The 230,686-nt window shown below is 40.5% G+C and carries 204 protein-coding genes, 8 tRNA genes, 3 pseudogenes, 1 riboswitch and 1 other annotated feature (2 of these 217 running past the window's edge); of the genes and pseudogenes, 113 read left to right on the top strand and 102 right to left on the bottom strand.

Going from position 1 to position 230,686, the window contains the following annotated elements; genetic code table 11:
* From pssA to M1F26_RS14270, 3 genes are all read right to left on the bottom strand, one after another.
* Positions 1-326 carry the start of a CDP-diacylglycerol--serine O-phosphatidyltransferase gene (gene pssA, locus M1F26_RS14280; RefSeq protein WP_140172827.1) on the bottom strand. 1,030 nt of this gene lie to the left of the window's left edge, so only the first 326 of its 1,356 coding nucleotides appear in the window; its start codon is at positions 324-326; its stop codon lies off the left edge, out of view.
* A 159-nt stretch (positions 327-485) separates the two neighbouring features.
* On the bottom strand, positions 486-3,131 hold the full coding sequence (locus tag M1F26_RS14275) for a bifunctional acetate--CoA ligase family protein/GNAT family N-acetyltransferase (RefSeq protein ID WP_140172826.1): 2,646 nt from the start codon (positions 3,129-3,131) through the stop codon (positions 486-488).
* Between the two features lie 228 nt (positions 3,132-3,359).
* Positions 3,360-4,061, bottom strand: coding sequence for a tRNA-uridine aminocarboxypropyltransferase (locus M1F26_RS14270; RefSeq protein WP_140172825.1), 702 nt, complete (start codon positions 4,059-4,061; stop codon positions 3,360-3,362).
* A gap of 169 nt (positions 4,062-4,230) precedes the next feature.
* Between M1F26_RS14270 and M1F26_RS14265 the strand changes: the two genes are divergently transcribed.
* Positions 4,231-5,325, top strand: a complete 1,095-nt coding sequence (locus M1F26_RS14265) for a tRNA/rRNA methyltransferase (protein ID WP_004257138.1) — start codon at positions 4,231-4,233, stop codon at positions 5,323-5,325.
* 106 nt (positions 5,326-5,431) lie between these two features.
* Here M1F26_RS14265 and emrB read toward each other — a convergent pair whose 3' ends face one another.
* From emrB to nrdH, 11 genes are all read right to left on the bottom strand, one after another.
* Positions 5,432-6,967, bottom strand: a complete 1,536-nt coding sequence (emrB, locus tag M1F26_RS14260) for a multidrug efflux MFS transporter permease subunit EmrB (RefSeq protein WP_110591302.1) — start codon at positions 6,965-6,967, stop codon at positions 5,432-5,434.
* 13 nt (positions 6,968-6,980) lie between these two features.
* Entirely contained in the window at positions 6,981-8,162 is a 1,182-nt protein-coding gene (emrA, locus tag M1F26_RS14255; protein WP_140172824.1) for a multidrug efflux MFS transporter periplasmic adaptor subunit EmrA, read from the bottom strand.
* Positions 8,163-8,378: 216 nt separating this feature from the next.
* The gene (gene mprA, locus M1F26_RS14250) at positions 8,379-8,894 is read right to left on the bottom strand and encodes a transcriptional repressor MprA (RefSeq protein ID WP_004257124.1); all 516 of its coding nucleotides are present in this window, start codon (positions 8,892-8,894) and stop codon (positions 8,379-8,381) included.
* Between the two features lie 661 nt (positions 8,895-9,555).
* Positions 9,556-10,755: an MFS transporter gene (locus M1F26_RS14245; protein WP_140172823.1), complete on the bottom strand. Its 1,200-nt coding sequence runs from the start codon at positions 10,753-10,755 to the stop codon at positions 9,556-9,558.
* Between the two features lie 131 nt (positions 10,756-10,886).
* The gene (gene proX, locus M1F26_RS14240) at positions 10,887-11,882 is read right to left on the bottom strand and encodes a glycine betaine/L-proline ABC transporter substrate-binding protein ProX (RefSeq protein ID WP_004257119.1); all 996 of its coding nucleotides are present in this window, start codon (positions 11,880-11,882) and stop codon (positions 10,887-10,889) included.
* A 102-nt stretch (positions 11,883-11,984) separates the two neighbouring features.
* Positions 11,985-13,160, bottom strand: coding sequence for a glycine betaine/L-proline ABC transporter permease ProW (gene proW, locus M1F26_RS14235; protein ID WP_140172822.1), 1,176 nt, complete (start codon positions 13,158-13,160; stop codon positions 11,985-11,987).
* Positions 13,153-14,352 (bottom strand): glycine betaine/L-proline ABC transporter ATP-binding protein ProV, encoded by a 1,200-nt coding sequence (gene proV / locus M1F26_RS14230; protein WP_004257111.1) that lies wholly within the window; start codon positions 14,350-14,352, stop codon positions 13,153-13,155. The genes proW and proV overlap by 8 nt, the downstream gene beginning before the upstream one ends.
* A gap of 727 nt (positions 14,353-15,079) precedes the next feature.
* Positions 15,080-16,051: a class 1b ribonucleoside-diphosphate reductase subunit beta gene (gene nrdF / locus M1F26_RS14225; protein WP_140172821.1), complete on the bottom strand. Its 972-nt coding sequence runs from the start codon at positions 16,049-16,051 to the stop codon at positions 15,080-15,082.
* Positions 16,052-16,063: 12 nt separating this feature from the next.
* A complete protein-coding gene (nrdE, locus tag M1F26_RS14220; RefSeq protein ID WP_004257107.1) occupies positions 16,064-18,196 on the bottom strand; it encodes a class 1b ribonucleoside-diphosphate reductase subunit alpha in 2,133 nt (710 codons plus the stop codon).
* Positions 18,197-18,207: 11 nt separating this feature from the next.
* Positions 18,208-18,621 (bottom strand): class Ib ribonucleoside-diphosphate reductase assembly flavoprotein NrdI, encoded by a 414-nt coding sequence (gene nrdI, locus M1F26_RS14215; protein WP_140172819.1) that lies wholly within the window; start codon positions 18,619-18,621, stop codon positions 18,208-18,210.
* A gap of 8 nt (positions 18,622-18,629) precedes the next feature.
* Complete coding sequence (gene nrdH, locus M1F26_RS14210; protein WP_140172817.1) at positions 18,630-18,857, bottom strand: glutaredoxin-like protein NrdH; 228 nt, start codon at positions 18,855-18,857, stop codon at positions 18,630-18,632.
* A 288-nt stretch (positions 18,858-19,145) separates the two neighbouring features.
* Here nrdH and M1F26_RS14205 point away from each other — a divergent pair, with 288 nt between their 5' ends.
* Positions 19,146-19,604, top strand: coding sequence for a methylated-DNA--[protein]-cysteine S-methyltransferase (locus M1F26_RS14205; RefSeq protein ID WP_004257101.1), 459 nt, complete (start codon positions 19,146-19,148; stop codon positions 19,602-19,604).
* Between the two features lie 216 nt (positions 19,605-19,820).
* Positions 19,821-20,030: a transcription antiterminator/RNA stability regulator CspE gene (gene cspE, locus M1F26_RS14200; RefSeq protein ID WP_004257099.1), complete on the top strand. Its 210-nt coding sequence runs from the start codon at positions 19,821-19,823 to the stop codon at positions 20,028-20,030.
* Positions 20,031-20,173: 143 nt separating this feature from the next.
* On the opposite strand, the gene lipA is transcribed toward cspE, so the two are convergent.
* The 9 genes from lipA to rsfS form a co-directional block, all read right to left on the bottom strand.
* Entirely contained in the window at positions 20,174-21,139 is a 966-nt protein-coding gene (gene lipA, locus M1F26_RS14195; RefSeq protein ID WP_004257088.1) for a lipoyl synthase, read from the bottom strand.
* Between the two features lie 123 nt (positions 21,140-21,262).
* On the bottom strand, positions 21,263-21,826 hold the full coding sequence (lipB, locus tag M1F26_RS14190; protein ID WP_233618449.1) for a lipoyl(octanoyl) transferase LipB: 564 nt from the start codon (positions 21,824-21,826) through the stop codon (positions 21,263-21,265).
* A gap of 281 nt (positions 21,827-22,107) precedes the next feature.
* Positions 22,108-22,371: a DUF493 family protein YbeD gene (gene ybeD / locus M1F26_RS14185; RefSeq protein ID WP_004257083.1), complete on the bottom strand. Its 264-nt coding sequence runs from the start codon at positions 22,369-22,371 to the stop codon at positions 22,108-22,110.
* Between the two features lie 150 nt (positions 22,372-22,521).
* Positions 22,522-23,733: a D-alanyl-D-alanine carboxypeptidase DacA gene (gene dacA / locus M1F26_RS14180; protein ID WP_140172814.1), complete on the bottom strand. Its 1,212-nt coding sequence runs from the start codon at positions 23,731-23,733 to the stop codon at positions 22,522-22,524.
* A gap of 172 nt (positions 23,734-23,905) precedes the next feature.
* Positions 23,906-24,880: an endolytic peptidoglycan transglycosylase RlpA gene (rlpA, locus tag M1F26_RS14175; protein WP_036957957.1), complete on the bottom strand. Its 975-nt coding sequence runs from the start codon at positions 24,878-24,880 to the stop codon at positions 23,906-23,908.
* Positions 24,881-24,893: 13 nt separating this feature from the next.
* On the bottom strand, positions 24,894-26,006 hold the full coding sequence (gene mrdB / locus M1F26_RS14170) for a peptidoglycan glycosyltransferase MrdB (protein ID WP_004257071.1): 1,113 nt from the start codon (positions 26,004-26,006) through the stop codon (positions 24,894-24,896).
* Between the two features lie 37 nt (positions 26,007-26,043).
* Positions 26,044-27,933 carry a peptidoglycan DD-transpeptidase MrdA gene (gene mrdA, locus M1F26_RS14165; RefSeq protein ID WP_004257068.1) on the bottom strand — a complete coding sequence of 630 codons (1,890 nt, stop codon included), beginning with the start codon at positions 27,931-27,933 and terminating at the stop codon, positions 26,044-26,046.
* Positions 27,934-27,965: 32 nt separating this feature from the next.
* Positions 27,966-28,436: a 23S rRNA (pseudouridine(1915)-N(3))-methyltransferase RlmH gene (gene rlmH / locus M1F26_RS14160; RefSeq protein ID WP_036957956.1), complete on the bottom strand. Its 471-nt coding sequence runs from the start codon at positions 28,434-28,436 to the stop codon at positions 27,966-27,968.
* A gap of 2 nt (positions 28,437-28,438) precedes the next feature.
* Positions 28,439-28,765 (bottom strand): ribosome silencing factor, encoded by a 327-nt coding sequence (gene rsfS / locus M1F26_RS14155; RefSeq protein WP_004257063.1) that lies wholly within the window; start codon positions 28,763-28,765, stop codon positions 28,439-28,441.
* 263 nt (positions 28,766-29,028) lie between these two features.
* Between rsfS and M1F26_RS14150 the strand changes: the two genes are divergently transcribed.
* Entirely contained in the window at positions 29,029-29,751 is a 723-nt protein-coding gene (locus M1F26_RS14150) for a YbgA family protein (protein WP_094961797.1), read from the top strand.
* Here M1F26_RS14150 and nadD read toward each other — a convergent pair.
* The 8 genes from nadD to M1F26_RS14110 all read right to left on the bottom strand — a co-directional run bounded on the left by nadD (position 29,742) and on the right by M1F26_RS14110 (position 38,023).
* Entirely contained in the window at positions 29,742-30,407 is a 666-nt protein-coding gene (gene nadD, locus M1F26_RS14145) for a nicotinate-nucleotide adenylyltransferase (protein WP_004257056.1), read from the bottom strand. The two genes, M1F26_RS14150 and nadD, sit on opposite strands and share 10 nt — an antisense overlap.
* Positions 30,400-31,431: a DNA polymerase III subunit delta gene (gene holA / locus M1F26_RS14140; protein WP_140172813.1), complete on the bottom strand. Its 1,032-nt coding sequence runs from the start codon at positions 31,429-31,431 to the stop codon at positions 30,400-30,402. Before holA ends, nadD begins: the two co-directional genes overlap by 8 nt.
* Positions 31,431-31,970, bottom strand: coding sequence for an LPS assembly lipoprotein LptE (gene lptE, locus M1F26_RS14135; RefSeq protein ID WP_140172812.1), 540 nt, complete (start codon positions 31,968-31,970; stop codon positions 31,431-31,433). The genes holA and lptE overlap by 1 nt, the downstream gene beginning before the upstream one ends.
* 30 nt (positions 31,971-32,000) lie before the next feature.
* Positions 32,001-34,583, bottom strand: coding sequence for a leucine--tRNA ligase (gene leuS, locus M1F26_RS14130; RefSeq protein WP_140172811.1), 2,583 nt, complete (start codon positions 34,581-34,583; stop codon positions 32,001-32,003).
* Positions 34,584-34,896: 313 nt separating this feature from the next.
* Positions 34,897-35,622 (bottom strand): amino acid ABC transporter ATP-binding protein, encoded by a 726-nt coding sequence (locus M1F26_RS14125; RefSeq protein WP_004257041.1) that lies wholly within the window; start codon positions 35,620-35,622, stop codon positions 34,897-34,899.
* Positions 35,619-36,296, bottom strand: coding sequence for a glutamate/aspartate ABC transporter permease GltK (gltK, locus tag M1F26_RS14120; protein ID WP_036958176.1), 678 nt, complete (start codon positions 36,294-36,296; stop codon positions 35,619-35,621). Before gltK ends, M1F26_RS14125 begins: the two co-directional genes overlap by 4 nt.
* Positions 36,297-36,300: 4 nt before the next feature.
* A complete protein-coding gene (locus M1F26_RS14115; RefSeq protein WP_004257036.1) occupies positions 36,301-37,041 on the bottom strand; it encodes an amino acid ABC transporter permease in 741 nt (246 codons plus the stop codon).
* A gap of 115 nt (positions 37,042-37,156) precedes the next feature.
* Complete coding sequence (locus M1F26_RS14110; protein ID WP_004257033.1) at positions 37,157-38,023, bottom strand: glutamate/aspartate ABC transporter substrate-binding protein; 867 nt, start codon at positions 38,021-38,023, stop codon at positions 37,157-37,159.
* A 607-nt stretch (positions 38,024-38,630) separates the two neighbouring features.
* Between M1F26_RS14110 and M1F26_RS14105 the strand changes: the two genes are divergently transcribed.
* From M1F26_RS14105 to M1F26_RS14085, 5 genes are all read left to right on the top strand, one after another.
* Positions 38,631-39,041, top strand: coding sequence for a metal resistance protein (locus M1F26_RS14105; RefSeq protein ID WP_096864958.1), 411 nt, complete (start codon positions 38,631-38,633; stop codon positions 39,039-39,041).
* A 48-nt stretch (positions 39,042-39,089) separates the two neighbouring features.
* Positions 39,090-41,162 (top strand): protein-disulfide reductase DsbD family protein, encoded by a 2,073-nt coding sequence (locus M1F26_RS14100; protein ID WP_140172809.1) that lies wholly within the window; start codon positions 39,090-39,092, stop codon positions 41,160-41,162.
* A complete protein-coding gene (locus M1F26_RS14095; RefSeq protein WP_140172808.1) occupies positions 41,159-41,890 on the top strand; it encodes a DsbA family protein in 732 nt (243 codons plus the stop codon). The genes M1F26_RS14100 and M1F26_RS14095 overlap by 4 nt, the downstream gene beginning before the upstream one ends.
* A 386-nt stretch (positions 41,891-42,276) precedes the next feature.
* Positions 42,277-42,777 (top strand): protein disulfide oxidoreductase, encoded by a 501-nt coding sequence (locus M1F26_RS14090; RefSeq protein ID WP_004908960.1) that lies wholly within the window; start codon positions 42,277-42,279, stop codon positions 42,775-42,777.
* 178 nt (positions 42,778-42,955) lie between these two features.
* Positions 42,956-43,414, top strand: a complete 459-nt coding sequence (locus M1F26_RS14085) for a protein K (RefSeq protein WP_140172807.1) — start codon at positions 42,956-42,958, stop codon at positions 43,412-43,414.
* 48 nt (positions 43,415-43,462) lie between these two features.
* On the opposite strand, the gene M1F26_RS14080 is transcribed toward M1F26_RS14085, so the two are convergent.
* Entirely contained in the window at positions 43,463-44,176 is a 714-nt protein-coding gene (locus tag M1F26_RS14080) for an NUDIX hydrolase (protein ID WP_004257005.1), read from the bottom strand.
* A gap of 151 nt (positions 44,177-44,327) precedes the next feature.
* On the opposite strand from M1F26_RS14080, the gene M1F26_RS14075 reads away from it, so the two are divergent.
* On the top strand, positions 44,328-45,347 hold the full coding sequence (locus tag M1F26_RS14075) for an SPFH domain-containing protein (protein WP_004257001.1): 1,020 nt from the start codon (positions 44,328-44,330) through the stop codon (positions 45,345-45,347).
* Positions 45,347-46,270 (top strand): sugar kinase, encoded by a 924-nt coding sequence (locus tag M1F26_RS14070; protein WP_200129370.1) that lies wholly within the window; start codon positions 45,347-45,349, stop codon positions 46,268-46,270. Before M1F26_RS14075 ends, M1F26_RS14070 begins: the two co-directional genes overlap by 1 nt.
* 46 nt (positions 46,271-46,316) lie before the next feature.
* Here the strand turns inward: M1F26_RS14070 and lnt are convergent, their stop codons facing one another.
* From lnt to miaB, 5 genes are all read right to left on the bottom strand, one after another.
* Positions 46,317-47,846, bottom strand: coding sequence for an apolipoprotein N-acyltransferase (lnt, locus tag M1F26_RS14065; protein ID WP_140172805.1), 1,530 nt, complete (start codon positions 47,844-47,846; stop codon positions 46,317-46,319).
* Entirely contained in the window at positions 47,846-48,730 is an 885-nt protein-coding gene (gene corC, locus M1F26_RS14060; RefSeq protein WP_036958175.1) for a CNNM family magnesium/cobalt transport protein CorC, read from the bottom strand. The genes lnt and corC overlap by 1 nt, the downstream gene beginning before the upstream one ends.
* Positions 48,731-49,653: 923 nt before the next feature.
* Positions 49,654-50,121 carry an rRNA maturation RNase YbeY gene (ybeY, locus tag M1F26_RS14055; protein WP_140172804.1) on the bottom strand — a complete coding sequence of 156 codons (468 nt, stop codon included), beginning with the start codon at positions 50,119-50,121 and terminating at the stop codon, positions 49,654-49,656.
* Entirely contained in the window at positions 50,122-51,174 is a 1,053-nt protein-coding gene (locus M1F26_RS14050; protein WP_004908988.1) for a PhoH family protein, read from the bottom strand.
* 39 nt (positions 51,175-51,213) lie between these two features.
* Positions 51,214-52,644 (bottom strand): tRNA (N6-isopentenyl adenosine(37)-C2)-methylthiotransferase MiaB, encoded by a 1,431-nt coding sequence (gene miaB / locus M1F26_RS14045; protein ID WP_096864953.1) that lies wholly within the window; start codon positions 52,642-52,644, stop codon positions 51,214-51,216.
* A 462-nt stretch (positions 52,645-53,106) separates the two neighbouring features.
* Between miaB and ubiF the strand changes: the two genes are divergently transcribed.
* Positions 53,107-54,294 carry a 3-demethoxyubiquinol 3-hydroxylase gene (gene ubiF / locus M1F26_RS14040; protein ID WP_140172803.1) on the top strand — a complete coding sequence of 396 codons (1,188 nt, stop codon included), beginning with the start codon at positions 53,107-53,109 and terminating at the stop codon, positions 54,292-54,294.
* Between the two features lie 70 nt (positions 54,295-54,364).
* Here the strand turns inward: ubiF and M1F26_RS14035 are convergent, their stop codons facing one another.
* The 10 genes from M1F26_RS14035 to nagB form a co-directional block, all read right to left on the bottom strand.
* The gene (locus M1F26_RS14035; RefSeq protein ID WP_227528990.1) at positions 54,365-55,708 is read right to left on the bottom strand and encodes a dicarboxylate/amino acid:cation symporter; all 1,344 of its coding nucleotides are present in this window, start codon (positions 55,706-55,708) and stop codon (positions 54,365-54,367) included.
* Positions 55,709-56,266: 558 nt separating this feature from the next.
* Positions 56,267-56,341, bottom strand: a tRNA-Gln gene (locus tag M1F26_RS14030).
* 10 nt (positions 56,342-56,351) lie between these two features.
* Positions 56,352-56,428, bottom strand: a tRNA-Met gene (locus tag M1F26_RS14025).
* A gap of 50 nt (positions 56,429-56,478) precedes the next feature.
* A tRNA-Gln gene (locus M1F26_RS14020) sits at positions 56,479-56,553 on the bottom strand.
* A gap of 31 nt (positions 56,554-56,584) precedes the next feature.
* Positions 56,585-56,659, bottom strand: a tRNA-Gln gene (locus M1F26_RS14015).
* Between the two features lie 31 nt (positions 56,660-56,690).
* Positions 56,691-56,775: transfer RNA gene (locus M1F26_RS14010), tRNA-Leu, on the bottom strand.
* A 7-nt stretch (positions 56,776-56,782) separates the two neighbouring features.
* Positions 56,783-56,859, bottom strand: a tRNA-Met gene (locus M1F26_RS14005).
* Between the two features lie 369 nt (positions 56,860-57,228).
* Positions 57,229-58,452 carry a DNA-binding transcriptional regulator NagC gene (nagC, locus tag M1F26_RS14000; RefSeq protein ID WP_140172802.1) on the bottom strand — a complete coding sequence of 408 codons (1,224 nt, stop codon included), beginning with the start codon at positions 58,450-58,452 and terminating at the stop codon, positions 57,229-57,231.
* Between the two features lie 11 nt (positions 58,453-58,463).
* A complete protein-coding gene (gene nagA, locus M1F26_RS13995; protein WP_140172801.1) occupies positions 58,464-59,627 on the bottom strand; it encodes an N-acetylglucosamine-6-phosphate deacetylase in 1,164 nt (387 codons plus the stop codon).
* A 75-nt stretch (positions 59,628-59,702) separates the two neighbouring features.
* Positions 59,703-60,506, bottom strand: coding sequence for a glucosamine-6-phosphate deaminase (nagB, locus tag M1F26_RS13990; RefSeq protein WP_004256954.1), 804 nt, complete (start codon positions 60,504-60,506; stop codon positions 59,703-59,705).
* 459 nt (positions 60,507-60,965) lie between these two features.
* Between nagB and nagE the strand changes: the two genes are divergently transcribed.
* From nagE to glnS, 5 genes are all read left to right on the top strand, one after another.
* Positions 60,966-62,951: an N-acetylglucosamine-specific PTS transporter subunit IIBC gene (gene nagE / locus M1F26_RS13985; protein WP_318839323.1), complete on the top strand. Its 1,986-nt coding sequence runs from the start codon at positions 60,966-60,968 to the stop codon at positions 62,949-62,951.
* Between the two features lie 248 nt (positions 62,952-63,199).
* Positions 63,200-63,454: a colicin E3-like toxin immunity protein gene (locus M1F26_RS13980; RefSeq protein ID WP_094961815.1), complete on the top strand. Its 255-nt coding sequence runs from the start codon at positions 63,200-63,202 to the stop codon at positions 63,452-63,454.
* A gap of 156 nt (positions 63,455-63,610) precedes the next feature.
* Complete coding sequence (locus tag M1F26_RS13975; RefSeq protein WP_237451598.1) at positions 63,611-64,420, top strand: sel1 repeat family protein; 810 nt, start codon at positions 63,611-63,613, stop codon at positions 64,418-64,420.
* 211 nt (positions 64,421-64,631) lie between these two features.
* Positions 64,632-65,447: a sulfite exporter TauE/SafE family protein gene (locus M1F26_RS13970; RefSeq protein ID WP_110732271.1), complete on the top strand. Its 816-nt coding sequence runs from the start codon at positions 64,632-64,634 to the stop codon at positions 65,445-65,447.
* Between the two features lie 168 nt (positions 65,448-65,615).
* Positions 65,616-67,283: a glutamine--tRNA ligase gene (gene glnS / locus M1F26_RS13965; protein ID WP_180359552.1), complete on the top strand. Its 1,668-nt coding sequence runs from the start codon at positions 65,616-65,618 to the stop codon at positions 67,281-67,283.
* Positions 67,284-67,499: 216 nt separating this feature from the next.
* On the opposite strand, the gene M1F26_RS13960 is transcribed toward glnS, so the two are convergent.
* The 7 genes from M1F26_RS13960 to kdpF form a co-directional block, all read right to left on the bottom strand.
* On the bottom strand, positions 67,500-67,895 hold the full coding sequence (locus M1F26_RS13960; RefSeq protein ID WP_140172799.1) for a DUF5329 family protein: 396 nt from the start codon (positions 67,893-67,895) through the stop codon (positions 67,500-67,502).
* 96 nt (positions 67,896-67,991) lie between these two features.
* On the bottom strand, positions 67,992-68,678 hold the full coding sequence (gene kdpE, locus M1F26_RS13955; protein ID WP_140172798.1) for a two-component system response regulator KdpE: 687 nt from the start codon (positions 68,676-68,678) through the stop codon (positions 67,992-67,994).
* Between the two features lie 16 nt (positions 68,679-68,694).
* Positions 68,695-71,382 (bottom strand): two-component system sensor histidine kinase KdpD, encoded by a 2,688-nt coding sequence (kdpD, locus tag M1F26_RS13950; protein ID WP_140172797.1) that lies wholly within the window; start codon positions 71,380-71,382, stop codon positions 68,695-68,697.
* Between the two features lie 8 nt (positions 71,383-71,390).
* Positions 71,391-71,984 (bottom strand): potassium-transporting ATPase subunit KdpC, encoded by a 594-nt coding sequence (gene kdpC / locus M1F26_RS13945; protein ID WP_140172796.1) that lies wholly within the window; start codon positions 71,982-71,984, stop codon positions 71,391-71,393.
* Positions 71,985-71,994: 10 nt separating this feature from the next.
* Positions 71,995-74,058 (bottom strand): potassium-transporting ATPase subunit KdpB, encoded by a 2,064-nt coding sequence (gene kdpB, locus M1F26_RS13940; RefSeq protein WP_140172795.1) that lies wholly within the window; start codon positions 74,056-74,058, stop codon positions 71,995-71,997.
* A 13-nt stretch (positions 74,059-74,071) separates the two neighbouring features.
* Positions 74,072-75,775, bottom strand: coding sequence for a potassium-transporting ATPase subunit KdpA (kdpA, locus tag M1F26_RS13935; protein WP_140172794.1), 1,704 nt, complete (start codon positions 75,773-75,775; stop codon positions 74,072-74,074).
* A gap of 1 nt (position 75,776) precedes the next feature.
* Entirely contained in the window at positions 75,777-75,866 is a 90-nt protein-coding gene (kdpF, locus tag M1F26_RS20015) for a K(+)-transporting ATPase subunit F (protein ID WP_071585860.1), read from the bottom strand.
* A 452-nt stretch (positions 75,867-76,318) separates the two neighbouring features.
* On the opposite strand from kdpF, the gene M1F26_RS13930 reads away from it, so the two are divergent.
* From M1F26_RS13930 to M1F26_RS13880, 11 genes and pseudogenes are all read left to right on the top strand, one after another.
* Positions 76,319-76,525, top strand: a complete 207-nt coding sequence (locus tag M1F26_RS13930) for a YbfA family protein (RefSeq protein ID WP_036957942.1) — start codon at positions 76,319-76,321, stop codon at positions 76,523-76,525.
* Positions 76,526-76,759: 234 nt separating this feature from the next.
* On the top strand, positions 76,760-77,503 hold the full coding sequence (locus tag M1F26_RS13925) for a type 2 GTP cyclohydrolase I (protein WP_110591334.1): 744 nt from the start codon (positions 76,760-76,762) through the stop codon (positions 77,501-77,503).
* 857 nt (positions 77,504-78,360) lie between these two features.
* The gene (locus M1F26_RS13920) at positions 78,361-78,879 is read left to right on the top strand and encodes an Hcp family type VI secretion system effector (RefSeq protein WP_004246976.1); all 519 of its coding nucleotides are present in this window, start codon (positions 78,361-78,363) and stop codon (positions 78,877-78,879) included.
* A gap of 69 nt (positions 78,880-78,948) precedes the next feature.
* Complete coding sequence (locus M1F26_RS13915; protein WP_215981701.1) at positions 78,949-81,057, top strand: type VI secretion system Vgr family protein; 2,109 nt, start codon at positions 78,949-78,951, stop codon at positions 81,055-81,057.
* Positions 81,050-81,997: a DUF4123 domain-containing protein gene (locus M1F26_RS13910; protein ID WP_140170888.1), complete on the top strand. Its 948-nt coding sequence runs from the start codon at positions 81,050-81,052 to the stop codon at positions 81,995-81,997. Before M1F26_RS13915 ends, M1F26_RS13910 begins: the two co-directional genes overlap by 8 nt.
* Positions 81,998-82,008: 11 nt before the next feature.
* Positions 82,009-83,850: a hypothetical protein gene (locus M1F26_RS13905; protein ID WP_140170887.1), complete on the top strand. Its 1,842-nt coding sequence runs from the start codon at positions 82,009-82,011 to the stop codon at positions 83,848-83,850.
* 109 nt (positions 83,851-83,959) lie between these two features.
* Positions 83,960-84,805 carry a hypothetical protein gene (locus M1F26_RS13900; RefSeq protein ID WP_227528829.1) on the top strand — a complete coding sequence of 282 codons (846 nt, stop codon included), beginning with the start codon at positions 83,960-83,962 and terminating at the stop codon, positions 84,803-84,805.
* Between the two features lie 11 nt (positions 84,806-84,816).
* Entirely contained in the window at positions 84,817-85,086 is a 270-nt protein-coding gene (locus tag M1F26_RS13895) for a type VI secretion system PAAR protein (protein ID WP_136135428.1), read from the top strand.
* Between the two features lie 117 nt (positions 85,087-85,203).
* Entirely contained in the window at positions 85,204-85,800 is a 597-nt protein-coding gene (locus tag M1F26_RS13890) for a LemA family protein (RefSeq protein ID WP_136135427.1), read from the top strand.
* A 143-nt stretch (positions 85,801-85,943) separates the two neighbouring features.
* Complete coding sequence (locus M1F26_RS13885; protein WP_233618457.1) at positions 85,944-86,939, top strand: TPM domain-containing protein; 996 nt, start codon at positions 85,944-85,946, stop codon at positions 86,937-86,939.
* Between the two features lie 200 nt (positions 86,940-87,139).
* Positions 87,140-87,354 (top strand): annotated as a pseudogene (locus M1F26_RS13880) (hypothetical protein); the annotation flags it as partial.
* A 258-nt stretch (positions 87,355-87,612) separates the two neighbouring features.
* Here the strand turns inward: M1F26_RS13880 and M1F26_RS13875 are convergent.
* Positions 87,613-88,746, bottom strand: coding sequence for a multidrug effflux MFS transporter (locus M1F26_RS13875; RefSeq protein WP_140170885.1), 1,134 nt, complete (start codon positions 88,744-88,746; stop codon positions 87,613-87,615).
* A gap of 130 nt (positions 88,747-88,876) precedes the next feature.
* Here M1F26_RS13875 and M1F26_RS13870 point away from each other — a divergent pair, with 130 nt between their 5' ends.
* Positions 88,877-89,638, top strand: coding sequence for an AraC family transcriptional regulator (locus tag M1F26_RS13870; RefSeq protein WP_004256845.1), 762 nt, complete (start codon positions 88,877-88,879; stop codon positions 89,636-89,638).
* Positions 89,639-89,723: 85 nt separating this feature from the next.
* On the opposite strand, the gene M1F26_RS13865 is transcribed toward M1F26_RS13870, so the two are convergent.
* Complete coding sequence (locus M1F26_RS13865; RefSeq protein WP_004256842.1) at positions 89,724-91,010, bottom strand: citrate synthase; 1,287 nt, start codon at positions 91,008-91,010, stop codon at positions 89,724-89,726.
* Positions 91,011-91,688: 678 nt separating this feature from the next.
* On the opposite strand from M1F26_RS13865, the gene sdhC reads away from it, so the two are divergent.
* From sdhC to M1F26_RS13760, 21 genes are all read left to right on the top strand, one after another.
* On the top strand, positions 91,689-92,078 hold the full coding sequence (sdhC, locus tag M1F26_RS13860) for a succinate dehydrogenase cytochrome b556 subunit (RefSeq protein ID WP_004256840.1): 390 nt from the start codon (positions 91,689-91,691) through the stop codon (positions 92,076-92,078).
* Positions 92,072-92,416 carry a succinate dehydrogenase membrane anchor subunit gene (sdhD, locus tag M1F26_RS13855; RefSeq protein WP_140170884.1) on the top strand — a complete coding sequence of 115 codons (345 nt, stop codon included), beginning with the start codon at positions 92,072-92,074 and terminating at the stop codon, positions 92,414-92,416. Before sdhC ends, sdhD begins: the two co-directional genes overlap by 7 nt.
* Complete coding sequence (sdhA, locus tag M1F26_RS13850) at positions 92,417-94,183, top strand: succinate dehydrogenase flavoprotein subunit (protein ID WP_140170883.1); 1,767 nt, start codon at positions 92,417-92,419, stop codon at positions 94,181-94,183.
* Positions 94,184-94,218: 35 nt separating this feature from the next.
* Positions 94,219-94,935, top strand: a complete 717-nt coding sequence (locus M1F26_RS13845) for a succinate dehydrogenase iron-sulfur subunit (protein WP_094961832.1) — start codon at positions 94,219-94,221, stop codon at positions 94,933-94,935.
* A gap of 498 nt (positions 94,936-95,433) precedes the next feature.
* Positions 95,434-98,247, top strand: a complete 2,814-nt coding sequence (gene sucA, locus M1F26_RS13840; RefSeq protein ID WP_140170882.1) for a 2-oxoglutarate dehydrogenase E1 component — start codon at positions 95,434-95,436, stop codon at positions 98,245-98,247.
* Positions 98,248-98,261: 14 nt separating this feature from the next.
* Positions 98,262-99,473 (top strand): 2-oxoglutarate dehydrogenase complex dihydrolipoyllysine-residue succinyltransferase, encoded by a 1,212-nt coding sequence (odhB, locus tag M1F26_RS13835; protein ID WP_004256815.1) that lies wholly within the window; start codon positions 98,262-98,264, stop codon positions 99,471-99,473.
* Between the two features lie 132 nt (positions 99,474-99,605).
* Positions 99,606-100,772 (top strand): ADP-forming succinate--CoA ligase subunit beta, encoded by a 1,167-nt coding sequence (gene sucC, locus M1F26_RS13830; protein WP_004256812.1) that lies wholly within the window; start codon positions 99,606-99,608, stop codon positions 100,770-100,772.
* The gene (gene sucD, locus M1F26_RS13825) at positions 100,772-101,644 is read left to right on the top strand and encodes a succinate--CoA ligase subunit alpha (protein WP_004256808.1); all 873 of its coding nucleotides are present in this window, start codon (positions 100,772-100,774) and stop codon (positions 101,642-101,644) included. The genes sucC and sucD overlap by 1 nt, the downstream gene beginning before the upstream one ends.
* 841 nt (positions 101,645-102,485) lie before the next feature.
* Entirely contained in the window at positions 102,486-104,054 is a 1,569-nt protein-coding gene (cydA, locus tag M1F26_RS13820) for a cytochrome ubiquinol oxidase subunit I (protein WP_004256799.1), read from the top strand.
* A 14-nt stretch (positions 104,055-104,068) separates the two neighbouring features.
* Positions 104,069-105,208, top strand: a complete 1,140-nt coding sequence (gene cydB, locus M1F26_RS13815; RefSeq protein WP_140170881.1) for a cytochrome d ubiquinol oxidase subunit II — start codon at positions 104,069-104,071, stop codon at positions 105,206-105,208.
* 11 nt (positions 105,209-105,219) lie between these two features.
* A complete protein-coding gene (gene cydX, locus M1F26_RS13810; protein ID WP_004256792.1) occupies positions 105,220-105,333 on the top strand; it encodes a cytochrome bd-I oxidase subunit CydX in 114 nt (37 codons plus the stop codon).
* A 5-nt stretch (positions 105,334-105,338) separates the two neighbouring features.
* A complete protein-coding gene (ybgE, locus tag M1F26_RS13805; RefSeq protein WP_004256791.1) occupies positions 105,339-105,626 on the top strand; it encodes a cyd operon protein YbgE in 288 nt (95 codons plus the stop codon).
* A 134-nt stretch (positions 105,627-105,760) separates the two neighbouring features.
* Complete coding sequence (ybgC, locus tag M1F26_RS13800) at positions 105,761-106,156, top strand: tol-pal system-associated acyl-CoA thioesterase (protein WP_004256789.1); 396 nt, start codon at positions 105,761-105,763, stop codon at positions 106,154-106,156.
* On the top strand, positions 106,153-106,836 hold the full coding sequence (tolQ, locus tag M1F26_RS13795; RefSeq protein WP_004256787.1) for a Tol-Pal system protein TolQ: 684 nt from the start codon (positions 106,153-106,155) through the stop codon (positions 106,834-106,836). The genes ybgC and tolQ overlap by 4 nt, the downstream gene beginning before the upstream one ends.
* An 18-nt stretch (positions 106,837-106,854) precedes the next feature.
* Positions 106,855-107,277 carry a colicin uptake protein TolR gene (gene tolR / locus M1F26_RS13790; RefSeq protein WP_004256786.1) on the top strand — a complete coding sequence of 141 codons (423 nt, stop codon included), beginning with the start codon at positions 106,855-106,857 and terminating at the stop codon, positions 107,275-107,277.
* Between the two features lie 51 nt (positions 107,278-107,328).
* The gene (tolA, locus tag M1F26_RS13785) at positions 107,329-108,447 is read left to right on the top strand and encodes a cell envelope integrity protein TolA (protein ID WP_004256784.1); all 1,119 of its coding nucleotides are present in this window, start codon (positions 107,329-107,331) and stop codon (positions 108,445-108,447) included.
* A 146-nt stretch (positions 108,448-108,593) separates the two neighbouring features.
* Positions 108,594-109,886 (top strand): Tol-Pal system beta propeller repeat protein TolB, encoded by a 1,293-nt coding sequence (gene tolB / locus M1F26_RS13780; protein ID WP_140170880.1) that lies wholly within the window; start codon positions 108,594-108,596, stop codon positions 109,884-109,886.
* Positions 109,887-109,930: 44 nt separating this feature from the next.
* Positions 109,931-110,428, top strand: coding sequence for a peptidoglycan-associated lipoprotein Pal (pal, locus tag M1F26_RS13775; protein ID WP_004909091.1), 498 nt, complete (start codon positions 109,931-109,933; stop codon positions 110,426-110,428).
* A 22-nt stretch (positions 110,429-110,450) separates the two neighbouring features.
* Positions 110,451-111,242 (top strand): cell division protein CpoB, encoded by a 792-nt coding sequence (cpoB, locus tag M1F26_RS13770; RefSeq protein WP_140170879.1) that lies wholly within the window; start codon positions 110,451-110,453, stop codon positions 111,240-111,242.
* Positions 111,243-111,438: 196 nt separating this feature from the next.
* Positions 111,439-111,514 (top strand) — tRNA-Lys (locus tag M1F26_RS13765).
* A 33-nt stretch (positions 111,515-111,547) separates the two neighbouring features.
* Positions 111,548-111,623: transfer RNA gene (locus M1F26_RS13760), tRNA-Lys, on the top strand.
* A 552-nt stretch (positions 111,624-112,175) separates the two neighbouring features.
* On the opposite strand, the gene M1F26_RS13755 is transcribed toward M1F26_RS13760, so the two are convergent.
* Positions 112,176-113,045: an aminoglycoside 6-adenylyltransferase gene (locus M1F26_RS13755; RefSeq protein ID WP_140170878.1), complete on the bottom strand. Its 870-nt coding sequence runs from the start codon at positions 113,043-113,045 to the stop codon at positions 112,176-112,178.
* A 418-nt stretch (positions 113,046-113,463) separates the two neighbouring features.
* Between M1F26_RS13755 and M1F26_RS13750 the strand changes: the two genes are divergently transcribed.
* The 5 genes from M1F26_RS13750 to M1F26_RS13730 all read left to right on the top strand — a co-directional run bounded on the left by M1F26_RS13750 (position 113,464) and on the right by M1F26_RS13730 (position 119,208).
* On the top strand, positions 113,464-114,315 hold the full coding sequence (locus M1F26_RS13750) for a hypothetical protein (RefSeq protein WP_140170877.1): 852 nt from the start codon (positions 113,464-113,466) through the stop codon (positions 114,313-114,315).
* Between the two features lie 503 nt (positions 114,316-114,818).
* On the top strand, positions 114,819-115,859 hold the full coding sequence (gene nadA, locus M1F26_RS13745) for a quinolinate synthase NadA (RefSeq protein WP_140170876.1): 1,041 nt from the start codon (positions 114,819-114,821) through the stop codon (positions 115,857-115,859).
* Between the two features lie 70 nt (positions 115,860-115,929).
* Positions 115,930-116,652 carry a nicotinamide riboside transporter PnuC gene (pnuC, locus tag M1F26_RS13740; RefSeq protein WP_140170875.1) on the top strand — a complete coding sequence of 241 codons (723 nt, stop codon included), beginning with the start codon at positions 115,930-115,932 and terminating at the stop codon, positions 116,650-116,652.
* Positions 116,653-117,005: 353 nt separating this feature from the next.
* Positions 117,006-118,061 carry a 3-deoxy-7-phosphoheptulonate synthase AroG gene (gene aroG, locus M1F26_RS13735; protein ID WP_036957937.1) on the top strand — a complete coding sequence of 352 codons (1,056 nt, stop codon included), beginning with the start codon at positions 117,006-117,008 and terminating at the stop codon, positions 118,059-118,061.
* A gap of 202 nt (positions 118,062-118,263) precedes the next feature.
* Entirely contained in the window at positions 118,264-119,208 is a 945-nt protein-coding gene (locus M1F26_RS13730; RefSeq protein ID WP_140170874.1) for a hypothetical protein, read from the top strand.
* A gap of 47 nt (positions 119,209-119,255) precedes the next feature.
* Here the strand turns inward: M1F26_RS13730 and M1F26_RS13725 are convergent, their stop codons facing one another.
* Complete coding sequence (locus M1F26_RS13725) at positions 119,256-120,002, bottom strand: hypothetical protein (protein ID WP_004256754.1); 747 nt, start codon at positions 120,000-120,002, stop codon at positions 119,256-119,258.
* 164 nt (positions 120,003-120,166) lie between these two features.
* Entirely contained in the window at positions 120,167-120,919 is a 753-nt protein-coding gene (gene gpmA, locus M1F26_RS13720) for a 2,3-diphosphoglycerate-dependent phosphoglycerate mutase (RefSeq protein ID WP_140170873.1), read from the bottom strand.
* 931 nt (positions 120,920-121,850) lie between these two features.
* Here gpmA and M1F26_RS13715 point away from each other — a divergent pair.
* The 7 genes from M1F26_RS13715 (at position 121,851) to M1F26_RS13685 (ending at position 131,023) form a co-directional block, all read left to right on the top strand.
* Positions 121,851-122,297: a hypothetical protein gene (locus M1F26_RS13715; RefSeq protein ID WP_004256749.1), complete on the top strand. Its 447-nt coding sequence runs from the start codon at positions 121,851-121,853 to the stop codon at positions 122,295-122,297.
* Positions 122,298-122,318: 21 nt separating this feature from the next.
* Positions 122,319-122,453: a hypothetical protein gene (locus tag M1F26_RS13710; protein ID WP_318837581.1), complete on the top strand. Its 135-nt coding sequence runs from the start codon at positions 122,319-122,321 to the stop codon at positions 122,451-122,453.
* Positions 122,454-122,625: 172 nt separating this feature from the next.
* On the top strand, positions 122,626-123,744 hold the full coding sequence (locus M1F26_RS13705; RefSeq protein ID WP_004256743.1) for a PTS fructose transporter subunit IIC: 1,119 nt from the start codon (positions 122,626-122,628) through the stop codon (positions 123,742-123,744).
* A 91-nt stretch (positions 123,745-123,835) separates the two neighbouring features.
* A complete protein-coding gene (locus M1F26_RS13700; RefSeq protein WP_110591347.1) occupies positions 123,836-126,421 on the top strand; it encodes a glycoside hydrolase family 38 C-terminal domain-containing protein in 2,586 nt (861 codons plus the stop codon).
* 17 nt (positions 126,422-126,438) lie between these two features.
* The gene (locus tag M1F26_RS13695; protein ID WP_140170872.1) at positions 126,439-127,989 is read left to right on the top strand and encodes a fructose PTS transporter subunit IIA; all 1,551 of its coding nucleotides are present in this window, start codon (positions 126,439-126,441) and stop codon (positions 127,987-127,989) included.
* Positions 127,990-128,165: 176 nt separating this feature from the next.
* Complete coding sequence (locus M1F26_RS13690; RefSeq protein ID WP_094962407.1) at positions 128,166-128,873, top strand: oligogalacturonate-specific porin KdgM family protein; 708 nt, start codon at positions 128,166-128,168, stop codon at positions 128,871-128,873.
* A gap of 32 nt (positions 128,874-128,905) precedes the next feature.
* On the top strand, positions 128,906-131,023 hold the full coding sequence (locus tag M1F26_RS13685) for a metallophosphoesterase family protein (protein WP_140170871.1): 2,118 nt from the start codon (positions 128,906-128,908) through the stop codon (positions 131,021-131,023).
* A 120-nt stretch (positions 131,024-131,143) separates the two neighbouring features.
* On the opposite strand, the gene M1F26_RS13680 is transcribed toward M1F26_RS13685, so the two are convergent.
* Positions 131,144-131,971, bottom strand: a complete 828-nt coding sequence (locus M1F26_RS13680; RefSeq protein ID WP_140170870.1) for a CPBP family intramembrane glutamic endopeptidase — start codon at positions 131,969-131,971, stop codon at positions 131,144-131,146.
* Between the two features lie 263 nt (positions 131,972-132,234).
* Between M1F26_RS13680 and M1F26_RS13675 the strand changes: the two genes are divergently transcribed.
* Positions 132,235-133,497 (top strand): IS1380-like element ISEcp1 family transposase, encoded by a 1,263-nt coding sequence (locus tag M1F26_RS13675; RefSeq protein ID WP_000608644.1) that lies wholly within the window; start codon positions 132,235-132,237, stop codon positions 133,495-133,497.
* Positions 133,498-133,831: 334 nt separating this feature from the next.
* A complete protein-coding gene (locus M1F26_RS13670; RefSeq protein ID WP_011091028.1) occupies positions 133,832-134,707 on the top strand; it encodes an extended-spectrum class A beta-lactamase CTX-M-3 in 876 nt (291 codons plus the stop codon).
* 46 nt (positions 134,708-134,753) lie between these two features.
* Here M1F26_RS13670 and M1F26_RS13665 read toward each other — a convergent pair whose 3' ends face one another.
* The 4 genes from M1F26_RS13665 to modE all read right to left on the bottom strand — a co-directional run bounded on the left by M1F26_RS13665 (position 134,754) and on the right by modE (position 139,001).
* The gene (locus M1F26_RS13665) at positions 134,754-135,230 is read right to left on the bottom strand and encodes a WbuC family cupin fold metalloprotein (protein WP_013023839.1); all 477 of its coding nucleotides are present in this window, start codon (positions 135,228-135,230) and stop codon (positions 134,754-134,756) included.
* A 258-nt stretch (positions 135,231-135,488) separates the two neighbouring features.
* Positions 135,489-136,349: a broad-spectrum class A beta-lactamase TEM-1 gene (locus tag M1F26_RS13660; RefSeq protein WP_000027057.1), complete on the bottom strand. Its 861-nt coding sequence runs from the start codon at positions 136,347-136,349 to the stop codon at positions 135,489-135,491.
* A 247-nt stretch (positions 136,350-136,596) separates the two neighbouring features.
* Positions 136,597-138,066 (bottom strand): molybdate ABC transporter ATP-binding protein ModF, encoded by a 1,470-nt coding sequence (modF, locus tag M1F26_RS13655; RefSeq protein ID WP_004256733.1) that lies wholly within the window; start codon positions 138,064-138,066, stop codon positions 136,597-136,599.
* Between the two features lie 146 nt (positions 138,067-138,212).
* On the bottom strand, positions 138,213-139,001 hold the full coding sequence (gene modE, locus M1F26_RS13650) for a molybdenum-dependent transcriptional regulator (RefSeq protein WP_094962410.1): 789 nt from the start codon (positions 138,999-139,001) through the stop codon (positions 138,213-138,215).
* Between the two features lie 218 nt (positions 139,002-139,219).
* On the opposite strand from modE, the gene M1F26_RS13645 reads away from it, so the two are divergent.
* Entirely contained in the window at positions 139,220-139,372 is a 153-nt protein-coding gene (locus tag M1F26_RS13645; RefSeq protein WP_004256731.1) for an AcrZ family multidrug efflux pump-associated protein, read from the top strand.
* An 84-nt stretch (positions 139,373-139,456) separates the two neighbouring features.
* On the opposite strand, the gene M1F26_RS13640 is transcribed toward M1F26_RS13645, so the two are convergent.
* The gene (locus M1F26_RS13640; RefSeq protein ID WP_140170869.1) at positions 139,457-140,521 is read right to left on the bottom strand and encodes an ElaD/SseL family deubiquitinase; all 1,065 of its coding nucleotides are present in this window, start codon (positions 140,519-140,521) and stop codon (positions 139,457-139,459) included.
* A 276-nt stretch (positions 140,522-140,797) separates the two neighbouring features.
* Between M1F26_RS13640 and modA the strand changes: the two genes are divergently transcribed.
* Genes modA through modC form a run of 3 tightly spaced genes read left to right on the top strand, consistent with a single transcriptional unit; the run spans position 140,798 to position 143,358 of the window.
* A complete protein-coding gene (modA, locus tag M1F26_RS13635) occupies positions 140,798-141,574 on the top strand; it encodes a molybdate ABC transporter substrate-binding protein (protein ID WP_096864111.1) in 777 nt (258 codons plus the stop codon).
* A 25-nt stretch (positions 141,575-141,599) separates the two neighbouring features.
* Positions 141,600-142,289 (top strand): molybdate ABC transporter permease subunit, encoded by a 690-nt coding sequence (gene modB / locus M1F26_RS13630; RefSeq protein WP_094962413.1) that lies wholly within the window; start codon positions 141,600-141,602, stop codon positions 142,287-142,289.
* A gap of 1 nt (position 142,290) precedes the next feature.
* The gene (gene modC, locus M1F26_RS13625) at positions 142,291-143,358 is read left to right on the top strand and encodes a molybdenum ABC transporter ATP-binding protein ModC (RefSeq protein WP_140170868.1); all 1,068 of its coding nucleotides are present in this window, start codon (positions 142,291-142,293) and stop codon (positions 143,356-143,358) included.
* Between the two features lie 84 nt (positions 143,359-143,442).
* Here modC and M1F26_RS13620 read toward each other — a convergent pair whose 3' ends face one another.
* A complete protein-coding gene (locus M1F26_RS13620) occupies positions 143,443-144,261 on the bottom strand; it encodes a pyridoxal phosphatase (RefSeq protein WP_140170867.1) in 819 nt (272 codons plus the stop codon).
* 299 nt (positions 144,262-144,560) lie between these two features.
* On the opposite strand from M1F26_RS13620, the gene pgl reads away from it, so the two are divergent.
* Positions 144,561-145,547 carry a 6-phosphogluconolactonase gene (gene pgl / locus M1F26_RS13615; protein ID WP_140170866.1) on the top strand — a complete coding sequence of 329 codons (987 nt, stop codon included), beginning with the start codon at positions 144,561-144,563 and terminating at the stop codon, positions 145,545-145,547.
* A 178-nt stretch (positions 145,548-145,725) separates the two neighbouring features.
* On the opposite strand, the gene bioA is transcribed toward pgl, so the two are convergent.
* Positions 145,726-146,994, bottom strand: coding sequence for an adenosylmethionine--8-amino-7-oxononanoate transaminase (bioA, locus tag M1F26_RS13610; RefSeq protein WP_140170865.1), 1,269 nt, complete (start codon positions 146,992-146,994; stop codon positions 145,726-145,728).
* A 93-nt stretch (positions 146,995-147,087) separates the two neighbouring features.
* Here bioA and bioB point away from each other — a divergent pair, with 93 nt between their 5' ends.
* The 5 genes from bioB (at position 147,088) to uvrB (ending at position 153,361) form a co-directional block, all read left to right on the top strand.
* On the top strand, positions 147,088-148,125 hold the full coding sequence (bioB, locus tag M1F26_RS13605; RefSeq protein WP_140170864.1) for a biotin synthase BioB: 1,038 nt from the start codon (positions 147,088-147,090) through the stop codon (positions 148,123-148,125).
* The gene (gene bioF, locus M1F26_RS13600; RefSeq protein ID WP_140170863.1) at positions 148,125-149,282 is read left to right on the top strand and encodes an 8-amino-7-oxononanoate synthase; all 1,158 of its coding nucleotides are present in this window, start codon (positions 148,125-148,127) and stop codon (positions 149,280-149,282) included. The genes bioB and bioF overlap by 1 nt, the downstream gene beginning before the upstream one ends.
* Positions 149,260-150,045, top strand: a complete 786-nt coding sequence (gene bioC, locus M1F26_RS13595; RefSeq protein ID WP_140170862.1) for a malonyl-ACP O-methyltransferase BioC — start codon at positions 149,260-149,262, stop codon at positions 150,043-150,045. The genes bioF and bioC overlap by 23 nt, the downstream gene beginning before the upstream one ends.
* Positions 150,038-150,715, top strand: coding sequence for a dethiobiotin synthase (gene bioD / locus M1F26_RS13590; protein ID WP_004256682.1), 678 nt, complete (start codon positions 150,038-150,040; stop codon positions 150,713-150,715). The genes bioC and bioD overlap by 8 nt, the downstream gene beginning before the upstream one ends.
* 627 nt (positions 150,716-151,342) lie before the next feature.
* Positions 151,343-153,361 (top strand): excinuclease ABC subunit UvrB, encoded by a 2,019-nt coding sequence (uvrB, locus tag M1F26_RS13585; protein WP_140170861.1) that lies wholly within the window; start codon positions 151,343-151,345, stop codon positions 153,359-153,361.
* Positions 153,362-153,569: 208 nt separating this feature from the next.
* Here the strand turns inward: uvrB and M1F26_RS13580 are convergent, their stop codons facing one another.
* A complete protein-coding gene (locus M1F26_RS13580; RefSeq protein ID WP_140170860.1) occupies positions 153,570-154,478 on the bottom strand; it encodes a gluconeogenesis factor YvcK family protein in 909 nt (302 codons plus the stop codon).
* 656 nt (positions 154,479-155,134) lie between these two features.
* Positions 155,135-155,274, top strand: a riboswitch (molybdenum cofactor riboswitch).
* On the opposite strand from M1F26_RS13580, the gene moaA reads away from it, so the two are divergent.
* From moaA to M1F26_RS13555, 5 genes are all read left to right on the top strand, one after another.
* Positions 155,264-156,244: a GTP 3',8-cyclase MoaA gene (gene moaA / locus M1F26_RS13575; protein ID WP_094962423.1), complete on the top strand. Its 981-nt coding sequence runs from the start codon at positions 155,264-155,266 to the stop codon at positions 156,242-156,244. It overlaps the preceding riboswitch by 11 nt.
* A gap of 24 nt (positions 156,245-156,268) precedes the next feature.
* Positions 156,269-156,745: a cyclic pyranopterin monophosphate synthase MoaC gene (gene moaC, locus M1F26_RS13570; protein ID WP_140170859.1), complete on the top strand. Its 477-nt coding sequence runs from the start codon at positions 156,269-156,271 to the stop codon at positions 156,743-156,745.
* Positions 156,745-156,990, top strand: coding sequence for a molybdopterin synthase sulfur carrier subunit (gene moaD, locus M1F26_RS13565; RefSeq protein WP_004256672.1), 246 nt, complete (start codon positions 156,745-156,747; stop codon positions 156,988-156,990). The genes moaC and moaD overlap by 1 nt, the downstream gene beginning before the upstream one ends.
* A gap of 1 nt (position 156,991) precedes the next feature.
* Entirely contained in the window at positions 156,992-157,444 is a 453-nt protein-coding gene (gene moaE, locus M1F26_RS13560) for a molybdopterin synthase catalytic subunit MoaE (protein ID WP_004256668.1), read from the top strand.
* Between the two features lie 133 nt (positions 157,445-157,577).
* Positions 157,578-158,285, top strand: coding sequence for a Bax inhibitor-1/YccA family protein (locus M1F26_RS13555; protein WP_004256664.1), 708 nt, complete (start codon positions 157,578-157,580; stop codon positions 158,283-158,285).
* Between the two features lie 211 nt (positions 158,286-158,496).
* Here the strand turns inward: M1F26_RS13555 and M1F26_RS13550 are convergent, their stop codons facing one another.
* The 5 genes from M1F26_RS13550 to cecR form a co-directional block, all read right to left on the bottom strand.
* Positions 158,497-159,603 (bottom strand): ABC transporter permease, encoded by a 1,107-nt coding sequence (locus M1F26_RS13550; protein WP_094962425.1) that lies wholly within the window; start codon positions 159,601-159,603, stop codon positions 158,497-158,499.
* A gap of 9 nt (positions 159,604-159,612) precedes the next feature.
* Positions 159,613-160,752 carry an ABC transporter permease gene (locus M1F26_RS13545; RefSeq protein WP_004256657.1) on the bottom strand — a complete coding sequence of 380 codons (1,140 nt, stop codon included), beginning with the start codon at positions 160,750-160,752 and terminating at the stop codon, positions 159,613-159,615.
* A complete protein-coding gene (locus tag M1F26_RS13540; RefSeq protein WP_004256654.1) occupies positions 160,749-162,488 on the bottom strand; it encodes an ATP-binding cassette domain-containing protein in 1,740 nt (579 codons plus the stop codon). The genes M1F26_RS13545 and M1F26_RS13540 overlap by 4 nt, the downstream gene beginning before the upstream one ends.
* Positions 162,489-162,497: 9 nt before the next feature.
* Entirely contained in the window at positions 162,498-163,493 is a 996-nt protein-coding gene (gene hlyD / locus M1F26_RS13535; protein WP_136135082.1) for a secretion protein HlyD, read from the bottom strand.
* Between the two features lie 153 nt (positions 163,494-163,646).
* Positions 163,647-164,345 carry a transcriptional regulator CecR gene (gene cecR, locus M1F26_RS13530; RefSeq protein WP_004256610.1) on the bottom strand — a complete coding sequence of 233 codons (699 nt, stop codon included), beginning with the start codon at positions 164,343-164,345 and terminating at the stop codon, positions 163,647-163,649.
* A gap of 285 nt (positions 164,346-164,630) precedes the next feature.
* Here cecR and rhlE point away from each other — a divergent pair, with 285 nt between their 5' ends.
* The 3 genes from rhlE to M1F26_RS13515 all read left to right on the top strand — a co-directional run bounded on the left by rhlE (position 164,631) and on the right by M1F26_RS13515 (position 167,477).
* Positions 164,631-165,959 (top strand): ATP-dependent RNA helicase RhlE, encoded by a 1,329-nt coding sequence (gene rhlE, locus M1F26_RS13525; RefSeq protein WP_140170858.1) that lies wholly within the window; start codon positions 164,631-164,633, stop codon positions 165,957-165,959.
* A 168-nt stretch (positions 165,960-166,127) separates the two neighbouring features.
* Entirely contained in the window at positions 166,128-167,069 is a 942-nt protein-coding gene (gene dusC, locus M1F26_RS13520; protein ID WP_096864122.1) for a tRNA dihydrouridine(16) synthase DusC, read from the top strand.
* Positions 167,070-167,228: 159 nt separating this feature from the next.
* Positions 167,229-167,477, top strand: a complete 249-nt coding sequence (locus tag M1F26_RS13515) for a GlsB/YeaQ/YmgE family stress response membrane protein (protein WP_004256598.1) — start codon at positions 167,229-167,231, stop codon at positions 167,475-167,477.
* A gap of 80 nt (positions 167,478-167,557) precedes the next feature.
* On the opposite strand, the gene sseA is transcribed toward M1F26_RS13515, so the two are convergent.
* Entirely contained in the window at positions 167,558-168,397 is an 840-nt protein-coding gene (gene sseA / locus M1F26_RS13510) for a 3-mercaptopyruvate sulfurtransferase (protein ID WP_140170857.1), read from the bottom strand.
* Between the two features lie 38 nt (positions 168,398-168,435).
* Positions 168,436-168,597: a hypothetical protein gene (locus tag M1F26_RS13505; protein WP_004256593.1), complete on the bottom strand. Its 162-nt coding sequence runs from the start codon at positions 168,595-168,597 to the stop codon at positions 168,436-168,438.
* 257 nt (positions 168,598-168,854) lie between these two features.
* Here M1F26_RS13505 and dinG point away from each other — a divergent pair, with 257 nt between their 5' ends.
* Complete coding sequence (gene dinG / locus M1F26_RS13500) at positions 168,855-170,966, top strand: ATP-dependent DNA helicase DinG (protein WP_140170856.1); 2,112 nt, start codon at positions 168,855-168,857, stop codon at positions 170,964-170,966.
* A gap of 123 nt (positions 170,967-171,089) precedes the next feature.
* Here dinG and dps read toward each other — a convergent pair whose 3' ends face one another.
* Positions 171,090-171,593 (bottom strand): DNA starvation/stationary phase protection protein Dps, encoded by a 504-nt coding sequence (gene dps / locus M1F26_RS13495; protein WP_004256573.1) that lies wholly within the window; start codon positions 171,591-171,593, stop codon positions 171,090-171,092.
* Positions 171,594-171,931: 338 nt separating this feature from the next.
* Positions 171,932-172,819, bottom strand: a complete 888-nt coding sequence (rhtA, locus tag M1F26_RS13490) for a threonine/homoserine exporter RhtA (RefSeq protein ID WP_004256572.1) — start codon at positions 172,817-172,819, stop codon at positions 171,932-171,934.
* Positions 172,820-173,142: 323 nt separating this feature from the next.
* Between rhtA and M1F26_RS13485 the strand changes: the two genes are divergently transcribed.
* The 3 genes from M1F26_RS13485 (at position 173,143) to M1F26_RS13475 (ending at position 176,041) form a co-directional block, all read left to right on the top strand.
* Positions 173,143-173,718, top strand: a complete 576-nt coding sequence (locus M1F26_RS13485; RefSeq protein WP_140170855.1) for a TIGR00730 family Rossman fold protein — start codon at positions 173,143-173,145, stop codon at positions 173,716-173,718.
* A 30-nt stretch (positions 173,719-173,748) separates the two neighbouring features.
* Positions 173,749-174,207, top strand: coding sequence for a GNAT family N-acetyltransferase (locus M1F26_RS13480; RefSeq protein ID WP_140170854.1), 459 nt, complete (start codon positions 173,749-173,751; stop codon positions 174,205-174,207).
* Positions 174,208-174,466: 259 nt separating this feature from the next.
* On the top strand, positions 174,467-176,041 hold the full coding sequence (locus tag M1F26_RS13475) for an ABC-F family ATPase (protein WP_207951428.1): 1,575 nt from the start codon (positions 174,467-174,469) through the stop codon (positions 176,039-176,041).
* Between the two features lie 69 nt (positions 176,042-176,110).
* On the opposite strand, the gene M1F26_RS13470 is transcribed toward M1F26_RS13475, so the two are convergent.
* The 3 genes from M1F26_RS13470 to moeA form a co-directional block, all read right to left on the bottom strand.
* A complete protein-coding gene (locus tag M1F26_RS13470; RefSeq protein ID WP_004909208.1) occupies positions 176,111-176,446 on the bottom strand; it encodes a zinc ribbon domain-containing protein YjdM in 336 nt (111 codons plus the stop codon).
* A 209-nt stretch (positions 176,447-176,655) separates the two neighbouring features.
* Positions 176,656-177,384, bottom strand: coding sequence for a molybdopterin-synthase adenylyltransferase MoeB (gene moeB / locus M1F26_RS13465; RefSeq protein ID WP_207951426.1), 729 nt, complete (start codon positions 177,382-177,384; stop codon positions 176,656-176,658).
* A gap of 29 nt (positions 177,385-177,413) precedes the next feature.
* Positions 177,414-178,655 (bottom strand): molybdopterin molybdotransferase MoeA, encoded by a 1,242-nt coding sequence (moeA, locus tag M1F26_RS13460; RefSeq protein ID WP_140170852.1) that lies wholly within the window; start codon positions 178,653-178,655, stop codon positions 177,414-177,416.
* Positions 178,656-179,104: 449 nt separating this feature from the next.
* On the opposite strand from moeA, the gene folE reads away from it, so the two are divergent.
* On the top strand, positions 179,105-179,764 hold the full coding sequence (gene folE, locus M1F26_RS13455; RefSeq protein ID WP_004256561.1) for a GTP cyclohydrolase I FolE: 660 nt from the start codon (positions 179,105-179,107) through the stop codon (positions 179,762-179,764).
* A gap of 3 nt (positions 179,765-179,767) precedes the next feature.
* Complete coding sequence (gene yeiB, locus M1F26_RS13450) at positions 179,768-180,913, top strand: DUF418 domain-containing protein YeiB (protein ID WP_140170851.1); 1,146 nt, start codon at positions 179,768-179,770, stop codon at positions 180,911-180,913.
* A 20-nt stretch (positions 180,914-180,933) separates the two neighbouring features.
* On the opposite strand, the gene sanA is transcribed toward yeiB, so the two are convergent.
* On the bottom strand, positions 180,934-181,638 hold the full coding sequence (sanA, locus tag M1F26_RS13445; RefSeq protein WP_140170850.1) for an outer membrane permeability protein SanA: 705 nt from the start codon (positions 181,636-181,638) through the stop codon (positions 180,934-180,936).
* A gap of 367 nt (positions 181,639-182,005) precedes the next feature.
* On the opposite strand from sanA, the gene M1F26_RS13440 reads away from it, so the two are divergent.
* The 5 genes from M1F26_RS13440 to M1F26_RS13420 all read left to right on the top strand — a co-directional run bounded on the left by M1F26_RS13440 (position 182,006) and on the right by M1F26_RS13420 (position 186,850).
* Positions 182,006-182,701 (top strand): sugar-binding protein, encoded by a 696-nt coding sequence (locus M1F26_RS13440; RefSeq protein WP_140170849.1) that lies wholly within the window; start codon positions 182,006-182,008, stop codon positions 182,699-182,701.
* Between the two features lie 167 nt (positions 182,702-182,868).
* On the top strand, positions 182,869-183,789 hold the full coding sequence (gene murQ, locus M1F26_RS13435; protein ID WP_004256554.1) for an N-acetylmuramic acid 6-phosphate etherase: 921 nt from the start codon (positions 182,869-182,871) through the stop codon (positions 183,787-183,789).
* A 56-nt stretch (positions 183,790-183,845) separates the two neighbouring features.
* Positions 183,846-185,207, top strand: coding sequence for a PTS transporter subunit EIIC (locus M1F26_RS13430; protein ID WP_004256550.1), 1,362 nt, complete (start codon positions 183,846-183,848; stop codon positions 185,205-185,207).
* 15 nt (positions 185,208-185,222) lie between these two features.
* Positions 185,223-186,068, top strand: coding sequence for a MurR/RpiR family transcriptional regulator (locus M1F26_RS13425; protein ID WP_004256548.1), 846 nt, complete (start codon positions 185,223-185,225; stop codon positions 186,066-186,068).
* A complete protein-coding gene (locus tag M1F26_RS13420) occupies positions 186,068-186,850 on the top strand; it encodes a sulfite exporter TauE/SafE family protein (RefSeq protein WP_140170848.1) in 783 nt (260 codons plus the stop codon). The genes M1F26_RS13425 and M1F26_RS13420 overlap by 1 nt, the downstream gene beginning before the upstream one ends.
* 65 nt (positions 186,851-186,915) lie before the next feature.
* Here the strand turns inward: M1F26_RS13420 and M1F26_RS13415 are convergent, their stop codons facing one another.
* Positions 186,916-187,797, bottom strand: a complete 882-nt coding sequence (locus tag M1F26_RS13415) for a rhomboid family intramembrane serine protease (RefSeq protein WP_140170847.1) — start codon at positions 187,795-187,797, stop codon at positions 186,916-186,918.
* Between the two features lie 161 nt (positions 187,798-187,958).
* Positions 187,959-189,656: an NAD-dependent malic enzyme gene (locus M1F26_RS13410; RefSeq protein ID WP_140170846.1), complete on the bottom strand. Its 1,698-nt coding sequence runs from the start codon at positions 189,654-189,656 to the stop codon at positions 187,959-187,961.
* Between the two features lie 425 nt (positions 189,657-190,081).
* On the opposite strand from M1F26_RS13410, the gene M1F26_RS13405 reads away from it, so the two are divergent.
* The 7 genes from M1F26_RS13405 (at position 190,082) to M1F26_RS13375 (ending at position 195,852) form a co-directional block, all read left to right on the top strand.
* Positions 190,082-190,705 (top strand): hypothetical protein, encoded by a 624-nt coding sequence (locus M1F26_RS13405; RefSeq protein ID WP_140170845.1) that lies wholly within the window; start codon positions 190,082-190,084, stop codon positions 190,703-190,705.
* A 59-nt stretch (positions 190,706-190,764) separates the two neighbouring features.
* The gene (locus M1F26_RS13400) at positions 190,765-191,463 is read left to right on the top strand and encodes a hypothetical protein (RefSeq protein WP_096864131.1); all 699 of its coding nucleotides are present in this window, start codon (positions 190,765-190,767) and stop codon (positions 191,461-191,463) included.
* 143 nt (positions 191,464-191,606) lie between these two features.
* A complete protein-coding gene (locus M1F26_RS13395; protein WP_180359466.1) occupies positions 191,607-192,356 on the top strand; it encodes a hypothetical protein in 750 nt (249 codons plus the stop codon).
* The gene (locus M1F26_RS13390) at positions 192,349-194,400 is read left to right on the top strand and encodes a hypothetical protein (protein ID WP_140170844.1); all 2,052 of its coding nucleotides are present in this window, start codon (positions 192,349-192,351) and stop codon (positions 194,398-194,400) included. Before M1F26_RS13395 ends, M1F26_RS13390 begins: the two co-directional genes overlap by 8 nt.
* 150 nt (positions 194,401-194,550) lie before the next feature.
* Complete coding sequence (locus M1F26_RS13385) at positions 194,551-194,754, top strand: hypothetical protein (protein ID WP_140170843.1); 204 nt, start codon at positions 194,551-194,553, stop codon at positions 194,752-194,754.
* Between the two features lie 32 nt (positions 194,755-194,786).
* Positions 194,787-195,218 carry a hypothetical protein gene (locus tag M1F26_RS13380; RefSeq protein ID WP_140170842.1) on the top strand — a complete coding sequence of 144 codons (432 nt, stop codon included), beginning with the start codon at positions 194,787-194,789 and terminating at the stop codon, positions 195,216-195,218.
* Positions 195,205-195,852, top strand: a complete 648-nt coding sequence (locus M1F26_RS13375) for a hypothetical protein (protein ID WP_140170841.1) — start codon at positions 195,205-195,207, stop codon at positions 195,850-195,852. The genes M1F26_RS13380 and M1F26_RS13375 overlap by 14 nt, the downstream gene beginning before the upstream one ends.
* A gap of 157 nt (positions 195,853-196,009) precedes the next feature.
* Here M1F26_RS13375 and cdd read toward each other — a convergent pair whose 3' ends face one another.
* From cdd to metG, 4 genes are all read right to left on the bottom strand, one after another.
* Entirely contained in the window at positions 196,010-196,897 is an 888-nt protein-coding gene (gene cdd / locus M1F26_RS13370) for a cytidine deaminase (protein ID WP_140170840.1), read from the bottom strand.
* A 205-nt stretch (positions 196,898-197,102) separates the two neighbouring features.
* Entirely contained in the window at positions 197,103-197,798 is a 696-nt protein-coding gene (locus tag M1F26_RS13365; protein WP_004256514.1) for a CidB/LrgB family autolysis modulator, read from the bottom strand.
* Positions 197,798-198,265 (bottom strand): CidA/LrgA family protein, encoded by a 468-nt coding sequence (locus M1F26_RS13360; RefSeq protein WP_004256512.1) that lies wholly within the window; start codon positions 198,263-198,265, stop codon positions 197,798-197,800. The genes M1F26_RS13365 and M1F26_RS13360 overlap by 1 nt, the downstream gene beginning before the upstream one ends.
* Before the next feature lie 143 nt (positions 198,266-198,408).
* Complete coding sequence (gene metG / locus M1F26_RS13355; RefSeq protein ID WP_318837580.1) at positions 198,409-200,436, bottom strand: methionine--tRNA ligase; 2,028 nt, start codon at positions 200,434-200,436, stop codon at positions 198,409-198,411.
* Positions 200,437-200,695: 259 nt separating this feature from the next.
* On the opposite strand from metG, the gene apbC reads away from it, so the two are divergent.
* From apbC to asmA, 6 genes are all read left to right on the top strand, one after another.
* Positions 200,696-201,808 (top strand): iron-sulfur cluster carrier protein ApbC, encoded by a 1,113-nt coding sequence (gene apbC / locus M1F26_RS13350; protein ID WP_004256506.1) that lies wholly within the window; start codon positions 200,696-200,698, stop codon positions 201,806-201,808.
* A gap of 206 nt (positions 201,809-202,014) precedes the next feature.
* Positions 202,015-202,575 carry a LemA family protein gene (locus tag M1F26_RS13345; protein ID WP_004256501.1) on the top strand — a complete coding sequence of 187 codons (561 nt, stop codon included), beginning with the start codon at positions 202,015-202,017 and terminating at the stop codon, positions 202,573-202,575.
* Positions 202,576-202,661: 86 nt separating this feature from the next.
* A complete protein-coding gene (gene htpX, locus M1F26_RS13340; RefSeq protein WP_140170838.1) occupies positions 202,662-203,618 on the top strand; it encodes a zinc metalloprotease HtpX in 957 nt (318 codons plus the stop codon).
* Between the two features lie 179 nt (positions 203,619-203,797).
* Complete coding sequence (gene udk / locus M1F26_RS13335; RefSeq protein ID WP_140170837.1) at positions 203,798-204,442, top strand: uridine kinase; 645 nt, start codon at positions 203,798-203,800, stop codon at positions 204,440-204,442.
* Between the two features lie 38 nt (positions 204,443-204,480).
* Positions 204,481-205,062 (top strand): dCTP deaminase, encoded by a 582-nt coding sequence (gene dcd, locus M1F26_RS13330; RefSeq protein WP_004909269.1) that lies wholly within the window; start codon positions 204,481-204,483, stop codon positions 205,060-205,062.
* Between the two features lie 127 nt (positions 205,063-205,189).
* Positions 205,190-207,028 carry an outer membrane assembly protein AsmA gene (gene asmA, locus M1F26_RS13325; protein WP_140170836.1) on the top strand — a complete coding sequence of 613 codons (1,839 nt, stop codon included), beginning with the start codon at positions 205,190-205,192 and terminating at the stop codon, positions 207,026-207,028.
* A gap of 50 nt (positions 207,029-207,078) precedes the next feature.
* On the opposite strand, the gene M1F26_RS13320 is transcribed toward asmA, so the two are convergent.
* The gene (locus tag M1F26_RS13320; RefSeq protein WP_140170835.1) at positions 207,079-207,612 is read right to left on the bottom strand and encodes a hypothetical protein; all 534 of its coding nucleotides are present in this window, start codon (positions 207,610-207,612) and stop codon (positions 207,079-207,081) included.
* Positions 207,613-207,794: 182 nt separating this feature from the next.
* Positions 207,795-209,378, bottom strand: a complete 1,584-nt coding sequence (locus M1F26_RS13315; protein ID WP_140170834.1) for a TerC family protein — start codon at positions 209,376-209,378, stop codon at positions 207,795-207,797.
* Between the two features lie 242 nt (positions 209,379-209,620).
* Between M1F26_RS13315 and gndA the strand changes: the two genes are divergently transcribed.
* Positions 209,621-211,027 carry an NADP-dependent phosphogluconate dehydrogenase gene (gene gndA, locus M1F26_RS13310; protein WP_004256481.1) on the top strand — a complete coding sequence of 469 codons (1,407 nt, stop codon included), beginning with the start codon at positions 209,621-209,623 and terminating at the stop codon, positions 211,025-211,027.
* A 190-nt stretch (positions 211,028-211,217) separates the two neighbouring features.
* Positions 211,218-212,399: a multidrug effflux MFS transporter gene (locus tag M1F26_RS13305; RefSeq protein WP_140170833.1), complete on the top strand. Its 1,182-nt coding sequence runs from the start codon at positions 211,218-211,220 to the stop codon at positions 212,397-212,399.
* An 87-nt stretch (positions 212,400-212,486) separates the two neighbouring features.
* Here the strand turns inward: M1F26_RS13305 and M1F26_RS13300 are convergent, their stop codons facing one another.
* From M1F26_RS13300 to M1F26_RS13290, 3 genes are all read right to left on the bottom strand, one after another.
* Complete coding sequence (locus tag M1F26_RS13300) at positions 212,487-214,313, bottom strand: M66 family metalloprotease (RefSeq protein WP_180359465.1); 1,827 nt, start codon at positions 214,311-214,313, stop codon at positions 212,487-212,489.
* A gap of 89 nt (positions 214,314-214,402) precedes the next feature.
* Positions 214,403-215,095, bottom strand: coding sequence for a hypothetical protein (locus M1F26_RS13295; RefSeq protein WP_140170831.1), 693 nt, complete (start codon positions 215,093-215,095; stop codon positions 214,403-214,405).
* 14 nt (positions 215,096-215,109) lie between these two features.
* Positions 215,110-215,637, bottom strand: coding sequence for a hypothetical protein (locus M1F26_RS13290; protein ID WP_140170830.1), 528 nt, complete (start codon positions 215,635-215,637; stop codon positions 215,110-215,112).
* Positions 215,638-215,938: 301 nt separating this feature from the next.
* Between M1F26_RS13290 and M1F26_RS13285 the strand changes: the two are divergent.
* Positions 215,939-216,528: pseudogene (locus tag M1F26_RS13285) on the top strand (CatB-related O-acetyltransferase).
* A 49-nt stretch (positions 216,529-216,577) separates the two neighbouring features.
* Here M1F26_RS13285 and M1F26_RS13280 read toward each other — a convergent pair.
* A complete protein-coding gene (locus M1F26_RS13280) occupies positions 216,578-217,054 on the bottom strand; it encodes a YbaK/prolyl-tRNA synthetase associated domain-containing protein (RefSeq protein WP_140170916.1) in 477 nt (158 codons plus the stop codon).
* Between the two features lie 348 nt (positions 217,055-217,402).
* On the opposite strand from M1F26_RS13280, the gene M1F26_RS13275 reads away from it, so the two are divergent.
* Together M1F26_RS13275 and M1F26_RS13270 are read left to right on the top strand one after the other, a co-directional pair.
* Entirely contained in the window at positions 217,403-219,580 is a 2,178-nt protein-coding gene (locus tag M1F26_RS13275) for a TonB-dependent receptor (RefSeq protein WP_140170829.1), read from the top strand.
* Between the two features lie 66 nt (positions 219,581-219,646).
* Positions 219,647-220,621 (top strand): annotated as a pseudogene (locus M1F26_RS13270) (ABC transporter substrate-binding protein).
* A gap of 34 nt (positions 220,622-220,655) precedes the next feature.
* Here M1F26_RS13270 and hisIE read toward each other — a convergent pair.
* Genes hisIE through hisG form a run of 8 tightly spaced genes read right to left on the bottom strand, consistent with a single transcriptional unit; the run spans position 220,656 to position 227,732 of the window.
* On the bottom strand, positions 220,656-221,267 hold the full coding sequence (hisIE, locus tag M1F26_RS13265; RefSeq protein WP_140170827.1) for a bifunctional phosphoribosyl-AMP cyclohydrolase/phosphoribosyl-ATP diphosphatase HisIE: 612 nt from the start codon (positions 221,265-221,267) through the stop codon (positions 220,656-220,658).
* Positions 221,261-222,037: an imidazole glycerol phosphate synthase subunit HisF gene (hisF, locus tag M1F26_RS13260; protein WP_140170826.1), complete on the bottom strand. Its 777-nt coding sequence runs from the start codon at positions 222,035-222,037 to the stop codon at positions 221,261-221,263. Before hisF ends, hisIE begins: the two co-directional genes overlap by 7 nt.
* On the bottom strand, positions 222,019-222,756 hold the full coding sequence (gene hisA, locus M1F26_RS13255; RefSeq protein ID WP_140170825.1) for a 1-(5-phosphoribosyl)-5-[(5-phosphoribosylamino)methylideneamino]imidazole-4-carboxamide isomerase: 738 nt from the start codon (positions 222,754-222,756) through the stop codon (positions 222,019-222,021). Before hisA ends, hisF begins: the two co-directional genes overlap by 19 nt.
* A 5-nt stretch (positions 222,757-222,761) precedes the next feature.
* Positions 222,762-223,355 carry an imidazole glycerol phosphate synthase subunit HisH gene (gene hisH, locus M1F26_RS13250; protein WP_140170824.1) on the bottom strand — a complete coding sequence of 198 codons (594 nt, stop codon included), beginning with the start codon at positions 223,353-223,355 and terminating at the stop codon, positions 222,762-222,764.
* Positions 223,355-224,422: a bifunctional histidinol-phosphatase/imidazoleglycerol-phosphate dehydratase HisB gene (hisB, locus tag M1F26_RS13245; protein WP_140170823.1), complete on the bottom strand. Its 1,068-nt coding sequence runs from the start codon at positions 224,420-224,422 to the stop codon at positions 223,355-223,357. The genes hisH and hisB overlap by 1 nt, the downstream gene beginning before the upstream one ends.
* A gap of 13 nt (positions 224,423-224,435) precedes the next feature.
* Positions 224,436-225,506, bottom strand: a complete 1,071-nt coding sequence (gene hisC, locus M1F26_RS13240) for a histidinol-phosphate transaminase (RefSeq protein WP_094960650.1) — start codon at positions 225,504-225,506, stop codon at positions 224,436-224,438.
* A gap of 3 nt (positions 225,507-225,509) precedes the next feature.
* Positions 225,510-226,826 (bottom strand): histidinol dehydrogenase, encoded by a 1,317-nt coding sequence (hisD, locus tag M1F26_RS13235; protein ID WP_140170822.1) that lies wholly within the window; start codon positions 226,824-226,826, stop codon positions 225,510-225,512.
* 6 nt (positions 226,827-226,832) lie between these two features.
* Positions 226,833-227,732 carry an ATP phosphoribosyltransferase gene (gene hisG / locus M1F26_RS13230; RefSeq protein WP_004256451.1) on the bottom strand — a complete coding sequence of 300 codons (900 nt, stop codon included), beginning with the start codon at positions 227,730-227,732 and terminating at the stop codon, positions 226,833-226,835.
* A gap of 54 nt (positions 227,733-227,786) precedes the next feature.
* Positions 227,787-227,914, bottom strand: a sequence feature (His leader region).
* A 268-nt stretch (positions 227,915-228,182) separates the two neighbouring features.
* Between hisG and M1F26_RS13225 the strand changes: the two genes are divergently transcribed.
* Positions 228,183-229,010, top strand: a complete 828-nt coding sequence (locus tag M1F26_RS13225) for an SDR family oxidoreductase (protein WP_112307694.1) — start codon at positions 228,183-228,185, stop codon at positions 229,008-229,010.
* Here the strand turns inward: M1F26_RS13225 and M1F26_RS13220 are convergent, their stop codons facing one another.
* A complete protein-coding gene (locus M1F26_RS13220) occupies positions 229,011-229,634 on the bottom strand; it encodes a glutathione S-transferase family protein (protein ID WP_140170821.1) in 624 nt (207 codons plus the stop codon).
* 219 nt (positions 229,635-229,853) lie between these two features.
* On the opposite strand from M1F26_RS13220, the gene M1F26_RS13215 reads away from it, so the two are divergent.
* Positions 229,854-230,686 carry the 5' portion of a serine hydrolase gene (locus M1F26_RS13215; protein WP_004256445.1) on the top strand. It continues 373 nt past the right edge of the window, so the window shows 833 of its 1,206 coding nt (coding positions 1-833); its start codon is at positions 229,854-229,856; its stop codon lies off the right edge, out of view.

Here is a 230,686-nt window from a genome sequence, read left to right as displayed (position 1 = left end):
TACCAATCGGCATTAGTGGCGTTTGCTGCAACCCCGATGCGACCTCGCTGAGCACGGTGCCAGTCTACGAGAATTTTGATATCCAATGATGTATTAGCTTGTTTTGCAGCGTATAAAGCATGAAGTACGTCTTTACCTGCATCGTCTTTCTCTAAATACAAAGCCGTTATGTAGATAGTATTTTGAGCCTGAGAAATTTGTTTAAGCAGTTCATCACGAAAATCTTCTGTCTTATATAGCGTTTTTACATCAGCAATTTCTTGAGAGAGTTTTGGTAAACTTAACAAATATTGTTGATGTTTTGCTTGTTTTAATTTTGACAACATCACAGTGTAAATTTTCTCTTATTAGTCTAATAGCAACTCGCTTTGCGCACATTTTTAAGCGAATGATCTATGGATGATAGCATATTTAGCTAAACCATTTAGTATAAATTGACGACTTGTTTAATTACTATACAAGTTAAGCCGTGTTCTTAGATATTTCTATAAGTGAAGTGTCAGATTAACGACTCCATCTTCAAATTGAACGTCAATCTCAAAACCAAGTTTTTTAGCTAGGCTTATCATATTGCGGTTTTCAGGCATAGTTATGGCTGTTAGCTTTTTAATGCCGTGGCTTCGCGTATAGTTAAGTAACTTTTGCATAAGTTGATAACCGAGCGTTTGCCCTTTCATATCAGAGCGAACCAGTACTGCAAATTCAGCCTCTTGGTTATCAGGATCAGCCATTGCTCGCGTGACGCCAATAATTTCAGGCGTAGTATTGGGGTTTTTTACCGCAACGAAAGCCATTTCACGGTCATAATCAATCTGTGTCATATTGGCGAGGTCGTCATGGGTAAATTCGCTGATTTCGCTAAAGTAGCGATAATAAAGATCCTCTTTAGTCACTTGCTCTATAAAGGATTTTAGCAAAGGTTCATCTTCAGGGAGGATCGGTCGTAGTAAGCAGGTAAGATCTTCTTTTAAATGAATTGTTTCTTCTAGCTCACTAGGATAAGGGCGAATTGCCAGCCTTGATGTTGTCGCATCATCTGTTGGGCTTAATGCCATGGAGACATCAAGTAAAGTAAATTCATCCCCTGAGGCGAGCAATGGATGAATATCTAACCTTGTAATATTTGGGCAATCAATAATTAAATTTGAAACTCGTACTAATAAAGCAGATAACCCTATGATGTTTAATGGTTCTAAAGCACTTCGGGATTTTATTTTATAACCTTTAATAGCATTAATAACTAGGTAGCGAGCTAAAGCCATATTTAGCGGAGGAAGAGCTACAGCAGCTTGGCTCTCTTGTTGCCACTCAATACCACCTTCTCCTAACATGATAAGAGGGCCAAAGACAGGGTCTAGTTCAACAGCGATCCTGAGCTCTTGAGCACCTGCTCGATTAGCCATACTTTGTACTAGTAGCCCTTCAATTCGTGCATTAGGGAAATTTGTTGAAACACGTTCCATAATCGCTTTAGCTGCATCTTCTACCTCTTTAGCATTGCGTAAATAGAGCATGACCCCTTGTACTTCTGACTTGTGTACAATATCGGGAGAACGTAGTTTTAAAGCAACGGGGTAACCAATTTTCTCTGCGATTTCAATGGCTTCATTGCTCGAATGTGCAATCCAGGTGGGTAAGCTATTTAACCCGTAGGCTTTTAAAATTGGCTGAACTTCATGAGTATCCAAGTGGAGCTTATTATTTTCCAATGCTTGCTGAATATATTCATGAGCCTGTTGCGTATTAGCGGTGATACCTACTGGAAGGGCTGGCGTTTCTTTTAATTGTTTTTGGTTACGGCGATATTCCACCATATGCATATACGCTGTGATTGCCCCTTCTGGAGTGCGGTAGGTAGGGATCCCTGCTTCACTAAATAGGCGACGAGATTCTTGAGAGGAATATTCTCCACACCAGTTGGTTAAAATGGTTAGCCATTTTCCGCGTGGGTGTTGCTTAATAGTTTTAATAATTTTTTCTGCCATGGTTTTACTTTCAGTTATCGCACTGGGAGTGTGGATAAGTAACAAAGCGTCATGGTCATGGCTATCGAGCATTTTGTTCAGTACATTGATATAGCGCTCAACGGTGGAATCATCTCCTAAGTCAATCGGATTTTGTGTCGATAAATCAAGAGGTAATAGTGAGCTTAATTCATTTTCTGTTTCAACACTTAGCGTTGCAAGTTTACCATTACGTAAGAGAAGTTCGTCTAATGCCATCGCGGCTGGGGCAGAGCCATTACTCATGATTGAAAGGCGCTCACCGCGTAATGGAGTCATATAGCTTAATGTCTCAACCGCAGAAAACATTTCGTGAGTATCTTGCACGCGAAGAAGACCTGCACGCTGGATAGCGGCATCGTAAGCGGCATCTAGGCTAGGTTTATCGCCCAGTAGTTTTTGTGCTTTGCGAGTTCGACCACTTTTTATCACTAATATAGGTTTATTGCGTGAGGCACTGCGAGATGATGATAAGAAACGTCGTGCATCACTAATGCTCTCAAGGTACAACAAAATAGCGCTGGTTTTGCTGTCACGCGCTAAGTAATCGAGTAAATCGTCAATATCTATATCGATGCTATCACCAAGGGCAATAAAATAAGAAAAACCGATGTCTCGGTGCCTTGCCCAATCCAGAACGGTATTCGATACAGCAGCAGATTGAGAGATAAAAGCGAGTTTTCCTTTTAAGATTGGTATTGGAGAAAAACTTGCATTCAAACCTTGCCATGGGGCGAGAAAACCTAGGCTATTCGGGCCTAATAGGCGAATTTGATATTGCTGGGCGACTTTTTTTAATTCATTATACTGAATTGAAGGGGATGACAAAATAATAACCACTTTACAGCCAGATTCCCCTAATTGCTGTAAACAGGAGATATTACGTGAGTAATGGGTGCAGATAACGGCAAGGTCAGGTTTGAGCGGCAATTTATCTATAGAAGGATAAGCAAGTACGCCGAGGACAGAGTTTCGGTTTGGATTAACAGGTAAAATAGGACCTTTAAAACCGCTGGTAAGTAGGTTTTTCATCATCACCGAACCTGCACGGCTCGGGTTTTCAGATGCTCCCACGACAACGATAGACTTTGGCCGGAATAAAGATTCTAACTGACTGACTAAACCCATGGTTGATAACCCTTTGCTTTGTTGAACGAGATAAGCGTTCAATAGATAAAAAGTGGCAGAGTGATACTTATGAATACTATGCCTTATCTTTGAGATTGCGCTAGTTTATCTGATGAGTTTAATTAATTTATACAAGCACGTTCACGTTTTATCAGCACGACGATCTAAAAGTTGTCATTTAATGGTACTGGGCTCGAAAAGAAAGAGAAAAACAGTACCAATAAATAGTTAGAGGTGGGATTCGGTAAGTAGCTTTTGTGCAATAGGGTGATGCGGTTTCCCTTCAAGGTATTTTTGACGGAAAAGATTGAAGTGGCTAAAGAGTTGTTGTGAAGCGTCTAAATCTCCCGCTAATTCTAAAACGGTAGCTGCAACTTCGGCGGTACAATGCTGCTCTTCCCTTGATGGTGTACGGAGTAAGTAGTCAGTTTTTGCTTTGGTATTAATTGATAGCATTGGAATATCATTAAGATAAGGGCTCTTTCGAAACATTTTGCGTGCTTCAGGCCAGGTCCCATCGAGTAAAATAAATAAAGCGGGTTTATCCGACAAAGTCGGTTCATTGACCACGATGCGTTCATTTTGAGCGTAGCTTTCTGGAAAAATAAGGTAAGGCTGCCTTGTGGTGTCTTGCAGTGCCGCCAATAGCTGCGTATCAGGCTCTGTTCTTGACCATTGAAAGGCCAAAGTGTCGGGCAAAACATCCGCAATCAACTTTCCTGTATTACTTGGCTTAAATACCTCACCATCAAACATAATCAAGCAAAATTGGCTTTTTGCTTGAGATGATATGGTGTCTTGGCATAGGCATTGTGGGCTAGGTAACAAACAATATTGGCAACGTTTTACTCGGCAGCCTCGTGCCCTAAACGGTTTAGTCGATAATGCGAGGCGCTGTTGACGCAGGTGATAAACGGCATTCGAAGTCATGTTGAATTATATTTTATAGGCCTAAAATTAAGGCGCATATTGTACGCAAAACGATTTCTATACGATAGAAGTATATTCAATAACTTTTAGATGAGATAATAGTGCGAATCGGTAGCGTAGTCATGCAACATCATGTAATCTTCGCGCCATAGCTTAGTAGGGGATAGTGATGAACGACTCGAATGATTTTAGTGGTAAAAACGGCAAAGTAAAAGTGATGTATGTCCGCAGTGAAGAGCAGGACAACAATAAAGGTAATGATAAACGCCGAGGCGGTGGGCGTGATGATAGGCGCGGTAATGACAAGCGTGGTGGTGATAGACGAGATGGTGCCCGTCAAGATCGTGGTGGTCGCTCAAGCCGCCCTGAAGGTGGGCGTGAAGGTCGTCGCTCTGATAACCGTAATGAAGCACCTCGCGAGCGTTCACCATGGCGCACTGTTTCTAAGCCAGATAGCGAAGAATTAACGAATGACCATGGCGGAATTGTTGGTAAGAGCCAGATTGACCCTGAACAATTGCGTAAGCAGCGCCAAGAAGAAACCCGTATCTATGGTGAGAATGCTTGCCAAGCCATGTTTAAAAACCGCCCTGATGCGATTGTTCGCGCATGGTTCTTGCAATCTGTCACACCGCGTTTTCGTGATGCGTTAAAATGGATGGCGGCAAATCGCAAAGCTTACCACGTTGTTGATGACGAAGAGTTATCGAAAGCATCCGGAACTGAACATCATGGTGGTGTCTGTTTTATCATTAAAAAACGCGGTGGAATGAGTGCTGATGCTTACTTGCAGCAAGCGGCAGGTAATGACTGCGTATTAGCACTGGAAGATGTGGGAAATCCACATAATCTGGGCGGAATTATGCGTAGCTGTGCGCATTTCGGTATCAAAGGTGTGATTTTGCAGGATGCAGGCATGCTGGAGTCTGGGGCGGCAATTCGTACTGCAGAAGGTGGTGCTGAACACATTAAAGCGATTGATGCAGATGGATTAACAGATACTTTGGATAAATTCCGCAAAGCGGGTTATACCATTGTGACGACTTCTAGCCATAAAGGCAGTCAAGATCTCGCAAAAGCGAAGTTACCGGCCAAAATGGTCTTAGTTTTAGGCCAAGAGAGTGATGGTTTAAGTGATAGTACGTGGGATCAAGGCGATATGAGTCTCTATATCGGTGGAACAGGTAAAGTGGAAAGCTTGAATGTCTCTGTTGCAACAGGAATTATGTTAGCCCAGTGGTGGCAACAAAACCAAGTTAAATAACCACCTACGTTTTATCAGAAAAATAAGACCATACATAAAAGGATGTATTCCCGCTATGTATGGCTTTTTTATATCTATCACCAAGTTATTCACTGGGTTGGGCTAATTAATGAGCACCACCGTCTTTTGAACCTGCCCCAAATGGTGGCTTAGCGAACCAGACAATGACCATCAGTAGGATAAAAATCCCAGCTGAGAGCCAGAATATCTCATTTGCTGACATAATCAGTCCTTGGTCAGTAATCGTTTTAGCAAGATAGGCCGCACTTTGCTGCTCATTCATGCCTATTTTTGCCAGTTCACTGTACATCTGTTGGGCATTTGGGTTGTATGGGTTAACAAATTCAGCGAGGTTTTCATGATGCATTGACTCTCTTTGGGTCCACATTGTTGTGGTGATGGATGTCCCAATGGCTCCAGCTAGGGTACGAGTAAAGTTAGATAAACTGGATGCAGAGGCCATTTTTTCTGGCGGCAGGCCAGATAATGTAATGGTTGTCAAAGGCATAAAGAAACAAGCGATGGCTAAACCTTGCACAAATTGCGGCCAAGCAGCTTCGGCAAAACTCATCCCAGGTTCGAAAGTATAAGCACGCCAATAGTAGCAAACAGCATAGATAATAAAGCTGAATGTAACTAAATAACGCATATCAATTCGGTTACCAAAACGCCCTATAATTGGCGTAATCAATAGCGGTAATAATCCTACAGGTGCAGAGGCTAACCCAGCCCATGTTGCGGTATAGCCATAAACTTCTTGTAGCAATTGCGGCAGTAGTACAATCGTTCCAAAATAGAGCATGTAAGCAAGGCTTAAGGACAAACAGCCAATCGTAAAATTGCGTTCTTTAAATAGGGATAAGTCGATGACGGGATGGTCATCGGTGAGTTCCCATACAATTAAAAAGGCAATAGCGACAACAGCAATAACGGTCAGGACGATAATTTCAGTCGAGTTAAACCAATCCAGCTCTTTGCCTTGGTCAAGCATAATCTGTAAAGCACCAATACCAACAACCAATAGCACTAAACCAATAGTATCAATGCGCTGAATAGATATTTTAGTTTCACGGCCTTTTAAGGTGCGCATGATGGCAAAAATGATCGCAATACTAAATGGTACATTGATAAAAAATATCCAGCCCCAATGGTAGTTATCACTAATATAACCACCAAGAATCGGTCCGCAAATCGGAGCAATAACGATAGTCATTGACCAAAGGGCGAGGGCCATATTGCGTTTGGCTGGAGGATAATTGTTAAGCAGTAGGCTTTGAGATAAAGGAATGAGTGGTCCTGCGACTAAACCTTGTAAAACTCGGAATAAGATCAGCATCTCTAAGCTGCCAGAAATACCGCACAGCCATGAAGTTAAAGCGAATAAGCCTGTAGACCATAAAAATAGCCTGACTTCACCTATCCTACGGGCTAGCCAACCAGTGATGGGGATGGAGATCGCATTGGCAACGCCGAAAGAGGTTATTACCCAAGTTCCTTGCGAGTTGGATGCCCCCAAGTTTCCCGCAATGGTTGGAATAGCTACGTTAGCAATGGTGGAATCAAGAACTTGCATAAATGTTGCCAATGAAAGAGCAATTGTCATCCATGCGAGTTTTGATCCCGTTAAAGGTGCTGTCGTCACGATTGCACCCCCACTATTTATTTCCTAGGTTATTATTAATTATCTCAGTAACTATTTTGTCCGCAGGAGACATATCTACAGCTAATGCAGCAGTATGGTAAGCAGGGGTATCACGCATCCCTTTAGAAAGCACTTTGCCATTTTTATCTAATGTATCAACCGTAACTTCGGTGGATAAACCGATACGTAATGGGTGTTCTTCAAGTTGGTTTTCATTTAAGGCAATACGTACGGGTAGGCGTTGGACCACTTTGATCCAGTTACCACTGGCATTTTGTGCGGGTAATAAAGAGAATGCGCTACCTGTTCCCATATCAAGTCCCACAACAGTACCGTTAAATACGATATCTTTACCGTAAAAATCAGTAATGACTTTCGCAGGTTGGCCGATACGCATATCCGCAAGTTGTGTTTCTTTAAAGTTCGCATCAATCCACATACCATTGGAAGGAACGATGGCCATTAATGGGGTTGAAGGGGTGATTTGTGAACCCACTTGTACACTGCGGCGTGAAACATAGCCATCAACAGGGCTGACGATTTTCGTCCGTTGCAAGGTGAGCCAAGCGTTTCGAACTTGTGTTGCTGCTTGCTCTACTGCGGGTTGTTTTTCAATTGAGCTATTTAAAACTATGGCTTGATTAGCATTATATTGTTCTATTGCCATGTCTAATGCCGCTTTAGCACTGACGACAGCTTCTCTTGCGTGTTGTAGTTCTTCTTTACCAATGACATGGCTACTACCTAAAACTTCTCGACGTTTTAAATCATTTTGCAACCGGTTTAATTCAGAACGTTTGACCTCAATATTGGCTTGTAGCTGGCGGCTGTTAACCATGTGCTGGCGGGTTTGACGCACACTATTTGCTAATTCTGTTTTTGCTTTATCGAGAGCTAATTCAGCATCACGTGGGTCCAGTTCAACCAAAACAGTTCCACTTGTCACGAAATCTGTGTTGTCCACATTGACAGTCATCACGCCGCCGGAAACTTGGGATTGTATTTGTACTTGGTTTCCCGCGACATAAGCATTATCCGTTGATTCATAGTGACGAAGAACGAGATACCAGTAAACTCCCCAGCCAACACCTATAATAATAAATATTAGAGTCAATAAGATAAGCGCACTTTTACGTTGCCTTTTTTTATTTCGTTGGGGAGTTTGCGTTTGTTGCATTTCCTCAGGGGAACTCATACTCGTATTTCTCCACTTCTCTGGATAAGGATCACGGTTGTTTCCAGTAGTTAGGTAATAACCACTGGAAACTGAGACTACAAATGATTTTGCTGTTTGATGGGATATCGTAAAGCATAAGGGTGAAAGGATAATGAAATATTATGGGCTGAAAAGTTTTTTTTCACCTTTGAGCTTAAGAATGGCTCAAATACATTAACCTTACAAATGTTATGGTCAATCTTTTATAGTATCCAGTTTTGTCAGTAATTTACGCATCAGCGTGTTAAGCTGTTGTTTCTCATCAGCATCTAAAACAGACCAAATATCAATTAATGCGCTGTGTTGAGGTGGTAATAGGCCATTTAAAAATTCCGTCCCTTTTTCTGTGAGGTGTAGATGAAGGCAACGTCTATCGTTGTGACTTTCTTTGCGCTCAATCCAACCATTTTTTTCCAGTTCATCTGCAATTCGTGTTGCATTGGTTCGTGAGGAACCAAGAGCCGCACTGAGTTCAGATGGCTGAATACTGCGGGAGTCTTTTGTATCAAGGATCATAAGTGCCATAAACAGGGTTTCATTAATACCTTGAGACCTTAACATATTATTTCGTGTTTCAAGTAACTTCCCATGAACATGCATGCATAGGCGTGTCAGTAGGATTTCTTGATACGGAATAGGACTTTCATGTGAATCTTGTTGTTCTACACGAGCATTGAGTAGCTCTTCAGTTGGTGTAAATGAACTTTCCATTATTGGGATACCTTATTAGTTTCAGTTGGTAAGATTACAACTGTCATCAACCATCTAAATGGTATATTAAAAGATAGAATTAGCAATTATACTTAATTAATATCGCCGATTTTATTTTGATAATGATACATGATTCATAAATTTTATGAATGTAATTTACCTATTTTTGTATAGCAGGCTGACCTTTTTACACTGATAGTGTCATTTTGGGTTATAAAATAACCAAGCCAATGCTTAATTAAAGGTTAATTTCAATCATACAAAACAATATATAATCACACGACATTAACTCAATACCATTTTTTTTGTTACCCAATAATTACAACTTAGATAGATATTTTTAATGGATAGGTGTAATTACTTATTTTTGTATAATTTAAACATTATCTGATATAGCAATAATTTGATTTATTAACAGTTATACTACCTTTTCATAGAGTCATTGTATTTGTTTAACTGTGTCATTCCCTAATATTTACTTTGTTTACTATTACAGTTGATAATTATTGGCCTTATGATGAACTGTTTATTTATTTAATATTCAACAGATTTGATGGGTAAAATTGAGTCACATAAGTTTAATGTATTATGAGATTTTATATGTTTATGTGATCTCGAAAATTTTCATCATAAAATGTATTGATACAGATATCAGTTATGTTTAGTCATCAGTTGTGGTGATGATGGGATCATAGCGAATACCGATAGCCCAAATAATTAAACTTAGAGTAGTTAAGATTGCACCTGCAATCGCAACTCCCTCCCAACCCGCGTGTTCATAGGCATAGCCTGAAAGTAGAGAACCTAGTGCGCCCCCAATGAAATAGCTGGTCATATAGCCTGCCGTTAGGCGGTTACGAGCTTCAGGTAATATTCGATATAACGTACTCTGACTGGTGACATGGACGGCTTGTACTGCAAGGTCTAGCACCAAAATACCAATGATAAATGCGACCAGGGAATATTTCGCTAAACCGATGGGTATCCAGGATAATAGTAATAACACCAACCCAATAGTTGTAATGAGCTTTCCTTTGCCTTTATCGACAAGATGCCCTGCTTGGGAGGCCATAATGGCACCTGCGGCACCGACTAAGCCAAATAAACCTATAGTCCCTTCGGAATAACTGAATGGCGGACTGGCTAATAAGAAAGCCATTGCGGTCCACAGTAAACCAAAATTGGCAAATGATAATGCACCGAGAGAAGCGCGTACCGCAAGCACTGGAGTGCCGAAAAATAACCGGCCAATAGAACCAATGAGCTGGAAGTAGTTTAAGTTAGTTTTTTGATGGTAACGGGGAAGTTTAATGGCTAGAACAATCATTAACAGCATCAATAATGCAAAGGCCACCCAATAGATCGCTCTCCAGCCACCGACCATAGCAACAGCACCTGAAACCGTTCTTGCAAGTAAAATGCCCAGCAATAACCCACTCATAATCATTCCTACCGCTTTACCGCGTTTATGAGGCTTAGCAATAGATGCTGCTAGTGGGATCAGGACTTGTGCAACAACTGAAAATAGTCCAGTAAGGGCGGTACCTAAAAGGATTTGCCAAATATTATTTGAAAGCGCTGTAATTAATAGCCCTAATGCCGAAAGAAAGGTCATCGTTAAAATTAAACGCTTGCGTTCAAACAAATCTCCCAACGGGACTAAAAAAAGTAAACCTGCCGCATAGCCCAGTTGGGCCGCGGTGACAATAAACCCAGCCATATTAGTGGTTAAATTAAACTGCCCCGCAATGGTGTCTAAAAGCGGTTGAGCATAGTAATTACTGGCAACGACAAGACCTGTGGCAATGGCCATTAAAATAGTGAGGCCCGTTGTTAGCTCTGCAGTTTGGGTCTGTTTCATGAGGATTACCTATTATTAGCTAGGCGACTACTATAAACAAAATTTATTACCTTGGTTTATTTCTTTTTGTCATTGATGTAAAAAAGCCACCGGCTAGGGTGGCTAAGGTGACTTAATCGAGCTGTTTATACTTACTTAGCGGCTTCTTGTGCTTCTTTTACCCAGCCATCAAAAGTGGATTGATGGGCTTTGATCCAAGCATTTGTGTGGCGCTGAATATCCGATTGAGATGCTTCACCATTATGCATTCTTAAGTTTTGCGCATTAATATCGGCAATAGGTAGTTTCATTACTTCAAATAATTTTGCTGCAGCAGGGTTATCTGCAGCCCATTTTTTATTGGCGACAATATGCATGGTATTTGGTGGGAAACCATAGTTTTTTCCGTTAGGTAATGTGGTGTCTGTTTTTTCACCGTTTGGCATTGATGAGAATGGCACTTCTAACCAAACTACATCACGGCCCGGCTTGAGGACATCACTTATCCAATAAGGCGTCCACGTATAATATAAAATAGGCTTACCTTCTTTATATCGGGTAATGGTATCTGCCATCATTGCCGCGTAGTTCCCTTGGTTATGGTCAACCGTTTTTTCTAAGTCATAGGCTTTTAAATGGTTATTGATGGCTGCTTCACAGCCCCAACCGGGGTTACATCCCGTTAAATCAGCTTTACCATTACCATTTGAATCAAAGAGTTTGGCAATTTTAGGGTCTTTGAGTTGTTCAACATTGGTAATCTTGTATTTTTCAGCGGTTTTTTTGTCGATGAGGTAGCCTTGAGCCGCATTGACAACATAATTACCTTGACGATAGAACACATTATCACCACCAGCGGCGTCATATTGCGCATTATGTAAAGGAACCCAGCTGGTGGCTAAGTAAGTCGCATCACCGTTCGCAATTGATGCGTAAGCGACATTATAGTCGACTTCTTTGATCGGTTGGACATCATAGCCGAGTTCTTCAAGGGCTTTCGCAACAATTAGTGTTTGGAATGTCTCCTCACTGATCGTACTTTGCACAGGGTTAATTTTTACCCCTTTACCTGGCAGGTCGTTAGCACCTGCAAATGGGACGGTAAACATGGCTGTTAGTGCAGATGCAAGAATGATTTTATGTTTCATTATATTGTTCCCTCTGTTTTTTCGCAGCGAGCTTGGCTTTAAAGTTAAGAGCCAAGTTAGGTGCCACGTGAGTGGCACTTAGGTGAATGTAGGATGTTCTGATTAATGGTTTTTTTTACAAAATGGGCGCATGACTAGCCCAATAGGGCCTTTTTGATACCAACGACATGATGTTTTGCCGCGAGTATCTTGCCCTAAAGATTGGGTAAAACGGTCTAAGATGATAGCCAGAATAACAATACCGACCCCTCCGACAGACGCGAGACCCATATCAAGGCGACCAATACCCCGTAAGACCATCTGGCCTAAGCCTCCGACGGCAATCATTGAGGCGATAACGACCATCGACAGCGCTAACATTAAGGTTTGGTTCACCCCGGCCATAATGGTTGGCATTGCTAATGGCAATTGCACTTTAAACAGCATTTGGCGAGGACTTGCACCGAATGATTCAGCGGCTTCAATTAAGTCAGCTGGGACTTGTTTGATCCCTAAAATGGTCAAACGAATGATTGGCGGTAAAGCAAATATAATGGTGACGACGACACCGGGTACATTACCGATACCAAATAACATAACAATCGGGACTAAATAGACGAATGCAGGTGTGGTTTGCATCGCATCAAGTAATGGGCGAATAATCTTAGCGGCTCTATCACTACGTGCCAACCAAATACCCAGTGGTAGTCCTATCACAATACAAAACAGTAAAGATGTGAGCACTAGAGATAGTGTCACCATCGCTTCTGACCAAGCACCAATCGCCCCGATGGCTATCATCGAAATAAATGTGGCCACCCCCATTGCGCGTCCGGCTAATTGCCAAGTGAGTAATGCGAAAATAATAATGGCAACAGGAGCTGGTAGTGATGTAAGAAATTGTTCAAACCCGCTCAGAATGAAATCAATGGGGGCGCGTATTCCTTGGAATACAGGACGAAAGTTGAGAACAACCCAATCGATAGCATGCGTAACCCATGAATCAAGGGGGATCAGTGTGTTTTGGAAGGGGTCCATAATATTAAACTGATCGGGCACGATGCTATCAGTCGGTGCGGCATCAAGCCAATCACTCGAACTGGTATCAGCAGGTGTTGTTGTGTCTGATGCATTGCCCCAAGGATCATCCGCAGAGGTATTTGTCTCGCTAGAGCTTGTCGCTGCCCATGGGTCATCAGCTGGTGTATTTTCAGTACCTTGTGTTGGTGTCTCAGTGACTTCAGTATCAGCCCATGGATCTTGCTGGTTCGTCGTTGTTTCTTGATTTTGCTTACTCATTTGGTGTCTCCTTATCCAGCGCTTGTAACAGCATTCCTTTTGAAATCACGCCTAAATACCGGTTTTTTTCGTTAATAACCGGAACGGCGCAAGGGGCTTGTGCTACTGTAGAAATAACTTCATTTAAGGATGTATCACCTTGAATTGGTTCGATATCAGTTAAAATTGCGGCTTCTATACCTGCTTTTTCGTGAAGCGCTTTTTCTAAGGATTCAACAGAAACTACTCCGGCAAAGGTATGTCCTCGGGAAATTAAATAACCGTGATAGCGATCTTCATCATTAAGGACTTTTAACGCGGAACGGGGACCAAAACCCGGTGCGATGTGTAATAGGGCATTTGGCCGCCTACGCGCGATGTCCTTAGCGCTGAATACTTGGCTGATATCCACACCGCGGAAAAAGGTCTTAACATAATCATTCGCTGGATTATTGAGAATTTCATCAGGCGTACCAACTTGAACGACAACGCCTCCTTGCATAATGGCAATGCGGTCACCAATTCTCATGGCTTCATCAAGATCATGAGAAATAAAGACAATAGTGCGTTGTTTATCTCCTTGTAAGGAGAGCAGTTCATCTTGCATTTCAGTACGAATTAATGGGTCAAGGGCTGAGAACGCTTCGTCCATTAACAGAATATCAGGGTCATTGGCTAGTGCTCTGGCTAACCCGATACGCTGACGCATCCCACCCGAGAGCTCATCTGGGTATGAATTCGCCCATTTTTCAAGATTAACTTGCTCAAGTGCATTCATGGCTTTCTTATGGCGCTCTTCTTTTGGAATACCAGAAAGTTCCATACCAAAAGCGGTGTTATCAATGACGTTCATATGTGGCATCAATGCAAAGGATTGAAACACCATACTAATTTTTGTTCGCCTAACTTCGCGCAGTGCTTTGTCAGAGATATTGGAAATATCCTCTCCATCTATCATGACTTGCCCGCTAGTAGGTTCTATCAGGCGATTGAGGAGGCGCACCAAGGTAGATTTTCCTGAGCCAGAAAGTCCCATGACAACAAAGATTTCGCCTTCTTCAATCGTCAGATTAACATCTTGAACACCTACGGTTAGGCCTGTTTTTTCAAAGATATCATCTTTATTCATACCTGATTCTAATAGCTTAAATGCTTGATCAGGATTGTCCCCAAATATTTTATATAAGTTTTTAACTTGTAATTTTATTGCCATATATTATTTACCCAATTTTCAATCAATAAGGAAAATGTATTACCTGTATTGAGAGTGATGAATTCTATAGTGATAGTTAACACTATGTTTCCTAACTATGATTATCCTTTGAAAATTATTAGGGCATAGATTCCTGTATTTAGTTTAATTGATTAGCTAATTATGGATTAAATTCAAATTCCTCCGTTTGAGTTATTAGTAAAATTTGCAAGCAATAAACCCTAGCATAATAAAATCAGCTGGCAACCCTAGGTTAAGTATAATTAATCAAAAAAGTTAGAGGTGAAAAATGATTTTATTAATATAAATAAAAGTGTCATTGAGCTATAGGATAATAATTTTTATGATTTCCATATTAAAGTTAACTTACTGGTGAGGTTGAATTTATTCAAAAATAATACACTTTGCTTTTATTAATATGGGGACTACTGATTTTATTTAATTTTTAGGTGGATAGATGTTGAACTGATGGATGAAAAAATTGAATTTAATAGCTTATTGATTAATAAAATTAATGAAAAATGAAGTGAAACTTGATTGAATTGAAATTAATGGCCAGATTAACTCATTAAAAATGAGTAATCAAACAGATATACATATAAAAAACGAATGAATCAGTCTATTTTTTGAACCAAAAAATACCATGATGAATAAAATCATTATAATTCATCATGATATGGTTTTTGTTGTGAATGATGTTTATCAATAAGCTAAATTAAAGCTTTGGTTAAAAGTCCCAGTCATCATCTTCGGTACTGACTGCTTTACCAATAATATAAGATGAACCAGAGCCCGAAAAGAAATCATGATTTTCATTTGCATCAGGAGATAAAGCAGATAATATCGCAGCACTGACATCGGTGACCGTATCAGGAAATAAGGCTTCATAACCTAAATTCATTAATGCTTTATTCGCATTATAATGAAGGAATTTTTTGACATCTTCTGACCAACCAACTGTGTCATAAAGCTCTTGTGTATATTTTACTTCATTTTCATATAAATCGAATAATAATGAAAAAGAAAAATCCTTAATTTCTTTCTGAGTATTCTCATCATATTGTGCTAATGATTTTTGAAATTTATAGCCAATATAATAGCCATGTATGGCTTCATCACGAATAATTAAGCGTATAAGATCTGCGGTATTGGTTAATTTGCCTCTACTTGACCAATACATTGGTAAATAAAAACCTGAATAAAATAGAAATGATTCTAAAAAGACACTTGCTATTTTTTTCTTTAAAGGATGTGAATCACAATAATAAGATAGGATGATCTTAGCTTTATTTTGTAATGCATTGTTTTCTTCACTCCAGCGGTATGCATCATCGACATCAACCGTTGAGCAGAGTGTTGAAAATATTGAACTATAAGAGCGGGCATGTACTGCTTCCATAAAGCTAATATTCGACAAAACCGCTTCTTCATGGGGGGTTTTAGCATCTGGCATTAAGCAAGGTGCACCGACCGTATTTTGAATCGTATCTAGCAGGGTAAGACCAGTAAATACACGTATCGTCAACTGTTTTTCTGCAGCAGTAAGGGTATTCCAAGACGGAATATCATTAGATAATGGCACTTTTTCTGGAAGCCAAAAATTGCTTGTTAATCGGTTCCATACTTCTAAGTCTTTATCATCCTGAATACGGTTCCAGTTAATGGCTTTTACTGGTGTGTTAGATGCGCTGGTGGTCATAATATTTTCCTATTACAAAGTGCAAGATACGCAGCCTTCGACTTCAGTTCCTTCGAGGGCAGTTTGGCGTAATCGGATGTAATACAATGTCTTGATTCCTTTTCGCCAGGCATATATTTGCGCTCGGTTAATATCTCGTGTGGTGGCATCATCTTTAAAAAATAGAGTCAAAGATAAACCTTGGTCAACGTGCTGAGTTGCCATGGCATAAGTATCAATAATTTTTTCAGGGCCGATTTGGTAAGCATCTTGGTAATATTCTAAGTTTTCATTCGTCATGAAAGGAGCAGGGTAGTAGACACGACCAATTTTACCTTCTTTACGAATTTCAATTCGTGAAACAATCGGGTGAATGCTTGATGTTGAATTATTGATATAAGAAATAGACCCAGTAGGAGGTATTGCTTGCAAGTTTTGGTTATAAATCCCATAGGTAATGACAGACTGCTTTAAAGCTTGCCAATCTTCACGAGTTGGAATTTCGATACCCGAACGTCGGAATAATTCCTGAACGGTTTGTGTTTTTGGTAGCCAAATATTGTTGATATATTTATCAAAATAATCACCAGAGGCATAGGTTGAATGTTCAAAACCAACAAATGCAGTTTTTCTTTCGATGGCTAATTGGTTTGAAGTTTTTAATGCGTAATAGGTGACCGCATAAAAATAGATATTGGTGAAATCGAGCGCTTCTTCTGAGCCGTAATAAATATGCTCCCTTGCCAAGTAGCCATGTAAATTCATTTGACCTAACCCAATCGCATGCGATTGTCGGTTACCTTCAGCAATGGAAGGGACAGAGCGAATATCGCTCATATCGGAAACTGCGCTCAATGCTCTGACTGCCGCAGCTATTGATTGGGCGAAATCCGGTGAATCCATTGTTTTAGCAATATTCATGGAGCCTAAATTACAGCTAATATCTTTACCAATTTGTTGATAGCTCAAATCGTCTTCATAAACGCTAGGGCGATTAACTTGCAGTATTTCTGAGCAAAGATTGCTCATATTTATGCGCCCTGCGATAGGGTTAGCTCGGTTGGCAGTATCTTCAAATAAAATATACGGATATCCAGATTCAAACTGAATCTCAGCTAAAGTTTGGAAAAATTCCCGAGCATTAATTTTGTATTTTTTTATCGCTTTGTTATTGACCATCTCATGGTATTTGTCTGTAACGCTAATTTCAGACATAGGAACCCCATAGATGCGCTCAATATCATAAGGAGAGAACAAATACATGTCCTGGTTATCTTTCGCTAGCTGGAAAGTAATATCGGGGATAACGACCCCTAAAGAAAGTGTTTTAATCCGTATTTTTTCATCTGCATTTTCACGCTTAGTATCAAGAAAACGCATAATATCAGGGTGATGAGCATGCAAATAGACGGCGCCGGCGCCTTGCCTTGCACCTAATTGGTTGGCATAAGAAAATGCATCTTCTAACATTTTCATGACAGGAACAACACCAGAAGACTGGTTTTCAATCAGTTTTATTGGGGCGCCTTGTTCCCGCAAATTGGTCATTAGAAAGGCGACTCCGCCACCTCGTTTGGATAGCTGCAAAGCCGAATTCACAGAGCGGCCAATAGATTCCATGTTGTCTTCGATTCTTAAAAGAAAACAAGAGATTAGCTCACCGCGTTGTTTTTTACCGCAGTTAAGGAAGGTGGGAGTTGCAGGTTGGAAACGACCTGTAATAATTTCATCGACATACAATTTAGCAAGAGATTCACTCCCTTGCGCAAGCGTTAAAGCAACCATACAAACGCGATCTTCATAGCGTTCGAGATAGCGTTTGCCATCAAAAGTTTTCAGCGTATAGCTCGTGTAATATTTAAAGGCACCGAGAAACGTTTGAAAACGGAATTTATGAGCGTATGCCTGTTTAAATAGTGCTTTGATAAATTCAAAGTCATATTGTTCTAATACACTGTTTTCGTAATAATTTTCTTGTACTAAAAAGTCTAATTTTTCTTTTAAATCATGGAAAAATACGGTGTTTTGGTTCACATGCTGTCGAAAATAGTGGTGAGCCGCTTCTTTGTCTTTATCAAATTGAATACGGCCTTCATTATCATATAAATTCAACATCGCATTGAGCGCATGATAATCCACATCTGATATATTTTGCATTTTATCCATTTGGAATAACTCTAGTTGTTTGTACGTTGCCAAAACGTTTTTAGGCCTTGTTGAACGGACTGAACATCTTTATCAGTACCAAGAAGTTCAAAACGATATAGGTAGGGGACATGGCATTTTTGCGCAATGATATTTCCAGCTATCGCATAGGCATCACCAAAATTGGTATTACCCGCAGCAATAACTCCGCGGATAAGTGTGCGGTTGACTTCAATATTAAGAAATTGGATCACCTCTTTTGGGACAGCACCTTTGCTACCACCACCACCGTAGGTCGGCAGTAATAAAACATAAGGTCTTGTCGCAATTAGGCTACTTTCGTGGTTGCCAATAGGCAACCGCGTTGCTGGGACACCTAGCTTTTTAATAAAGCGATGGCAATTTCCTGAGCGACTTGAAAAATAGATGAGTGATTCCGTTTTCATAACACCACCTAAGCGGCTAATAAGCTAATCATGTCTGGTCGAAAACCTGCCCAATGTTTGTCTCCCGCAATAACAACAGGAACTTGCTGGTAGCCTAATTTTCTGACTAATTCAAGAGCTTGGCTGTCTTCAGTAAGGTCAATGATTTGGTAGGAAATAGATTTGCGATCTAAGGCTTGATAAGTTGCATTACACTGAACGCAGTTAGGTTTACTATAAATGGTAATCTTAGCCATGTTATTTACCTTTTGAATGTTTAATAGCAGTAAAAATAAGGTGCGTGACATATAAATACTATATATAGATTTTTAACTTATCAACCACACAATATGTAGTGAATAGAAAATATTGAATGATAATTATTCTAATTATCAGCTAGGTGGTTATTAACATTGAAAATAAAAAAGTATGGTATTGGATGATTCAGATAGACACTCTAAGAAAAAAGATCATTGCAAAGTGGAAATAATTTACTCTATAACTGTATATACAATCAGGTAATTGAGTCCTTTTGAGGAGATACTATGTACCATCAATATTTAGCAACACCGGATAAATTTCCTAAACCGTGGATACATATTACGGCTGATGATGACGGAATAACGAGCCTCTATTTTGTGGATGAAAAAACAGAAAAAGAAACGAAGAATGAGCACTCCAAGCTTTGTGTGAAAGAATTAAAGGAATACTTTAATCATAAAAGAACCGTTTTTACGGTTGCATTAAATCCACAAGGAACAGAATTTCAGAAAAAAGTGTGGAAACATCTTTGTGGGATCCCTTACGGGGAGCGATGGAGCTATAAAGATTTGGCGTTAAAGTTAGGCTCCGTAAATTATTGTCGTGCGGTCGGTATGGCAAACTCACGTAATCCAATCTCATTAATTGTTCCTTGTCATCGCGTACTTGGGCATGATGGAAAATTAGTGGGGTATACAGGGGGATTAGATATTAAAGATTGGTTACTTTTGCATGAGAAGTAAACACTAAATAATTAGTTATAGGTAATACTATTGGTTGTAATAATTACTATTGGTAAGAATTATTGTCGAAATCAGAGCCTATTCTATCGATAAATAATATTTTTTTATCTTTTTAGTCCATTTTCGTGATCTAGGTTGTAGACAAGTAACTGAGAAATCTGATGTACTGAGCTTGATACAGATGGTGTGTCTATTTTATTTTAAAGGTAATATTTGATGTCTAAAGTTAAAGGTAACGTTAAGTGGTTCAACGAATCTAAAGGTTTTGGTTTTATCACTCCAGAAGATGGTAGCAAAGATGTATTTGTTCACTTTTCTGCGATTATGGGCGATGGTTTCAAAACCTTAGCTGAAGGCCAAAAAGTGGAATTTGAAATTACTGAAGGTGCTAAAGGTCCATCTGCTGCTAACGTTATTCCTCTGTAATTTTTATAATTAAGATTAAAACGAACAGCTGAAAACTCGCCCTAGCTATCTAGGGCGAGTTTTTTTATTTATAAAAATAAAAAAGGCCTGATATAAACCAGGCCTTTCCAGCAATAAATTGTCTATAAATTAAACAGTTGAGGTTATTTAACTTCTTCGCCTTTAGCTTGTAAATCGGCATGATAAGAAGAGCGAACGAATGGTCCACAGGCTGCGTGAGTGAAGCCCATTGCCATGGCTTCTTCTTTCATTTCATCGAACTCAGCAGGGCTGACATAGCGTTTGACGGGTAAGTGATGGCGACTTGGTTGTAAGTATTGGCCTAGTGTAAGCATCGTTACACCATGACGACGTAAGTCGCGCATAACCTCGATAATTTCTTCATTGGTTTCACCAAGACCGACCATTAACCCCGATTTAGTTGGGATATTTGGATGTGCTTCTTTAAATTTTTCGAGTAATTTTAAAGACCATTCATAGTTAGCGCCAGGGCGAACTTGGCGGTAAACACGTGGCACATTTTCAAGATTATGGTTAAACACATCAGGTGGTGTTGCGGTTAAAATCTCTAATGCGCGATCCATACGGCCGCGGAAGTCAGGAACCAGCGTTTCAATTTTAATTGATGGGCTTTTTTCACGAATAGCACTAATGCAATCAGCAAAATGCTGTGCTCCGCCATCACGTAGGTCATCACGGTCAACAGACGTAATGACGACATAGCGTAGCGCCATATCTTTAATAGTTTGCGCTAATTTTTCGGGTTCGTTGGCATCTGGTGCATTTGGGCGACCATGGGCAACATCACAGAATGGGCAGCGGCGGGTACAAATAGCCCCCAAAATCATAAAGGTCGCGGTACCATGGTTAAAACACTCAGAAAGGTTAGGGCATGATGCCTCTTCACATACAGAGTGTAAGCCATTTTTGCGCATGGCTGCTTTAATGCCTTGAATACGAGTGGAATCAGCAGGAAGCCTAATTTTCATCCAGTCAGGTTTACGTAGAATTTCTTCTCGTTCAGTCACAACGTTTTTGACAGGGATCAGCGCCATTTTGTCGGCGTCACGATATTTAATTCCGCGTTCTATCTGAATTGGTTTACTCATAATATGACGGTTCCAGTTATCTTTTATGCTGATGGATAAGTGATAATTCTAAATAAAACCGAATGGAGACTGTTATCCATTCATTAAAATATTTTTTAAAAATGTTAAAAAATTATAGCATTATTATTGAACAATATGAAATCCTAGTGTGTCACAGAATTGGCGAATTAGCACAGGCTGAACATCGGAAACTGATACTTTGGGAGCAAGATTACTCATTTGAGTCATCTTTAATTCACTGTAACCACAAGGATTAATACGATTAAAGGGTTCAAGATCCATATCAATATTCAATGCGAGCCCATGAAAAGAACAGCCTTTCCTGATGCGTAATCCGAGGGAGCAAATTTTGTCGCCATTAACATAGACACCGGGAGCATCAGGGCGAGGATACGCTGCAATATTAAAATGGGCAAGGGTATTTACGATGGTATTTTCTAATGCGGTAACTAGCTCACGAACACCAATTTTATTGCGTTTTAGATCGAGCATAACATACATCACTTGTTGCCCTGGCCCATGATAGGTAACTTGGCCGCCTCTATCACTTTGGATAACAGGGATATCACCAGGGGCAAGAACGTGCTCCGCTTTTCCGGCTTGGCCTTGGGTAAATACGCGAGGATGTTCAACTAGCCAAATTTCATCATGGGTTTCTGGCGTACGGTGTTCTGTGAATTGGTGCATCGCATCAGAAACAGTTTGATAAGGAGCAAGGCCAAGTTGGCGTATGGTTATACATCTATCTGACAAAATTTAGGTGTCCACGTTGTCTTTATCGTTGCGGGCAGTATAACGCCTATGTTTGCCATACTTCAAGTTAACATACGACTGGATGCTTGCATAAAATGTGATTTAGATTGGAAACAAATGTTATTTAGGAGTGAATATATTGCATTTTAACGTAGGGCATAAAAATGAAAAAGGCCGAATAACAGTAGACTATTCGGCCTTTGATAACTTTTTGTTTAAAGTACAACTTTCACTAACTCTAATGCACCTAACTCAGTATACAAGGTTTCAACTTGTTCAATATGAGTTGCATTGATAGTAATAGAAACTGAGTGATAATTGCCTTTGCTACTTGGTTTTACGTCTGGGCTATAGTCACCTGGCGCATGACGCTGTACCACTTCAATCACTTGATCAACCAGTTCAGGCTGTGCCAAGCCCATCACTTTGTAGGTTAATGGGCATGGGAACTCAAGCAGTTCACCTAATTTCGTTTTCATGGGCACTCCTAATTTTTAAATTGGGCTGCTGGCTGAAAAAGATTGGCTGGTATTAAACCAGCCAATGAGATGTATTCATCCAACAAACATTTCGGTACTTATCTATTTCGATATTTACTATATGGGGACGACTTATTTTAGTTTCAAGTCTTAACCAAACCAGCGATGAAAGAGTAATTTTATGTAGTCAATTAACCGACTGAAAAAACCACCTTCTTCAACATCTTTTAACACTGCTAAAGGATGCTGTTCGATGATTTTACCATCAAGTTGGAAGCTAATTGTCCCTACTTGTTGGCCTTTGGTTAATGGTGCTTCTAGTTCAGTTGTCGTTAATTCATAGCTGGCTTTTAAATCTTTTAAGCGGCCTCGTGGGATAGTGAGGTATAAATCTTCGGTCACACCTAATTTTACTTCATTTTCATCACCAAACCAGACTGGCACACTGGCAAAATCCACATTGGCTTGTAATGGTTTAACGGTTTCATAAAAGCGGAAACCGTAAGTGAGTAATTTTTTACTTTCGGCATCACGGCCTTTGCTACTTTTCCCCCCCATAACAACGGAGATCAGGCGCATGTCACCTTCAGTTGCTGATGCGACAAGGTTATAGCCCGCGGCATTAGTATGGCCTGTTTTGATGCCATCAACAACTAAGCTCTTATCCCACAACAGCCCATTGCGGTTTGTTTGACGGATGTTGTTAAAGGTAAACTCTTTCTCTTTATAAATTGCGTATTCTTCAGGCACATCACGTACTAGCGCTTGCCCAATAAGAGCCATATCACGTGCTGAACTATATTGGCCCTCAGCATCTAACCCATGAACAGTTTGAAAATGGGTATTTTTCAACCCTAATTTGTTCACGTAACCATTCATTAGCTGAACAAAGTTGGCTTGGTCACCCGCAATATAGTCGGCCATTGCAACACAGGCATCATTACCTGATTGCAAGTTAATGCCACGAGTTAACTGAGAAACGCTAACACGATCGCCTGGTTTTAAGAACATCAATGATGAGCCTTTAAATACTGGGTTACCAGTAGCCCACGCATCATTTCCAACCGTGACAATATCATTTTCACCAATTTTGCCTGACTTAATTGCCTGACCGATAACATAGCTGGTCATCATTTTTGTCAAACTTGCAGGATCACGACGTTGGTCAGCATTACTTTCGGCGAGAACTTTGCCTGAATTATAATCAATTAAGATATAAGCTTCAGCATCAATAGCGGGTGCTGCAGGAATTGATGTATTTGGGAAGGTTTCATTAGCGTTCGCAATGTTAGCAGTCATAAGAAGGAGTGCGGAACCCAGCACAGTATGACGCACGATGCGTGATGGAGCGACATTATTCATGGTTTTACCATTACATCCGAAATTCGGTTAACACAAGGAGGCGCAGTTTAGCAAAAGAACGGGATAAGGAAAAAGTGACTTTTGCGCTGTACCAATGATTTTTTTGTCAGTTGAATATTGCCTGTATTTAGGTTGCCCAAAATATGATTGAGCAACCTAAAGTTACATAGCTCTATGGTGCAACGACCATTGACGATTGGTTTTTTTCAGACTGTAAACGGCCTTGAACCTCAACAGCTTGTTGCCTTGTACTAAATGGCCCTAGCTGTACTCGGTAAATACCATTATAGGGTTGTAGACGGCCTGGAACATTAAATTGTGTTTTCAACTCATTCAGCATATTTTGCGCGTTGGCTTGGCTACTAATGGCACCAGCTTGAACAAGAAAACCACGCTCTGGAACCGGTTCTTCAGCTACAACGGCTGCAGGTGGCGGTGTTGGTGTTTGCAGGTTCATGTCTGGCATAGTAGGCTGCATCGGTTCTTTGGGCTGCTGAACTGGCAATGTATTTTCTGGAGTTGGCAAGTTTTCCATCACAGGGGTGCCCATTGGGCCAGAACCTAATTGTGGACGTCCCGGTAAAGCATAGCTCTGTTTCACAAAGTTAGAACCTACTGTTCCTGTCCCTGATAAGGAGCCATCTTGGGCAACTTGAATGGCATCAATTTTAATTTTTGTCGTAGGCATTAAATTCAGGCGGTCAGCGGTAGCTCTTGAAACAGCAATACTTTTACCTGGAACATAAGGCCCGCGGTCATTAACACGAACAACCATCATGCGGCCATTCATCATATTGGTGATACGTACATAACTTGGGATTGGCAAAGTCGGGTGAGCCGCTGTTAATTCCACTGGGTTAACGCGTTCCCCAATCGCAGTCATATTACCTGCAGACTCAGCACCATAAATGGATGCATAACCCACTTGGCTAAATTGTGATGGGTCACGTACGATTTGGTATTGTTGACCATTACGTGAGTAATCATTATTTGCGGTTGGATGGTACGGCTCATAATGAGGCTCTGCACCTAATACATCTTGAGTGGGTACATTGGTTGGCACTTGGGCTGGTTGTTTAACTTCATCTGTCACACAGCCACTGAGTAGCGCGGCTGTGACGCCAAGCATTATCCATTGTAAACGCATACTAAACCTCATTTTATAAACTTTTAGAAAGGAATTTTCGGTGTGTATGTATCGACATGATAATACCGAATCCAGCCATTAAAACAATCAATGCGGAGCCCCCATAACTCACTAAAGGGAGGGGGACACCAACCACAGGTAATATACCACTGACCATACCGATATTCACAAATACATAGACAAAAAGGATTAAGATCAAGCCGCCAACCATAACTCGACCAAAGGTGTTTTGTGCGCTAGCAGCAATATAAAGCCCGCGAATAATCAGTAAAAGGTATAGGCCAAGTAAAATGAGCACCCCAACTAAGCCAAGTTCCTCTGCTAACACAGCAAAAATAAAGTCGGTATGTCTTTCTGGCAAAAATTCAAGCTGTGATTGAGTGCCATGTAGCCAACCTTTCCCCATTAACCCACCAGAACCAATTGCAATTTTTGACTGGATAATATGGTAACCAGCCCCTAATGGGTCAGTTTCTGGGTCTAATAACATCATGACACGGGCTCTTTGGTAGCCATGCATTAAAAAGAACCACAGCAGGGGAATGAAGGCCGCGAGCGCAATCGCTGCAACAGTAATAAGCCGCCAACTCATCCCTGCAAGGAACAAAACGAACAAGCCTGAAGCTGCAACTAAAATTGAAGTACCAAGGTCTGGTTGCGCCGCCACCAATAATGTGGGTACAAAAATCAATACTAGTGCAATTACGGTATTTTTGAATGAAGGAGGGCATAGGTCTCGGTTCATAAAACGAGCGACCATTAAAGGGACGGCAATTTTTGCAATTTCAGAGGGTTGGAACCGAATGAACCCTAAGTCTAGCCAACGCTGAGCCCCTTTACTTATCTGCCCAAAGACATCAACAAAAACCAGTAAAATAACGCAGAAGATAAACAGGTGAGGTGCCCAATTTTCATACATTCTAGGGGGGATCTGCGCCATCACTATCATGACGACGAAGCCTGTCGCTATCTGCCCTAATTTACGCTCCATCATTTCAGGATCTTGGCCGCTGGCACTCCACATAATAAATGCGCTGTATGCAAGCAACGCGATAATAATTAGCAGCATAGGCACATCTATATGCAGACGTGTGGATAACGAAATTTTTTTCTTATCGTCTGTCATATTCTTTATAGCTCATTGTTATTCATAGAATTGCGCATCAGCGATCTTCTCCTGCATTGGTTGCTGACACTGCGACTTCGGTTCGGTTATCACCAAGAAGAACGTGGTCAAATATTTGCCGCACAATATCACCGACTGCTGGGCCTACGCCCCCATTTTCTAAAATAATCGCAACGGCAATAGTGGGTTTATCATACGGAGCATAAGCAATCATTAATTTGTGGTCGCGCAAGTGCTCTGCCAGCTTACTGGCGTTATAGGTTTCATAGCTGAAGACTTGTGCGGTACCGGATTTTGCTGCAGCTTTATATGGTGTGCCAATGAAACTGCGGCGGCCAGTACCATTTGGTGCATTGGCTACACCGTACATTCCATGCTTAGCTAGTTCCCAAAAACCTGAGTTAATATCGCCAATTTGTTTGGTTTCTTTGTCTTCATAAGGCACCATGGCATTACCCAACTTTGTGCCGTAGAGTAAATGAGGGGTCTTAACTTGACCATCATTTATTAATGTCATCAATGCTTTTGACATTTGAATTGGAGTTGCTGTCCAATAGCCTTGTCCTATCCCAACAGGGATCGTATCACCTTGATACCAAGGTTTTTTATAGCGTTTTTGTTTCCATTCACGGGTTGGCATTATGCCAGAACGCTCTTCAGCCAGGTCAATACCCGTATAATCGCCAAAACCAAAACGGCTCATCCATTCAGAAATACGATCAATTCCCATATCATAAGCGACTTGGTAGAAGAAGGTATCCGCAGATTCAATAATGGATTTCGATACGTTAAGTTTACCGTGTCCCCAACGCTTCCAGTCGCGGTAGCGTTTTTCTGAACCCGGTAATTGCCACCAACCAGGATCAAAAATAGTCGTATTTGGCGTGATTACTTTTTCACTCAATGCGGCGACAGAAATAAAGGGTTTTACTGTTGATGCAGGGGGGTAAAGCCCTTGAGTTGTCCGGTTAATCAACGGCCTATCAGGGTTATTTAATAACGCTTGATAATCTTTATTTGAGATACCGTTAACAAACAAGTTAGAGTCATAACTTGGATTAGACACCAGAGCCAAAATTTCGCCATTACGTGGGTCAGTGACCACAACGGCAGCACGGCTAGTGGTTAACAGTTTTTCGATATAAATCTGTAATTCGAGATCAATGGTAAGGTAGATATCCCGACCAGCTTGCGGTGGTTGTTCATGAAGTTGGCGAATAACACGACCACGGCTATTCACTTCAACTTCTTCATAACCTGTTTTGCCGTGTAAGATGTCTTCATAATAACGTTCAATACCTAATTTACCGATATCGTGGCTAGCGGCATAATTGGGTAATAAACCTTCTTTATCAAGACGTTCAACATCTTTGTCATTAATTTTTGCCACATAGCCAATCACATGGGTTAGTGCAGAACCGTATGGGTAAGAACGACGTTGGTAGCTTTTGACCTCTAAACCAGGAAAACGGTACTGGTTAACAGCAAAACGAGCGACTTGGACTTCGTTAAGCTGTGTTTTTAGTGCAATAGAAGTAAACCGACGTGAGCGCTTACGCTCTTTTTCAAAATTAGTGATGTCTTCGTCAGTTAAATCGACCACACTACGAAGATTATCTAAGGTTTCTTGTAGATTACTGACTTTTTCGGGCACGATTTCTAACTGGTAAAACGTGCTATTAAGTGCGAGTTGGGTTCCTCGGCGGTCATAAATAATCCCACGGCTTGGTGCAATAGGCACCAATTTGATTCTGTTATCGTTTGACCGCGTTTGGTAATCTTCATGACGGACAATTTGTAAGTGATACAAATTCGTCACAAGAATAGACGTTAAAATGACAATCACACCGAAGGCGATAAGCGCTCGGCGGATAAACAAAACTGATTCAGCGGTATGGTCGCGAAAAGGGGTGCGTTGTGTTTTCATCCCATTGCCATTTTGAACATATTTAAACCTGACTATTCCCTGTGATAAGGGTGGTTAGTCGTAATACTCCATGCGCGATAAAGACTTTCAGCAACAAGGACACGAACCAGTGGATGGGGCAGCGTAAGCGGTGAAAGCGACCAGCTTTGCTCCGCGGCTGCTTTGCAAGCGGGTGAAAGACCCTCGGGACCACCGATTAATAAACTAACATTACGGCCATCTTGTTTCCATTTATCGAGCTGTACGGCAAGTTTTGGGGTATCCCAACGATCCCCTGGAATATCCAAAGTGACGATGCGATTTCCTTTACCTACAGCTGCGAGCATTAATTCGCCTTCTTTTTCTAGAATGCGCTTTATATCTGCATTTTTCCCGCGTTTTCCTGCTGGAATTTCCGTTAATTCAAATGGCATATCTTTAGGAAAACGGTGGAGGTAATCCATAAAGCCGGTCTGGACCCAGTCCGGCATTTTTGTTCCAACGGCGATGAGCTGTAATTTCAAACTCAGCTCCAAAGCTTTTCTAATTCATACATACGACGACTTTCTTCTTGCATAATATGAACAATGGCATCGCCAAGGTCGACGACAATCCAATCAGAAATGCCTTGCCCTTCAACACCCAATGGCATTAAACCATTTTTGCGGCAAGCTTCGATTAATCTGTCAGCGACTGACATCAAATGGCGGCTTGATGTCCCTGTACAGATGATCATCTGATCGGTAATACTTGATTTCCCTTGAACATCGATAGTAATGATATCTTCTGCTTTAGCATCATCAAGCTGATCGATAATAAATTGTTGGAGTTCAGTTCCTTGCAAAAGGTTCACCTTTTATTCAAATAAACAGAATATCACGTTAAACACTGTTTGTAGTTTGTAGATAAAATAATGGCTGATAACGAATCAAACACATTAACAGCCTTGTTATTTTACCCTAGATTTTAAGAAAAATCGGCTAAATTATTTTTTATTCATTGTGGAGTGAAATTTATAGGGATATCCGTACATTTGAGCAAGAAGTTTGTGTTAACTTTACAAAATAACTCTAGAAACTGTACTCCTGAAAAACATTTTAGGATGAGATAGGTATTATGCAAATAATTAAGCCAAAAGTTTTTATATTTGAAGGGATTAATCATCTTCCTGTTAATATTCATCGACAAGTGAGTTCCATGGTTGAATTTATCACGGATTTTTCCCATGAGGACAGGCAAAACAAAGTTAATGGTATTATTTGCTTTGGGCAGCAACTCCCTGAATTACAGGGGCTATTCCCTGCTAACATTCCAATATTAACCAGTAATAAACTACAAGATACAACGTTCTGGGACTGCTTTTTGACGAAATTGTATACGTTACAAAGGTTAGATGGCTTATACAACGAGTTAACACATCACAACATTATTCAATTTCATAGCTGCCACAAATATCTCATCATGGCGTATTCCCCTGTTGGCTATCAGTATACAGGGCGTTTAGTGGCGAGTATTAAAAGCAGTACCGACCTCGTGTGTTTTTTTAATCAATATAAAGCTTGTTTAATGGAAATATTGGCGACAGTGCCTGCAAGAAATACGGAAGTTAATGCGCTGAGCCATATGCAAGGTTATTTCAAACACAAAGCCACGAAGGATGAGAAAAAACGCTTATTATGGCTGATTAACGACTATTTAGCGGGGAATTTACCGTTAAACAGGCCGTTAGAGATGATGAAACAATTGCTTATTCAATACCCAGACAACTATTTAATAGAGCAAGTCATTTTTGAGCCATATCCGAATAGTTGTTCAATAAGGGAGCTCCCTTATTGCTGATAAAGGTGATGTTGATGAATATATTGCAGAACTGCATCTGGAATTAAATCGTGACAAGAGTCGCCTGAATTTAATTTTTCGCGGATCTCTGTTGCTGAGATATTTACCAGTGGAGTATCTCCAATAAAAATATACCCATTCGCCACTTGGTTTAAGGCAATAGGGTCTGTTGTTTGATGTTCTAACAGCCAGTTTTGCATTTTAGGATCGGCAAACTGTGTGGCATATCCCGGTCGGGAACAAACCAATAAATGGCAGTTATCAAGTATCCGCTCCCAGCCGTGCCATTTATTAATCGACAATAAGGAATCTTGACCAATAATAAACGCCAGAGGTTTTTCTGGCCCAATTTCTTGGCGTAATTCAACCAGTGTTTCTATCGTGTAAGAAGGGCTATTTTTCTCTAATTCACGTGTATCGATAGCAAATAAAGGCGCATTTTTAATTGCGAGTTTCACCATTTCTAAACGTTGTGATGGCGTCGCTTCTGGTTGTGGGCGATGGGGGGGAACGTGGTTAGGTAACAAGATAACTTTTTCGAGCCCAACTTGTTGAGCAAGCGCTTGCACTGGACGTAAATGGCCAAAGTGAATGGGGTCGAACGTCCCACCGAATAATGCGAGCAAGTTATGTTGTTTTGAAAATGAATTACTCATGAATAAAATTCTCTGCAAATGCTTTACCACATAATAGCATAGACAGTGACTGCAGGTCAGGCCATGGAGAATGGCTAAAATCTTGTTTAATATTGATTTCTGCTTGCGTTAATAACATTAATGCAGATTGTAATTGATGCAATGTTAAACGTTGTAAGGCTTCCGTGAGCACACCTCGGCGGTTTTGCCACACTTTGTGTTGATCAAATAATGTCTTTAACGCGGTTGTTGCAGACTGGCGTTTTAATGTAATAAGCAACATTAGATCGCGTTGGATTGATCGCAATAAAATAACAGGCTCAATATCTTCTTGCTGCAATTGCTCTAAAATATGCCATGAACGGCGGGATTTACCCGCCAATAGGGCATCAACCCAATGATAGGGCGTAAAATGCGCAGAGTCATTAACGGCACTCTCAACCCGAGGATAGGTGAGTTTACCATCTGGATAAAGAAGAGACAGCCGCTCAAGTGCTTGCGCTAAACCAAGTAAATTCCCTTCATAACAATAGCAAAGTAGTCGGTTAGCTTCGGTTTCTAAAGAAAGCCGCATACTGTAGGCGCGTTTAGAAACCCATTGTGGTAACCGCTGATATTCAGGCGTTAGGCAGCTGATATAAATAGCATCTTGGCTAATTGCTTTAAACCAAGCACTGTTTTCTTGTGCTTTAGTGAGCTTATGACCACGTAACACAAGCAGGAGATCTGAATGCAGTAATTGCGCCAGTTGGTTCAGCTTTTCAGCCATGGCAGCGTTAGGGCCATTTTCAGGCAATAACAGCGTGAGAGTTTGACGGCTAGCAAATAGGCTGAGAGCTTGGCAAAGGCTAAAAATCTCATCCCAATCAGTATGTTGCTCTAGAGAAAACGAAAAATGCTCTTCAAAGCCTTGCTCTTGTGCCGCTTTGCGGATGGCATCTTGGCTTTCTTGAAGAAGAAGGGGCTCATTGCCCCAAATTAAATAGCGGCCTCTCAGAGACTCTTGTAACGAAGAGGCCAGCTGTTCAGGGTAGATACGCGTCATTATGGTTGAGTATTCGTATCAGCCGCTTGGTTTTTTGCTTTTTTAAGTTCTGCTGAATGAACAAGCAATAATTTACGCACGATATTGCGTGCAGCTTGTTCTTGCATTTCTTGCCTTACAATTTCTTTTTCAGCATCTTTCGCCAGTGCTTCTAAAGGGTTGTCGAAGAAAGTGCGTTCAACACGGCTTTGTAAAGGATAGATAGCACCATCAGGCATTAACACTTGCACATTCATTACCAGTGTTAATTGTTTCTCTGCCGCTTTACCATCTTGATAAACGGACACAGTTTCAGTGTTTTCATTAGAACTCAGAACTTTCAAAATGGGAACACCGGCTCTTCCAGTTTCGAGAATGGTCACATTATTGAGCCGCAGTTGTTCCCTAAGCGCCCTTGTAAGGTAGCTATATGGATCACTTGAACTTAGCTGCAAAGTTCTCAGTTCCTCAGGAATTTGAGTTGTTCCTTGAAGACGAAAACCGCAACCTGCGGTGACTAGCACCGCCAGGCTCAAAAATAAAGTTATCAGATAACGCACCTGGCCTCCTTATCAGCCAACAACCTAATATTAACCTACAACAAGGTTTAGCAATTTGCCTGGGACATAGATTACTTTGCGGATGCCAACACCTTCAAGGTATTTCGCTACGCTCGGTTCATTTTTTGCCATATCTAGGACAAATTCTTGGTTTGCATCAGCCGGAACGGTGATACGACCACGAACCTTACCATTAACTTGAACGACAACCAGTTTGGTATCGTCAATCATGGCTTTTTCATCAGCAACAGGCCATTGTGCGAAATCGATGTCTGTTTTGTGACCGAGCGCTTTCCACATTTCAAAGCAAGCATGTGGAATGATTGGTGATAACATCAGCGTGATAGCCTCAAGAGACTCTTGAACTAATGCACGGTCTTGTTCCGTTTCTTGTGGCGCACGAACCAATTTGTTCATGAATTCCATGATAGCAGCAATTGCAGTGTTGAATGCATAACGACGGCTGAAATCATCAGAGACTTTCGCGATTGTTTTGTGCAGATCACGACGTAAGTCTTTTTGTTCAGGTGTTAATGTGCTGATATCTAAAGGTGAAGTTGCACCTTTTTGTGAGTGCTCGTGTACTAAACGCCAAACGCGACGAACGAAGCGGTTAGCACCTTCAACGCTGGATTCTTGCCACTCAAGGGTTAACTCTGGTGGTGCAGCAAACATCATAAATAGGCGAACGGTATCCGCACCGTATTTTTCGACCATTAATTGTGGGTCAATACCGTTGTTTTTCGACTTAGACATTTTGCTCATACCGGTATACACCAGTTCATGGCCTTCATTATCTACGGCTTTAATAATACGGTTTTTGTCGTCACGTTCAACAATGGCGTCTGCTGGAGAAACCCAAACACGCTGACCATCGCTACCTGTGTAGTAGAATGCATCAGCCAGCACCATGCCTTGGCACAGTAAGCGTTTTGCTGGTTCATCGGAGTTGACTAACCCTGCATCACGCATCAACTTATGGAAGAAGCGGAAATACATTAAGTGCATGATGGCGTGTTCGATACCACCAATATATTGGTCAACCGGTAACCAGTAGTTTGCTGCCTCGGGGTCTAACATGCCGTCGTCATATTGCGGGCAGGTATAACGAGCATAGTACCAAGAAGATTCCATAAAGGTATCGAAGGTATCGGTTTCACGTAATGCAGGTTGACCGTTAATGGTCATTTTTGCCCACTCAGGGTCAGCTTTAATTGGGCTGGTAATGCCGTTCATCACGACATCTTCTGGCAAAATGACAGGTAACTGGTCTTCAGGAACAGGAACGACAGTACCATCTTCCAATGTTGCCATTGGGATTGGTGCCCCCCAGTAACGTTGACGTGAAACACCCCAGTCACGTAAGCGGTAGTTTACTTTACGTTGACCTGCACCTAGTGCGACAAGTTTATCTGAAATGGCATTGAAGCCAGCTTGGTGGTCTAATCCACTGAATTCACCTGAGTTAATCAGTGCATTTTTTTCGGTCATCGCTTCTTGGGATAAATCAGGCTCATTGCCATCAGCATCGGCAATAACTGCTTTGATGGGTAAGTTATATTTGTGAGCGAATTCCCAGTCACGTTGGTCATGGGCAGGAACGGCCATAACAGCACCAGTACCGTATTCCATTAAGACAAAGTTAGCGACCCAAATTGGCAGCTTTTCTTGGGTTAATGGATGAATAACGAATAAACCGGTTGCCATACCTTTTTTATCCATGGTTGCCATATCTGCTTCCGCAGTTTTGGTATTACGGCACTCATCAATAAATTGGGCTAATTCAGGGTTATTTGTCGCGGCTTCTTTAGCCAGAGGGTGACCTGCTGCAACAGCCACATAAGTTGCCCCCATAAAAGTATCAGGGCGAGTGGTATAGACTGTTAAGGTTTCATCACGGTCTGCAACATTGAACGTGATCTCAGTCCCTTCGGAACGGCCGATCCAGTTGCGCTGCATGGTTTTGACTTGCTCTGGCCAGTCATCTAATTTGTCAAGGTCGTTGAGCAGCTCTTCTGCGTAGTCGGTAATTTTAATAAACCACTGTGGGATTTCTTTGCGCTCAACAGGGGTGTCACAACGCCAGCAGCAGCCATCAACCACTTGTTCATTCGCCAAAACAGTTAAGTCATGTGGGCACCAGTTAACCGCAGAGGTTTTTTTGTACACTAAACCTTTTTCATACAATTTAGTGAAGAACCATTGTTCCCAACGGTAATATTCAGGGGTACAAGTCGTGACTTCGCGATCCCAATCGTAACCGAAACCGAGCATTTTCAGCTGGTTTTTCATGTAATCGATATTGGCATAAGTCCAAGGCGCAGGAGCAGTATTATTTTTAACCGCAGCACCTTCAGCAGGCAGACCAAACGCATCCCAACCAATTGGTTGGAGAACGTTTTTCCCCAACAAACGTTGGTAACGAGAGATAACGTCACCCATGGTGTAGTTACGTACGTGGCCCATGTGTAGTCGACCAGAAGGGTAAGGTAGCATGGACAGGCAGTAGTATTTTTCTTTGCTGTTGTCTTCAGTCACTTTGAAAGTTGCTTTTTCATCCCAGTGACGCTGTACTTTAGGCTCTATATCTTCTGGACGATATTGTTCTTGCATGGCACCGATAATCCTATGGTGAATAAATGCTACATCTGTAGCGTGAATGTCTTTCTTAATTGAGATCGCATAGCATAGCGGATCTACACCGAAAACAACAATAGTTGATTAGCTGAACCTACGAGGGAGGCTGGATATTGCTTTTCGGGGAACGGATCAGGATATTTTACGCTAATAACCAAACAACTTAACTAAAAAGTTTGTTAAATGGTAGTGGTTTATTGATCTATTTCGAATTCAGGTTGTTGCTGTTGATTTATTTGCTAATAGCACAGTGATAAGACGAGGGAGCTAATGAGCTCCCTCTCGAATATTAATGGAGGATTTTTGCGAGAAAATCTTTTGCACGGTCAGATTGTGGGTTAGCAAAAAAGTCTTCTTTTTTACTGTCTTCAACTATCTTGCCTTCATCCATAAAAATAACACGATTAGCCACTTTCTTGGCGAATCCCATTTCATGGGTAACCACCATCATGGTCATGCCTTCATTGGCTAACTCAACCATAACATCAAGCACTTCGTTGATCATTTCAGGGTCTAGCGCTGAAGTAGGTTCATCAAATAGCATAGCGATAGGGTCCATACACAGTGCTCGAGCGATAGCGACACGCTGTTGTTGCCCACCTGAAAGCTGAGCTGGAAATTTATTGGCATGGCTGGATAAACCTACGCGTTCCAATAATTTCAAACCTTTTGCTTCCGCTTCTTTTTTATCGCGGTTTAATACCTTAACTTGCGCTAATGTCAAATTTTCAATAATCGACAAATGAGGAAATAGCTCGAAGTGTTGGAATACCATCCCAACTTTAGAGCGAAGTTTTGCAAGGTCAGTTTTTTTGTTATTAACTTGAATATCATTCACAAAAATCTCACCCTGTTGAATCGGCTCTAAACCATTCACTGTTTTTATTAATGTGGATTTACCAGAACCAGATGGCCCGCACACAACCACAACCTCACCTTTTTTAACTTCAGTTGTGCAGTCTGTAAGCACCTGAAATTGGCCATACCATTTGGATACATTTTTCAGGGTTATCATGAAACAGTCCTTTTCTTAAGATAATTCACTAACATAGAAGCGCCAAAACTGACAATAAAGTACACCAGACCCGCAAACAGTACCATCTCTACTTGTGTCCCATCACGCTCACCAATATTGGTGGCGGTACGGAAAAAGTCTGTCAAACTGAGCACATACACGAGGGATGAGTCTTGGAACAGCACAATCCCTTGAGTTAACAACAACGGCACCATGGCTTTAAAGGCTTGCGGTAACACCACGAGCCGCATAGTTTGCATATTTGTCATTCCCAAAGCTAACGCCGCAGAAGCTTGTCCTCGTGAAATACTTTGAATACCCGCACGAATAATCTCAGAGTAATAGGCCGCTTCAAAAAGAGAGAAGGCTATCATTGCAGAAATTAAACGAATATCATTTTTTGGTGATAAGCCTAGAACATTTTGTAATAAGCTAGGTACGATTAAGTAAAACCACAGTAAAACCATAACCAACGGAATAGAACGGAATGTATTCACATACAAGGCCGCAAACCAGCTAATTGGTTTGAATGTGGATAACCGCATCACGGCAAGGACGGTACCCCACAAAATTCCGACCACTATCGCGGTTAGTGTGATTTTTGCTGTGACAATAAAGCCATCGATTAAAAAGGGCATACTCGGAGCAATTGAGCTCCAGTCAAATTCATACATCATTTTACCGCCCTCCAAGAGTGCCAGGTAAGCGAACTTTGCGCTCTAATAACGTCATCAGAATCATGATAATGACGTTAATACCGACATAAGCTAACGTAATGGCGGTAAATGATTCCCACGCGTGAGCAGAATAGTCCAATAGCTTTCCGGCTTGTGCTGCCATATCGACTAAGCCAATGGTTGACGCAATGGCTGAGTTTTTAACCAAGTTCAACATTTCTGACGTCATTGGTGGCAAAATAACCCGATAGGCATTGGGTAATAGAACGTAGCGATAGGTTTGTGGCAAAGTCAGCCCCATTGCGAGTGCGGCACTTTTTTGCCCTCTAGGTAGTGACTGAATGGCTGCGCGCACTTGCTCAGTCATCCGCGCTGCGGTGAATAACCCAAGGCAAAGCATTGAGGAAATAAAGAATTGATAGTTAGGATCTAAATCCATTTTAAACCAATCCCCGATTGAACGCGGGAGAAGTTCTGGAATAACTAAATACCAAGTAAAAAATTGTACAATAAGCGGCACGTTACGGAATAATTCTACGTATGCGGTACCTAAAAAAGCTAAAAAACGGTTAGGTACTGTACGTAAAATACCGAAGAATGAACCGACTAGAAATGCAATAATCCAAGCGCAAATAGAAAGTGTTACGGTGACTTCGAGGCCAGATATTAACCACCCTAAGTAGGTGGTATTCCCAAATGGGGCTTCCTGAAGGAAAATCCCCCAATTCCAGTTAATAGACATGATATTGACTTCCTGTGGGCAATGTAATTCCCGAATACTGTCGTAAGAGAGGATGCAAGGCGGGGAACGACCGCCTTGCAATTCTTACTTCAGTAATACCCTGTTTGTCTTTTTATTAGTTTAATGCTTTGTCATTTGGTTCTTTAAATAAGGCTTTCATTTCATCGGACAAAGTAAATTTCAGGTTCAGATTTTTTGGTGGAATAGGCTGATTGAACCAGCGGTCAAAGGATTTCTCTGCGACCCCCGAGGTCTGTGCATTCGCAATGGTTTCGTCGATAAGCGCTTTAAATTGAGGATCATCTTTACGCAACATACAGCCATAAGCTTCTTCAGTTTGCGGTTTGCCAACGATTTCCCAGATATCCGGTTTTTTCGCTTTTGCTCGCTCACCCGCTAACAATGCATCATCCATCATAAAGGCAACAGCACGGCCTGACTCCAAGGTACGGAATGAGTCACCATGGTCTTTCGCGCTGATAATGCGCATTTTCATATTTTTTTCATCATTCAACTGATTCAACAGAATTTCAGAAGTCGTACCTGAGGTCACGACAACATTTTTACCGGCTAAGTCAGCAAAGTCTTTTACACCGGAATCACCTTTGGTGAGTAAGCGTGTCCCGACCACAAAGATAGTGTTAGAGAAAGCCGCTTGTTTTTGTCTTTCTACGTTATTGGTTGTTGAACCACATTCAAAATCAAATGTGCCATTTTGCAGGAGTGGAATACGGTTTTGTGATGTAATGGGGATGAGTTTGACTTGCAGATCAGGCATGTTTAATTTTTTCTTCACTGCATCAACAATGGCATTTGAATAATCCTGTGAGTAACCCACCACTTTCTGGCTATTATCATAGTAAGAGAACGGTACGGATGATTCACGATGACCAACAACTATTACACCGTTGTCTTTGATTTTTTTCAGAGTGCCGTTTAACTCTTCTGCTTGGACTGCACAGGTTGCACCTAAAATCATCATCGATAATACAAGTTTACTTATACGCATAATTACAACTCCTTTAGAACATCGGTGTAAACCCGTTGTAATTTTAAGGGGTCATCACGAGATAACACCTGAATTACTGTGGTTTTGTAGTGTTGTGTTTGCAAATGTTTCGCAGATTTAGACAATACCGCGATTATCCGCTATATGTTTTATTGTTGTTAAAAAGTAATTAAATTTGTTAATTAATGAAAACAAATTGTTTCAATTTCGGGAGCTGTCTCGCATATTATTTGGGTAATTTTTGAATTACCGCACTAACATGGTGATTTGCCACTTAATATTGTCCTAAACTGATAGTCACGCACTGTTAAGGTGCAATTTATCTTCATTTCATGTCATATATTGGATAAAGCAATTTACGTGCCTAGTTTTGATGGAACTGCATTTTTGTTCATTGGGAAGAGAATAATATTTGTAAAGTTAGCTGATGACACTTGTACGGAATATTTTGCTGTGTAAGATGTAACCTCTATTTAACTTATAGACGGTGTAACGGTATTAATCAAAGACTGGTTTTTATCGTTATGGTTATCAAAGTCGCATAATTAGTATTATTTCAGGAAGTTATACCAAGGTGCGCATGAACAGGCATTTAAAATTAGGTAAAGGATTAGTGATATTCGCCTGTCTGATGGTATTGATTTGTATGAATCAACGCGCCGTCGGAGAGCGTCTGCTCGCCAATTTTTTTGTGCCAGATGTCTTAGCTCAAGTGCAAATTAATACTGGAGCTAACCTTTCCTATATCGAACAATCACAAGTAAAACAAGGTGATGGCAGTAGTACACATCTTTCTAGTTGTGAACTGAGCGCCAAGTCATTAATGACTTTGTTACCTGCTGTGCTTGAACCATTCTTCTTTATGTTCCTTACTTTGGCTGCGCTAACTTTATTTTGTACTAATCTATTTATATCTAGAGCAAATAATGAAGAGAAGCATGCCCCTCCAAGAGTCAGAAGACACTTACAATTTTGTAATCTTCGGAATTAACACACAACGAATAGGGATTCGGTTGTGTAATTTATTCTGGAGGAAACAATGCGTTTTTTAATTAATTCATTTTTTATATTTTTCGCACTATTTTCGAGCAGTTTATACGCTGCAGATACGGGGTGGTTGCAACCTGCGAATACGGGGTGGATGAATGACAACACTCCACGGCATGCGCAGGTCAGGTTATTAAGTTCAGCACAGGAAAATGGCAAAATTGAGGTTTTGCTTGATGTGAAACTTGATGGGGGGTGGAAAACCTATTGGCGCTCGCCAGGCGAAGGCGGAGTAGCGCCTGAAATTGTATGGTCGTCACCTGTTGAATCAACAGATTGGCAATGGCCAACACCAGGGCGCTTTGATGTCGCGGGTGTTTCAACTCAAGGTTATATGGGCGATGTGGTTTTCCCCATAACAGTAACAAGTAATGAGAAGTTGGACAAACTGGCAGGAACGTTAACATTATCAACATGTAGTAATGTTTGTATTTTAACCGATTACCCATTTGAGCTCGATTTAACAGAACCTGTTCCTGCTGACTTTACTTGGGCGTTTAACCAAGCCAAAGGTGCGGTTCCACCATCAAGTGGTTTAGTTGAGCAAACCAAAGTTGGTTTTGCTAATGATAAGCTAATCATTGAATTACAAAAAAATACAGGGAACTCGTGGGAACAACCGAACATTTTCACTGATGTGGTTGAAGGGGCGGCGTTAGGCGTACCTGTAATAGAAACATCAGGAGAACATTTAACAGCAACAATAGATGTTGGTGATGATTGGGGGGGCGAGTCTCCTGATTTAACCGGAAAAACCATTTCTTTTGTGGTTTCTGATGGTGACATTTCCCAGCAAATTAGCCATCAAGTTAGCACATTTACTGGCACAATAGTGTCAAAAGTGAGCGGTGCTTCTTTATGGCAAGTAGTGTTATTTGCACTTTTAGGTGGCTTGATCCTTAATCTAATGCCATGCGTTCTTCCTGTGCTCGCCATGAAACTGGGCTCAGTCTTAATGGTTCCGCAAGGTGAGCAGAAAACCATTCGTCGCCAATTTTTACTGTCTTCTTCAGGGATTTTGGTTTCCTTCTGGTTACTCGCCTTACTGATGACCTTACTGCGGGTCGGTCAGCAAGCCGTTGGCTGGGGCATTCAGTTCCAAAACCCGTGGTTTATCGGCTTTATGGTGGTGGTAACGGCGTTATTTACTGCAAATTTATTTGGTTTATTCGAAATCAACCTTGGCAGTAAGGCTAATACACGCTTGGCGACCGCAGGTGGTCATGGCAATAGTGGTCATTTCTGGCAAGGGGTATTCGCGACATTGTTGGCAACGCCTTGTTCTGCACCATTTTTGGGCACAGCCGTGGCCTTTGCACTGGCAGCGCCAATGGAAGAGTTGTGGTTGATCTTCACGGCATTAGGTGTCGGAATGAGTTTGCCTTGGCTATTAATTGCCGCTTTTCCTGCTATTGCGAGGTTGTTACCAAAACCGGGTATGTGGATGCTCAAATTGCGTGCAATACTTGGAGTCATGATGCTAGTTTCCAGCTTATGGCTAATTAGTTTATTAATTCCGCATTTTGGTGTCTCTACTTCGACCTCGATTGCTGTCATTTTCTTAGTGTTATTAGTGGTCTTTATCGCGATAAAACGTGGTGTAAGAGCAGCTATCTTGCCATTTATATTATTCGCTGTTTTTGCTGGTGGATTTGTTTGGATGACGCAAGAACAGCACTCAGGTAGCCGTTCTCTCGTTAAAGATACGGTGAATTGGCAACCGCTAACTGAACAGGCAATTGCTGATGCGCTAGCGGATAATAAACGCGTATTTATTGATGTTACCGCGGAATGGTGCGTAACCTGTAAGGCAAATAAATACAATGTATTGCTAAGAGATGATATTCAACAGCTGCTTAGTGAACCTGATGTTGTTGCTTTACGTGGTGATTGGACGAAGCCTTCACCTGAAATTACGGCATTTTTACAAAAACGTGGGCAGGTCGCTGTTCCATTTAATCAAATCTATGGCCCTAACTTGGCCGAAGGCGAAGTACTTTCAACGATACTTGATCGTGAATCGCTAATATCCGTTATGAATCAGGCCAAAGGAGCCACAAAATGAAAAAAACAATTTTAGCTGTTTTATTTTCGTCGTTAATGATGGGGTCAGTAGCACAGGCGGCACCTTTGAGTGCAGACCAAGAAGCACAAGTGCGTAAATTAGTGCGTGATACTTTGGTTGAAAACCCAGAAATTCTTGAAGAAGCTATCGTTGCCCTGCAAGCCAAACAAGGGGAAAAACAACAAGCCCAAATGAAAGAAACGTTAAAAGCGGAGCACGATGCTTTATTCAATGACCCAACCAGCCCGCGTATCGGTAAAAAAGATGCCAAGTTAGTTTTAGTTAACTTTACTGATTTTAACTGCCCATTCTGTAAGCGTTTCGACCCTCAACTGATGGATATTGTGAAAAAATATCCAAATGATGTGGCAGTGGTAATCAAATATTTACCATTTAAAGGCCAAACATCAATGGATTCAGCTCAGTTAACCATGACACTGTGGCAAGAAGACCCGAAAGCATTTGAAGCTTTACACCATAAATTTATGCAAAAACAGGGCATGCTATCAGATGCAAATATCAAAGATGCTCTCAAAGCCACTGGCAACGATAAGCTAAAAGCGAGTGATAAGAGCCGCGATGGTATTCGTACTAATATGATATTGGCAGAAAAATTGGGTGTGAATGGTACCCCAGCAACATTGGTGGGTGATGAAATGATCCCAGGTGCTATTGATGCACAGCAGTTTGAGGCGGTAGTGAAGGAGCAGTTGGCTAAGCTCAAATAATCCTCGTTATCCTCGTCATATTTCGCGCTGTGGCGTTGTTGGCTGCTCTCGACTACGTGAGTCACATACTTGTGTATGCTTGCCACGATAGTCTCGTTTGCCGCCTAGCCACAACGCGAATTATTTAGAGGATAAAGATTAAATAATCCAAACTCTAAAATTAGAGGATAAAGATTAAACAATCCAAACTCTAGAATTAGAGGATAAAGATTAAACAATCCAAACTCTAAAATTAGAGGATAAAGATTAAACAATCCAAAACTCTAGAATTAGAGGATAGGAAAACAAATATTTAATTAAATGCTAAAGCATTCATTTTAAGTGGATGTTTTGGTTTCTTACATCATTGATTTGTACTATTTGATACCAAATAGGTAAGCAACTATATGAATAAAATAAAAAAATGGTCTAAAGAAATTATTGTTTTGGCAATTATTTTATTTATTGCCTTTACAGTGATGGATTTATGGCGCAAGCCACAAACCCTTGCGCCTGTATTATTGGAACAACACACTCTGGCCAACGGTGAGACGGTTTCATTGGCAGAGTTAAGTAAAGAAAAACCGATATTGGTTTATTTCTGGGCGACGTGGTGTGGGGTCTGTAATTTGACTTCGCCAACGGTATCAGAATTAAGCCAATCAGGTATGCCAATTATTTCGGTAGCGATACGTTCAGGTGAAACATCTCGCTTAATCAAGGGGATGGAAAACAAGGAGCTAACCTTTCCTGTGATCAACGATATAAGCGGGCAACTTTCCAATGCGGTTGGGGTCAGTGCGACGCCCACTTTTATGGTGATTGATAACGGTGAGCTAGTCAGTTTTACATCGGGTTGGACGAGTTCTTATGGCTTAAAAATGCGTATGTGGTTGGCATCTTTTTAGTTTTCTATCATCCCCTTTGGGCTAAAAAAGGGGATTTTTCTGCCTATAAGTTTAATTTATCATTATGGTAAACTCATTCGGACATATAAATAATAAAATAGGTGAATGGGATGGCTATGTTTAAAAAAGTGGTTGGATTATTTTATGCGCGGTATTAATCACGGGATGCTCCCCTGATGTGGAAGAAAAAACGACAACGAAAGAACCATCAGGAACAATAGAAAATTCAAAAATAGAACAGCGTTATGATGAAATAAAAGCTAATTCAACAGAAGATAAAATCAATGCGTTTAATGCAAAAGGAGATGATGACCCAACGATGTTACGGGGCATTTTTCTATCTGACATGGCGGAATCATTGCCTATGCTGATTGATGACGTAACACTATTGACGGAAGTGACTGCTAAAAATGGCATGTTATTTTACCAATACACTATCAAAGGGATCCCTGACAATATATTGGAAGGTGATAGTTGGCAGCAAAATATGCGTGAGATTTTAAATCGCAACTATTGCGGTAAAAATGCAGGTATGGATATTTTGCATGAAATGTTTCCCGAAGGCATTACGCATAATTATCATAAGTCTAACAAACTCATTTTTACCTATATTGTTACCCCTGCAATTTGCCAATAGCATTCATTGGAATGCCTGATAATATTTGTTTATCAGGCATATCAATGATTAAAATTCTAAATTACGAATAAAACGGTAGTCCGCTGATTGTGGTTTTAAACGATACAAATTAGCGGGTCGGCCACGCTCGTGGCGTTTTTCTCCGGTATCAATTAACAAATCAGCTTGTTCGAGTCGGCGCCTAAACGATTTATTTTGTAAAGGCTTACCAATCAAAACTTCATGGACATGTTGTAGCTCTGCTAAGGTAAAAACGTCAGGTAATGCAAAACCTGGAACTATCGAATAGAGTGATTTTTGCTTTAGGCGTTCTCTCGCTTGTTGATAAAGTTTGAGGTGGTCGAATGCAAGAGTCAGTTGTTCAATTTCATCAATAGAAACCCATTTTACAGAATCCACGGTATCAATATGGGCTTCGCAGGCTTGGTAAGCAATTAGAGCTGTATAGCAAACAGTGACAGACCAGCCGCGAGGGTCTCGTTGGTGGTTTCCTTCCGTACAAAGTTGCTCAACATAAGGAGGAATAACTCCTGTTTTTTCTTTTAGTTTACGTAAAACAGTCTCTTCTAAGGTTTGATCATTTTGCTCATCAATAAATCCTCCCGGTAAGCCCCATTTCCCTTTTTCAGGGAAACTTGCTCGCTCAACCAGTAATACTTTCAACGTGTTTTCATGGTAAGTAAATAAAACGGCATCGACAGTGAGTAAAGGCGATAAATAATCTTTTCTGTCATAACTAGCAAGAAACTCTTTTTCATTCATATTGTTACCACTTATCGCTAAAGATGAAGTTTAGGGTTAAATCATACAGGTAAAAATAGTTATTGTCATTAAGACATTTAATGCTTGACTTGTTTGTGTCTATAGGACAATAATTAATTAAGGTCATAAAGACAATAATGAGGGATCCACTATGATTAACTTTAAATATTTCAAAGCAGACTCATCAACTTTTGTTATTCAATCGGTGAATGGGAAAGTGCGTAAGCAAGGTAAGGGGCTTAGTTTTTGGTATAACTCCGATAAAACATCCATTGCGGCACTTCCATTAAATGCCCAAGAAGCCCCATTTATTTTTAATTTACAAACGTCTGATTTCCAAAGTTTACGTATCCAGGGGCAAATTTCTTTTCAGGTAAAGCAGCCGGAAAAAACCGCGGACGTCTTAAATTTTAATTTATCTAAGGATGGGAAAAGCTACTCTTCTGAAGATCCCCTTAAATTAAGTGACCGAGTTGTGCGAGCAGCTCAAACAGTGATTCAAGCCAAAATACAAACTACTTCATTGCGAGATGCATTATTGATTAGCCAATCATTGGTGATTTTGGTGAACCAGCAATTAGCAGAGCAGGCGGTTATTGAGTCACTGGGAATTGAAATTTTGGATGTTTCTATTTCTGCCATCGCACCATTACCTGAAACGCTCAAAGCGTTAGAAGCACAAGCGAGAGAATCCATACTGAAAGAGGCTGATGATGCCATTTATGCAAGACGTAAGTTTTCTGTAGAACAAGAGCGAACAATTAAAGAAGCTGAATTAGAAACAGATTTATCTGTTCAGGCCAAAGAACAACAAATTGAAGAGGCTCGTCTTGATAATGAGCGAAAAATATTGCGAGAGCGAGCCGAAATAGAGCAAGAAGAGTTAATTGCACAAGTAAGTGCAGAGGCAAAACGCAATGAGCTGGTTGCGCTTAGTGTTGAAAACCAGCGTATACAGTCTGATGCAGATGCTTATTCCATTGAATCTAAAATGAAAGCTTACAGTCAATTACCCGTTGAAAACTTAAAAGCGTTAGCGTTGGCTAAAATGGGACCTGAGCAGTTGATGGCGATGGCATTCGAATCATTGGCACAAAATGCTGGAAAAATTGGTGAGCTCAATATATCGCCTGATTTATTTAGCCAGTTAATGAAAAAAGGAGGTAAATAATGCAAAGGAATAATGACGTGCGATTTGTATTAGTCATGCGTAAAACGCGTTTACAGGAATTGATTGAACGCTTTAACACCTGGCCTCAAGCCAAATTTTACTTGGAGCATAACCATGTTGAAGTCAGCGATTATTTAAATGAGCATGATTTATATCAGCGCCAATTAGTACAAGCCGAATCGGTATTGAAATCATTGGGTAGATTTCAATTATTGGAACGAAAATTATTGCCTAGTTACCAATTTTCTAAACAGGATATTGTTGTTGTCATTGGCCAAGATGGTTTAGTGGCGAATACCTTGAAATACTTAAATGGACAGCCAGTTATTGCTATTAACCCTGATCCTGAAAGGTGGGATGGCCAACTACTTCCTTTTGAAATAGGCCAATTGCAGGAAGTCGTGATAAATACCTTAAAAGGAAAAATAGAGCAAAAAATAGTGACTTTTGCACAAGCTACAACCAATGATGGGCAATCACTATTAGCGGTAAACGATTTATTCATTGGCCCGAAAAGCCACACTTCGGCACGCTATTTATTGAACTGGAATGGGGAACAAGAGTTTCAATCATCTTCTGGAATAATTATATCCACAGGACTTGGGTCAACGGGGTGGTTTCAATCTATTTTAGCGGGAGCACAGGCCATTATGGGAGTAAGTACTCACCCGTTGGCAAAAGGATTTGGTTGGGGGGAAAGTAAATTACAATTTAGTGTTAGGGAGCCGTTTTTAAGTAAAACGACAGGAACCAAATGGGTATTTGGCACGATTGAGCCGAGTAGCCCGTTAGCTGTTGAGTCATTAATGCCAGATAACGGCGTTATTTTTTCTGATGGCATTGAAGATGATTTCTTACAATTTAATTCAGGCTGTATTGTGACGGTGAAGATTGCGGACACACAGGGGTTATTGGTTGCTTAGCTAATTCCCCACCTCATTTACAGGTACCGAGGTGGGGTCAACATCGTTACTTTTGACGTCTATTCATAGCAAAACCAAGAATACCAAACATAATGGCGATTCCCCACATTGGATGATTACTCCAACGTGCGTAAGGGGTTAGCCCTGTTGTCGGTGTGACTTCAGTGGCTAGAGTCGCTGTTTTAAATTGTGGTAGCATATCTTGTATTGAACCATCCGCACGGATCACCGCAGTTATTCCGTTATTAGTGGAACGTAATAATGGGCGTCCCAATTCTAACGAACGCATACGTGCCATTTGGAAATGCTGCCATGGGCCGATAGATTGGCCAAACCACGCATCATTTGAAACAGTAAGTAAGTAGTCGCTATCAGGTTTAAAATTATCTCTGACCTGTGTACCTAAGATAATTTCATAACAAATAGCGGCAGTGAGGTGAATATTCCCTACAGCGAGTTGGGCTTGTTGGTAATCACCACGGCTGAATCCAGACATCGGTAAGTTAAAAAACGGTGCAATAGGGCGCAGGATATCTTCTAATGGAACAAACTCCCCAAATGGCACTAAATGATGTTTGTTATAACGGTTTTTTGATGGGTAGAGATACGGGTTTTTATCCCCTAATACAATAATCGTATTAAAGAACTCATATTCCCCATCCATTGGCCTTGCATCAACGATCCCTGTGATTAATTGAGTGTTCGAAGCCGCTAACAGCCGGTCGAGGGATTTTAGCCATGCTTGGTTATCCAGTTCAACAGAAGGTACGGCAGATTCAGGCCAGATAATTAGCGATGCTTTACCAATATAAGGACGAGATAACTCCATATAGGTATCTTTGGTTTTTTGTAAAAAACTGGCTTCCCATTTCATTGATTGGGGAATGTTGCCTTGAACCAGTGCTACTTCCATTTTCTGGCTTTCAAGTGGGGTAAACCACTGAATATTTTTGGCAACTAATGGAGCAAACAGTAAAACTACCGCTGTGGCTAATGCAATAAAGCTACGACGTAGGATAGCGAGCACTAACAAACCACTAATGCTAAATAATAGCAATGTGATCATTTCGACGCCGAATATTGGAGCGAGCGATTTCATGGGGCCATCAATTTGGCTGTAGCCAAATTGCAGCCATGGGAAACCAGTGAGAACCCAACCACGTAAAAATTCAGTGACTTGCCACAGGGCAGGAGCAAGAAATACTAAACGCCAAATATTGGCATGTGGGGCAAATTTAGCCATCAATGCCCCAAAAAGCCCTGTATAAAGGGAAAGGTATGCTGCCAAAAGAATGACAATAAAGACGTTAACAGGCCCTGGCATCCCCCCAAAATCCGCGATACTGACGTAAACCCAGTTAACGCCACTACCGAATAAGCCAAATCCCCAAGCGAAACCGATAGCAAAAGATTGCTTGGCGGTGCGCTGCAAGGTCAGTAATTGGAGAAAAAGGATAGAAAGTAGTGCGGCAGGCCAGATGTCAAAAGGCGAAAAAGCCAGCGTTCCACTGGCTCCGAAAATTAAAGCCAGCAGTAACCGCAACCGCTGACTTTGATAAATAGACGTTGAGTTCATTAAGTCTGTTCTTCTTCCAAAGTTGGAACTGGCGCGTCGTCTGGAATTTTCACGTGAAGCAGAAGGATCCGGCGACTATCTGCCATCGCAACTTTAAATTGGTAGTTGTCAATTGTGATGGTTTCACCACGAGAAGGTAGATGACCGAAGGCTTGCATAACGAGGCCACCGACCGTATCAACCTCTTCGTCACTAAAATGAGTCCCAAAGGCTTCATTGAAATCTTCAATCTGCGTAAGGGCGCGCACAGAATAAGAATGGCGGCTAAGTTGACGAATATCAACATCGTCTTGGTCGTCGTATTCGTCTTCAATTTCGCCCACGATGAGCTCTAAAATATCTTCAATGGTCACTAGACCAGAAACACCACCAAACTCATCGATAACGATAGCCATATGGTAGCGTTGAGAGCGGAATTCTTTGAGTAGTCTGTCTACTCGCTTACTTTCAGGGACAACAACCGCTTGGCGTAATACCTTATCGATACTAAAAGGCTCAGCGTCAGTACGCATAAATGGCAGTAAATCTTTTGCCATTAATAACCCTTCGATATGGTCTTTATCTTCACTAATAACAGGGAAGCGTGAGTGAGCAGAGTCAATAATGACATCAAGGCACTCATCAAGCGTTTGGTTACGTTTTAAGGTAACAATTTGGGAACGCGGGATCATAATGTCGCGCACACGCTGATCCGCAATATCCATTACCCCTTCAAGCATTTCGCGGGTGTCAGGATCGATCAAATCGTTCTGTTCAGAGTCGCGGATTAATTCGACCAAATCATCACGATTTTTAGGTTCACCATGGAATAGGTGATTTAACAGTGCAAAGAACCCTTTCTTAGGACCAGGGTTATCGCTACTCGAAGAGTTATCGTCGCTCATGGCGGTTAATTTTTTTTTCCTCAAAAAATACTCGTCATACTTCGAACCGCAGCGTTGTTGGCTGCACTCGGCTACTCGAATCACATACTTATGTATGCTCATCGAGATATCCTCGCTGGCCGCCTACCTGCAATTCGAATTATTTAGAGTATTCACTCGTCGTATCTCGAACCGCAGCGTTGTTGGCTGCATTCGGCTACTCGAATCACATACTTATGTATGCTCATCGAGATATCCTCGCTGGCCGCCTACCTGCAATTCGAATTATTTAGAGTATTCACTCGTCGTATCTCGAACCGCAGCGTTGTTGGCTGCATTCGGCTACTCGAATCACATACTTATGTATGCTCATCGAGATATCCTCGCTGGCCGCCTACCTGCAATTCGAATTATTTAGAGTATTCACTCGTCGTATCTCGAACCGCAGCGTTGTTGGCTGTACTCGGCTACTCGAATCACATACTTATGTATGCTCATCGAGATATCCTCGCTGGCCGCCTACCTGCAATTCGAATTATTTAGAGTATTCACTCGTCGTATCTCGAACCGCAGCGTTGTTGGCTGCATTCGGCTACTCGAATCACATACTTATGTATGCTCATCGAGATATCCTCGCTGGCCGCCTACCTGCAATTCGAATTATTTAGAGTATTCACTCGTCGTATCTCGAACCGCAGCGTTGTTGGCTGCATTCGGCTACTCGAATCACATACTTATGTATGCTCATCGAGATACCCTCGCTGGCCGCACTTGGTACCAAAAGTAGCCCAAGTCAAAGTATTTGGAGCTTAGGTTAGTTAATAAAAACAGTTTACTACATTCTTTTTTAGCACAAAATTGACGGTTTATCTGCAAAATAACCGTCAATTTTTTGTAAAGTAATGCTTTCTTTGAGAAAGATATCTCAAAAAATTATAGTTAAGTCACTCTTTTTCTGCAAGATATGGGTCTTCATAGCCCAACTCAGCCAGAATTTCAGTTTCTAAACCTTCCATTTCTTCCGCTTCATCATCTTCAATATGATCATAGCCTAAAAGATGAAGGCAACCATGAACGACCATATGAGCCCAGTGCTCTTCTGCTGTTTTTTGTTGGTCAATAGCTTCTTGCTCAACGACTTGGCGGCAAATAATTAAATCACCAAGCAAAGGCAGCTCAATTTCTGGCGGAGCCTCAAAGGGGAATGACAACACGTTAGTCGGTTTGTCTTTGCCGCGATAGGTTAAATTTAAGTGATGGCTTTCGGGTTCATCAACTACCCGAATAGTGACTTCACTTAGTGCTTGAAATTTAGGCAAAACAGCAGCTAACCAACGCTGAAACTCGGCTTCCGAAGGCAAGCCATCAGGGTTTTCACACGCAATTTGTAAATCGAGAATAATGTCACTCATTTATAGATTTTCCTGCTTTTCAAATTGCTTTTGTTGTTCTTTTTCTTCACGTAACTGCTGGCGACGTTTATTGTCTTGTTCTTCCCAAGCCTCATAAGCCATGACAACTTTTGCAACGACTGGATGGCGAACTACGTCTTCACTGTGGAAGAAATTGAAGCTTAAATCATCGACTTCGGAAAGCACTTCAATGGCATGACGTAACCCTGATTTACTCCCGCGAGGTAAGTCAACCTGAGTAATATCACCCGTCACAACCGCTTTAGAATTAAAGCCAATACGTGTTAAAAACATCTTCATCTGCTCGATGGTGGTGTTTTGGCTCTCATCTAAAATAATAAAAGCATCATTCAACGTACGGCCACGCATATAGGCCAGCGGCGCGACTTCGATAACATTACGCTCAATCAGTTTTTCAACTTTTTCAAAGCCTAACATTTCGAATAGCGCATCATAAAGTGGGCGCAGGTAAGGGTCGACTTTTTGGCTGAGGTCGCCCGGTAAAAAACCAAGTTTCTCACCTGCTTCAACCGCAGGACGGGTTAGCAAAATACGGCGGACCTCTTGGCGCTCTAACGCATCTACCGCCGCGGCTACCGCTAAATAGGTTTTCCCAGTTCCTGCAGGGCCAATGCCAAATGTAATATCATGGTCTAAAATATTGGCGATATATTGCGCTTGATTTGGAGTGCGTGGTTTGATCACACCACGTTTAGTCTTAATATTCACCGCTTTACCGTAGTCAGGAACGCTATCGGCAGATTGCTCTAAAACACGGCTATCCAGAATGGCTAAGTGAATATTTTCAGGGTCGATATCAGGGATAACACCGCGCACAGGCGCGGTATCGACATACAGTTGACGTAAAATTTTGCTCGCCGCTTGAACATTCAGCGGCTTACCCGATAACTTAAAACGGTTATCGCGGCGATTAATTTCGATAGCAAGGCGGCGTTCTAGCTGCTTGATATTATCGTCAAATGGCCCGCAGAGGCTCATTAAACGCTGGTTATCTGCGGGTTCTAGAAAGATTTCTTGTGTTGCGATTTGCAAATTTTTTGTCTCGGTCACTGAATATCCTATGGTTGTGGCTTAGGGTTGAAAGCTGCCAACACCTAGCTCATCTTCTTTACGAGTACGTGCAATAACAGACTCTGGTGATTCATGAACGCGAAGACCCATTTGATCTTCTGTACGAATGACTTTACCGCGCAATGAGTTGGTATAAACATCCACAATTTCGACATCCACAAATTTACCGATCATATCCGGTGTGCCTTCAAAGTTCACAACACGGTTATTTTCAGTACGTCCAGACAGCTCCATGACGTTTTTACGCGATGTTCCTTCAACTAAGATACGTTGAACGGTTCCCACCATTTGGCGGCTGAAGCTTAATGCTTGCTGATTAATACGCTGTTGCAGTAAGTATAGACGCTGTTTTTTCTCATCTTCGGTTACATCATCAGGTAAATCCGCAGCTGGGGTGCCTGGACGCGCGGAATAGACAAAGCTGTAGCTCATATCAAAGTTCACGTCTGCAATCAGTTTCATGGTTTTTTCGAAGTCTTCGGTTGTTTCACCGGGGAAGCCCACGATAAAGTCTGAACTGATTAGAATACCAGGGCGTGCTTCACGCAGTTTGCGAATAATGGCTTTATATTCAAGTGCGGTATGAGCGCGTTTCATCATTGTTAGAACGCGGTCTGAGCCACTTTGCACGGGTAGATGCAAGAAACTGACTAATTCAGGGGTATCGCGGTAAACTTCGATGATATCGTCAGTAAATTCAATTGGGTGGCTAGTGGTAAAGCGGACACGGTCGATGCCATCAATAGCCGCGACTAAACGCAGTAATTCTGCAAATGAGCAAATTTCACCATCAAAGGTTTCACCGCGGTAGGCATTCACGTTTTGGCCAAGCAAATTAACTTCACGTACACCTTGTGCCGCTAACTGCGCGATTTCAAACAAGATATCATCACAAGGGCGGCTAACCTCTTCACCACGGGTATAAGGCACTACGCAGAAAGTGCAATACTTGTTACAGCCTTCCATAATGGAAACGAATGCGGTCGGGCCTTCAGCGCGAGGTTCTGGTAAGCGGTCAAATTTTTCAATTTCAGGGAAACTGATATCGATAACAGGGCTACGCGTACCTTGAACTTGATTAATCATTTCAGGCAAACGGTGCAAAGTTTGCGGGCCGAAAACGATGTCAACACTTGGTGCACGTTGGCGAATAAAATCCCCTTCTTGTGAAGCGACACAGCCGCCTACACCAATAATAATGTCAGGGTTTTTGTCTTTAAAAAACTTCCAACGACCAAGTTGATGGAAGACTTTTTCTTGTGCTTTTTCACGAATGGAACAGGTATTAAGCAGTAATAAGTCTGCTTCTTCTGCAACTTCAGTGAGTTGATAACCATGGGTATTTTCTAATAAAGAAACCATTTTGGATGAGTCATACTCATTCATTTGGCAACCCCAAGTTTTAATATATAGCTTTTTATTCGTCGACATGTCGTATATCCGGTGTTTTCGAAGCGGCTAGTGTAATGGACTCCGAAACGCGTTGTAAATCCAAAGTCCTACCCTTTATATTTTTGGGAACTCGCATGCATTTTGATTAAGGACATCATTGTATGATGGGATAAATGCAAAGATATTTAAAATGATATCACTACACGAAATCTAAGGGCAGGCAATTTGCCTATTGTTTTAAAATTAGCACGTATTGTATTCATTTGCGGCATCAGTGACCAGAGGATGTTGCAAAATTGTGGTTGTTTTTTGTGCAAATCAAAGTGTTTTCAGCAAAATATACTATTTGTAAGGTTATTAAGGTGGAGGAATGAATGGCCTCTGAGACTTCAATGCCTATATTTCCTGTGAGAACTCTCATTTTTCGGTACAATACCTTTATCCACGTGGTCACTGTTATCAAACAATAACCTTTATTAAACAGTAAATAGTAGCGAACGTATGAATAAATTAATCGAATCTTATGATGTTGTCGTCGTTGGCGCGGGTATGACTGGCGCGGCAGCAGCATTGGGCTTTGCTCAAGAAGGCATGCGAGTTGCTTTGCTTGAAAAAGCACAACCTGTGGCCTTTGACCCACAAAGTGCCCCTGATGTTCGTATTTCTGCGATTAGCCGCGCTTCTGTTGAATTGTTGGAGCAATTAGGGGCTTGGCAACATGTTAAGGCAATGCGAAGTGCCCCATATCGCCAGTTAGAAACATGGGAAGAACCAGATAGCAATGTGATTTTTGATGCTAAAAGCCTTGGGCTACCTGAACTTGGGTTTATGGTAGAAAACAGAGTACTACAGCTTGCGTTATGGCAAGAATGTGAAAAATACAGCAATCTAGACCTTGTTTGCCCGGCGAAACTCATCAATTTATACCAACCTAAGCAGCAAAAAGAATGGATGTTAGCATTAGATGATGGCCATACTTTACAAGCTAAGCTTGTGGTCGGAGCCGATGGCGCTAATTCGCAAGTCCGTAAAATGGCAGGAATTGGTAGCCGCGGCTGGCAGTATCGCCAGTCATGTATGTTGATTAGCATTCAAACACAGCAACCTCAGCAAGATAAAACATGGCAGCAGTTTTTCCCATCAGGGCCAAGGGCATTTTTACCTCTGTATGATAATTGGGCCTCATTAGTCTGGTATGACAGTCCCGCAAAGATTAGACGTTTACAAGGTATGTCAATGGAACAATTGACGGGAGCAATATCCGAAGCCTTTCCTGAACGTTTAGGGCCTGTTACTGCAATTGCGTCAGGGGCATTTCCACTGACTCGTCATCATGCAAGCCGCTATGTGATGGATGGGTTAGCATTGATTGGCGATGCAGCCCATACTATCAACCCATTAGCGGGGCAGGGTGTGAATTTAGGCTACCGAGATGTTGATGCTCTTTTGAAAGAAGTAATTTACGCGCGTGAATATATACAACCTTGGAGTTCCCTTGATGTATTGAAACGTTACCAACGACGTCGTTTGCCTGATAATTTAATTATGCAAGCTGGGATGGATGTTTTTTACATGGCATTTAGTGAAAAGTTACCGGGATTGAAAATAGTTAGGAATCTTGGGTTGATGGCGGCACAGCGCGCCGGAGAAGCAAAAAAACTGGCTCTGAAGTATGCGTTAGGGTTATAGATCTTATCTTAGATATATAAATAGGCCGCAAAATTAGAGGCCTATTTATAATTAAATGAAGAAGTTAGCGCTATTTATTATTAGCTAAATCAATTGGCTGAATGTGACTTATATCTGTATTGATGCTGTCGTCTTCAGTAATCACTGAATCTAAAGTTTCATTTTTTGCTGAAAATGCATGAGCCAGTTTTTCTGTGTCGAGTTCTTTTTCCCAACGTGCAACAACGATACACGCACATGCGTTACCGACTAAGTTAGTTAAAGCACGGCACTCAGACATAAATCGGTCGATACCTAAAATAAGCGCCATGCCTGCAACAGGAACGCTTGGTACCACCATCAAAGTGGCTGCTAAGGTAATAAAACCTGCACCCGTTACACCAGCTGCCCCCTTCGAGCTTATCATGGCAACTAGCAGCAATGAAATTTGTTCCCAGATAGTCAGCTCAATATTGGTGGCTTGGGCAATAAATAATGCGGCCATCGTCATGTAGATGTTGGTACCATCAAGGTTGAATGAATAACCAGTAGGGATCACTAAGCCTACAACAGATTTTTCACACCCCGCATGCTCCATTTTTCGCATTAAACTTGGTAATGCGGCCTCAGAAGAAGAAGTCCCTAATACTAACCAGAGTTCATCTTTGATGTACTTAATCAGTTCAATGATTGAGAAACCGTTATATTTGGCTACCGCTCCCAACACCAGTAAGACAAATAGCAGTGATGTTATATAGAAAGTCATAATCAGCATCATTAAATTGCCGATAGAGGATATTCCATATTTACCAATGGTAAATGCCATTGCACCGAATGCCCCGATAGGGGCGAGTTTCATTAGCATCGCCACCATTTTGAACACAGGTTCAGAAAAGTTTTGCAGTAACTTAACGATAGGCTCGCCGTGTTTACCCGTTGCAGCTAGCGCTAACCCAAAAATAACTGCAATAAACAGAACTTGCAGAATATTTCCATTAACTAATGGGCTGATGACGGTATCAGGGATGATATTCATCAAAAAGCTGACAATCGAGGATTCGTGTGCTTTTTCAACGTAGGTGGCAACTTTGCTGCTATCCAAAGTCGCTGGATCAATATTAAGCCCCGAGCCTGGACGAATGATATTCGCGATGATAAGACCAATGATGAGAGCAATTGTCGAGAAAGTGATAAAGTAGAGCATTGCTTTACCTGCGACACTTCCCACGGCCTTCATGTTTGACATCCCTGATATACCGGTGACAACAGTTAAGAAGATAACTGGTGCGATAATCATTTTAACGATTTTGATGAATGCATCACCAAGCGGTTTTAGTGACTCACCAATGTCTGGAAAAAAGTGACCAAGTGCTATACCCAGAACGATGGCTACTATCACTTGAACATATAATATTTTATATATTGGTTGCTTTATCATGTTTCGCATAAATTTTCTCTGTAAAAATGTTGCGTTTGGCAATTTATAATTATTAGGTTTAAAACTTTTATTAGAGTTTCTGAGAACTAATTTAGTTGGAATGGAAGAAGGGACTGAGTTTATTAGTACCAGAGGTTGATAATAATTTAACTGGTAATAATCATACCTAACTACAATTCGAGCGCAGATTACCACTTTCGATGGTTATATAGAAATGATTGAAGTCACACATTTGATAGAAAAGTTATGCAAACGTAAATTTTATGAGGTAAATGTTGCTTTAACACCACTTTAAACGATTAAGCTGTTGGTTAATCGGTAATATTAGGATTAAATAAATAAGCAAATGACCAAAAAGTAATCATTTAAACTAAAAATAGGGATGTAAATATAGAAAACAGTAGAGAGGGATACTTTACTGCTTAAAAAATGGAGTTATCTGCTAATTTGTTACTTTTTATTTAATTTATCAATAAAATCGATAAGTAAAATTAAGACTGCCTAAGCATAGTAAGATAGAACAGGGAGTTAATTTAAGCGATGTTGAAAAGAGAATGGCTGGGGTACCAGGATTCGAACCTGGGAATGCCAGGATCAAAACCTGGTGCCTTACCGCTTGGCGATACCCCAACAAAAGAAATGGTAGCTACGACGGGATTCGAACCTGTGACCCCAACATTATGAGTGTTGTGCTCTAACCAACTGAGCTACATAGCCATATATGATTTCTTTAGAATGAATTGTGCAACTATAGGTAGGATAGTAGATGGCTGGGGTACCAGGATTCGAACCTGGGAATGCCAGGATCAAAACCTGGTGCCTTACCGCTTGGCGATACCCCATCCGGGAATTCTACTATTGATTGTTTTAAGATGGCTGGGGTACCAGGATTCGAACCTGGGAATGCCAGGATCAAAACCTGGTGCCTTACCGCTTGGCGATACCCCAATCTTAAATTCAATGCTACCGAGAAGGAAAATGGTGCGGGAGACAAGACTTGAACTTGCACACCTTGCGGCGCCAGAACCTAAATCTGGTGCGTCTACCAATTTCGCCACTCCCGCAAAATAATGGTGGCTATGACGGGATTCGAACCTGTGACCCCAACATTATGAGTGTTGTGCTCTAACCAGCTGAGCTACATAGCCATCTTTTTTGCATTACCTTCGTCGGCGTTGCGGGGCGCATTATGCTAATTACAGACACGACAGTCAACAGCTTTTTGCACTATTTTTCAGAAAATGTGTCTGTTTGTTTGATGAATAATCATTTTGTCGATAAAGCCAGCAAAAAACAAGCCCATATTTGAAAAAAATTACTTTTGTCTTACCTGCTAGATAAATGTAATTTGGTGATGACGCGAAATAAAACATCGAAAGAGTCTAAGAATTTGTAAGAGGAGGATAGCTGAAAGAGTGTGAAGTGTTTTAAAAATGACTCATGAAACGAAGCATTCAGTTTATAGCTAATAAAAAAGCAGGTATCTCAACCTGCTTTAAAGAAAATAACGCCAAAAATTAGCTTTCAAACAATTTTTGTAATAATTCACCATTAAGCATCGCACGTTTAGTGAGTGCGAAAGCGCCTATTGCCGAATTATGAACCAACTGCGATGTGACGATGGGAAGATTTTCCCTAAATCCTTTTAAGGCTTGTGTGTCAATACAGCTTTGAATCGCGGGTATCAGAATTTGTTCTGCTTCCGTGATATCCCCTGCAATAACGACTTTTTCAGGGTTAAATAAGTTTATAGAGATAGCAATCGCTTTACCGATTTGCCGACCAACGTGCTGGATAACTTCCGTAGCAAGTGGGTCTCCCTTATTAGCAGCTTGGCAAATATGGGAAATCGTACAAGTTTCCAATGTAAGGGAACTTGAATAGCCTTGTTCTAAACGCTGTTTTACGCGGGCTTCAATCGCTTGGTTTGAGGCAATGGTTTCTAAACAACCAAAATTACCACAGTGGCAAAGTTCGCCAAGGGGGTCAACTTGGATATGGCCGATTTCCCCTAGGTTACCTCGATGGTTGAGCAATATCTCTTTATTGATGACTAAGCCTGCCCCTGCGCCTCTGTGGATGCGAACGAGCAGTGAGTCTTCGCAATCACGAGTTGCACCAAAATAGCTCTCAGCGAGGGCTAGGCTGCGAATATCGTGCCCTGCATAACAGGTAATTTTAAAGTGTGCTTGCAAGTTGTCGATGAGATGCCAATTATCGACCTTGATATGCGGCATGTAGTAGACAATACCACTGTTTGGGTTAACTAACCCAGGGAGAATAATAGAAATCGCGATCAACTCTTTTAAGCGTTTCTGATTGTGTTCGATAAAGTCTTCAAGGGCGGCAATCAGTTTTTGTTCAACCGCTTGCTGAGAGGGCTCTGTGATAGGGTAATGAGCATCGACAATCATTTTGCCACCTAAGTCGTATAAGGCGATGGTGGCATCATAGCGGCCTAAGCGGACGCCAATCGTATGAAAATTTTTGTGCTCAGAAACAATAGATATAGCACGACGGCCCCCAGTGGAGGCCTGTTGGTCAACTTCTTTAATTAAACCACGTTCGAGTAACTGGCGAGTGATTTTAGTCACACTGGCTGGGGCAAGTTGGCTTTGCTCCGCGATTTGAATTCTTGATATCGGGCCATGTTGGTCAATTAAACTATAGACGACAGCGCTATTTAGTTGTTTGACGAGATCAATATTACCAATTTGCTTCAGCGAGTGGCTTTGATTCATTAGCTAGTTACTCATTTTTTGTAGACTTCTGCTCCGTTAACATAGGTTGCAAGGACGTCGAAGTCGTGGTTAAACGCGGTTAAATTCGCAATTTTACCCGGAGCAATAGACCCTATGGTCTCATCAACTCCGATGGCTCTTGCGGGGTAGAGCGTTGCCATTCTCAGTGTTTCATCTAATGGGATACCCACGTACTCTACACTGTTTCTCACTGCTTCTATCATTGTGAGTGATGAGCCGCTGAGTGTGCCATTTTCATCTACACATAATCCATCGCGGTAGTATATGGTTTTACCTGCGAAGATAAAATGATCCATTTCACCAGTTTGAGGATCTATTCCTGCGGGCGCTGTGGCATCAGTCACTAAAATTAATTTATCACCTTTTAAGTGTTTGCTATTACGAATGTTTGCCCACTGGACATGCAAGCCATCAGCGATAATTCCCGCATATACTTCAGGAGTGTCATAAATAGCGCCAACTAAACCTGGGCCACGGCCTGAAATATATGGCATGGCGTTAAAAAGGTGCGTTGAAAAGCGAATTCCGGCTTTAAAACCCAGTTTGGCTTCTTCATACGTCGCATTTGAATGTCCAGCAGAAATAACAATGCCGGAATCTTTCAATTGGTGAATGTAATCAAGTTCTACCATTTCAGGCGCTAAAGTAATTTTAGTGATAGCGTCTGCATGAGCGGCTAAATAATCAATCATCTGCGCGGATGGTTGGCGGATAAATTCAGGGTTATGCGTACCTTTTTTGATAACATTAATATATGGGCCTTCTAAATGAAGTCCTAGAGCTTGGTTCTTGTGGTCTTTTAAGTACTCTGTCATGACCTCAATACCATGTTTCATTAATTCGTCAGAGCAAGTAATCAGCGTTGGCAGGTAACTGGTGCACCCTGTACGCTCATTGGCTTTTTGCATGATATCCAAATTCTTCAATGTGACATTTTCTTTATTATCATTGAATTGGACACCACCACAGCCGTTGACTTGCAGGTCAATAAGCCCAGCGGATAAGATTGCACCTTGTAGGTCATGCAGTGGAATATGGGAAGGTAATTCAGAGACAGGACAAACATCTTTGATGATTTCACCATCAATGACGACCGCATGGTTATCCAGTCTTTCATGACCTGTATAAATAATGCAATTTGTTAATGCATACATGGCTTAAAACTCCTGACCTCTGGAAGGTGGGTCACCGATCAGCCTTCGCTGACCGGGTGATTGATAAACATAATCTTAGTTAAACTTTTCAATAATTTCAGATTCTAGCTGTTTGAAATATTTAAGTGTTTTAACTTTTAATTCGAGTGTTGCTGGTTCATCACAAACGACCAGTGCTTTTGGGTGCATTTGCACGCAACTCACTGTCCACATATGGTTAATTGAACCTTCAACTGCTGCATGAACTGCGTTCGCTTTATTCGCACCCGTAGCGAGTACCATTAACTCTTCAGCATCCATTAACGTGGCTACACCCACAGTTAAAGCGAATTTTGGTACTTGATTGATATCATTATCAAAGAAACGTGAGTTAGCTTGGCGCGTTTCTGGTGTTAATGTCTTAATGCGGGTACGAGAGTTCAATGAAGAACCGGGTTCATTAAAAGCAATGTGACCGTCGTTACCTACGCCGCCCATAAATAAATTAATTTTGCCGTAAGATTTAATTTTATCTTCATAACGTTGGCATTCCGCATCAACATCAGGGGCATTACCATTCAGTAAATTGATATTTTGCGCTTGAATGTCGATGTGGTTAAAGAAATTATCATGCATAAATGTGTGATAGCTTTGAGGATGATTAGCGGGAATACCAATATACTCATCCATATTAAATGTTACCACATGCTTAAAACTGACTTTTCCTGCGTTATATAAAGCAATCAATGCCTTATAAGTGGCAAGAGGAGTGCCGCCTGTTGGTAACCCAAGAACGAAAGGGCGATCAGCAGTTGGGTTGAATGCGTTAATTTTGTCAGCAATATACTGTGCGGACCAAATGCCGACATCATGCGCATTGTTAAGTGGAATTAGCCTCATGTCTCAATTACCTCTAATAAGTCTGTGAAATCTTTCATGTATATATGTATCCCTGATGTTATTCATTAGATATAGGAATACTCGTTATACTACAAATTTATTACGCGCTGGTGTTGGTACACAGTGCCGTTTTAACGGCTACACCTGCATTTTAAACGCGCTGAGAATATACAGGTTAATAACATAAATAAGTTATTTTTAATCATAAAATAAGTTTTCGATAATAGCTAGTAATTTAGTCATATCGGTAACTCTTTCGTTGACATTTATCACAAATCGAACCTATTTATTTTGCATCGCGAAACAATTAATTTAGACTATGAAATTGATACTCTCAATAACCTAAATTATGATTTAGGTGTGTGAACAATAAGATCCCGTAAATGGGGCAAAAATAGGGCGATAAAGGGGGAGTTTGTGAATATTCTTAGCTACTTACAGCGGATTGGTAGGGCACTTATGGTGCCAGTTGCTGTACTACCAGCCGCAGCAATCCTGATGGGGATTGGCTATTGGATTGACCCAGATGGTTGGGGAGCCAATAGTGCAATCGCGGCGTTACTGATTAAATCGGGTGCGGCTATTATTGATAATATGTCCGTGCTATTTGCTATTGGTGTTGCTTATGGGATGTCAAAAGATAAGGACGGTGCGGCTGCACTGACCGGTTTTGTCGGCTTTTTAGTGGTGACAACACTGTGTTCGCCTGCATCTTATTCCATGATCATGAATGTTCCGCTGGAAAGCGTTCCTGCGGCATTCGGTAAAATTAATAACCAGTTCGTGGGTATCTTAGTTGGGGTTCTATCAGCTGAATTGTACAACCGTTATAGTGGCGTAGAGCTACCCAAAGCGTTGTCTTTCTTTAGTGGCCGTCGTCTCGTACCGATTTTGACCTCGTTCTTAATGATCATCTTAGCCTTCATACTGATGTATGTCTGGCCGGTGGTTTACAACGGTTTAGTCTCTTTCGGTGAAAGCATTAAAGACTTAGGTTCTGTGGGTGCGGGTATTTACGCCTTCTTCAACCGTTTATTAATTCCTGTAGGTCTGCATCACGCACTCAATTCGGTGTTCTGGTTTGACGTTGCAGGAATCAATGATATTCCAAACTTCTTAGGCGGTGCTAAGTCTATTGAAGCAGGTCTGGCGACAGTGGGTATCACTGGTCGTTACCAAGCTGGTTTCTTCCCAATCATGATGTTTGGTTTGCCAGGTGCGGCATTAGCAATTTACCACTGCGCTCGCCCGGAAAATAAAGCCAAAGTGGCTGGTATTATGATTGCCGGTGCGTTTGCGGCATTCTTCACCGGTATCACTGAACCACTTGAATTCTCATTCATGTTCGTGGCTCCGATTCTGTATGTGATCCACGCATTGTTAACAGGTATTTCGGTTTATATCGCAGCAACAATGGAATGGATTTCAGGGTTCGGTTTCAGCGCAGGTTTAGTCGATATGTTATTGCAATCACGTAACCCATTAGCCGTTCAGTGGTATATGTTGATTGTTCAAGGCTTAGTCTTCTTCTGCATTTACTATGTCATTTTCCGTTTTATGATCCGTAAATTCAACCTGTTAACACCAGGCCGTGAAGAGAGCGCAGGTGATGAAACGATTGATGGTTATGACGAAAGCATTAGCCCTGCCGATAACAGTGACAGCGATATTCAAAAAGAAGCTCGCCAATATGTTGCAGCGGTTGGTGGTAGTGAAAATATCGTCAGTATTGATGCCTGTATTACACGTTTACGTTTAGGCGTTAAAGATTCCGCGGTTGTTAACGATGCGATGACTAAACGTTTAGGCGCTTCAGGTGTTATCCGCTTAAGCAAACAAAATGTGCAAGTGATTGTCGGTACACGTGCTGAATTGGTCGCAAAAGCAATGACTGAAGTAATTGCAAAAGGCCCTATTGCCGGTTCTGCACCAGTTGCAGTAGCAGAAGAGAAAAAAGCCGCAGAGCCTACAAAAGCAAAGGGCAATGTGATTTTATCTCTGGTTGCGCCAGTCAGCGGCCAAGTGTTCTCCCTTGACGATGTGCCAGATGAAGCGTTTTCTAGCCGCATTGTGGGCGATGGTATTGCCATCAAACCAACAAGCAGCGAAGTGTTAGCGCCGGCATCAGGTACGGTGGTGAAAATTTTTGAAACTAACCACGCATTCTGCCTTGAAACAGAAAACGGTGTCGAACTCATTGTTCATATGGGTATTGATACTGTTGCACTGAAAGGCGAAGGTTGTGCACGTTTAGTGGAAGAAGGAGCTGAAGTAACCGCTGGCACACCAATACTGAACCTAGACCTTGCGTTCTTTGAAGCCAATGCTAAATCAATGATTAGCCCAGTTATCATCAGTAATATCGATGACTTTGCTGGCGTCGAGATTTTAGTTGACGGTGAAGTAAAAGCAGGCGAAACGGTTATTTATAATGTTCTGAAATAGTTCAGTTTAATATTATAAGTTAGTAAGAGGGTGGCTTAGGCCACCCTTTTTTATGGTGGTTAAATAAGAAAAAGATAATCATTCAAGGTATAACAAATAATGATAATCAGTATCAATTGAGTCTAGTGTATAAAGAAAATATAATTAATTGTTAGCTTTGTGGGGAGGTGTTTTTTCTAAAATACGCGAATAATTAAAATTAAAGCGCCTAAAATAATTATAAAAAAAGTATCTATAAGGAGAAAGAAATGGGATTAAAAATTCATTTGGTTTGGTTTGATAAACAAACAGAGGAATATGTTGGGGAAGAGTATTCTCTAGATCTAGGCGATGATGATAGCATTATAGAGGAAACCATTAATCCCGAGGAAAATATTATTAATAATGGTTGTTTTGATATGGTTTCTGACTGGGTTTCTAATCTTCAAAATCATATAAAACATAACATTGAATTTAGTAAATATGATTATCAAGTTTCATTCGATTATCGAGATGAATGGTAATTATCTATATTTATAAATTATTAGTAAATAATTTAATTTACTTGTTTTATACAAATTAATATTTATCTAAAACAAAAACATAAGAAATATGTAATATTACTGAATTAGTGAAATACTTATAACTTCACTCTCGGCTTATGATTTAGGAGAAATTTCGTGAGGTTGATTTCATGGTTTATCGTTATAGGAGCGTTCATTATCGGGACTCCAACTTGGGGGGGAAATATAAATCCTCCTTTAATTCCAACTGTGAGGGATCGTCTATATACCATTGAATATAATGAAACAGAACTTCGTTATGATCCAGACCTACCTAAGCGAGTTCCTTATCCCAAAAACCAACAACAAGTGGTTGAGTTATATCATCGGGCATTAAAAAACAATAATGAAGATGATAATTATGCCTTATTTTCTTTTTTCAGAATTGGTTGCACCGATTTTAAGCATTTACATAATGTGAAAGCTGCAAAAGAAGAGTGTGCACTGGCAAATTTCTTTTTGAAGAGAGTATTAGAAATTAATTCTAATAATGGGTTAGCTCTGTTATTTACAGGGGTAAACCATCAGCATGGTAATGAAGGCTCGAAAAAAAATATGTTAGAAGCAATTTCATATTATGAACGAGCTTACCACCTTCATGGTAATAAGGTAATTGTAGCAGGAAAAAATCTTTCGACGATTTATTTACATGGACTCGGCGGGATCCCTCAGGACTTTAATAAAGCTAAATACTATTTAGAAATGGCCGCAAGAGATAACCCAAAGGGGCAAGATGCATATTACCTCAAGAATTTTGATACATATGTTGATTTACTCAAAATATCAAATGAAGGTGATAAATGTAAGCAACAAAACCCTAATAACCGTATCTGGGTAAAAGAATGTAATGATAAAGTAGAAAAGAAAATAGAAGCGTACTTAAAAAAACATAGAGGAAATCAGAAAGAGAAAGATGCGATTGGTTAATTTACCAAAATTTTATTTTATGACTAGTATGAAAGGTAGTTATGAATAATACGTTAAAAATAGAGTGTAAAAAACACTCTATTTTTCGTATTAAAAAATTGCATTTATTAATAACATTGGCGAAATCTCAAACAAGGTTGTCAAATCTGCATAAGCAAGGGGCTTTTTTCATCGATAAGATATTTTCTCAATGACTGATGAGGAATTTTCTGTGGAACTGCTTCTGTGCTTATTTGGCTTTATTTCGGGGATCACCACCGCACTATTTGGTTTTGGTGGCGGCTTTATCACCGTTCCACTGTTATATGCGCTAATTACCTTAGTATGGGGGCCACAAAGCGATGCAGGAACTGTGGCGATGCAAATCGCGGTGGCAACATCCACTTGCGTGATGATTTTTTCATCAACATTATCAAGTCGCGCTCATTATTTAAAAGGAAATCTCAGCTGGCCAATTATAAAGCCATTTATTATCCCTATTTCAGTGGGGGGGATATTTGGGGCGATTGTGGCGTTATCGGTAGATAATGCATTAATTCGTTGGATATTTATTGGCTATCTCATCATCACTATTTTAGATTGTTTTATTCGTCCCGGTTTTATGAAGACAGAATCTACGGGGATACAACTCTCTCGTGGTGGTATTTTTGCAGATACTCCGATTGGTGTGGTGATTGGCGCGGTAGCGGCATTTTTAGGTGTTGGTGGCAGTGTGATGACTGTTCCATTAATGCGGCGCCGTGGTGCCAGTATGATCCAAGCCGCTGCCTTTGCGAATCCATTGACATTACCAATGGCGATCACGGGTACATTAACCTATTTTTATTTCGCTATTGATAAACACATTGACCTCGGATCGGGCTTTCTGGGGATGATCTATATCAAAGGGGCATTAATTTTAATTGTGACATCGTGGCTAGGGATACGTTTTGCTTCTTTATTAATGCCTTACCTTAGCGATAAACGTCATGCCCAAAGTTATCCACTACTGTTACTCGTGGTTTTAGCTGTTATGTTACTGGTTTAAAATCGCGTATTTCGGTAGGCAAAAATGAGGTTTTTGTCCTAAATTCCTTCTGATCATCGCTTTTGCTGCACTTGGCGCAATCAAACGGTTGTTTCCTGATTGATTATGGTAGAATATATTTAATTACTATACGCTTTTGCGCGCTTTTGGCATTGAGGAATGATGACAATGAATGAGGCAGATGCTCGCCCAACAAATTTTATCCGTCAGATCATAGATGAAGATCTGGCGACTGGAAAACACACGTCAGTGCATACGCGTTTTCCACCTGAACCGAATGGCTATTTACATATTGGTCATGCGAAATCAATCTGCTTGAATTTTGGCATTGCCAAGGATTATCAGGGCCAATGTAACTTACGTTTTGATGATACAAATCCTGTAAAAGAAGATGTCGAATACGTTAACTCGATTCAAGAAGACGTTAAATGGCTTGGTTTTGAGTGGAGCGGCGATGTTCGTTATTCCTCTGACTACTTTGATACCTTGTATCAATACGCGATCGAGTTGATCAAAAAAGGCTTAGCTTACGTTGATGAGCTCAGCCCAGACGAAATTCGCGAATATCGTGGGACACTCAAAGAGCCCGGTAAAAATAGCCCATACCGTGAGCGCCTAATTGAAGACAACTTAGCATTATTCGAAAAAATGCGTGCGGGTGGCTTCGAAGAAGGAAAAGCGTGTTTACGTGCGAAAATCGATATGGCATCCCCATTTATGGTGATGCGCGACCCAGTTTTATATCGTATTAAATTTGCGGAACATCACCAATCTGGCAACAAATGGTGTATTTATCCAATGTATGACTTCACGCATTGTATTTCTGATGCATTAGAAGGCATTACTCACTCTTTATGTACCTTAGAATTCCAAGACAATCGCCGTTTATATGATTGGGTTTTAGATAATATCACGATTGACTGTCACCCTCGTCAGTATGAGTTTTCTCGTCTGAATCTGGAATATACGGTGATGTCTAAGCGTAAACTGAACCAATTAGTGACCGAAAAACACGTAAATGGTTGGGATGACCCACGGATGTTAACCATTTCAGGTTTGCGTCGTCGTGGTTATACTGCAGCCTCTATTCGTGAATTTTGCCAACGTATTGGTGTGACAAAACAAGACAACAACGTTGAAATGGCCTCTTTAGAGTCCTGTATTCGTGATGATCTGAATGAGTCAGCACCACGTGCTATGGCGGTTATCGACCCAGTTCGTGTTGTCATTGAAAACATGCCTGCTGGTGAAGAGATTTTAACAGCGCCAAACCATCCAAATAAACCGGAGATGGGAACGCGCCAAGTGCCATTTAGTAACGAAATTTATATTGACCGTGCGGACTTCCGTGAAGAAGCAAATCGCCAATATAAGCGTTTAGTATTAGGCAAAGAAGTTCGTTTGCGTAATGCATACATCATTAAAGCAGAGCGTGTTGAAAAAGATGCGGATGGTAATATTACAACCATTTACTGTACTTATGATGCAGGCACACTGAATAAAGACCCAGCAGATGGCCGTAAAGTGAAAGGCGTTATTCATTGGGTTAGCGTAGCGCATGCCTTGCCTGCAGAAATTCGTCTGTATGACCGTTTATTCACTGTGCCAAACCCAGGTGCAGAAGACGATTTCTTATCGGTTATCAATCCAGATTCACTGGTTATTCGTCAAGGTTTTGTTGAGCCGAGCCTGAAAAATGCCGTGGCAGAAAAAGCGTATCAGTTTGAGCGTGAAGGGTATTTCTGTGCTGACAGCCGTTTAAGCAGCGAAGATCATTTAGTGTTTAATCGTACTGTGGGGTTACGTGATACTTGGGCGAAACTCGAAAATTCTTAATTTGATGTCCCCGTCATACTTTGCACCACAGGGGTGTTGGCTTCATTAAGTTACTCGAGTCACATACTTATGTATGCTCACGGGATAACTTAATTTGCCGCCTACCTGTGGTACAAATTATTTAGGGGCCAGATCGAGTATTAGCACAAAAAACGCTGACAAATAAATGTCAGCGTTTTTTATAGTAATCTACAAAGCCTACAAAATCTGAAGAACCTATTTGGATTTGCTATCCACTTTTTCTTTTAATAATTCATGCAGATATTCATTCGCGGAAGTCACATTACCTTGAGCATCTTTGACTTGGTACTCTTCGCCAGTAATGGACGATTTTGAGGCAACATTATCAATAAATTGTTCTGTAGTTTTGAGACGTTTTTCTGTTTTACGTAGTTTTAAACGTAAGTGAGATTCTGCGTCGGCAGCAGAATGTTCAGTTCCGTTACGAGTAAAAGTAAGGTTCTGTTGCTTACCAAGCTCTGCTAGTAATGATTCAGTACGAACTTTTTCTTCAGGGCTTAGCGCAAGTGCTTGGGTGGTAACAAAAACGCTTAAAAAAAGTACTAAAGCAGATGAAAAACGGTTTGATAGTTGGGCTGTGAGTGACTGCACGAATTTCTCTCCATAGAAAAAAGGTGAGTAAATTATAGGCAGCCTTTTAATTTAAACTATCGGTAAGATTCCTAGAATTCAATGAATGGTAATCCATTAGGGCATAAACCGATAACCAATCCCTGTTTCGGTTAATAAGTGAATAGGGCGAGCAGGGTCATTTTCCAATTTTTGCCGTAGGTGGCCCATATAGATGCGTAAGTAATGATTATGTTCCACATAATTAGGCCCCCAAACTTGCAGTAATAAATGCCGTTGAGTTAATACTTTACCGCTATTAGCCACGAGTTCACTGAGTAAACGGAACTCAATCGGGGTAAGGTGGAGCTCTTCACCTTGCTTGGTAACAATTCGATTAATAAAATCGATAGTGATATCCCCAAACTGGCATTTTGAGTTTTCTTGGGTGGATTTGCCGAAACGCCGTAAAGCAACCCTAACACGAGCCAGTAATTCGCTAATCCCAAAGGGTTTTGTGAGGTAGTCATCAGCGCCTGCATCCAATGCAGCCACTTTCTGTGATTCTTCTTCGCGAGCGGATAAAACAATAATCGGAATACTGCTCCACTGGCGTAGGTCACGAATTAAATCAAGCCCATCACCATCGGGCAAGCCAAGGTCTAAAATCAATAAATCAGGTTGTCGCGTACCGGATTCAATGAGGCCGCGTTGGTAATTTTCCGCCTCAAATACCTTCCAGCCTTCACCTTCCAGCGCTAAACGAACAAAGCGGCGGATTTCTTTTTCATCTTCAACAACCAGAATTTGATGGCTAGTACTCACAATATTGTTAATCCTTTTATGTTTCTACTTCGATATCAGGTAGTTGCTTTAAAGGTAAGACAAAATGGAAACTCGCTCCACCTTTATTATTATTTTGCGCCCAAATTTCGCCTTCATGTAACTGAATAATAGCACGACAAATGGCGAGCCCTAAGCCAACTCCTGGAATTGCGGACTCTTTTTGCGCCCGAGAAAATTTATCAAAAATGGTTTTTTCTTGTCCGTTTGGAATCGCATTGCTGGCATCCCATATTTCAATATGAATTTTTTGCCCTTCAACTGTAGCTCGAATACCAATCGGGGTATCGTCATGACTGTATTTTACGGCATTTTCTAATAGGTTGATTAGCACCCGTTCAATCAAGTTAGCATCACAATAAAGTAGTAAGTCTGCTGGAATATCAATTTCTAAAGGATGGCTGTGTAAGGTGTAATCTAAGGTTCTAACAGCACTACTGGTAATTTCTTGCAGTGATTCCCACGCTAAATTGGGCTGAATACTGCCAGATTGTAAGCGAGCCATATCCAGTAAATTATTCACCAAGCGCGAAGTGCTAAGTACTTGCTGGCGCATTTGGTTCACTTGTTCTGTTAGTGGTGATTTTTCCGCAGACAAATTCAACATTAAGATTTCGGTTTGGCCGAATAAAACGGTGAGCGGTGTTTTTAGGTCATGAGACAGTGCGGCAAGTAAGGAGTTTCTTAGTTGTTCTCGTTCAATATCTAATTTGGCTGATTCAGCTTGTTTTGTCAGCTGCAGACGTGCAAGAGCACTCGCAATCAGTCCTGTAAAGGTTTGCAGCATGCGTTGCTGTTCTGGGATCAATAACTGGCGCATGTTTCTTGGTTCAATGGCAAGAACGGCAAGGGTTTGATCGGCAGTGATGATAGGTTGCAATTGATAGGGAACGCTTGGTAGTGTATCCGTACCAGCACCGGCGGGTTGCCGCTTATCAAAACACCATTTAGCAATGGCTTTATCAATCAGCATTTCACTGTGGCCTTCACATTTTAATGGTGATAACTGGTCGTTTTCATCGGGGAGCAGTAAGCAGCTTTTGGCTTGAAATGCATTATTAAGGAAATGGTACCCAGTTCTCCCAATATCATCAGTCGTGATAGCTTGTCCTAATTCTTTTGTCATTTCATATAGGTGACGTGTTCGCTGCTCTCGATACCGAGCGATACGAGCTTGGTAGCGCATACCTGCAGTTAAATTCCCCACAACAACCCCCACAATTAGCATCACTGTAAACGTGACTAAATATTGCATATCCATGATAGCAAGGGAGAAATGGGGTTGAACAAAGAACAGGTCAAAACTGATCACGTTAACCAAGGCGGCGAAGACAGAGGGGCGTCGGCCATAAAATAATGCGATTAACACGACACCTAATAGATAGAGTGTCACGAGGTTGGCTTTATCGAGAGCCAATAAAAAGGTGCGCGAAAATAAGGTGATAGCAGCACACATCACAATAGCCATTAAATAGCCATTCATATCCGATCGCCATTTTTCAGAGAACGGCTTTCTTTCTGGTTCTTTGTCCCACTCACTTTTCTCTTCAAGTGCGACGATCACTAAATCCAGATCAGGGCCGAGCTTACCAAGACGATCGGCAAAACCGGGACGTAAATTGAGCTTAAACCATTTGTTTACTTTATTACGCCGACCAATCAATATCTTCCCTAAATTATGTTCTCGGGCATAACGTAATATCGCTTTTTCTTCCGAAGGGTCGGATAAAGTTGCTGTTTCTGCACCTAAGTCTTGAGCAAGACGCAACGCTTTTAAGATAGCTCTACGCTGGGTTTCAGGTAGCTGATGAAGTGAGGGAGTTTCAACATAAACAGCATGCCAGACACTACCGAATTTTGCAGCAAGTCGTGCGGCAGTACGGACTAATTTTTCATTTCCGGTATTATGGCCAATGCATAGCAAGAGCCCATCGCGAGTGTGCCATACGGGGGCTTGGCCTTTACCATCACGAAATTCACGCATCTGGTCATCAACCCGGTCAGCAGTACGCCGAAGAGCCAGCTCACGCAGTGCAATTAAGTTTCCTTTGCGGAAAAAATGCTCAATAGCGCGTTCGGCTTGCCCCGGTATATACACTTTGCCTTCTTTAAGGCGTTGTCGTAGGTCGTCAGGAGGAAGATCAACTAATACCACCTCATCAGCTGCATCAAAAATATGATCTGGAACTGTTTCACGTACGCGAATACCTGTAATACTTCCCACGATGTCATTCAGGCTTTCAATGTGTTGAACGTTGATGGTTGTCAGTACGTCAATTCCGGCATCAAGGAGTTCTTCGACATCTTGCCAACGTTTAGGGTGGCGGCTGCCATGGGGGTTACTAAATGCCAATTCATCCATTAAAATTATGGCTGGATGCCTAGCAATTGCTGCGTCAATATCGAAACCATTTAGGCGGCGACCGTGATGAGTTATGCGCCTAGGTGGCAACAGAGAAAGGCCGTCAAGTAGCGCGGCCGTTTCTTCTCTTTCATGGGTTTCTACTACGCCAATCAGCACATCTAGCCCTTGGGCTCTAAGCCTTTGCGCTTCTTGCAGCATGGCATACGTTTTTCCAACACCAGCACAGGCACCGAAAAAAATCTTTAATTTGCCACGCCCAATGTCATTGGCTTTGACCAAGAGTTCATCAGGGTTAGGGCGAATAGGTTCTTGATTGTCCATCACAGCCCCTAGTGAGTTTGACTGTTTATTTGTTGTTGATATTCATCAAGTGCTAGGTTCAGTTTTAGCACATTAATGACCGGTTCGCCTAAAAAGGGTAACAGTGCTTGTTCAGTATGCGTTTCTATCAATGATTTTACCGCATCCAAAGGAATTTGCCTGCTTTTTGCAATGCGTGGCGTTTGGTACAACGCGGCATCAACGGAAATATTGGGGTCTAAGCCACTGGCAGACGCCGTGAGTAAATCCACTGGGGTGGCGTTATCTGCATCGGGGTTTGCTGCGCGCAGTTGTTCGTTACGCTCAATCATCGTTTGTTGTAATAACGGGTTGCTGACCGCTAAATTACTTCCACCAGAAGCTAATGTATTGTAGGGGCTATCAATAGTTGAGGAGGGGCGACCGTGAAAATAGCGGGCGTCATCCACATTTTGCCCGATCAAGGCTGAGCCAACAGTACGTTCATCTTGCATAAGTAGAGAGCCGTGAGCCTGCCATGGAAAAAAGATGTTAGCGAGACCAGTTACCATTAATGGGTAAGCAATACCTGTAAAAATGGTGAGTATAAATAACATAATCATCGACGAACGGATCATATTCATAATCAATTCCTTATATTCCAAAGAGACTAATAAGCAGATCAATCAGTTTGATCCCAACAAATGGCACAATTAACCCGCCTAAGCCATATATGCCTAAATTACGTTGCAATAATGATTGGGAACTCATTGGGCGATAATGGACACCTTTAATGGCTAAAGGGATCAAGAAGATAATAATCAATGCGTTGAAGATGACCGCAGAAAGGATAGCGGACGCAGGTGAATGTAATTGCATAATATTTAATGCATTTAATTGTGGCCACGTCACGGCAAAAGCCGCAGGGATAATGGCAAAATATTTAGCAATATCATTGGCAATACTGAAGGTAGTTAATGAGCCTCGGGTCATCAGCATCTGTTTACCAATGTGCACCACTTCAATCAGCTTGGTTGGGTTGGAGTCTAAATCCACCATGTTACCGGCTTCTTTTGCGGCTTGGGTACCTGAGTTCATTGCGACTGCGACATCCGCTTGCGCGAGTGCTGGCGCATCGTTGGTGCCGTCACCGGTCATAGCAACTAAGCGACCTTCAGATTGATATTGGCGGATCAACGCGAGTTTGGCTTCAGGAGTGGCCTCTGCAAGGAAATCATCGACACCTGCTTCGGCTGCAATTGCGGCGGCTGTTAAGTGGTTATCCCCCGTGATCATCACGGTTTTGATGCCCATACTACGCATTTGGGCGAAGCGTTCTTTCATACCCCCTTTGACGATATCTTTTAATGCAACGACACCTAAAACCGTTTTATTATCAACCACCACAAGTGGCGTTCCGCCTAAATGGGCCACTTTTTCGACCAGTTGATCCGCTTCGACAGGAAATTTACTGTGATTGGCTTCGATATAACGGCGGATGGCATCCGCAGAGCCCTTGCGGATCATTCGCTCGCCAATATTGACACCACTCATACGTGTCATTGCGGAGAAAGGAACAAAAGTTGCATTCAGGGCATGAATATCTCTTTCACGTAAATTAAATTTTTGTTTTGCCAAGACCACAATACTGCGTCCTTCTGGGGTTTCATCCGCTAAAGACGATAGTTGTGCGGCATCCGCCAGTTGCTGCTCTGTAATACCTGTTAGCGGTAAAAATTCAGAGGCTTGGCGGTTTCCCAGTGTAATGGTCCCCGTTTTATCAAGTAATAGAACGTCGACATCACCTGCTGCCTCTACAGCACGGCCGCTGGTGGCAATTACATTTGCTCCTAGCATGCGGCTCATCCCAGCCACACCAATAGATGAAAGTAAGCCACCGATGGTTGTTGGAATTAAGCACACTAATAACGCTATTAACACTAAAATAGAAACGGCACTGCCTGCGCCTGCATGCTCTGCGGCAAAAACGGTGAATGGGTACAAGGTGGCACAAACTAACACAAAGATAATAGTCAGTGCAGTTAATAAAATAGTGAGCGCGATTTCATTGGGGGTTTTACGGCGTTGTGCGCCTTCAACCATGGAAATCATTCTATCTAAGAAGGTTTCACCGGGATTGACGGTACACTCGACTATCAGCCAATCGGAAAGTACGCGAGTTCCGCCTGTCACTGAAGAGAAATCACCACCAGATTCGCGGATCACGGGGGCGGATTCCCCTGTGATTGCGCTTTCATCCACCGAAGCACCACCTTCGATGACTTCACCGTCACAAGGAATGGTTTCTCCAGCGCGGATCAACACAATATCACCTTTACGTAACTGGTCTGAACTCACTATTTCTTGACTTGCCTCCAGTGAGGGGGAAGCTAAACGTGTTGCACTGCTTTGTTGTTTAACACCTTTTAAGCTTTGGGCTTGTGCTTTGCTTCGTCCTTCAGCGAGCGCTTCCGCAAAGTTAGCGAAAATAACCGTAAACCATAGCCAAAGTGTGATCATTCCACTGAACCAAGCACTGCCTTGTGTGTAATCCATTACCATGGCTAACCAGAGAAACGTGGTGATAATACTGCCAATAAAAACTACAAACATCACAGGGTTACGCCATTGTGCTTGTGGTGTACATTTCTTGATAGATTCAAAAATAGATTGTTTGATTAGCTTATTATCGAATAATTTAATATTTTTATTGTTCATATTTTCCTCCTCATCATCCCGCAAAACCAATGTGTAATTGTTCAGCAATTGGACCTAAAGCAAGGGCTGGTACAAAGGTTAGGGCACCAATGAGAAGCACAGTGAAAATCAGTAACCCAATGAATAAAGGGCCTGTTGTGGGTAAAGTGGCGTGGCTTTGGGCTTGTGGTTTTTTATTGGCCATAGAACCCGCGATCGCTAAAACAGGAAGAATGACACCAAAGCGACCGATAAACATGGCTATTGCAAGTAGCACATTGTAGAACGGCGTATTCGTGCTGAGCCCTGCAAAAGCGCTACCATTATTATTGGCGGCAGAAGAAAAGGCATATAGCACTTCACTAAACCCATGCGCGCCTGGATTTAAAATCCCTGCACGCCCAGCTTCGGTCATTAATGAAATAGTTGTACCAAGTAGCACTAAGGTTGGGGTGACTAAAATCGCCAGTGCGACCATTTTCATTTCACGCACTTCAATTTTTTTACCCAGGTATTCAGGTGTACGGCCAATCATGAGACCAGCAAGGAAGACTGCGAGTAATACAAATAGCAACATGCCGTATAAACCGGAACCGACACCGCCAAATACCACTTCACCAATTTGCATTAACCACATCGGCACCATTCCACCCATTGCAGTAAAGGAGTCATGCATGGCGTTAACCGCTCCACAAGAGGCTGCGGTGGTGACGACGGCAAACAAAGCGGAGCCGACAATCCCAAAACGACTCTCTTTTCCTTCCATATTGGCAGAGCTAGTGGCATGCAGTTCGGCTAAAAATGGGTTTCCCACATATTCCGCTTTAACTACGACTATGGCAGCAACCACAAAAATGATCCCCATAACCCAGAGTAAGGTATGGCCTTGTTTGTTGTTACCAACTACACGACCAAAGGCAAAGCAAAGTGCAGTAGGGATTAGGAAAATCGCTAACATTTGCACAAAATTACTCAGTGCAGTTGGATTTTCAAAAGGGTGCGATGAATTAGAGCCGAAGAACCCGCCACCATTTGTGCCGAGCAATTTTATCGCTTCTTGGGACGCAACTGGCCCCATCGGTAATAGCTGTTCACTGCTATCTAAAGGATGAATAAGTAAATAATTGGAAAAATTTTGGATCACACCTTGGCTGACAAAAAATAGCGCAAAAATAATCGCTAAAGGGAAGAGCAAATACACAGTAATGCGGTAAATATCTAACCACGCATTACCGACAGTTTTACTGCCATGGTGTGAAAAAGCACGAATAATTGCGAAGGCCACAGCAAGTCCTGTCGCTGCGGAAAGAAAGTTTTGTACAGTCAGCCCTGCCATTTGGCTTAAATAGCTTAATGTATTTTCGCCGCTATAGGCTTGCCAGTTAGTATTAGTAACAAAACTAACCGCGGTATTAAAGGCTAAGTCCCAGCTCATCCCTTCAAAGTGTTGAGGGTTAAGGGGCAAACGGCCTTGGCAGATTAAAATAACGAATAATAAAACAAAGCCTAAAAGATTAAATAATACAATTGCTAAGGCATATTGTCGCCAATTCATCTCAGCCATTTCACGCCCTGGTTGTTTGACTCCAGCAAGGCGCCAAAGTAAGGACTCACTGCTTGCTAACCGACGAGGTATATCATTGTCGATTAGCCGAGCAATACCGTTACCTAAAGGTTTTGCTAAGATGAATAAGATCAGTAAAAAACTACCTAAAAATAGCAATGTAGTGGTAGTCATATCAGAAATCCTCCGCGTTAAGCAGGGCATAAATCAGATACGCCAGCAGTAAAACAACGAGAACTGCCCCAATAATGGAAAGTAATGACACAGTATTTTCTCCTTATTATTTCCATGAGATAAGGCTAAAGAGTTCGTTGTAAAGAAGCTGATAAAAATCACGGGTAGGATGTAAAAAAAGTATAAAAATGGTTATTTATCGAGCAAGAAGAGAGTGCTTAATAGAGAAAGTGGCGTGTGGTTTTATTAATTTATTTGTTAAATAATTGTAATTTAAATATACCAATAAAACATTTATTGGTTAAAAAATGTAATAAAAATACGGAATGAACAGATTTTTTAGAAAAATTTACACATTAAGTGGTCAGATGAGTAGTTTTATTACACAATTTGCGATATCCTATCTACAGTCAAGATATTTCATATTATCTGTTCGGTTTTAGTCGCTCTTTACTACTGTGTTAATGGGAAATGTGTGTTAATGGGGAATGGTAGAGCAAAGCTGGAATCGACAAATAAAGTGGCAACTGAAGGAGGATACCGATGTCCACATATCGCGAATATTCCCGTAATCAGGTACTTGCACGCCGCACTGCTGCTGTAACAGCTGGCATTATTGCGTTTCCGGTTATGGTTTTTTATCCAAAAAGAGCAAAGTTTTATAGCCATTTACATAAAGTTTGGGCAAAAACCAGTGATAAACCGGTTTGGCTAGAACGTTCAGAGACAACGCTGGAAAGTCACCGCTAATTTAGTACTTAATGGCGAGTAATAACCCCTACAATGTTGAATTGTGGGGGTTTTGTTTTTTTATTTTCTTACTTGCATTTACTATCCACTTGGGTTTTTCTCGATTAATGCCCTCGATTTGTTCTAAATAACACAGAAAAAAATTATGTTTCCGTTTATGCTTATTGATTATCAGTCAATTACGTTCAAACTGGTGGATAAACCGTTTAGCTGTGCAGTAAAAAGGACAACATAATGCATAATTTAAGATTAGAAGAAATCATTAATGAAGAATTGAAAGTTAGTGAGTTCCAAGATTTTGCACCGAATGGATTGCAAGTTGAAGGGCGGCCCCATGTACATAAAATCATCACAGGGGTGACAGCTTGCCAAGCATTGCTGGATGTTGCTGTTGAAAAGAAAGCTGATGCCGTCATTGTTCATCATGGCTATTTTTGGAAAAATGAGCCAGCCATTATCAAAGGCATGAAGAGAAATCGCTTAAAAACATTATTAGCGAATGATATAAACCTGTATGGTTATCACCTCCCATTAGATGCACATCACCAGTTAGGTAATAATACCCAGCTTGCTTATATTATGGGGGTGCAGGTGAACGGCCAAATCGACCCATTAATGCCATTTGGTTTTTTTGATCAACCTATTACACCTTCAGAATTAACGTCTCGCTTAGAAACTCGTCTTGGCCGTAAAGTTCTTCATTGTGGTGATAATGCAAAAGAAGAAATTCGCCAAATTGCATGGTGTACAGGAGGAGGGCAAGGTTTCATCCTACAAGCGGCAGAATTTGGCGTAGATGCCTTTGTAACAGGGGAGGTTTCCGAGCAAACCATTCATATAGCAAGAGAAATGGGTATCCATTTCTACAGTGCAGGGCATCACGCAACGGAGCGATATGGGATCAAAGCGTTAACTAAGTGGTTAGTTGATGAGCAGGGGTTAGATGCAGAGTTTATCGATATCGATAACCCGGCCTAATCTTCGTCGCCTTTCAAACCACAGCGTTGTTGGCTGCATTCACGAACCCTAGTCACATACTTATGTATACTCCTAGGGCTTCGCTCTCTTGCCGCCTAGCTGTGATTTGAAAAGCATAGAAGATGGATTAATAATATATTTATAGAATTAAATTTTCGTTTTATTCGAGCGGTGGCGGTGTTGTCTTCACTTAATATGTATGTACCTAAGATTTAGTTTGATATTTGAACGTATTATCAATATGAGGGATACTTATCATAAGCTTAGATAAGTATCCCACTGTTTTTCTTTTAATATTATTCTTTAATATAGTGCTTTCTTGCTAAATTATTGTACCGCTCATGTACCACACAGTAAAAATGTAAAACTTACAGTTAGTTAGCGAATTAATTGATATTAATCACTTGTAATTTCATAGTGGGTAGTTAAATACACTATGAAATTAGGCTGATAATTTCACGGCTAGTAGAGAGGAGCTTAAATTCTCTATTTTATTTATTTTAAATCATGTGGTTGCGATAACCTCTTAAGCTGAAATATTTGGTTACATAGTTTATTTCTATGTACATTAGAACTTACTGGGCTTATCGCAGTTTGGTCTATTTTTTGCTCGATGATTATTCGATAATGATTCATTTTTGGTGTTTTTCTGGAGTTATATAGCGATATTTCAACCCGTTTACGCTAAGTCACTTATCCTAGAGAGATACAAACTGGCCCTCCGGTTTACAGTCCATTCATAAGCTTTTATTATCCTTAACTCAAATCTTACCATGCGCACTGGCTGAGATGACGGAAATTAATCGATAATTATGTCGACCTAACCCAATTTGTCATTCTGGATAAAGGATATCGCTATGCCAACTCCATGTTATATTTCCATTGAAGGAAAAACCCAAGGCAACATCACTGCCGGTGCATTTACTGCCGATTCAGTGGGTAACATCTATGTGCAAGGTCATGAAGACCAAATGTTAGTGCAAGAGTTTTCTCACGTTGTGACTGTACCGACAGACCCACAATCCGGCCAGCCTTCAGGCCAACGTGCGCACAAGCCGTTCCGTTTCACCGTGGCGTTAAATAAAGCCGTTCCGCTGCTGTATAACGCCTTAGCGTCTGGCGAAATGCTGCCGAAAGTGGAACTGAAATGGTACCGCACCTCAGTCGAAGGTAAACAAGAGCATTTCTTCACTACCACGTTAACCGATGCGACTATCGTCAATATCGATTGCCAAATGCCGCACTGCCAAGACCCCGCAAAAGCGGATTTCACGCAGTTAATCGAAGTCTCTCTGTCTTACCGCAAAATCGATTGGGAACACACCGTTGCAGGCACATCCGGTGCCGATGACTGGCGTGCGCCGCTCGAAGCGTAAGTTCGAATTTAGCGAGCCTTTCGAGGCTCGTTTGCGTTTTTAGCTTTTTCTCCCGTAGAGGAAATTCCCATGTCTTGGACAGACCCCAATAAAAACAAACGACTCGGCAGCCCCGAAAATAACCCGCTTATTCACGGTGGCGGATACACCGGCGGCAGAACCTATGCACAGGACCAAGCCTTGCAAGAAGCCCATGGTCAACTGCTAGACCGTATTATGAATGGCGAAATGGGGACGGGATTAGTATTCACCTGTACCATTGGTGGGTTACCTGAAAATACCTTTCAAGTGACTCAGTTTGATTTACAAGAAGGGCTTTCCCAACTCTTTTCACTGTCGATTCAGGCGGTCAGCCCGTTACCCGAGATTGATTTTCAAACAGTATTGGGTGTGGCCTCCTCGCTGACCGTAAAACGAGATGGAAAAATTCTTCGCACGGTACAAGGGATTTTAGCGGGGGCTGAACAAGGGAATACCGATGGGGTTAAAACCTGGTATCACTTTGTGATACGCCCTGAAATGTGGGTGATGACGCTTAAGCAAGACAGCCGCATTTTCCAAAATATGACGGTGCCGAACATTCTTGAGACGCTATTGAGCGAGTCTCATATCAAATTTGATAAACAGCTTTATCACCCCGAAGAGCATCTGAAACGCGAGTACATCACTCAAAAGCGTGAAACCCTGTATGAATTCTGGTGTCGGCTTGCTGCCGAAGAGGGAATTAATTACTGGTTCGAAGAAGGCCCACAACTGTTTTACAGTGACCGTCATTTAGGCATGAAAGCGGGGATATCGCTCACCTATAATCCGCAATCTGAAACGGATATCACCGACAGCACCGCCACCACATGGCGCTATGCCGAGCAGTTGTGCAGCGATATTCGCGTGGATAAAGACTACAATCAACTCAGGCCCTCTTACCCGCTGAGTCATCAAGTCACTGGGGAAGTGCATCAACAACATGAAATCTTTGAAAGCTATAGTCGCTTTCAAGAAGATGCGCAGGGGCAACCTTTTAACCAAATTCGCTACGAACAATCACAAAACCAGCGGCAAGTAGGAACGGCTACGACGAACTGCATTGAGTTAGCACCGGGGCGTATTTTTACCTTGTCTAACCATCCTAGCCCTCGAATGAATACGACGTGGCAAGTGATTAGCGTATCCCATCACGGTGTGCAACCTCTTGCTGATAACAGTGGCGGTGAAGGGACTCAATTGAGTAACCAGCTGTCCTTTATTCCCAGCACTCAAGAGTGGCGACCGCCCTATCGGTATAAACCTACAGCGGATGGGGATGAGCTGGCTACCGTTGTCGGGCCACCGGGTGAAGAAATTTACACCAACTCACAAGGGGCGGTTACGGTCTATTTCCATTGGGACAGGCGCGGCAAACCTGACCATAGCGCGTCTTGTTGGGTGCGAGTCGCCCACGGTTGGAACGGCGATGGCTTTGGGTTTATGTCCATCCCCAGAATTGGGCAGGAAGTGATTATTTCCTATCTTAACAATGATATAGATAAACCGATTATTACAGGCTGTACCTATAATGGCCGTAATCGTCCCCCTATTGATTTACCGAAACACAAAACGCGCACGACGTTTCGCACCAAAACCCACAAAGGGGATGGCTTTAATGAGTTGCGTTTTGAAGATGAAGCAGGCCAAGAAGAAATCTATCTGCATGCGCAAAAGAATTTGGCCATCAATGTGCTGAACTCACGGGGTGAACGGATTAATTACGACCGGACAACCAGTATTGGTCATAACGATGAACTGGTTGTTGCCAGTAATCGGACCGTGACGGTTGAAGGTAATCAAGCGCACAAAACAACCGGTAACTACCAAGATAAAGTGGAAGGAGACCACCACCTTTCGGTTGAGGGGGATTTGGTTAAGGCAATACAAGGTGTGGTCAGCGTGAATGCACAAGGGGATATCACCTTACAAAGCAGCAGTAAAATCACGTTAAAAGTGGGCGGAAGCTTTGTCGTTGTTCACAGCGGTGGCGTGGATATTAAAGGACCGGCGATAAACTTAAATTCAGGGGGAAGCCCTGGGGATATCCTGCAAGCAACTAACCCTGCGGTACTTAAAGCCGCTGCGAGCAGTGGCGCGGCCTTTGTGGCGCATTGTCCTATGAAAGAAGGGCAAGAGGAGGCGGAAAATGGTTAAACCTGAAACGTGCTATGCCATTATCGATGCAGCTTCCGAGCCCGATGTCTTTAATTTGTTCGCCGAGCACGAACCGCCGGCGAGTTGCTTATACAGCGAACCGATTCAACCTGAAATTGTGTCATTAGCGCCCTATTTAGTGGAAGTGACCGAAGAGGTGCAACGCTGGTTAAGTACGCGAGAGACGCCTTGGGGAATTTATGTTTATACGCACGCAACCATGCGTGAGTTACGTCAGCATCTGCGCAAATACTTGATGGTGATGATACCGGGACAAGAAAAGCCGGTCTTTTGGCGTTTTTATGACCCTCGCAATGTGTGGGATGTGCTTGGAACCTTTGATAACTGGCGATTGCATGTATTTTTAGGTCCTATCACGCAGCTGAAGACGTTGTTATGGGGAGAGGAAACCGCTTCCCGCTTTGAGCGTGAGCGCCGCGGATTTCCGGATAATGCGAAGCTCGGGGGCAAGCTGATGCGTTTTACTGATGCAGAAATGAAATTATTATCTCAACAAAAAATAGCGTTATTAACAGCGAAAATGGCACTTTTTTTTGTTCGAGCAACTGAAAAATATCAGACTCAAAAAGAACATGAAACGATTGAAAGTTTAATCTTGCAAACTATCTGTAATCCCAAAATACGTTCATTAAAATATTTTACGTCAGATTTGTGTCATGAAAAAACATGGGCATTTTACTTTGAGTATGCAAAAAGGATCGTAGATATTTGTTATGACCACGATATCAATCACGAAAAATCAATAAGTCTATTTTGTTATCTTCTTGTCTATTACGAAATATATGATGTGGATTCTCTTCCTTCGGAATGGCGTGTGATTTTATCAATACCGGATGCAATGGACTTTTATAAAATTGAAAAGTTATCGATGATGTTAATAAATACCATTCCAGATTTTTATCGGCAGTACAGTGCGTAAGGAGATTGCCAGTGTCTAAAGAATATCCAGAGGTCGTTTGTGATTGTAAATTACCCGATGATTGCACACTTGAAGTCGAGATTGAATTTGGTCAACAAAAAGAAACTTATCGCCAAAATGGGATTAAAAAAGATTTTTTTCATATTATCGAATTTAAAGGTAAAAATAGTTTTCTAGCGGCAGAGCTTTCTGATTTTAATAATATTTTCAACATTGAAAAAAATCCTGAATCGTTTTTACCTGAAATCTCAGTGCCTTTTAAGGTAAAGACCTGTTCGAAGGTATGTGTCTCTAATAATCCTGAGTGCCCCATTGGAAATGTCTATGGTGATGTTGCCTATGACTTTGGGCAATCAACATCTTATAACAATAAAGTGGCACAAGTACCTCAAGGTGTAAAACCGATTGGGGAAGTCAAGAATACGTTTGTGGGTAAAGTCACGCCAGCTAAGGCATTAGATATTCCGTTAGTTTACACAAAACAATTTCGTCAATTTGGTGCAGAGGTGATGAATCCGTTTACGGTGTTGGCTGATTTATTCGTTGATTTATGGAATGATTTGGATGATGAATACGCCGTTAGTAGATTGAAGCATACCCAAGAATATCGATTATCGATTGCAGAATGTGGGCACAAACCGTTTGAGCCCAAAATGTATAATGCCTCAATCAACAATAATATTTTGTTAAATGCAGGGGCTTTCGTGTATCAAAAATTTGGTTCGAGGTCGGTTTTTGATACAAAGTTCTATTTAATTTTACAGCAAAAAACCAAAATTGATTTAACGATTGCGTTCAATGAAAAAACAACAGGTCAAAATGATGTTGCGAGAAAAAAATTAACTGCACAAAAGAACCAAGCGTTGGGCCATAACGGCTCAAAACCTCACAGTGGCTGGACAAAATCAGGTACAGAACTGACAACCTCAAGTATTAAATTTGAAGGCTCGATTTCAAAAATATTGGGGATGGACAGTAAAAAATGGAGTGCTGAACTGAAACATGAATACTCACAATTAAAAAAGAAAAAAGAGCTTTCTTTGCTTGAAAAAGTAAATAAAGGCGTCGATAGTTTTAATCGATTATTATCGACCGCTCCAGATAAAAGCCCAAGTAAGTACAAACAACAAGAATATGAATTGGCAAAATTTGAGCTTATTTATCCGACAATCAAAGTCAGTGGTAGCCGAGAAATTGCATTAACAAAAAATAATCAAGTCATGCCTAAATATGATGTGTATTTACGTGGCGACCCGTTTTTTGGTTTCAAATTCACATTTGACATGATACAGGCTTTTGCTGCTTATTTTGGTATCAACACTATTGTCACCGTTATTCGAGAAAGGGGGACACAGAGTGAAGGGAAGGTCAATAGAGGGGAAGATGGGGCATTTATTGGTGTCCAGCTTGATTTAACCTTTAATCTGTCTTTAAACTGCGGCGTAAAATATAAGACAGAGAGTGATGGCATTACAAAATTTGATGAGAAAAGTAGTGATGTCCACTTATCGTTCACAATGAGCTGTGTAACGAACATCCGCGGAGGCTTTCGTTATTATGGTATCTCAGGCTTTTTTAAAGCGGAAGCGAAAGTAACCGCAGTTGTAAAAGCGGCTTGGGTTCCAAATGGAAATGGTGAGATTGTTTTTTATCATGAGGGGATAAAGGCTTATGCGAGTGTTGAATATGGAATGGGGATTGGTGCTCAAGAAGAGGAAGAGAGTAATGGCGCAGTAGGAGCAAAAAAAACTAACATAAAAATAGAGGAAACAACCAAACCATTAGATAAGGAGTGGATTATTCATGAGCCGTTATCCAAAGAGAAGTCTCAATATCGTTGGTTACTTTTTTAACCATCAGGATACTTCCAAGTCAAGATATAGAATTAATAAACGTTTTTTATGGGCCAACACATTTTGTCTGTTGAGTACTATTATCGCCCTAAGTTTTAGTGGAGTCAGTATGGCAAAAAATACAATGAATGAAATTTATGTAATAAACTTATCCTCCAATGACGCAGTTTGCGGTGTAAAAATTAATGAAATGTTAGTGATGAAAAATAATAAGGCTGCCGAAGGTCATTATTCAGCAGGGCAAAATATTTCTAATATCCTGACCGATGGACAGAATACATTGGGTTTAATTATGTACAATGGTTCGATAATTGATGGAAGAGAGAAATTGACATCCGATATGTGGTGTGAAGTAGAGCTAAATAAGTTATCCGAAAAAGGTAATAGCACATTTGTTTCGGGCATTAAATTAACAGGCAACGAAGAGGGAAAACTCGTTGTTTCTGATAAATATAAAAAGAATAATGATCAAATATATTTTGGTGGACCAAATAGGGAAAGTGAATTCGATGTTTTAGAAGCAAAAAATCAATTTAATGTGCAAGGGCTCCCAAAATGGCAGTGGGAAAAAGCAACGCCTGTTACGGAATCTGATATTCCTAAGGTTCAAGCGTTTTATTTAGAGCTACAACAAGCATTTGCTGATAAAAATCTTAACAAATTAAAAACAATGGGTAAAATATCATGGGATGAATTGGCATATGCGGATAATAGTTCTCCTGATATATTTTGGAACTCTTTAGAATTTAAAGAAATGCTAGATGAAGGATATAAGCCAGCTAAAATAGATTGGAGTCGCTATATATTCAGTACTTATGAAGATAAACGAATATTCCGGTATGAAATTGGTTTTAGCCGACTGTCACCAATAAAGTTAGTTAGTCCTGAGGGGCGAACATTTCACTACAATCCCTATTTATCCATTATTGATGGAAAAGTCACGATTGTTCGATAAGGAATTAATTTATGCCAAACATTATTCTTATTGGTGATTCTGATACAGGCCATGGTAAGCATGGCCCTACCCATGTGATTACAGGTTCATCAACGGTAAAAGTCGATGGTAAAGCGGTTGCTCGGCAAGGAGATGCGTTAGCGCCTCACGGTGGGCATTCAAGAACTATCGTTGGTGGATCAAGTAGTGTATTTATTGATGGCAAGCCTGCGGCCAGAACAGGTGATACAGTAAGTTGCGGTGGCGTATTAATTGGTAATTCAACGGTAAAAATTGGTTAGAAAATACGATGTTCTGACAGATAATAATTGAGTTCGCTAGGATTGATGATAGTAAAGAAATTAGTGTTACACCAGATAGTCAATATTAACATTAAGTGGTTAATATAAGGATATTTAATGCGCAAGTTAGCGATAGGTTTGGTATTAGTGATGGTTGTAATTTTTACTCTGTTAGTTAATTCTTACAATACAATCCAAAAAAATGATGAGTTAGTCTCTGCGGCAGCGTCAGAATTATTAAACCAATATCAGCGTCGATTTGATTTGATCCCTAATCTGGTCAGTACAGTTAAGGGATATTCAAGTCATGAAAGCAATGTGTTACAAGAAATTGTAAAGGCGAGAGCGTCTGTCGGGAAAATTAATGTGGATGGTCGCGTATTTGATGATCCTGAAATTTCTGCGAGCTATCAAAAAGCTCAAGATAATTTAGGGCAATCTCTATCACGTCTGTTAGTCATTTCAGAAAATTACCCTGAATTGAAAGCAAACTCACTCTATCAAGACCTGATGGTACAGTTGGAGGGAGCTGAAAATCGTATTTCAGTTGCGAGAGGGCGGTATATAGAGGCGGTACGCCATTATAATACTCAAATTAGGCAATTCCCCTATAACTTAATTGCGGAATCTATGGGGTATGATAAAAAAATTAATTTTAACGTTGAGAATGGGCATGAAATCAAAAGAACACCAACGGTGGATTTTAACTCATGATACGTAATATTTTATTTTCCTTGCTTTTATTTAGTGCTATTGCGAGCGCATCAGTGAATAATACACCCCCATTAAAAATAGATAGGGTCATTGATCGTGCAAATTTATTAACGGCGCAGCAATTCAAAACGCTAAATAATTTATTGATTAATTTTGAAAATAATCGGAATGATGGTTCACAATTTGTTGTTTATATCGTTCCGACTACTGGGAGTGAAAATATAGAAACTTTCGCAAATCGTGTTTTTAATCAATGGGGGATAGGTAAAAAGGGGCTTGATAATGGATTACTGCTTGTTGTGGCAATAAATGACCGCAGTGTTCGCTTTGAAGTCGGGTACGGCTATGAGGGGACATTTACCGATGTTCTTGCTGGGAGAATTATTCGAAAAAATATGTTGCCGTATTTTAGAGCAGAAAACTATTATACGGGGATTGAGCAAGGGATTATAAATGCCATTCATGTAGCTAATGATAGGCCAATAAGCTCAACGAATTCTTTGACAGATCTTATTCCTCTTAAAATATTACAAACACATTTTATTTTAATTTATGTGATAATATTAGGGCTAATTTATTGTTTTCAGCTTGTATTTTCAACGAAAAAATTAAAAAGAAAAATTAATCAAGTGATAGCGCAGTCAGGTAAAAAAAAGAAAAATTCAGAAAAGCGAGGATATAAGATAGGTGCAAATCAGCTAAAACGGTTAAAAAATTATCTGAATTACTCATTCTATTTTCCAACATCATTTTCGCTGTATTTCCCTGTAGTGTTTTGTTCAGTCGTTGTCATTTTTTATACACAAATAATTCTTAGTGGTATTGTTAACCCTTTTATCTTATTACTGATGGTGGTGTTATCATTATTCTTTAACCTTATTTCATTAACCGTGTTGTTTATTGGCATCAATATCTTATTTCCGATTTATCGACAGCAGAGAAAAGAATGGAAAGCGATTTGTGAGTTCAGTCGATTTGGTTCACCTTTTTATCAACCTTCATATTCAGTAAACACATCCCATAAACACGCTTCTAATGTTACTTCCAGTCACGATTTCAGCTCATCAAGTTCATCAAGTTCATCAAGCGGTGGGGGAGGCGGTTCTAGCGGTGGTGGCGGTGCTTCGGGGCATTGGTAAAGTGTCTATTAAGGTCTTGATTTAGGTTTATAAGTAAGCGTCAGGTGAATCCCACCTAGCTGGTCGTGTATTAAATGTATTGATTTAGTTAAATTAATGTTCCGTTTTAGTAAAAGTACCAATAATTTTGTCATGCATTTCAGTAAATTTTGAATACCCCATTGATGAGGAAGGCACCGAATGACGAGTTTATACACCAAATGATGAGTTTATACACCGTAACAAAACACCTCGAACAATTAGAAACCACGCCATTAATTGCGGAAAGTCATCACTACGATGATCCATTGTAGCCTCAAAAACTGGTATTTTTAGATGCGGTCAATAAACAGCGTTGTGTGATAACTCATCACAGCGTAATAGCCAACTCACTAATACAATACCTTTATTTATCATATTACTAGTGTATGTGTGTTTGAAGTAATTAGTTGCATAGTTTGTTTCTATGTATATTAGAACTTACAGGGCTTATCGTAGTTTGGTTTGCTCATCTTGGGAATGTCGTTTATTTTTAAGAAAAAGCGCTTTCAAAGTATATGTATAGACACGGTAACGTTATCCCTCTAAAAACCGAAGAAAAGTTATCCGTGTCTCTGAATTATTGGTCGACCATAGGCTCAAGCAGGCATTATTTGAGCTGTACAGCTACCTAAAAGGGCTTCTCTAAATCTATTTAGTGTACTTGGCTACTCCACTTAAGTGACGCAAAAACCAACACCAAACCCGAAATAGTTAGTACTAAACCTAAGTGTTGGCTCCAACCAGCGACCATTAGACCGATGGCGAGTCCGATGTAGTAAAATAAACCTAAAATTGCTCCGGCGGTGCCTTTTTGCTCACCATAACGGTTTAATGCATGGGCAAGTATGTTCGGGATCGCAATTCCGTAACCAATAACGACACCAATAACCGGTAAAACAAACCAAATAGAATCCATTAGAGCAAAAACTAAGCAGCCACTAACTAAAGAAATGATACTTGATAGCTTAACAAGTTGTTCAGATGTGTGTTTTTTAGCCAATAAATAGCGATTTGATATCGAACCTAAACCGACCCCAAGTGCTAATAATATCCCAGTTAATCCAAACTGTTGTTGAGTGAGCGTTAATTGTTCAAAATTGAAAGGTGCCAGCTGATAATAGCTAAATAAATTAATGTTGAAAAATGCAATCAAGATCACATTTCTAATAATTTCTTTATCCGCAATCATGCGTAAAAATGTCTCAATAAATGAGACTTGTGTCACGTTTTCAGGCTTGGTCTCAGGTAAGCGACAGACGGACCAGAGAAAAAGCACCGCTGCTAAAATCGCTAAGCCGATAAAAACGGCACGATAGCCACCAAAATTGGCTAACCCAGCACCAGATAACATTCCCAACGCAGGGCTAATTGCTAAAGCAACTCCCATAATAGAAAAAACTTTCGCTAATTCATGGCCTTGGTAGCTATCACGCATGGTAGTTTGTGTGCCAATTGAACCTACGGCAGCGCCAAATGCTGACAACATTCTCATTAATAATAATAAATAAAAATGTGTCACAAATAACGCGCCAACAGAGGTAATACCATAAATCAATAAACCCGCCAAAATAGTCGGGCGACGCCCTAAGGTGTCACACATTCGGCCCCAAAACACCACGCCTAATGCAAAAGCAAAGAAATAAAGCGACAGTGTTTGTGAAGCTTGTTCCGCATTTACTGAGAAAGCACTGGCGATATCAGTGAGAGCGGGGCTGTATATGGTTTCCACAATTTGAGGAAACATCATTAAGGCAACAGCAAGCCATAATGAGAGAGGATGTTTCATACATTTTCCTGCCAATCTACTAAAAATAAAGGGTCTAATCGGATACAACGATTTAATAGCAGGCAGTTTAGTGTTATTTTTATTGTCTTATTACAATAATAAAGGCTATAAATATCAAAAAAGAGACATTATGGCTTGGTTAAATCAAACAGATGAATTTCAAACTCACTGGTACCATGCCCCAGTATTGGGAATTGCAGCAAAATTGGGGCAGCATGACTCAGGTTTTCATAAACATGAAATGGGACAGCTTTTGTTTACACAACAAGGGTGTATACGGATTTCACTGGAAAATCGCCTGTCTTTGCTTCCCCCTGGTAGAATGGCTTGGATCCCACCATTTGTTCTTCATCGGGCGCAAATGAGGGCATCAGTGGGGTATCGTTCGGTTTATTTATCAGAAGAATATGCCAAAGAAATCGGGAACGATGTGGTTATTTTAAATATTTCCCCATTGCTGAGGGAAGTGCTAGAACGTATTGCTATTGCTCCGTTTGATAGTGATTGGCAGCAGGGGCGTTTGGCCAACTTATTACCGGTATTTATTGATGAATTACAGAGTGCTGCTTTAGAACCAACACTGTTAGCACTACCGCAAGATAGGCGCTTTAAAGGGGTTGATATCGAACAATTACCACCGAATTTAAACCAATTAGCGCAAACTATCGGTGCGAGTGAGAAGACGATTACACGGATTTTTTTTAAAGAAACAGGAATGAGTTATCAAGCATGGCGTCAACAGTGGCGTTATATTAAAGCCATTGAATTACTCGCACAAGAAAAGCCATATCATTATATTACTCAAGAACTTGGCTTAACAAGTGATAGTGCGTTTATTAGTTTTTTCCGTAAAATGAGTGGGATGACCCCAAGGGAATATCAGCAGCAGTAAGCTAAATGACTTTGGTAAACAAACATGAAAAAGCCCCGAAAATTCGAGGCCTTAGCACATGTAGGAGTTCAGATTTAATTAAATATTATTTTTTTGATAATTCAGAGTTGAATTCACGTTTGTCATAGCCGGTATATAGCTGGCGAGGACGTGCAATTTTCAGGCCGTCATCGTGCATTTCATTCCAATGTGCAATCCAGCCAATGGTACGTGCAATGGCAAAAATAACAGTAAACATTGAAGATGGAATACCCATTGCTTTCAAGATGATACCTGAATAGAAGTCAACGTTCGGGTACAGTTTTTTCTCAATGAAATACGGGTCGTTTAATGCGATACGTTCCAGCTCCATAGCGACTTCCAGCAAGCTGTCATTCAAGCCAAGTTCATTTAGAACTTCATGGCAAGTTTCACGCATTACGGTTGCACGTGGGTCATGGTTTTTATAAACACGGTGACCGAAGCCCATTAAGCGGAAAGAGTCATTTTTGTCTTTAGCGCGCTCGATAAATGCAGGGATGTGCTCAACGGTTTGGATTTCTTCCAACATACGTAAGCAAGCTTCGTTAGCTCCACCGTGAGCAGGCCCCCACAGTGAAGCGATACCCGCTGCGATACAAGCAAATGGGTTTGCGCCAGATGAACCCGCAGTACGAACTGTCGATGTTGAGGCGTTTTGTTCATGGTCGGCGTGCAGAATCAAAATACGATCCATTGCGCGTTCTAAAACAGGATTAACTGTGTATTCTTCACATGGTGTAGAGAACATCATGTGCAAGAAATTACCCGCGTATGACAGGTCATTACGTGGATAAACAAAAGGTTGGCCAATTGAATATTTGTAACACATCGCTGCAACTGTTGGCATTTTTGATAGCAGACGATAAGCCGTAATTTCACGGTGGCGTGGGTTATTCACGTCTAATGCATCGTGATAGAAGGCAGCTAGTGCGCCTGTAACACCACATAATACAGCCATTGGGTGTGAGTCACGGCGGAAACCATTAAGCATGCGAGTAATTTGCTCATGGATCATGGTGTGGCGAGTCACCGTATTTTTAAATACGTCATATTGTTCTTGAGTCGGTGCTTCACCGTATAGCAGGATATAACAAACTTCGAGATAAGAGGCTTCAGTAGCGAGTTGATCGATAGGGAAACCACGGTGTAACAGAATGCCTTGCTCACCATCGATATAGGTGATTTTTGATTCACAGGATGCAGTAGAAGTAAAACCAGGGTCGTAGGTAAAGAACCCTTTAGAACCTAAAGTTCGGACATCGATAACGTCTTGACCAATCGTTGGGCTTAAAATATCTAGGTCAATATCACCCTTACTACCAGTCGTTAGCTTAGCTTTGTTATCAGCCATTACGGTCTCCTTAGCGCTTGATAATCGACACCCAACAACCCAGAAGCCCAGCGTTATACTGCGTCTTCGTGCATTGTTCTACCGGTATGCTTTGGAAATCAGCTAGATATCACATAAAACCTGAAATCTGAGACCGATGACAATGTAGTTAGGTTGTTTATGAGTGTGTAGATGTTATGTTCTTTTTGTTGTTTTCCCTACAATATCATTATTTGTGGTAAGAGGAACAACTTTCATAACTTTTGTTATTAATACCCATCATAGTTCAAATTGAAGAGTACTTAACATTGCAACATTCACGTTTTTTTCTTTTACGATGAAGTGTAAGTGTCAACAGCACCGTTAAGATAATTCTGCCAGACCTATATGTAAGATAAATGTTGAATCATTGTCAAATAAGATAAGCACATTTATACAAAATGTTTAAATCGTGATCCTTCTCACTGTTCGGGCTAAATGTCTCCAAACATTTTGTGTGGGAATTGTAATGGCATTGTGAAGACTTTATACTAGCGGCAGGTCTCCGGATTACCCTGTAGTAGGAGTTCCCAGCGTGATCAGTATGCAACTTTATTTAAACATGATGGATTAGAGTTTGTGTTAAGTTGCATTTTGTACCCCCTGTCGCTGTCTGATTTCCACCCCAGGTCCGGAGGATGGAAAATAATAAAGAGCTGTGTGGGCAAAATTGTGAAAAAACAAAGACCTGTCAACCTTGATTTGCAGACGATTCACTTCCCGATCACTGCAATATCTTCGATCTTGCACCGTGTCTCTGGCGTCATTACTCTCATCGCAGTTGGTATTCTGCTTTGGTTGTTAGGGACATCTCTCTCCTCTCCAGAAGGTTTTCAATACGCGTCTGAAATAATGACTGGCTTTTTTGCTAAGTTCATTCTTTGGGGCATCTTGACGGCTTTGGCTTACCACATCTGTGGTGGTATTCGTCATATGCTAATGGATTTCGGTTGTGTTGATGAAACGCTTGCTGCTGGTAACTCATCTGCAAAAATTACATTTGTCATTACCGTGATTTTAGCAATTCTGGCGGGGGTTTTAGTATGGTAAGTAATGCTTCAGCTTTAGGCCGTACTGGTATCCAGGACTGGCTATTAATCCGTGGTTCTGCGATTGTCATCGCGCTCTATGTACTCTACATTGTTGGTTTTGTTGCTATTAATGACATTACCTATGACGTCTGGCGTGGTTTTTTCGCCTCTTCTGTGACGAAAGTATTCACTATCCTCACGTTGTTCTCGATTCTTGTCCATGCGTGGATTGGCATGTGGCAAGTGCTGACTGACTATGTTAAGCCTTTAGCAGTCCGTTTAGTGTTGCAACTGGCTATCGTTGTAGGTCTGTTGGCTTATTTAATTTACGGAACAATTGTTGTGTGGGGTGCATAAATGAATCTGCCAATCAGAGAGTTTGACGCTATCGTTATCGGTGCGGGTGGCGCAGGTATGCGTGCTGCACTGCAAATTTCACAGTTGGGCCTATCATGTGCTCTGCTGTCAAAAGTCTTTCCAACCCGTTCTCATACTGTTTCAGCGCAAGGCGGTATTACTGTTGCGTTAGGTAATACTCACCCTGATAACTGGGAATGGCACATGTACGATACCGTGAAAGGTTCCGACTACATCGGTGACCAAGACGCTATTGAATACATGTGTAAAACAGGGCCAGAGGCTATCCTTGAATTAGAGCATATGGGGTTGCCATTCTCTCGCCTTGATGACGGAAGTATTTATCAACGTCCATTTGGTGGTCAATCTAAAAACTTCGGTGGTGAGCAAGCTGCACGTACTGCGGCTGCGGCTGACCGTACTGGCCACGCACTGTTACATACCTTGTATCAGCAGAACTTAAAAAACCACACGACCATTTTTTCTGAATGGTATGCCCTTGATTTAGTTAAAAACCAAGATGGCGATATTGTAGGTTGTACTGCAATTTGTATGGAAACAGGCGAATTAGTTTATTTCAAAGCGAAAGCAACTATTTTAGCAACCGGTGGTGCAGGGCGTATTTACCAATCAACCACTAACGCACACATCAATACAGGTGATGGTGTGGGGATGGCTGCTCGTGCAGGTGTTCCACTACAAGATATGGAAATGTGGCAGTTCCACCCAACGGGTATCGCAGGTGCGGGTGTTCTCGTTACTGAAGGCTGCCGTGGTGAAGGTGGTTACTTGCTGAACAAAGACGGTGAGCGTTTCATGGAACGTTATGCGCCGAATGCGAAAGACCTTGCGGGTCGTGACGTTGTTGCGCGTTCTATCATGATTGAAATTCGTGAAGGTCGTGGTTGCGATGGCCCATGGGGTCCACATGCTAAACTGAAATTGGATCACTTAGGAAAAGAAGTTCTGGAATCTCGTTTACCAGGTATTCTTGAGTTATCTCGTACCTTTGCTCACGTTGACCCAATCAAAGAGCCAATCCCAGTAATTCCTACTTGCCACTACATGATGGGTGGTATTCCGACTAAAGTTACAGGCCAAGCCATTCGTTATAACGAAAAAGGTGAAGATGAAGTCATTCCTGGCTTGTTTGCAGTCGGCGAAATTGCCTGTGTATCAGTACACGGCGCTAACCGATTAGGCGGTAACTCACTCCTCGACTTAGTGGTATTTGGTCGTTCAGCGGGTCTGCATTTGAAAGAGTCCATCATGGAACAAGGTTCAATGCGTGATGCGTCTGAATCTGATATCGATGCAGCGATGACTCGTTTTAACCGTTGGGAAGATGCACGTACTGGTGAAGACCCAACTGAAATCCGTAAAGCACTGCAAACCTGTATGCAGCATAACTTCTCGGTATTCCGTGAAGGTGATGCCATGGCGAAAGGTTTAGAAGAGCTGAAAGTGATTCGTGAGCGCCTGCAAAATGCACGTCTTGATGATACCTCGACTGAGTTTAATACTCAGCGTATCGAATGTTTAGAACTGGATAACCTGATGGAAACGGCTTATGCAACGGCACAAGCTGCAAACTTCCGTACAGAAAGCCGTGGTGCGCATAGCCGCTTTGACTACCCAGAGCGAGATGATGCGAATTGGTTATGTCACTCATTATATTTACCGCAATCTGAAACGATGACGCGTCGTGAAGTCAACATGCAGCCAAAACTGCGTGAAGCCTTCCCACCGAAAATTCGTACCTACTAATGCGTGGTGTTAATCCAGTTGCGGAGAAATAAACTATGAAATTACAATTTTCGATTTATCGCTACAATCCTGATATGGACAACGCACCACGTATGCAAGATTACACGCTAGAAGTTCCTGAAGGGCGTGACATGATGTTGCTGGATGCGTTAATCCAAATTAAAGAGCAAGACCCAACATTATCCTTCCGTCGTTCTTGTCGTGAAGGGGTATGTGGTTCTGATGGTCTGAACATGAACGGTAAAAACGGGTTGGCATGTATTACGCCATTATCCGCGTTAATCCGTGGTGGGAAGAAAATTGTCATTCGTCCATTACCAGGTCTGCCTGTTGTACGTGACCTGATCATCGATATGACACAATTCTATACCCAATATGAAAAAATTCGTCCATATCTTATTAATGATAATAAGAACCCACCGGCGCGTGAGAATTTACAAACTCCTGCACAACGTGAAAAACTCGATGGTTTATATGAGTGTATTTTGTGTGCTTGTTGTTCGACTTCTTGCCCATCTTTCTGGTGGAATCCGGACAAGTTTATCGGGCCTGCAGGCTTGTTGGCAGCGTATCGCTTCTTAATTGATAGCCGTGATACTGAAACCGATTCACGATTAGATGATCTGAACGACGCTTTTAGTGTCTTCCGCTGTCATAGCATCATGAATTGTGTCAATGTATGCCCTAAAGGACTAAATCCAACGAAAGCTATCGGTCATATTAAATCTATGTTACTAAAACATAGTGCTTAATGATGCATATTTAACCCGCAGTGCTCAGGTGCTGTGGGTTAAAATGAAATAGCACAAAATAAAAACATAAGTTAAAAGAAACGCGTAAAGTAAAAACAATGACATGATTTAAATGCGCGGGAGCTCACAAAAGCGCGAAAACGAAATACCAACAAAGAGCGTCAGAAAGTAACATTGTCACCCATAAAAAGTAGTACTTATTAAAACGTTGTCATTACAAAAGCGTAAAAAAGTGAAAGCAAAGAAAGTAACAGCAAAAAGTAGAAAAAATAGCCAACTGCAAAAAAAGATGAAGACGACAGCCCAAGCATAGGGGCCTTTAAAAACCGCAGCCAGTTTTTAAAGGTTCCTTAAAAGGGAAACCCTTACTGATAAAGGGCCTCCCAAAGAGAGAACATGCATAAAGCACGTCCAAGAGAACCTTTATCGAGGTCGCTTAAATGCGGCGATTAGTTAACCACGGCGAAAACTAAAGCTTTAAAAGCTTAAGGGATCACAATGCAGAACGGCGTAATGAAGGACTGGCTGGATTCAAGCTTTCTGGCAGGCGCGAACCAGACTTATATAGAACAGCTCTATGAAGATTATCTGACTGACCCTAACTCTGTCGATGCCGAGTGGAAAGCAATTTTTGATCAACTACCTGGTGCAGCATTAGGCACTAGCGGCGAACAATTCCACTCCCAAGCGCGCGATTACTTCCGTCGCTTAGCAAAAGACTCTACACGTTATCACACCTCTGTTAGCGATCCAGCTATCGACGCAAAACAAGTTAAAGTTTTGCAATTAATCAATGCGTTCCGCTTCCGCGGGCACCAAAATGCGAATCTTGACCCGTTAGGTCTTTGGAAACGTGAATCTGTTCCAGATTTAGACCCAGCATTCCACAACCTGACGAAAGAAGACTTCAACGAAACATTCAACGTGGGTTCATTTGCTATTGGCAAAGAAACCATGAAGCTGAGTGAGCTATATGAGCACCTGAAACGTATTTATTGCGGTTCTATCGGTGCTGAATATATGCATATCACAAATACAGAAGAAAAACGTTGGATTCAGCAGCGTCTTGAATCTGTAGACGTATCTAAAATTTTCTCAGTAGAAGAGAAAAAACGCTTCTTAGCAGAATTAACGGCAGCTGAAGGGCTTGAGCGTTACATTGGGGCTAAATTCCCAGGTGCCAAGCGTTTCTCATTGGAAGGTGGTGATTCACTAATCCCAATGCTGAAAGATTTAATCCACCACGCAGGCAAGCAAGATACCCGTGAAGTTGTTTTGGGTATGGCTCACCGTGGTCGTTTAAACGTTCTAGTTAATATCTTAGGTAAAAAACCTGGCGAATTATTTGATGAGTTCGCGGGGAAACATAAAGACCACTCTAGTGCGGGTGACGTTAAGTATCACCAAGGTTTCTCCTCTGATTTTGAAACCGCAGGTTCTCGTGTTCACTTAGCATTAGCATTTAACCCATCTCACCTTGAGATTGTTAGCCCTGTAGTTATTGGTTCAGTACGTGCTCGTCGTGACCGTCTGGATGAAGGCCGCAGCAATATGGTTCTGCCAATTACCATTCATGGTGACTCAGCAGTAACTGGCCAAGGCGTTGTGCAAGAAACATTAAATATGTCTCAAGCACGTGGTTATGAAGTTGGCGGTACTGTACGTATCGTAATTAATAACCAAATTGGTTTCACTACTTCAAATCCAAAAGATACACGTTCAACCGAATACTGTACTGACATCGTTAAAATGGTGCAGGCGCCAATTTTCCACGTGAATGCAGATGACCCTGAAGCAGTGGCATTTGTAACACGTTTGGCACTGGATTTCCGTAACACGTTCAAACGCGATGTTATGATTGATTTAGTATGCTATCGCCGTCATGGGCATAACGAAGCGGATGAGCCAAGTGCAACTCAGCCAGTGATGTATCAAAAAATCAAACAGCACCCAACACCACGTAAAATTTATGCAGACCGTTTAATTGCAGAAAATGTGTTAAGTGCTAATGATGTCACTGAAATGGTTAATCTGTATCGTGATGCGTTAGATGCGGGTAACTGTGTGGTTGAAGAATACCGTGAAATGGGTCTGAACTCATACACATGGGCTCCATATTTAAACCATGAATGGGATGCATCATACAAATCAACCGTTGATATTAAACGCCTAACTGAACTGGCAACTAAAGTCAGTACTATTCCAGAAGGCGTGGTTGCACAATCTCGTGTTGAGAAAATCTATGCAGACCGTGCCGAAATGGCGAAAGGTGAAAAACTTCTCGACTGGGGCGCCGCTGAAACTTTAGCGTACGCAACATTGGTTGATGAAGGTATTCCTGTTCGTTTATCGGGTGAAGATGCGGGCCGTGGTACATTCTTCCACCGTCATGCAGTGGTCCACAACCAAACGAATGGTTCAGTTTATGTTCCACTGCAAAATATTCATAATGGCCAAGGCGTGTTTAATGTTTGGGACTCTGTTCTGACTGAAAATGCCGTATTAGCATTCGAATATGGTTATGCAACCACAGAACCTCGTGCATTGACTATCTGGGAAGCACAATTTGGTGACTTCGCTAACTGTGCTCAAGTGGTTATCGACCAATTCATTAGCTCTGGTGAGCAAAAATGGGGTCGTATGTGTGGTCTGGTCATGTTACTGCCTCATGGTTATGAAGGTCAGGGGCCAGAGCACTCATCTGCACGTTTAGAACGTTACCTGCAACTGTGTGCTGACCAAAACATGCAAGTGTGTGTGCCATCAACACCAGCTCAGGTTTATCACATGTTACGTCGCCAAGCCTTACGTGGAATGCGCCGTCCTCTGATTGTGATGTCACCAAAATCTCTGCTGCGTCACCCGTTAGCGGTTTCTAGCATGGAAGAATTGGCTAATGGTACATTTGAGCCAGTTATCGGTGAAATCGATGAAATCAATCCGAAAAATGTGAAACGCGTCGTTCTGTGTTCAGGGAAAGTCTATTACGATCTGTTAGAACAGCGTCGTAAAAATGAACAAACTGACGTTGCTATCGTGCGTATCGAACAGCTATATCCGTTCCCACACGAAGATATCCAAAAAGCGTTGGCGCAATATACTGATGTAAAAGACTTTGTATGGTGTCAAGAAGAGCCATTAAACCAAGGTGCTTGGTATTGCAGTCAACATAACTTCCGTGAAGCTATCCCAGCAGGGGCAACTTTACGTTATGCAGGTCGAGCTGCTTCTTCATCTCCAGCAGTTGGCTATACGTCCGTACACCAGGAACAACAAAAAGCCCTGGTTAATGACGCTTTGAACATTGAATAATTAAAGGATAGAAAATGAGTAGCGTAGAAATTCTTGTTCCCGATCTTCCTGAGTCCGTTGCAGATGCTACGGTTGCCACATGGCATAAAAAACCAGGTGACAGTGTTCAGCGTGATGAAGTACTGGTTGAGATCGAAACAGATAAAGTCGTATTAGAAGTTCCTGCAAGCGAGGCGGGTGTATTAGAAGCTATCGTTGAAGATGAAGGTGCAACAGTATTGTCTAAGCAGTTACTGGGTCGCATTCGTTTAGGCGATAGCACTGGTATTCCAGCTGAAGTGAAAGAAGCACAAGAGTCAACACCTGCACAACGTCAAACTGCAAGTTTAGAAACAGAAAGCAACGATGCGCTGACACCAGCTATTCGTCGTTTAATTGCAGAGCACGATTTAAACCCTGCGGATATCAAAGGGACTGGCGTTGGTGGTCGTTTAACTCGTGAAGATGTTGAAAAACATTTAGCGGCAAATAAATCTGCGACACCTGCGGCGAAAGCACCAGAAGCGCCACAAGCGCCATTAGCGCACCGTAGTGAAAAACGTGTTCCAATGACTCGTTTACGTAAACGTATCGCAGAGCGCCTGTTAGAAGCGAAAAATACGACTGCAATGCTGACGACGTTTAACGAAGTCAATATGCAACCAATCAAAGACTTACGTAAACAATATGGCGAAGTATTCGAAAAACGTCATGGTGTTCGTTTAGGCTTTATGTCTTTCTATGTTAAAGCTGCGGTTGAAGCACTGAAACGCTACCCAGAAGTGAATGCTTCTATTGATGGCGATGATGTGGTTTACCATAACTATTTCGATATCAGTATTGCTGTATCAACACCACGTGGTCTGGTAACGCCAGTGCTGCGTGATGTCGATGCAATGAGCATGGCTGATATCGAGAAGAAAATTAAAGAACTGGCTGTCAAAGGTCGTGACGGTAAATTAACTGTCGAAGACTTAAGTGGTGGTAACTTCACTATCACTAACGGTGGCGTATTCGGTTCTCTGATGTCTACACCTATCATTAACCCACCACAGAGCGCGATTTTAGGCATGCATGCGATTAAAGACCGCCCTATGGCTGTAAATGGTAAGGTAGAAATTCTTCCTATGATGTATTTAGCACTGTCTTACGACCACCGTTTAATCGATGGTAGTGAGTCAGTTGGCTTCTTAGTCGCTATCAAAGATATGCTGGAAGACCCAACTCGTTTACTGCTGGACGTATAGCAACATAACAGGGCAGGGTACAACTTGCCCGGTCTGAAGTAACCGATGCAACCCGTTCGCGGGTTGCTAAATCAGTAACAATTGCAGGAGGCGAATAAACGCCTCTTCAGACTCAATTATGGATAGAACATCATGAATTTACACGAGTACCAGGCAAAACAGTTGTTTGCACGTTATGGGATGCCTGCACCGACAGGTTATGCCTGTTCATCAGTTGCTGAAACCGTCGATGCAGCTAAAAAAATTGGTAACGGCCCATGGGTAATTAAATGCCAAGTTCACGCTGGTGGACGTGGTAAAGCGGGTGGCGTGAAAGTCACTAGCGATATCAATGAAGTTAAAGCGTTTGCAGAACACTGGTTAGGTAAAAACTTAGTTACCTATCAAACAGATGCTAATGGCCAACCAGTAAACCAAATTTTAGTTGAAACTGCGACTGACATTGATAAAGAACTCTATTTAGGTGCTGTTGTTGACCGTAGCACTCGCCGCGTTGTGTTCATGGCTTCTACCGAAGGTGGCGTGGAAATTGAGAAAGTCGCAGAAGAGACCCCAGAGTTAATCCACAAAGCGATTATCGACCCATTGACTGGCCCAATGCCTTTCCAAGGTCGTGAGTTAGCATTCAAATTAGGTCTAACTGGCAAACAAGTTAGCCAATTTGCAAAAATTTTCATGGGTCTAGCAACATTATTCCTAGAACGTGATTTAGCATTAGCTGAAATCAACCCACTGGTTATCAGCACTGCGGGTGATTTAGTTTGCTTAGATGGTAAATTAGGTATCGATAGCAACGCGTTATATCGCCAACCTGAAATCCGTGAACTGCGTGATGAATCACAAGAAGATGCGCGTGAAGCACAAGCGGCTCAGTGGGAACTGAACTATGTTGCATTAGACGGCAACATCGGTTGTATGGTTAACGGTGCAGGCCTTGCAATGGGTACGATGGACATCGTTAAATTACACGGCGGCGCACCAGCTAACTTCTTAGATGTTGGCGGCGGCGCGACAAAAGAGCGTGTAACTGAAGCATTTAAAATCATTCTTTCTGATGAAAACGTGAAAGCGGTTTTTGTTAACATCTTTGGTGGTATCGTTCGTTGCGACCTGATTGCAGACGGCATCATTGGTGCAGTTGAAGAAGTTGGCGTAAATGTACCGGTAGTTGTGCGTTTAGAAGGTAACAATGCAGAGTTAGGTGCTAAAAAACTGGCAGATAGCGGCTTGAACATCATCGCTGCAAATAGCCTGACAGATGCAGCTAAGAAAGCAGTAGCAGCAGCGGAGGCTAAATAATGTCTATTTTAATCGATAAAAACACTAAAGTAATTTGCCAAGGTTTCACTGGTGGTCAAGGTACATTCCACTCAGAACAAGCGATTGCTTATGGCACGCAAATGGTCGGTGGTGTGACTCCAGGTAAAGGTGGCACTGTTCACTTAGGTCTACCTGTATTTAACACTGTTCGTGAAGCTGTAGAAGCAACGGGCGCAACAGCCTCTGTTATCTATGTTCCAGCACCATTTTGTAAAGATTCTATTTTAGAAGCTATCGATGCAGGCATTAAACTGATCATCACCATCACTGAAGGTATCCCAACGTTGGATATGTTGACAGTGAAAGTGAAATTAGACGAAGCAGGCGTTCGTATGATTGGGCCTAACTGCCCAGGTGTTATCACTCCGGGTGAATGTAAGATTGGTATCCAACCTGGTCATATCCATATGCCAGGTAAAGTCGGTATCGTTTCGCGTTCAGGTACGTTGACTTACGAAGCTGTTAAACAAACAACAGATGCAGGCTTAGGTCAATCGACTTGCGTAGGTATTGGTGGTGACCCAATCCCAGGTTCAAACTTCATTGATATCCTGAAATTATTCCAAGCGGATCCGCAAACTGAAGCTATCGTCATGATCGGTGAAATCGGTGGTAACGCAGAAGAAGAAGCGGCGGCTTATATTAAAGAGCACGTCACTAAACCTGTTGTCGGTTACATCGCAGGTGTAACTGCACCAAAAGGCAAACGTATGGGGCACGCAGGTGCAATCATCGCTGGCGGTAAAGGCACAGCTGATGAGAAATTTGCTGCATTAGAAGCGGCTGGTGTGAAAACCGTTCGTAGCCTTGCAGACATCGGTGATGCAGTAAAATCATTACTGAACAAATAAGTGATTCGCTAGGCAACTAGCAAGAGTAAGAGACGAAAGCCCGTGCTCATGTGAGCGCGGGTTTTTTTATGGTTTACAAAAATATTTCAAACAAATTTTATGTGGTTATGCGGTTTTCTGAAAAGAGTGTCTATACTTAAAAATGCGTATTACAGGCTTATATGAAGGAAAATTGATAATGAGGGGCAATTAGACGAGTAGGGGAGGCGCTAATCGCATTTTGTGCAAAAAATAGCAAAATTGCGGCATGTCAATTTTATAATATTGACGGCAATTCAATTAAACCAATATAACCGTTTAGTTGATAAAAACGGCTATATTAATAAAATTCATAATAAGTTTAAAATAAGATACTATTACAAATTAAATATTCTTTTTTCGAGGCTTTAATTCAATGATTATATTTTTTGTTAATCTTTGGAAAAATTAAGAACATTTGCATCATTATCAATAACAGCATTTTAACAAGTAAATAACCATTAATTGACTGACAGGTATATCAATTAACAACAGGAAAAAAATTGACGTAAATCAATTCATTGCCTCTGGCTTTATTTGTTCAAATTGCTTAAATTGGTGCTCGATCAAATACTCGGTTTTCTATTAAAGGGTATAATTATTGATGTAAATTCAGAATTCAAATCTGAGTCACGTAAAAGAAGTTTATTGTGTGTGAAGATAGGCGTACTATTATTATAGTAACGTTTGTTCTTTTAATTTTGTTAATTATTTGTTGTTTTGAGGCATTTTTTGCTGGTAGTTAAGAGGCTTTCTAAGTATTTAAAACTGGAAGCTGGGTTGCCGCAAGTCGGTGTCTTCCTGCTAGGAGCAAGGAGTCAAGATGTTTGATATTGTCGAACTGTCACGATTACAGTTTGCCTTAACTGCGATGTATCACTTCCTGTTCGTACCATTAACGCTAGGTATGGCGTTTTTGCTTGCGATCATGGAAACGGTATATGTACTGTCAGGCAAACAAATTTATAAAGATATGACTAAGTTCTGGGGTAAGTTATTCGGTATTAACTTTGCTCTGGGTGTTGCAACGGGTTTGACCATGGAGTTCCAATTCGGTACTAACTGGTCTTACTACGCTCACTACGTTGGAGATATCTTCGGTGCACCTCTTGCAATCGAAGGTTTGATGGCGTTCTTCTTAGAATCTACCTTTGTTGGTTTATTCTTCTTTGGTTGGGATCGTTTAAGCAAAAAACAACACCTTGCTGTAACATGGTTAGTTGCTTTAGGTTCTAACTTCTCTGCTCTGTGGATTTTGGTCGCGAACGGTTGGATGCAAAACCCAATCGCTGCTGATTTCAACTTTGAAACCATGCGTATGGAAATGGTTAGCTTCTCTGAGCTAGTCTTGAACCCAGTCGCACAAGTTAAATTCGTCCACACAGTTGCTGCAGGTTATTGTACCGGTGCAATGTTTATCTTAGGTATTAGCTCTTACTACCTGCTTAAAGGTCGTGATGTTGCTTTTGCTAAGCGTTCTTTTGCAATTGCGGCAAGTTTTGGTATTGCAGCGGTTCTATCTGTTATCGTTCTTGGTGATGAATCAGGTTACGAAATGGGTGACGTACAAAAAACGAAACTTGCAGCCGTTGAAGCTGAGTGGGAAACTCATGCTCCTCCAGCCGCGTTTAACTTAATCGCTTGGCCAGATACCGAGAAACAAGAAAATAAATTTGCTATCTCGATTCCTTGGGCGATGGGTATCATTGCAACCCGTTCTGTCGACACACCTGTTTTAGGCTTGAAAGACCTAATGAAACAACACGAAGTTCGCATTCGTAACGGTATGATTGCATACGGTCAGTTACAAGAACTTCTTGCAGGTAATAAAGATCCTGAACTGCGTGCGGCATTCGAAGCAAGCAAAAAAGATCTTGGATATGGTCTTCTGTTAAAACAATATGCACCAAATGTTGTTGATGCAACTGAAGCTCAAATCCAAAAAGCAGTGAAAGATAGTATTCCTAACGTTGGGCCTCTGTTCTGGGCATTCCGTATCATGGTTGGTGTTGGCTTCCTGTTACTGTTGATTATTGGCTGGGCATTCCTGTCAGTAGTTCGTAACCGTATTGGTCAAAATAAACTATTGCTGCGTATTGCACTACTCGGTATCCCATTACCATGGATTGCAATTGAATCGGGCTGGTTCGTTGCTGAATATGGTCGTCAGCCATGGGCAATTGGTGAAGTGTTACCGGTTTCGGTTGCACACTCCAACTTGACAACCCATGACCTGATCTTCTCTATGGTATTGATCTGTGGTCTGTACACACTGTTCTTAATTGCTGAAATGTTCTTAATGTTCAAATTCGCTCGTAAAGGGCCAAGTAGCCTGAAAACCGGTCGTTACCACTTTGAACAGAAAAACACTTCTGCACACGACGTTCAGTAAATAGGAGTCCACTTATGTTTGATTATGAAGTTCTTCGATTTGTGTGGTGGATCCTTATCGGTGTATTACTGATTGGGTTTGCTGTCACAGATGGCTTTGACATGGGCGTTGGCTTCTTATTACCTATCTTAGGTAAAACAGATACTGAACGCCGTATCATGATTAACGCAGTTGCACCTCACTGGGATGGTAACCAAGTTTGGTTAATCACCGCGGGTGGTGCTATGTTCGCTGCATGGCCACAAGTTTATGCTGCGGCATTCTCCGGCTTCTATGTCGCTATGATTTTGGTATTAGCAGCACTGTTCTTCCGTCCGGTTGGTTTCGACTACCGTTCAAAACTGGAGAACCCAAAATGGCGTAATATGTGGGACTGGGGTCTGTTTATTGGTGGTTTCGTTCCACCATTAGTTATCGGTGTTGCGTTTGGTAACCTGTTATTAGGTGTTCCACTACAAATCGATAACCAGCAGTACCTGACTTATACAGGTAACCTGTTTGGTCTGCTAAACCCATATGGTCTGTTAGCGGGTATTGTCGGCTTAATGATGATTGTGACGCAAGGTGCAACTTATTTGCAAATGCGTACCACGGGTGAACTGTACCTACGTGTTCGTAAAGCGACTTATATCTGTGCATTAGTTACTTTAGTTGCTTTCGCAGGCGCAGGTGTTTGGTTAGTAATGGGTATTGATGGTTATGTTGTTACTTCAACTATCGATACATTGAGTGTTTCTAACCCACTAAACAAGACAGTCGCAGTTGAATCAGGTGCTTGGTTGACTAATTTCAACACTTACCCAATTCTGTGGGCGTTGCCTGCTCTGGGTGTAGCACTACCGTTAGTCACAATGCTGTTTAGTAAAGCAGACAAAAATGGTTGGGCGTTTGTGAGTTCTTCATTAACTATCGCTTGTATCATTTTAACCTGTGGTGTAGCAATGTTCCCATTCATCATGCCTTCAAGCATCATGCCAAACGCAAGTTTGACCATGTGGGATGCAACATCTAGCTTGTTCACACTGCAAGTGATGACTGTTGTTGCTATTATCTTTGTTCCAATTGTACTGGCATACACCGCATGGTGTTACTACAAAATGTTCGGTCGTTTGGACAAAAACTTCATCGAAGGCAACAAGCACTCGCTGTATTAAGGAGCATAACTATGTGGTATTTCGCCTGGATCCTCGGCACGCTGTTAGCTTGTAGTTTTGCAGTGATTGCAGCATTAGCATTAGAGCACTCAGAAGACTCTAAAACAGCTAAAGATGGTGAGTAATAAAAATGCTGGTGGATAAAACCTATCAGCTATTGGATAAGGGGCCGATAAGGGCCCTTATCCTTATTTTAGCTTTAGTAACTGCAGGTGCAGTCATGTGGGATCCAACCCTATTTGCTGCGAAAACGAGTTCATTTCAGATATGGCAAGGGCTGTTGTTAATATGGGCAACATGTACCGCGATGATTTTTGGTGTGGGTTTTAAACCTAAAAAAGTTATCTTCCGTGCAATTTTCCATCCATTGCCTGCTGCCATCATTCTTATTTGGGGACTTTTTCAGGTCTTTAGATAATTCTAATTGCTAATTATGGGTCAATGGACCCATAATTATTTTTGATATCTTTACTTTCAAAGTGATTCCAAACTGGCACTGTCTTGCGTATAGTGGCACCGTTAATTAATTTAACCTAAGACGGAGTGATTGTTATGTTATTTCGCTGGCCTGTTCGCGTGTATTATGAAGATACAGATGCGGGCGGTGTTGTTTATCATGCACGCTATTTAGCCTTTTTTGAGCGAGCAAGAACCGAAATGCTGCGAAATAAAGGTATCAATCAACAAAGTATGCTTGCTGAAAACCTTGGCTTCGTTGTGCGAAGCATGACAATTGATTTTGTCAAAGGCGCTAAGCTAGATGACCTGCTGGAAGTTGAAACGCAAATTATTGAAATGAAACGTGCTTCATTAACTTTTCAGCAAAGGTTAGTTGATTCGCAAGGTAACCTGCTTTGTGGGGCAAATGCCCTTATTGCTTGTGTGGACACATCAAAAATGAAGCCGATTGCGCTTCCTAAGTCTATTGTCGCGGAGTTTAAACAGTGACTGACATGAATATCCTGGATTTATTCCTTAAAGCGAGCCTTTTGGTTCAGCTCATTATGTTCGTTTTGATCGGTTTTTCTATCGCATCATGGGCGATCATTATTCAAAGAACGAAAATTTTAAATGCGGCAACTCGTGAGGCTGAAGCATTTGAAGATAAGTTCTGGTCAGGTATCGAGTTATCGCGCTTATATAAAGAAAGCCAAGCTCGCCGTGATGAATTGAGTGGTGCCGAACAAATTTTCCATTCTGGTTTTAAAGAGTTCGTTCGTTTACACCAAGCGAATATTCATGCGCCAGATGCGGTTGTCACGGGGGCTTCTCGTGCAATGCGTATCTCAATGAATCGTGAACTTGAATCAGTTGAAGCGCATATCCCATTTTTAGGTACTGTTGGCTCAATTAGCCCTTATATTGGTTTATTTGGTACCGTTTGGGGGATTATGCATGCATTTATTGCATTGGGCGCAGTAAAACAAGCAACATTACAAATGGTTGCACCGGGTATTGCTGAAGCATTGATTGCAACCGCAATTGGTTTGTTTGCAGCGATCCCTGCAGTTATGGCATTTAACCGTTTGAACTTACGTGTCAGCAAATTAGAGCAAAACTACGATAACTTTATGGAAGAGTTTTTAGCCATCTTGCATCGTCAAGCTTTCTCTGCTGATAAGAAATAAGACGGGGGAGATAAGCGAATGGCGCGCACAAGTCGCAGACGTGAGCTGAAATCCGAAATCAACATTGTTCCATTACTGGACGTATTGTTGGTACTGTTGCTGATATTTATGGCAACAGCACCGATTATTTCTCAAAGTGTGGAAGTTGAATTGCCGGATGCAACAGATACACAAACCGTTTCATCAAGTGATAACCCACCGATTATTTTAGAAGTGTCGGGGGTTGGCCAATATAATATGCGTCTTGATGGTGAGGTTCTAGAATTGTTACCACCAGAGCAAATTGCGGCAGAAGCAAAATCTCAATTAGAGAAAAATCCAAAAGCGATTTTCTTGATTGGTGGAGCAAAAGAAGTCCCTTATGAAGAAGTGATTAAGGCGCTGAATATATTACACAGCGCAGGGATAAAATCGGTTGGCTTGATGACTCAGCCTATTTAGGCTGGGTTATTGTCGTTTGAATAAGTCACAATTCTTTTTTTGGATACCAGAGTGGGAAAAACAAAAGAGAAAAAAGATAACTTAAATCGATCATTAGTGATGTCAATTGTATTGCACGTCCTATTGATCGGCTTGATTGTTATAGGCTCTTTAGTTTCCGTCGTCAAACTTGGTGGTGGCGGAGAAGAGGGAACTGTCATCGATGCGGTGATGGTTGACCCTGGCGTGGTTGTTGAGCAGTATGAAGAAATGCAAAGGCAGCAAAATAACGTCAGACAAGCGGCGAAAGAGCGTAAAGAGCAAGAACAAAAGCAAGAGGCTGAGCTTAGAGAGCAGCAAGAAAAGGAACAAAAGCGTCTTCAGCAGCTTGAAGAAGAGCGTATTAAAACTGAGCGTGCAACGGCGGAGCAACAAAAGCAAGCCGAAGAACAACAGAAAAAAGCATTAGAAGCGGCTAAAAAAGCGAAGGAAGAGCAAAAAATAGCTGAAGAAGCTGCCGCGAAAGCGAAAGCAGAAAAAGAAAAATTAATTAAAGAGCAAGCCGCTGAAAAGGCGAAAGCTGAGGCACAAGCTCAGAAAGAAGCAGAAGCGGCGAAAGCCAAAGCTGAAAAAGAAGCTAAAGAGAAAGCCGAAAAAGAAGCCAAGGAAAAAGCAGAAAAGGACGCTAAAGTAAAAGCTGAGAAAGAAGCTAAAGCTAAAGCCGATAAGGAAGCCAAAGAAAAAGCAGATAAAGAAGCGAAAGCCAAAGCGGCAAAAGCTAAGGCTGAGGCTGCAAAAAACGCGGCTTCCGTTGACGATTTGCTTGGTGATTTAACGGCATCAGGCCCTAGCAAGCAAGGTGGCGAAGCTGCAGCTGGAAAAGGTGGTGGTAAAAAATCAGGGGCATCCAATGCTGATGTGGACAGCTATGCTGGTAAAGTCAAAGCGGCTATTCAAAGTAAGTTTTATGATTCAGATACTTTCCGTGGGCGTACTTGTGAACTTCAATTGAAGCTCGCGCCAGATGGGTTATTGGTGAGTATTACACCAAAAAATAGCCCGGCCAATGACGCGGCACTCTGTGATGCAGCAATCCGAGCAGCAAAACTTGCAACGATGCCTAAACCACCTAGCAGAGAAGTCTATGATACGTTTAATAAAGCAGGTAGCACGGTTGTGTTTAAACCTTAATATTCAATAACTCAGAGCAGTCTGTATTGATATTATTAAGGCAATAGCATAAATAGTTTGTGTGGTATCTAGTTTTGTTATTATACCTTTGTTAAAATTCAGCGAATTATTGCGGTAGTAAATAATCCGCAGTAAGGGAGATAAGAATGAAGCAGGCTTTTAAAGTAGTTTTAGGGTTCCTAATGCTATGGGCGACAGTGGCTCAGGCTGAAATACGTATTGAGATCACTGAAGGTGTTAACTCAGCTCAACCTATTGGTGTTGTTCCGTTCAGATGGTCAGGTGCCGGTGCACCACCACAAGAAGTCGGCCAAATAGTCGGTGCTGATTTACGCAATAGCGGGAAATTTAACCCTATCGAACCAAGCCGTATGCCTCAACAACCGGGTACCGCTTCTGAAGTGATTCCTGAAGCGTGGACAGCGTTAGGTATTAACGCAGTTGTTGTGGGGCAAGTACAGCCTGCAGCAGATGGTAGCTTTGTTGTTAGCTATCAGTTAGTCGATGTCGCGGCTAACCCAGGTGCTGTTTTATCTCAGAACCAATATAAAGTAACAAAAGAATGGTTACGTTATGCAGCGCATACTGCAAGTGATGAAGTCTTTGAAAAATTGACAGGTATTCGTGGTGCATTCCGTACACGTATTGCTTATATTGTTGTCAACAAAGGCGGTCAGTATCCATATGAATTACGTGTTTCTGATTACGACGGTTTTAACCAGTTTACGGTTCACCGTTCACCAGAACCTTTGATGTCGCCAGCATGGTCACCAGATGGTGAAAAACTGGCTTATGTTACATTTGAAAGCGGCAGTTCAGCACTTGTCATTCAAACCTTATCGACAGGAGCGGTTCGTCAGGTAGCATCATTCCCTCGTCACAATGGGGCACCTGCATTCTCTCCGGATGGGACTAAACTGGCATTTGCATTGTCTAAAACAGGCAGCTTGAATTTATATGTAATGGACTTAGCGAGTGGGCAAATTCGTCAGGTAACCGATGGTCGTAGTAACAATACCGAACCAAGCTGGATGCCAGATAGCCAAACTTTAGTCTATACTTCAGATCAGGCAGGACGTCCGCAGATTTATAAAATGAATATTAATGGTGGCAGCCCTGAGCGTGTGTCCTGGGAAGGAACACAAAATCAGGACGCTGATGTTAGCCCGGATGGTACTTTCTTAGTGATGGTCAGCTCCGGTGGCGGTCAGCAACATGTCGCCAAACAAGATCTGGCAACGAATAACGTTGAATTTTTAACGAAAACGTTCCTAGATGAAACGCCGAGTATCGCACCTAACGGCACTATGGTAATTTATAGCTCCTCTCAAGGCTTGGGGACTATATTGCAGCTAGTTTCGACCGACGGGCGTTTCAAAGCGCGTCTTCCGGCTACCGATGGACAGGTTAAATTTCCTGCCTGGTCGCCGTATCTGTGATGCATAATAATAATGTGTGGCAAAAAATATTAAGGATCAAAACGATGCAACTGAATAAAGTGCTTAAAGGGCTGATGATCGCGTTACCAATCATGGCAGTCGCAGCTTGTAGCTCTAACAAAAACAATGACCAAGATGGCGTAGATACTTCTACTAACCAAACTAATACTGGTCTGTCTGCGGAAGAGCTGGCACGTCAGCAAATGGAACAGCTGCAACAAAACAACACTGTTTACTTTGGCTTTGACAAATACAACGTATCTCCAGAATACGCTGAAATGTTAGATGCACACGCAGCATTCCTGCGTAGCAACCCATCTGTACGTGTTGTTGTTGAAGGTCATGCGGATGAGCGTGGTACTCCAGAATATAACATCGCGCTGGGCGAGCGTCGTGCTAATGCAGTTAAAATGTACCTGCAAAGCAAAGGTGTTTCTGGTGACCAAGTTTCACTGGTTTCTTACGGTAAAGAAAAACCAGCTGTGTTAGGTCACACTGAAGCAGACTACGCGAAAAACCGTCGTGCAGTCATTGCATACTAATAGATAAGCGAAATTATCTATTATGAACAGTAACTTCAGACACTTACTAGTCGGTCTGTCGTTATTGGTTGGCGTAGCGGCCCCTTGGGCCGCTATTGCCCAAGCGCCAATCAACAATGTCGGATCTGGTTCAACAGCAGACCGCCTTACCCAACTTGAGACAGCAGTTAGCTCTCAAGGTCAAATTCTGTATCAAATTCAGCAGCAACTCGCTGACAATCAACGCGACATCGACATGTTACGTGGTCAGATTCAAGAAAGTGAATACAAATTGAATCAAGTCATTGAGCGTCAGAAAGATTTATACATGCAATTAGATAATGCGGGCGGTGGTAATTCAGCAACCTCAGGCGATACAGCAACACCTGACACTAGCGCATCAAATGGATCATCTTCCTCAGGGACACCTACGGCAGCGGCCAATACAGGTGGAAATGAGAAAGATGATTACAATGCTGCAGTCAAATTAGCGATGGAAAGCAAATCCAAAGCTCAAATTGACCAAGCAATAGGTGCATTACAAGGTTTTATTAAAGCCTACCCTAAGTCTGGGTATCAATCTAACGCCAACTATTGGCTGGGGCAGTTAAACTACAATAAAGGTAGCAAAGACGATGCTGCTTTTTATTTCGCCACTGTAGTTAAGCAGTATCCTAAATCCCAAAAAAGCAGCGAAGCCTTATATAAAGTTGGGCTGATCATGCAAGATAAGGGACAAAAAGATAAAGCGAAAGCTGTTTACCAGCAGGTATTGAAACAATATCCAAACAGTGCTGGTTCAAAATTAGCCGAAAAAAAGCTGAGCACACTTTAATTTATAGCCCCGAAGCAATATTACCGAATATTTCGGGGTTATCAGTATGATAAGTGCGCATTTAAACTTTTTTTTAAAAAAAATCATTGCACCCTCGTCAGAAATCAGTAATATAGGCCGCCGTTGAGACGAGAATGTGGTTAGCCAAAAATCTCGAGATACAAAAAGAAATTTAGTTGGAAATATTGTTTTAGATGGGTCGTTAGCTCAGTCGGTAGAGCAGTTGACTTTTAATCAATTGGTCGCAGGTTCGAATCCTGCACGACCCACCATCTAAGCAGTAAAAAAATCAGAACTTCCAAGATGGGTCGTTAGCTCAGTCGGTAGAGCAGTTGACTTTTAATCAATTGGTCGCAGGTTCGAATCCTGCACGACCCACCATCTCAAGGCATTCCTAAGCAAATAATTCAATTAAACAATCACCTAAGTAAACATTCAGTCGTTAAGCCAGACCTCGACAAGCTGGTTGCAGGTTCAGCCCGTAGGGCAAATCCGAAGGATTTCAATCCTGCACGACCCACCATCTCAAGGCATTCCTAAGCAAATAATCCAATTAAACAATCACCTAAGTAAACATTCAGTCGTTAAGCCAGACCTCGACAAGCTGGTTGCAGGTTCAGCCCGTAGGGCAAATCCGAAGGATTTCAATCCTGCACGACCCACCATCTTAAGGCATTCCTAAGCAAATAATCCAATTAAACAATCACCTAAGTAAACATTCAGTCGTTAAGCCAGACCTCGACAAGCTGGTTGCAGGTTCAGCCCGTAGGGCAAATCCGAAGGATTTCAATCCTGCACGACCCACCATCTCAAGCCATTATCAAGCAAGCAATCCAAGTAATATTTACCTAAGTAAGTACTTAGTTGTCTAATCGCTCACAACAATAAAAGCACCGCATTCCTTTGCTGTGCTTCATTTATATTTATCTTATTTTACAGTGTTTCAGGGAGTAGGGCGTTATCCTGCAAAATGCCAATAAGCAGTTCTTGCATTTTTTCTGCCATAAGCTGCATATCATTGAAGCCTTGAAGGCTAGCGAGCTCGGTAGCTACTTCATTAAAGCAGCGCATCAAACACTGAAGAGACAATGAAGCGCTGTGAGCCGTTCCACAATTAAAAATGACCTCCAATGCCTCGATATAGGGTTTAGGCATCCATTCGTGATATTGACGGCCTTTATACCAAACATGCTTACATTGCAGAGAAACTAGGTTTTCAACTAGTGTGAGAAAATACTGCTTCATATCTGCACTTCGCGACCATGCCACCCATAACTCATTTCGTGTGAGTGCGATGGCGACTTGATGAGCCTCATGCCAAAAATCGGTGATTATCTCGGCAAATTCAGAGGCAGTAACAGGCTTTGGTTGTAAAGATGTTGAATTGGCAATTTCAGGCAGGCCATTAGCGATCCCTGTTTTATCCAATAAAACAGTAAAGCCCCGTGAAAATGTCGCATCTAAACCTTCACACTTCATTTTTTCGAGACGCTCAGGTTCTGCAAAAGTGAAATCAACTTTGCGGCCTTCTTCATAGATCACCAAGCAAGTAGGCCAGTCTGGCGCATCATTTTCTTCGTTAAGTAAATGAAGAGCAGCCAAGGGGGTACCAAAGTTATTAACCCAATGTGTTTGTTGGAATAGCTCTGTCACCCCGTGGCCAATCAATTCGATATCAATATCAGAATAACTATCGATATGTTGTTCTCGCCCTCGAGAGCCGGTTAATACCACGGCTTCAATTCTTGGATCGAGCAATGAAACTGAAATAATTTTATTTATTAATAATGCAGGTGATTCCATAACTGACCTAATGAATTAAGTAAGGATGGCTACGATACCGATAAAGAGGTAGAAAAGCGAAGGTTCAAACGTAAAAAGTATGAAAAGAGTACTTAAATGACTAAGTTTTTTCTAAAGTGAGGGAAAGTCGTTAACATTTATAGGAGAGGTATCAGAAATTCGGCTGTGTTAGTACCAAAATTGCCTTAATCGCTAAAAGTATATTACATTAAACATGGGGATGAAAAAGATTACAATGATGATATAGCTAATCTGAATTTACTTTAAGTTTTACTTTTTGAAAGCACTCTGAAATTACTCTGTATTTTATTATTTGTAACTATATTTATAAGGTATAATTTACTTTGTTATATATTAAAATGAAATTTGTATTTAATTGCTTAACAAATTATTATTTGTTTTTTAAGAGGGAATTAAAATGGGAATGAGAACAAAGGAACTAAACGGAGATGAATGTTTTTTGGAATTAAAAAAACATTATGAATATATGAATGGAATTATACAAGAACTTCATGTAGAACTAGGTGAGTTAGCTGAAAAAATATTAAAAACAGAAACTAAACGTAAGAGTATATTCGATGCCGAAAGTGACCTGTTTGAAAGTAAACTAACATACTCTGAATATGTTCAATCTAAAAAATATATTTATAGAATTAAAGATTATATCGATACCGTTAAGGATGCTCTAAATAGCTATCAGAAACTGCAAGATAACTTAAGTTTTTATATTAAAAACCCAGCAGAGAAAAAAAACATTACACCAAACATCGCTGAGGATTATGATAATGTGACAGAAAAAATTCGTAATTATCCATATATTGGCTCTAGATTACACCGACTGTTATCCAAGTCTGATGCCAGGGTTAGCCAGTTGGTCATTGATGCTAAAGGGGATACTTTAGCTTTTCACGGTTCCTTGGCTAAAGTAAGATACACTGCAAATGATATATCTTATATGGTAGGATATTTACATTATAATAACCAATTAGATGAGAGTTTAAATACTAGTAATTCTGAGAATGATGAACTTAAAATTGTTGATGAATGTAGACAAGAAATGGACATGTCGAGTGATAAATTAATACAAGATAATACTAAAGAAGGTGAGGTTATCAGTAATAAAAATAAAATAAAATCAGAATGGCATATTGATGGTAGTAATTTAACAGATAATATTGCAGGACTTTATAGCAGAGAGCAAATTCTATCTAATGTAGTAAGTCATGATAATATTATAGAATCCATTCTTCTACCTATACCAATATATTAGTTGCATATCTTCCTTTGATTCATCATACCTGCCTACAATGCAAGTAGGTAGGTTGTTACTTTTTCATTTCATGACATTTATAACCGTAATTCTTCAAGTTGCAGCGCTTTTAGTTGAGGTATAAGTGACTGGGCTACTCTCGCCGAGTCACAGAGTTTATCTATGCATCCCGTCTATTTCCCTTGTCGCATATCACAGTTCGAATTATTTGGGTTATGTAAAATTAACTTGTACGCTCCCTATTACATATACAAATTAACCTTCTAATTAAACACCATTTATTGATAAATCAAAGATCAATCAACTTTTACTTTGATGTCTGGTATATCCTTTGAGGTAAATCGGTAATAGGGAGGAAATGATGCTAGATAAGTAAAAATAGTGAAGACTTATTGAGCAAACTAGCGTATCGTGTTTAGTATATAAAACAAAATGTGTGTAAACTTGCGGTTTTAAACTTGCATAAGGTAATAAAATCGCTTTTTGCTAAACAGAGGCAACCAATGAGCGTGTTTATCGATTTTGACCAGTCAGTTTATCCGTTCCCAGCAAAACCAGCACGATTAAGCTCGGATGAAAAAGAATTTTATCAGCAGAAGATTAAGTCGCTATTGGTGGAGAAAAATGCGGTAATCGTTGCACACTACTATACTGATCCTGAAATTCAAGCACTTGCAGAAGAAACTGGGGGCTGTGTTGCAGATTCACTTGAAATGGCGCGTTTTGGGGCTAAACATTCGGCATCTACCTTAGTTGTTGCTGGAGTGAAATTTATGGGCGAAACCGCAAAAATTCTTAGCCCAGAAAAACAAGTCTTAATGCCAACATTAGAAGCCCAATGTTCCCTTGATATAGGTTGCCCTGAAGAAGAATTTATCCGTTTTTGTGATGAGCATCCAGATAGAACTGTGGTGGTGTATGCTAATACTTCAGCAGCAGTAAAGGCTCGGGCTGATTGGGTAGTCACATCCAGTATTGCTGTTGAATTAATAGAGCACCTTGATAGCTTAGGTGAAAAAATAATTTGGGCCCCAGACCGCCATCTTGGGCGTTATGTCCAACAACAAACTGGGGCTGATATTCTGTGTTGGCAAGGGGCTTGCATCGTTCATGATGAATTTAAAACACAATCATTAGAAAAAATGAAAGCTCTATACCCTGAAGCTGCGGTATTGGTTCACCCTGAGTCACCACAAGCGATAGTCGACCTTGCAGATGCGGTCGGTTCTACAAGTCAGTTAATTAAAGCAGCACAAAATTTGCCTAACCCATCGATGATAGTGGCGACGGATAAAGGTATTTTTTACAAAATGCAGCAAACTTGCCCGGAGAAGACGCTTTACATCGCTCCAACAGCAGGTGAGGGCGCAACATGTCGAACTTGCGCACATTGCCCTTGGATGGCAATGAATGGCTTAAAAGCGATTGCTGATGCTTTGGAAGGAAATTCGCAAGACCATCAAATTCATGTCAGTGAGATATTACGAGAAAAAGCATTACGACCATTAAATAAGATGCTAGATTTTGCAGAGAGTCTAAAATAATAAAATACAATTTGATTGAATGAAATACTGAGCAATACAACATTAACGATCACTTATAAAGGATTTTGGGATGGATTTCTTTAGTACAGCCAATACGTTAGTGCAGATCCCGCTTTGGGGATCAGTTTATGATTTATCTTACATTGAAGCCGTGGGGACCATTGCTGGTTTACTTTGTATTATACTTGCTAGTCTAGAAAAAACGATTAATTATCTATTTGGGTTAATTAACGTTTCTCTGTTTGCAGTTATTTTCTTTCAAATTCAGCTATATGCAAATCTATTGTTACAGATATTTTTCTTTGCCGCCAATATCTATGGCTGGTACGCATGGAGCAGAGTTACTAGTTCGCAGCAAGCGGAGTTAAAAATTCGTTGGTTGAGCTTACCAAAAGCAGCTATAGCACTGGTTATTTCAATTATCGCGATTATTTATCTGACATTTAATATTGATGCGGTATTTGGTGTGTTGGCGAAATGGGCCGTCGAGTTATTAAATCTATTTGGCGCTAACCTCGCAATGCCTGCAATAGAACCTGATGCCTTCCCATTCTGGGATTCGACGATGACCATTCTTTCCGTTGTCGCGATGATTTTAATGACACGTAAATATGTAGAAAACTGGTTGTTGTGGGTCATTATTAACGTCATCAGTATTGTGATTTTCTTTATTCAAGGTGTTTATGCCATGTCCTTAGAATACTTAATTTTATTAGGTATCGCCCTAAATGGCTCTAGGCTTTGGATAAAATCAGCAAAAGAAAACGGCTCCATGCCCATTTCTCGTACTTAGACAGAAAAAATCATCTAAAACAGCTAAAGTGGCATTATCGTCATTTAGCTGTTTTAGTTATTATTTGCTCTAAAAAATGCCAGTTTTGCCTACTTATCATGCTAAATTTCAACATTTCACCTCATTTTATAATTGGCTACTAATAAAGTCCTAGTTTTATCGTGCGCTTGCCTGTTTACAGATGTCTGTTGAACGGTTAGATTAAAATTTCGATGCTAATTATCTTTTATCCTTTCGAGTACAGTGAAGGAATTCAGCTGTCTACTCTGCGCTTTGTTCGGGCGAAACCAACTTGGATAAATTTGGCATGTAAATCAACTACAGTAAAAATAATAAACATTGGATATACAGGTATGAATTATCAGAACGATGACGTCAGAATAAAACAAATAAAAGAATTATTACCACCAATTGCTCTGCTTGAAAAATTTCCAGCAACCGACAAAGCTGCGTTTACCGTTCATGAAGCACGCCTAGCAATCCACAATATTTTAGCCGGTAAAGATGACCGTTTAGTGGTAGTTATTGGCCCTTGCTCGATTCATGATACTAAAGCGGCTTTAGAATACGCAGAGCGCTTGGGTAAATTACGTGAGGAATTAAAAGGTTCTCTGGAAATTGTGATGCGCGTGTATTTTGAAAAGCCACGCACAACGGTGGGTTGGAAAGGGCTAATTAATGACCCTAAAATGGATTGTAGCTTTGATATTAACGAAGGTTTACGTATTGCTCGTGAATTATTGCTGACAATCAATAACCAAGGCTTACCAACTGCGGGTGAGTTCTTAGATGTCATCAGTCCACAATACGTGGCAGATTTGATGAGTTGGGGAGCTATTGGTGCTCGAACCACTGAATCACAAATTCACCGTGAGCTAGCGTCTGGTTTATCTTGCCCTGTTGGTTTTAAAAATGGTACAGATGGCACAATTAAAATTGCCATTGATGCAATTAACTCAGCGCGTTCAGCCCACTGTTTCTTGTCAGTGACCAAGTGGGGCCACTCTGCGATAGTGAACACCAGCGGAAACCCAGATTGCCATATTATTTTACGTGGTGGTAAAGAACCAAATTACAGTGCTAAGCATGTGCAAGAAGTCCGTGAAGGGCTAGAGAAAGCGGGGCTTGTGCCTAGTATCATGATTGATTTTAGCCATGCAAATAGCTGCAAAAAATTCGAGAAACAAATGGAAGTGGCGACGGACGTTAGCGAGCAAATCCGCCAAGGTGACCGTTCGATTACAGGGATTATGATTGAAAGTAATCTTGTTGAAGGTAACCAGAATCTCGAATCTGATGAGCCATTAGTTTACGGTAAAAGTGTGACGGATGCGTGTATTGGTTGGAGTGATACTGAAAAAGTATTGCGTCAGTTATCAGATGCGGTGATCGCTCGTCGAAATAAATAATTTAAGAATAATAAGTACATAAAGCCAGATATTTTAATATCTGGCTTTTTTTATATATATACAGCACGATGGAATTTTATATTTTTTATCATACAAAAAATAAATTAGTTTTTTATTCTAAGCTGCATTATTATTTTTTTGTCATTTTTATTAATGGCATTCTTTAAAGTTAGTTAAGTTTTCATATAAAGGAGTATATAAAATGGCATTAACTGATAAATCAAGAATTAATTATGAAATCAATCTTAGAGTGCTTTCTAATAAATTGAAAGAGAATGCAGAAATAATGCAAGAAAGTATTATGAATGCTAGGAAAGAGTTAGAGGAAGATCGTGTAAGGCTGAATAATGATATTGATATTAGCATTAGAGGAGGCTGGGGGAATGATAAAGATAAAACCGATTCATTTAAATATATTGATTCGTTAAATGATTATCTTAACATAAGAGCAAGTGAATATAAGGATAATATTAAGGTATCTGAGTTAATGAATGAGTACATTGAAAACCCAGATAAAAGAACGGCTATCTTAGAACAAATCCGCCCTCTCGCTGAAAAGGTAAGTCAATTAGATGAAGTGCCTATTTTGTCTCGCAAAAATTATCCTTCAATGAATTCAGCAATTTGGTATGATTTGAAAGCGAATATTTCTGGACCTAAATTAAATAATGATTTCAAGTATGAAGTTGAATATATATTTAATTTAATGAATGCAGAAATAGATAACGATAATGGATATGTTTCCAATAATGTCTATAATTATATGGAGGATGTTAAATATATTCGGGAAGGAATCCCCCGCATTGAGAAATTAATTTTAGAATATGAGGCAGACTATGTATCGGACAAAGAATTATTTCCTAGCGCTGAATATTACAATGAGTTTATATTAAGTTTAAAAGATAAAGTTAAAGAAGATAAAAGAATAGTTTCTATTATTAATGAAACTATTAAAGAATATGCAATTAAAAATCCTAATAGTACAATTCATTTAAGTGGGAATAGTGGTTTTTCTCCAGTAGATATTTTGGGAGAATGGACTGTTTCGTTCATAGATAATCATTTTATTAGTATAGGTTCTCCTAATGAAGTGAATATTATTAACTTGACTCCACCTGTAATGCCTATGATACCTAACGCAAATTAATCGTAACGACTGCCGGCTTGTCAAGCGGCAGTCATTGTGTCGCCCACTTACTGTTTTTTTTGAATTTGGTTAATGAAGGTATTCAATTTTGACTGTTCTTCAGGTGTTGCATTCGCCGGAGTTGCCGTTAATTGCAATCGTTCAGTATCGGTCTGGACATCAAAATGTACTTTGCCTTTCTCGCCTTTTGTATATTCCACCTCTTTTAATGGAATACGATAACAGTAAGCGAAAATGTTTGGGCGAATATAGAAATATGAGTCTTTAATCGCTAAATAGACACCATCACCCGCTTTTTTGCCAAAGTAACCAAGGAAAATGGTGAAAACAAACAGGAACATCCCTAAGCTTTGGCTTAATATAATAAAGGTGATACTGATTAAGCCAAGTGCAACAACTAAAATACGGTTATTGCGTTTGTTGAACTCAACGCGTTGGTCAAATTGAACATTTAAAGAGGTATCAAATTGGGTTAACTGATGGTAACGCCAGCGGATCGCAGAGAAAATCATTCCCATGGTAAATACAATGGTGATTGGCATTAATGCTAGACTACTGAGTACGGCAAGGACAATGGATAACCGAGGTTTATAAGTCATCACCATCATACTAATAATTTGTACTGGGAAGCTGATACAAGCAATGATCATTAAGGTTTTCATCAGCTCGGCATTAGCAGCACCATTTGAACCATCAACGACTAATTCGCCACCTTGGATCATATACAGCAGGGAACCCAAGATACTGGCGCTAAGTACAAGGCCAACCCAAACATACATATTAAATTTGTTCATTTTATTGTTTTATCAACCTTTCAATGTGTTTTCCCTATAATAATCGGTTATTGGGATTTCTTACACTGTGAGTTAAGTTTTTTTGAGGAATAGAAGTAAATGGATAAGAAAAAAGGGCTAAGCATATGGCTTAGCCCTTCAATATTTAGAGATAAAGTTAATAATTACTTCGCTTTACCTTGGTTTGCTACTGCGGCTTGTTTTGCAGCAATTTCATCTTGGTTACCTAAATAGTAACGTTTGATTGGTTTCATGTTTTCATCGAACTCATAAACCATTGGTACCGCAGTTGGGATGTTTAATTCCAAAATTTCATCTTCACTTAAGTTGTCTAAGTGTTTCACTAAAGCACGCAGAGAGTTACCATGAGCGGCAATAATGACTTTCTCGCCACTAGTAACGCGAGGCTTGATGATTTCTTCCCAGTAAGGAACGACACGCTCAATAGTGGTTGCTAAGCTTTCAGTAACGGGTAATTCTTTATCTGACAGTTTCGCGTAGCGAGGATCGTGCCCTGGGTAACGCTCATCATCTTTTTCTAGGTCTGGAGGTGTGATAGCAAAACCACGGCGCCATAATTTAACTTGCTCGTCACCGTATTTTGCCGCGGTTTCTGATTTGTCTAAACCTTGCAGAGCACCGTAGTGGCGTTCATTTAATTTCCAGCTTTTTTCAACGGGTAGCCATGATTGTTCAACTTGATCAAGGATATTCCATAAAGTATGAATAGCGCGTTTCAGAACGGAAGTGTAAGCAAAATCAAACACAAAACCTTCGTCTTTTAGCAGTTGGCCTGCAATTTTTGCTTCTTCGCGGCCTTTATCGGACAGTTCTACATCAGTCCAACCTGTGAAGCGGTTTTCTTTGTTCCACTCACTTTCACCGTGTCTTACTAAAACCAGTTTAGTTACAGCCATAGCTAAAACTCCTATCAGTACACTCAAATTAAAAATGAATTATTGCTGACCTACATTATAGGGATAGTCAACTCGAACGCTAGTAGCAACTTGCATTTTCTCCCTATCAATGCGAAAAACAAATTTTACACGAGAGTGATGACTTGTTTTCTAGGTTCATAGATCCTGTGGATACTCTAAATTTAACTCGAATTGAATCGATACAGCAAGTGGTAAAATGATTGTTTGTGCATTCCCATGATAGATATCAATCTAAGCACTCAATTACCTCTAACAAGAAGAACCAGTAATGGTTGTTTTTTACGAGTTATTGGAGATTATTGCGTCTATCTATAATTTTACAGCATTAGATTCTCTTTTCGTATGATTTTTGTTCAAGGATGCATTCACTCTAAATTTTTTAATGATATAGCTAAGAAAAATGAGCATGAAAGTGACTAATGGATTGATAAGGTTGAATTTTTTAATGTTTATTTATGCGTTATTTTATAATCTTATATTGAGTAATATCATTTAGGTGCTTTAGGGGTATCAATCGAATTATTATATTACTCTATCCTAAATTAATTGTTTTTTGATTTTTTTGTTTCATTGTATCTCTTTAAATTTAGCCAATAAGAAAAATGACATTCTATATAAAAACATATAAAAATAGCTTCTATTGGATTAATATAAAAAGCTCAGATTAATAATTAATAGTATTGCGAAATTCTTAGATTATTATACTTTTAGGTTTTCAGTGAGGTTATTATTTATCTAAAAAATTTATTTTAGATAAATCTTTGATAATCAGGTTTTTATTGAAAAATGAAAATAGCCATTAATATTTTTAGCATTTTAATTTTTATTTAATTTAATAAATGAGGGTGGAATCACAGTAATTTTCTATTTTATACGTTTAGAATGGTACTAGTTTCTAAAGGGGGACACTATGTCTTTACATTTTGCTTTATTTTTTAAAGGCTGCATTTTATTTTTGCTATCACTTGATAGCAAAATGAAAGCTTTATTAAGCAAAATTTGCTGGTTTGTACCAATTGCTTCCCTTGAAAAAGATGAATCTGAGAATTCTAATCAATCTGAAAATGATTTCTCAGTTAATTGGTCACAGTTATGGCAGAGTGCACAGAAACTTTATATTTCTGTATTTGATAGCGATTTAACTAAATTAGAAAGAAATGCTTATGTTAACCCTTTAATATCATTAAATATTCGTAAACGTCACGAATTGATCTTTTTATTCCTTGTGTCCAGTTTGCGCCACATAATGATTTGTCGTCATTCTAGTGGTGCACCTGGAAATATTATTTCTTTACCTTTAGCTGCCTTTAAAAAGCACAATGCGCATTTATGCCATTGTGCTTTTTTTATTGTCTGAATTAAATTTTAAGGAGTTGTTATGTTTATTGTTTGTGTTGCGGCTTGTCCTACTGGTGTTGCTCATACATATATGGCTGCTGAATCGTTGGATATCATAGGAAAAAAAAGAGGCCATGAAATTAAAGTTGAAACTCAAGGGAGTATGGGAATTTAAAATGAGATTACCAGTGACGATTTAGCAAGAGCAGATGCGGTCATTTTGGCTGCTGATGTCGCTGTTATTAATAAGGAGCGATTTAATGGGATGATTAAGCTTGAATGCAGTGTTGCAGACCCAATCAAGTATGGCGATGCAATTATTGATGCAATTGAGGAGGAAATGAAAAATGGGGCAGTCTAATGGAACATCGAAACTAGGCATTGGTACGGAAATAAAAAATGCCATTATGACGGGTGTGTCATGGATGCTGCCATTTGTTATCGCAGGTGCAGTGATTATGGGGATATCTCGTATTGGTGCATCTTTATATGGTATTGATAATATTTGGGATTCTAGCCATCTGGAAGCTACAAATTTCGTCGTCCAAGTGCTTCATAAATTTGATGGTTTTGGAGGATTAGCACTCTCTCTTATGTTACCTATCGTCGCGGGGTATATCAGCTTTGCTATCGCGAATAAGCCTGGTTTAGCGCCTGGAATGGTCGGTGGTTTGTTGGCAAGTAATTTAGGCACCGGGTTTTTAGGGGCCTTAGCAGCAGGGTTTATTGCTGGTTATATTGTACGTTTGTTAGCTAAATATACGAAATTACCAAAATCACTTGCATCAGCAGGACCGATTTTTATTTTGCCAGTAGGTGGTACATTACTCACCTGTATTATTATGGCATTTGTGATTGGTGCACCTTTAGCGGCACTTAATCATGGTATGGAGCAATGGCTTTTATCAATGTCGGGATCTAATAAAGTAATTCTTGCTGCCGTTATTGGCGCAATGGTTGGATTTGACCTTGGTGGCCCGGTTAATAAAGCCGCAGTAACCACTGCAATGGCATTATTAGCATCGGAAATTTACGAGCCAAATACAGCAGCTCAAGTTGCTATTATTATTCCCCCAATTGGGATCGGTTTAGCAACGCTAATTTGGTCAAAACGTTTTCCTGAATCATTAAGAGAAGCAGGAAAAGCTTCTACGCTAATGGGGTTAATTGGCGTTTCTGAGGGCGCGATCCCATTTGCTCTTGCTAATCCAAAGATTATTATCATTAACATTATTGGTGCAGCAACAGGTGCAGCTATGGCGGTCGGTCTAGGTGCGATAAATCATGCTCCTATTTCGGGATTTTATGGGTGGTTAGCCGTAGATAAATGGCCGATATATATATTATCGGTTGCTGTGGGATCTGCAATTATTACTATTGGCTCTTTATTAATATTTCGTGGTAATGAAACGATAGAAACTAAAAAAACAGAAACAGCTATTCCTAAATTTAAAGTTGGTCGTTAATTAGAGAGTTATTTTAATAATGTCGTACAGTGTTAATTAGCGTGAATAACGTGACGGGGCTGTTCTGCTAAAAATATTTTAAGGTCATAAAATGAAAACGGTACATTTAATTCAACATACGCACTGGGATCGTGAATGGTATTTCACTGAGAATGATTCAAAAATTGTTCTTTATTATTTCATGAATGATTTAATTAAACATTTAGAAGAAGATCCTTCTCTTGGCCCCTTTGTTTTAGATGGGCAAACCGTGGTGCTGGAAGATTATTTACAGGTTGCACCAGAAAGGCGTGATTGCTTACAGAAATTAATTAAACAAGGCCGAATTCTTATTGGCCCTTGGTACACACAAACTGATTTTTTAGTCGTTGGAGCGGAATCTATCACGCGAAACTTACTGTTGGGAAAAGTAGATTGTGAGCAATGGGGCGGTTATATGCCAATAGGCTATGTGCCTGATTCATTTGGACAAAGTGCACAGCTACCTATGTTTTTGCAAGAGTTTGGTATCAAACATGCGGTCGTATGGCGTGGATGGTGTGAACATGATGTCGCAAGTAGTGAATTTATTTGGAAATCGCAGTCAGGTCATAGTGTGGCTACTGCTGTATTACCTTGGGGCTACGGCTGCGCGAAATGGTTACCTGATAATCCAGAAAAAGCCTCTGCCGTTTTACCTGCTATCTTGGAAAAACAAGCCCGTTTTGCTCACTCAGACCAAATATTACTACCTAATGGTAATGACCAATCCCCTTTTGAATATGCCGTACCTGCGATGCTTGAGCAATTAAATAAAGCTCAAAAGGAATATTATTTTGTCAAAAGTAGTTTCAGTGCATTTTTTGATGCTTTACAAGCAAATAGCACTGAACTACCTGAATTTAATGGTGAATTGCTGAGCCCGAAATATATGCGTGTACATCGTGGTATTTTTTCTACTCGAATGGACATTAAATTATTAAATGCAAAATTAGAACAATTTGTTAGTCAACAACTTGAGCCTCTTCTATCCATTAACTGGCGGCTTGGTTTACCTTATCCACAAACTGCGATTGACAATATTTGGCGTAAAGCTATGCAGTCACACGCTCATGATAGTATCGGCGGATGTAATTCTGATCGTGTTAATAGCATGGTGAAAGCACGCTTACAAGATGGTTTAGAAAGTGCAAATCAACTGTTTGACCTTAATATGAAGATGCTTGCTCGCGGGATTGAAGCAAAACAAGATGGTAAAAAAATTATCATTTTCAATTCGTTGCCACATAAAAGAGATGCTCAAGTTCGTATTACTCTTTATACACCTGAAAATGATTTTTGTATTAAAGACGATGCAGGAAAACCTTGCCGCTGGCAACTTATTCATGAAGAAAAACAAGATATGTCTTTGATTGTACAAGAATTGGCGAATAGTACGACAACGACATGGTACCGGAAATGCGAAGTCTTGCTTGAAGTGAAAGAGTTACCTTCATGCGGTTATCAGACTTTTTATTTGGTTGAAGGGGAAAATTCAGGTTTTGAAATTCAACAAAACATTCAAACTGAAAATACATTAGAGAATGAATGGCTGAAACTTGAACTGCACCAAGGGCGATTGTTATTAACTGATAAACGTAATCAACAACAATACCCAAATATTCTTAGATTAATTGATGGTGGGGACGAAGGAGATAATTATAACTATTCGCCACCTGAAGATGATTGGTTAATTAGTAGTGATGGACACTTACAGCAATTTAATTGTGTAAGAGCATCGTTAATGGATTCATTTATTCTAAATTGGCGAATTCCAGTACCACAGAATGCAATTGCCCGCCAAACCAAACAGGTTAATGCGCGTTTATCTGCCACAATGCAGGTTTCTTTACCTCATGATAAGGCATGGCTAGATGTTGAAATCACAATTGATAATACCATTGAAGACCATCGAATTCAGGTTGAAATTCCTACGGAAATTCAACAGACATTTCACTTTGCAGACCAACCTTTTGGTTTGATTCAGCGAGAAAATAATCCAGCCAATATGGATATTTGGCAAAGTGAAAATTGGGTAGAGGCACCAACAGCGCTTTATCCAATGCAAAGTCTGGTAATGCAACATGATGATAAAAAAGGTATTTGTATCGTTACTGAAGGACTAAGAGAGTATGAAATCCCAGCCAATCAACCTGACATGATAAGAATAACACTTTTGCGCAGTGTGGGTTGGCTAGGCCAAGCAGAACTAACTTGGCGGCCAGGGCGTGCATCAGGTATGGTTTTGCCGTCACCGGAATCACAAATTCAGGGGCTTCATCATTTCCATTTTGCTGTATTGCCGATAGAAAATGGCCAAAGTGCTCAACTATGGCGTGATATTGAGCATTGGCGTTTACCTGCATTTGGTTACCTAGATTCCGGTTGGTCTCAATTTAAAACGAATCCTCATTATATTGTTTTTCCTGATAATTATAGTCTATTGACGTGGGATAGTGAGCTGCACTTCAGCACGTTGAAAAAAGCACAGAATCAAGAGTCACTGATTTTACGTGGGTGGAACCCAAGTAGTGAAACCAAAACCTATACAGAACCTAAGTCGAATACGTTGATACATCAAGTTACTTTATCGGAGTCTATATGCATAAACACAGATAAAGCAGCTCCTTGTACACCTGTGTCTTGGTTAATTGACTAATTAATAAAGGAAAAATTATGCAAATACTTCCATTTCGTTGTGAGTTACCTAATGGTATTCATGCAAGACCAGCGAGTGCAATTGAGCAAAAAACAGCTTGTTTTCAATCAGATATTTTACTTTTTAATAAAAGCAAACTACGCCAAGCCAATACGAAAAGTGTTTTGGCTCTTGTTGGGGCAGATGTCGCTGTTGGTGATGAATGTTATTTTACAATCAGTGGAGATGATGAAAATCTGGCTTATGAAAAATTAAAGATATTTATTGAGCAAGAATTTATTCATTGTGATGGATTAATGCCAAAAAAAGATAAACCAGAGCAAGGAATGATCCCTATATATCTGAGTCGGACATCATCTCAAATTATTCAGGGTTATGGTGTTAGCCAAGGGATTGCAAAAGGTAGGGCTATCTATATGAAATCTTTTGATTTACAAAAGATTTCATTATTAGAGCCATCAAATTCACAATCAGAACAATGTGAAATACTAAAACGTGCGTTACAAAGTGCTCGTCAACAATTTAGTCTAGACATTCAGCAAACTGATAAAACAGCGGTTGATATTTTAGAGGCACAAAGCCAATTATTGGATGATGAGGATATTGAAGCGTGCTTACTTGAACCAAGAGAGGCAAATAATGCGATTGCTGCGTTATCAATGGCAATTGAAGAGCTCAGCTTACCATTTCGAAGCAGTAGTAATGAATATTTACGCCAACGTGAGTTAGATATTAAGGATCTGGGATTGCGTATAGCAAGGCATCTTGGTATCGAATCTAAAATACAACTTCCTAAATTAACAGAAGATTCGATTATTATTTGCCAAGGATTACTGACACCAAGCGAATTATTGGCATTGAGAGGGGAGTATTTGCAAGGTATTGTGATGGCTTCAGGGGCAGAAACATCACATACCGCTATTTTAGCACAATCTTTCTCTCTTCCTTTAATATGTCTTTCATCTTCCATAATTGAATCAATTCAATCTGCTCATATTTTATTATTAGATACGCAATACGATTTATTAATTATTGAGCCTGATACATATGCAGATAATTGGTTCAAGTTTGAAAAAGATAAACTATCTCGTTTGTCTATCTCTGCTAATACGCCAAAAAATGATTATTCAGTATTGGATCCGTCTTTAATTTTTCTTGATGAAAGAATGGAAAGTAAAGAGGAAGTTATTAAACGATTAACTGATAATTTAGAAGTTAATCACCGAACTGACTCTGGATCACAAGTTGAACAAGCAATATGGCAAAGAGAAGAGATTTTTAGTACGGCATTAGGTTTCTCAATTGCAATACCGCACTGTAAATCACCTTTTGTTAAACACAGTAGTATTTCTGTATTACGTTTACCGAATGAGTTAGCGTGGGGAGATAATGTTAATGTTAAATTAGTAATTATGCTAACAATTAATTATTCAGATGAAAACCAGCATATGCGAATCTTTTCTGTTCTCGCACGTAAATTAATGCATGAGTCTTTTAGAAATGAAATGTTAAATGCTAAAAAATCAGAGGATATTGTTGAATTATTGAAGTTGGAATTAGAGTTATGAGATAAGAATATAAAAAATTAAAATTTTAATAAATTAATTTTCTTTTAGGTTATTTAAAAGGATAGGATGGTTTTTTTCTAAAAATATAAGGGGTATATCTATAAATAAAAGATAGATAATGAATCATTGTTTTAACGATTAAATAAAAAATAAATATTAATTATAGGAATCAGTTTATGAAAAACTTAACTCTAGGTATCTCTACATTATTATTTTGCACAGCAGCGAATGCGACATATATTGACTATCGTCATGAATGGTTAGGGGATGAACATCGCCATGAAGACCGTGTCAAAATTGGCCATAGCATGCAAAATGGAACTTATTTTAGCCTTGAAGGAAAATGGAGAAGTCGAGATGGTGGTTTTGGTGAAAACCTATCATCAAAAGGAAATGAGGTTGAAGTTGGTTATAAATATAAAGCCACAAAAGATTTTGTTTTAACACCTTCTTTTGCTTTAGATTCAGGAGATAAAGATACGGCTTATAAATTCAGTGTCAAAGCTGCCTATAATTTAACGGATGATTTTAATATTGGAACTCGTTTACGTTATGGCGTAAGACATTATGATAACTCTAATAAGCCTAAAAAAGATAATCAGCATTATTGGCAGAGTAATTTTTATTTAGGTTATAAGCTGCAAGATTTTTCATTAAGTTATGACTTTGAATATAAATTTAATACTGATTATCCTGCATATAAAGGTAAAGAAAAGGATTATGCACATAATCTGAATGTGTCTTGGGTTGGTAATAAGACATGGGTTCCTTATGTTGAATTAGGGTATGTGTCCTATGATGATGGTTCATATGTCAAAAATGGACAAACTTACCGTGATGCATGGCAGTGGCGTTATCGCGTTGGCATTGCATATAACTTCTGATAGAAATAGTTAATTATCTAAAGGGAACAAATATGAACAATAAATTAAAATATAGTTTTGCCCTTGCATTAATGTCCATTGGAACTGTCGCAATGGCAAATGCCCCTACGGCTCAACCTTATAATTATCGCGTCGCGTTTATGCCTGATATCCATTTTCATGATGTATATGGGCAGTTTGCTGATAATGCATTTGAAGGATTAAAAAATAGTAAAAGTGGTCAAAATGCCGTTATTCGTTCTATGTATGCACAATTAACATCTACGCGTTTATTTAATGAAAACTATTTTGCTCTACGTGCTGCACTTGATGATGCAGGTAAGAAAGGTATTAAACTTATTGCATTACCTGGTGATTTTACTGATGACGGCCAACCTATTCACTTACGTGGGTTAGTAAAAGTATTGCAAGAGTACGAGCAAAAATATGGTATGCGTTTCTTTGCTACACCAGGGAATCATGATCCGAACCGTCCATTTGATATGCCAGCAGGAAAAGAAGATTTTCTTGGAACTGATGGTAAAACGCAGCGTATCTTTAGTTTAGGGGCAAGTGAGTGTACGGGATATAAAGGAAAGACTGCCGTTATAGAAACGGGAGCTGAGCTGCCAACAATTTGCTCTGAAGAGATGGTATATAGTGGTTATGGTCGAGTGATGGATGCAATGAAATCATTTGGTATTAATCCGTTACCAGAAGATATTTATTGGGAAACACCATACTCAAACTATGGTTCTCAAGGTTACAACTATGAAGCAGCCTTAAAAGCCAGTGATTTTAACCAAAGGCAGTATGAAATTTGTACTCAAGGAACAGGCGGTAAATATAAACAAGAGGGATATGGGCCTTGTTTTAATGTTGCAGACAGTAGTTACCTTGTCGAGCCTATTCCTGGTTTGTGGTTAATGGCCGTTGATGCCAATGTCTATGTTCCTTCTGAAAAAGCGGATATTAATCACCCTAAAGCAGCTAAAAACTTTGCAGGGTCGGGGAATGCGGGTTACAACAAAATGTTGACACACAAACAACAGACTGTTGAGTGGATGGCAGATGTTGCAAAGCGCGCGAAAGAGCAAAATAAAACATTAATCACGTTTAGCCATTTCCCGATGGTTGAATTTGATAATGGTGCAGCAGATGACCTTGAAACCATTTTTGGCAAAGGTAAATTTCAGTTAGAAAGGGCACCAAAAGAAGACACTAGCCATGCAATGGCAAAAACAGGTATCGGTGTTCATGTTGGCGGTCATATGCATTTTAATGATACAGGTGTACGTAAGTATTCGGATGGCAGCTTACTTTTTAATATTCAAGCTCCTTCAATGGCTGCATATGTTCCTGCTTATAAAATATTGAATTTTAGAAATGCGAATGAAATTGATGTACAAACCATTGTAATAGAAGATGTTCCTCGGTTTGATGAGTTATTTGAGCACTATCAGCAAGAGTGGGAACACCTCAAAAATACTAATTCGTCGCATCTTTGGAATAAAGATATCTTAAGCGCAAATAATTATTATGACTTCACTAACTGGCATATTACTGAACTGACACGTTTACGTTTTATTCCTGAGGAATGGCCATGTGAAATTCGTCAAATGTTATTTAGTTTGAATGGCGAAGAGATGCTTATTTTAAGCCAGTTAGATACTAAGAAAGCTTATAATGAAGTATTAACGTCACCATTGAGTCAAAATCATGAAATTTGCGCTAAAGACCCGGGAACTGTCAATGTCACCGAAATCTACTTGAATAAAGACACCGATGCATGGAAAAAAGCCAGTGATAAAGCTGCTACTCTTGCTAAAAATACAGGGTATCAGTTAAATGATTTTGCAAAATGGAATGGTTTTGACCTTGCTGTGGATTTTTATCGTTTACGTAATGCAGACGAGCTTGCGTTGCAAGATATACCTGTAGAAAGATTAAACCAATATCGATTTCTCACAGGAACCTTGTTATCGTCATTACCAAATGAGACTGATAAAATTAACGCGGATAGTTCATTTGAGAATATTTTTAAATTACGCTTTGGCAGTATTTTCACTGTAATTGATAAATATCTACAAGGAAATCCAAGTCGAGATTTTTATCTTAATATTGAGTCTGGGGAAATTAAGCCAATGAATGTTAATCAAACTAGTCATTAGATTAACGATAGATAACATGGCTATAATAATGAAAAATCACTAACATTATTCGTGTTAGTGATTTTTTACGGTGAAGATCATCCAATTTTTGAGTGATTATGAATTTTTAATTAGTTAACACTAATTAGAAACCAACTTAATTGGATAAGTAAAAAATAACAGATGTCCCAAATTTAACCCGAAGTGAATCGATACAGCCAGCCATAATTTACCACTCCAGATCCAAGCTAGGCCATAAATCAAACCCGCTAACGTAGCAAAGAGAATTAACAGTGGTCCACCTGCAAAATGCACAGCGCCAAATAACAGTGAGGTAATCACTAGTGCGAGGTAAGGAGACCTCAACCAAAGGGTTAGACGTTGCTGTAAATAACCACGAAATAGCGCTTCTTCAGCTAATGAAACAAAAAGTAAGTTACAGAGCACAAAAGCAGGTAACCAACTAGGAAAATGCCATTCAAAGGCTAATCCGCCAGCAGCAGTTGCGACCAGCAATAAAAGTGGCATAGAAATAACCAGCAGTGCCCATTGAATTTTAGTTGCATGCTTGGCTGGCCGACAGACAAATAACGTTGGTAAGCAGGCGAGTAAAATAAAAGGGACGAGTGCTTTATCAAAATTAAAATACATTGTGAAAGGGGCGCTATGTTCCCCTACGGTAACGTTATCAAGATATCTCAGGTTATTAAACCCAGGGAATAAGTGAATAAATAACCCAATCGTACAGATTAGTAAGATGATTTCACTAATAATTTTGGCGGATAGATAGTGTTGGAAACGCAAACGAATAATGGCAATTATTGTAATACAAACCAATAGTAGAACCGCTTGCCAATCAATAACGTGTGTAAGTGCTGCGGTAATAATTGTGCAAGCGAGTAAAAAAAGAGCAATTAAACGGTGTGTTGCAAGTACTGCAAGTGAAGAGGCTAACATTAACCAAGCCATAAAAAATATCCATTATGATGTCTAAATTATTAGAATAGGCGCAGTGTAATGATTTTATGTGAATTTTCTAATTTAAACCTAGATTCTACGTCAGTACTTCAAAAAGCATAATCAAAGCCTTGATAAATATGCATTCCTTCGAAATTCAGCTTTCACCCATTGGGTGAAAGAAAAGTGCTCAAAAATATGTTAAATTATCAGCTTTTATGACTCGATATATGGTAAAATAATAGTAAGAAAAGTAGTAAAAAGGGGTTCTAATTATGATTAATAAAATTGATTTCAAAGCTAAGAATCTAACATCAAATGCAGGTCTTTTTCTGCTCCTTGAGAATGCAAAAAGCAATGGGATTTTTGATTTTATTGAAAATGACCTCGTATTTGATAATGACTCAACAAATAAAATCAAGATGAATCATATAAAGACCATGCTCTGCGGTCACTTCATTGGCATTGATAAGTTAGAACGTCTAAAGCTACTTCAAAATGATCCCCTCGTCAACGAGTTTGATATTTCCGTAAAAGAACCTGAAACAGTGTCACGGTTTCTAGGAAACTTCAACTTCAAGACAACCCAAATGTTTAGAGACATTAATTTTAAAGTCTTTAAAAAACTGCTCACTAAAAGTAAATTGACATCCATTACGATTGATATTGATAGTAGTGTAATTAACGTAGAAGGTCATCAAGAAGGTGCGTCAAAAGGATATAATCCTAAGAAACTGGGAAACCGATGCTACAATATCCAATTTGCATTTTGCGACGAATTAAAAGCATATGTTACCGGATTTGTAAGAAGTGGCAATACTTACACTGCAAACGGTGCTGCGGAAATGATCAAAGAAATTGTTGCTAACATCAAATCAGACGATTTAGAAATTTTATTTCGAATGGATAGTGGCTACTTTGATGAAAAAATTATCGAAACGATAGAATCTCTTGGATGCAAATATTTAATTAAAGCCAAAAGTTATTCTACACTCACCTCACAAGCAACGAATTCATCAATTGTATTCGTTAAAGGAGAAGAAGGTAGAGAAACTACAGAACTGTATACAAAATTAGTTAAATGGGAAAAAGACAGAAGATTTGTCGTATCTCGCGTACTGAAACCAGAAAAAGAAAGAGCACAATTATCACTTTTAGAAGGTTCCGAATACGACTACTTTTTCTTTGTAACAAATACTACCTTGCTTTCTGAAAAAGTAGTTATATACTATGAAAAGCGTGGTAATGCTGAAAACTATATCAAAGAAGCCAAATACGACATGGCGGTGGGTCATCTCTTGCTAAAGTCATTTTGGGCGAATGAAGCCGTGTTTCAAATGATGATGCTTTCATATAACCTATTTTTGTTGTTCAAGTTTGATTCCTTGGACTCTTCAGAATACAGACAGCAAATAAAGACCTTTCGTTTGAAGTATGTATTTCTTGCAGCAAAAATAATCAAAACCGCAAGATATGTAATCATGAAGTTGTCGGAAAACTATCCGTACAAGGGAGTGTATGAAAAATGTCTGGTATAATAAGAATATCATCAATAAAATTGAGTGTTGCTCTGTGGATAACTTGCAGAGTTTATTAAGTATCATTGCAGCAAAGATGAAATCAATGATTTATCAAAAATGATTGAAAGGTGGTTGTAAATAATGTTACAATGTGTGAGAAGCAGTCTAAATTCTTCGTGAAATAGTGATTTTTGAAGCTAATAAAAAACACACGTGGAATTTAGGTTTCATTCTGGCGACGTCCGTATTTGCCTTTCGGAAGCATAAAATCGGACGCGTTGTGGCTCGCTTCAGGTAAAATATTGACTATTCATGTTGTTGTTATTTCGTCTCTTCCAGAATAAGGAATCCCATGGTTAAAAAATCACTGCGCCAGTTCACGCTGATGGCGACGGCAACCGTCACGCTGTTGTTAGGAAGTGTGCCGCTGTATGCGCAAACGGCGGACGTACAGCAAAAACTTGCCGAATTAGAGCGGCAGTCGGGAGGCAGACTGGGTGTGGCATTGATTAACACAGCAGATAATTCGCAAATACTTTATCGTGCTGATGAGCGCTTTGCGATGTGCAGCACCAGTAAAGTGATGGCCGCGGCCGCGGTGCTGAAGAAAAGTGAAAGCGAACCGAATCTGTTAAATCAGCGAGTTGAGATCAAAAAATCTGACCTTGTTAACTATAATCCGATTGCGGAAAAGCACGTCAATGGGACGATGTCACTGGCTGAGCTTAGCGCGGCCGCGCTACAGTACAGCGATAACGTGGCGATGAATAAGCTGATTGCTCACGTTGGCGGCCCGGCTAGCGTCACCGCGTTCGCCCGACAGCTGGGAGACGAAACGTTCCGTCTCGACCGTACCGAGCCGACGTTAAACACCGCCATTCCGGGCGATCCGCGTGATACCACTTCACCTCGGGCAATGGCGCAAACTCTGCGGAATCTGACGCTGGGTAAAGCATTGGGCGACAGCCAACGGGCGCAGCTGGTGACATGGATGAAAGGCAATACCACCGGTGCAGCGAGCATTCAGGCTGGACTGCCTGCTTCCTGGGTTGTGGGGGATAAAACCGGCAGCGGTGACTATGGCACCACCAACGATATCGCGGTGATCTGGCCAAAAGATCGTGCGCCGCTGATTCTGGTCACTTACTTCACCCAGCCTCAACCTAAGGCAGAAAGCCGTCGCGATGTATTAGCGTCGGCGGCTAAAATCGTCACCGACGGTTTGTAATAGCGGAAACGGAATGGGGAAACTCATTCCGTTTTTGTTTATCGCCTTAGACGGCAAAAGTGCTGTCGCCCACCTGCGCTTGCGCATACCAGGCCATAAGCTCCGTGGTTCCTGGTTCTCCTTCCGCTGGAGCCCAGTGCGCATAGTCATCGGCAGCCACGGGTTGATAGCCACCGTGTTTTACTTCAAAAATTATGCCACCGGTATCCAGCGACAGCACGGCATGCCAGGTTCCTGCGGCCATCTCCAGCACCGTACAGGTTTCCCCCAATATCGCCCGATGGGTGACGGTACCCCGATCGTCAAAATTCAGCACCACGAAACGACCCCTTAATGGCAACAGTAGCTCGAAGGTGTGAGGGTGTCGGTGCGGGCGCACGTAGGTCCCAGGTTCCATGGCAATAGCCAGACGTTGGACCGAATCGCTTAATTCTGGATGGAAATTACGGTGCGCGCGGAGCCGAGGCGATTGCACAGCCGCTGCGCTCTGTTGCTGCATATCGCTCATGGTAATTTGTTTCATCAGGATGACCTTGTCGATTAATGAATTGGGGGGGATTACCGTATGACGTCAGGGTGACAGAACCCGCAGAGCAAGTGAAGAACTGGGTTTGCCAATTTTTCCCTATCCTGATTTACTGAAATGGTATTGACGGTAGTGCTGATATTCAGGCCACTTTTTTAGTTGATAAAAGTCTGTAATTCTTTTTACCGTCTGGGAAAAATTTACGGTGGTAATCACCCCCCAATTATTTCAGTATGAGTAAACTTGGTCTGACAGTTACCAATGCTTAATCAGTGAGGCACCTATCTCAGCGATCTGTCTATTTCGTTCATCCATAGTTGCCTGACTCCCCGTCGTGTAGATAACTACGATACGGGAGGGCTTACCATCTGGCCCCAGTGCTGCAATGATACCGCGAGACCCACGCTCACCGGCTCCAGATTTATCAGCAATAAACCAGCCAGCCGGAAGGGCCGAGCGCAGAAGTGGTCCTGCAACTTTATCCGCCTCCATCCAGTCTATTAATTGTTGCCGGGAAGCTAGAGTAAGTAGTTCGCCAGTTAATAGTTTGCGCAACGTTGTTGCCATTGCTGCAGGCATCGTGGTGTCACGCTCGTCGTTTGGTATGGCTTCATTCAGCTCCGGTTCCCAACGATCAAGGCGAGTTACATGATCCCCCATGTTGTGCAAAAAAGCGGTTAGCTCCTTCGGTCCTCCGATCGTTGTCAGAAGTAAGTTGGCAGCAGTGTTATCACTCATGGTTATGGCAGCACTGCATAATTCTCTTACTGTCATGCCATCCGTAAGATGCTTTTCTGTGACTGGTGAGTACTCAACCAAGTCATTCTGAGAATAGTGTATGCGGCGACCGAGTTGCTCTTGCCCGGCGTCAACACGGGATAATACCGCACCACATAGCAGAACTTTAAAAGTGCTCATCATTGGAAAACGTTCTTCGGGGCGAAAACTCTCAAGGATCTTACCGCTGTTGAGATCCAGTTCGATGTAACCCACTCGTGCACCCAACTGATCTTCAGCATCTTTTACTTTCACCAGCGTTTCTGGGTGAGCAAAAACAGGAAGGCAAAATGCCGCAAAAAAGGGAATAAGGGCGACACGAAAATGTTGAATACTCATACTCTTCCTTTTTCAATATTATTGAAGCATTTACCAGGGTTATTGTCTCATGAGCGGATACATATTTGAATGTATTTAGAAAAATAAACAAATAGGGGTTCCGCGCACATTTCCCCTTAAAATAACCTAAAAAATATAAATAAAATAAAATCAAAGAGTTATTTGTGTATAACTTAGTTACCATCTATTAAACATTAGATTAATTTGCCAACAGTTTCATCGTGTCTATTGGCAAATAAGTCAAAAATTAAAGTTTTTCAATATCGTAACGGTATTTCCCATTATCAGGGACAAAAGTGAGCCGATGTGTAATACAAGCAGGAGCGTCTTCTTGATGATGGCTGACGAATAAGAGTTGTGTGTTACCTTGTCTTAGCATTACATCAATAAACCGCAGAACTAACAACCTGTTAAGGCCATCAAGCCCTTGCAATGGCTCATCTAGAATAAGCATAGCAGGGTGTTTAACTAGTGCTCGAGCTATCAAGACTAAGCGCTGCTGCCCCCACGAAAGACTGTGGAAAGGTTGTTGAGCTGTTTGCGTCGAAAAACCTAACAGAGCTAGCCATTCATACGCTAATTGTATTTGACGATCAGAGGGGGTTTGGTACAAGCCAATAGAATCATGAAAACCGGAAATAATGACATTGAGTACACTGGTTGCGACACGGTATTCTTGGTGAATGCTATTGCTGACGTAACCAATATGGCGCTTAATATCCCATATAGTTTCTCCTGACCCACGACGGTGACCAAATAAGGTTAAGTCATTACTATACCCTTGAGGGTGATCTCCTGTAATCAAGCTCAATAAGGTGGATTTTCCAGCGCCATTTTCACCGATAATTTGCCAGTGTTCGTTTGGGTTTACCTGCCAATTTAAACCGTGCAAGATCGGTTTGTCATTGTAGCTAACAGTTCCATTTTTCAAAATAATACGAGGTGTCGTGTCATCCAGTTTTTCATCTGCGGTTGGAGCCTCAGTTTCAGGGATAGAAAGCTGTTTAATTTTCTCACTATGCTGTAATTGCGTTATTAACGTGTTAGCAAGTACTGACTCCCTATTTCCCACCATTGCTAGTTTGCAATCAGCGACAACACCTATGTTTTCAATAAAATCAGGGAGTTCATCAAAGCGGTTCAACACTAACACTAAAGTTAAGCCTTTTTCAGACAAACTTGATAGTAGTTCGCTGAGCTGACTTCTTGAATAAACATCTAGGCCATCAAATGGCTCATCAAGGATCAGTAAGTCAGGGTTACCCATCAATGTTTGGCATAACAGTACTTTGCGAGTTTCACCCGTAGAAAGGTACTTAAACCGACGAGACAACAAGTCACTGATACCGAAGCGAGCGGCAAGCTCAAGGCAGTATTCATTGTCTTTATGGTTAAATTGAATGATTTCAGCTGCTGTATATCCCGTGTCATCTTCATCATCACTGAGCATATCTGTATTATTGCGCTGCCACTCTTCATTAATGATTTTTTGTAATTGTTCAAATGATAGACGAACAGGAGAGGTGAATGTATTTTTTACGACACCAGAAAGAGGAGGGAGCTCATTGGAAAGTACTCGAGCAAGTGATGATTTACCACTACCATTGGCACCAATAAAAGCCCAATTTTCCCCTTTTTCGATGTTAAGTTGCTGAATGTCTAAAGTCTGAATTTCGCTGAGCTTAAAGTTGCCATGTTGTATTGTTATTGTGCTCATCAAGCTTCCTTATCATGATTATTTACCTTGTCATCTATCACAAATAATCAGGATTGAAGCTAAAGTCAACAACAGAACGATATGATAAGGAAAAAAGGTGAATGCTTACTTACTTTTATTGTAAGTAAGCAGGGCAAACTAGCAAATTAGCAAAGTGTGGCAACAATCACTTGGTCCGCATTGAATAATGCCATAACGCTATTATTCACTTTCAAAGATTGGGCATCGATTTCGCTATTTGGCATAGTTGAACATAAAGTTTCACCGCCTGTGAGTGTCACAATCACTTCACTGTTCTCATCACCCCGCTCTAAAGTGGTAATTTTGCCTTCAAGGCGGTTATCAAAGCCTGTTGGGTTAGGTTGTTTAGTAATTTTGACCCAAGGTGCTTTAATCAATGCAAGCACTTCCTTCCCTTCCGTTAACCCTAAACGGTTAGCGCTTTGCTCTGTTAGTGCGGCATTAATCACAGTGCTGTTATCGGCTAAGCGAATTTGTACATGTTGTTGAACTTGCATATGGTCACGGGAAATTAAAGTACCAAAAAATTGGTTACGGGCACTGGTTTGCAATGAAAACCGTGAAATAGCCGCCAATAAGCTGTCTAAAGGGAGATTATCTTCTTTGAGTACATCGAAGGCTTTTTGTTGAATTTGCGCCAGTAAATCATAAAGTTGAAGTAATCTTTCACCATAGTGGGTGAGTGTTGTGCCGCCACCGCCTTTACCACCTGTTGCTCTATCAACAAGGATATCATCAGTGAGTTGATTCATTTCATTGATGGCATCCCAAGCACTTTTATAGCTGATCCCTGCGAGTTTAGCGCCTTGGCTGATTGACCCTGTCGCTTTAATTTGTTTTAGTAGCGCGATACGGCGAGGATCAGCAAATAAACTGCCCTGTAGTTTCAGTGTGAGTAAAATTTCGGCCTGCATAAATTTCTCCCTTCCGACGTGTCTGGTGATGACAGACGTAAAAAGCACGTTTAGTATGTCGTTAGTATAATATTTTGTCTAAAATAGTCTCCATTATAACGTAATTGTGCGTTATTATTTTGATTTGATTTATACTCAATATACTGAGAGTCAAGTTTTCCCTCGTCAGCGTATCTTGTAGGCTGGTGGGTACAGTATCACTGAAGAGGCTTTTTCCTATGTTAGAACTAATTAAAAGTTTGGGTTTTGCCCTGATGATGGTTCCAGTTGTTATGTTTTTGATCATGGGTTTGATCTACGGTTTGGGCGCGTTCTTTAACTTACTGTCTAAAGCACACGTACCTCATCATCATAATACTGAAAACAAGTAATTTTTAACAAAATTTCTTGTCTGACTGATTATAGACCCCCTGATTGTAAATGTAGTCAGGGGGTTTTTCATATAGCAGTGGGCATTATAATGATGGATATTTGCTATCATGGTAATTTGAATATAGTTGTCTGCGGTTTTGAATATTAAACTCTTTTTGTTCAGCCATCGTCTTTTTTATAAAACTTTCTTGAAATTCTTTTAATGTATCATAAGGATCTTGCTGAGTATTTTCAGTGAGTTGCTTGATAGCTTCAACAACGAATAATCCACATCCGTTAGGGACTTGTTGTTGGATGTTTCCTTCTATGTAAGTGATATCTTCTTCAGCGACATCGGCCTTTTTTGCTGCCACTGTTATTTCTTTTCGAATATCGGTACTCACGTTATCGTATGAATTAAATAGAATGCATTTTCTTTTATTATTCGCTGATTGATTATTATCCGCTGGTTGATGTATTGGATCTGCTTGATAGAGTACAAACAAGACCCAATGGTTATCATTGACATTGATAGGGAATAATTCGAATTGTTTTAATTTTACACTCTCAGGGGCTTTTTGTTCAATTATCTCTGCTAATAAATTGTCCCCGCTTTGGATGAGGCCTATTGGGCTATTGACCATCATATTTGATGGCAAAGTTGGGTTATTTTTATTACTTGAATCAATCTCATCACAAGTTATCATCCGATTATTACCCCAGAGATTTGATTCATTGCCTAACACTGGAGGTAGGTTTTGCACAAATAAATTGGTTAATTCGATTTTATCGTCGAGTTTTTCTAAGGTTGAACCAATGATATACAACAGTTTAGATGGGTGTTTAAAAACCTCTCGATGGTGTTGAGATTGATACAGAACCTGACTGGTTTTTTGTATTTCTTTATCGATCCCTTTTACTGCAGAACGTTTTCCACTAAATAAATCAAATAGGATATTTTCTGCGTTTTTTCCAGCTGAATCCTGTCTAAGAGCGATATTGTGTAGTAAATCAATACTATTTAGGTTTCCATCACCCGCAGATTCCGCCAAAGAAGCTAAAGCTTCAGGGGAAATATTTTTTTCAAATAACCCATTAAATTGCTCAATGGTTAATCCACTCATATAGTGAGCTTGGGTTGGAGAAAGCGCTGTCGGTTGAATAGCCATATTATCTCCTCTGTTTTTATCTACCTGCAAAAGTTGGATAAAATATTCAATTGTGTACGATTTGTGCCGATAAAGTTACAAAGGATATAAATTGTTCTCTATATAAAAACGATTTTACGGCTGAGGAATTTTTCATCGTTCGTGGGATTTTAGAGAAAACATGCAACAAAATTGCATCATTTCTTGCGCCAGCACACTTTTATTACGAGTTTGACTTTAAGTTATCGCTGTGTCCTGTTATATATAACGTGTCGATTAATACTAGGGTAGATAAAAATGAAAAAAGGTTTGGTATCACTTCTCGCTGGCGCAACATTGACGTTAACGATGGCTAGCAATAGCTTTGCAGCTGATAAAATTACGGTTTTTGCAGCGGCTTCTCTAACTAATGCACTGAATGAAATTTCTGAGCAATATAAGAAAGACACTAAAGTAGAGGTTGTTGCATCCTATGCGTCTTCTTCAACGCTGGCTCGTCAAATTGAGCAAGGTGCCCCCGCTAATTTATTCATTTCGGCTGACCAACAATGGATGGATTATGCTATCGATAAAAAATTGATGGTAGAAGATACACGCTATACATTATTAGGTAATGAATTGGTGTTAATTGCACCGAAAGATGCCAAAATTGATAAAGTTGAAATTAATAAACAAACTGATTGGAAAAAACTGTTAGATGGTGGTCGTTTAGCCGTTGGTGACCCTGACCATGTCCCTGTTGGTATTTATGCCAAAGAAGCATTAAGCAACTTAGGTGCATGGGAAACAGTTGACCCGCTGTTAGCACGTACGAATAACGTGCGTAGTGGTATGGCATTGGTTGAGCGCCAAGAAGCGCCTTTAGGTATTGTATATGGCTCTGATGCTGTCGCTAGCCAAAAAGTCAAAGTGGTAGGTGTCTTCCCTGCTGATACCCATAAACCTGTTGAATACCCAATGGCAATTGTTAAAGATCAAGATAACAAAGCAACCCGTGATTATTATGAATACTTGAAAACCCCAGCGGCTTCAGAAGTATTCAAACGTTATGGTTTTGAACCTCGTACTAAATAAATGTTAAGAGAGTATTTTTTTGCAGATGTTAAGTCCTTATGAATGGGAAGCGATTTATCTAAGTCTAAAAGTATCCAGTGTGGCTGTAATTTTCAGTTTGCCATTGGGTATTTTAATGGCATGGGTATTGGTTCGCTGTAATTTTCCTGGAAAAACACTGCTCGATAGTATTATTCATCTACCACTGGTATTGCCGCCAGTGGTAGTGGGGTATTTATTATTGATCAGTATGGGTAAACGCGGTTTTATCGGTGAATGGCTATATAACTGGTTTGGATTTAGTTTTACCTTTAGTTGGCGGGGGGCTGCGCTTGCGTCTGCCGTGGTTGCGTTTCCACTGATGGTACGTGCGATCCGTTTAGCGCTTGAAGCGGTTGACCAAAAATTGGAATTAGCCGCGAGGACATTAGGCGCAACACCGTTACGTGTCTTTTTCACGATCACCATTCCGCTTTCTCTTCCCGGTATTATTGTCGGAACAGTATTAGCATTTGCACGTTCACTTGGTGAATTTGGCGCCACAATTACTTTTGTTTCGAATATACCAGGTGAAACACAAACCATCCCATTAGCGATGTACACCTTAATCGAAACGCCAGGGGCTGAGGTAGACGCTGCACGTTTATGTGTGATTGCGATTATTTTAGCCTTGATTTCATTACTGATTTCAGAGTGGCTCACCCGTTGGGGTAAAAAGCGTTTGGGGGTGGCTTAGCATGTTAGAACTCGACTTTTCTCAAAAACTAGGGGACTTGCAGCTTGAAGTCACAACGCAATTGCCAACGGAAAGTATTACTGCCGTTTTTGGGCTTTCAGGCGCAGGTAAAACCTCGCTTATCAATGTGATAGGTGGGTTAACTAAACCTAATACAGGGCGCGTTGTATTAAATGGTCGCACATTGGTGGATATGGAAAAAGGTATTTGCTTACCACCTGAACAACGCCATATCGGTTATGTATTTCAAGATGCACGGCTATTTCCCCATTATCGGGTGAAAAGCAATTTGCGTTATGGCATGTCACCCGTAATGAAAGACCGCTTCGATGATATTGTTAAATTGTTAGGGATTGAAAAATTACTCAATCGCTATCCGATAACCCTTTCTGGTGGTGAAAAACAACGAGTCGCCATTGGCCGCGCATTACTTACAGCCCCTGAAATTCTCCTAATGGATGAGCCGTTAGCCTCTTTGGATTTACCTCGAAAGCGTGAATTGCTGCCGTATTTAGAAAAGCTTTCTCAAGACGTGAAAATTCCCATTTTATATGTCAGCCATAGTTTGGATGAAATATTGCGTCTGGCTGACAAAGTGATTGTCATGGCGCAGGGAAAAGTTAAAGCATTTGGCGCTTTGGAAGATGTTTGGGCAAGTAGTGCTTTGCGCCCTTGGTTACAGCAAGAAACATTAAGCAGTGTGGTAAGTGCAACGGTGCATAGCCAACACTCTGATTATGAAATGACAGCGGTGATTGTTGGTAGCCAAAAACTGTGGATCCCTCGAGTTGAAGCCCAACAAGGTGTTGATGTGCGTATACGTATTGACGCTGCAGATGTTTCTTTGGTACTCGAAAAACCACAAGTGAGCAGTATTCGTAATATTTTAGCCGCAGAAGTGGTTGAATGGATTGAAGATGGCGAGCAAGTAGATGTGAAGCTAGATTTAGGCGAAGAACATTATTTATGGGCGCGGATCACTCGCTGGGCAAGGGATGAGCTTTCTATTCGCAAAGGGCGTAAAGTTTATGCGCAAGTGAAGGCTGTATCGCTATCTCGTCATCTATAATCACTCGTCGTTCTTGGCGCTGTGACAATAGAAAATAAGAAAAGGAAAGCTGAGCTTTCCTTGAATTAATAAAATAATTGGACGTTACAGAACGTACTTACGGATAACTTCAGCAATACCCGGTTCAGTATTAACTCGAGTCACGAGCTTAGCTTGTTGCTTGATTTCATCAACGGCATTGCCCATTGCTACACCTAAACCTGCGGTTGTCAGCATACTTAAGTCATTAAAATTGTCACCGAAAGCCACAACATCATTCATCGTCATCCCTTGGGATTCGACCCACTCTTTTAAGCGTTGGCCTTTGCTATTGCCTTTGCGGCCGACATCAACCTGATCCATCCAAGACCATTCACAGTCCAAACCAAAATCATTTTCAATTTCGCTAACGACTTGATGAAGCTGCTCCGTATTTGGCGAGCTAACAGCAAATTTCCAAATAGAATCATAGTTATGCATCACATCAGCGTAATCTTCAACAAATTCAATGGTTGGGCGCTGTGCAACAGGTAAGGATTCGGCCCAATTCAATGTACGTTTAATGCCTTCTGTTTGTGCGTTATAGAGCATTGCATTATCAACATACATTAAATGCTGAATATCTGTTCCACGCAGTTTGTCTATCATTTGTGTGACAGAATCTAGGGTCATAGGATCTGATTTTAGAACTTTTTTGCCTAAATAGTCGTATAGGTAGGTTCCATTACAACAAATGGCTGGAGTATCGAGATCTAAAGTTTGATAAAACGGATGAATCGCAACATGATGGCGGCCTGTGACAATGATCACTTTGACGCCTTGGCGGCGTGCTTCTTGTAAGGCTGCTAAAGATTCAGGCAGAATTTTCTTTTGGTGATCAAGCAGTGTTCCATCAAGATCGAGCGCAATAACGCGGTATGACATAAACGGCTCCACGTGATTTAGTTGTTACCTATCTTACTAAAGGGGTAGAGATAGGGAGATGATGAATTTAACGAATAATGAGAAATTATTGCTATAAAAATAGTCAACTTGATATGTTTTATCATCATAACGTTAACTGAACCGTTTTAGTATCATTATTATTTGTTCTTGGTACGATATGTAACAGCCGCGTCAGTGCTATTTACCCAGTGTAATTTGCATAATATAAAGTATAGTGAAGCCAATATAGTGGATTATAGATGCGGTTTTGTATTTTTATCATGAATTAAGGAGTCAGGATGAATCAGGTTGTTTATATTGCGAGCCCCGAGAGTCAGCAAATTCACGTGTGGTCGATGAATGAGGTTGGGGAGCTTACTCTTCTGCAAACGGTAAAAACACCGGGTCAAGTGCAACCTATGGTATTAAGCCATGATAAAAAACACCTTTATATTGGTGTGCGCCCGAATTTCCGTGTCGTAACCTATGAAATTGAAGAGAAAGGGTTACTACGTTTAAAAGCAGAAACATCCGTTCCGGGAACGCCAGTTCACTTATCATTGGATAACACGGGCAAATATTTATTTGTTCCTTCATATCATCAACATAATCTATCAGTTCTGACTATCAATGATGAAGGTGTACCAAACCAAGTCGTTCAAGTGATTGAAGGATTGCAAAATCCACATTCGTCTCATGTTGATGTTGATAATCAACAGCTTTGGGTGCCTTGCTTAGGTGAAGACCATATCCGTTTATTCGATTTACATGAAAATGGTTATTTAACCGAAGCAACTGCAGACCAAATTACTACGGCTGAAAAATCTGGCCCTCGTCATCTGGCCTTCCATCCGACTGAAAAGGTCATTTATTGTGTGAATGAGTTAGATTCAACGGTAGGCGTATATCGTAAATTCACTCGCTATCGTAACATGCAAACTTTGGCAAATTACCCATTAGGTAATGAAAGCCAGCGCTGGGCTGCCGATATCCATATTACGCCAGATGGCCGCCATTTGTATGTTAGTGAACGTTCTGAAAGCTACCTCAGCCACTATCTGGTTTCTGATGACGGTTGCGAGCTAACATTAGAAGCACGTTACCCAACAGAGACGCACCCAAGGGGCTTTAATATTGATGCGACAGGGCGTTTTTTAATTTCGAGTGGGCAAAAATCAGACCATATTTCAGTTTCTGAAATTGACCCGATTACAGGGAAATTGACACAAATAGGAAGGTATATGGTCGGGAAAGGTCCAATGTGGGTCATTTCAGTCATCCTTTAATCTCCGTCATATTTCGAGCTATAGCGGTGTTGGCTTCACTCGGCTACTTGGGTCACATACTGATGTATGCTCCCCAAGATATCCTCGATTGCCGCCTTGCTATAACTCGAATTATTTAGAAGATTTTCTAATTAAAAATCCAGAAAAAATCACTTCGATTACCATTGAATTTATTGTGCTATCCCAACACTTTTGCCATTGCATTTGTTACTTTACTGAGTTGCTCGGGGGTGATGATATACGGTGGCATAACATAAATAAGTTTGCCGAATGGGCGAACCCAAACACCATTTTCCACGAATACTTTTTGTAAAGCGGCTGTATTGACTGGCTGCTTCATTTCAATCACGCCAATTGCACCAAGAACACGTACATCTGCAACACTAGGGTGGGATATTAAAGGCATCAGTTCAGCCTTAAGTTGTTGTTCGATAGTGGCAATTATTTTCTGCCAAGGACTATTGAGTAACAAACTCAGGCTGGCATCCGCCACCGCACAGGCAAGAGGGTTACCCATAAAGGTTGGTCCATGCATAAAGCAACCTGCTTCACCATTGCTAATGGTTTCTGCCACATGGCGAGTTGTGAGTGTGGCAGAAAGTGTCATATAGCCCCCAGTTAGTGCTTTACCCAAACACATAATATCGGGTGATATATCAGCATGATGGCAAGCAAACAATTTACCTGTACGACCAAAACCAGTCGCAATTTCATCAGCGATCAACAGTAGACCATATTGATCACACAAATGGCGGACTCCCTTTAAATATTCAGGGTGATAGATACGCATTCCACCAGCCCCTTGAACGATCGGTTCAAGGATGATCGCCGCAATTTTATCGCTATTTTCGGCAAGTTGAACTTCAAGAGGATGCAAATCGCCGCTGTCCCATTCGTCGTAAAAACCGCATTGAGGGGCTTCCACAAAAATATGTGGAGGTAAATACCCCTTATACAGGCCATGCATTGAATTATCTGGGTCACAAACGGCCATCGCACCGAAAGTATCACCATGATATCCATGGCGTAATGTCAGGATGCGCTGACGCTTTTCCCCTTTTGCTTGCCAATATTGCAATGCCATTTTCAGAGCAACTTCAACTGCCACGGAGCCTGAGTCAGCGAGAAACACACATTCCAGCGGCTCTGGTGTGATAGCAACCAACTGTTTACATAGATTCACTGCGGGTGGGTGCGTAATCCCGCCAAACATCACATGGGACATTTTCGCTAATTGCGTTGTTACCGCTTGGTTTAATACAGGATGATTGTAACCATGAATGGTTGCCCACCATGAAGACATGCCATCAATTAATTTTTTCCCATCGGCCATGATTAGCTCGGCGCCATGGGCTTCAACAATCGGATAAGCCGGAATTGGCTGGCTCATCGAGGTATAAGGGTGCCAAATATGTTTGGCATCAAACTGAATATCTACGTTATCCATTTGCTATTATCGTCAACTTTTTTAGATCATTTTAGTTGACATGATAATCGCAATATTTAAACTGGCAACAACTTTTTCAACTGGAGAGTCTCCGTGAGCCAATTAAAACAGTGGACAATAAAACGAGCTAATGAACTGTTTTCAATGCCTTTTTTTGAATTGTTATTTCAGGCACAGCAAATTCATCGCCAACATTTCGACCCCCAGCAAGTGCAAGTCAGTACTTTGCTATCGATTAAAACTGGGGCTTGCCCAGAAGATTGTAAGTATTGTGCGCAAAGCGCGCGCTATAAAACAGGACTAGAAACTGAAAAACTAATGGAAGTTCAGCAAGTTCTGGAGTCTGCGAAAAAAGCTAAGCAAGCAGGTTCAACTCGTTTTTGTATGGGCGCGGCATGGCGGAATCCGAAAGAACGCGATATGCCTTATCTTGAAATGATGGTAAAAGAAGTGAAGTCATTAGGGATGGAAACCTGTATGACTTTAGGGATGATTGATAATTCTCAAGCTCAACGCTTAGCAGAAGCCGGGTTAGATTATTATAATCATAACCTTGATACCTCTCCTGAATACTATGGCAATATTATTACGACTCGCAGTTATCAAGACCGCTTAAATACACTCGAAAATGTCCGAGACGCAGGGATCAAAGTCTGCTCTGGTGGGATTTTAGGCTTAGGCGAAAAAGTCAGTGACCGAGCGGCCTTATTGGTGCAACTGGCAAATTTACCTAAACCGCCAGAAAGTGTGCCGATCAACATGTTGATGAAGGTTGAAGGAACCCCGATGGCAGATAACGAAGATGTCGATGCGTTTGATTTTATTCGTACTATTGCCGTTGCACGTATCATGATGCCAATGTCATACGTTAGGCTGTCGGCAGGCCGTGAATACATGAATGAGCAAACTCAGGCATTATGTTTTATGGCCGGTGCGAACTCAGTATTCTATGGGTGTAAATTATTAACGACGCCAAATCCTGATGAAAACAAAGATTTAGCACTATTTAGAAAACTGGATATTAACCCTGAGCGAATTGAAACTGACGAAGGGGATAACCATCAAGCCGCTAAGTTAGCTGAAACGTTGTTAACCGCCGATAACCCTCAATTTTATAACGCAGCAGTATAATGACTTGGCAATCATTTATACAAAACCAGATAGAGCAGCGTAAGCAGGCGTCTATCTGGCGTCAACGTCAGTGCATTGATCATGCGAATGGTAGGTCTCTTTATTTTTCCGGAAAAGAATATCTCAACTTTTCATCCAATGACTATTTGGGGTTATCTCACCATCCCCAAGTGGTTGCCGCTTGGCAACGTGGTGCCGATGAATATGGCGTGGGGAGTGGGGGATCGGGACATATCACAGGGTTCACCAAAGCGCATGATAAATTAGAGCAAGCGCTCGCTGGTTGGCTAGGCTACCCAAAAGCCTTATTGTTTATTTCTGGATTTGCTGCGAACCATGCGGTGATCACCGCATTAATGACGGAAAAAGATCGTATCTTAGCGGATAAGCTCAGCCATGCATCGATCATGGAAGCCTCGATTCATTCGGGGGCTCAATTAAGGCGCTTTCAGCATAATAATCCATTATCATTCGAAAACTTAATCCACAAGCCTATTTCGGGAAAAACGCTTGTCGTCACAGAAGGCGTTTTTAGTATGGATGGTGATAGTGCTCCTCTTCAACAATTGCAGGAAATCGCTAGAAATCAGCATGCTTGGCTGATGGTTGATGATGCACACGGTATTGGTGTTATCGGAGAACAAGGCCGTGGTAGTTGCTTCGCGAATGGGGTTAAACCTGAAATTTTAGTCGTGACATTTGGTAAAGCGTTTGGTTTAAGTGGCGCAGCGGTATTGTGTGATGAGCCAACGGCTGAATTTTTTGTCCAATCCGCACGCCATTTAATTTATAGCACTTCAATGCCTCCGGCTCAGGCTGTCGCGCTTCTATCGGCAGTTGAGCAAATTCAGCTCGCAGATCAAGCACGAGAAGACCTTAACCAACATATTGCGTATTTTAGAAATAATGCTGATTTTAATGGCATGCAGCTGGCTAATTCAATGACGGCTATTCAACCATTAATTATCGGGGAAAACCAAGCTAGCCAACAGTTAGCCAATTTCTTACGCAAAAAAAATATTTGGGTGCAAGCGATCAGGCCGCCAACGGTTCCGCCTGGGAGTGCTAGGTTACGAGTCACATTAAGCGCTGCGCATCAACGTCAAGATATCGATCAATTATTGGAGGCTTTACATGACTTTATCGCTCAGTCGTGAAAAGCATAAAATTGCAGCGGCATTTGGCCGTGCGGCTAAAAGTTATGACTCAGTGGCAAGTTATCAACGATCAACAGGAACACAACTGCTTGGTCAACTGACTTCAGTCTTAAACAGTTCAGAACTCACAGCACCATTACATATTTTAGATGCAGGGTGCGGTACGGGGTATTTTAGCCATAAACTGAAAAATCAAGGACATCACATCACGGCTTTAGATCTTTCTGCTGGTATGCTCGAAATGGCGCAAACGAAAGCTGTGGCTGATCATTATTTATGTGCTGACATAGAATCCATTCCGTTAGATTCACAAACCTTTGATGTGGTTTTTTCCAATTTATCGGTCCAATGGTGCCAAGATCTCAGCAAAGCATTAAGTGAATTATATCGAGTGACAAAACCGGGGGGAGTTGTGGTGTTCACCACACTTGCAGAGCATTCTCTCGCAGAATTATCTTCAGCTTGGCATTCACTTGATGGCTATTCACATGTGAATTCCTTTCTCAGTGTTCAGCAGATACAAAATAGTTGTCAGTCATGGAGACATAAACTTATTTTTCAGAAGGATACCGTCTATTTTCCTGAATTAATAGCGTTGCTTCATTCATTGAAAGGCATTGGGGCGACACATTTGACTGCTGGGCGTAAAGCAGGGTTAATGACCCGCCAGCATTTGCAGCAACTTGCTTTGCTCTATCCAATGACAGAGCAAGGCTTACCTCTAACTTATCATACGGTGTTTGGAGTGATTTACCGTGACTAAAATGTATTTTGTAACAGGAACGGATACAGAAGTAGGGAAAACCGTTGTAAGTTGTGCTTTATTGCAAGCTGCAGGTTATCAAGGTTTGAATACGGTGGGCTATAAGCCTGTCGCATCTGGGAGTGAGCTCACGGCGGATGGCCTACGTAATAGCGATGCGTTGTTATTACAAGCCAATAGTCGAGTAAAATTACCCTATGAGGCGATTAATCCTATTGTATTTGAAGCGCCAACTTCACCGCACATTATCAGTGAGAAATTAAACCAACCAATTGAATTTTCAGTGATAAATAAAGGGTTGGCTTATTTGAAGTCCCAAGCGGATTGGTTATTAGTCGAGGGGGCTGGTGGATGGTATACTCCGTTATCTGTAGAAAAAACTTATGCAGATTGGGTGATTGAACAGCAACTCCCCGTTATTTTAGTCGTTGGTGTTAAGTTAGGCTGTATAAACCATGCATTGTTAACCATGGAATCTATCGAAGCTGCAGGTTTACCCGTAGCCGGCTGGGTTGCCAATGAAGTTGAACCCGCAGGTATTTTCCAAGAGCAATATTTGTCAACACTTAACCGAATGATCAAAGCACCTTGTTTAGGGGTGATCCCACACCAAAAAACACTCAACGGTAAATTAGGAAGCTATTTGGATCTTTCTTTATTAACTATTTGATTATATAAAAATATCAATACTTTTCCCCAAGCCACACTCAATGCTTGGGGCTGATCAATTGTTAAATAGGGAGCCGATCTTTTTTAACGTTCTCAACAAAAATACTGTCAAGTATTTCAGTAAAAATACCACTCAGATCTTAATAAAAAATATAAAATCTGTTTTTCATAGCAGTTACTACTTAAAAATTTTTTCATTAAACTGCCATCTTTTTGTCATTTTGCCTCCATTGAGCAAATCTTAGAGATCCTGTGAATCCATGAGCTCTAAGGGCTTCAAGAGTTATCCACCATTTCTGTGGATAACCTTGTGTATTAACGTTATAAAACAAGTTCTACGCTAGGTGACAAGCGGCTTTGGGTTTATTTGATGTGATTCTGGACTTTAAATTAATCTATAATAAATACAAATGGTTAAATAAAATCAAGCCTTCAATTTGTATTTGAGGTATGGCATAAAAATGCAATAGCATAAAATATAAAGTTTCAAAAAGGTCAAGTACTTTTTTGGGGATAACATTTTTATAAACATATCAGAGCGGAGATTAACAGAAAATTTAGCTTCAATACTTGAAGCTGGTTTTTTATCCAGTATCATATTGGAAGAAACTTGTTAAGGGGCGTTAATATGAGTAAGGATTTTAAGCTGTATTCTGATTTTCAGCCGGGAGGGGACCAACCCGAAGCCATCCATAGATTAAGGGAAGGGCTACAAGATGGACTTGCTCATCAAACTCTATTAGGCGTAACGGGGTCCGGTAAAACGTTCACTATTGCCAACGTCATTGCGCAAGAGAACCGGCCCACCATGCTAATGGCGCATAATAAAACCTTAGCGGCACAGCTTTATAGTGAAATGAAAGCCTTCTTCCCAGATAACGCTGTGGAATATTTCGTTTCTTACTATGACTATTATCAGCCTGAAGCTTACGTCCCAAGCTCAGATACTTTCATTGAAAAAGACGCCTCTGTAAACGAACATATTGAGCAAATGCGTCTATCTGCGACTAAGGCCTTACTCGAACGCCGCGATGTGATTGTGGTGGCTTCTGTGTCGGCTATTTACGGTTTGGGTGACCCTGACAGCTACTTAAAAATGATGTTGCACCTAACGGATGGCATGATCATCGACCAACGCTCAATTTTAAGGCGTTTAGCGGACTTGCAATATACGCGGAATGACCAAGCTTTTACGCGGGGAACTTTCCGTGTCCGTGGTGAGGTTATCGACATTTTTCCTGCGGAATCAGACGAGTATGCCTTACGGGTTGAGCTATTTGATGACGAAGTTGAACGGTTGTCATTATTTGACCCATTGACAGGTCAAATACAACATCGTGTTCCTCGCTTTACTGTTTATCCAAAAACGCACTATGTCACCCCGAGAGAACGTATCCTTGAAGCAATGGAACAAATTAAGGTTGAATTAGCGGATAGGCGAAAAGTATTACTGGAAAACAATAAACTACTTGAAGAACAGCGTATTACCCAACGAACACAATTCGACTTAGAAATGATGAATGAGCTCGGTTATTGTTCAGGTATTGAAAACTATTCGCGCTACTTATCGGGTCGTGCGCCCGGTGAACCACCTCCGACATTATTCGATTACTTGCCTGCAGATGGCTTGCTAGTGGTTGATGAGTCTCACGTTACCATCCCACAAATAGGCGCGATGTACAAAGGGGACCGCTCAAGAAAAGAGACCTTAGTTGAATATGGTTTTCGTCTTCCTTCTGCATTAGATAACCGGCCAATGCGTTTTGAAGAATTTGAAGCTTTAGCGCCGCAAACTATTTATGTTTCAGCAACACCGGGTAACTATGAGCTTGATAAATCAGGCAATGAGGTGATTGAGCAAGTTGTTAGGCCTACAGGCCTACTTGACCCGATAATTGAAGTTCGCCCAGTTTCTACCCAAGTAGATGATTTACTGTCTGAAATTCGTATACGTGTGCAGAAAAATGAACGTGTGTTAGTCACCACATTAACTAAACGTATGGCCGAGGATTTAACGGAATATCTCGAAGAACACGGGGAGCGAGTTCGTTATCTTCACTCAGATATCGATACAGTCGAGCGAGTGGAAATTATTCGCGACTTGCGGCTTGGTGAGTTTGATGTGCTGGTTGGGATCAACTTATTAAGAGAAGGCTTGGATATGCCAGAGGTATCTCTGGTGGCTATTTTAGACGCGGACAAAGAAGGTTTCTTGCGTTCGGAACGTTCGCTTATTCAAACCATAGGGCGTGCGGCTCGTAACTTAAATGGTAAGGCAATCCTCTATGGAGACAGGATCACCAACTCCATGCAAAAAGCGATTGCAGAAACAGAGCGTCGCCGTGCTAAACAAATGGCGTTCAACGAAGAACATGGCATCGTTCCACAAGGGTTGAATAAGAAAATCGGTGATATCCTGCAAATTGGCCACAAAGTGGGTGGCAAAGGAAAAAGCCGCACGAAAGACAATACCAAAAATAATAATTCGGTTGATATTCAATCAATGTCAACAAAAGAGTTGGAGCAACGGATTTCGCAACTTGAAGCGCAAATGTATAAGCATGCTCAAGATCTTGAATTTGAAGCGGCTGCGCGAGTCAGAGACGAATTGCAGGAGATACGCTCCCAGTTTATCGCTAATTCCTAATTTCCTTCATACTTCGCGTTGTGGGGGGGTTGGCTGCGTTTAGTCACTCGGGTCACATATTTATGTATGCTCCCCGAGCTGCCTTCACTTGCCGCCTACCCACAACGCAAAGTATTTTGAAAATAGATTTTGTGGAAATACGGGAAACAAAGGGCTAATTTTAGGGAAGGTTTTCCGCTGCGGGTATTCAGCAGCGGAATAGGAAAAATTATAGCAAGTTGATGGTTTCTTCGATGGCTTGTAGTAACAGCTTTCTATCATGGCGATATGGAATATCGTCAGCTTCGAGTACCCGTTGGATTATTTTGCGGTCAGGGCTGATATTATTGGTTTGTGTGCGTGGGCCAAGGATTAACGCATCAATTTTTTGGCAGCCAATATACTGTTCCATCATTTTTAGTTTGTCAGGTAAAGACAGGTTTGCAGCAGGGGAGCTAATTTCTTTCGCTAAATTGCCAATATAAATCATCGGGGCTTTACATTCGCGTAGTGCAGCCGCAATTTCATCCAAAAGTAATAATGGCATTAAACTAGTAAAAAAACTGCCAGGGCCGATAATAATTAAGTCTGCTTGGTGGATAGCCTGCAAGGCTTCTTTAGTTGCCTTGACTGTTGGATACAAACGTAACTCTTGTGGGATTTCATGTAAGGCATCAACATTCACCTCACCGTACACTTCATTACCCATTTCATCGATAGCCATTAAATCAACAGGGGATTCCGACATCGGGATCAACTGCGCATCAACTTTTAGCATATTACGGATAAGATTTATGGCTTCTAACGGACGAACACTTAGGTGGTCTAATGATTTTAACATTAAATTACCTAAATTATGGCCTGAAAGTTCACCATTACCGCTGAAACGGTATTCAAACATCGCAGAAGCAATGGATGGTTCAGTAATTAGCTGATTTAAACAGTTACGCATATCTCCCCAAGCGATCCCGCCTTCAGAGCGACGAATACGACCAGTCGAGCCCCCATTGTCGGTTGTGGTGACAATACCCGTTAAACGAGAACCTAAAGAAGAAAGTGAAGACATCACGCGACCAAGCCCATGGCCGCCACCTAGAGCGACAACATGTTTGAGATCCGCCAGACTACAATTCGGCATAGTGTTCCTATATCAGTTAATTTTCAGTACTTATAAAAGCAAGTAAACCAGCGAGTTACGAAATACGTTTTTTATGCTAAAGCCCGTTTTATGGCGACTAAAATAAATTGGGCGTTAATCTACCATAAAACATCATTCTTAGCTTAAGTACCGTGACAAAAAACAATAAAAGAGACGATTCTGTATTGGTGTGTACTTCCAAGGTATCCTCATCTGTCGCCTAATCACAACTTGCAACGCAAATTATTTAGAGTTTTGGTTAATGAATTCTGTGCTTCACTGTTTATTTTAATTGATATGCCAATTATTCAATTTGAAATATCGGTTTTGATAAGCGTTAAGTGCTGATATTTATAACGTAAACAATTAGATGGGGAGCTTGCTTCCCTTTTTAGATCTATATCAATAAATGTTTAATTAAATAGTTAGAGATGTTAATCAATTGGTATGAAATTATACGGTTTGAAACCACTCAAAATGGAAAATTGTCATTGATAATAATAGCTTCGGTGATTCAACTATGTCTTTTGTAAGTCGTTGTATATAATGATATATATCGAATTGCAATTCGCTTTTTCAATTTCTATCGGCTAGAATCCTTACATAAATTAAGTGAACAGAGTGACGCATTTTACAGTTTAAAATCAGTGACTCGGTTCCAAATAAAACTCCTAGCCTTTGCGTCTAAGTTTGAACGACTGAATATGATGCACTGGCCGTGGCCTAGAGCCACCAGGGTGCAAGATAGAAATGTCTGCATCTCCCGTACTTGGAAAGGTGTGATTATGCAGCAACTTGTCGATCAATTTGACCGGAAATTTTATTATCTTCGGCTTTCTATAACAGATGTTTGCAACTTTCGTTGCACATACTGCCTACCCGATGGCTACAAGCCAAGCGGTCGCCATGAATTCTTAACATTAGATGAAATTCGTCGTATCAGTACGGCATTTGCAGAATTAGGCACAGAAAAAGTGCGTATTACGGGCGGTGAGCCGACTATGCGCAAAGATTTCAGTGATATTATTGCTGCCATCAATGAAAATGAATCAATCAAAAAAATAGCCGTAACAACCAACGGCTACCGTATGGCGCGAGATGTGCATGAATGGAAAGCCGCAGGGTTGAACGCGATCAATGTGAGCGTTGACAGCTTAGATCCACGCCAATTTGCGGCCATCACAGGGCAAGATAAATTCTTTCAGGTGATGAAAGGCATTGATGCCGCCTTTGAAGCAGGCTTCGAAAAAGTAAAAGTCAATGCAGTGCTCATGAAAAATGTCAATGATATTGCGTTGAAGTCATTCCTAAATTGGATCAAGCACCGACCAATTCAATTACGTTTTATTGAACTCATGGAAACCGGTGATGGAAGTGATATCTTCCAACGCTTTCATATTTCAGGCGAAACTATTCGCGAACGTTTAATCGAAGAAGGCTGGTATATGCTTCCTCGTTCTCGTAGTGATGGGCCAGCTCAAGTCTTTAGTCATCCAGATTACCAAGGCGAAATTGGGCTTATCATGCCTTACGAAAAAGATTTTTGCCAAAGCTGTAACCGCTTACGTGTTTCCTCACTAGGAAATCTCCATTTATGTTTATTTGGTGAAAATGGTATTCCACTTCGTGATTTATTGGGCGCAGATGACCAAAACGAAGCGTTAAAAGCGCGTATTCAACGGGGCTTACACCATAAACGAGAAACCCATTTTCTGCATATGGGCGATAGCGGAATTACACCAAATTTATCCGTAATCGGCGGTTAACTCTTTTTTATTTCAGGAGAAAATATGTCCCAACTGACTCACCTCAATGCGTCGGGCGAGGCGCATATGGTTGATGTTTCAGCCAAAGCTGAAACTATCCGTGAAGCTCGCGCAGAAGCTTATGTCACCATGAACCCAGCAACCTTAACGATGATTGTCGATGGTAGCCATCATAAAGGGGATGTGTTCGCCACGGCACGTATTGCGGGTATTCAAGCGGCAAAAAACACTTGGCAGCTTATCCCATTATGCCACCCATTGTTGTTAACCAAAGTTGAAGTGACCTTGAAAGCGGAACCTGAACATAACCGCGTCCGTATTGAAACTTGTTGCCGGTTAACAGGGAAAACAGGGGTAGAAATGGAAGCGTTAACAGCCGCATCCGTTGCTGCGTTAACGATTTATGACATGTGTAAAGCCGTGCAAAAAGATATGGTGATTGGCCCTGTTCGTTTATTAGAGAAAACAGGCGGCAAATCTGGACATTTTAAGGTGGAATAATGATCACAGTATTATTTTTTGCTCAGGTACGTGAGCTAGTTGGAACGGAACGTTTAGAACTTACAGACTCGTACCAAAAAGTGGAAGACTTGCGCCAAGCACTTTCACAAAAAGGGGATCGTTGGGCGTTGGCACTTGAAGATGGCAAATTACTTGCCGCTGTTAATCAATCATTTGTTTCACTAGACCACCCTCTCTCAGAAGGGGACGAAGTGGCATTTTTCCCACCTGTCACTGGGGGGTAATATGGAAAACACCCATATTGCAGTACAAACTGAAAATTTTAGTGTTGGTGAGCAATATCAATGGCTTGCACAGTGTGATAGTGATGGCGCAGTGGTGACTTTTACGGGGAAAGTGCGTAACCATAATTTAGGTGACAGCGTTGCGGCATTAACACTCGAACACTACCCAGGAATGACTGAAAAAGCGTTAGCGAATATAGTCATAGAAGCAAAAGAGCGTTGGCCATTGCAGAGAGTTAGTGTGATCCACCGCATTGGCACCTTACAACCCGGCGAAGAAATTGTTTTTGTTGGGGTCACAAGTGCTCATCGTAATGCTGCATTTCAAGCGGCTGAATTTATTATGGATTACTTAAAGACCAAAGCCCCATTTTGGAAAAAAGAAACCTTACCTGAAAATGAACGTTGGGTGGAAGCGAAAGAAACCGACGAGGCGTCTGCAAACCGCTGGTAATCGCATTTTTTCCGCTAAAAAATACGAATTTGCTGAATGGTATTGTCAAAAGAATGTGTTAGACTTTGGTTAATTTCTCCGATTGCAGTATTTTTACTGGGTCGATTTTTCTTTTAGCGAAAGGGTAACCATCATGGGTCAGTTTGATCAACGTAATGATTCTCTTGTCCAGGGTGCCAATACTGGCGTTCAGGCATTTATGTCGCAAGTATACGGCTGGATGACAGTCGGTCTACTGCTGACAGCTTTTGTGGCATGGTATTCTGTAAGCAGTGGTTTGTACTACACCATTGCAACCAATAAGATTCTCTTTTTTGGAATGATTATTGCTGAACTTGGTTTAGTGATGGGCATTTCATTCCTGCTGCAAAAAATTAGTGGCATGGCAGCAACGGGCATGTTTATGCTCTATTCATTGCTCACCGGCTTAACGATTTCAGTTATTCTTGCCGCATATACTGGTGAGTCCGTTGCGGGCACATTTGTCATTACTGCGGTAATGTTTGGTGCATTAAGTTTCTACGGCTATACCACTAAACGTAGCTTAACAGGTATGGGTAACTTCCTGTTTATGGCGCTGATTGGTATTGTTGTCGCTTCTTTGGTTAACATCTGGCTGCAAAGCACCATGATGTATTGGGTGATCACTTACGGTGGTGTTTTACTGTTTGCTGCTTTAACTGCTTATGACACTCAAAAACTGAAAGAAATGGGTTCACAAATTGATGAAGACGACAGAGAAACAATGCGTAAATACTCTATTATGGGTGCATTATCTCTGTATTTAGACTTCATTAACCTGTTCTTAATGTTGCTGCGTATCTTTGGTGACCGTCGCTAATTTGAGTGGTTTTCCTCATTACTCAGTGAAATGAGGGGATAGAAGTCGTTAAAATTGAAAACCCTTGTTACTTTGGTAACAAGGGTTTTTTGATCTAAATACTATCGTAAAATATGATTTGAATATTATTAACTTGTTTGTGATTCAAGGCGTTAATGATAGTTCTAATGCTTTTAATTGTATTTTCAAAGTGTAATATTATTTTTTTTGATCACGCTATTTTCTTCCTAAATAAGTAATAGGCCACTGAACTGGTGATTATCGCAATGATGAATAATGGCCATAAACTATGGAAGATAACTGAAAAATCAGCATTTTTTAGGTATATCTGTTTGGTGATTTCAGTGAAATGACGAATTGGGTTAATCCAAGTGATTTGTTGTAGCCAAATTGGCATGTTTTCGACTGGGGAAATATAACCTGATAGCAGCACTGCTGGCATCATAAATACAAATACCCCAATGAACGCTTGTTGCTGAGTTGAACACAGTGCTGAAATAAGTAAACCAAACCCTACCAAGGACAACCCATAGAATAACATCGTGGCATAAAAGAGGAGTAGGGAGCCAGCAAAAGGAATTTGATAGCAAAAGATCCCAATAACTAGGACCAAACTTGCCTGTGCAGTCGCTACTATCAATGCAGGCACCGCCTTACCAATAAATATTTGCCAAGTGGTAAGGGGAGAAACGAGCAATTGGTCCAGGGTGCCTTGTTCTCTTTCCCTTGCGATAGAAAGAGATGTCACAATCAGTACCCCGATCGTAGTTATTAAAGCTACTAATGAAGGCACAATAAACCATTTATAATCTAAATTGGGGTTGTACCAATTACGAACGATTAATTCACTGTTGTTCGGCAGAGTCTGTGATTGCGTTAGCTCATGTTGGTATTGAGTGACAATTTGTGCAACATAATTTGCTGCAATTTGCGCACTATTTGAATTACGTCCATCAAGGAGTAACAGCATATTAGCGTTATGGTGGCTTGCAATATCAGCACTAAAGTTTTGCCCAAAACGGACAACCAGCAGAGCCTTACGGTTATCAAGCGTTTCACGAATTTCATGTTCATTCTTCAATAATAAAACTTGAGAAAACGCACTGGCTTTGGCGAGACGTTGAGTCAACTCGATAGAATGTTCACCACTGTCTTGGTCAAAAATTGCAATGGTGGTGTTAGTGACCTCAAGAGTGGCAGCCAGAGGAAATAAAATCATCTGAAATATCACGGGTAAAATCAAAATAGCCCGTGTTTGTGGTTCTTGAAGTAATGATTGAAGCTCTTTCATAATTAAGGTGTATAGGCGATAAAACATAACTTCACCTCAATCCAAACGACGGCGAGTTTTTAGCGCCGTCAGTCCAATAAATAGTATTGCAGAAGCGATGAGTAGCAGGAAATCTATCAATAAAACAATATAGATATCACCTGCAAGAAAGAGAGTTTGTAAACTGCTGACAAAGTACCGGGCAGGGATAAAATAAGTCACAGCTTGAATAATGGCTGGCATACTATCAATTTCAAAAATAAAGCCAGATAACATAATAGCAGGTAAGAAGGCGGCATTCAGAGCAACCATCGCTGCATTAAATTGGTTACGAGTAATTGTTGAAATCAATAACCCCATCCCTAATGCCGTTGCCAAATAAAGACTGGTAATGACAAATAATACTAATAGAGAGCCGCGATAAGGTACTCCTAAGACAAAAGTGGTGACAAACATGCATAATACCATCACAAAAGTACCAAGCACTTGGTAAGGCAATAATTTTGAAAGTAATAACTCAGTTTTAGTGATTTGGGTTGAAAGCAATGCTTCCATCGTGCCACGTTCCCATTCTCTTGCAATAACTAAAGAGGTCAAAATAGCACCAACTACGGTAATAATGATGCTAATTGCTCCTGGAATAATAAAATGCTGACTAATTGCCGCTTCATTAAACCAATAGCGCATATTAAGTTCAATTAGTGGGTCTGTTGGGTAGCCTTTATTTTCCCCTTGCTGCACCAGCCACGTTTGCCACACACCTTGAGTATAAGCTTGCACAAAGTTAGCCGTATTCGGTTCGCTGCCATCAGTAATGACTTGAATTGCGGCATGACCTTGTTTTTGCAGCAATTGGGCTGAAAAATTTACAGGAATGACGATAATGCCGCGAATTTCACCCGCTTGCATTTTATCGATTAATAAATGGCGGTTATTACTAATAGTCGCATCGATAAATGGCGAACCAGTGAAGGTATCAACCAATTCACGAGCTTGCGAACTTTGTTGCTCAAGTAAAATACCGACACGTAATTTACTTGAGTCTAAATTGATACCATAACCAAAAATAAATAGTAACATCAATGGAATAAGCACAGCTATAAGAGCGCTGCTAGGATCCCGCACAATTTGTTTACTTTCTTTCCAGCATAGTGCTTTAAGCCTACGCCATGAAAAATGAGAAGCGGTGTGAGTCATAGTGCCTCCTGTTGCTTATCATAATTCATGATTAGCTCGATGAATGCATCTTCCATGGATGGGTCAGGGTTTTCAGCACTTGCGACTTGCTGTTTCAGTTCATCAGGGGTTCCTGCCGCAATAATTTTTCCATGGTAAACCAGCCCGATACGGTCACAATACTCTGCCTCATCCATAAAGTGAGTCGTGACCATAACGGTAACACCTTTATCAACCATTCCATTGATATGTAACCAAAATTCTCTACGAGTTAGTGGGTCAACACCTGAGGTTGGCTCATCTAAAAATAAGATATCAGGCTCATGCATTAATGAGCAGGCGAGGGCTAAACGCTGCTTATACCCCAGAGGGAGGGATTCAGTCACCTGATTGATAATCGGTTTGAAATTAAAGGCCTCAACCATTTCTTGGATTTTTTTGGTTTGTTGTTGATGATGTAAACCATAAACACCCGAAAAGAATTTCAGGTTTTGCCCCACTTTTAGGTTACCGTACAGCGAGAACTTTTGTGCCATATAGCCAAGGTGCTGCCTGACTTTGTTTGAACTCGTTTTTAAATCCATTCCAAGAACGAGTGCTTGCCCATCTGTTGGCTTCATTAACGCACACATCATTTTAAAAGTTGTCGATTTTCCCGCACCATTTGGCCCCAATAAACCAAAAATTTCTCCTCGTTTAACTTGGAAATTTACGGTATCAGTTGCCGCAAATTGGCCAAATTTTTTGGTTAAATTACGCGCTTCTATGACGGTTTCTTCAGGATTAGGTGGAATTTGCGGTACGATAGCGGCTAATTCCGAACGATGAGATGGGCCCCCGCCTAATAAGTCAATAAACGCATCTTCAAAACGTGGCTGTGCTTCAATGAGTTTTCCATCTGCCATATTTAATGCAGTTAATAAATTTGTCTGTGATGCATTAGGCTTCAAAATTAAGCGAATATAGCGGCCTTGGATTACACCATCGGTAGTTTCTGGTAATACGAGTGCGTTTTGTAATACAGTACGTTTTTGTGTGGCTGGTACATCAAGTAAAAACGAGCGTCCCGCCATTTTTTCAGTTAATAACTCGGGCTTGCCTGCATAAAGCTGTTTGCCTTTATTTAATAGCAGCACATTTTTACATTGCTGAGCTTCATCTAAATAGGAAGTACTCCAAAGAATGAGCATTCCATCATCGGCAAGAGTATGAACCATTTGCCATAGTTCTCGTCGAGCGATGGGGTCAACACCAACACCGGGTTCGTCGAGTAAAAGGACCTTGGGTTTTCCTAATAATGTACAGGCTAACCCGAGTTTTTGCTTCATCCCCCCCGATAATTTACCGGCTAGCCTATTGGTAAAAGGGGCTAGGCTGGTGAAAGAAAGCAGTTGCTGATAGGTTTTTTGGCGTTCTTCGCCGAGTACGCCACGCAAATCTGCGTACAAATTTAAATTTTCTTGTACGGTCAGGTCTTCATATAAACCAAATTTTTGGGGCATATAACCAAGGCCAGCTCGCATAGCAATGCTGTCGTCGATAGGGTCGAGCCCCATCACGCTAATTTTCCCTGCATCTGGTTTTAATAGTCCTGCAATCATGCGCATTAAAGTTGTTTTTCCTGCACCATCAGGGCCGACAAGGCCTGTTACAGAGCCCCCATGAATATCGATTGTTAAGCTTTCAACGGCTGGAGTATCCAGGCCAACAAATGTTTTCTCGACATTGGATAGGCGGATACTGTAATCATCACTCATAGCAAACTCTTACTGTTTATTATCAGTAAATTGAATAGTTACAGGCATACCTTGGCGTAAAGCATCATCTGCATCATTGACGACGATACGTAGTCGATAGACTAAATCGGTTCGTAAATCCGGTGTTTGTACGCTTTTAGGGGTAAACTCGGCGGTAGGGGAAACAAACCCGATGGTACCATGGTAAGGCTGATTTGGGCGGCTATCCGTATACAGCAAGACTTCTCTACCGGGGATGGCATCACCGAGGTGTGGTTCGCTAACATAAGCTCTGACCCAAACAGGATTTGTTAAAGTGACGCTAAATACGGTATTACCTGCACCGATGATTGTGCCAGGTTCGATTGCTCGGGTTAAAATAGTCCCAGAGGAAGGTGCAGTTAAAACGGTGTCTTGTAAGTCGAGTTCAGCTTGAGCGACAGCCGCTTCGGCTTGTAACCATTCGCCTCGAGCGGCAGCTATCTCTTCTTGGCGAAAACCGCTTTGGTATTGATTTAATTTATCTTGTGCCGCTTGAAGGGCGGCAAATGCTTGGTTTCGATTGTTCTTCGCGTTATCTAAATCATTAGCTGAAATAACGCGGGAGGCAGCAAGCCCTTGCTGACGTTTATAGAAGTTATCTGCATATTGCCAAGCCGCTTGTTTTTGAGCCACTTCAGCTTCAACTTGTGCAACCTCTTGAGTACGGTAACCACTTTCTTTTAAAGCAAGTTGGGCTTTGGCGCTGTCACGCACCCCTTTGGCTTTATTTAACGCGTTAATGTAGGGGGCATCATCCAGTAGGCCAAGTTGCTCGCCTGCAATAATTTTTGCACCTTCATCAACGCTTAGGGATTTGAGCTTACCTGACACTCGAAAACCAAGATTTACCGTTCGGACATCAACATTGCCGTAGAGTGTTAATATTTTGTCTTGCTGTGATTGATAGTAGTAATAACCACCAATTGCAGCACCGATTAATATGAGAATAATGAAAACAACAACAGAACGGTTTTTATTGCTCATAGCTAACCTTACTTAAAGAATCAACGATATGAAAACAAACTTTGTTGTTAGAGGCCGCTGTTTTTAATGGAGAAATGTGGCACCAGCTGCAATAAAATCACCAGCCTCTAGTTATTATCAATGTGAATGAATCACTTTAATTATTTTATCATATCACTTTTCATATTGTTTGCGATGGCGTAAGCCTGCTAATAATATATTTGTATGTTCAATAAGAACTTGATTAATAATTTTAAATTCATTTTCATTGATATGTTTCCAACCCGTTTGGCGTAACAAAGTTTCTCGAGCAATTCGAAATGAAAGTGTTTCGCCAAGGATTGCGTGTGTGTGGATTAGCGTTGTTAAATGATTGGGGTCAGCACCAATGTAAATCGCAATCAAGCGGTTTAGGCGCGAATGTATTGGGCCTAAAGCCTGTTCATGGATTACCGTATAGGCTTCGGTCGGGTTGAGTTGTTCACGTGCTAATATCCGAGAAAAACTTAAATTTTTCTTTTCCAACTGAAAATGATTATAGGCAATGACTGTTTTTTGTAGTAAATCAAGTGCATCATCAGTTACTTGTACTGACAAAGGTTGATTTAGAAAGTTGTCAATTGCTTGAAAAACATCATGGAAATCGTCCCGAATAGTTTTTGCGATAAGCTGAGCTACCGCTAAGTAAAGACCTTCTTTTGAGCCAAAATAATAAGAAATTGCGGCAATATTTTGCCCTGATGCCTGTGCGATCTTGCGTGTAGTAGCGCCATCAAGCCCTTGTTCTCCATATACATCAGCAGCAGTGAGAAGCAATTGCATTTTCGCATTTTCTCCTCGCAACGTTGACGATGAACCTGTATTCATAACCATTCCTTTAAAAATTCAGAATTAAATAACACCTAATTAGCTCTTAATGGCTTTTCATTTTTATAAAAAGTAAAAAACGACATCTCATAGTACAATGTAAGTATATATACTATGTGGGTCGGATTTTATATTAATTTATTAACCAAACTAAATTAATATATTTATCATCTGTAAATAATGTTAGAATTTTACACAGTGTCGCACGGCAGTTTGCGCTTTATCTTCTGACTCACTTCCCCCATAACTGCCACATTCAATTTGAAGCGGTGAAGCCCGGAGTAATTTAATTTGACTACTTTTTCAGACCTCGCGTTAAACGAGGAAATTTTGCTTGCCATTAATGAATTAGGTTATGAAAGCCCTACGCCTATTCAACAACAAGCTATCCCAGCCGTGCTTGCAGGAAATGACCTTTTAGCTAGCGCCCAAACTGGTACAGGTAAAACAGCGGGTTTTACATTGCCAATTTTACAGAAGCTTATTACAACTCCTCGAGCAGGAAAGGATCGCAAGCCTATTCGTACGTTAATTTTGACGCCAACAAGGGAGCTTGCAGCGCAAGTTGCTGAAAATGTAAAAGAATATAGCCGTCACCTGCGTATTCGTTCTTTTGTCGTCTTTGGTGGGGTAAGTATTAACCCACAAATGATGAAGTTACGTGGCGGGGTTGATATCTTAATTGCAACTCCGGGGCGCTTATTAGATTTAGAACACCAAAATGCAGTAGATCTTTCCCAAGTCGAAGTTTTTGTTCTGGATGAAGCTGACCGTATGTTAGATATGGGGTTCATTCATGATATTCGTAGGGTGATTAATAAATTACCTAAAAAACGTCAAAACTTATTGTTCTCAGCGACGTTTTCTGACGAAATCAAACAATTGGCGAATAAATTACTCAATAACCCTGTAACTATTGAGGTTGCTCCGCGAAACTCAGCTTCTGAGCAAGTGACTCAATATGTTCATCTGGTTGATAAAAAACGAAAAGCGGAATTACTTTCGTTTATGATTGGCCGTGAAAACTGGCAACAAGTTCTTGTTTTTACACGTACAAAACATGGTGCAAACCGTCTCGCTGAGCATTTAAATAAAGATGGTGTCAAAGCTGCTGCTATCCATGGTAACAAGAGCCAAGGGGCTCGTACTCGTGCATTAGCTGATTTTAAATCTGGGGATATTCGTGTGTTAGTGGCAACGGATATTGCAGCTCGTGGCCTTGATATTGAACAGCTTCCTTATGTGGTGAATTTTGAGCTTCCTAATGTTGCAGAAGACTATGTTCACCGTATCGGTCGTACAGGTCGTGCAGAAGCAACTGGGATGGCAGTTTCCTTAGTATGCATCGATGAGGCTAAGTTACTCAAGGATATTGAAAAATTATTGAAAAAATCTATTCCATTGATGGCGATCGAAGGCTATGAGCCCGACCCCTCCATAAAGGCGGAGCCTATTCAAAAAACACCACAACGCAATGAACGTCGTTCAGGTGATAGAAACCAAGGTAAACCACCACGTCGCAGTAATTCGCCATCGTCAAAGCCTAGTTCAGGGAAGGGGGCAAGTTCCCCATGGAAAAACGCCCAGAAAAAAGTCAAACAAGGGCGAAGTGACAGCTAATCTTCCATAAAGCTTGTAGCTCTTTTTAATGTTAATGGCATTAACTGGAGCTACCTGTGAAACTATTTCAAGCCTGTCACTGGTCACCCCCATCTTAGAATTTTCCTGCTCATCTATTTAATAAACGGTATGATAAGCAGGTGTTATTACGTTTTTTGTGAGCCATTTATGCGCGTTTTATTAGCTCCTATGGAAGGAGTTTTAGACCCTTTAGTACGTTGTCTATTAAGCGAAGTTAATGACTATGACCTGTGCATAACAGAGTTTGTTCGCGTGGTTGATACCCTTTTACCGGCAAAAACTTTTTACCGTTTATGCCCTGAACTAAAACATGGCAGTCGTACCCCTTCAGGGACATTAGTTCGCGTGCAGTTATTAGGGCAACACCCTCAGTGGTTGGCAGAGAACGCAAACCGAGCGGTCGAGTTAGGATCTTGGGGGGTTGATTTAAATTGCGGGTGTCCATCAAAAACAGTTAATGGCCACGGTGGTGGTGCGACGTTATTGAAGCAACCTGATTTGATTTATCAAGCTGCGAAATCAATGCGTGAAGCAGTTCCAAAAGAATTACCTATTTCGGTTAAGGTTCGTTTGGGGTGGGACAGTTCTGAATTTGCTTATGAAATTGCAGATGCGGTTCAACAGGCGGGGGCAACAGAACTTACTGTCCATGGTAGAACCAAAGAAGACGGTTATAAAGCAGAGAGTATTAATTGGTCTGCCATTGGAGAGATCCGCCGTAAATTATCGATCCCAGTGATTGCTAATGGTGAAATTTGGGACTATGCAAGTGCACAGCGCTGCCTTGAAATCACAGGTTGTGATGCCGTGATGATTGGTCGTGGAGCACTAAACACCCCAAACTTAAGCCGTGTGGTCAAATTTAATGAATCTAAAATGCCTTGGGAGCAAGTTGGCAGGTTGTTATTAAAGTATACAGAACTTGAAAAACAAGGGGATACCGGCCATTACCATGCAGCTCGGATTAAGCAATGGCTAGGCTATTTACGTAAAGAATATCATCAAGCAGATGAACTTTTTTCTCAGGTTAGGTCGTTAAAAAATGCCCAACAGATTGCGCAAGTGATAACTGAAATTGTGAGCAATTAGTTATGAATAATGTTGATTGGCAAAATTTTATAGTTGCGAAATTAACTTATAGGGTCTTTACTTAATTGGTAGGAGAGCGATTTAATTTATTTAAAGCTCTACTATTATATGAGAACATTTTGACATTATAGTGAAATTACCTAGTCTGGGAGGCGTAAGATGGGTGTAATTGCTTGGATTATTTTTGGTCTAATTGCAGGTGTTTTAGCTAAGTGGCTGATGCCAGGTACTTATCACATGGGGTTCATTATGACCACCGTGCTGGGGATCGTTGGTGCCGTTGTGGGTGGTTACATCAGTACTTTCTTTGGTAAAGGAAAAGTTGATGGTTTCAACTTTGGGAGTTTTGTTGTCGCGGTTATCGGTGCGATTGTCGTACTGTTCTTAGCCGGGATATTTGCCAAATAACCATTTCCTCTACTTGGTAAATCTTCATTCTATAAGCCACTTAAATATCAAGTGGCTTATATTTTTATGGAAGAAGAGGATTACGACTCGATTGGCAGGCCGTTATCTTGCCCCCATTGGGCCCATGAACCATCATACAAACGCACGTTTTGGTTACCTAATAATGTTAATGCCATTAATACCACAGCTGCGGTCATTCCTGAACCACAGGTCATCACTGAAGGTGCATGGATATCGACACCTTGTTTAGTAAAAATAGCTTTAAGTTGCTCCGGTGATTTGAATTCACCCTTTTCAACGAGAAGATCCCATGGGACGTTTTTGCTCCCAGGAATATGCCCCATACGTAGACCCGGACGTGGTTCTGGCGCTTGAGCAAGAAAGCGTGGTTCTGCACGAGCATCAATAATTTGAATTTTTCCTTGACTTACAATATCAAGCATTTGCTCTTGATTCAGTGCGTTACTGTCTTTACGTGTGGCATGGAATTGCTTCGCAGCTGGCGGAGTAACTTCCCCGGACTGAACATCAAACCCTGCTGCTTTCCAAGCATCGATGCCACCGGCTAAAATTTTAACGTTTTTGCAGCCCATAGTCGTGAAAGTCCACCACGCTCTTGGGGATGAAAATAAGTTATTCTGCGAATAAATAATAACTTGGGTGTCATTACCTATGCCCATGGCACTAATTGCTTGGCTAAAAATATCGGCACTTGGCAGCATATGGGGTAAATCACAGCTTTTGTCTGCAATTTCATCTTGATGAAAGAACTGAGCGTTAGGAATATGTTCTTCTAAATATTGTTGGCGGCAATCATAAGGTGCGGTCGGTGGCGGAGAAGATGCATCGAGTACAATGATGTTATCATTAAATAGATGTAAATTTAACCATTGTGGGGTTACGAAATAATCGTTGTACATAAGCTATCTCCATCCTGGGCTGATAAATTATTTTAAAATTACTGAATTTGATTGGGGGCTGGCAGTGCTGAAGGGGATTGCGGTTGCCCTTGCTCAAGCGGTGTGGTTGAACGTGTATAAATGTTCATACCCGCTAAAACAATACCGCCTACAGAACCAAAAGCGCATAATGCGCAAAGTGCGATAACAACCTTTTTCATTTTCTATAGCCTGCCTAGTGATAAAAATCCAAATGATATAAGAACTCAAAGTATAACCGGATGAGTGTTGCAAACAAGTTAAAAGCTATTATTTCTGTTGCAGAATGGGCGTTTTGCAAAAAGCTTCCCAATTTTTATGTATAATGGGTATTAATACAGTAGTTTTGCGAAGCGGTTGGCAAAAGCGTTTTTTACATATTCCGTATTGTTGTCAGTTTCGTTATCTTTCATTTTAACTTTGGTCACCTGCATAATTTATGTCCCTGTCGAATAAAACTAAAGAACAAATAACTCAGTGGTATAAAGGGTTGTCCGTACAAATTGACGGGTTTGTTTCCCGATCACCGCAGCGGCAGATGATCGCGCAAGTCGCAAAAAATTTAGCAGATGATGACGGCCGCCATTTGGTTATAGAAGCGCCTACTGGGGTGGGTAAAACGCTATCTTATTTAATACCAGGGATAGCGGTTGGTAGGGAAGAAGGAAAAACCTTAGTGGTTAGTACGGCGAATGTGGCATTACAAGACCAAATTTATAGTAAGGATTTACCGTTATTAAGCAAAATTATTCCTGATCTAAAATATACAGGTGCATTTGGGCGTGCTCGTTATGTTTGCCCCCGTAATTTAGAAGCTATTTGTGCAGCAGAAGGTGAGCAAATAGATTTAATGTTATTGGTGGAAGACAAAACGGAAATTGCGAATAGTGAAGAACGGGCAATTTGTCAGCAGCTGCGGCATGATTTTCAAAGCTTTGCATGGGATGGGCTAAGGGATCACCACAAACGGGCATTTAGCGATAGCTTATGGCGCAAAGTCAGCACAGATAAAATGAATTGTTTAGGTCGTAATTGTCAATTTTATCAGCGTTGCCCATTTTTTATTGCTAGGCGGGAAATCGAAGATGCCGATGTGGTGGTTGCTAATCATGCGTTAGTTATGGCTGCAATGGAAAGTGAATCTGTATTACCTGACCCGAAAAATTTATTATTAGTGCTTGATGAAGGCCATCATGTTCCGGATGTTGCAAGGGATGCCCTTGAAGTTGAAGGCGAAATTACGTTAGTTCAACTAACGGCACAGCTTGATAGCTTTATTCAGCATGTTGGGCAGTACATGGGGCAATTTCGTCCGGCGAAGCCACCAAAGTTAGCTAACCCCGAACGGTTACAGCAACATGCAGAAAAATTACGTGAAACATTTCGTGATTTCTCATTATTAGCGAATGCATTATTACCAGAAACATCAAAAGAAACTGAATATTTATTTCCGCTTGGTGTATTGCCTGAAGCTATGCAACTGAGCTGTCAGGCCTTGTTTAAGCAAACTGATGCATTACAGGGACTGGCGGAAGCCATCTTAAATGATTTGACGGAACAAACTGCGAAGCAAGATATTGTCCGCTTACATCGCTCCATTATTGTGACTAGTAGGGCTATGGGGTACTTTGAAAATATGTCGAAGCTTTGGCGGTTGGCGGCATTAGAACAAAGTTCAGGTGCCCCTGTATCAAAATGGTTAAGTCGGCGTTATGAGAAAAACCAATCTCGCTTCTTTATGCATTGTGCAGGGATCCGAGTCAGCGAACAATTACAACATTTGTTATGGCGAAATGTTCCTCATATTGTGATTACCTCGGCAACACTGAGGTCATTGAACAGTTATTCACGTTTTATGGAACTTACTGGGTTATCCGAAAAAAGTGATGACCGCTTTGTGACATTATCTTCTCCTTTTAACCATGTTGAGCAAGGAAAAATTATTATTCCTAAAATGGAATATGAGCCAACGATAAACACTGAAGCTGAACACTTAGCGGAAATGGCAGTATTTTTCCGTGAACAATTTGCTAAAAATACTCACCGTGGAGTACTGGTTTTATTTAGTAGCCAAAGAGCGATGGAAGGTTTTCTTGAGCATGTAAAGGATTTGCGTTTGCAGCTTTTAGTTCAAGGAGATCAACCACGTTACCGGTTAGTCGAAACTCATTGCGAAAGAATTAACCAAGGGCAATCTAGTGCCTTAATTGGCTTACAATCGTTTGCTGAGGGGTTAGACCTAAAAGGGGAATATTTAACTCAGGTCCATATCCATAAAATTGCATTTCCACCAGTAACAAACCCTGTGATTATCACCGAAGGGGATTGGTTGAAATCATTGAAGCGATACCCATTTGAAGTACAAAGTTTACCTAGCGCCTCATTTAACTTGATACAGCAAGCAGGTAGGTTGATTCGTAGTCATGAGTGCTATGGTGAAATTATTATTTATGATAAACGTTTGCTAACTAAAAATTATGGTAAAAGGCTATTAAATGCATTACCTGTATTTCCTATAGAACAACCTGAGATACCTAAAAACAGTAAATAACTAAGTTAACTTATTTTATTTTTAGGTATTTGAATAACAGTTTGATTATAGTTAATGACTTGCAAATAAAATGGCCACTCTACAGTGGCCATTGGTCAATTTTAATTGACTCTATTTACGACATTACTCAATATTTGCTTCTAAGAACCAGAGGAATTTATCCATATCGCGGGAAGCTGCGGTAAACATATCCGCAGTGTCTTCGTCTTCCACTTCATCAATGGCTTTACGGATATCATTTGCGACAATAGCATAGCGGTCGGCTAACGCTTTTAAGTGGTCTTGTACGCTATGGATATTAATTGGGTAAGCTTCTAACGAGGTGAAGCGGTTAACTTCTTGCGTTGTACCAATAGCAACACCTCCCAATTGAACCGCGCGCTCTGCGAATTCATCTAAATGTTCAACTAACGTGGTTCTAAAGCCATCTAGCATTTCATGGATAGCAATAAAATTACGGCCACGCATATTCCAGTGGGCTTGTTTAGTCATTAGAGAGAGATCGGTAAAATGGACCACCATAACATTAAGAATTCCAATGGTTTCCAATTTTACGCTGTCTTCCATATCATTACGTGTATATAAAAGTTCATTTGAAGATGCTTTAAATAATTTAGCTGTGCTCATGATTCATCCTCTCTTAAATATGAATTTGTTTAGTAACCTCATCTGTCAATAAATATAAAATAACCAAACTAATTTGTCATAATGTAATAAACGATTAATTTAATAGGTCTATTCGATATACTTTATTAACCGTTAATTAATTGTGGATCTTCGGTACTAATCGTTTTTGACAATAAGTGCGATAGAGATGATAAATTTTTATTTAAAGCATAAACTAGAAATAAAAATAGATTATTTCAAATTGATGAATAAAACTTTACACGAAAAAAGGTTAATAAATATCTATATATCGAATTTATTAACCTTGATTGTCTTTGTTTGCTTATAGTTTTTAGTGACTAGGACACTTTTTCGATTTTTGACTTTGGTACCGCTGTTGAGGTGGAACCAATAGAAGCACAGACAATACATAATAATGCCAACCATTGAGTCATCGTTAAGTGCTCATTTAGGAAAACAATTCCTAAAAATGCGCCCATACAAGGTTCAAGGCTCATCAATGTACCAAAAGTTCGGGCTGGTAAACGCGTTAGCGCGATCATTTCTAATGTATAAGGAAATGCGGTTGATAAAATCGCGACTGCTAGTGCAATAGGTAAAATTGAGGGGTCGAACATCACCTCGACACCTGTTTGCATTAAGCCGATAGGGAAGAAGATCATGGCAGAAATAAATGAACCTATTGCAACGGTTGCTGCACCGTAACCCGCTCCTGCACGTTGCCCGAATATAATATATAACCCCCAGCAGACACCGGCTCCGAGAGCATAGAGAGCACCGAGTGTATCAATGGAATCAATATTATCGCCGATTGGAAGTAAGAATAATAACCCAACAATAACAAGGGCTATCCATAAAAAATCAATCGGACGGCGAGAAGAAAACATCGCAACGGCTAAAGGACCAGTAAATTCTAAAGCAACAGCTATCCCTAATGGAATTCGTTCAAGAGATAGGTAAAACAAATAATTCATCGTACCTAGGGATAACCCATAAGCAAGCAATGGAACTAGCGAATTTTTTCTGAATTTTAAACGCCAAGGCTTAAAAATAACGAACAAAATAATAGTAGCAAGCAATAAACGTAAACCAGTAACACCGGGAGCGCCGATAACAGGAAATAAAGTTTTAGCTAAAGAAGCTCCGCTTTGAATAGAGGTCATTGCAAGCAGTAATAACCCTATAGGTAATAGCGGAAATGCGCTCTTTTTAGTGTCGGCAGACATAAATAAGTAAACCTCGGAAAACGTAACTTAATTGATAATAAATATTTAGAAAATAAGTATTCAGTGATGAAAAATAATTTCTTAAAGATTATCTCATAAAACAGCACGGCTTTATATTTGTTTATGGTTTAGCTATAGAGAATAAGGGGGTAAATGTGCTCTATTGGTTGTCAACATGTTGGTTTAGGTGAATAGCAGTGCTATAAACATGAGTTAGTCTCATTTTATTATGGCGAAGAGTGAAGCTTGAGCTTCTGTATTAGGCTCGTATAATTCAGTGCTTTAACTAAAAAGTCACAATAAAAATGGAAAATGAGGAACAAATGGGAAAAATTAAAAGTATTGCAGTGTATTGTGGTTCCAGTATGGGAAAAAATGAGGTCTATCAGCAAAAAGCCATTGAGTTTGCTAAAGAAATGGTTAAACGTGATATCACGTTAGTCTATGGTGGAGCGAGCGTGGGAATTATGGGGACAGTTGCTGATACCGTATTGTCATTAGGGGGAAAAGCGATTGGGGTGATCCCATCATTGCTAGAAGAACGTGAAATTTCTCATAAGAATTTAACTGAGTTGTATAAAGTTGAAACGATGCATCAGCGTAAAAGTAAAATGATTGAGCTTGCGGATGCCTTTGTCGCTTTGCCTGGCGGTTATGGCACGCTTGAAGAGTACGCAGAAGTATTTACTTGGAGCCAAATTGGTTTGCATGCTAAGCCATGCGCTTTATTTAATATTAATAATTATTGGCAGTCATTGATTGATATGACAAATAAGATGGCAGATGAAGGTTTCCTCCATGAAAAATACCGTCATATGGCGATTGTGAATGATTCTCCCGCTGAATTATTAGAAAGTTTTGAATCTTATATTGCCCCATCAATTAAAACCTACGACTAGCATCAATACTGAAATAACAGAGAGGAATGCATGATAAGGGAAGCTATCAAAAATGATGTGGACTCTATTCTTTCACTTTACCAAATTTTGTTTTCGGAGATGGCATTACTTGACCCTGAGCGCTTACAACCCGCTGAACAGGCTAAGGAATTTATTGAAAATGCAATTATTGACGATAAATTTTATGTGTTAGTTGCTGAATTCAACGGTGAGATTAAAGGGTTTTGTATTGCACAACAGCAAATCGCTGACCCTTATAGCTGCATTGTTCCTCGAAATTTTGGTTATATCTTTGACCTAGTGGTTGCTCCTAATTTCCGTGGTGAAAAAGCAGGGCAAAAATTACTAAATGCGATGAAAGCCTGGGCAAAAAGTCGACAACTAAGCCACTTGGAGTTGTCAGTGTTAGCGCAAAACCATAAAGCGATTAAATTTTATGAACGAGAAGGGCTTACTGAAATCAGTCGTACTATGGGGATCACACTATAGTTTGGCAATATAATCGGTCTTTCCTTTCGTGTTAATCAATTTGCTGAAAACAGCACAAGATCTAAGCGGCGTAATATGGCATAATGCGCCGCTATTTATACCTGCCGTACTCTAATGACCATGCATGGAATGCATTTTACTGCTCAAATCATTATTTTGGGTTATTTTGCACGCCGCAGTCATGGGCCTCTAATCATCGCAGGCTATTTTACACCGTTTAATTTAAGGCATAGCAGTGTTAACAACGAACAATATCACTATGCAGTTTGGCAGTAAGCCACTGTTTGAAAACATTTCAGTTAAATTTGGCACAGGCAACCGTTATGGTTTGATCGGCGCAAATGGAGCGGGTAAATCCACATTTATGAAGATCTTAGGGGGCGATTTAACCCCTACAGCTGGAAATGTGAGTACGACCGATCCAAATGAGCGTATTGGTAAACTTCGCCAAGATCAGTTCGCATTTGAAGAATTTACCGTACTTGATACCGTGATTATGGGTCATAGCGAGCTGTGGGACGTCAAACAAGAGCGCGATAGAATCTACGCCTTACCTGAAATGAGCGAAGAAGACGGCTACCGCGTGGCTGATCTAGAGGTCGCTTATGGTGAAATGGACGGTTATAGCGCGGAAGCTCGTGCCGGTGAATTATTGTTGGGTGTAGGTATTCCTGTCGAACAACACTATGGGCCGATGAGTGAAGTTGCACCAGGCTGGAAACTGCGTGTGCTGTTGGCACAAGCCCTATTTTCTGACCCAGATATCTTATTACTCGATGAGCCGACGAATAACTTGGATATCGATACGATTCGTTGGTTAGAGCAAGTGCTGAACGATCGTAACTGTACTATGATCATTATTTCCCATGATAGGCACTTTTTAAATACCGTATGTACCCATATGGCTGATCTAGATTACGGTGAATTGCGTTTATTCACTGGTAACTATGATGAATATATGATCGCGGCAACTCAAGCACGTGAGCGTTTACTGGCAGATAACGCGAAGAAAAAAGCACAAATTGCAGAACTGCAATCTTTTGTTAGCCGCTTTAGCGCTAACGCATCTAAATCGAAACAAGCGACTTCACGCGCACGTCAAATTGATAAAATTCAATTGGATGAAGTGAAAGCGTCTAGCCGACAAAATCCATTTATTCGTTTTGAACAAGAGAAAAAATTGTTCCGAAATGCGCTTGAATTAGAAGCTGTAACCAATGGTTATGACCAAGGGCCATTATTCAAAAACGTCAATTTATTACTGGAAGTTGGCGAAAAAATGGCTGTCATTGGTGCTAATGGTATCGGTAAAACGACATTCTTAAAAACGCTGGTGGGTGAACAGCCTGCAACGAGCGGGATGGTTAAATGGTCAGAAAACAGCAGTATCGGGTACTATGCCCAAGACCATGCAGAAGATTTTGAAACGGATTTAACCGTGTTTGACTGGATGAGTCAGTGGAAAAGTGAAGGGGATGACGAGCAAGCGGTGCGCAGTATTTTAGGCCGTTTACTGTTTTCTCAAGATGACATTAAAAAGAAAGTTAAAGTGTTATCCGGTGGTGAACAAGGGCGTATGTTATTTGGTAAGTTAATGATGCAACAGCCAAATATTTTGATTATGGATGAGCCAACCAACCACTTGGATATGGAATCTATCGAGTCATTAAACTTAGCCCTCGAATTATACAAAGGTACGTTAATTTTCGTTTCTCATGACCGTGAGTTTGTTAGCTCGTTAGCGAGTCGTATTTTAGAAATTAAAGAAGATAAAGTCATTGATTTCAAAGGTAGTTATGATGAATACCTGACAAGCCAAGGTGTGGTTATCTAAATCTGTTTTTTGGGATTAGAAACACAAAAGCCCTCAAAATCTGAGGGCTTTTTAATGGGTGAAGTAAACTTAGTTTTTCTTCACAAACTCAGATTTCAATTTCATTTGACCGAAACCATCAATTTTACAATCGATATTGTGGTCGCCTTCGACCAAACGGATACCTTTAACGCGGGTACCAATTTTTAGCATAGAAGAGCTGCCTTTGACTTTGAGATCTTTAATAACCGTGATGGTATCACCATCAGCTAACAGGTTGCCATTGGCATCTTTTACAATCAATTCATCAATATCAGCTACAGGTTCGGCATCATTCCATTCATGCGCGCACTCAGGGCAGATATACATATCGTTATCAGTATAGGTGTATTCAGACTGGCATTTCGGGCAAGGAGGGAATTGCATATTCATACTCTCAGTAACTTTATCAAAAGAATAAACAGTGGTGATATTTAAACCATCAAGCACCACAAAAGAGAGATAGTATAAGGTGAAAGGGCAATTAAATTATTTTTTCGGATTATTCTTAATTTTGATGTAATAAAAATAGGAAAAAGGCGAGAAAAGCCTCGCCTGAATGATGAGAAAAGCCAACTTGCCCGAAAATTTAGCAGTTAGCTTTTAGCACAGACTTCACAATGCGGGTCTTTGCTAAGTTTAAATTGGCGAAAATCCATGGTCATTGCATCAAATAGCAATACTTTTCCTGAATTAACTTTCCCATAATTAGCTAATAATTTAATGGTTTCCATCGCTTCTAGCGTACCAATGGTCCCGACTAAAGGGGACATAACCCCTGCTTCCACACAAGTTAAGTTATTTTCACCAAATAAACGGCTTAAACAGTGATAGCAAGGGGTGTTTTCTTCATAAGTGAAAACAGATAATTGCCCTTCCATGCGAATAGCAGCACCTGAAACCAGTGGTTTTTTTCGTGGTAAACACAAGCGGTTGAGCTGTTCACGAATGGCAACGTTATCTGTGCAGTCTAAGATCACATCATGATGCATAATTAATTCATCAAGTTGTGCATCATCAAGTTGTGCATTGACGGTGTCAATTTGAATATATGGGTTAATGGCAGCAAGTTGCGCTTTAGCTGAATCAACTTTCGGTGTACCAATGGTGACGTCACGGTGCAAAATTTGCCGTTGCAAGTTAGACAATGACACGGTATCGAAATCCACCAATGTTAGATGACCGACACCAGCAGCAGCAAGGTATTGAGTTGCGGCACAGCCTAAACCGCCAAGGCCAATAACCAGTACTTTGCCAGCTTTAAGTTTTTCCTGCCCATCGAAATCAAATCCACGGAGGATAATTTGGCGGTTGTACCGCAACATTTCCGGATCGCTAAGCTCTTGCACTGTTATTATTCACTTTTTAATAAATAGTTAAACATTTCGACTTCAACCATTTCACCCGCTTCAACACGGCCACGTTCTCTTTCAAGGACAATAAAGCAGTTAGCTAAACTAAATGAACTAAACACGTGTGAGCCTTGGTGACCCGTCGTGGCGACTTGCAATTGTCCTTGTTCATTAGCGGTTAGAATTCCTCGTTGAAAATCTAAACGGCCCGGGCTTTTCTTCAACGCGGTGGTAACCGGAACTTTGAAGCGTAGCGGGGCACGCCATTGGCTGTGTCCTGAAAGGCGTGCAATCAGTGGTTGAACCAATTGGTAGAAGGTGAGTGCGGCAGAAACAGGGTTCCCCGGTAGCCCACAAAACCAAGCGTCACTTAACTTACCAAATGCAAAGGGTTTTCCTGGTTTAATGGCTAACTTCCAAAAACCAATCGTGCCTAATTCATCCAAAATTTGTTTGGTATAGTCAGCTTCACCCACGGAAACGCCGCCACTACTGATGACCAAATCAGCGTGTTGGTTAGCTTCGATAAAGGTTTGTTTGAGTTTTTCTGGCGAGTCCGGTATCACACCTAGATCAAGTACTTCGCAGTTAAGTTTTTCAAGCATCAGGCGAACGGTGAAACGGTTAGTATCATAAATTTGCCCATCTGCTAAAGGAAGGCCAACGGCTTGTAGCTCATCGCCCGTTGAAAAAACGGCAACTTTAAGGCGGCGATATACGGTGACATCAGCAATACCCAGTGAAGCAATTAAAGGTAGCTGAGCGGTCGTTAGTAAGGTGCCTGCAGGGAATACGGCACTGCCTTGGGTGATATCTTCCCCTGCTTTGCGGATATTACTACCTTGTTTAATTGGTTGGGTGAATACAATACCTTGGTCCGTTTGTTGTGTAGATTCTTGCATCACAACGGTATCCACTCCTTGTGGAATTGGTGCGCCTGTCATAATACGTACGCAGCAACCTGCTTTTAGTTCACCTTCCATCGGGTTACCCGCAAAAGATTTACCTGCTACAGGCATTGGCGTTTTACCATCCCAATCGGCGAAACGTAAGCCATAACCATCCATAGCAGAATTATCAAATGGTGGAACATTGATAGGGGAAATCAGGTCTGTCGCAATGATGCGTTGTGCAGAGGAGGTCAGTGGAATGATTTCTGTATCTGTGACGGTTTTCGTTTGAGATAGTAATTTTTCCAATGCAACATCTAGAGAAATCAAATCGTTAGTATGACACTGATCCATAAATAATGACCCTCATTATTGTTATCTGCCTTGAGGCTTTAAAATGTGTTCGTGATGCATATTATGGCAGAAATCCATTAGTGGGTGAATGAATAGAAATTGATTACAGATAGCTTTTGGTTAGATTTAACGAATAGGGAGGCATTACCACAGACAAAATTACGCATGAAATGACCTATTTTTAGATTATTTATTGCGTTAATCATTTCAAGTTTATTCGTTTATCGCCATTCAAGGTTAAAACATTGATAAAAAATGTGCTACTAATCACCTTATATAAGGTGTAAAACCTTTTAATGTATGTATTCATTTGGTGAATAAATTGCAGGGTAAAATGCAAATATTTCACAGCGATTAACGATGTTGTACTGGATTATCTCTACCTGCTGTTTTAGAGTACCGCACACCTGCATTTTATAAAAATAGTTATACCATTTGTGGAGGATCACATGTCATCTCTGAGTAAAGAGGCCGAATTAGTTCATGCCGCGCTGGAGGCTAGAGGCTTAGAAACGCCTTTACGTATCCAGCCAAAATCAGGCGATGAACGTAAGAAACTGATTGAAGGGCACATGACAGAGATCATGACGCTACTGAATTTGGATTTAACCGATGACAGTTTAGCTGATACCCCTCGTCGCATCGCAAAAATGTATGTTGATGAAATTTTTTCAGGGCTAGATTACGCGAACTTTCCAAAAATCACTCTGATTGAAAATAAAATGAAAGTGGATGAAATGGTCACCGTGCGTGATATTACGCTTACAAGCACCTGTGAACACCATTTTGTTACGATTGATGGAAAGGCCACGGTTGCCTATATTCCAAAAGATAAAGTCATTGGTTTATCGAAAATTAATCGAATTGTGCAATTTTTCTCACAGCGTCCACAAGTGCAAGAGCGCTTAACACAGCAAATTTTGGTTGCTTTGCAAACATTATTGGGAACAACAAATGTAGCTGTTTGTATCGATGCAGTGCATTATTGCGTGAAAGCACGTGGTATTCGTGACGCGACTAGTGCAACAACAACAACGTCATTAGGCGGGTTATTTAAATCAAGCCAAAATACACGGCAAGAATTTTTACGTGCAGTGCGTCACTTATAATTTATGACAGCAACGACGCCGTCAAGTCGCATTGGCCAACTTGACGCTGTTCGTGGTATGGCGATTTTAGGTATTCTTTTAATGAATATCTTTGCTTTTGCTTTACCACAAGCGGCGTATTTAAACCCTTATTACACCAATAAAACACCCGACTCAGAGGCTTACCTCTGGGGGATTTTCAATGTCCTTTTTCAAGGCAAAGTTCTCGCTATTTTTTCAATCCTATTTGGGGCAACCCTTGCTTTATTACAACCCCGTTCTCTTCGTTGGAACCAGTGCCGTTTATTTGTTTTAGCCCTGTTTGGGGTGATTCATGGGGTTGGCTTTTGGGACGGTGATATTCTTTTGGCCTATGCATTAACGGGCTTGTTGGTAACCTATTTGCTTAATCAATATGATGATGGTTTTTTATTGAAAATAGCATTGTCACTATATTTGATTGGGCTAGTCATCTTGCTCGTGTTGGGAAGTGGTGTAGATCCCTCAGGTTTTTGGCAAACCTCGGATAAGCAATTAGCATTTGAATATACTATACATACCTCTGGGGGAATGGATGGTGTGTATTATCGAGCATCAGAGATGCTCAAGATGGTTGAAATGTTGGTTATCCAATATGGCTGGCAATTATCTGCGTTGATGATTATTGGCGCGTTGTTAATGATAAATGGTTGGTTACGAGGGCAATTCACCGCTCAACATTATCGCAAAATAGCCTGCATATTTATCTTGCCATCTATATTGGTCCAAATAGTTTCGCTATACATGCAAAGCCAATTCAATTGGAGCTATTTTTCAACATCAATCATTGGTTATATTATTAATGAGCTAGTTATTCCATTTCAATCTTTAGGATATATAGCTCTGGTGTATGGCTTTTGGGGGATAGTGGTAAACAACAAAGTAATCCATGGGCTGCAATATGTGGGTCGTATGGCGTTGAGTAATTATATTTTGCAAACACTAATTTGTACCGTGTTGTTTTATCAATTCGGCTATTTTGGTCAATTTACGCGGGTTGAATTACTTGTCTTGGTTCCCATTATTTGGGGAGCAAATTTATTGTTTTCTTATTATTGGTTGATGTTTTTTAGCCAGGGGCCACTTGAATGGTGTTGGCGCAAATTGACGGGAAAGTTAATAAGTAGATGAAGGTTCATCTACTTATAGGTCTAATTCAATTTATTGACTTCATCCGGTGAAACCGCCGGATAGCCTTTAATTCCTGCTGGCATCTTAATGGGGGCTGGGATGGATTCTTGTTCACCTAAAAATTTAGGTTCCCGTTTTAAGATATATAAATCCGCCAGAGCGCCTAGCCGTGCAAACACTTCACGCACTCTCACTCTATACATTCCAGAAGGTGTCGGAACTGCTAAACATTGTGCATCAATACCTTTATGTTTGGCGATAAAGACCGCGCGTTCACAATGAAAACGCTGGGTAATAATCGTAAAATTATCGGTATCAAACACTTTTTTAGTGCGTACTACGGAGTCTAATGTCCTAAAACCTGCGAAATCGAGCACGATTTTAGAGGCTGGAACCCCTTCTTTAATTAAATCTTTACGCATGTTGATTGGCTCATTGTAATTATGAGCGCCATTATCACCACTGAGGAGCAAATATTTAACTTTTCCACTGTGGTATGCCTCTGCTGCGCCTTTAATGCGATAGGTATAATAGAGGTTATTAACACCAGAGGCATAATATTTGGATGTGCCAAGTACCATCCCAACATCGCGTGCAGGCAATTTTTCTACATCTTCATAGATATAGGGGGCGGTATCCCAGCTTATCCAGCGATCAAGCAACATTATGGTCGTAAATGCGATCCCTGCAATAATAATAAGACCAAAAAACAGACGTTTCCTCATGTCCTAGCCTTGATAATAAAAAGTCATAATCCGAAATTGTCAGCCCCAATAGGCCTGTGTCTTTAGGCTACTTGACTTAAATTAGTGACGCAAGTCGCGTAACGTAAAGTCATGTCAATGTCTGAATACCAATCGAAGTTGACTAATATTAAGCCTAATAATTGAATTAAAATTAATCAGACATTGGATGAAAAAGATAAATCACATTCTCATTAAAGAGTGAGCGGCTTCACATCATGATAGTTTTTATAGAATGAAGCTATATATTATGAAATATTAATTCTATATTTTGCGTATTCCGTGAAATATTGTTTCTTTGGCGGTTTTTTGTGAATAACAGTTCTCTAATCCGATAGATGAGGAAAGTATGAAATTAACGACATTACTAGCCGCGAGCGCTGTGCTTGTTACAGCAAGTGTGGCGGCAAAAGAGTACCAAATTAATCATACCGATCAGTTAAAATCACTCAATGATGCGAATAAAAGTACTGAAGTCTGGGAAAAAGCAGAAGTATTAACCGATTTTACTTACCCATGGGAAAAGGAAGTGGCTCCCAAAACAGATTTTCGCGCTTTATGGAGTGATGACGCACTATATTTCCGTTTTATTGCAGATGATAAAGATATTCAGTTAGGTGATAACCCAGATAAGGACCAAGCGGTGTTAGATTCTGACCGAGTCGAACTCTTTTTCGCGACTAGCCCTGAATTAAAACCTTATTACACGGCTGAAATGGACCCGAAAGGGCGTACTTTCGATGCAAAGGCTAATTATTACCGTGAAGTTGACCCGAGTTGGAACTGGGAAACATTACAAACCGTGGGTGAAATAACGCCAAATGGTTATGTATTAACGGGAAAAATTGATTTAGATGAATTCACTAAACTCGATTTATGGCAAGACGCAGACAAACAGACACTAATGTGTGCCATTTTGCGTGGAGAGTTCAGCGCGGGTGAACCTAAGCAAGTGCGTAAATGGATTAGCTGGATCAAACCTGATTCCGTTAAACCTGATTTTCACATCCCATCAGCCTTCGGAACCTGTAAGTTCGTAAAATAGCATTATCGCCGGTGGCTTTTGTCACCGGTATTTTTCAATACAAACCTATTATTGTGAGAAAGATCATAACCCGCAATTAAGTGGTACGAAATTGCTGTGATTTGAATTGAAATCAAAATTCATTTAATGTATTTTTTAATGAAATTAAATTTCATGAGGGCGTTTGAATGTCTCTAGCCGAAAATACTCTGAGTAACTGTCTACACAATGAATTCAATCAGGAAACGCAGCAGTTTTCACGTTTGGATACGCTATCGATGGTGAACGTCATTAACCAAGCTGATAGCACGGTTGCAGGTGCCATTCAGGCTGTTCTACCTGCGATTGCTCAAGTGGTTGACGCTGTTGCTGAGTGCTTAAAGCAAGGTGGACGTTTGTTTTACATTGGCGCGGGTACTAGCGGTAGGTTAGCCGTATTAGATAGTGCAGAATGTCCACCCACATTTGGTACTTCACCTGAAATGGTGCAATCGATTATTGCGGGTGGCCAAGATGCAATGCTAAAAGCGGTTGAAAATATTGAGGATTCAGCAGAATCAGCGATTGCCGAGCTAAAAAAACGCCAACTTTGTGCCAAAGATGTCGTGGTGGGCATTGCCGCGAGTGGACGTACACCATTTACCTTAGCGGGTATTGAATACGCTAATGAAATCGGTGCGTTAACGGTGGCTATCACCACGCGAGGAAGAGGATTATTAAGTGACGTAGCAAAATTGGCAATTGCCCCCGATGTTGGCCCTGAAGTGTTATCGGGTTCGACTCGTATGAAAAGTGGTACTGCGCAAAAAATGATTTTAGGCATGCTAAGTACTTGTGTGATGGGGAGACTAGGCCGTATTCATACTAATTTAATGGTTGATGTTGTTGCCAGTAATATCAAATTACTGCGCCGCGCAGAACGGATTGTGAGTGAAGTCTGCGGTATTGATGAACACACCGCGGCAGGGTTATTAGCGCAAGTGGATTATCATCCACGACGCGCAATTTTAATGCATGAGCTACAAATTAATGCACAGCAAGCGACGGATATCGTTCAACAACATCCAAATACCACCTTGGATAGCATGTTAGCAATTACCGTTAAGTAATGGGATAGCATGTTGAAGAGCAGGGTTATTGGCTCAGTCAACATCAGGGGGATCATATGGCTAATAAGATAGAACATCTGGAAGTACTCGCCAGAGAAATAGAAAAATATGCGGGCGGCTTTGAGAACGTGGCAACATTAACTCATTGTATGACGCGTATCCGTTTAGTTTTAAAAGATAACAGTAAATTTGATGCTGAGTCCTTGAAACAAATTGAGGGCGTAAAAGGTGTTATTTTTAATGGTGAACAGCAACAAGTGATTGTTGGGATGGGAACCGCAGCGAAAGTTTTTTCGGTGATGAACAAACGTATGCAAGGTAGCACCTCTACGACATCAGAAAATGCAGCACCGGCGGAGAAAAAAGCGTTTTCCATTCGCCGTACGTTGAATACGTTAGCCGCTATATTTGTTCCTACTATTCCAGCGTTGATTGGTTGTGGTCTAATTATGGGGCTAATCAATATCGTCCGCTTGGTTGCTCCGGGGGTTGTCGACCAATTCCCTGAGTTATTTAAGTTATTAAAATTGATTGGTAGCGCAGTCTTTGTTTATCTTTCAATTATGATTGGGGTGAATACCGCGAAAGAGCTTGGTGCATCTACCTCAATTGGTGCGGTCATGGCTGGGTTACTTTCGATGCCGGGGTTAGCGGATATCACCTTATTTGGTTCGAAATTAGTCCCGGGTAGCGGGGGTATTTTTGCAGTGCTCATGGTGGTCGTTTTCTCTTCTAAATTTGAAGTGTGGTTTAGGAGCATTATTAAAGAAAGCTTAGACCTTATCGTGACGCCATTTGTGACCATTTTAGTCTCTGCGATGGTCGCAATTGTGGTGTTCCAACCCGCAGGACATTACTTAAACCAAATTTTGGCTCAAGGTGTTTCTGTCGCTTTATTAAATAGTGGCGGTGGTGCCGTGGCGACTGGCGGTATCTTGGGGGGAAGCTTCTTATTCTTATTACTAACGGGTTTACATCAAGGTTTGATCCCAATTCACGCTGAAATTTTACAAACTTTTGGTCTGAATTACTTGTTCCCAATTTTAGCGATGGGGGGAATGGGGCAAGTGGGTTCGTGTTTCTGGGTTTATTTAAAAACCAAAAACCAACGCTTGAAGAAAACCTTAGTCGGTGCGTTACCTGTGGGTATTTTTGGTGTTGGTGAACCGCTTTTATTTGGTGTGTCATTACCATTAGGTAAACCATTCATTGCAGGTTGTATTGGTGGCGCAGCTGGCGGGGCATTAATGGCGTTCTTCCATGTCGGGATCATCATTCCTTTTGGAACAGCAGGGTTATCATTAATTCCATTAGTGGGTGATGGCCAAATATTGGATTTCTTAATTGCTGTTGCAGGTGCATGGATTGTCGGGTTCATTGCCAGTATGATAATAGGCTTCACTGATCCAGAAAAATAATTAGAAGGAAAAGCCATGTCGACACTGACGGTAAAACTGGAAAGCTTGCAGACACGCGGTAAAGGCACAGAACAACGTATTGCCACATTTTTGCTGGATAACCGCGAAAGTCTTATCGCGATGAATGCAGCGGAATTGGCACAGGCGGCTGGGGTCAGTAGTGCATCTGTTATCCGCTTTTCACGCCAAATGGGGTACCGTGGCTATCCTGAATTTAAAGTTGATTATTTGTCGGATGAGAAGCAACACAAAGCAGAAAGTTTATACGGTAATCTGAGTCGTCACGATGATACCTCTCAGATTATCGCCAAAACAGGGCAAATGTTTATTTCGGCTATTGAAAAATCACTGGATTTACTTGAGCCCTCTGTCGTAGATACCATCGCGCAAAAAATGTTTCAGGCCAAACGTATCGTGCTGTTTGGTGTCGGGTCTTCAGCCATTGTTGCCAGTGATATTTTCCATAAATTAATTCGCATTAATAAACACGCACTGTTTAGTTATGATTTGCATGTTCAGCTAAGTTACTCGGCAAATTTGGGGCCGGAAGACCTAGCTATTGCAGTAACGGCGCGTGGAAATACTCAAGAAATCAATAGTATGCTTCGTGCTGCAAAAGAAACAGGTTGCCCGACAGTCGCACTGACACGTTTTGGTCAAGATGAAGCGATAAAGTTAGCGGACTTCGCCTTGCCTTATTTTTATGATGAGCAACATTCCCAATTAGGCATCATCACCCCCCAAGTGTTACAGATGATTACTTTCGATACATTATTTTTTAAATACCTCACGTTAGCAGATAGTGATGCAAATGAAGCATTACAAAAAGGGCGACGAGCACTGATACAAGGCAAGAGTTAATGATTGTAACGGAGTTAGCGATAGGCGCACTTATTGGGCTGATTATCAGCACAACGGGTGTCGGTGGTGGTGTGATTGTCTTACCGATACTGACCTATTTTTTTGGGCTAAATGCACTAGCGGCAGTAGCCACTGCCAATTTCCTTTCGATGCTAATGAAGGTTTCTTCTTCTTATATGCATTTTCGATTAGGCAATATCCCCTTTAAAGGCGCTATGATTGTATTAGCGATTATGTTGCCGAGCACATTTCTCTCAAGTCTGTTTGTTACATGGTTGGGGGGATTACCGGGGTATGAAAAACAAGTCGAGTGGGGTATTAACCTGTTAGTGGCTGTTGCCATTATTTTTTCGCTATATTTATTTGTTCAGCGAATGTTTTTTGTTTCGATCATCAAGCAAGAAGCGGCAAAAGGGGATCAGCTAAAATCCATGGCTGTGCCGGCTATCCTAGCGGGTGTTGTACTTGGTGCAACTGGAGTTGGTGGTGGGGTGGTTGTTCTCCCTATGTTGCTGCGCTATATGCAACTGAATATTAAGCAAGCAATTGGTACATCGATTTTTGTAACAACCGTGTTGTCTGGTTCCTCTGCTTTAGCTTATGCGCAAGATGGCTATACGGATTTAAAACTGGCGCTGATATTGTGTGCAGGGGCATTGATTGTGATGCCATTAGCTAAATATTTACTGGTCCGTTTATCTGAACGTACTTTCCAATACATTACATTGTTATTAATTATCTGTAGTGCAGTAATGATGACAATGAATTTATTCACTTTCTAGATTTACGCGTCCTATTATTGACGGTATCAATAATAGGACTAATCTCTTACGAAAAAACGGTATTTTTATCGCTGATTAAGTTCTTTTGCCATTTCTTGGTAAATAAACTGGCGCTCATAGTTCAGGTCTTCGTCTTGTAGGGAAGAAAACTGGCTTAGTGTTATGGCCAGTAAGGCGGCAGCTATAAGTACAATGACACCGCTAGAGAGTAGTTTTGCCCGGACGGTTGCTTGGGGCGCAAGTACAAAAGCGCCACTAATAACAGCGCCAAGTACTGCTCCACCAATATGAGCAGCGTTATCAATACCTGACTGCAAACCATTGATGAGAGTTAGCGCAATCATCCCAATAATATTATATAGCGGGCGTTTTAATTGGTTGCGCTCTTCAAGAGAGAGGTTTGGGTTATTTATCCCTTTTAATAAATAAATTACGGAAGCGGCAGCTAACCCCATAATGGCTCCAGATGCGCCAATACCAACGGTAATATATACCGTGTTGTCAGGTAAATATAAACTATTCCATGCATTCATTGACGCGCGGTTTGCTGCGGCGTTAATGGCTTCACTGTATTGCCAATAAGCGCTAAAAAATGCCGCGCCAATACCTGAAAATAGGTATATTGCGAGCATCCTAAATTTTCCATAGGTGCGCTCGCATTCAATCCCAATAACAAACAAGGCCAATGTATTTAAAGCAAGGTGCATACCACCTGAGTGCAATACCATACTGACTGGATAACGCCACCAATCCCCCGTTAATGAAAGTTGGTAAACATTGGCACCAAATAACAATAAGTTATTTTCTTGGGAATCGAGTGGGGCGGCATAATTGAGCTGGTAAAAATAAACAACAATATTCAGCACTGCAATAAAAAGCGTTAGGGCTATTGCCCATAGGGAAAACTTAGGTTTCTGTGGAATAGCAGCATTGAGGTCGCCAGTCATGTCAATATCCTATTAATCAGTCATGGCCGTTATCTTAAATAAGTGATTTGTTTAGCGCAATTTATCATTATCTGAGAAAACAGACATTCGTTTTTTCGGATCTATAAAAAACAAAAAAGGAGCTCTAAAGAGCCCCTTTCAATCAATACCGTTATGACAAATTAAAACGAAGTCCGTTTATAGGTACGGTACTCTGGTTTCCAGAAATTACGATCAATGGCTTCATCCAATGCGCTATCAGAGGTGACCGTTGCCACACCTTGGATCTGTGCTTCTTTTGCCACTTGTTTAGCAATAATGCGAGATACATCTTGAATATCAGACAGTAGAGGTAATAGCGCACCTTCACCATTTTTGGCTAGTGGCGAACAGCTGGCGAGAGCACGGCTGGCAGCCATTAACATGCCATCAGTGACACGTTTAGCACCAGAGGCAATCACACCAAGACCAATACCCGGGAAGATATAGGAGTTGTTACATTGTGCAATTGGGAACACTTGGTCTTTGTAAGACACTGGGTTAAATGGACTTCCTGTTGCGACTAAGGCCTTGCCATCAGTCCAATTGATAATGTCTTCAGGGCGAGCTTCAACACGTGATGTTGGGTTAGATAACGGCATCACAATAGGGCGTTCACAGTGCTTATGCATCTCTTTAATGATTTCTTCTGTGAATAACCCAGCTTGGCCAGACACACCAATCAATATGGTTGGTTTGGCATTGCGTACCACATCTAACAGTGAAATTGAGTCACTGTTAACATCCCAGTCGGTTAAATTTCCACTGCTTTGGGTTAATTTGGCTTGGAAATCGAGTAAATTAGGCAGTTTATCGGTTAATAAACCAAAACGATCAACCATATAAATGCGCGAACGCGCTTCTTCGTCACTCAAGCCTTCGGATTTCATCTGGGCGATGATTTGTTCTGCAATACCGCAGCCTGCTGAGCCTGCACCCAAGAAAGTCACGCGTTGGTCGCTTAGCTTACTGCCTGCGGCATGGCTGGCGGCAATTAAACTACCTAATGCAACTGACGCGGTGCCTTGAATATCATCATTGAAACAGCATAGTTCATCACGGTAACGGGTTAATAAAGGCATCGCATTTTTCTGTGCGAAATCTTCAAATTGCAATAATACGTTTGGCCAGCGGCGTTTAACTGCCTGAACAAATTCATCAAGGAACTCGTTGTATTCATCACCAGTAATACGTGGGTGACGCCATCCCATATACAGAGGGTCATTCAGACGCTGTGGGTTGCTGGTTCCTACGTCAATAACAATAGGTAAGGTATAAGCAGGGCTGATACCCCCGCACGCGGTATAGAGAGAGAGTTTCCCAATTGGGATGCCCATACCACCGATACCTTGGTCACCAAGGCCTAAAATACGTTCGCCATCAGTAACAACAATCACTTTCACATTTTGTTTAGTGGCGTTTTGTAGCATGTCGTCGATGTATTCACGATTCGGATAAGAAATAAATAAACCACGTGCACGACGATAAATGTCAGAGAAATGCTCACAAGCTTCACCCACGGTTGGGGTATAGATAATAGGCATTACTTCAGTGAGGTGAGCATCTATAAGGCGATAAAATAAGGTTTCGTTGGTGTCTTGAATATTTCGCAGATAAATGTGTTTATCAATATCTGATTTAAAATCAATTAATTGGCGATAGGCGCGTTCAACTTGTTCTTCGATGGTTTCAACTTGTTCAGGAAGTAAACCATGCAAGTTAAAATTTGCACGCTCTTCTTCGGTGAAGGCGCTTCCTTTATTCAGCAAAGGGAATTCAAGCAAAATTGGGCCAGCGTAGGGTATATAGAGAGGGCGTTTTGTTTCGTACTCATGTTCCATGAAATATCACTCTTCGAACGATTAATCAACAAAGTCAGGGTAGATCCTAAGCTAAACAGCAAATATGTACAGTAAATAATGATAAAAAAGCGTTAAAAAATTTACTGAAAAATATTGTGCATATGATAAGGAGTTTATGCGCGGAAGGGAATGAAAGCCGATAACGGCATACGCATTACGGTAGGTAGATCACGCTTAGGCAAATAATGAATGTCTCATCGTTATTTTTACGTTTTCAAACGTTAGTTTAGCTTTTCTGCGGGTTCAATTTTTTCATGTTTTTTCTTATTTTTAGTCAGTTACAGAGAGAAAAAACGGATTCAATGAAAGTTAAATTATATTTTTAAATATCATATATTGCTGCAAGTTTTAAATTTATATAAGTTAAATTTTATTTTATATTTCATTTTTCACTAAGGAGTTTTATGAATTTAATTAATGGGGTGTTAAGAAATAAGCGTATTTATATATTAATTATTATGGCATTTCTAGGAGGAATGAATCATTCAAGAGCAGACTATAACCCAATCGAAACACTAAGGAATATTGACAGCTATTTCTATGAAAACAAATATGGTTCATCAATTTTTGGTCGAGTTATAACAGATTATTTTTATTTGGTGATGAAAGAAAAAAACAAAACAATTAATAAAACATTGATAGACAAAATAAATTATGACCATGCATTAGAAATGCTTCAAGTATTGAAGCGAAAAGCGAAGAAACAGAGTACAGGTGAAAAAGTCTCTCATGATATGACTTATAAAGAAGCAGATGAAATACACTATCTGGTCATGTTACGTAATAAAATACCCGAAGAAGCTTGGGTTTTAGGTGTGGTATTTTCTGTATTAGATGAAAAAGAAAAAGAATTTTATTGGCAAAAAATTATGGCAGCTTCCGGAGACCGTGGCCATGAATTATCGGTAATATACAGCTTGATGAAAGTGATGTTAGAAAAGGAAAAGAAGGCCACTAAAAAACAGAAAATAATTATTAATAAATGGTATGAACGTATGAGTAAAACATTAGCTTCTGCTAAATCATAGTTTTCATTTAAATAAGTTTGAAAACTAAATGTTATATAAGTATTAAGGTGTCAATTATTATGAAATTATATTTTTGTTTAATTCTACCGTTATTATTATTTTCCTGCATTGTTAATGGCGAGAACCGCCCCGGTTTTGTTTGTGGACAGTTTAATAGGAATATTATCGAAGTTCCTAGTAAGTATGTTTTTCCATTTGCTGAATATGAAGGATATAGCTATTTTGACCCAAGGTTTGTTGAAAACAAAAAAGGGTGTGAGGCTAATTTTAGAATTCTGCCAATGAGGATGTCATGGCCAGACTTAAAACCATTTAGTGAAGTCAGTCATGATGTTAGAATGATAGAAGTCTATGTTGAGCCATTAAATGGAGACCCTGAAAAATATTTTAGTCATAAGAAAAATATATATCTAAATATGGGGGTTATTAAAAGGAAAGGTGAACTATATTATGATGAAGAATTAGAGTTGTATTTTAATGAGGTTTTTATTGAGTCTAAACATATTAATGGTAATAAAGTTTATGTCAATATAATAAAGTATGGTTACTATTGGGATGAAGATAATGGTGAAGTTAATGTTTTAATGGAGTGTTCATGGAGACAGTTAGATGATAGTTATCGGCGTTGTAAATTATTATCATTAATGCCTGAATTTGGTCTTAAATATAGTGTTTCATTTGAATTTTCAAATCTTGTTAATTGGGAAGCTATTCAAGACAAGGTAAGGCTATTTTTATCTGAATATATTAAAAATTAGGGGCTAAAAATATGAATGGTCGTGATCGTAGGCAGGGAGACTTAGAATTAATATCAATAGATTTATCTAATGTTACCCGAATTTTAATAGTTAGTAAAAATCCAGAGCTTATGTATGATTAGTTTATTTTAATAGGTGTAAGTATGAGATTTGAACTAATAATTAGTTATCTAATTAAATTTACAGTTAATTGTCTTATGCTATTAATCTCAATAAATAGTTACGCTGATAATCGTCCCGATTTTGTCTGTGGGCAGTTTAACGGAACGGTTATAGAAGTTCCTGACAAGTATGCTTTTCCATTTGCTGAATATGAAGGGTATAGCTATTTTGATCCGAGGTTTATTGAAAATAAAGAAGGATGTGATGCTAATTTTAGAGAGTTAACATTAATAACGCATTGGCCTTATATGACAAGTGTTGATCCCCAAAAAAAATTTCATCTTGAAATAGATGAAAAAACGATAAGAATTATATTGAGACCAATTAGAGAGAAAGATTATTCATTAACACAAAAAATGAAAAATTATCTAAATGCATCATATTTAGGAAAGCGAAGTCAAATATTTTATGACGATGATTCCGAACTTCAATATGTTGACTATTTTGATGAATATAATGTATCTGAAAAACTATATAGTGGAAAAAGAACTCAAAAGAAAAGAACTTTTTTTTGGTTCGAAAATGAAAATGAAGTTATTGCTATCTTAGAATGCTTATGGCTACCATTGGAAAATAAATATTCAAGTTGTAATATGATTTTTTCAATATCAGAAATAGGTATACTTGCAGAGATTAAATTTAGTTTTGATAAGTATAATCAATGGAGAGATATAATGAATGAAGCTAAGGTTTTTGTCTTCGGTTTTATTAAGGATGAATATTATGAGTAAAGATATGGCTAGTTTTTCAATTAATTATAATGATGTTGTAAATTTGAAAGCTATTTTAAATGAAGGAGGTTTGGAAGAGTTTTACAGATATCTTGCTGATAAGGGAGATAGGTATTCATTAGCGGCGCCTGGGAGTTATAATGAGCATAGTTTCTTAAGTCGATTATACTTTCATTATGGTTTAGATGTTTATAGTGATGAACTGAAATACATGTATTTAAGAGAAAAATTATATAGGGTTCAACAGGACCTAGCTAAAGAGTACATGGTGTTAATAGAAAGTAAGTTTAAAAATAATATGGATAAAAGAGGGGTTATAAATATATCTAGTGAGGATATTTATAAGCACTATATGAATGTTTTAGAAAAAAATAATATGTTTATGGGATATTGGGATACTAATATAGCAATGTTATTTTTTACTACTGAAGAAAGAGGGGAGTATTGGGATAGTAAATTAAATAATAGTGATTCATTCAAAGGCCAAGTGATTCATTATTTTAAAACTATAAATTTCCTATTGGATATTTATGATAAATATACTGATAAAAAAGGTACTCCTATAGCGTGGTACTTGAAAAATAACTATGATCTATTTATGTATGAAAGGGGTTATGAGCTAATTGAAGAGCAAAAAGATATAATCTTAAAAGATAAAGATCTTTGTGATTTAATATATACTGTTCATATGAAGTATGTTAAATACAAAGATGAAATTGATATTAAAATAGGGAATGTGCATGATTTAATAAACTATCAAGAAAATGAATTATTTTACTCTGACAAGATTGATTTGAAAAATAAAATAAAATTAGAGGTGTTGGAAAAAGATATTAATAATAGAAGGAAAAAAAGGTCAGTTGGTAATTATACTGATGAGTTTGTTACGAAAAAAGATGATGCTATTAGAATATATGAGGAGTTTAAAAAAATACAAAAGTCTGAAGTTATTTATGATTATTTGGAAAGTGAAGGTTCCAAGTACGCTGTTATTGCAAATGGATTGATTAAAGAAAAATCTTTATCTGGAAAGGTTGCAAGTAATTTTATAGATACAGAGTTGAAAAAAAATGGAATAAATGAAAGTAAAATTATTTTGGATAAGTTAAAATTGGATTTGGCAGAAGACACTCTTTTAACATTTATATCACGAAGTGATAGTGATGGGGTTATAAGGGGAGATTTAACATCACAAGAAACACAACATATTCATTATAATGCTTTTGAACGTAATGGTATATCAAGGTATGGATGGACATTAACAATTCCTTACCAGATTTTACCAGAAAGTAGACATAAAGAAATTCATCTTGAAATGTTAAAATCTGCCGGTAATGATCAGGCTGAATTTCAATTTTCTATTTACTTAAGTGATGAAATGTTTCTTGAAATAATTAAAAATCCAAAGATAGATTCAATAAAATATTATACTAATTGGGGAGGGACATTATTAACCATTGATAATATAAAAGAAGCGGGGGCTGTTTTTGGTGATTATTTTGTAGAAAGTGGAATAACACTCAAGGAAGATATAGCAGCCTACGTGAATGAATTAAAAAAAGTTATCCCTAAAAGCGATTTAGATATTTATGGGGTTGAGAGCAAAATATCGCAAACCAAAACCCAGCCTATCAATCAAGGAGCGCCATCAACACCTCCAATTAAGTATCCACATAATATCGTTGATAAATCAATATTGGAAAGCTCTTATCCGAAAGCCGAACCGAATAGGCAATTAGCACCGCTTACAACAAATTTGCTGGATAGTTCAAAGTTTGAAAATAATGAAGCACCAACAAATTATTATCTAGAACGCCCGAGTGTTGTTCTTCCGGGAACTTCCGGATTTAAAGACTTCCCTACAGATACCATAAGAAATAATAATCATTTTGAAAATATGATTGATAATTTAAGAGACAATATGTCATCAATGAATAATTCAATGGACTCATTTGAAGATAAATACTCAATACCCTCAATGCCAAGTATACCTGAATTTAGTTATAGTGGTTATTCTTCTGGAGGATCTTTTAGTTTTAATTAATATTTAAAAAGTCCGCTTATAATAAAATAAATTATTTTAATTACTAGTAATCGAATGGTGATTGCTGATGTTTGTATGTTGGAAATATTTTTTTTACATAATTTTTTTTAAGATTATTGGTTTCTAACTTTATGAATAACAAGGATGTATATGAATTATAAATTAATATTTTTGCTTTCAGTTTTTCTTCTCAGTGCTTGCCAAAATCCTCAAGGAAATAATGTAAAATATAATAAAAAGAATATAATTAGTTTTTGTGAAACAAAAGGTGTTAAAACGCCACGTCTTTTCTTTATGCTACAGATGTTATACTTTTCTGAATCTAAGGATTTAATATTTGATAGAAAAAATTAGTCATTTTTAAGGGTGAAAAAGATAATAACCCAATGTTAGCATTTTTAAAGTATCCAAAAGAAGCATTTATTAAAAAATTAAGCCATGAACAGGCAATGGATTTTTATCGTGAGAATTTAAATGAAATGGGAATGTCTTATCATGCTTGGATTTTAGCAGATGTTTTAGATGTTATTAATGAGAGAAACCGAGAGGCACTATGGCAACAGTTCGTTTTTGTGATGAATAACAACGATCCTGCGAAGGAAGCTAAATTATTCATGATGCTTTGGTATGCAATGGTAAGGGAGGCTTCCAAACTACCATCAGACAAGCAAATTAAAAGCAAAAGATGGCTGGAGAAGATGAGGCGGATTACTTTAGTTAAAAATATAGAAAAAGAATTAGACTTTATGTTTGAAGAAATGATTAATGATTCAATGAATTTTAATAAGAATAAAAGGAGTTCTAATGATGGTTTCTAAATCTATTATTCCTAAATTAATTTTTATAATTTTATCATGTTTAATTCTCATAAATAAAGGTTACTCTTTTAATGAAAAATATAACCCTCAAAAGGTAAATGATTCAAGTGATAAATATTTTAGTGTTTTTATTTATCTAGAAAAAGAATTTTTAAATAATCATATGAAGGCACAGGGTGAATCATTCACCAGTGAAAAACGGAGTCGGTATCAAAAAGAAGTCAAATTAGCATACGGACGAATTATGAAAAATCGCAAAGAAAGTGATAACATCCCAATTGGTGATATTACACATCAAGAATTTATTAAAATAAAAAAAGAAGCGATGTTAAATTCAGGAATTCCTTATGAAGGTTGGTTGTTTAAAGATGTATTTGAAGTATTATCTATAGATAAACAGAATAAAATTATAGGGAAACTATTAAATAGCTTTTCTAATAAATCACTTAATGGTGAATCAGCGTTATTTGCTAGCATTTGGCTAGACATGAAAGAAGAAGCCGCGCAATCTGCATCGATAAAACAGCAACAAAGCCAAGCTTGGCTAGAAAAAATGCGAAAGATCCCTTTAGTTATTACATTAGAAGAGACGATAAATGAAACAGAAAAATTGTTTAATGAATTCACTTACTAGGGCATATATTAATCAAAACTAGTGAGTTCTATTATGGATGGCCACTTTGCAGGTAAATGGTTTTGTGAACAAGATTAAAGTTCTAATAGCAACTATACGGTTATTGCTGTTTATTCAAGCTCCCAGCAATAACCGTTATATTTAAATAAATATAAAATTAATCCAAATAAGCTAATTCAATATTTTGGCAACCCAGTGCTTGTAATGTATTTTCGGTAACACACCAATGTTTGATAATCGCATCTTGTTTTTCAACAAACTTAGCTTGGTCGATGGCGTGAATATCTTTACCTGCAAGGTTAATCATAATTAAAGCGGCTTGTAGTGGCGGTAAACTTGGGTTGAATGCGGCATTTTCTGCGTAGCGGCCTGTAAACAGTGAGCCATCTTTTAACTGTAACGCAATACCTGAATGAGATTGACTATAAGGTGCATGAGATTGGTTTGCTGCTTCAATTGCTGCACTTAATAACCGGTCACGGCTTTGGTTTTTATAACCATGGTCAACAGGGTCTAGCAGTAAAGTGGTAATATTGAGGTCAGAAGGCCCAAATGAGTCAGGTAAATAGTGGTGTAGTACCGCAGGTGTACGGCCTGGTAAATTCACCATAATTTTACCACCTTCACGTAATTCATTCATAAATTGGCGGCAGTGGCCACAAGGTGTGTAATTTACAGTAATTGAGGTAATCTGCGTTTCACCTTTCATCCAAGAGTGTGTCACTGCACACTGTTCTGCATGGATCACTTGGCCCATTGATACATGGCTAAATTCCATATTGGCACCAAAATACAAGTTACCACTTGCTCCACGTGCGATTGCACCCACGTTAAAATGGGAAATAGGAGTGAGGGCATAGGCAGCAGCAAAAGGCAATAATGCAAAGGCTAACTCAGCGTCGTCTACACTTGTTTCAGCTTTAATCTGTTCAACTTGTTCCGCCGTTAACATGCCTTGAAAATCAGATTTATCAATGATAGGTCTAAGTACCGACTGTAACTTTTCTGGAAGCTCGGCCCAAGCGGCCTTAAATCTTGAATGCATGAGTTACTCTCCCTATTTTAATTGTTTTTATTCTATTCAATAATACGTAGAACTATGTGTGATAATTATCACTATTTTGAATGTAATACATGAAACATATTCTTTTGTTGTGAGATATATCTCATATTTTATCAGTGTGCGTATGAGCAAGAGGCTATTGAACCCTCTTACTCATATATTTGGTTATTGGCTTAATGAATTAAGCTTAGCTAAAAAGATGTAAAATGACAGGGAATATAAACGGGGCAATAAGCGAGGTGATAACCCCACAGGTCATTAATGCAAGAGAGCTATAAGCACCTTCAATGTAATTCACTTCGGCACAGCGGGCAGTACCTAGGGCGTGGGAAGCGGTTCCCATCGCGAGCCCTCTTGAGGCGTGGGTTCGTACACGTAGCACATCAAATAAGCTATGGCCAAACATGGCGCCTAAGATCCCAACAAACAACACGCAAGCGGCACTAATCGCAGGGATCCCACCAACAGAATCAGCGACAGCCATCGCAATAGGAGTAGTTACTGATTTAGGTAAAATAGAACCCGCGATATCTGGGGTTGCCCCCAACCATAGTGCGATGGCAGCACCGCTGAACATGGCCACTAAACTACCTGCAAAACAAATGCTTAATAAAGATTTCCACTGGGCACGAATTTGGTGCATTTGTTCGTAAAGTGGAAAAGCGAGCGCAACCACTGCGGGTTGTAGTAAATCATTGAGTATTTTGCTACCTGCAAAATAGTGCTCATAAGATGTATTCGTGATCACTAGTAGTGCAATCAATACCGCAATAGTAATTAATAGTGGGTTTAAAATCGGTAACTTAAATGTGGTCGACAATTTACGCGCTAAATAAAACACCACAATGGTCAGCGGTAATGACCACCAAATATGTTCTAACATTATTCATTCCCCTTAGTTTTATCATTATTAATGACCGAAGAAATTGGGTCTTCGGGGGGTAAAGGAACGTCATCAGGTTGAGCCCCAACGACAGGGCGTTCCTTATGAATATAGTTGGAACTGATGGCGACAACCACCATAACGATTAAGGTACTAACTACACAGGAAACGATGATAGGAACCATTTGTTGGCTGAGTAATTCATAGTAATTCATTATGCCAACACCAATAGGAACAAACAGGATGGTCATATTTTTCAACAAAATGCTGCAACCGGGTTGTGCCCACTTCGCGGGGATAATTTGTAACGCAAGCAATATGAATAAAATTAACATGCCGACAATGCTGCCAGGGATGGAGAATGGAAGTAGTGTTGAGATAAGGTTTCCAATAATCAGGCAAAGGTAGAGTATTGCGAAAGCTCGCAAATATTGCCATCCCGTTATCAGTACCTGTTTAAATGACATGAGACTGGTCCTGTAATGTAATATCTATTCATCATACAATTAACTTTATTATTGTGCTACCGATCACAATAAAAAGCCAATAAAAAAGTGGGAAGTATTTAGCTTCCCACTTTTGATGAATAACAGACTAGAGCAAGTATGGGTTATTTAACTTGCATACCGGGTTGTGCGCCACTGTCAGGGCTGAGTAAGAAGATATCTTTACCGCCAGGGCCAGCAGCCATTACCATACCTTCAGAAATACCAAAACGCATTTTGCGTGGTGCGAGGTTGGCAACCATCACGGTTAAACGGCCTTCTAATGCTTTAGGGTCTGGATAAGCGGAGCGAATACCAGAAAATACTTGGCGCGTTTCACCACCGATATCTAATTGTAATTTCAGCAGTTTGTCTGAACCTTCAACAAAATCAGCTTGCTTGATTAATGCAATTCGCAGGTCAATTTTCGCAAAATCATCAAAAGTGATGGTTTCTTGAATTGGGTCGTCAGCGAGTGGTCCTGTGAGTTGTTGTACGGGGTTAATGCTCTCTTTTGAGGCTTCAACCATCGCATCCACTTTTGCCATTTCAATGCGGTTAAATAGCGCTTTGAACGGAGCGACGCTGTGGTTCAATAATGGGGTATTAATCGCATCCCATGACAGTTCACTATTTAAGAAGGCTTCAGCACGCTCAGTGAGGCCGGGTAAAACCGGCTTCAGGTAAGTCATCAGAACGCGGAACAAGTTGATGCCCATCGAGCAAATGTCTTGCAGTTCTTGATCTTTACCTTCTTGTTTTGCCACAACCCAAGGGGCTTTTTCATCAATATAGCGGTTTGCGATATCGGCTAATGCCATGATTTCACGGATCGCTTTGTTATATTCACGGTTGTTATAATCCTCGCCGATAACTTTAGCTGCATCAATAAATTGTTGGTATAGCTCAGGCTCAGCCAGATTTGCCGATAATTTGCCATCGAAGCGTTTAGCAATAAAGCCCGCATTACGTGATGCCAAGTTAACCACTTTATTGACGATGTCGCTGTTGACGCGCTGGACGAAATCTTCCAAATTGAAATCGATGTCATCAATACGCGAAGACAGTTTTGCTGCGTAGTAATAGCGCAAGCAGTCGGCATCTAAATGATCTAAATATGAACGCGCGGTGATGAATGTTCCGCGAGATTTAGACATTTTTGCACCGTTAACCGTGACATAGCCATGAACAAATAGGTTTGTTGGTTTACGGTACTGGCTACCTTCTAACATAGCAGGCCAGAACAGGCTGTGGAAATAGACGATATCTTTACCAATGAAGTGATAAAGGTCAGTTTTCGAATCTTTATTCCAAAACTCGTCAAAGTCGAGGTCGCCACGTTTGTCACACAGGTTTTTAAAGGAGCCCATGTAACCGATAGGCGCATCTAACCAAACATAGAAATATTTACCCGGCGCATCAGGAATTTCAAAACCGAAATAAGGTGCATCACGGGTGATATCCCATTGTTGTAGGCCTGATTCGAACCATTCTTGCATTTTATTAGCGACTTGCTCTTGTAGCGCGCCTGAGCGAGTCCACGCTTGAAGCATGTCGCTAAATGCAGGAAGATCAAAGAAAAAGTGTTCTGAATCACGCATGACAGGTGTGGCGCCAGAAATCACTGAACGTGGGTTAATCAGTTCTGTTGGGCTATAGGTTGCACTACAGACTTCACAGTTATCACCATATTGGTCTTCGGCTTTACATTTTGGACAAGTGCCTTTAACGAAGCGATCCGGTAAAAACATGCCTTTTTCTGGGTCGAAAAGCTGTGAAATAGTGCGGTTTTTAATAAAACCGTTATTTTTCAGTTTCCCGTAAATCAGCTCTGATAAAACTTTGTTTTCTTCACTGTGTGTGGAGTGGTAGTTATCATAACTAATGGCGAAACCAGCAAAATCGTTCTGATGCTCTTGGTTCACTGCCGCAATCATCTCTTCTGGCGTTACGCCAAGCTGTTGAGCTTTAAGCATGATTGGAGTTCCGTGCGCGTCATCGGCACAGATAAAGTGAACCTCTTTGCCGCGCATTCGCTGATAACGGACCCAAATATCAGCCTGAATGTGTTCCAGGATATGACCAAGATGGATTGAACCGTTAGCATAGGGTAACGCACAGGTTACCAGTAATTTATTCGCGACTTGAGACATAGTAACTTTCTTACTTCCATTATTTGAAAAGGGTCTTTGATGTTAACCGATCAAAACCATCGCTGCTAGGGGTATAAAATATTAATTGGAAATTTGTTTGAAAAAGAATTTTTACCTCTTCGTGGCTTTTCCTATCTCGATATAATAACTTTCTTCCTGTTCTCTGTTATGATTAATCTCAGTCAAAGTATATCCGCCCAATTTTCTGTAACTTATTCTAGGATATACATAGTTCAAAAATATAAATAAAGGAGCCGGGATGAACGATAAATCCCCCGAGCAGAACAAACCAGAACTGCTGACTGAACAAGTCTCCAAAGTTTTGGCTTCATTTACACACCCAACACTGCAACGTAATTTGATTTCTATCAAAGCGTTACACCATTGTGCAATGTTGGACAACGTGCTGCATGTCGAATTAGTTATGCCATTCGTTTGGAAAGGGCCGTTTCAAACTTTAATTAGCGAAAAAACTGCTGAATTAAAGCAACAAACAGGGGCTCATGCTGTTGAATGGAAACTGCGCCATGACATCACCACATTAAAACGTGCAAATGATTTGCCGGGTATTAATGGTGTTCGTAATATCTTAGCCGTCAGTTCGGGTAAAGGTGGTGTTGGTAAATCCAGTACTTCTGTGAACTTAGCGCTCGCACTGGCGCAAGAAGGGGCGAAAGTGGGGATCCTTGATGCGGATATTTACGGCCCATCAATTCCAAATATGTTAGGCACAACATTAGAACGCCCAACTTCCCCAGATGGTCAGCACATGGCGCCAATTATGGCGTATGGCTTGGCTACCAACTCCATCGGTTACTTAGTAACGGATGACAACGCCATGGTTTGGCGTGGCCCAATGGCAAGTAAAGCATTAATGCAAATGCTACAGGACACGTTATGGCCTGATTTGGATTACTTAGTTATCGATATGCCACCAGGAACAGGTGACATCCAATTAACACTTTCTCAAAACATCCCTGTTACAGGGGCGGTGGTGGTGACAACACCACAAGATATCGCCTTGGTCGATGCCATGAAAGGCATTGTGATGTTTAAGAAAGTCAATGTCCCAGTGCTGGGTGTTGTTGAAAATATGAGCGCACATATTTGCAGTAATTGTGGCCATGTTGAGCCAATTTTCGGTACTGGTGGTGCTGAGAAATTAGCCGAAAAATACCATACTAAATTATTGGGGCAGGTTCCTCTGCATATTTCTTTACGTGAAGACCTTGACCGTGGCCAGCCTACTGTTATGCGTGATCCTGAAGGTGAATTTGCAGATATCTACCGTGAAATTGCTTCGGGTATTTCAGCTTTGATGTATTGGGAAGGGGATAAAATCCCAACAGAGATTTCTTTCCGCGCCGTTTAATCGGTTATAGAGAAAAAAGGCTATTTAGTTTATCACTAGATAGCCTTATTTATTGTTGATACTTTTCTTTACTAAACGTGTTTTTTTAACCTTCTATTTTTCTGAATTGTTTGCGGAACATTTCTTTATTGAGTCATGTTCGCGTAGAATAACCACATCTTTTATTTAATCAGTTTTCTTTCTACGGGCAACCCGAAAAGGTGACTATGAAATTTTTAATTTTTATTGTTGTCGTGGTGCTGATCGTTATTTATTTTTATAACCGTATCGTCGCATTGCGAGAAGCTGTTATTTCGAGTGAAACAGAAATTTCAGTTCAATTAGATCGTCGTGGAAAAGTATTTGATAGCTTATTGGCAACAGTTAAAAAATATTTAAGCCATGAAAGCGAGGTGTTCAGTAAAATTACTGAGCTACGGACGCAAGCACAAACGGCGACTGGGGATAAAGCCCGTGAAGCCGAAGATGCGTTATCAAAAATGGTAACAAGTGGGGCAATTAATGTCGCGGTTGAAGCTTATCCTGAGCTAAAATCCGATGCAATTATGGCAAATTTACAAGAAGAAATCGTTTCTTCAGAAAATAAATTGTCATTTGCTAAACGTGGTTATAACCGTTCATTAGAAACTTATAATGCGTATATCGCTTCTATGCCTGCGGCACTCATTGTTGGCATTATTCCTAGCTTAAAAATTTCAAAGGAATATTGGCGTCTTGATGAAGAAACCATTAAGACTGAGGAATCACGTCGAATTAATTTTGATTAAAAGCCTTTAGACCTTTGAAGTGATAAATCATCGGGATGCCTTATGGTGTTCCGATATTTTATGAGTAGTAGATAACAGGTTACATTATGGATTTTAGAAACGTCATTCGTAAAAATAATATTCGCACACGTTTGGTGGTGATGAGCTATATTTTTTTAATGCTAATCATTGGATTACTGGCGGATATTGCAACACATCCAAATGAACAATTGGATTTGGTCGACAATGCGATGATGTTTGTGACACTTCATGAATTACCTATCGCCACTTTCATTGTTTTAGGTTTAACCTTCCTTGGGCTAATTTATATTCATTTTAGAGGCCATAAAATGATGTTAGCTGGGGTGAATGCCAGAGAAATCACCCAAGAAAATGCGAATATTCCCCAAGAAAAGCAACTTTTTAATATTATTGAAGAATTAAGTTTAAGTGCCAGCTTAGGCTATATTCCTCGCTTATATATTTTAGAAACGGACGAGCCTAATGCTTTCGCAGCAGGGTGGAATAATCGTAATGCACTTGTGGGGGTGACAAGAGGCTTATTACAGACACTTAATCGGCAAGAGGTTCAAGCCGTTCTTGCTCATGAAGTTGGGCACATTATTCACGGTGATTCAAAATTAACTCTGTACGTGGGGATTTTGGCGAATGTGATTTTAACCGTGACCAATTTATTTAGTCAGATTTTTATTCGAACAGCAGGGCGCAGTCGCAATAATGCGGCGAACAAAGCGCAAATGATCCTATTAGTTCTGAATTTTGTTTTACCGTGGATAACACAAATTCTCTATTTTTATTTATCGCGTACCCGTGAATATATGGCGGATGCCGCAGCGGTCGATCTCACTTCTGATAACCAAGCGATGATCAGCGCACTGAAAAAAATATCGGGTAAGCACGAAACCCACGAGTATGATAAGGCGAGTACAGGGCAAGCTTACCGTAAGGCCGCTTATATTTTTAATAAGGGCGATTCTGTGTTTTCAACTCACCCTTCGATTGAAAATCGCATTGCGGTATTAGAAGGAAAAAAACAGTTTTAGTGTATAAATGACATTTTGTACGCTCTGATTTACGGCATTTCCTATCTAATGGGTGTTTTTTTAGCGAACTTTGCCTAGGGACGCTGGAACAACACGTCATTACCCCCTATAATTCCGCCAACATAACATTTTTGATGTTATGTATTTTCATTTCTAATATTTAACCAGGTTATCATTTTATGACTGACATAGCGCATCACTGTACCATTGTAGGTATATCGGGAGCCTCTGCATCTGGCAAAAGCTTAATTGCCAGTACGTTATACCGTGAATTAAGGGAACAGGTTGGTGATCATAATATCGGTGTTATTCCAGAAGATTGTTATTACAAAGACCAAGCCGATGTCCCAATGGAAGAGCGTCTTAAAGTAAATTATGACCATCCTAACTCGATGGACCACAGCTTGCTTTATGAACATCTCAAATCACTGAAAAATGGCCAAGCAGTAGAAATTCCGCAATACGACTATGTCGCTCATACCCGTAAACAGAAAACCATCACGTTTAAACCTAAAAAAGTTATTATCATTGAAGGTATTTTATTATTAACAGATAAACGTTTACGTGGTGAAATGGATTTTTCTATTTTTGTTGATACACCGCTCGATATTTGTTTGATGCGCCGTATTAAACGTGATGTTAATGAAAGGGGCAGAACGCTTGATTCCGTTATTGACCAATATAATAAAACGGTTCGCCCAATGTTTTTGCAATTTATTGAGCCATCAAAGCAATATGCCGATATCATTGTACCTCGCGGTGGGAAAAACCGTGTTGCGATTGATATCTTGAAAGCGAAAATTGGCGAATTCTGTCAAGATTAAACCGCGCAGAAATTAAAATAATGAAGGGGGAAACAACCATGCGTCTTTGTGACCGCGATATTATTCAATGGATGGATGATGGTAAATTAGTGATTAGTCCACGCCCACCAGTTGAACGAATCAATGGTGCAACTGCAGATGTTCGTTTAGGAAATCAATTCCGTGTTTTTCGAGGACACACGGCTGCATTTATTGACCTTAGTGGCCCTAAAGATGAGGTTAATGCCGCATTAGATCGCGTCATGAGTGATGAAATTGTGCTTGATGAAGATGAGCCCTTTTTCCTACATCCAGGTGAATTAGCACTTGCAGTGACGCTTGAGTCTGTTACGCTCCCTGATAACCTTGTCGGTTGGCTAGACGGGCGCTCTTCATTAGCGCGGTTAGGTTTGATGGTGCACGTAACCGCACATCGAATTGACCCCGGTTGGCATGGGCAAATCGTGCTAGAATTCTACAATTCAGGTAAATTACCGTTAGCGTTGCGTCCTGGCATGGTGATTGGCGCATTAAGTTTTGAGCCGTTATCTGGTAGTGCTGATCGCCCTTATAATAGCCGACAAGACGCTAAATATAAAAACCAACAAGGTGCTGTTGGTAGCCGTATCAGCGAAGACTGATAACCGGTGAACTTTGCGGAAATTGCGGCGTTTAATGGAGATTAAACAGGTAATTTCCGCCCATTTTCAGGGATAGGTGTGAGTTCATTTTTGTGGCGAGCGCAAGCGGAATTTAAGAGAGGGAAGGATGAAACGTTTTTTGACGACACTGATTATTTTACTCGTGGTAATTGTTGCAGGGTTAACCACACTTGTAATGTTGGTGAACCCGAATGATTTTCGTCATTATATTGTTGAACAGGTAGAGAAAAAAAGCGGTTATCAACTTGAATTCAACGGTGATATGCGTTGGCATGTATGGCCAACTTTAAGCATTATTACTGGCCCTGTTTCCCTTACTGCACCGAATGCCGCTAAACCCATACTAAGTGCAGATAATATGCGCTTAGATGTTGAATTATGGCCACTTATTTCCCATAAGCTTTCTGTTGAGCAAATTGTGATTGATGGTGCTGTTATCCGCAAAACACCGGATAGCGAAATCCAAACTCACCGTAATGCTCCTGTCGCGCCAGGTGGTGTGCCTACATCCTCCCCTTTACCAGAGAAAAATAGCTGGTTATTAGATATAGAAAAAATTAATATTTCCAATAGCTTAGTGATTTGGCAAACATCTAAAGATGAGTTTAACCTACGTAACATTGATTTATCACTGAAGAAAAGTGATAAAAAACAGGTCGCCGTTAAATTCAGTGGAAATCTAAATAAAAACCAACAAGAGTTTGTATTTAATTTACGTGCAGATATCGATTTATCGGATGTAAATCAAAAGATTAGTGGGCAATTAACGCAATTTGATTATAAATTGAGTGGTGTTGATTTGCCTGAAAGTGGAATTGAAGGGCAAATAACAAGTGATTTTCTATACACCAAAGGGAAAGTAGAAAGTGCCAGTTTAAGCCATTTGGTGATAACGGCTAATGAAAGTGCCCTGTCAGGCGATGCCAGTATACAATTAGCCGATACCCCCAAAATAATGGTCAATTTAGTGGCCGAAAAATTAGATTTAGATAACTTACTGGGGACTATGCCTAGCAGTACCCATATCGAATCAGAGGTGAATAATAACCGTGTTGGTGTTAAACCGGTTATTTCTGGTGCAAATCCTCAACAATATGATTTATCTGGCTTGCAGGCATTTTCCGCCAATATCAATTTAGCCATTAACCAGTTAATCTATCGTGGAATGATGGTTAGTGACGTAGTTTTTGAGGCACAAAACCAAACACCTCGTTTGACGGTTTCAAAATTACAGGGTAAGGCATTTGGTGGTGCCTTCTCATTACCAGTGACATTTAATTACAGTTCAACGCCGGCATACGTTTCCGCAAGGCCGGATTTTAAAAATATCGACCTAACACCACTATTAAAAGCCTTCAATATGCCACAAAAATTAAGTGGGGTAATTTCGTTAAATACTACATTATCGGGTGTAGGTTATGATGACCATGCAGTAAAAAATCAATGGCAGGGGCCTGTTAATTTTGAGTTAAGAAATGCAAAATTGCAGGGATTGAATATTCCTTTATTAATTCAGCAATCCGTTTCCAGAGTAACCAATAAAATTAATGCACCAGTGAATACGGGTAACGTCACTGAGGTTGATTCTTTCATTGTGGCAGGTAAATTAAATAAAGGTAATTTGAATATTTCCTCTATGAATGCAACGTCATCCTTAGTTAACATTAGTGGGCAAGGTCGTATAAATATCCCTAATGAAACTATTGATGTCAATTTAGGGGTTAATATTGCTAACGGCTGGGGCGGTGATTCACGTTTAGTCCAGCAATTGCAAGCAATGACTATTCCACTGCGTATTTATGGTAGTTGGAATAATTTAAAATACCAATTAGATGTGGAAAAACTACTGCGTAATGAGTTACGAACTCAAGCCAAAGAAGCCCTTGGTAATTTTTTAAAGAAAGAAGAAAATAAAGGGCTTAATGATTTATTGAATGCATTGTAACGATATATGTCATCATGGAGCCACCTAAAACAGGTGACTCCACTTAATATTTATGGTTCAAATTTGGATGGGGCTTTGTTCCCCTCCCTTAAATCAGCCGCTTTTTGCATATTATCAAAATGAGCTTGGTTACCTCTACTAACATTAAACTTATTGTTACTTTCTGCCTTACTCATCTTTTCAGTGATTGTTGATAATTTAGTCTCTAGCTTAGTGATTGTTTTTTGCTTTGAACTATTGTGTTTATATGATGAGGAATCTAGTTTATCCTGATACGATTTAACAGAAGCCGTTAGTCTAACTAGCTGTGACTTTAACTCTTTGATAGAATCATTTTGGAAAGGTCCTGATGCTTTGTCACTTAGAATATTACTTAGCTTCGATTTAATGTGACTTAATCCAGTAGTAATATCTTTATTCAGCTTAGTAATCTCTTTTTTATGGACTATTTTTTCTGAAGTTGCCACAGGGCATTTTTGATTATGATTACTAACGCTACTCGTGTTTCCACTTACACCTTTTGATGAGTTATTTATTTTTACATTCTGACTAGTATTATTTGGTTGATTGCTATTGATATACATAATATGACCTTTATTAAAGCTAATTGTATTTTATTGGTCGAATTATTCAGTGTTTCAATGCTATTTTCTTTAATAAAACGCTACTGTTTTTATTGTTAACGGGTAAAGAGATAACATCTGCGGTTTTTAGACAAAAAAATACCGACTCTATAGGCCGGTATTGCGTAAAGAAATAAAACTAATTAATCATCTTCAAATTCATAGCCATCAGCTTCAGGGGCAGGTGGCGTGATTAACACTTTATTGACTCGGTGGCTGTTAACCTCAAGAGGTTGGAATATGCAACCATTGATAGTGACTTGCTCACCGACTTCAGGAACCCTTTGCAAGTGCTCCATCAAGAGACCAGCTATAGTTTCATACTCACGTTTATCATCTAATTCCATAGGGATAAACATGATCAGGTCTTCAAGTGGCATAAAGCCGTTGGCAATCCAAGTACCATCATCGAGTTTTTGAATGTCGTGGCGAGAGTCATTTTCTTCATCACCAACGGGTAAATTACCCGCGATGGTTTCCATTACGTCGGTTAATGTCACTATACCTTCGATAGAACCAAACTCGTCCACAACAAAGGCAAAGTGAGTATGCGCCTTACGGAACTGCTCTAACGCTTTTAACAGAGATAGCCCTTCAGGGAATATCAATGGCTGGGTAATCAGTGCTCGTAAGTTTAATGGCTGGCCTTTTAATTGCTGTTTAACCAAATCCATTACATGTACCACCCCAACAGGTTCATCACTAATCGTTTCATCAATGACAACTAAACGTGAGTGTGGGTTTTTCTCCATTAATTGCAGTAAATCCGCAGAAGACTTATTAATGTCAAGGTAATCCACATCATGGCGTGATGTCATGATGCTTTCTACGTTACGTTGTGCCATACCTAACACTCGAGCAATCATCAAGCGCTCTTGTGGGTCAAAAACCGATTGATTATCAGCGATAAGGTCAGAAGTGTGCGGGTCTAATTCCCCACGCTCATTATTACCGCTAAGAATACGTAAGACCGCTTCTGCCGTACGTTCACGTAGTGGACGTGAGCCTTTAAGGAACTTACGACGGTTAAATTGGGCAAATTGATTTAGGACTTCAATCATGATAGAGAAGCCAATTGCAGCGTATAAGTAACCTTTCGGTATGGCATAGCCAAACCCTTCGGCAACTAAGCTGAAACCAATCATCAGTAAGAAGCTTAAACACAGTATGACAATGGTTGGGTGCTGGTTAACAAAGCTAGTTAACGGTTTACTTGCCCAAATCATTAATACCATAGCAATGGTTACAGCGGCAATCATTACGCCGATATGGTCAACCATGCCGACAGCGGTGATCACGGAGTCCAGTGAGAATACGGCATCAAGAACAATAATTTGTGCAACAACAGCCCAGAAATTCGATGTCTTTCTTTGAGTATTGGTGTGTTCGTCTTTCCCCTCCAACCGCTCGTTTAGTTCCATTGTGGCTTTAAACAAGAGGAATAGACCACCCACCAACATGATTAAATCTCGAGCACTAAAAGGATGCTCAAAGAGGGTTAATATTGGTTTCGTGAGGGTAATGAGCCATGACAAGCTAAATAGAAGCACAACACGCATAATCAGGGCTAATAAAAGTCCAGTTACACGGGCTCTATCACGCAGCTTTGGCGGGAGCTTATCTGCCAGAATGGCGATGAAAACGAGGTTATCAATACCAAGAACGATTTCTAGAACGATAAGGGTAGCGAGGCCCGCCCAAATCGAAGGATCTGCGATCCATTCCATACAGTTTGTTTTACCTTCTGATATGACGGCTTATACCGACGAATGAATAATGCGGTTTGTTGAATGAAATATCAATAAAAAATCACGCTAATTGGACAATTCTTGACAAAAATGGCCTTGTATACGTCATCGATTGCATCAATAACTACCATGCTGCCCAATCCTAGGTTAATATGTGATCCCGTTAACAGAATGTCAGCACGGTCGAGGCTGACTTGGTCCTAATCAGACAGGAGTTGTTCATGTCAAAGCAGCAGATTGGTGTTGTCGGAATGGCAGTCATGGGGCGTAACCTTGCGCTCAATATTGAAAGCCGCGGTTACTCAGTGTCTATCTTTAATCGTTCTAAAGATAAAACAGACGAAGTGATTGCCGAAAATCCAGGGAAAAAATTAGTTCCCAACTATACAATTGAAGAGTTTGTTGACTCTCTGGAAAAACCTCGCCGCATCTTGTTGATGGTTAAAGCGGGTGAAGCGACGGACAAAACCATTGCCTCGCTGACTCCTCATCTGGACAAAGGGGATATCTTAATTGACGGCGGTAATACCTTATTCACTGATACTATCCGTCGTAATCGTGAATTATCCGAGCAAGGTTTTAATTTCATCGGTACTGGTGTTTCAGGTGGTGAAGAAGGCGCACTGAAAGGCCCTTCAATTATGCCGGGCGGGCAAAAAGAAGCTTATGAATTAGTTGCGCCAATCTTAAAAGAAATCGCAGCACAAGCCGAAGGCGAACCTTGTGTGACCTATATTGGTGCAGATGGTGCGGGCCACTATGTGAAAATGGTTCACAACGGTATTGAATACGGTGATATGCAATTAATCGCAGAAGCCTATTCATTATTAAAAGGTTCTTTGAACCTGAGCAACGAAGAGTTAGCAGGTATCTTTGCTGAGTGGAATAAAGGTGAGCTGAGCAGCTATTTAATTGAAATTACAGCAGATATTTTCAAGAAAAAAGATGAAGATGGTAAATATCTCGTTGATGTGATCCTTGATGAAGCGGCTAATAAAGGTACAGGTAAATGGACTAGCCAGAGTGCGCTGGATTTAGGTATTCCTCTGACTTTAATTACTGAATCTGTATTTGCGCGTTATATTTCTTTCTTAAAAGATCAGCGCGTTGCGGCATCTAAAGTATTAACCGGTCCAACCCTAAAAGCTGTTGAAGGTGATAAAAAAGACTTTATTGAAAAAGTTCGCCGTGCACTGTATTTAGGTAAAATTGTGTCTTATGCGCAAGGCTTCCAACAACTGAAAGCAGCATCAGAAGAATATAATTGGGATTTAAACTACGGTGAAATCGCAAAAATCTTCCGTGCAGGTTGTATCATTCGTGCTCAGTTCCTGCAAAAAATCACAGATGCGTATAACCAAGATGCGAAAATTGCCAACTTGCTGTTAGCGCCATATTTCAAGCAAATCGCTGACGAATACCAGCAAGCACTGCGTGATGTTGTCTGCTATGGCGTACAAAATGGTATCCCAACACCGACATTCTCAGCGGCTATCTCTTATTATGATAGCTACCGTTCAGCAGTATTGCCTGCAAACTTGATCCAAGCGCAACGTGACTACTTCGGTGCTCACACTTATAAACGTACGGATAAAGACGGCGTTTTCCACACTGAGTGGATGGAATAAAATTCGTTATCATTAATTTTTGATAACACAAAAGGCGCTAGGTTTAGCGCCTTTTTTGACTTTGAAGAGCCGTAAAATATTTAATTTATTATTATAAGTAAATCATTAATTCGACGGTGGCTTTAGCTTTTCTATAATTTATTGCATCTCATATTTTAAAAATTAACTTTATCGAGTCTGGGCATGGTTTATGCGTAATTTTCTTATCTTATTACTTTTATTGGTATTACTTGGTCCATTAGGGATTGATTTATATTTACCAACAATACCTGATATTGCGAGGGATTTGGGAAGTAGTGAGTCAGTGATTCAGTCTACAATTGCCTTGTTTATTTTAGTTTTAGGCTTAGGGCAGTTAATTTCAGGCCCATTAGTGGATAGGTATGGCCGAAAACCTATCGCGATTTTGGGCATAGTGCTGTACATCATTGGTGCAGGTGTTGCTATTGCAGCAACAACACCCGTGGTATTTATTGCCTCGCGTTTATTGCAAGGGGTTGCAGTCTGTTGTACTTCGGTGGTGGCATTTAGTTGTGTACGTGACCGAATGAATGGTACAGAAGCGGCCCGCGCTTTTGGCTTCTTAAATGGGACATTGAATATTGTTCCTGCGTTAGCGCCATTACTTGGAGGCTTGCTGGCTGAGGCATGGGGCTGGCGGGCACCGTTTTGGTTTCTTGCTTTGTATGCATTGGTCATATTAGTGCTAATTGTGGTTTTTTTACCCGAAACACGCCCCGCTAATTTACCTAAAGTAAAAGTTATTCCGCTGAAAACTTATTGGCGAATTTTGGGGAATCCTCAATTTATTATTTTTGCCTTAGTAAACGCAGGCACGATGGGTATGGCATTAACATATGTGTCACTTGCACCAACTGTGCTGATGGGGGATGCCCAATTAAGCCCGCTCGCGTTTTCTATAGTATTTGGTGTTAATGGTTTTTGGATCATGTTTGCCAGTTATATCGCTAATTATTTTATTCATAAAATAGGGCGGCCAACCTGTTTATTGGTTGGTAGTTCAATGATGGCAGCTGGCTGTTTAGGATTATTGCTAGGTTTTGTCGTATTACCGATAGAAATACAAAGCCATTGGTTAGTCTATATGTTGCCTGTCGCTTGTGCTTGTACAGGGCTGGCCTTTATGATGGGAACGGCAACCAGTTACGCTTTAGAACCTTTTGGTAATGAAGCAGGCACCGCATCTGCCTTAGTGGGGTTTGTTCAAATGGCAGGGGGAGCAACTCTCGGACTTTGTGCAATCGGTTTGCCTATCGCACCAAAAATGTCATTAGCATTAGTTATGCTAGTTGGCTGTTTGTTTGGATTGCTTGCAAGAAAAAAGAGCTTATCTCTTGTTAAATCAATATAGAGTAGACCGTTTGAAGATTTTATTTTTCATTATGTCGTATATAGTTATCACTAATTAATTTAGTAATTAGTGATAACTTAGATAAAATTATACAATATCACCATTAATCGTTGTTAGGAGTCTATTCTTCTTTATTTCAACTTCTCTAGAGTGGACAATTTTATTATTAATATAAAGATTAGCTTTTATGGGGTTTAAACTTCGCTCAATATTAACATGAAATTTATTCATCATCTCTTCATTTGAACGGAAGTTATGAAGTTGGTACTGGCTTATTTTCCCATCTTCAAAAATAACCTCTAAATATGGCATTTGAGTGTCTATTTTTTTATCATGGCTATAAACCATACCATAAGAACCATATAAAGAAGGGTAGATATAGCTATCGATTACGTCTTTAGGGTCATAGAACCCCATTAAGGTCACAACAGGCACTCCTTGTTTATAGGGAACTTTATAGAGGATTGTTTCATTGTTATCTTTTCGATTCCAAGTGTAGCCATCTGAAATATAACAAATTGAATCATTTTTTTTGATTAATTTAATCTTGTTGTTAACATGAAGCTCACTATTGTAATCCGCGACTGATTCTATTCTTAAAATAGCATTTTTATTATTTTCATTTGCTAATGGAATGTTAATTTTTTGGGCGTGATAACCATTTCCATTATAAATAATAACATTTTTATTTTTTTTCAATAGTGAATTTAAATCGTTAGTTGTAATATCTGAACCATTTATTGCAGTAAACTCGATGGCGTTATATTGTGATAGTTCTAAATATGCATCTACCATCTCTTTTATTTCTGGATCCCATTTTTTATATCCTGTTTTTGATTCTTCACTAAATACATGCTGATTTTCAAATCTATTTTGAATTTCAATAAAAGAATTAGGTGTATAAGCGGTGTAAACGTTGTAACGCGCATCATAAGCTTCACCTCCATTCATTCCATCATGATTTAATGTACCATTTTTATACATATTTGGAATAAAATAGTTATTATCTGAATCCCACAGCCAGGTTGAATTTTTTTTATTTGCAGCTGCATGGGAGCCGCCTTCAGCTCCCCCGTGATGATCACCTAAACCAAAATTGTGACCGAATTCATGGCTGATCTCATTATTATCTGTACTATATAATGTAGCTTTACCTCTACCACCAGACCAGCCGTGAACGACTCTACCATTTTTATACATTCCGACAGAGTTATAGGCAGTTATTTGGGGAGTTAGAACAAAGGAATCAGTGTCCGGAGCAGAACTATTTACACCATAATTTGCGGTGTTAACACCATCAGCATAAAAAGATTTAGTGATCAACTCTCTCATGCTGCCACTATGGCCTCCTCCCTCATCCGGTGCATTTTTTGTAAAAACTTGGCCATCAGGCATGACTACTTTTAACAAATGGATGGGTTCGTAGCGAGAAACAATTAGTTTACTGACTGGAACCGTTTGATAATATTGGCGATTTAGTTCGAATTTATTTAGGAAAAGATGTTCATTTCTTGGTGGTGTAAGTAACCCGATATCAAAAGTATTAATGAGTAATTCATTTGGGGCACCTACATCAATGTTAGATAATGTACTTTTCTGACCTTGATAAGTAAATTCAAGTTTTATTTCTGGATGGATATATTCTTTTAGGATTGTAGTAGACCATGTTTTTTCGATATATTCCAAATTGTTAATGAAATTTCCTTTATTATTATGATGATTAATAGGGATCCATTTTTTATCTAAATCATAGACAAAAAGGACGTTTTCACCTGTTTGTAACTTTATAGTGTTTTTTCCATAGTGGATGTAACTGTCAAGTGATGCATTAGAGCTAAACAGTATTTTTTTATTATGGAATGCATCATTTTTATCGAGTGTGAAGTTACTGCTCCAATTACCATCACTAGTCAATACTTTTATTGAATCATTATTCTTTATTAGGTTATTTAAATGATTTGTTTTTCTTGAGGCCTCAATAATTAATTCATTTTTATCTAAAGTTAGATCAAATTTATTAGGGTATGAATAGTCGATTTTTGATTTGTTATCAAAAATAGGAATGTTTTCCCATTTGCCATCTGAATTACAATGGAATAATAATACACTGTCTTTTTTAGCTCTAAAACTTTATTTGTAGTGTGGATGAATGTTGACTCTTTAGCTTCTGATGTGAAAATTATTTTTTTAGATGTGAATTTTTTATTCTTTTTTAGTGTGAATTTTTTGACTCTATCATAATCCATTTTCATTATTTTTAAGGTGGAGTTTTGTTCTAGAATTTCCTCAAAAAAATCTGCATCTACTTTTTTTCCATCGATATCTGGTAGGTTGCCAATTTCAAAATCAATAATTGGAAGAGTATTTGAGGTTGCTTTTCTAAGGGGGCTGTAATATTTTATTTGTTTAGCATCATTTTTTGTTAGCCAATGTCCATTTTCATCACATATAAAAAGGGTAGATGATTTTGACGGTAATATAGAAGTGTTATTGCCATAATTAACTTTAATGTTGTTATTATCAGTGTTGTGTAATGTGATAGTTTTACCTTTATATTTGATGCTATTATTTAGAATGAAAGGTGTTTTTATATTGTTATGATTAAGTTTTAAATTTATTTTGTTATTATCTAAAATTGTTTCGTGTAAGTAATTTTGATTTTTGGATATTTCAATTAATTCACTATTAGATCTCATGACAAGGTCGAAATTTACCGGTGATTTGAAATCACGAGGTAATAAATAGTTTCTCTTATACTATTATTTGCAATTTTTGGTAGTTTAGATGGGGGAGATAGCGGTTTTTGCATGATTAAATTATTATTTTTATCATAAATATTTAATTGAATTGGATTTTCTTCTGGGATATGAGTATGCGGTTTAAACATAATTAAAGTCTTACGTTCCTTAACTAGTTTAGGCTTACTATCTCCATTTATATGGAGTTTAGATGGGATAATATTAGCTTGGGCGAAAAGTACATTTCCTTTTAATTCACCATCTACATCACTAGAGTACAGGTTGTTATTAAAGTAATGATTAGTTTTCCCATTTTCAAAAAATGAGAGATTACCGAAGGATTTGTTTATTTCTGTTATTAAATGCCAATAATCTAGAATGGAGTTGGACTTATTTATAGCATCTATATAATAATCATTGTTTCCTATTGATAAAATATGATTTTTTAAGCTGTTAATCAATAATGATGGTGAAGTTGCACTTAGGTTTTTATTTGGCATAAAATATCATCTTCTCTATTTGTTGTTTCGTAGATCCTAGTCAAATTTTTATTTGATGGTAAGATAAAATATCTTTTAAAAAAAGATGAATGGTTTAATAGTTACTCCTAAATGCTACTCTAAGTATTGGAGTGCTCACCATGAGTGAGGAAATTAATATTATTTGAATTAGTGAGGTTAAAATGAATAACTCATTACTAAAAAAGCCAATGATTACTTAGTGTGATGTATTTTGAACGCGGATACATCACCATAGAATGCGTTCTATGGTAAATATAAACGAATTAAAAGGTTTAGTACCATGAATCAAAAGCATTGGTCAAAATACGAGCTTCTTCATGAGGTTGTACAAAATCCCAATATCCATATTAAAGGTAAGCATAGTTATTATAGCGACTGCTGGGATAACGGGTTTGAGCGGTCAGTTGTGCGTTATCTACAAGGCGATGAACAAAGCCGAGATTGGCAGCTAGCATGGAATGTTGACCAACTTTATATTGGTGATTATGTCTGTATTGGTTTTGCTTATATCCTTTTCTTGAATTTATTGAAGAAGCTTATGTAGGAAAAGGCGACACAGTGATTGGCGACGGAGCCTGGGTTGGCATGCGAGCCTTTATCATGTCCGGAGTTAAAATAGGTGAAGGAGCTGTAATTGCTGCTAATAGTGTAGTGGTCAAAGATGTCGAGCCTTACTCCATTGTGGGAGGGAACCCTGCAAAGCCGATTAACTACCGCTTCTCACACGATGTAATTACTGAACTATTAGCATTGAAAATCTATGATTGGTCGGAGGAAAAATTTACCGCATTAAAGCGGTTTATTTGTGGATCAGATTTTGTAGCATTAAAAAATGCCAGTCAGGAATATGATCAGCGATTGATTGGTTAATTTTACTTATTGATGGGTATTCTGTGGAATACCCTTTTTTAATACAAAACTATTTTTCTTCTGTGCGAATAAACTCAACTAAAGTCGGTGCGGCTATTCTTTGATAATCTTCTGTATTTAAAATAATAGAGCGCTCTAATGTACCGGCATTAAAAGCTAGTTCCTCAAAACGTTCAAATAATAGTGGGTCAGCAATTAACTTTAAGTTAGGGTGAAAACTAAAAGGCGGAATAGCCCCGAACACACATTGAGTGAGCTCATCGACTTCCTTTGGGCTTGCTAAAGATGCGCGGGTTCCACCAATGGCTGTGGCAACCTTACTTAAATCAGCCTGTTTATCAGCAGGTAAAATTGCCAGTACGTATTGGCGGATCCCATTTCCTTTTACATGGCATACTAGTCCTTTTGCCCCTTGCCCAAGCTGCGTGCCACGTATTTTTGCCACTTCTTCCGATTTCCCTGCTGTGGGGTGCTCCATCACACGATATTTTGCATTATTTTTATCAAGTAACTGTGTGAGTTGCATAAAAATAGAATTTTCAGACACTGTTTTTTCCCTTTAAAACCACATCAATAATAAGAAATGATAACAAGTTAATTAAGAGATACAACCGTGAAATATAGCGAGCCAAAAACACAAATTTGGGAAATATTATAAATTGCATATCAGGTGCGATTTTTAACTATATTGTTAATCTATTCTTGGGTTTTATTGTCATATCTTCTGGTGGATTAATTATTCAAAATAAAATCAATTAGTTATTTTTCTTTTTTTTATTATGGTTGAGAATACATCTTATTAAGAATTGAGTTTGATCATTTACGCTGCATTGTATTATCGGTAATATAAAATTTTATATAACGAAAAGATAATATGACTCGTAAATTTGATTTATATCTCATTATGCCGCTTATTGCAGGGATCGCACCGTCTATTGTTGCAGCACAAGTTTCTGAGCAACTGGCTAAACCTAAGCAAGATACAATGTTAGTCACCGCAGCGCCAAGTGATGTAACCATGGAAGCACAGGCTGGTGCTGGCTTTTTCACATCGCAAATTGATATTGGCCCATTAGGCAACCGTGAGTGGATTGATACTCCGTATTCTACAACCACGATTAGCCGCGAAATGATTAATAATCAACAAGCTAAAAGTTTGAGTGAGTTATTGAAATATGCGCCAAGTACACAAATGCAAGCCCGTGGAGGGATGGATGTAGGGCGTCCACAAAGCCGAGGCATGCAAGGTGGCGTGGTAACGAATAGCCGGATTGATGATCTGTATATGGTGTCAACAACGGCATTCCCCGTGGAAATGTTGGATAGAGTGGACATTATTAATAGCTTGACGGGAGCATTGTATGGCCCTGCAAGTCCCGCAGGGCAGTTTAATTTCACCACAAAACGCCCTGAGGATATTCAGCGTTTTTCTTTAGGTTACCAAAGCCGTAATGCCTATAGTGGCCATGCTGATTTAGGTGGTTATTTTGATGCTGATAAACGTTTTGGATATCGCCTTAATTTGTTGGATGAAGAGGGAACAGGCAGCCTTAAAGAGAGCACATTACGCCGCAGATTAGCCTCTGTGGCGCTTGATTGGAATATTCAGCCGGGTACACAGCTTCAGTTTAATGCCAGCCACTATAATTTTGTGCAAAAAGGTTATGTGGGTAGTTTTAGTTATGGCTCTGCTATCAAATTACCAAAATCACCTAATCCACAAGATAAAAATTTAGCATTGCATACCGCAGGAAATGATTTAACCACTGATACCGTTAGTACTCGATTAATTCATGATTTTAATGAGGATTGGACACTAAAAGCGGCAATTGGTTATCAGCAAGCGGATAGGGCGATGCGTACGGTGACGAGTGCCATTCAAGATAACAATGGAACCATTAGCCGCTCATTAAGTGATTCCCCCGCATCGGGACGTTTTCGTGTGTTGAGTAATTCAGTGGTAATTAATGGTCATGTAGACACGGGCTCTATTGGTCATGATTTATCATTAGCGACGAATGGCTATGTTTGGTCGATTTATAGTGCAAAAGACAATAGCGTGAGACGTGATTTGGGGCAAACCAATATGCACCGCCCGTCGCCAATGGAAGAGCCATCGGATGGCAAAATTCATACGGGAGGTTCACGTTATAAATCAGCTGAAAATAGCCAACAAAGTATCACTGTCGGTGACACAATCACGTTTGATTCACAATGGTCAGCCATGTTTTATCTCAGCCAAAGTTGGATTGAAAGCCGTAGCTTTGATAAACAAAACCACAAAACCAGCCAGACCAATAACCATGGCCTCAGCCCTCAAGCAGCATTGATGTATAAAATCACCCCTCAGGTGATGACTTATATTAGCTATGCTGATTCGTTAGAAGAGGGGGATACCGCGCCGATGAATCAAAACCTGAAAAATGAAGGGCAGACTTTAGACCCTTATCGTAGCAAACAATATGAATTGGGTATTAAAGCCGATGTAGCAGATTTAAACCTTAGTGCTGCGGTATTCCATTTGGAGCGGCCATTTGCCTACGCGGGGGATGACAACGTGTTCCGCAAACAAGGTGAACAAGTAAACCGAGGGCTAGAGCTCACGGCAACCGGCCATGTTTGGCAAGGGCTAAATGTCTATAGCGGCGTGACTTTCTTAGATCCAAAACTCAAAGATACCAAGTTCACGACAACGCGTGATAAACGTGTTGTTGGTGTGCCGAAAGTTCAAGCCAATATGTTAGTGGAATACAGTTTACCGACAATGCCAGAACTGGTGTACAGCGCTAATGTGCACTATACAGGAAAACGAGCCGCTAATGACACCAATACTAGTTGGGCAGGTAGCTACACAACATTGGATTTAGGGACTCGTTATAGTACAAAAATCAATCAAGTGCCAACGACAGTCAGATTATCCGTCAATAACGTAACGGATGAGCGCTATTGGGCTTCCATTTTTCCATCAGGTATCAATGGAGAAGGGAAAGGGGGGAGTGCTTTTCTAGGTTCAGGCCGTGAAGTTCGCGCAACGGTTACGTTTGATTTCTAATTATAACAGTCTAGGAGTATGCCGTTTTACGTTAAGGTGAAACGGCTTGAAAATATGAGAAAAACCATTTTTCTGCAATCGGCCATTTTACTGTTTGGACTGCTAATGGGCAGCGTAATAGAGGCGAAGACAGATAACCCCGAATTGCGTATTGCAACACCGTGGCCAGCACAAAATACCATTATTATGATGCTAGGTTACGGCGAGCAAATTGTCGGTACCTCGATGATCGCAAAAAAAATTCCGTTGTTTCGCCAAATGCTGCCAAATATTGATGATGTTCCAGTGATCAGTATTAGCAATCAATTAAACCCAGAACAAATCATTTCATTACGTACGGAGTTACTGTTCATTGCCAAAGGAATGGAAGTCCCACAACGTGATTTATTAGAAAATATAGGGGTGAAAGTGGTTGAATACCCAGCGAATTCATTAAAATCGTTACAAGAAAGGGTTCAAGCCACAGCAAAAGAGCTGGGTCCTGATGCGCAAAGTAAAGCTATTGAATATCAACGCTATTTTGACCGTAATATCGTATTAGTTAATGAACGACTAAAAGGGCTCACTGATGCAGAAAAACGGACGGTATACCACAGTATGGGGAACGTGTTATTTACGTCTGGCCGCCCATCATTAAATCAAGATTGGATGGATTTAGCAGGGGCGAAAAACGTGGCAGAAACCTGGTTTTCTGACAAAAAAAATTACTCTGGTGAAGTCCTGTTAGAAACCATTATTAGCGCAAACCCTGATGTAATTGTGGCGATGAATAAAGAAGATGCCAATATCATACGAACATCTTCCCAATGGAAAGCAATGAGTGCAGTAAAAAACCAACAGGTGTATGTAAACCCAAAAGGGATGTTTTGGTGGTGCCGTGAAACTTCAGAAGAGGCCTTACAATTTCTTTAGTTAGCACAAACTCTTTACCCAGAGCGCTTTGTGGATATCGATATGAAACAAGAAACGGCTGATTTCTATCTGAAATTCTTTGGTATTTCATTGAGCGATGCGCAAATCGATAATATTTTGCACCCATAAAATAAAACTGCCAGCGAGGCTGGCAGCCTGTTATTTATTGATGACGCTCTTTTAAACGTTTGATTATCGTGCTTAAATCTAGCTCTTGGTCTTGTAGTAAGACTAATAAGTGGTACATCAAATCCGCGGCTTCGTTAGTCAATTCAGCGCGGTCATTAACGGTTGCCGCCAGAGCGGTTTCAACACCTTCTTCACCCACTTTTTGAGCAATACGTTTAGTACCGCTAGCATATAAACGCGCGGTATAGGAGCTTTCAGGAGAAGCGGTTTTTCGCTCTTTGAGTAATGTTTCTAACTCAAATAAAAAGCCCCAGTCACTTTGTGCGGGCGCGAAGCAGCTTTGTGTACCGTTATGGCAAGTTGGGCCATCCGGCAGTGCGAGAGCCAGTAGCGTATCACTGTCACAATCAGGGTAGATATCCACCAAATTTAGAAAATGATTGGAGGTTTCGCCTTTCGTCCACAAACGTTGTTTTGTGCGAGAAAAAAAAGTGATTTTACGGCTGTCTAAGGTGACTTGCAATGCTTCTGGGTTCATATACCCAAGCATTAGCACGTCACCTGAAACGGCGTGTTGTACGATAACAGGCATCAGGTTATCGACTTTTTGCCATGCAAGTTGGCTGCATTGTTCTGTGGTTAACATACTCTAATTTGAACTCCGTTTTCGGCTAGGTATTGTTTTAAATCACCGATATTAATAATTTGTTTATGAAATACAGAAGCCGCTAAAGCACCATCAACACCTGCGTCAGTGAAGGCATCAAGAAAATGTACTTTTTCACCTGCGCCGCCAGAGGCAATCAAGGGCACTTGGCAGACTTCACGGACTTTTTTGAGTTGTTGTAGATCATACCCTTGGCGTACACCATCTTGGTTCATCATATTTAACACAATTTCACCCGCGCCACGTTGTTGTACTTCTTTTACCCAATCAAGGGTTTTCCACGTGGTTTGTGTGGTACGTTTTTCATCGCCAGTAAATTGGTAAACGAGATATTCACCTGAGCTATCATCGAACCAAGTGTCAATACCGACAACGATACATTGTACGCCAAAGCGTTCAGCTAAACGGCTGATTAAAGTAGGGTCGGATAATGCCGGGGAGTTGATGGAAATTTTATCTGCACCAAAAGACAGAATTTGCGCGGCATCGTCAACGCTTTTAATCCCACCTGCAACACAAAAAGGAATATCAATCACTTCGGCGACTTTGGCAACCCAGCTTTTGTCTACCACTCGGCCATCAGAAGAGGCGGTAATATCATAAAACACCAGCTCGTCTGCGCCTTCTTGGGCGTAGCGTTGTGCTAATGGAACAATATCACCGATGATTTCGTGATTACGAAATTGGACACCTTTAACCACTTGCCCATCACGGACGTCTAAGCAAGGAATTATGCGTTTTGCCAACATTTGATTGCCTCCGTAACGGTGAATTTACCTTCTAATAGTGCACGACCAACAATCACGCCAGCTGCACCAGATGGTGGAATAGCCGCAATATCATCTAAATCGCCAATTCCCCCTGATGCCTGAAAGGCAATATCAGGGAATTTTTGGCTAATTTCTTGGTATAAATTCACATTAGAACCCGCCAATGTTCCATCTTTGGAAATATCAGTACAAAGGACGTGTTTTAAGCCATAAGGGCGATATATTTCAATGGCTTGCTCTAAAGTTAAATTTGAATTCTCCTGCCAGCCGCTGATGGCAATTTCTTTTACGCCTTTGTCATTAATGCGTACATCTAACGCAAGCACAATGGCTTCCCCACCATAGGTTTCAAACCATGTTTTGACTAGCTCCGGTTTGGTCACTGCCGTTGAGCCGATGACGACACGGGTTGCTCCGGCTTTCAGTAAGGCTTTAACATCTTCTTCGGTACGAATACCACCACCAACTTGTACGGGAATACTCACGCCAGCTAATAATTTTTTGAGCAGTGGAATTTGGCGTTTTTGCGGGTCTTTCGCACCCGTTAAATCCACGAGGTGCAATAGTTTTGCCCCTTCTTTTTCATATTGCTGCAAACGTGGGAGTGGGTCATTGCCATAATCAGTTTGTTTGGCGTAATCCCCTTGATGCAATCGCACCACAGTGCCATCGATTAAATCTAATGCGGGAATGATCATGGTAATTATATCTCCAAAAAGTTTTGAATCAAACGTGAACCTGCTGCGCCAGAACGTTCTGGATGAAATTGGACACCATAGAAGTTATCGCAATTCACGGCACTGCTAAACGGATTGCCATATTGAGTTTGCGCGATGGTATTGCTGGAAATAGGCATCGAATAACTGTGTACAAAATAGAAATAGGCATTATCAGGGATATCCCTAAACAAAGGGTTTCCTGCTAAGGCTTTGACTTGGTTCCAACCGCTATGTGGAACTGGAAGCCCATTGGCACCCATTTTTTGTACAGGGCTATCAATTAACCCCAGTAGAGGCACTGTAGATTGGCCTTCTTCACTAAAAGAGCCGAGTAGCTGCATGCCTAAACAGATACCTAACACCGGTTGGGTAAGTGCTTTGATTAACGGAACTAATTCACGTTCAGTAAGCTTTTCCATGGCTGCGCTAGCAGTACCAACCCCCGGCAAAAAGACTTTGTCAGCTTGTAAAATAGTATTGGTATCACGGCTCACCACAGGGTTATAGCCTAGGCGTTTCACCGCATAAGCCACGGAGGCTAAATTTGCACAGCCGGTATCAAGGATGACAACGTTCATTACAGAACCCCTTTCGAGCTAGGTAACGTATCCCCTTCAACACGAATTGCTTGGCGCAATGTGCGGCCGAAAACTTTAAACAAACTTTCGGCTTTGTGGTGATCGTTTTTCCCTTTGGTTTTCAGGTGTAATGTGCAACCCATGGCATAGGAAAGTGAGCTAAAGAAGTGCTCAATCATTTCTGTGCTTAAGTCACCGACGCGTTGGTATTTAAACTCGGCCTTGTATTCAAGGTGCGGGCGACCTGAAATATCCAGTGCACAGCGCGCTTGGCATTCATCCATTGGCAGAACGAAACCAAAACGTGCGATACCGCGTTTATCACCCAGTGCCACTTTCAATGCTTCACCTAGTGCAAGACCAGTGTCTTCAACCGTGTGGTGGTCATCGATAAATAAATCGCCATTCACTTCAATGTTTAACCGGAAACCGCCGTGAGTCGCGATTTGGTCTAACATGTGGTCAAAGAAGCCTACGCCAGTGCTAATTTTGCTGCCGCCTTCTTGGTCCAGCCACACTTCAACTTGGATATTGGTTTCTTTTGTTACACGCTTCACCAGTGCATGGCGGTTGCGTTTGGTTAATTGCTGGGTGATAGCTTCCCAGTCAAGTTCAGCTGGGTTATAACGTAACCCTTTGATACCCATATTTTTAGCTAATTGAATATCTGTTTCACGGTCACCAATCACATAGCTGTTTTCGTTGTCTAATACGTTGCTGTCTAAATAGCGCTCAACTAACTGCAATTTAGGTTTACGGCAAGAGCAGTTATCTTCGGGCTTATGTGGGCAAATTAACACTTCATCAAATTTAACGCCTTGGGACTCAAATACCTGCATCATTAAATTATGAGGGGGTTCGAAATCTGCTGTTGGAAAGCTATCGGTGCCTAAGCCGTCTTGATTGGTTATCATCACTAAACGGTAATTGGCTTTTTGCAGAGCAAGTAAGCTAGGAATAACTGCTTTTTCAAAGGCGAGTTTACTTAAACTATCAACTTGAAAGTCAGTTGGCGGCTCGGTAATTAATGTTCCATCACGGTCGATAAATAAAATTTTCTGGCTCATGAATCATTCCTAATTAGCAAAGTGCTGCAATAGCTTCAATAACACGGGTATTTTCTATTTCTGTCCCAATAGTAATACGCAGGCAATTAATGAGACCGGGTTGTTTACTTTGGTCACGTAAAATAATGCCTTGGTCCCACAGGGCTTTAAAGACTTTATTTCCATCAGTGAAACGCACCAAAATATAGTTGGTTTCACTTGGGTAAACGTGTTCAACCACTGATAAGTCGCGTAGCGCTTCACGAAGTGCAATACGGTTTTCTGTTACCGTTTCTACACGGCTTTTCATCGTCTCGATACCTTGGGGCTCAAGGGCTTGAGCTGCAATCATCGCAACAGGGGTTGATAAAGGATAAGGGGCGATAACCTTTAATAGCACTTCAATCACTTCAGGGGATGCTAAAGTAAAACCACAACGTAAACCTGCTAATGCAAAGGCTTTGGATAAGGTTCTTAAAATTACCAAGTTTGGGTATTGTGCTAACCAGCTTGCCACACTGTATTGTGGGCAGAACTCAATATAGGCTTCATCGACAACGACTAATGCACGGCCCGCAGCCATATCTAGCACTTCGCGTAAATCTTTATTGTCGATGATATTGCCTGTTGGGTTATTCGGGCTGCAAATATAAATCAGTTTGGTATTGGATAGATTTTCACGGATCGCGTTAACGTTTAATGCCCAGTCTGGCAACGCCATGATTTTCTTTTGTTCAACACCAAAGGTTTCTGCACTGACGCTATACATGCCATAGGTTGGCGGGCAAAACATCACCGCATCTTTCCCCGGCTCACAAAATGCGCGGATTAACAACTCGATGGACTCATCGGCCCCACGGCAAACGAGCACTTGTTCTGGTTTGACTTTGGCATAAGCTGCATAGTTATTGATCACCGCAACTGGTTGGCATTCAGGATAACGGTTAAGGTTGCGTTCACTGAATTGGTAATCAGGTGCAATTGGGTATTCATTGGCATTGAGCCAAACGTCGCCATTTCCCCCTAAACGTCGTGCAGACATATAAGGCGTCATGGTTTTAACATTTTCACGTGCAAGACTGGCGGCATTAAATGGTTGGCTCATGACTTACTCCTGATTTTGTTTTTTTAGTTCGTTAACGCGTAAGGTAACGGCATTTTTGTGAGCGGTGAGTTGCTCTGCTTGGGCTAAGGTTTCGATGGTGTCGGCTAAGCCTAATAAACCTTGCTTCGACAGTTTTTGAACTGTCATTCGCTTCATAAAATCGGCGAGGCCAAGGCTTGAATAGGTTGCGGTATACCCGTAAGTGGGTAATACGTGATTTGTGCCTGATGCATAGTCGCCAGCCGACTCCGGTGACCAGTCGCCAACAAACACCGAGCCCGCGCTAGTAATTGCATCTACTAAATCATCTGCATTGCGAGTTTGCAGTATTAAGTGCTCAGGGCCATAACGGTTACTAATTTCAACGCATTGAGCGATGGAATCAGCGATGATGACACGGCTGGCGCTCAATGCTTCTCGAGCAATTTCTGCACGTGAAAGTTGCGCTAATTGTTTTTCTGTTTCTTCGATCACGCGTTGGGCAAAGTTTTCATCATCAGTTAATAAAATAACTTGTGAATCAGGGCCATGCTCTGCTTGAGATAGCAAATCAGATGCAGTAAATGCTGGGTTTGCACCGTTATCAGCAATGACCAACACTTCGGAAGGTCCCGCAGGCATGTCAATAGCGGCTCCATCATGGTTTTGACTCACTTGGCGTTTTGCTTCAGTGACATAGGCATTACCAGGGCCAAAAATTTTATCAACCGCAGGAATACTTTGGGTACCAAATGCCATTGCAGCAATCGCTTGCGCACCGCCTACTTGGAAAATATCACTGATGCCACACAGTTTCGCTGCATACAAAATCTCATCGGCAATAGGTGGGGGCGAACACAAAATAATTTTGCGACAGCCTGCGATATTCGCAGGGGTTCCCAACATCATGACCGTTGATAACAGGGGAGCAGACCCCCCCGGAATATATAAACCGACCGCATCTATTGGGCGTGTGACTTGTTGGCACACGACGCCTGCCTGTGTTTCTACTGTAATCGGAGTGGGTTTTTGGGCTTCGTGAAAACGACGAATGTTACCAATGGCGGTTTTCATTGCTGTTTTGATTTCATCACCAAGACGAGCCTCTGCCGCGTTAACAGCATTTGCAGGTACACGCACTGTTTCGATTTCAGTTTTATCGAAACGACGGCTCAGTGCTTGGAGGGCAGCATCGCCCTCGTTACGGACTTGGTCAATAATTTGGCTAACCGCAGTACTAATGCTACCAGAAGCCGCTATTGCGGGGCGCATTAATAAAGCGCTTTGTTGCTCTTGGTTACAAGCCGACCAGCGAACAGGTTGGTTAAATCCCATTTTCATGACGGCTTACTCCATCATTTTTTCAATTGGCAGGACAAGAATAGAGCTTGCCCCTAAAGCTTTGAGTTTTTCCATAGTTTCCCAGAACAGCGTTTCTGAGCTTACCATGTGCATCGCTACACGGCTTTGTTCGCCAGCTAACGGTAGAATTGTTGGGCGTTCAGCGCCCGGCAGCAAGGCTATGATCTCTTCCAGTGTTTCACTTGGCGCGTGCAACATGATGTATTTGGATTCACGTGCTTGGATAACACCTTGGATACGGGTCATCATGCGGTCAATAAGCTGTTGTTTTTCCGGCGACATCTCGCCATCACGTTGAATTAAACAGGCTTTAGAGCGATAAATAACTTCCACTTCTTTTAGGCCGTTTGCTTCAAGTGTTGCACCTGTAGAGACGAGGTCACAGATAGCGTCGGAAAGGCCAGCACGCGGGGCAACTTCAACTGAACCATTTAACAGGCATGATTTAAATTGAATGCCTTTTTGGTCGAAATAGCGTTTTAACAAGTGAGGGTAGGAAGTTGCAACACGTGAGCCATTTAAGCACTCAGCACCGGTATAGTTGAAATCTAATGGGGCAGCGAGAGATAAGCGGCACCCACCGAAATCAAGACGACGCAGGGTTTTATACTGCGGGTTTTCCCCTTGAGCACGGCGGTTTAATAACTCTTCTTCAAGAACGTTTTCACCGATGATCCCTAAGTCAACGACACCGTCCATGACCAGCCCCGGAATATCGTCATCGCGAACGCGGAGTAAATCAATAGGCATATTTTCTGCATAAGCAATCAAACGTTGTTGTTGTAAATTGATTTTGATGCCACAGCGAGAAAGCAATTCTCTTGATTCTTCACTCAAACGGCCTGATTTTTGTATTGCAATACGTAAACGTGATTTATCCAACATGACTTTACCCTTATCCCTTTTAAATTTTTTTGTTTAGTAACTCTTTGTTCAAGAATAAAAAAACCCTCGGAAGATTATCTTCCGAGGGTTCTCTCAATTCGCATTTCAGCCACCGGAAGATTCGTTGAACGTCTTCCAGCACACATCGCCCGAAAGACTAGTCAGGATGATGGTGATGATGATGGTTGCGTGAAATACGATTCATAATGTCTTCCGTTCTGTTATTTAAGTGAATGACTAAACATTCATTGTGCTAACTAAATACTCATTGGTATTCAACCTATCCGATTTCCCCCTATGAATGCAACCTTTTTTTAAAAAATAACCAATAATAATTAGTTGTTCACTTTTTATAGTGATAAATCTCTCAGAAATTGTATTCGGAAGTTTTATGGTTTTCAGCTACTCTGTGATTAATTTCAGCTGGTTGGTCGATTAAGGAGCCATTGTATGAAAAAAGTCACTGTCATCGGATTAGGGTGGGTTGGGTTACCACTCGCCCAAGCCTTATTGTCTCAAGGCATTCATGTGGTTGGAACTAAAACGACACCAGATGGTATTGAAGCCGCTCAAGCGGTTGGAATTGAGTGTTATGCATTGAAATTAACCCCAGAACTTGAATGTGATGACGACGATTTAGCGCAGTTGATGGAACAAAGTGATGCTATCGTTATCTTGCTTCCACCCTCTAAAATTAATACCGAATACTATGTGATGGCGATTGAAACACTGGTGAATAGCGCAATAGCATTTCAGGTGCCTAAAGTTATTTTCACGTCATCTACTGCGGTTTATGGGGAACAAAATGGTGAAATGACCGAAGACAGCCTATTGGATGGGGTGACGGATTCGGCTAAAGCCTTGGTGGCGACAGAACAGTGGTTGCATCAGTTACCGAACATATCGGTGGATATTCTGCGATTAGCGGGATTAGTCGGTGAAAAACGCCATGCAGGGCGTTTTTTAGCGGGGAAAACCGGGGTAAAGGGGGCAAACCAGCCTGTGAATATGGTTCATCAAGATGATGTGATTGCTGCCATTTTATTATTGCTCCAGCAACCGCAAGGGGGGCATATTTATAACCTCTGTGCGCCAGTCCACCCAACACGAGCCGAATTTTATACTCATGCAGCACAATCTATCGGGTTAGTTCCGCCTCAGTTTATTGAGGAAGAGAGTGCATTAGTGGGGAAAACCATTAACGGTAATAGAATTTGCCAAGAACTCGGGTTTGAATACCAGTACCCAAACCCAAGTTTGATGAATATGACCCTGTGATTATTTAATCGGGATCATGACAATTTTTTGGAACGCAGGGCGTGTGGTCAGTTGCTGGTACCAGCGTTCCAAATTGTTAAATTCGGGGCGTTCAGTGACAATTTCATGCCAAGGGTAAAATAGTGGTGCGATAGCAATGTCAGCGATACCAAATTTATCACCACTAAAATAGGCTTGGTTAGCTAATGCATTATCAGCAATGGTTAGTAACCGATTGATATTGCGATAAATAATTTTAGCTTGTTCTGGGTCTCTATCCGCTTCTGGGACACGAACAATTTTGTTCATCATCTGTTTAATTTGGTCGAATAAATTAGCACCACTCCAATCCATCCATTTATCTGCGGCAGCTCGTTCTTGTAGGTCTTGTGCGAGCAATAAGTGAGAATGATCAAACTTTTCCGTAAGGTAACGTAAAATCGCATTCGATTCCCACAGCGCAAAGTCATCATCCTGTAGAGTTGGAATTGTGCTGTTTGGATTCATTTTTATATATTCAGGTGTATCTAGCCCACCAAATGGGCCACCCACATCTTTTTGATTGTAAGCGATATTTAATTCTTCTAAGCACCAAAGTACTTTTTTGACATTGGAAGAGTTGACGCGTCCCCAAACAGTTAACATGGCAGTCTCCTAAATTTTGATTTTTTGGCATCGACCATGGTTAAGATAGATTAAATTTACTCAGAGGCAAATGTTTATTTGTTATCAGTGGCCTCAGTGAAATTAAAGTCTTATATTAGGTCTAGTTATCAAATTTTGTCACAGCGATGGGTTCTCGTTTAGTGATGTTGAGTCAATGACAGTAATTTAAATGTGTAGAATTAAGTGAAGGAATAACCGATGAGTAAGAAAATGTTGTCTTTAAAAACCCGCCGAGCTGGTATTGGGTTGAGTCTTTTGGTTGCCGTAAGTACCAGTGCTTATGCGGCGCAGACACCGGTTGCTCCTCAAGTCGATGCAAAAGCGTTTGTTTTGATGGATTATAATAGCGGTAAAATTTTAGCGTCTGGGAATCCAGATGAACGTTTAGATCCCGCAAGTTTAACAAAAATTATGACCAGCTATGTGATTGGGCAAGCGGTGAATGCGGGGAAAATTACCCCTCAGGATATGGTTACGGTAGGTGAAGATGCATGGGCAACGGGAAACCCTGTTCTTAAAGGCTCTTCTTTGATGTTTTTAAAGCCAAAAGATCGTGTTTCCGTATTGGATTTAAATAAAGGGATTGTGATCCAGTCAGGGAATGATGCCAGTATTGCTCTTGCCGATTATGTTGCAGGTAGCCAAGACTCATTTGTGAGTTTAATGAATCAATACGTGCAAAAGATTGGTTTAAAGAATACCCATTTTAAAACCGTTCATGGCCTCGATTCAGAGGGGCAATATAGTACTGCACGGGATATGGCATTGTTAACCCAAGCAATGATCCGTGATGTTCCCGATGAATACGCACTGCACAAGGAAAAAGAGTTTACCTTTAATAAAATTCGTCAACCAAACCGTAACCGTCTGTTATGGAACCAAAATTTAAAAGTGGATGGCGTAAAAACTGGGCACACGAGTGGAGCAGGCCATAACCTAGTCGCCTCTGCAACAGAAGGCGATATGCGTTTGATTTCAGTTGTGTTGGGAGCGCCAAGTGACCGTGTGCGTTTTTCTGAAAGCGAAAAATT

The organism is Providencia sp. PROV048, assembly GCF_033688165.1.
In the GTDB taxonomy this organism is placed as follows: domain Bacteria; phylum Pseudomonadota; class Gammaproteobacteria; order Enterobacterales; family Enterobacteriaceae; genus Providencia; species Providencia hangzhouensis.
Note: the sequence above shows the minus strand (reverse complement) of the source record. Positions and strands in the feature narration are given on the sequence as shown.

Excerpts from the sequence above, each read along its gene's own strand:
- gltK (WP_036958176.1), bottom strand. The coding sequence starts at position 36,296 with ATGTATGAATTTGACTGGAGCTCAATTGCTCCGAGTATGCCCTTTTTA.
- M1F26_RS13980 (WP_094961815.1), top strand. The coding sequence starts at position 63,200 with ATGGGATTAAAAATTCATTTGGTTTGGTTTGATAAACAAACAGAGGAA.
- M1F26_RS13540 (WP_004256654.1), bottom strand. The coding sequence starts at position 162,488 with ATGAGTGATGATTACAGTATCCGCCTATCCAATGTCGAGAAAACATTT.
- apbC (WP_004256506.1), top strand. The coding sequence starts at position 200,696 with ATGAACGATAAATCCCCCGAGCAGAACAAACCAGAACTGCTGACTGAA.
- M1F26_RS14115 (WP_004257036.1), bottom strand. The coding sequence starts at position 37,041 with ATGTCTATTAACTGGAATTGGGGGATTTTCCTTCAGGAAGCCCCATTT.
- M1F26_RS13870 (WP_004256845.1), top strand. The coding sequence starts at position 88,877 with ATGGCTTGGTTAAATCAAACAGATGAATTTCAAACTCACTGGTACCAT.
- M1F26_RS13895 (WP_136135428.1), top strand. The coding sequence starts at position 84,817 with ATGCCAAACATTATTCTTATTGGTGATTCTGATACAGGCCATGGTAAG.
- modB (WP_094962413.1), top strand. The coding sequence starts at position 141,600 with ATGTTAAGTCCTTATGAATGGGAAGCGATTTATCTAAGTCTAAAAGTA.
- M1F26_RS13505 (WP_004256593.1), bottom strand. The coding sequence starts at position 168,597 with ATGAAAAAGGTTGTTATCGCACTTTGCGCATTATGCGCTTTTGGTTCT.
- M1F26_RS13375 (WP_140170841.1), top strand. The coding sequence starts at position 195,205 with ATGATGGTTTCTAAATCTATTATTCCTAAATTAATTTTTATAATTTTA.
- folE (WP_004256561.1), top strand. The coding sequence starts at position 179,105 with ATGTCATCTCTGAGTAAAGAGGCCGAATTAGTTCATGCCGCGCTGGAG.
- M1F26_RS13930 (WP_036957942.1), top strand. The coding sequence starts at position 76,319 with ATGTCCACATATCGCGAATATTCCCGTAATCAGGTACTTGCACGCCGC.
- M1F26_RS14090 (WP_004908960.1), top strand. The coding sequence starts at position 42,277 with ATGAATAAAATAAAAAAATGGTCTAAAGAAATTATTGTTTTGGCAATT.
- M1F26_RS13730 (WP_140170874.1), top strand. The coding sequence starts at position 118,264 with ATGGCATTAACTGATAAATCAAGAATTAATTATGAAATCAATCTTAGA.
- cydA (WP_004256799.1), top strand. The coding sequence starts at position 102,486 with ATGTTTGATATTGTCGAACTGTCACGATTACAGTTTGCCTTAACTGCG.
- M1F26_RS14095 (WP_140172808.1), top strand. The coding sequence starts at position 41,159 with ATGAAAAAAACAATTTTAGCTGTTTTATTTTCGTCGTTAATGATGGGG.
- lnt (WP_140172805.1), bottom strand. The coding sequence starts at position 47,846 with ATGAACTCAACGTCTATTTATCAAAGTCAGCGGTTGCGGTTACTGCTG.
- asmA (WP_140170836.1), top strand. The coding sequence starts at position 205,190 with ATGAAACGTTTTTTGACGACACTGATTATTTTACTCGTGGTAATTGTT.
- cdd (WP_140170840.1), bottom strand. The coding sequence starts at position 196,897 with ATGCATTCAAGATTTAAGGCCGCTTGGGCCGAGCTTCCAGAAAAGTTA.
- moeA (WP_140170852.1), bottom strand. The coding sequence starts at position 178,655 with ATGGATCAGTGTCATACTAACGATTTGATTTCTCTAGATGTTGCATTG.
- M1F26_RS13925 (WP_110591334.1), top strand. The coding sequence starts at position 76,760 with ATGCATAATTTAAGATTAGAAGAAATCATTAATGAAGAATTGAAAGTT.
- M1F26_RS13305 (WP_140170833.1), top strand. The coding sequence starts at position 211,218 with ATGCGTAATTTTCTTATCTTATTACTTTTATTGGTATTACTTGGTCCA.
- kdpD (WP_140172797.1), bottom strand. The coding sequence starts at position 71,382 with ATGGACAATCAAGAACCTATTCGCCCTAACCCTGATGAACTCTTGGTC.
- M1F26_RS13440 (WP_140170849.1), top strand. The coding sequence starts at position 182,006 with ATGAAATTAACGACATTACTAGCCGCGAGCGCTGTGCTTGTTACAGCA.
- M1F26_RS13425 (WP_004256548.1), top strand. The coding sequence starts at position 185,223 with ATGTCGACACTGACGGTAAAACTGGAAAGCTTGCAGACACGCGGTAAA.
- hisD (WP_140170822.1), bottom strand. The coding sequence starts at position 226,826 with ATGAAAATGGGATTTAACCAACCTGTTCGCTGGTCGGCTTGTAACCAA.
- M1F26_RS13410 (WP_140170846.1), bottom strand. The coding sequence starts at position 189,656 with ATGGAACATGAGTACGAAACAAAACGCCCTCTCTATATACCCTACGCT.
- nagE (WP_318839323.1), top strand. The coding sequence starts at position 60,966 with ATGGTGCCAGTTGCTGTACTACCAGCCGCAGCAATCCTGATGGGGATT.
- ubiF (WP_140172803.1), top strand. The coding sequence starts at position 53,107 with ATGAATAAATTAATCGAATCTTATGATGTTGTCGTCGTTGGCGCGGGT.
- bioF (WP_140170863.1), top strand. The coding sequence starts at position 148,125 with ATGACTTGGCAATCATTTATACAAAACCAGATAGAGCAGCGTAAGCAG.
- sseA (WP_140170857.1), bottom strand. The coding sequence starts at position 168,397 with ATGTACAACGATTATTTCGTAACCCCACAATGGTTAAATTTACATCTA.
- odhB (WP_004256815.1), top strand. The coding sequence starts at position 98,262 with ATGAGTAGCGTAGAAATTCTTGTTCCCGATCTTCCTGAGTCCGTTGCA.
- M1F26_RS13360 (WP_004256512.1), bottom strand. The coding sequence starts at position 198,265 with ATGTCATTTAAACAGGTACTGATAACGGGATGGCAATATTTGCGAGCT.
- M1F26_RS13470 (WP_004909208.1), bottom strand. The coding sequence starts at position 176,446 with ATGCAATTCCCTCCTTGCCCGAAATGCCAGTCTGAATACACCTATACT.
- M1F26_RS14150 (WP_094961797.1), top strand. The coding sequence starts at position 29,029 with ATGCAAATAATTAAGCCAAAAGTTTTTATATTTGAAGGGATTAATCAT.
- sanA (WP_140170850.1), bottom strand. The coding sequence starts at position 181,638 with ATGAGGAAACGTCTGTTTTTTGGTCTTATTATTATTGCAGGGATCGCA.
- M1F26_RS13385 (WP_140170843.1), top strand. The coding sequence starts at position 194,551 with ATGAATTATAAATTAATATTTTTGCTTTCAGTTTTTCTTCTCAGTGCT.
- nagB (WP_004256954.1), bottom strand. The coding sequence starts at position 60,506 with ATGAGGCTAATTCCACTTAACAATGCGCATGATGTCGGCATTTGGTCC.
- M1F26_RS14245 (WP_140172823.1), bottom strand. The coding sequence starts at position 10,755 with ATGAAACAGACCCAAACTGCAGAGCTAACAACGGGCCTCACTATTTTA.
- M1F26_RS13900 (WP_227528829.1), top strand. The coding sequence starts at position 83,960 with ATGGCAAAAAATACAATGAATGAAATTTATGTAATAAACTTATCCTCC.
- M1F26_RS14265 (WP_004257138.1), top strand. The coding sequence starts at position 4,231 with ATGAACGACTCGAATGATTTTAGTGGTAAAAACGGCAAAGTAAAAGTG.
- M1F26_RS13685 (WP_140170871.1), top strand. The coding sequence starts at position 128,906 with ATGAACAATAAATTAAAATATAGTTTTGCCCTTGCATTAATGTCCATT.
- sucD (WP_004256808.1), top strand. The coding sequence starts at position 100,772 with ATGTCTATTTTAATCGATAAAAACACTAAAGTAATTTGCCAAGGTTTC.
- M1F26_RS14105 (WP_096864958.1), top strand. The coding sequence starts at position 38,631 with ATGAACAGGCATTTAAAATTAGGTAAAGGATTAGTGATATTCGCCTGT.
- M1F26_RS13695 (WP_140170872.1), top strand. The coding sequence starts at position 126,439 with ATGCAAATACTTCCATTTCGTTGTGAGTTACCTAATGGTATTCATGCA.
- M1F26_RS13875 (WP_140170885.1), bottom strand. The coding sequence starts at position 88,746 with ATGAAACATCCTCTCTCATTATGGCTTGCTGTTGCCTTAATGATGTTT.
- M1F26_RS13715 (WP_004256749.1), top strand. The coding sequence starts at position 121,851 with ATGTCTTTACATTTTGCTTTATTTTTTAAAGGCTGCATTTTATTTTTG.
- M1F26_RS13295 (WP_140170831.1), bottom strand. The coding sequence starts at position 215,095 with ATGAGATCTAATAGTGAATTAATTGAAATATCCAAAAATCAAAATTAC.
- nrdI (WP_140172819.1), bottom strand. The coding sequence starts at position 18,621 with ATGAAAACGGAATCACTCATCTATTTTTCAAGTCGCTCAGGAAATTGC.
- M1F26_RS13670 (WP_011091028.1), top strand. The coding sequence starts at position 133,832 with ATGGTTAAAAAATCACTGCGCCAGTTCACGCTGATGGCGACGGCAACC.
- uvrB (WP_140170861.1), top strand. The coding sequence starts at position 151,343 with ATGAGTAAGGATTTTAAGCTGTATTCTGATTTTCAGCCGGGAGGGGAC.
- bioC (WP_140170862.1), top strand. The coding sequence starts at position 149,260 with ATGACTTTATCGCTCAGTCGTGAAAAGCATAAAATTGCAGCGGCATTT.
- M1F26_RS13680 (WP_140170870.1), bottom strand. The coding sequence starts at position 131,971 with ATGGCTTGGTTAATGTTAGCCTCTTCACTTGCAGTACTTGCAACACAC.
- M1F26_RS13725 (WP_004256754.1), bottom strand. The coding sequence starts at position 120,002 with ATGAACAAATTTAATATGTATGTTTGGGTTGGCCTTGTACTTAGCGCC.
- cecR (WP_004256610.1), bottom strand. The coding sequence starts at position 164,345 with ATGGTTATGAATACAGGTTCATCGTCAACGTTGCGAGGAGAAAATGCG.
- tolR (WP_004256786.1), top strand. The coding sequence starts at position 106,855 with ATGGCGCGCACAAGTCGCAGACGTGAGCTGAAATCCGAAATCAACATT.
- glnS (WP_180359552.1), top strand. The coding sequence starts at position 65,616 with ATGAATGAGGCAGATGCTCGCCCAACAAATTTTATCCGTCAGATCATA.
- M1F26_RS13865 (WP_004256842.1), bottom strand. The coding sequence starts at position 91,010 with ATGGCTGATAACAAAGCTAAGCTAACGACTGGTAGTAAGGGTGATATT.
- modA (WP_096864111.1), top strand. The coding sequence starts at position 140,798 with ATGAAAAAAGGTTTGGTATCACTTCTCGCTGGCGCAACATTGACGTTA.
- hisF (WP_140170826.1), bottom strand. The coding sequence starts at position 222,037 with ATGTTGGCAAAACGCATAATTCCTTGCTTAGACGTCCGTGATGGGCAA.
- M1F26_RS13515 (WP_004256598.1), top strand. The coding sequence starts at position 167,229 with ATGGGTGTAATTGCTTGGATTATTTTTGGTCTAATTGCAGGTGTTTTA.
- M1F26_RS14270 (WP_140172825.1), bottom strand. The coding sequence starts at position 4,061 with ATGACTTCGAATGCCGTTTATCACCTGCGTCAACAGCGCCTCGCATTA.
- moaC (WP_140170859.1), top strand. The coding sequence starts at position 156,269 with ATGTCCCAACTGACTCACCTCAATGCGTCGGGCGAGGCGCATATGGTT.
- pgl (WP_140170866.1), top strand. The coding sequence starts at position 144,561 with ATGAATCAGGTTGTTTATATTGCGAGCCCCGAGAGTCAGCAAATTCAC.
- M1F26_RS13750 (WP_140170877.1), top strand. The coding sequence starts at position 113,464 with ATGGGAATGAGAACAAAGGAACTAAACGGAGATGAATGTTTTTTGGAA.
- murQ (WP_004256554.1), top strand. The coding sequence starts at position 182,869 with ATGTCTCTAGCCGAAAATACTCTGAGTAACTGTCTACACAATGAATTC.
- hlyD (WP_136135082.1), bottom strand. The coding sequence starts at position 163,493 with ATGAGCAATAAAAACCGTTCTGTTGTTGTTTTCATTATTCTCATATTA.
- M1F26_RS13365 (WP_004256514.1), bottom strand. The coding sequence starts at position 197,798 with ATGTTAGAACATATTTGGTGGTCATTACCGCTGACCATTGTGGTGTTT.
- M1F26_RS14275 (WP_140172826.1), bottom strand. The coding sequence starts at position 3,131 with ATGGGTTTAGTCAGTCAGTTAGAATCTTTATTCCGGCCAAAGTCTATC.
- dusC (WP_096864122.1), top strand. The coding sequence starts at position 166,128 with ATGCGCGTTTTATTAGCTCCTATGGAAGGAGTTTTAGACCCTTTAGTA.
- lipB (WP_233618449.1), bottom strand. The coding sequence starts at position 21,826 with ATGCACCAATTCACAGAACACCGTACGCCAGAAACCCATGATGAAATT.
- M1F26_RS13415 (WP_140170847.1), bottom strand. The coding sequence starts at position 187,797 with ATGACTGGCGACCTCAATGCTGCTATTCCACAGAAACCTAAGTTTTCC.
- hisC (WP_094960650.1), bottom strand. The coding sequence starts at position 225,506 with ATGAGCCAACCATTTAATGCCGCCAGTCTTGCACGTGAAAATGTTAAA.
- M1F26_RS13920 (WP_004246976.1), top strand. The coding sequence starts at position 78,361 with ATGCCAACTCCATGTTATATTTCCATTGAAGGAAAAACCCAAGGCAAC.
- M1F26_RS13395 (WP_180359466.1), top strand. The coding sequence starts at position 191,607 with ATGAGATTTGAACTAATAATTAGTTATCTAATTAAATTTACAGTTAAT.
- M1F26_RS13420 (WP_140170848.1), top strand. The coding sequence starts at position 186,068 with ATGATTGTAACGGAGTTAGCGATAGGCGCACTTATTGGGCTGATTATC.
- M1F26_RS13675 (WP_000608644.1), top strand. The coding sequence starts at position 132,235 with ATGATTAATAAAATTGATTTCAAAGCTAAGAATCTAACATCAAATGCA.
- dps (WP_004256573.1), bottom strand. The coding sequence starts at position 171,593 with ATGAGCACAGCTAAATTATTTAAAGCATCTTCAAATGAACTTTTATAT.
- moaA (WP_094962423.1), top strand. The coding sequence starts at position 155,264 with ATGCAGCAACTTGTCGATCAATTTGACCGGAAATTTTATTATCTTCGG.
- sucC (WP_004256812.1), top strand. The coding sequence starts at position 99,606 with ATGAATTTACACGAGTACCAGGCAAAACAGTTGTTTGCACGTTATGGG.
- modF (WP_004256733.1), bottom strand. The coding sequence starts at position 138,066 with ATGAGCACAATAACAATACAACATGGCAACTTTAAGCTCAGCGAAATT.
- proV (WP_004257111.1), bottom strand. The coding sequence starts at position 14,352 with ATGGCAATAAAATTACAAGTTAAAAACTTATATAAAATATTTGGGGAC.
- ybeY (WP_140172804.1), bottom strand. The coding sequence starts at position 50,121 with ATGAGTGACATTATTCTCGATTTACAAATTGCGTGTGAAAACCCTGAT.
- M1F26_RS13480 (WP_140170854.1), top strand. The coding sequence starts at position 173,749 with ATGATAAGGGAAGCTATCAAAAATGATGTGGACTCTATTCTTTCACTT.
- M1F26_RS13315 (WP_140170834.1), bottom strand. The coding sequence starts at position 209,378 with ATGGAATGGATCGCAGATCCTTCGATTTGGGCGGGCCTCGCTACCCTT.
- nadD (WP_004257056.1), bottom strand. The coding sequence starts at position 30,407 with ATGAGTAATTCATTTTCAAAACAACATAACTTGCTCGCATTATTCGGT.
- M1F26_RS13430 (WP_004256550.1), top strand. The coding sequence starts at position 183,846 with ATGGCTAATAAGATAGAACATCTGGAAGTACTCGCCAGAGAAATAGAA.
- M1F26_RS13555 (WP_004256664.1), top strand. The coding sequence starts at position 157,578 with ATGGGTCAGTTTGATCAACGTAATGATTCTCTTGTCCAGGGTGCCAAT.
- nagA (WP_140172801.1), bottom strand. The coding sequence starts at position 59,627 with ATGTATGCATTAACAAATTGCATTATTTATACAGGTCATGAAAGACTG.
- M1F26_RS13320 (WP_140170835.1), bottom strand. The coding sequence starts at position 207,612 with ATGTATATCAATAGCAATCAACCAAATAATACTAGTCAGAATGTAAAA.
- M1F26_RS14110 (WP_004257033.1), bottom strand. The coding sequence starts at position 38,023 with ATGATGATTTTAGGTGCAACCTGTGCAGTCCAAGCAGAAGAGTTAAAC.
- M1F26_RS13405 (WP_140170845.1), top strand. The coding sequence starts at position 190,082 with ATGAATTTAATTAATGGGGTGTTAAGAAATAAGCGTATTTATATATTA.
- cydX (WP_004256792.1), top strand. The coding sequence starts at position 105,220 with ATGTGGTATTTCGCCTGGATCCTCGGCACGCTGTTAGCTTGTAGTTTT.
- moaD (WP_004256672.1), top strand. The coding sequence starts at position 156,745 with ATGATCACAGTATTATTTTTTGCTCAGGTACGTGAGCTAGTTGGAACG.
- hisH (WP_140170824.1), bottom strand. The coding sequence starts at position 223,355 with ATGAACGTTGTCATCCTTGATACCGGCTGTGCAAATTTAGCCTCCGTG.
- M1F26_RS13275 (WP_140170829.1), top strand. The coding sequence starts at position 217,403 with ATGACTCGTAAATTTGATTTATATCTCATTATGCCGCTTATTGCAGGG.
- holA (WP_140172813.1), bottom strand. The coding sequence starts at position 31,431 with ATGACGCGTATCTACCCTGAACAGCTGGCCTCTTCGTTACAAGAGTCT.
- M1F26_RS14070 (WP_200129370.1), top strand. The coding sequence starts at position 45,347 with ATGCAAAGGAATAATGACGTGCGATTTGTATTAGTCATGCGTAAAACG.
- modE (WP_094962410.1), bottom strand. The coding sequence starts at position 139,001 with ATGCAGGCCGAAATTTTACTCACACTGAAACTACAGGGCAGTTTATTT.
- M1F26_RS13620 (WP_140170867.1), bottom strand. The coding sequence starts at position 144,261 with ATGTCATACCGCGTTATTGCGCTCGATCTTGATGGAACACTGCTTGAT.
- nadA (WP_140170876.1), top strand. The coding sequence starts at position 114,819 with ATGAGCGTGTTTATCGATTTTGACCAGTCAGTTTATCCGTTCCCAGCA.
- M1F26_RS13485 (WP_140170855.1), top strand. The coding sequence starts at position 173,143 with ATGGGAAAAATTAAAAGTATTGCAGTGTATTGTGGTTCCAGTATGGGA.
- aroG (WP_036957937.1), top strand. The coding sequence starts at position 117,006 with ATGAATTATCAGAACGATGACGTCAGAATAAAACAAATAAAAGAATTA.
- proW (WP_140172822.1), bottom strand. The coding sequence starts at position 13,160 with ATGAGTAAGCAAAATCAAGAAACAACGACGAACCAGCAAGATCCATGG.
- dinG (WP_140170856.1), top strand. The coding sequence starts at position 168,855 with ATGTCCCTGTCGAATAAAACTAAAGAACAAATAACTCAGTGGTATAAA.
- M1F26_RS13550 (WP_094962425.1), bottom strand. The coding sequence starts at position 159,603 with ATGTTTTATCGCCTATACACCTTAATTATGAAAGAGCTTCAATCATTA.
- M1F26_RS13345 (WP_004256501.1), top strand. The coding sequence starts at position 202,015 with ATGAAATTTTTAATTTTTATTGTTGTCGTGGTGCTGATCGTTATTTAT.
- M1F26_RS14100 (WP_140172809.1), top strand. The coding sequence starts at position 39,090 with ATGCGTTTTTTAATTAATTCATTTTTTATATTTTTCGCACTATTTTCG.
- cspE (WP_004257099.1), top strand. The coding sequence starts at position 19,821 with ATGTCTAAAGTTAAAGGTAACGTTAAGTGGTTCAACGAATCTAAAGGT.
- mrdB (WP_004257071.1), bottom strand. The coding sequence starts at position 26,006 with ATGACAGACGATAAGAAAAAAATTTCGTTATCCACACGTCTGCATATA.
- M1F26_RS13225 (WP_112307694.1), top strand. The coding sequence starts at position 228,183 with ATGAAAAAAGTCACTGTCATCGGATTAGGGTGGGTTGGGTTACCACTC.
- M1F26_RS13665 (WP_013023839.1), bottom strand. The coding sequence starts at position 135,230 with ATGAAACAAATTACCATGAGCGATATGCAGCAACAGAGCGCAGCGGCT.
- mprA (WP_004257124.1), bottom strand. The coding sequence starts at position 8,894 with ATGGAAAGTTCATTTACACCAACTGAAGAGCTACTCAATGCTCGTGTA.
- hisA (WP_140170825.1), bottom strand. The coding sequence starts at position 222,756 with ATGATCATTCCCGCATTAGATTTAATCGATGGCACTGTGGTGCGATTG.
- M1F26_RS14205 (WP_004257101.1), top strand. The coding sequence starts at position 19,146 with ATGTACCATCAATATTTAGCAACACCGGATAAATTTCCTAAACCGTGG.
- sdhA (WP_140170883.1), top strand. The coding sequence starts at position 92,417 with ATGAATCTGCCAATCAGAGAGTTTGACGCTATCGTTATCGGTGCGGGT.
- dacA (WP_140172814.1), bottom strand. The coding sequence starts at position 23,733 with ATGAATAATGTCGCTCCATCACGCATCGTGCGTCATACTGTGCTGGGT.
- bioA (WP_140170865.1), bottom strand. The coding sequence starts at position 146,994 with ATGGATAACGTAGATATTCAGTTTGATGCCAAACATATTTGGCACCCT.
- metG (WP_318837580.1), bottom strand. The coding sequence starts at position 200,436 with ATGTCTCAAGTCGCGAATAAATTACTGGTAACCTGTGCGTTACCCTAT.
- leuS (WP_140172811.1), bottom strand. The coding sequence starts at position 34,583 with ATGCAAGAACAATATCGTCCAGAAGATATAGAGCCTAAAGTACAGCGT.
- M1F26_RS13545 (WP_004256657.1), bottom strand. The coding sequence starts at position 160,752 with ATGACTCACACCGCTTCTCATTTTTCATGGCGTAGGCTTAAAGCACTA.
- rlpA (WP_036957957.1), bottom strand. The coding sequence starts at position 24,880 with ATGCGTTTACAATGGATAATGCTTGGCGTCACAGCCGCGCTACTCAGT.
- tolB (WP_140170880.1), top strand. The coding sequence starts at position 108,594 with ATGAAGCAGGCTTTTAAAGTAGTTTTAGGGTTCCTAATGCTATGGGCG.
- M1F26_RS13845 (WP_094961832.1), top strand. The coding sequence starts at position 94,219 with ATGAAATTACAATTTTCGATTTATCGCTACAATCCTGATATGGACAAC.
- nagC (WP_140172802.1), bottom strand. The coding sequence starts at position 58,452 with ATGAATCAAAGCCACTCGCTGAAGCAAATTGGTAATATTGATCTCGTC.
- M1F26_RS13475 (WP_207951428.1), top strand. The coding sequence starts at position 174,467 with ATGCAGTTTGGCAGTAAGCCACTGTTTGAAAACATTTCAGTTAAATTT.
- pal (WP_004909091.1), top strand. The coding sequence starts at position 109,931 with ATGCAACTGAATAAAGTGCTTAAAGGGCTGATGATCGCGTTACCAATC.
- M1F26_RS13640 (WP_140170869.1), bottom strand. The coding sequence starts at position 140,521 with ATGGCTATTCAACCGACAGCGCTTTCTCCAACCCAAGCTCACTATATG.
- cydB (WP_140170881.1), top strand. The coding sequence starts at position 104,069 with ATGTTTGATTATGAAGTTCTTCGATTTGTGTGGTGGATCCTTATCGGT.
- moeB (WP_207951426.1), bottom strand. The coding sequence starts at position 177,384 with ATGTTGCGGTACAACCGCCAAATTATCCTCCGTGGATTTGATTTCGAT.
- corC (WP_036958175.1), bottom strand. The coding sequence starts at position 48,730 with ATGAGCGACGATAACTCTTCGAGTAGCGATAACCCTGGTCCTAAGAAA.
- M1F26_RS13890 (WP_136135427.1), top strand. The coding sequence starts at position 85,204 with ATGCGCAAGTTAGCGATAGGTTTGGTATTAGTGATGGTTGTAATTTTT.
- kdpB (WP_140172795.1), bottom strand. The coding sequence starts at position 74,058 with ATGAACAATAAAAATATTAAATTATTCGATAATAAGCTAATCAAACAA.
- M1F26_RS13660 (WP_000027057.1), bottom strand. The coding sequence starts at position 136,349 with ATGAGTATTCAACATTTTCGTGTCGCCCTTATTCCCTTTTTTGCGGCA.
- sucA (WP_140170882.1), top strand. The coding sequence starts at position 95,434 with ATGCAGAACGGCGTAATGAAGGACTGGCTGGATTCAAGCTTTCTGGCA.
- sdhD (WP_140170884.1), top strand. The coding sequence starts at position 92,072 with ATGGTAAGTAATGCTTCAGCTTTAGGCCGTACTGGTATCCAGGACTGG.
- cpoB (WP_140170879.1), top strand. The coding sequence starts at position 110,451 with ATGAACAGTAACTTCAGACACTTACTAGTCGGTCTGTCGTTATTGGTT.
- rhtA (WP_004256572.1), bottom strand. The coding sequence starts at position 172,819 with ATGTCTGCCGACACTAAAAAGAGCGCATTTCCGCTATTACCTATAGGG.
- gndA (WP_004256481.1), top strand. The coding sequence starts at position 209,621 with ATGTCAAAGCAGCAGATTGGTGTTGTCGGAATGGCAGTCATGGGGCGT.
- M1F26_RS13755 (WP_140170878.1), bottom strand. The coding sequence starts at position 113,045 with ATGGAATCACCTGCATTATTAATAAATAAAATTATTTCAGTTTCATTG.
- M1F26_RS13915 (WP_215981701.1), top strand. The coding sequence starts at position 78,949 with ATGTCTTGGACAGACCCCAATAAAAACAAACGACTCGGCAGCCCCGAA.
- proX (WP_004257119.1), bottom strand. The coding sequence starts at position 11,882 with ATGAAACATAAAATCATTCTTGCATCTGCACTAACAGCCATGTTTACC.
- ybgE (WP_004256791.1), top strand. The coding sequence starts at position 105,339 with ATGCTGGTGGATAAAACCTATCAGCTATTGGATAAGGGGCCGATAAGG.
- ybeD (WP_004257083.1), bottom strand. The coding sequence starts at position 22,371 with ATGAAAACGAAATTAGGTGAACTGCTTGAGTTCCCATGCCCATTAACC.
- htpX (WP_140170838.1), top strand. The coding sequence starts at position 202,662 with ATGGATTTTAGAAACGTCATTCGTAAAAATAATATTCGCACACGTTTG.
- M1F26_RS13700 (WP_110591347.1), top strand. The coding sequence starts at position 123,836 with ATGAAAACGGTACATTTAATTCAACATACGCACTGGGATCGTGAATGG.
- M1F26_RS13710 (WP_318837581.1), top strand. The coding sequence starts at position 122,319 with ATGTTTATTGTTTGTGTTGCGGCTTGTCCTACTGGTGTTGCTCATACA.
- nrdH (WP_140172817.1), bottom strand. The coding sequence starts at position 18,857 with ATGGCTAAGATTACCATTTATAGTAAACCTAACTGCGTTCAGTGTAAT.
- M1F26_RS13280 (WP_140170916.1), bottom strand. The coding sequence starts at position 217,054 with ATGCAACTCACACAGTTACTTGATAAAAATAATGCAAAATATCGTGTG.
- M1F26_RS13690 (WP_094962407.1), top strand. The coding sequence starts at position 128,166 with ATGAAAAACTTAACTCTAGGTATCTCTACATTATTATTTTGCACAGCA.
- emrA (WP_140172824.1), bottom strand. The coding sequence starts at position 8,162 with ATGAGTTCCCCTGAGGAAATGCAACAAACGCAAACTCCCCAACGAAAT.
- dcd (WP_004909269.1), top strand. The coding sequence starts at position 204,481 with ATGCGTCTTTGTGACCGCGATATTATTCAATGGATGGATGATGGTAAA.
- nrdF (WP_140172821.1), bottom strand. The coding sequence starts at position 16,051 with ATGACCACCAGCGCATCTAACACACCAGTAAAAGCCATTAACTGGAAC.
- M1F26_RS13705 (WP_004256743.1), top strand. The coding sequence starts at position 122,626 with ATGGGGCAGTCTAATGGAACATCGAAACTAGGCATTGGTACGGAAATA.
- nrdE (WP_004257107.1), bottom strand. The coding sequence starts at position 18,196 with ATGGATAAAATGCAAAATATATCAGATGTGGATTATCATGCGCTCAAT.
- miaB (WP_096864953.1), bottom strand. The coding sequence starts at position 52,644 with ATGTCGACGAATAAAAAGCTATATATTAAAACTTGGGGTTGCCAAATG.
- M1F26_RS13380 (WP_140170842.1), top strand. The coding sequence starts at position 194,787 with ATGTTAGCATTTTTAAAGTATCCAAAAGAAGCATTTATTAAAAAATTA.
- yeiB (WP_140170851.1), top strand. The coding sequence starts at position 179,768 with ATGACAGCAACGACGCCGTCAAGTCGCATTGGCCAACTTGACGCTGTT.
- lipA (WP_004257088.1), bottom strand. The coding sequence starts at position 21,139 with ATGAGTAAACCAATTCAGATAGAACGCGGAATTAAATATCGTGACGCC.
- M1F26_RS13290 (WP_140170830.1), bottom strand. The coding sequence starts at position 215,637 with ATGCCAAATAAAAACCTAAGTGCAACTTCACCATCATTATTGATTAAC.
- M1F26_RS13910 (WP_140170888.1), top strand. The coding sequence starts at position 81,050 with ATGGTTAAACCTGAAACGTGCTATGCCATTATCGATGCAGCTTCCGAG.
- M1F26_RS14080 (WP_004257005.1), bottom strand. The coding sequence starts at position 44,176 with ATGAATGAAAAAGAGTTTCTTGCTAGTTATGACAGAAAAGATTATTTA.
- pnuC (WP_140170875.1), top strand. The coding sequence starts at position 115,930 with ATGGATTTCTTTAGTACAGCCAATACGTTAGTGCAGATCCCGCTTTGG.
- M1F26_RS13220 (WP_140170821.1), bottom strand. The coding sequence starts at position 229,634 with ATGTTAACTGTTTGGGGACGCGTCAACTCTTCCAATGTCAAAAAAGTA.
- M1F26_RS14075 (WP_004257001.1), top strand. The coding sequence starts at position 44,328 with ATGATTAACTTTAAATATTTCAAAGCAGACTCATCAACTTTTGTTATT.
- mrdA (WP_004257068.1), bottom strand. The coding sequence starts at position 27,933 with ATGAAAACACAACGCACCCCTTTTCGCGACCATACCGCTGAATCAGTT.
- moaE (WP_004256668.1), top strand. The coding sequence starts at position 156,992 with ATGGAAAACACCCATATTGCAGTACAAACTGAAAATTTTAGTGTTGGT.
- M1F26_RS13645 (WP_004256731.1), top strand. The coding sequence starts at position 139,220 with ATGTTAGAACTAATTAAAAGTTTGGGTTTTGCCCTGATGATGGTTCCA.
- M1F26_RS13580 (WP_140170860.1), bottom strand. The coding sequence starts at position 154,478 with ATGCCGAATTGTAGTCTGGCGGATCTCAAACATGTTGTCGCTCTAGGT.
- kdpA (WP_140172794.1), bottom strand. The coding sequence starts at position 75,775 with ATGACTACCACTACATTGCTATTTTTAGGTAGTTTTTTACTGATCTTA.
- hisB (WP_140170823.1), bottom strand. The coding sequence starts at position 224,422 with ATGAGCCAGAAAATTTTATTTATCGACCGTGATGGAACATTAATTACC.
- modC (WP_140170868.1), top strand. The coding sequence starts at position 142,291 with ATGTTAGAACTCGACTTTTCTCAAAAACTAGGGGACTTGCAGCTTGAA.
- M1F26_RS14125 (WP_004257041.1), bottom strand. The coding sequence starts at position 35,622 with ATGATAACCCTGAAAAATGTATCCAAATGGTATGGCCAATTTCAGGTG.
- M1F26_RS13390 (WP_140170844.1), top strand. The coding sequence starts at position 192,349 with ATGAGTAAAGATATGGCTAGTTTTTCAATTAATTATAATGATGTTGTA.
- hisG (WP_004256451.1), bottom strand. The coding sequence starts at position 227,732 with ATGTTGGATAAATCACGTTTACGTATTGCAATACAAAAATCAGGCCGT.
- udk (WP_140170837.1), top strand. The coding sequence starts at position 203,798 with ATGACTGACATAGCGCATCACTGTACCATTGTAGGTATATCGGGAGCC.
- kdpC (WP_140172796.1), bottom strand. The coding sequence starts at position 71,984 with ATGAATATGATCCGTTCGTCGATGATTATGTTATTTATACTCACCATT.
- ybgC (WP_004256789.1), top strand. The coding sequence starts at position 105,761 with ATGTTATTTCGCTGGCCTGTTCGCGTGTATTATGAAGATACAGATGCG.
- gpmA (WP_140170873.1), bottom strand. The coding sequence starts at position 120,919 with ATGGCTGTAACTAAACTGGTTTTAGTAAGACACGGTGAAAGTGAGTGG.
- M1F26_RS13400 (WP_096864131.1), top strand. The coding sequence starts at position 190,765 with ATGAAATTATATTTTTGTTTAATTCTACCGTTATTATTATTTTCCTGC.
- hisIE (WP_140170827.1), bottom strand. The coding sequence starts at position 221,267 with ATGTTAACCACAGAACAATGCAGCCAACTTGCATGGCAAAAAGTCGAT.